We start from the raw sequence: 161525 nt of genomic DNA, 5'->3' as shown, positions 1-161525 counted from the left end.
GTCCCGCGGAACCCTCAAAGGCTTCCTATCTTCTATCCGGTTTTCAAAGACGCCCTCCGCGCTCTCGCACGGTCCGGAAGAACCTTCCAGCCCTTCCCGGCACCCCGCAGCCTCAACTGCGCAGGACATTCAGACTAACACCCCGGACCAAAAGCGCAAGAGGAATTTTCGCGGGACCTCCTGGAATCCGTTGGGGCCAGCCGGAATGCGAGGATCCCTGCCGTAGAATCGAGGACTGGGAGGGCGCGTGATTCATATCGTCGGGGCAGGTCTGGCCGGGTCAGAAGCCGCATGGCAGTTGGCTTCGCGAGGACATGACGTCCGGCTGACGGAAATGCGCCCGCGCTGGGCAACCCCGGCCCACGTGTCCGATCGGGCCGCGGAGATGGTCTGCTCCAACTCCTTCAAGAGCGACGATCCGAATTCGGCCACAGGCATCTTGAAGGCCGAAATGCGGCGCATGGGCTCTCTCATCCTCCGCTGTGCCGAGGCCACGCGCGTGCCCGCGGGGAACAGCCTGGCGGTGGACCGGGAAGCCTTCTCCCAATCCGTCACCGAGGCGCTGAAGTCGCACCCCCGCATCTGGTGGGAAGAGGCTCAGATCATTGCCCCAGAACTGGGTATCCCGACCATCCTCGCCACGGGCCCGCTGACCGCGGACCCGCTCGCCGACTGGCTTGCGCAACACACGGGCACGACCCGGCTGCACTTCTACGACGCCATCGCGCCGATCGTCGAGCGCCAGAGCATCGACATGGGCATCGCCTGGATGGCCGCCCGCTACGACAAGGGAGGCGCCGACTTCATCAACTGCCCCCTCGACAAGGCCCAGTACGAGCGGTTCCTGGACGCCCTGCTCAGCGCTGAACGCGTTCCCCTCCACGAGGTGGACACTCCCTATTTCGAGGCCTGTCTCCCCATCGAGGTCATGGCCGATCGCGGCCGGGAAACCCTCCGCCACGGTCCCATGAAGCCCATGGGACTGGATGATCCCCGTACCGGGCGGTGGCCCCATGCCGTGGTCCAGCTCCGCCAGGACACCCTCGCGGGAGAGCTCTTCAACCTGGTGGGCTTCCAGACCCGTCTGAAATGGGGTGCCCAGAAAGAGGTCTTCCGGCTCATCCCGGGCCTGGAAAATGCAGAATTCGTCCGCTTGGGAAGCATCCACCGGAACACCTACGTGCAGGCTCCTGCGGTACTTGATGCGACACTTGCTGTCAAATCCATCCCCGCTCTATGGATCGCCGGGCAGCTCTCCGGCGTGGAGGGCTACCTGGAATCCGCCGCGGGTGGCCTGGCCGCGGCGTTCGCCACAGATCGCGCCGTGCGCGGCCTGGCCCCCATGCCGTTCCCACCGGATACCATGCTCGGCAGCCTGCTGCACTATCTGGCCCACGCCTCCAGCGTGGATTTCGGGCCGACCAACGCCATGCTGGGGCTGCTGCCGCCGCTTCCCGAGGGCCTCCTGGACCTGCGCACCCTCAAGCGCGCAGGCGGAACCCGGGCCGTGAAATCAGCCAAGGGCCATGCCCATCGTGAACGGGCGCTCCGTTCGCTGGAACAGCACCTGATCCTCGCCGGAGGCCTGCCATGAAGCGACCCGCCCTCGCCTTGGGAGCCGCAGCCCTGATCCTCGCGCTCGGAAGCGGGGCCTGGTGGCTGGCTCGTCGGGATCCGGGAACTCCGCCTCAGGAAGAGACACCGGAGCCCTTCCGCTCTGAACCGATGGGCCTCGGCCAGCTCATCGACCTTCAACCCCCGCCCATGCCCCTCAGGAGCGTTCGATGGACGCTACCCCTTCCTGGGGGCACGGCCGTGGCGCAGATCCTGACCCAGACTGGCCGACAGCAGGTGGTTCTCTTCCAGCAGGGTGTGCCCGGCCCGGTCTTGTCCCTGCCGGAACCTTCGGGCGTACCTGATGGATTCTTCCGGTTCGCGGACTTGGCAGATGCGGCACTGGCGCCTGACGATGCGCTGGTCCTGCTCTACCGCAGCTCGACAGACCCCGCCTCGCCTTCGCTGGTCCTGGCCTGCGACCTACGTTCCCAGCAGGTCCGCTGGTCCCTCCGCGCCCCCGGCGAGCACCTGGCCCTGTCCGCGGACCACCGCAGCGTGTTTCTCTTCGGGGCCTCGACACCCGTGAACATCCTGGAACTGGCCGGCCGCCCCGGCCAGCTGAAACCCTCCTCAACACCAGTGGACCTTCCCCCGGAGGTGAAGACGGTTTCCAGCCTCCTCCCGATCGGCCGCCATGCTTTCGCGGTGGCCCACGACTCGGGCCTCTCGACCTGGCGCGACGGGGCCTGGACCCACGTGCCGGCTCCGGCACCCTCGCCCCTCGGGTTCCCCCACGGACTCGGCCGGATCGCCGGCGATGCGAAGGGCGGCTGGTGGCAGCCCGAACCTGGTGCCCTGATTCCCCTGGGCCCGGGCGCGAAGACCGGCCCATCGCGCGACCTGAAGGCCCTCCTGCCTGACTCATCAAGCCTGGATGCAAGCCTGCTTCAGCTGCTGGGCGAGGAACCAGACGGCCACCTGTGGTTCGGTCTGACGCGACCCACCCTACCCGCGCCGGCTCCCGCCCTGGACTCCGCGGCGGCTACTCCACCGGCCGCACCTTCTGTCCCGGACGGTTCTGGCCAGGCTCCCCAAACCTCCGCCACCCCCCCGCCGACGACCGCCATCATCCAGCCTTCACGGGAGGACTGGCAGGCCTACCTCGACAAGGGACTGGATCGCCTGTACCTGTGGAAGCCCGGCGAGGAGCGCATGAAGGTGGTGTCCATCGCCGACGCCTGGAAACGACTGGCACCCCCCCCGAACGCCTCCGCGTTCCCTGGGCTCGGGAACCTGCGTCCCGAGGCCGGAGCCCTGCTCTGTGGCGGACCCGACCGGGCCTGGTGGCTTCCGCTGAAGGCCCTCCGGCCCCGGTGACCTCAGCGCCCCTGCGGCTTACCCTGGGGCTTCTCGTTGGCCAGGTGCTCGCGGATCAGGCCTTCAGCCACCGCCCCCTCATCAGGATGATAGGTCCCCGCCTCCAACTGGCGCTTGAGAGCCTTGAGCTTCTCAGCGCGCACATCCGGCGTCTCCGCCAGCACCTCATGGGCCACTTCGACGAGATGGTCGGCGGTGGCATCCCCGGAACCTGTGCTCTTGCGGCTGCCATCCTTGCGCGATCTGCCCTGGTTGCTCATGCGCTCGCCCCTTGACGGTGCCTTATCGGCACGCAATTGCCCCAACTCAAGCCCCCGACCCCACCTTTTTGGCTCTGGAGACGGCCGGACGATCATCCGGGAGGTTCGATACGCCCAGGGCCACAAGAATCCGGTCATGGCCAGCCAGATCCTGATGCACCATCGCCTTGAGCCATCCCGCTCCCATGGCGCGCCGGCACAGTTCGCCGCCCTGGCCCGCACCGATCTCCAGCAGGCAGGCCGGCGCCTGCCGCGCCCGGGCCTGTTCCAGCAGGCGGACCGACAGGGCCAGACCCCGATCCGGGGCGAAGAGGGCCGAGGCGGGCTCGAAGGCCAGTTCCCGCTGGAGGCCCGGCTCGTCCGCCGGATCCACATAGGGCAGGTTCGCCACCACCAGGCCCAGGGGATCGGGAACCTGATCCAGGAGACTGCCTTCGAAGAAAGTCACCGGGGCGCCCAGGGCGGCGATGTTCTCGCGGGCCACCGCCAAGGCGCCGGAACTGAGATCCGAAGCGGACACCCGCCAATCCGTCTCCAGGGCCAAGCTCGCGGCGATGATGCCGCTGCCCGTGCCCACATCCACGCAGCGGCTCACCCCGAGCCGCGCCCCCACGTCGAGGGCGGCTTCCACCAGCAGCTCAGTCTCGGGGCGCGGGATCAGCGTTTCCCGGGTGACCCTGAAGCGACGCCCCCGGAAGAGGCACCAGCCCAGGATGTAGGCCCAGGGTTCGCCCGTCCTGCGCCGGCGCACCCAGTCGCTCACCTGCGCGCGCGCCTCGTCGGGCACGAGGTCGCCGCCATGGGCGGCCATCCAGGACCGGGAGAGGCCCAGCCCCTCCTCGAACCAGCGAAGGCTTTCAGCGTGGGCCTCCGTGTGATCCAGGAATTCGGCCAAGGCGGCGCCCAGATCGAGGCGGAGCTGTCGGTACGTCTGGGCCATTCCTCCAGCCTAGCGTGGGATGGACAGTCGGCGAACGGCTGGTTTTCAGGCCATCAGGGCCTTGGCGCGCTCCTGGCTCTGCTGGGCCACGATCTCGTGGAGGCTGCCGCCGTGGCTGTCCATGGTGACCACGAGGGGGAAGTCCTCCACCTCGATGATCCAGAAGGCCTCGGGGCTGCCGAACTCCTCGAGCATCTTCACGTCCACCACGCGCTTGCAGCGCTCGGCCAGCAGGCTGCCGGCGCCGCCGGTGGCGTGGAGGTAGACGGCCCCGGTCTTCTGGAGGCCCTCGCTGGTCTTCTTGCCCATGCCGCCCTTGCCGATGACGCCACGGACCTTGTAGGTCTCGATGACATCCGCCTGATAGGGCTCCTCGCGAATGGAGGTGGTGGGACCCGCCGCCACGAAGCTGTAGTGGCCGTCCTCGTGCTTCTTCACCACGGGGCCGCAGTGGTAGATGACCATGTTCTCGAGGATGGGCTTCAGCCACTCGGGCTTCTGCTCCTTCATGTACTTGTGGCCCATGTCGCGGCTCAGGACGACGCGGCCGTTGAGCAGCACCTCGTCGCCGACCTTGAGCTGGCGGATCTGGTCTTCGGTGATGGGAGTGGTGAGACGGATCATGGGTAGCCTCGTCGTCGCGGTCAGTCGAAGGACACTTCGCCGTTGGTCTTGAGCGTGATCGAGCCCCTGCGGCTGCTCCAGCACATGTAGCTGATGGAGACGTAGAAGCTCGCCGGGTGGCGGTACATCTCCTCCGCCATGACGCCCAGCACGGTGGTGTTGCCGCCGTAGCCCATGGGGCCGATGCCCAGGGTGTTGAGATCGTTCGTGATCTCCTTCTCGAAGGCGTCCATCTTGGGATCGGGGTTCTGCGTGCCGAGCTTCCGGAGGATGAGCTCCTTGCTCTTCTCGTAGCTGGAAACGCGGTCGCCGCCGATGGCCACGCCGAGAATGCCCGGGCTGCAGCCCTGGCCCTGGGCCTTCACCACGGCGTCGATGATGCACTTGCGCACGCCCTTGATGTCGCGGCCCGCGCCCAGCGCGGCGTCCGGCAGGCGGTACTGGGCGCCCACGTTCTCGCAGCCCCCGCCCTTCTGCATGACGGCGATCTCGACTTCCGGCTTGTCCCACTCCTCGAAGTGGACGGCCGGGTGACCCTCGTGGAAGGGATCCATGTTGGTTCCCGTGTTCTTGCCGCTGAGGGCCTCCACGCAGTTGGGGCGCAGCCAGGAGCGCTTGGTGGCCTCGGCCACGGCCGCCCGGATCTGCTGCTTGGCGGCGCGCTGGCTGAGTCCGTAGGGGTGGCGCACCCAGACGATGATCGTGCCCGTGTCCTGGCAGAGGGGCGTCACGTGGCCGTCCGCGAGGATGATGTTGCGCACCATGTCGTTCAGCGTATTGAAGGCGCGGCTGCCCTCCTCCTCGGCGTCACGGCCCTTCACCAGGGCGTCGATCACGTCCTGGGGGAGGCGGCTGGTGGAGCGGCGCAGCAGCTCCAGGGTGGGCAGGGTGAGGTCCAGGGCCTTGAGATCCTTGAGGTCGGCCTTCCACCCCGCGGGCAGCACGGACTTGGACGCCACCACCTCGTTGGAGGTCAGGGTGGGAATGACGCATTCGGACATGGGCCCTCCGGAATCCAGACCCCCATCATCCGCCCGCCGAAGCCGAGGCTCAAGTGATCAATGCCCGGTTCCTCTTCCACCGGCGTGGAACCTCGCTCCAGGTATCCTTGAAGCCTCATCCGCGGGGCCACCATGAGCAAGATCCTGTTCATCCTCAACGATCCCCCCTACGGCACCGAGCGCAGCTACAACGGATTGCGGTTGGCGGGCGCCACCGCCAAGCGCGAGGGTGCCGACGTGCGCGTCTTCCTCATGGGCGATGCCGCCGCCTGTGCCAAGAAAGGCCAGAAGACTCCGGATGGATTCTACAACCTGGAGCGCATGCTGAAGGGCGTCACCACCCGCCACGGCCTGGTCGGCGTCTGCGGCACCTGCATGGACGCCAGGGGCCTCACTCAGGCGGAACTGGCCGAGGACTGCCGGCGGAGCACCCTGGAGGAACTGACCGACTGGACGCTGTGGGCGGACCAGGTGCTGGTCTTCTAGGCGGCGCCGTGAGCGTACCTGGTGAACCACGCTCCTGCTCTTGCTGTGGCGGATCCGAGCCCTCGGCTCCGAAAAGGGCGGAGGCGACCCCGCTCCTCTGCTACTGCTTCGGCCACAGCCTGGAGAGCTTGCGCGCGGAGTGGGAGGCGACCGGTCGCCTGGATTCGGTGGAGGCCATCCGAAGCGCCGTGAGGGAGGGGCGCTGCCGGTGCGAGGCCCTGAACCCCTCCGGCACCTGCTGCCTGGGGGACGTGCTGAGGGCCGTCCAGGCCATCCGGGCCGAGGGTCCGTTGCGCTGAAGGTCAGCGTCCCCAGGCCCGGCAGAGGGCGAGGGTGAGGTCCAGCAGAGGGGCTTCGCTTCGGGAGATGGCCAGGCCCTTGAGATCCCGCTCGCACTGGTTCAGCCGCCCCAGCAGGGCCTTCAGGCCCTTGGGCTTCAGCTTATCGAAGGCGCCACGGTAACCATCCATCAGGAAGGCCTGCTTGGGGGAAAGCCCCAGGGCGGAAGTCAGTTCCGGTCCCTTGAGCCCGGCGGCCTGCGCTTCGGCGTATCTCAACAGCCGATCCACCTCGCGGCGGGCTTGGCCGAGCAGCATCAGGGGCTCGTCCCCGTCTTCCAGGGCCATGCGGAGGGCCCTCAGAGCTCCAGCCGCGTCCCCCTTCTGCCAGGCTCCGGACCAGGCGAAGGCCTTCTGCTCCGCCAGCCGGAAGGTCACCTGGTCCACCATGGCCTCGGTCACCCGCCGGTCCTCCGCCAGCAGGTCCAGCACTTCCAGGGCCCGCTTGAGCAGGCCGGGTTTTCCGCCCTGCCGCTGGGCCAGCAGGGCGGCGGCCGCCCCCTTGAGGGACAGGCCCAGACGCCGGGCTTCGGCCTCGATGAACCCGGGGATCTCGGCGGCCTCCAGGGCCCCCACCTTGAGGATGCGTCCCGCCTTGGCCCAGTCCGTCCAAGGCTTGGCGCCGATGGCCTTGCCGGGTGCGGCCGGCAGGGTGGTCCAGGCCACCAGCAGCAGGTTCACGCCCTGGGGCGGCTTCTCGAGGAGGGCCTTCACCGCTCCTGGCAGGTCCTTGGCCCGGGCGAAGAGGTTGTCCGCGGTCGGGACGACCACCGTGCGGGCCTCGGCCCCCAGGGGGGCGGCTTCCTGGAGGGCGGCCACCACTTCGGCCCAGGGGCACCCTTCGCCGCAGATCGTCAGCGTGAAGTCGGCCCACTCCGGGTCCACATGCCGGGCCTTCCAGTCCTCGACAGCCTTTCGCCGTCCGTCGCCATCCTCCCCGTGGACTAGGGCGAAGGCGTGGTCCACCCAGGCCGGTGCCGCCATCAGTCCGTGCCTTCCAGCAGCTGGGTGAGGAAGCTCTCGGCGAAGTCGTCCGCCAGGCTCTCGAGCACCTGGAGCTCCCGGCTGTCGAAGCTGGCGAAGTTCTGGTCCACCCGGTACTGGTTCGAGAACGTCATGCCCCGCCGGGACAGCACAACGGCCCCGGTCTGGCCGTCCAGCAGCTCCACGCTGGCCACCACGGCCACCTCCACACGGGAGGCGGACCCCGCGCTGGCCTTCAGCTTGTCATTGCCCAGGGACAGACCCAGGGGCCGGGAGGTGTAGCCCTCCAGTGTGCCCTGGAGCACCCAGCGGGAAGGCTCGCCGGCCCCCACCAGACGCCAGGGGCTGGCCGCCACGATGCGGTTCTCCAGCGCCTTGGTGAAGCGGTCCTCCAGCCCCAGCCGGGGGGTCAGGTTGCGGAACCGCGCCAGGCGGATCGTCTCCCCCTGCTTCGCCCAGGCCACCGGCCGCGGCTGCCGGTCCAGACGGTGGTACCCGCAGCCCAGGGAGGCCGCAAGAAAGAGAGGGAGAAGAACAAGGCGGGGCACAGGGGTCCTAAGGATGGTAGATCCCGACGTAAGGCAGGTTGCGGAGCTTGCCGTCGAAGTCGAGACCGTAGCCGACCACGAAATGGTCCTCGATGGTGAAGCCGATGTAGTCCACGGGGACCTCGACCTTGCGGCGGCTGGGCTTGTCCAGGAGCGTGCAGATCCTGAGGCTGAGGGGTTCCCGATCGTGGAGCAGGTTGCGGACCTTGAAGAGGGTGAGGCCGGTGTCCACGATGTCCTCGACCACCAGGGCATGCCGCCCCTGGATGGAGCGATCGAGGTCCTTGAGGATGTGCACCTCGCCGGTGCTTTCCGTGCCCGCCCCGTAGCTGGACACCTGCATGAAGCTCACGTCGATATCGAGGTCCATGGCCCGCACGAGATCCGCGAAGAAGGGGAACACCCCGTTCAGGAGGCCGATCACCACCAGGTCCTGGCCCGCATAGTCCCTGGACAGCTGGGTCCCCAATTCCTGGACCCGGGTCCGGATCTGCCCCTCCGTGAGCAGCGGGCTGATGCGATCGCGCATGGAAACTCCTGAAAGGGATGGGCTGGAACCACGTTCCGAGGTCATTTCCATTCAACCCCAGAAGGCCTTCCGGGGTCCATCCGATGACGGCGTATTTCTCCTCGAACTCCGGCGCCGGAGACTACGATGATGGCGGTTGCCACCTTGAACGAACCCCTGATGCCCCAGCCGGCCCCCCGGGTCGTCGACCGGACCCCCGATCCGGCCTCGCCCTACCATACGCCAGAGGTGCTGGCCTGGGTGGAAGCCGCCCAGCAGGGGGACCAGGCCGCCTTCGCCAACCTGGTGCGCCTGTTCTCCCGGGATGTCTACGGCAAGGCCTTTTCCATTCTCAGGAACCACCAGGACGCCGATGACGTCGTGCAGGAGACCTTCATCCGCGTCTTCCGGGCCCTTCCCGGCTTCCGCTTCGAGTCCTCCTTCCGCACCTGGCTCATCACCATCGCCACACGCCAGGCCTTGAACTTCCGGGAACGGATGGCCCGCGAGCACGAGAGCCTTGATGGCCCGGAAGGCACGCTGGACCACCCAGCCCTTCGCGTCGAGGAAAGCCAGGTGACGGCCTTCCTGGACCAGGAGGCACGGCGCCTCCTGCACGAGGCCCTGCCCAAGCTGCCCCGCCGCCAGAAGGAAGCTCTCACGCTGAAGTTGCAGCACGACTGGAAATACGAACAGATCGCCGCGCAGATGGGCACCTCCGTGGGCAGCGTGAAGGCCCACATCTTCCATGCCATCCAGAACCTCACCCGCCATGTCAAAGGAGGCCGAGCATGACCGCCGAGCCCCTGCCCCTCCCCGAAGCCTGTGTCCCGACCCTGTCCGCCATCGAGGCCAGCCCTCTGGATCCCGGCGCCGCCGCGGAGGCCCACATGAAGACCTGCACCGCCTGCGCCGAGGCCCGGATCCAGTTTCTGGCCCTGGAGGACAGCCCTGAGGTACTGGCGCCCTCCGGTTACTTCGATCGCCTCCCCGGCCGCATCCTCCGGAAGCTGCCCGCCCGCCCCGCCCTGCACCACCGCCTGGGGCCCCTGGCCTGGGCCGCGGCGGCGGGCCTGCTCATGGCGGTCGGTGCCGGCGCGTTCCTGGCCGGCCGCGCGAACCGGACGCCCTATGTGGAAGCCAACCTGCCCCGGCAGCCCGACATCCTCGAGGTTTCCACCACCGACACGCCCTTCCACAGCGGCGAGGAAGAGGCCGCCCAGGTGCAGGCCCTCAGCCCCGAGGAGATGAAGGCCCTCCTGGAGCGCCTGGATGCGACTCCGGCGCCGACGAGGTGATGCATGTCCCGACCGACCCTTTTCCTGACCTTCCTCCTGCTTGCCGGCTTGCCCATGCGTGCCCAGGCGGAGGGCGATCGGCCGCTGGCCCGCTTCCGCATGGAGCAGCTGCAGCAGACCGTCGGCCTTCCCGAGGACCAGGCCCGGGCCGTGGTGGAGCGCTGGTCCCGCTATGATCTCGAGCAGTTTGACAAAACCCAGCAAATTCAGCAGATCCGTCGAAGGTTCAACGACATCCTCCTGGGCCCCGGAACCGAAGACGAGAAGAATGCCAAAGTCCGGCCCCTTCTCGACCAGTTCGTGGAGCTGCGCCGCCAGCAGGCCGACCTCAAATTCAAGTTCGAGGAGGATATCCGGGCCCGGCTGAGCCCCGCCCAGCAAGTCCGCCTCATCACCCATGTGGAGGAAATGCAGCGGCGCATGCTGGAGGCCCTGAGGCAGCGCGGGGTGGGCGGTCGCCCCGGGATGCTGCGCCCCGGTCCGGGCGGCGGCATGCGGCGGGGAGGCCGCTGATCAGATCCCAGGCGCCTCGAGGACCACGGGAATGACCAGGGGCCGGGTCTGGGTGGTCTTGCGGATGACGCGTCGCAGGGCCAGGCGCAGGGTATCCCGCAGGGCCTCGCCATCCTTCCGGATCTCCGGCGGGGCCTCCTCGTAGGTCTTGCGGGCCACGCCCGCCAGCAGCTCCGTGTAGGCCTCGTCGTCGGAAAGCATCACGAAGCCGCGGCTGAGGATGGTGGGCTCCGCCACGAGGTCGCGGGTCTGCGGGTCCACCAGCAGGGTCGCGAACACCACGCCATCCTCCTGGAGGATGAGACGGTCCTTCACCACGCGGGCATCCACCATGTGGTCCACGCCTTCGCTGACAAAGCACTTGCCCACGGGGACGGCCCCGGGCATGTCCACACGATCCCCCCCGAACAGCCGCAGGCAGAGGCCACCGTCCAGCAGCGAGATGCGCTCCGGGGGCCAGCCCAGCGAGGCGGCGAGCTTCCCGTGGGCCCGCAGGTTCCGGTAGGTGCCGTGCACGGGCACCATCTGTGCGGGGCGCACGGCGCGGATGAGGTCCGCCAGCTCGTCGCGGCTGCCATGGCCCGAGGCATGCACGGGACCCAGACCCTCGAGCGAGGTCTCGGCCCCCAGCCGCTCGGCCTCGTCCAGCATCCGCGAGATGGCCACTTCGTTGCCGGGGATGGCCCGGGCGCTCACCACCAGCCGGTCGCCGGGCTCGATGGGCAGGCCCTTCACCTCCCGGCGGAGGAGGCGGGCCAGCCCGCTCATGGGCTCGCCCTGGCTGCCGGTGCAGAGCACCAGCAGCTCGTCGGGATCGAACAGGTGGGCATCCTTCGGATCGGTGAGGAGATCATCCGGCAGGGCCAGGCGCTTGAGGGAACGGGCCAGGGCCAGGTTGCGGTCCAGGCTGCGCCCCAGCAGCACCACGCGGCGGCGGAACTCGTAGGCCAGGTCGATGAGCGTCTGGAGCCGGTGGATGTTGGAGCTGAAGGTGGTGACGAAGAGCCGCCCCTTCGTCTGCTCGAACGCGGCTTCCAGGCCCTCCCGGCAGGCGGACTCCGACGGTGAGCGTCCCGGGCGGCCCACATTGGTCGAATCCGCCATGAGCAGCCGCACGCCGGCATCACCCAGGGCCTTCAGCCGGTCCATGCCCGTGTGGCGACTGTCGAGCGGGTCTGGATCGATCTTGAAATCGCCGGAGTGCACCAGCACGCCCTGGGGGGTGTGGAGCACCAGAGCGCAGGCGTCGGGGATGCTGTGGGTGACGGGGATCCATTGGGCCTCGATCTCGCCGCCATCCTCATGGCCAACCTTCACCCGGCCGTAATCCGGCACCGGGTGGAGCAGGTCGGCATCGATCCCGTGCTCGCGGAGCTTGCCCTCCACCAGGCCCAGGGTGAAGGCCGTGCCGTAGACGGGTACCGGCCAGCGGCGGAGGAAGTAGGGCAGCGCGCCGATGTGGTCCTCGTGGCCGTGGGTGAGCAGCACCGCCTGGAGCCGGTCGGCGAAAGGCTCCAGGTAGGCGAAGTCCGGCACGATGGAATCGATGCCCGGCTGGTCGTCCGACGGGAAGAGCTGGCCGCAGTCCACCAGGAAGAGGCTGCGGGCGCTGTGCACCACCAGGGCGTTCATGCCGAACTCGCCGAGCCCGCCGATGGGGATCAGCCGCAGTTCGTCGTCGGCGGGGGTTTCGGTCCAGCTCGTGAATTCGGGCGCGACGGGCATCACGATGGGAACACCTCCGGGTGCGATTGGATGAGTCGGCGTGTGGCCATCAGCCACGTCTCAGGCGGGATGACTTCAGCCCGAAGCGCTGGAGCCAGTCCCACGCTCGAGAGGGTTTCCGCCGGAAGGATCCCCTGCCAGTTGTTCGCGAGGGTCTTCCGCCGATGCCCGAAGGAGCGGTGCAGCACCGTGAGCAGGGCGCGGCGCTCGGCCAGGCTGGGGGCGTCCGTCCTGGGGTCGAACTGCACCACCGCCGAATCCACCTTGGGGGCCGGGCGGAAGGAGCCGGGCCCGAGCTTCACCAGGCGGGTCAACCGCGCACAGAGCTGCGCCAGCACCGACAGCGGCCCGTAGGCCTTCGTGCCGGGCTCACCCATGAGCTTCTGGGCCACCTCCAGCTGGAACATGAGCGCCATGCGGTTCCAGGGGATGCCCTCCGTCAGCAGCCGCGCCAGGATCGGCGTCGCCGCGTTGTAGGGCAGGTTCCCCACCACAGACCAGGGGTCACCCTCCGGCAAGGGCAGCTGCACGGCATCGCCCTCCAGCAGATGGAAATGGGGCGCGGACGAGAACCGGTCCCGCAGCAGGGCGCAGGCCTCCGGGTCCAAGTCCACCGCCCACAGGGGCCGCCCGTCCGCCAGCAGCCGCTCCGTCAGCACCCCGGGACCTGGCCCGATCTCCAGCAGCCGCGGCGCCTTCGAACCCAGCGCCGCCCCCACGATGGTGGCAATGGCCCCCTCGTTCACCAGGAAGTTCTGACCGAGCCGCTTTTTTGCCCGGAGTCTCGGAAGCTGGGCAGATTCGGACACGATTCAGGTTAGCACGGGGATCTTTCGATCCATGGCGGCCGTGAAAGCTGTGTATACTTTTTATACATATTCGACCCACAAACTCGCCCAACCCATCGAATCACAGGCCTATTGACTTGTTTTGACTGGCTTTAGAATTGAAGACATCCTCAACACGAGCCACCTATCCTTCCTTAACAAAAGAGGCGCCTATGGGATTCCGTCCCCGAGCCAGATCCCCTCAAAGGGGGTACACCCTCATCGAACTGCTCGTGGTCCTGGCCATCCTGGCGATCGTGACCATGTTCGTGGTCCCGAACCTGGGGCCCAAGTCCCCCAAAGCCGTGCGATCAGGCCTCCAGGATCTCAAGGCCTCCCTGCAGCAGGCCCGGGGGATCGCCCTCGCCAATGGGAAGAACATCAATGTCCACATTGTCCTCTCGGGGAACATCGCCCGGATGACGGCCGTGGATCTGAACGACGATGGCACGGAGAAGACGCCCGCCCTCATGGATGTCACCATCGGACAGGACTGGCGCCGTTATGCGGATTTCACGACGAGCGACCCACCGATCACTGACGAGGGGACCACGGCCGTGAAGGGTCTCACCGCCCTGACCACCCTCGGATTCTCAGGCTGGGATGCGCCAATCAAGCCGGATGCCCTGGCGACCAGCTACCTGGGGTTCTCGCCCCAGGGCGCGCCGCAGTTCGTCGACAAGGCCACCGGCGACCGCGCTGCCATCAGCGGCGGCACTTGGGTGGGTGTAAAGGGGCTCACGATCAAGGACAAGGGGCTGCCCTACGGCTGCGTCTTCCTGCTCGATAACGGACTCGTCACCGCCTACTACAAGCCCGACGCCCTTTTGACCGATGCGCCAAACCAATGGCAGAGGCTGGAGTAGTCCCATGATCCGATTCGCCACCCCCCCTGTCCGCAGGCAATTCCAGCGCGGTTTCACCATGGTGGAGTTGCTCATGGCTATGGCCATCTTCGCCATCGGTATGCTCGGCCTGGCCGCCCTTCAGGTCGTAAGCGTCAGTCAGGGGACCGGCGGGCGCCTCCGGGGTACCGCCGCTTTCCTGGCCCACAGCGTCATGGACCGGGCCACCAGCGAAGGCCAGGTCACCGCCGCCGAGCGACAGGCCAATACCAACGGGCTCCCCAACACCACCGCCGGCTGGACCTTCATCGGGGATGCCAGCGCTGTGGCCAAGACCGATGGTGCCGCCCTTCTGTTCGATATCAACGGGAGGCCCATCGCCGCCGCCGACAAGACCACCCCCGTGGTATTCACCGCTACCTGGTTCAGCCGCACCGGCACGGTGAATGTCGGCACCCGCACCGCGCTCCAGGAGTTCGTGGTGAACGTGACCTGGAAGGAAGCCGATCCCAAGAAGGGGACGGCCCTCGACACTAAAGCCATCTCGGTGAGCCGCTATGTCCGCATCTAAGCCCCGTCTCTCCCAATCGGGTTTCTCCCTAGTCGAGCTGCTCGTGGCCCTGGTGTTCACAGCCATTCTCACCACGGGCATGCTGCGCATCTTCGCCTCCAGTGTCAGCGGGTTCTACACGCAGCAGGAGTCCCTGGGCCTCCAGCGCGCCTCCCGTTTTGCCCTCAACCTCGTGGAGGAGGAGATCATCCAGGCAGGCTACCTCTTCCCCCCCCGCAACCTCAGCGGAGAGTTGAGCGTGGGCAGTCCCACGGTCCAACCCCCCGTTCTTGTGCAGCAGACCGACTACCAGCCTGTCTGGTCGGATCCCAATGGCACCACCGTCATCCTCGACAAGGTCGACGAACTCCAGTTCGTCCAAGACCTGAATCTTGAGGTGGAGGGAACTCTCACCGCGGATGCAGCCCCCGGCGCCTCCCAGGCCACGGTGGCCATCCCCAGCGGAAGGTCGACCCTAGACAAGTACCTCACCGGGTCTTCCGACCACCCCCTGGTGATGGTGATGCTGGACTCCCAGATCAATCAGGTGGACATGGTCCGTGTCAAATCCATCGACAGCAAGGGGGTAGCGGACTTTGATCCCAACAGCTCGGGCCTTGACGCCTTCGGCAACGAGCGTGGCGGGGGATTCTTCTCAGGGATCTTCAATAACCTGCATAAAAGTGGGGCCCCCTGCACCTTCATCGCCCCTCTCCAGGTGGTCCGCTATGCCGTGGTGCCCCGTGCCTTGGATCCTGCCGATCCGAAGCATCTGATCCCCTGCCTCGTCCGGCAGACTGCTCCCTTGGTGAAGGCCTCCATTTTCGCACCTCTCAAGGACCAGACAGCTCCTGCACAGGATGCCACCTGGACAGAGCAGATTCTGGCCGAGGGTGTGTCGGGCCTCAAGGTGGACATCAGTCTGGATGGTGGAAAGACCTTCCTCCGATATAACGCCGACGGCACCCTCAAGGCTGGCATGGATACCTGGGCCAATGTCTACACCGGTCTCGACACGGCGATCAAAGCCGCCCTTCCCGGCGCCAGCGTCCTTGCCAGCCATACCTCCAAGGGGCTCAGCGACCCGCTCGACCCCATGTGGACCAACTACCTGCCCGTCACCTTCCGTCTAGACGTGGAGACCCGGACCCGCCTCGCACGTGCGGAATACGCCGCGAACCAGGCAACGCCCACACCGGCTTTCCGCACCCGGACGGTGACCATGATGATCTCCCCCAAGAACTACGCCCTCGGGAGCATGCTATGAGAATCCCAGGATCTCCACGCAACCGGGAGAAGGGCGGGATCGCCATCCTGCTCGCCCTCGTGCTCCTCACCCTGATGGGCGCCATGATCTTCGGCCTGGGCCGCGACTCCCTCCGCGAGATCTCCATCACTGGGAACGAATCTCTGGGCCGGAAGGCCTCGGAAGCCGCCGACAGTGGCATCGATTGGACCATCATGTGGGGCCTGGGCAATGGGGCCAGCCCGGATCAGGCGGCCATCCACAAGGCCATCGACGATCTCTCCAAGGCGATCGCTGATCCCACCCTCCGGACGTCAGGTATTGACGGAACCTTAAATACCCAGGGGACCGGGTACATGAACAAGGACACCGGCGTTCTCCGCGCTTACATCTACCCCGCATCCACCACCTCAGACCTCAGCTTCTCGAATGCGGGTTACACCCAATCTTCCGTGGTCCAGCAGGCCATGGAATTGGAGGTCCGCTACCTCGGCCCCTACCCCCTGGCCAACACCGGTGCGCTGACCGCCGGCAAAGCCAGTGGCGGAGGCGCCACTGGTGCCCAGCGCTACTTCTTCCTGGTGCGATCCACGGGCCGGGCCAATGTCGGCGCGACTGGCCAGTCTTTCGTCGCCCGCCGCGACGCCATCGTAGACATCACCTTCTAAGCTGACCGCCTTTGCCAATTCCCGCTTGCGTTTCCGCACGAGGAGTTCCCATGCACCCCTCCCGCCTGCTCCGCCTTTTCGCTGCGTTGGCCGTCGCCCTTCCCGGGCTGGCCCAAGTCGAACCGAACCTGCGGACCACCACCGACCTTAGCGACGTGTACAAGCAGGTGCCGGTCAAGAATGAGGTCATCTGCCTGCTGGACTTCACACCCACCTCCAGGGCCGTGTATGAACCCTATGACTATCTGACGACGGGCGGCCGGAAGGCGTACCTGGGCGAGGAGAACAGCGGCCAGTTCGCCACGGCCAACTATGACTCCCGGGTGGTCTCCACCTTCTGGACACCGTATCAGGCAGATGTCCGCGGCAAGGCCCAAGGCGTGGTTTTCGGGCTCCGCATGAACGGGACCACTCCCGAGGTTCGGCTTTATTGGTGGCCGCAGGCCCAAATCGCAAGTCAGGGAGCCATCACCGATCCCAACAATGCGACCGCCATCAAGAGCGGAAACAAGTGGACGCTCTCAGCCAAGGAAATCGTCGGCATTCCCCTTCGTACCAAAGCAGACGGGTCCGTGGAGCCGTTCACAGCCAGCAATTTGAGCCAGACCATCGCTCAGACGTCCTTCGTCAGGGTCACCATCTACTTGTCAGCTCCATCCGTAAGCTCGAACGGGATCGTGACCCTCAATGAACCGCGGACCGTGGATCTCCCCTGTCCCTGGAAGATCTGGGACAGTCCCAGTGGTGGAGCAGTCAACATTCCAGACACGGCCACGAACTACCAGAGGAACGCTTTCGGCATCACGACGAGCTCCAGCACCCAGACACCTCGCTACGACCCCTGGTCGGAATCACTCAATTCTGCTGCCACCACGACCTGGACGGCCCCTTCGGACATCCCCGGTCTCCCGGCCACGCTTCCCACAGACGCATCGCTGACCGCCCTCCTCCCGCTCAACCGCCCCAATTGGACCAACGGCACCACCGGCACGCTGCTGGATGTCGTCATCGGGAACTTCGTCTACACGCCCGACTACCTGTGCTACATCTTCGGCGGCAAGGCCAAGCGCAACCTTGATCCCTCCGACGGAACCATCTCCTGGACCGCACTCACCGGCTATGCCGTCCCGGATGCGGGCCTAGATGGATCGGGGCCGGGCGCCGGCTGGAAGAACGGCCTCCCCAACATGACGCGCTACCAAGGTGTGAAGGTGGGCCTCATGCATGCGGTGGCGACTCCCGAACTCGCCGCCGGGCTCAACCTGCTCTACCGCTTCCTGGACATAGATCCCTCCGACGCCGGGAATACGGAGAACCACGAGGAAACCAAAGCGGCGAACGACACCACATTCGGCGGGCCGGACAACGGAGCGACGCCTCCTTATAACCTCCCTCCCAAGGCCGTGACCAGCCTGACCAGCCGGACCATCCGCTCCATGAAGGCGAACAATCTTGTCGCTGAAACGGATTTCCTGCAAAACCGCGGTCCCCGGAACTACGTGACTGTTCCGAAGAACTTCGGGACCTTCGACAGTTCCTCCCCCGACCCGAACATCCCCCAACCCTTGAACTACGCCCTGGCCAATACCTACCGCCAGATCGCCGCAAACACTTATGGGGCCGACCGCACAGGCCCCTGCGGAAGCGCTTTCGTCCTGGTCTTCCCCGGCAACGGCATGAACGATAGCTATGCTGCCCCGAAGACCTCGGATGTGCCCCATATCCTGGTCCCAGGCAATGCCGGAGGGAATGGCAACGGAAGCGGTTACTACAGCGCCTCCAATAACTCTGTCAGCCTGGCCCCCACGAGCGACGGGTTCTTCGCGGGTGTCATGTCCTCGATCGCCGCGCATGGCACTGGTGGTGTGTCCGGCGAATGGGGGCAGCCCTGGAACCTCACGTTCGGCAGTGGTACGAATGCCAATGCGGTCAAGATTCAGACCTTCGTCATCAGCGTGGGCGTCCCAGGGGCCTACCACTTCAAGAACACCAATGCCGGCAAGACGAGCCCTCACGAGAATCTGTTCCTCGTCGCCCAGTGGGGAGACCCCAACCGTGGCACTGGCCCTGGCAACCAGTACTCCCAGCGGAACGGGCAGCCAAGTGTCCAGGACCTGCCCATCCAGATCGCCGGCAACGTGACGGGCACGGCCCAGCAGCGAGCCAAGGTGTTCTACTGGACCGGCGCTGATCCTCAAAGCCTCAAGGCCGCCGTAGGTTCCGCCCTCGGCTATGTGGTGGCTGCAGGTGCGGCCCTCTCGGCCCCCGCCACGCCGGCCACGGGTGTGCGCTCGGCCAATCAGGCCTACTTCGGCATCTTCAAGACGGCCCTGGACGCCAATGCCAAGCTCCAGAAGTTCCCCCTCTGGTCCGGAAACCTATTCTCCATGGGCATCAAACGGACCACCGAGCTCATCGATCCCCTGGATCCCAATTCGGGAACCCACGAGGTCTTCACGTTCTACGGGTACGACAATACCGGACCAGGCAACGGCACCAACCCAGCTGATCTGACCACTGGAATCCCGAACTTCGACAATGCCCACCTCTGGTCCACCTACGACATCTTCGGGTCTTACTTGAACCCTGTTCCGGGATCACCGAACGTGCACACGGATCCCAAGTCCCTGGAGGGAGGGCCGCTCCTCTGGAATGGTCGAAGGATGTACACCATGGTCAACAAGACCATGGCCAAGTGGCCCAATGTCACCGGGGCCGGGACCTCCTCCCCCACGGCTAATGACCCTGACAGCGTGATCGCCCAGCTCACAGCCTCGGTCTACGACTGGGATGTCAACAAACAGGTCCAGCTCGGCACCCACATCACCAGCGATCAGGCCCTCAAGTTCGCGGCCTGGGTCCGGGGTGCTTACAACTCCGCGGATCTGACCGACGGGAACAACGCCGCCTACAACCGCCAGGACATCATGGGCGATATCGTGAACTCCGCCCCGCTCGCCATCGAGCTCACCCCCGCCGGCACCGATGCCCTGACCCCCAGTTCCTTTGGCAACCCCTACGGCACGGACCACACGGATTCGCATGCACGCCTGATCGTGGTGGGAACGAACACAGGACAATTGGAGTGCTTCTTCGAATGGGCCGCCACGCGAACCGCCTCCAGCGGCGTGGACGCAGGCAACAACCCCTTCTACCTCGTGGATGCACGGGCCACTGAACTCTGGGCCTTCATCCCTTCAGACTTCTGGCAGACCCTGTACAACCTCTACATGACCAAGACCACGGATGGCGTGCCCCACACCTACATGGTGGACGGCGATCCCGTCCTCTACCACGTAGACAAGGCCCCCTCGAGCGCCTCCCAGGGCACCCTCCCTGACACCCGCGTCAGCAAGGGAGAGGACGCCCTGATCGCCTTCGGGCACCGGAAAGGGGCTCGGAGCTACTACGGGCTCCAGATCTCCGATGCAAAGGGCGACATCACGCCTGATCTTCCAAAGATCGCCTGGTATCTCAATCCCCAGGATCCAGGGAGCAGTCTCCCTGTCCCAAGCTCAGATGACCAGAAGCTCATCAAGACCATGGGCATGAGCACCTCGGTGCCCGCCATCGCCACCATAAACACAGGAACGGTGGCCACGCCCATCCTAACTCCGACCAAGAAGGACGTCCTGTTCCTCGGCGGTGGCTACAGCAACCCCGAGATGGACGCCCGGTACAAGGCCATGAGCGCGACGGACTACCCTAGTGGCCTCGGCCGGCTGATCCTCGCCATCGAGCCCCTCACTGGAAACATCGAGCGTTCCTGGGATCTCCAGAGTCTGACCGGTGCCATCGCAGAGGGCGTCACCCCGGTCCGCCTCTTCCCTGGGGATCTCTCCCAGCGTCTCTACTTTGCGGACACCCTCGGCAATGTCTGGGCCATCAACAACAAGGCCCCCCAGATCGGGAGCACCACAGTCAGCCCCGGATACCGCCTGGATTCCGCTTATATCGGTGATTGGCTAGGTACGCCGAGGCCCATTTACATGAGCTCCGCAAACAAGGATGCCGCCAACAATCCGCTGAACATGCGTTTCACCACGAGGCCAGACGCCTTCCGCCTGGCGGGAGGGTTCCCCTTGGTGAATTCAGACAACATCAACCCCCTGACCGTGATCGTCGCCATCGGCGCCGGGGACCGCAACAACCCCACGGACATGGACGAGAGTTACACCATCGGCACCAGCACCACCACCCAGCACCCTCCGAAGCTGAACCGATTCATGGTCTTCGCCGATCGGCAGGACAGTTCGAACCTGAAATACGACACCGCGGGCATCCACGACACGGATCTCACCCGCATTCCCAGCGACGGAACAGGCTGGGCCACCTGCTACTCGGATCCCCGAGTGGTGCCCGCCCTCAATTCCTCGCCCAAGTACCTCTTCGACGGAAAGAGCGGCTATTACGTGGACCTTGGGACTGGATCCCTCTCGGGGAATGCATGGAATGGAGGCCTCACCTACGACAAGGTCCTGGTAAGCCCCTTGATCAAGCAGGGCCTGCTGTTCTTCTCCATCTTCAGCATCAGCAATGGCAGCGGGTTCAACTGCTCGCCCAACGCTTTCACACGTACCTTCCGCCAGTGCGACATCATGCGTCCCCTGGCGCTGAACCTCCAAACCACGGACACGAGCACGGTGGCTGATGTCCAGGGGAACGTCAACCGGTCCGCCGATGTCTGCACCCAGGCCTCGGACGGCATTGCCCCCTGCACAGGCCTCGCCTTCTACTTCAACTCGCTGTCCAGCCAGCTCGTGGACGCCGGGGACCGCGTCGTGCAAGGTGGCGCCCTTTCCGCCAAGCAGGCCGCGGGAATCACCACCAGCCAGTCCGGCCAGAACACGCCCAGCATCCAAAACGTGAAGGATACGGAAGGCACCAAGGGCATCCGCATCCGCGCCTGGCGCATCGTCCGGTAGCCTCCCAGGCTTCCGCAATCAGGGGCCCCTTCGGGGGCCCTTTTTCTATCCGAACTGGATGGGATCCCGGTCCAGGCTGATAGGCCCTGAGGGGTCCAAGGGGTGGCGCGCAAGGACTTCGCCCAGGGCTCCGCGGGTGCCCTTGAGGAGCAGGTGCATGCGCCAGCGGTCACGAACGCGGGGCACGGGAGCCTCCAGGGGACCGAGCACGCGCAGGCCCGGGACAGTCAGGCGTTGCCGGAAGGCCTCCAGGGCCTCGCGGGCCTCCTTCGGCGTGTCCGCCTCGGCACGGTAGAGACTGAGGGCCGTGAAGGGCGGGTAGCCCAGACCCTCACGGAAGGGCAGCTCCGAGGCGGCGAAGCCCTCGAAGTCCTGGGCCAGGGCGAAGGTGATGGCCGGATGCTCGGGTGAGTAGGTCTGGAGGATCACCCGGCCCGGCAGCTCGGCCCGGCCCGCGCGGCCCGCCACCTGGGTGAGCAGCTGGAAGGTGCGCTCGGAGGCCCGGAAGTCCGCCACCTTCAGGCCCTGGTCCGCGTTGAGCACGCCCACCAGGGTGAGCTTGGGGAAAGTGTGCCCCTTGGCCAGCATTTGGGTGCCCACCAGGATGTCCACCTCGCCAGTCTCGGCGGCCAGCAGGCCCGCCTCGAAGGAGCCCCGGCGGCGCGTGGTGTCCCGGTCCAGGCGCAGAATGCGGGCGGCGGGGAAGAGCTGCTTCAGGTGCTCCTCCACCTGCTCCGTGCCCTCGCCCACGCCCCGAAGGTGATCGGCACCGCAGTCGGGACAGGCCTCCGGCGGTACGGTCTCGTGGCCGCACAGGTGGCAGCGCAGGCGGAAATCGCCGCGGTGGTAGGTGAGGGAGATGGCGCAGTGGGGGCAGCCGAGCGTCCGGCCGCAGGCCCGGCACATCCAGAAGTTCTCGTATCCCCGGCGGTTCAGCAGGAGCAGGGCCTGCTCGCCCCGTGCCTGGACCTCCGTGAGGGCCCGCATCAACAGCGGCGTCAGGATCACCTTGCGCCGCATCTCCCGGTACGCGTCCCGCAGATCCACCACCTCCACGGCCGGGAGGGTGATGCCCGCCGGCCGCTGCTTCAGCTGGAGCAACCGGTAGCGCCCGCTCTGCGCCGCCTGCCAGCTTTCGAGACTGGGTGTGGCGCTGCCCAGCACGATGGGGCAGCCCTCGAGCTGGGCCCGCTTGATGGCCAGGTCACGGGCGTGGATGCGGGGGTGTTCCTCGGATTTGTAGGAACCCTCATGCTCCTCGTCCACGATGACGAGCCCGATGTCCCGAAGGGGGGCCATCACCGCGTTCCGAACGCCCACGAAGAGGTCCGCGCCGTTGAAGAGCAGCCGCACCACGTCGCCGTGCTTCTCGCCGGTGTTGAGACCGGCATGGCCCACGGCGACGCGGCCGGGGAAGCGGGCCTCCAGGCGGTCCAGCAGCCGGGCCGTGAGGCCGATCTCCGGCACCAGCCAGAGCACCCGCCGACCGGCCGCCAGCACCCGCTCCGCCAGGGCCAGGTACACCTCGGTCTTGCCCGAGCCGGTGACGCCCTGGAGCAGATGCACGCCGAAGCTCCCGGGATCCACAGCCTCCAGGGCCGCCCGCTGCTCCTCGTTGAGGACCACGGTGCGGTCCGCGCCCGCCTCCCGGCGCTGCGCCAGGAGGTCCACCCGCTTCATGCGCGCCACGAGGCCGCGCTTCTCCAGGGTGCCCAGCACGGAGGCGCCCACGCCGGCGGCTTCCAGCAGCTCCGGCTCCATGAGGGCGCCGCCGGCCTCCTCCAGGGCCAGGAGGATCTTCGCCTGGGCGGAGGTCACCCGGGGCGGGTGGGGGGCGCCGGTGAGGCGCACCTCCGTGAAGCCCGCGCCCCGCAGCAGGGGCCGGTGCAGCAGCGTGGGGAGGATGGACGGGTCCCGGTGCCAGGCTTCGCCCAGATCCCCCAGCACGTCCCAGGCGCCCCGTTCCCGCTGGAACGACAGCCGCTGTCCATCCTCGTCCGCCTCCCAGTGGGGCAGCAGGGCCTGAGGCAGGCTCAGGGGCAGCAGGTGGGCCTCCAGGCAGCCGTAGTAGCGGGCGGCGAAGGCCTGCAGCTCCCGCAGCTTCGGCGGCAGCAGGGGGAAGGGATCGAGCACCGCCTCCACGGGGCGCAGCTTAGCCGCGGGAGGCGCGGGATCCGGCCCCATGGCCAGGCCCACCGCCAGGCTGTTCCGCACCCGCACCCGCACCCGCACCCCTGCAGGCAGGCCCTCCGGCGCCAAGTAGGTGAGCGGCGGCAGGGGGCGGTTGAGCTGGATGCGCGTGGGGACGAGACTCATCGGCCCTTCACGGCGAGGGCGCCCCAGCGGGCCGCGAGATCGGGGCGGTTCAGCCGCGTGGCAAGGTCCCGGGCCTTGCCCGGAAGGCCGGGCCAGCCCACCACCTCGGCCGCTTCGTTCAGTACCTGGTCAGCGGCCCCGATGTCTCCCTGGGAGACCTGCGCCTCCAGCAAGGGGCCGAGGCTCCAGTCCCAGGAGATGGCGTTGTTCCCCAAATGCATCTGACCATCCAGGACGGCGTCCCGGAGGTCATTCCAGCGGGGTTCCAGGACCTCCCGGATCGTCGTCCAGTCGCTCCGGGATTTCGCGTCCTTCAGATACGCCTCGAAGATGCCCTGGGGCGGCCAGGACCCCGGCGGAGTGCCAGGCAAGGCTGGAATGGTCGCCAGCAGGGGTTGAAGGGGCCACCCTCCGCATGTCTTCGCGGCGGCGATCCAGAGTTGCCACGTGGCGAAGTTCTCTGGCGACCGGCGAAGCGTCTCCTCCAAGGTCGCCTTGTGCCGCTCCAGCACCGCGATCATGGATGGAGAGTGCTCCGCAGCAGATCTCCGGATCTGATGGCCGAGCAGAAACCCATGGGAGCCATCGGGCGCGCCGCCAACTTCGCGGAGGACTGTGTCCAGCTGCTGGGCCACCGCGGCCCAGATCTTCAGGTCCACCTCGGGATCGAGCGGCTTGACGGGAACCAGCTCCGAAGGCGCCGGTTTGGATCCAGAGAGGTTCAGGGCCTTCTGCGTCCGCCGGGTCGCCACGGCGAGGTAGTCCTGGACCAATGCCGCCCGCGCATCCTGGCGGTCCGGGTTCTGCCGGAGGAAGGCCTCCAGTTCCTGCGCCCGGGAAGAGGTTCCAGCCTGCTCCACGGCCCGGCCCAGAGCCCCTGGCATGGGGGTTCCGGCCCCCTCGGCCTTCACGCGGCCCTTCGCGTCCAACAGGGCCCAGTGGGCTCCCTTCGGCCAGCCGAAGCGCTCCCGGAGGACCGGGGCCAGGGCGTCGGCCTTCTTTCCCCCCGCCACCACCTTCAGCGGCAGGTTGAGCAGGATCATGGGTTCCTCGTCCAGGGCCGCCCGCATGGCCGCGCCCCAGGCGGCCCCTTCGTCCTCCAGGACCAGCCAGGTGCCGAACCGGTTCCGCTTCAGTTCCCGGTCGAAGGCGGCGGCGGGAGATGCGGGGGGTCGCTGGGCCAGCAGCAGAGCGGGCATCAGCAGCATCGTTAGACCACGCATGGGGAGGCTCCAGGTGCCAAGTTACACTATCCGGATGCTGGTCCTCGGCCTGGAATCCTCCTGCGACGACTGCTCCGCCGCGGTGGTGGAGGAGACGGCCGCGGGTCCGGTGCTGAAATCGTTGGTGCGGGAGAGCCAGGACGCCATCCACGGCCCCTTCGGCGGCGTGGTGCCCGAACTCGCCGCGCGAGAGCACCTGCTGCAGGTGCGCGCGGTCATGGCCGAGGCGGTGGCGCAGGCCGGAATCGGGCTGAAGGATCTCGACCGCATCGCCGTCACCCGCGGGCCCGGCTTGGTGGGCAGCCTGCTGGCCACCTTCAGCGCCAGCAAGGCCCTGGCCTGGCAGGAAGGAATCCCATGGGTGGGGGTCCACCACCTGCTGGGGCACTTGAACGCCGCCCGCTTCTCCGCGCCCGACCTGCCGTTTCCGGCCCTGGTGCTGCTGGTTTCCGGCGGGCACACCCACCTCTACCTGGCAAAGGACTGGACCTCGCTCCAGCTTCTCCAGAAAACGCGGGATGACGCGGCGGGCGAGGCCTTCGACAAGGCCGCCCGCATGCTGAACCTGGGCTATCCCGGCGGCCCGGTGGTGGACGCCTGCGCCCGCACCGCGAATAAGGCCGCGGATCCCTTCACGCCGCCGAAGTTCCGCGACGGCAAGGCCTCCTGGAGCTTCTCGGGCCTGAAGACCGCCGTGAAGCTGCGGGTGGAGCGAAACCCGCGCCTGGCCGCGGCGGGCGCTGATGATTCTGATGTCCAAGGCCTCTGCCGCAGCCTTCAGGAGGCCATCAGCACCTGGCTGCTGAAGCCCGTGCCCGCGCTGGCCGAAGAGCATGGCGCCCGGAGCCTCGTGATCAGCGGCGGCGTGGCCTGCAACTCGAGGCTGCGCGCCGACGCCGCGGTCCTGGCCGCCCGGGCCGGCCTGACCCTGGCCATCCCCGAACCGCGCCTCTGCACGGACAACGGCGCCATGATCGCCGCCGCGGGCGCCCTGCTGGAGCCGGACACCGAGCCCTGGATCCAGAACGCCGACGCGGACCTCAAACTCGGAGCCTGACATGGACGTCACCCGCGAAGATGTGCTGCGCTGCGCCGCCCTGGCCCACCTGAGCCTGCGGGAGGAGGAGATCGAGCCCATGCGGGTGGCCATGGCCCGCATGCTCTCCCATGCGGCCAGCCTGGATGACCTTCCGCTGGATGACGTGGAACCGATGTTCCAGGCCCTGGCCCACCCCCTGCCCCGCCGCGAGGACGAACCGCGGGACACGTTCACGCAGGCCCAGGCCCTGGCCAACGCGCCGGAACAGGACTGGGGGCACTTCGTCGTGCCGAAAGTCCTCTGACTTAAGCAAGGAAACGGCCCCGAGGAGCCGTTTCCCATCAGCTGGAAGAGAAATCAGAAGCTGTAGCGGACACCGAAACGGACCGAGCGCGGCGCCTGGAAGGTGGTGGGGGCCTTGAAGTCGGGGTTGAGTCGGTTAGGCACGTTCGGATCACCTGTGAAATCGTAACGCTGGTCCAGAGCGGTGGCGCTCTGGCTGTTGAGCACATTGGTGACGTCGAGCGAGAGGCGCACCTGCTGCTTACCGACGATCTTGAAGGTGTAGCCGAGGTTCAGATCCAGGCGGCTGGTGTTCGGGGTGCGCCCTTCGGATCCGCGAGGCGTGAGGAAGAGCTCGTACCGGGTGTAGGGGAAGGGCTGCACCTGGTCCGCGAAGCCGAGGCGGTTGACCGGGGTGCCCGTGGCGTAAGTGAACGAGGCGCCGAGGCTGAGGCCGAAGTCCCATTCGTAGTAGCCGTTCGCCTTGACCTGATGGGTGCGGTCGCCACTGAGCCGTCCCTCGCTGTTGACCATGAAGGCGGGCTCATCGAAGGCCGAGTTGATGTTTGGGTCCAGCTGCCCGGTCCCATCCGGTCCGCCGACCCCCTGGTAGGCGCCCTCGTAGTTGCCGTCCAGCTTGCTCCAGAGGTACGAGGCCTGCCACGTGTAGTGGTCCGCGAACTTCCGCTGCACGCTGACTTCCACGCCCTTGTAGTCGCGGGTGGCCCGGGGGTACTGCTTGCCGGTTTGGCTGGTTCCGGGGTTCATGATGAAGTAGTCGCCCAGGGGGCTGTTCACATCGAGGGAGTCCTCGATGGCCCGCCCCACGTAGCGGCGGATGTACTTGGCTCCGAGGACGTAGTTGGCGGCCACGGTCGTCTCGGCCCCCAGAATGAGCTCATCCGAGTACTGGCCCTTGAGATCGGGATCCACCGGCTCGATGTACGACCCGACGATGGAGCTGGTGCCCGCGGCGGGGTCCGGGACCAGGCTGGTGGGGCTGAAGTTGAAGATCGTGGGATTGCTCTCGTCACTGAAGGAGCGGATGACGAGATCGAGGGGCACCTGCTCGTAGAACCGTGACAGGCTCACATAGACTTTGTCCTGCCCCTTCCCGGCCCAGTCCCAGATGACGCCCAGCCGGGGGGCCCACTGATCCTTCAGGTCGATCTTGGTGGCCCCGTGCTGGTCCTTGATCTTGGTGGTGTCGAGGCGGACGCCCAGGTTGAAGGTGAGGGCCGGGGTGGCGGACCACTTGTCCTGGACGAAGTAGCCCGCGCTCTCGTGCTTCGGGGAGGCGTTGAAGATGATGCTGGGCGCGTTGTTCACGTCCGCGCCGGCGACGGTCCAGTAGTAGTGGGAATAGGTGCCGTTGCCGTAATCCGTGACCTGCTGGCCGCCCGAATACCCGCGGTGGATGGTGGCCTTGTCGGTCTGGAGGTCGAACCCGCCCTTGAGCTCGTGCGGCCCGAGGTACCAGGTGAGCGAACCCGAGACATTGGTGCGGGTGAAGTCCTTGTCGTCGTAGCGGCCGAACCCGCCGCTGTTCCGCTGGGTGGTGTTGTCCACGGTCTGGATGAGCGTGGCTCCGGCGCCCGTGGGCAGGACGGAATTCTTCTCCTCGTGCTGGCTGGCCTGGAGCTGCACGAACCAGGACTGGCCGGTCAGCTCATAGCGCAGGCTCAGGTCCGTGCCACCGATCTTCCGCTCGCCATCCCAGGTGGTTGAGGGACCCTGGGGATCCTTCACAGCCCCCGTGACCTTCTCGGGGTCGCCGAGGATCGAGGCGATGAGGGTCTGGTTTTCGGCGAGTCGCCAGGTGAGCTTCAGGGCGTACAGGTCGCGGGTGGAGTCCGTGGGAGCCTTCAATCCATAATCCGGCCCCGGCACCCGCACCTGGGATTCCTGGGAGTTGGTGCGCCGGTCATAGGCGGCGAAGAACCAGAGCTTGTCCTTGATGATCGGGCCGCCGATGTCGAAGCCGAATTCAGAGGTGCGGTTCTCCAGGAGCAGGGGCTTCAGGCGGAGGTTGGCGTCGTCCGTGTGCCGGTTCCCGCTCTTGAAGGCCCGTCCCTCGGAATAGGCGAACACGTCCCCCGAAAATTCGTTGCCGCCCGACTTGGTGATGACATTGATGATGCCGCCGGTGGCCTTGCCGTATTCCGCCTCGTACCCCCCGGTCTTGACCTGGAATTCCTGGACGAACTCCTGGGGGATCTTCTTGCCCTGGGTGCCGAACTCCACGTTGGTGGTGTTGATGCCATCCACCACGAAGTTGTTCTCGGCCCCGGAGGATCCGTAGACCTTGAAGCCCACGTTGTCCTGGGATACGCCGGGCGCGAGCAGCGCCACATTGGCGAAGTCGCGGGTGGTGGGCAGCTTCAGGATGGCCTCACTGGTGAAGTTGCTCCCGGCGGTGGTGGCCTTCAGATCCACGGTCGCGGGAGCGTCCGTCACTTCCACGGTCGCCGCTGCGACGGATTTCAGCGTCATATCGACCGTGGCCGTGCGGTCCAGGCCGACCTGGATCTGCGCCTTCGCGGCGTTCAGGCCTTCCTTGGTGGCGGTGATGGTGCAAAGTCCCGGGGGCAGCAGGCCGATGCGATAGGTGCCGGATTCATCGGTGGTGGTGGAGCGGCCTCCCTGGATCCCCGCCCCGCTGACGGACACGGTGGCGCCGACGACCGGCCGTCCCTTCGGATCCATCACGCGCCCCTGCAGGGACCCCGTGGTCTGGGCCGAGAGAACGGCTCCGGAGGCTAGAAGCAGGGTCAGATAGCGCATGCGACGGCTGGCCATGGCCGCTCCAAAAGGAATGGCCACCATCGGATGGCCAGGTTCAAAAAAGAAGTGGCTTCATCATGGACATTTGAATGTCTGCATCAAGGAAAATTTCCACGGCACTCATTAACGATACAATGATCATCATTTATGTCGATACAGGTATCTAGCTGAATCAAGACAAGATCAGCCAACCTGACCGCCCAGATTCCCGTGCCCTGATCCTGAGTTCCCTATTACCAATCACCACCGGAGTCGCCGCCGGAATCCCCACCGCCCCAGTCGCTTCCGCCACCGGAGTCGCCCCAGTCGCCCCCGCTCGACTCGCCCCAGTCGCTGGAGCCGCCGCCGGAAGCGCCGCCGCCCCAGCCATCATCGCCGCTCTGCCCGTCGTGATGGTGGTGGTTTCCGCCGCCCATCATGCTCCCGATCATCATGCCGGTGAGTAGCCCGCCCATGCCACCGCCCGGCTGGCCATAGCCGCCCTGCTGCATGGGGGCCGCTCCCTGCATGGGCGCATCCAGGCCCAGGCGCCGTCGCGCGGAGGGGGGCAGCTCCTCGTCCTTCAGGGTCTGCACCCCGGCCAGGGCGCCGCAGTAGCCGCAGGTCCACTTCACGGCGCGGAGGCCATCCCATTCCTGGACCATCTTGTCGCCCGTGGCGCCGCAGGCGGGGCACTTGGGATAAGGACACGGAAAGGTGTGCGGTTCCAGCGGCGCGGTCGGGAGAGCCCGACGGGAGGCGCCAAGCTGCTCGGGGCGGTCCTTCTTCCCGCGGAGGACGAAGAAGAGCACGATGCCGATGATGAGGATGATCCAGAACATGGGGAACCCCCGGGGAACCTTAAGGGTACCTCGAAACCCCAGGGGGTACTTGCTGGCATGATCAGCATCATGCGTTCCCGCATCCCGCTCCCGGAGGACCGCCCCTGGCGTGTGCTGGGCCTCATGTCCGGCACCAGCGCCGACGGCGTGGATGTGGCGGCGGTGGAGGTGGACCCCAGGGGCTTCGAAGCCGGGCGGCCCTTCCGCGCCCTCCTGGGCCATCGGGCGGAACCCTATTCCGAAGGACTGAAAACCGCAATCCTCGCAGCTGCCTCGAACCGACTGGCTCCCGCGGAGCTTTGCATCCTCCAGCGGCGCCTGGGGGACCACCACGCCCGTGCCGCGGCGGATCTCTGCGCCGGATTGAACCTGGTTCCCGACCTGGCTTCCCTTCACGGCCAGACTGTCCAACACCGGCCTGCGGAAGGTGCCACCCTCCAGTTGGCGGACCCCTACGTGCTGACTGAGGTACTGGGATGCCCTGTGGTGTGGGACCTTCGCCGCCGCGACATGGCCCTGGGCGGCCAGGGCGCTCCGCTGGTGCCCCTGCCCGAGCGTTGGCTGCGGGGTCCCGAACCCTGGCTGGCCCTGAACCTGGGCGGCATCGCCAACCTGGCCTACTGGGACGGCCACCGTCTCCAGGCCTGGGACACGGGTCCGGGCATGTCCCTCCTGGACCTCGCGGCCCGGCGCTGGCTCGGCCAGGCCTTCGATCCCGGAGGTGCCGCGGCCACCGGAACGGTGCACACCGGCCTGCTGGAACGGTGGCTGTCGCATCCGCACTTCCAGGCGGTGCCTCCCAAGTCCACCGGGCGGGAGGTCTTCGGCGACGCCTGGCTCGAGGCTGAAACCGGGAGACTGGAATCCCTTCCAATGGCGGATCGCTTGGCCACGCTCGCCGCCTTCAGCGCCGAGGCCGTGGCCCGCGAAGCGACGCGTCTGGCCCCGTTCACGCCGGATACCCGCGGCCTGGTGAGCGGCGGCGGGGCCCTGCACGGCCGCCTTCGCGCGGAGCTGGCCTCGCGCCTGCCGCTGCCTCTCGTAGACGACGCGGCCTTCCCCTCCGGCGCCCGGGAGGCCGTGAGCTGGGCCCTCCTGGGCGCGGCCAGCGCCCTGGGTCTGCCCGGGAACCTGCCGGAGGTGACCGGCGCCGCGCGGCCTGTGGCGCTCGGCAGCTGGGTCTGGCCGTGAGGCTCGCCCGCTGGGTCGACCACCTGCCTCTCTGGGTGGCCTTCGGCGCGGCCGTGTCCACGGACATCTACGAGCCCGGCGAGCTGGCGGTCATGGCCCTGCCCCTGGGGGCGGCGGCCGTGGTGGAGACCCTGCGCTGGGACCTGGGCCGGCACCAACGCTGGCTGGAGGTTGGTGCCCTGGTCTTCTTCCTGGCCGATCTCGCCCGGGGCCGAGGCATCTTCCCGGTGGCCATCCACACCCTGTTCGTGCTGGCTGGCATGAGGCTGATCCTGCCCAGAGGGCTGCCGCAGCGCCGCCAGCTGGTGCTCATGGGGTTCCTGCTCTTCCTCACGACGGCCGTCAGCACCACGGATCTGGTGTTCCTGGCCTGGGCCCTGCTCTGGCTGGGATCAGCCGCCGCCGCCCTGCTCCAGCAGAGCTGGGAGGGCTCCGCCAGCCTGCGCCGGGGCGTGCTCTCCCCGCCGCCCTATGCCCGCATCCCCGGCTGGATCGGCGCGACGCTGCTGATCGGCGCCGCCTTCTTCCTCATCCTTCCACGCCTCCAAGCCGGGTTTCGTCACGCGGCGTTCATGGGAACCGCGGCGGCCGCAGGCCGGGCGGGTTTCGGCGACCAGTTGGACCTGGCCGGCGGCGGCCCCATCGAACCCAATCCCGAGGTGGTCCTGCGCATCGCTCCGCCTTCCGGCACGGATCCGGCGACCGTGCCTGGATTGGACCTGTTGCGCGGCCTGGCCCTGGAGACGGTCCAGGGCCCGCGCTGGAGCGTCTGGGACCTGACACCCGCCGGTGGGAGAAGCCCCCAGGGTGGAGCCGGCGCCAGACAGGCGGAGTTCCTGTTCTATCCCAGCGCCCAGGGCATCCTCACCCTGCCCTACGGAACCACGGGTCTGGCCCCTGACACGCCCCTTCGCCGCGGGGGAGGGGGCAGCCTCCGCTGGCGGTTCCCCCGGACCAGCCCCATGCCCCTGGCGGTGACCTGGAGTCCGGGAAACGCCGGCCCGGCGGAGACGGTCCTGTCCTCCCGGCGGCTGGAGCACCTGCTTGAGTTGGGCCCCGAACATGAGGCCGCCCGGCGCTGGAGCCTGCGCCTGGCGCCGGGCATCCTGCCCACGCCGGAGCTGGCCCAGACCCTGGAGCGATCCCTGCGCGGATTCCGCTATACCTTGGACAATCCCTCCGGCCGGGCGGCAAATCCTCTGGAGGATTTCCTGGACCGCACCCAGGCTGGCCACTGCGAGTACTTCGCCTCGGCCATGGCCCTGATGCTGCGGGCCCGGGGCGTGCCCGCCCGGGTCGTGAACGGCTTCCGCCTGGGCCCCTGGATTCCCGAGGGCGGCTACTTCCGCGTGAGCCAGGACCAGGCTCACAGCTGGGTGGAGTACTGGGATCAGGGCCGCTGGCATGTGGCCGATCCCACGCCGGCCGCCGCGGGCCTGGATCCCCGGGAAGGTCCGCACAGCCTCGGCTTCCTCTCGCGCTGGCTCGACACGCTGCGCTACGAGTGGGACCGCCATGTGGTGCGATTCTCCGACCAGGACCAGGTGGCGGGCCTCTCCTGGATCCAGGCGCGGGTCCAGGGCTGGGAGTGGCGCTGGAAGGCTCCCCCCGCCCGCCTGTCCTGGGGCCTCGCCCTGGCGGCCGCCGCCTGGATCGCCTGGCGGACGCGGCGGCTCTGGCGACCCGCGCCAGCGGGCCCAGGAGCTGTCCGGGCCCTGCGTCCCCTGCTGGCCCGGACCCGGCGCGTGGCCGCCCCCTTGGCTGGAGAGACGGCCAGGGCGTGGCTGCTGCGGCTCGGCGCCCTGCGACCCGAGCGTTCCAGGGCCCTGATGGAGCTCGCCAACCGGGTGGATGCCGAGGCCTACGGCGGCCGGAACGGCGCGGCCTCCGCCCTGGCGAAGGCGGAGGCCGCGGCCTGGCGGAATTGGAAACGACCTAGCTCTTCGTGAACTTCTCGAAGGCCTTCATGAACTCCATGGGCAGCGGGAAGACGATGGTGCTGTTCTTCTCCGTGGCGATCTCCGCGAGGGTCTGCAGGTAGCGCATCTGGATGGCCGTGGGGTTCTCGCTGATCTTGTTGGCGGCCTCCAGGAGCTGCTGGCTGGCCATGAGCTCGCCCTGCGCGGCGATGATCTTCGCCCGCTTCTCGCGCTCCGCCTCGGCCTGCTTGCCCATGGCGCGCTGGATCTGCTCGGGCAGGTCCACGCTCTTCAGCTCCACACTGGTGACCTCGATGCCCCAGGGCTCGGTGGAGTGATCGATGATCTCCCGCAGGCGCTGGCTCAGCTTCTCGCGGTCCGCCAGCAGCTCGTCCAGCGTGACCTCGCCCAGGATGCTGCGCAGCGTGGTCTGGGCCATCTGGCTGGTGGCGTAGTAGTAGTTCTCCACGCCCACGATGGCCGCCTTGGGATCCAGCACCTTGAAGTAGACGACGGCGCTCACCTTCAGGCTCACGTTGTCGCGGGTGATGATATCCTGGCTGGGCACGTCCATCACGACGGTTCGCAGGCTGACGGTCACGGCCGTCTGGAAGGGCCGCCACACGAAGCAGAGGCCGGGACCCTTGGGCCGGTCCTCCACCTTGCCGAGGGTGAAGACCACCAGCCGCTCGTACTCGTTCACCACCTTGAGGCAGGCGAAGAAGTAGATCAGCAGGACGAGCGCGATCGGGCCGAAGCAGCCGAACGACGTGGCGAGGAGTTCTGGCATCGAGGACCTCCGGGGGGGATGCCCATCATGCCACCAGAGAAAGCCGGGAAAGACAACCCGCTTCTCGGCTATCCTTTGGGCGGTTTCTTCCAGGAGGGTGTATGAACGCGAAGATCCTGGCGCTCCTGCTCGCGGCCGGAACCGGCCTGATCGCCCAGTCCACCACCTTGAACGGAGGGCTGCAGGCGGGCCTCGGCTTCCCCGTCGGCGACTTCGCCGACAAGAAGGAGGGGGGCTACTACCTCGGCGCCAACCAGGGCCTCGGCGTCCACTTCGGGGGGCACATCGACTTCAACTTCACCCAGCACCACCAGATGCGCCTGGTCCTCAACGCGAACGGGTTCGCGAGCAAGGAGCAGACGATCTTCGGGAACACCCAGCAGAACCGGTTCGGCGTGGCCCAGTTCGGAGCCGACTACGTCTTCAACGCCATCTCGCCGTCCCTGGGAGGCTACTTCCTGGTGGGCCTGAACGTGAACAAGGTGAAGGCCACCTACGAACTCGCGGGGTTCCCGGATGTGGAGGCCAACCAGTCCGGCCGCATCGGCGTCCGCATCGGAGGGGGCTACACCTTCTCCCGCGTCTTCAGCCTCGAGGGTCACCTCAACAGCGTGTCGGTGGAGAAGAACGGGGCCGACGGCCTGGGCATGGACTCGATCAGCTGGCTCGCCGTGAGCGCCGTCTTCCGGTTCGGCCGATAGCCTATTTCCGAACGAAGGGATTGCTCGCCGCCTCTTCGCCCAGGGTAGTGGCGGGCCCGTGTCCCGGGATCACCAGCGTGGCGCCGTCCAGGACGTAGAGTTCGCGCCGGATGCTCTGCTCCAGCGCGTCCCAGTTCCCACCCCAGAGATCCGTGCGGCCTACGCCGCCCCGGAAGAGGGTATCGCCGGCCAGCAGCACCTGACCCATCTCGAAGGTGCCGTGGAAGCAGCAGGAACCCGGCGTGTGGCCCGGGGTGTGCAGGGTGTCGAGGTCCATGTGCCGGTCCCCGGCGTTCAGGCCTGTCATCTCGGGCTGAGGGATGGCCGGCATCCCGAACATCGACGTCTGCTGGGCCAGGGCCTCGATGAGGAAGGTATCGTCCCCGTGCAGGTGGGCGGGGCACTGCCAGAGGTCCTGCAGTTCCTTGGTGGCGCCCACGTGGTCGAAGTGGGCGTGGGTGTGCAGGAGGGCGGTCACCCGGAAGCCCAGGGCCTCCACGCGCTTCCGGATTTTCGCGCCGTCCCCGCCCGGGTCCACCACCACGCCCCGGCCGGTGTCGGGGTCCCACAGCAGAGAGCAGTTGCAGCCCAGCGGGCCCACGGGGAAGGTCTCGAGGTTCAGCATCCCCCCATTGTCCCAGATCCGCCCTCGCCGACAGCTGATAGCGGAGAGCTGACAGCTACACTGAACCGTGGCCGCCATCCGGAACAACCTCGACAAGTCTCCCGCCCTCCAGCGCAAGCTGTCGGACCTGCCCCTGCGTCCCGGGTGCTACCTCTACCGCGACCAGAAGGGGGCCCTGCTCTACATCGGCAAGGCCAAGGTGCTGCGGAACCGGGTGAAGTCCTACTTCCAGAACAAGCACCTGGACGCCAAGACCCGCCGCCTCGTGGCCCGCATCTGGGACCTGGAGTTCATCGTCTGCGAGACGGAGCTCGAGGCCCTGGTGCTGGAGAACAACCTCATCAACGAGCATCTGCCCCCCTTCAACATCCTGCTGCGCGACGACAAGAGCTACCCCTACGTGAAGCTCACCTGGAAGGAGGCGTTCCCCAAGGTCTTCGTCACGCGGAAGGTGCGGAAGGACGGCGGCCTCTACTACGGCCCCTTCTTCCCGGCCAGCACGGCCTACCGCACGGCGGAGCTGGTGTACCGCTTCTTCCAGATCCGCGACTGCGACATCGAGATCGACGGTAAGCGGGGCCGGGCCTGCCTGAAGTACCAGCTTCACCGCTGCACGGCCCCCTGCATCGCCGCCGTGAGCCAGGAGGCCTACCGGGAGCAGGCCAGGGAGGCGCGGCTGTTCCTCGAAGGCAAACGCGATGAGCTGAAGGCGCGGCTGGAGGCCGCCATGTGGAAGGCCGCGGAGGCCGCCGCCTTCGAGCAGGCCGCCCAGCACCGGGACGCCCTCCAGCAGGTGGATGCCTGGTTCACCCGCCAGAAAGCCGCCAGCCCGAACCTGGAGGACCTGGATGTGTACGGCAGCGCCGTGCTGGACGGCCGAGCCTGCGTCCACCGCCTCATGCTGCGGGACGGCCGCATGATGGGGCGCCAGGAGTATGTGCTGAATGAGGTCGAGACCTTCGACGGCGCTGTGCTGGCCCAGGTGCTCCAGCGCGTCTACAGCGCCGATCCCGTCCCCGGCCGCATCCTGGCGGAAGTGGAGCCGGAGGACGCCGAGCTCCTGCGGGACTGGCTGGGCGGCATGCGGGGCAGCCGTCCCCAGATCACCGTTCCAAAGAAGGGCGAGAAGGTGGACCTGCTGGCCATGGCCCAGGAGAACGCCCGCCTGGCCCTGGAGCGCAAGTTCGAGCCGGCGCGCCTCAACGAGGCCGTGCTCGAGGGCCTGCAGGCCTTCCTGGGCCTCAGCCACCTGCCCCGGCGCATGGAGTGCTTCGACATCAGCCACGGCCAAGGCCGCGAGGTGGTGGGCAGCTGCGTGGTGTTCACTGACGGCGCTCCCGACAAGGCCCGCTACCGACGCTTCAAGATGACCAACGAACAGAACGACGACTTCGCCAACATGCATGAGGCGGTGACGCGGCGCTACAAGCGGCTCCGGGACGAGGGACAGGCGTTCCCGGACCTGGTGCTCATCGACGGCGGCCTGGGCCAGCTCCATGCGGCGGAGGCCGCCTTGAAGGAACTGGGCATCGACCAGCTGGAGCTGGGCAGCCTCGCCAAGAAGGAGGAGCTGGTCTTCCGGCCAGGCTCCAGCGAGCCCCTGCGCATCCCCAAGTCCTCGCCCGTGCTGCAGCTGCTCCAGCGCATCCGGGACGAGGCCCACCGCTTCGCCATCACCTACCACCGGAACCTGCGGGCCAAGCGCACGCTCCAGACGGAGCTGACGCAGATCCCCGGCATCGGCCCTGCCACGGCGAAGAAGCTGCTCCAGGCCTTCGGCAGTGCCGCGCGAGTTCGCGAAGCCAGCGAGACAGACTTGGCGGCGGCGGTCGGCCCGGCCGCCACAGGCCGCATCGAGGCGTGGAGACGCGCGCAACCCCAGGGCAACGGCTGATTCCATCGACCCTGACGTCAGGTGGATTCCTCTCAACCAACATGGAAGAAGGCGCCTCTCTCCAGGTGTGCGGACCAGTCCGCACCTCCCCATGGAGGCACCCATGAAGACTCCCATCTGCCTGGCCGCGGCACTCGGCGCGGCCCTCGCCCTCTCGGCCCAGACACCTCAGAAGGACCAGACCCGCTCACAGACCCGTTCCCAGGCCCGGGATCAGGCACAGGCCCAGACCCGCGACCGGGACCAGACGCGGGACCAGACGCGAGACCAGACAAAGACCCGGGATCAGCTCCGCAAGCGCGATGGCAGCTGCGGCCAGGCGCTGGGCACGGGCCAGAGGTCCGGACGGGCGGCCGGCAGGGGTGGCCGGGGACGCTGAACGGCCGCACCATGATCGAACCTGACCACGCAGACCTGGAGCCCCGATGATGAAGCGTCCCGTCCTCCTCCTGCTGGCCTGCCTGGGGCTGTCTGCCCAGGAAGATCCGCTCGACTTCGACCTTCCCCAGCCCACCACCCTCACGCGCGTGGCCGTGGGCGGGTACGACCAGGCATTCTCCGATGGCTACGGCCGGTGGAAGGGCTGGACACTCGAAGGCACCATCTACCCCACCCGCGGCGGGCCCTGGCAGCTCGCCGCCGTGGGGTTCGATCGACCCGAGGGCAAAGGAACGCTCTTCTCCGCGGGCAAATACCTGCTCATCGGCAAGGCCTCATCGGTCTTCCTGGGCGTCAGCGGCGGCACCAACACGGACATTCTGCCGAGAGGGCGGGTGGACGTGGACTTCCACCTGGACGTCGCCCACGGTTGGAAGGTGGATCTGGCAGGCGCGCTCAGCCGCTTCGACGGGGACCAGGAGGTCCGGCTGCTCCAGGCGGGCCCCGGCTACCAGGGCCGGTCCTGGAGCGCCTCCGTGTGGTACCAGCGGCTCCAGTACGAACCCTACGGGGACTCCGATGGCGGCTGCATCCTGAACCTCAGGTTCGGCGGAAACGATTTCGACATGTGGCACAACCTGCGGCTGGCCTGGGGGCGGGGCATCATCGAAAGCACCGCCTCCGGGGGCGGCCTTGCCTCGACGACCACAGCCATGACCACGGGCGGAAGCGGATACGGAGGACGGTTCGGATATGGCGGCAGCGGGTCGTCCATGATGGGCGGCACGACGGGCGCCGCGACCTCCCTGCTTGGCGCCCGTCCCCAGGAGCGCCTCGCCAGCCTCTCGGGACACTGGCCGCTGAGCCCGTCCCTGGCCCTGAAGGCGGAAGCCACCTGGGGCGAAAAGGTCTCGACCTACCACTTCTGGGGCGGCAGCCTGCAGGTGGTGGTCACCTTCTGAGGCCTACTTCGCGGCCCCCATCTGGAGCCTGGAGAGATCCTCGCGGGCCGCGTCACTGCCTTTCTCCGCCGCCTGGCGGTACCAATGGAGGCCCTTCTCCCGGTCCTGCGGCACGTTGAGCCCGTAGTAGTACATCACGCCAAGCATCCGCATGGCATGGACGTCACCGGCCTGGGCCTGATCCATGTAGGCCCGGATTGCGTCCGGCGCACCCGCTTCCGGAACTCCACCCTGGGGCTTGGGTACCCCGATCTCCGGCCCCCGGGAGGACAGCAGGAGCGCCGCTCCCCCCAGCGCGAGGATGCCCCCGAAACCCAAGAGCAGCTTCCAGGTCCATGGCCGGGAAGCATTGGCCGGCGCGCCAGGCGCTTGCGTCTGCCCGGAGGTCCCGGCCTGGATGGAGATCTTCTGTGTTCGCTGGACCGGATCGGACGTCATGGGCAGGACCAGCTTGTGGGTCTGGTCCGGGGCGCCTTCCTGGCCTGGCCGCGTCTCGTGTTCACTCATGGCCCCCCCTGGCTCTCGACTGGCGACACTCAGGATAATGCCAGGCGGCTCACTTGCCGCCCCCGGGACCTGATTCCAGCGGTTTCGCCCAGTGGCGGAGCCGGGGGGCGAAGGCCAGGAACAGGAGCGGTGACAGCACGATGAATCCGAATACGTGCCGCGGGGCGTGGGCCCCCACCAGCAGCCAGTACACCAGTCCGTAGAGGCTGCTCAGCTCGAACAGCGCCGCGTAGAGGAGGGTTTCCCGGAGGACCACGCCGGCCTGCTGCCCAGCGGGAATCCCGGCAAAGGCCTTCAGCACCGCCCCGCGCCGCCAGAGCACCCAGGCGGCGGAGAAGAAGACCAGGCCGGTGAAGAGATGGCCCACCTGGAGATACGTCCCCTCCGGCGGATGGCTCCCGGGCGGCAGGAGACCGGACAGGATCAGGGCGCCGACGAGGATGGGCGTGCCGAGGCAGAGGGCCAATCCCACGAGGCGGGCTTGGCGGCAGGCCATCCGGAGGTGCTCGGGCGCCTCGATCACGCGGCCTCGGAGGCCTTGACGCGGATCTCCCCGAATGCCTCGCCCTGAACCAAGGAGATGCGGCCGGTCCGCACCAGCTCCAGAAGGGCCAGAAAGGTCAGCACCAGCTCCTCCCGGGTCCGCGCCGGGCCCAGCAGGCCCTGGAAGGGCTTCCACAGGCCATCCTGGAGATCGCGGAGCACCTCCATCACCCGCTGCTCCAGCGTCTTGGGCTGGGTCCGCACCTCCACCGGCGGCGGCGGGAGCAGGCGCTTGAGGGCCTCCCGGTAGGCGCCGAGCAGGTCGAACAGCGTGGCCCGGATGGGCTCGTCCTCCACGCGCTTGTGGTCCTCCAGGTCCAGGCCCGGGGCGAAGGCCACCTTCTGCCAGTCGGACTCGCGCTCGGACAGGGCCTGGGCCGCGGCCTTCACCTGCTGGTAGTCCAGCAGGCGCTGCACCAGCGCCTCGCGGGGATCCTCCTCTCCCGATTCCTGGGGCGGACGGGGCAGCATGAGCCGGGACTTGATCTGCAGCAGCTGGGCCGCCATGGCCACGAACTCCGCCGCGATCTCCAGGTTCAGCTCCTCCATGAGCTTGAGGTATTCCATGTACTGCCGCGTGACCTCCGCCATGGGCAGGTTCAGGATGTCCAGCTTCTGCTCGTGGATGAGGTGCAGAAGCAGGTCCAGCGGGCCTTCGAAGGCCGACAGATGGAGCGCAAGCCCCCGGAACTTCGTCTCGAAGCCCTTGGGAGGCTCGAAGGTTTTTGGAACCTCCGGCGCAGGCACACCTTCAGCCATGGATTCGGGAACTTCCTGGGGGGTGTCGGACATGGGGCCATTCTACCTCGCCAACGGGCGCCCTTGAGCGACAATGGAAAGCTATGGCCCGACCTCCTGTCCTCCCCGGCCCCCGCCCCGACTGGCTGAAGATCCGCGTGCCGGCGCCAGAGGTGGTGGCGGAGGTCGAGGGGCTCATCCGCGAGCAGCGGCTGGTGACGGTCTGCGAGGAGGCCCGCTGCCCCAACCTGCATGAGTGCTGGGGCGTCCACCGCACGGCCACCTTCATGCTCATGGGCGACGTCTGCACCCGGCACTGCGGCTTCTGCAATGTGGGCAAGGGCCGCCCGGGCGAGCTGGACCCGGAGGAGCCCCAGCGCGTGGCCGAAGCCGTCGCCCGCCTGGGCCTGAAGTTCGCGGTGGTCACCTCCGTGAACCGGGACGACCTTCCGGACGGGGGTTCCGCCCACTTCGCCGCCACCATCCAGTGGATCCGCACCCTGTCGCCCCACTGTGGGGTGGAGGTGCTCATCCCCGACTTCCGCGGCCGCGAGGCGGACCTGCTCACGGTGCTGGAGGCCCGGCCCGATGTGCTGAACCACAACGTCGAGACGGTGCCCCACCTCTACCGGCGGGTGCGGCCGGACGCCGACTACGCCCAGAGCCTCACGGTGCTGCGCCGGACAGCGGAGTGGCGTGATGTCCACGCCCCGGCCATGCGCGTGAAGAGCGGCATCATGGTGGGCCTGGGGGAGACGCCGGAGCAGGTGATCGAGCTGATGGCCGACTGGCGGCGCAGCCGCGTGGACATCGCCACCATCGGCCAGTATCTTCCCCCTTCGGAGCTGCACCTGCCCCTGGACCGCTTCGTGGAACCGGCCGAGTTCGACCTGTACCGCCGGAAGGGCCTGGAGATGGGCTTCCAGCGGGTGGAGTCCGCCCCGCTCGTGCGGTCCAGCTACCACGCGAAGGAGAGCTTCGAGGGCTAGGTCCCCGAAGCTCTCCCGACAGGCTTCTCCCCGCGGGCGCCGAGGCTCAGACCGGGGCGTGCTCGCCCTGGCCCAGGAACTGCTTCTCGAAGGTGGACCAATCCAGGGTGCCGGCGGCCAGAGGCGTCTCCGCGGTCCTGAAGCGGGTGATCTCTTCCTGGTACCAGTCGATGACGGGCTGCCCGATCTTGAGGGCCGCCAGCTCGCCGGCCAGGTCGCTGGGCGTCATAAGGCAGACCCAGCCGCGATCGTAGGGGCTGTGCATGAGGTCGGAAGGCGAGGAGAGAAGGCCCTCATTGTGGTGCTCGACGCTGCCGCTGAGCGGCGCGGCCACGTGAACTTCGCCGGAGGCGCCCTTCAGGGTGAACAGGATGTCGCCTTTCCGCACGGTCTTCCCCCGTTCTGGAAGCACCACGCCCTTCACCGAGCCGAGGGCCTTCCGCACGAAGTCGTCGATGCCCACGCGGACCTGCCCCTCGGGCTCGATGCGCACCCAGGCGTGGCCCGTGGACAGGAACGCGCCGCCGGGCACGCAGAACTCGCTGGCGGACAGGACCTCGGCCATCTCCGGCGCCACCACGCGCACGTTCGGGCGTCGCTGCGCCTCGAGGCGGGCCTCCCGCTTGATGAGGATCTTCTTCGCGAACTCGGCCAGTTCGTCGGCCGTGAAGGGCTTCTGGACGTACTCGCAGGCCCCGAACTGGAGGGTCTGCACGGCGGTGTCGATGCTGCCGTAGCCGGTGATCACCACCACGTCCAGGTCTGGCCGGAGATGCTTGGCCGCCTTCACCACGTCCACGCCATCCATGTCCGGCATCTTGAGGTCTGTGAAGAGGAAGTCGTAGTCGTGGCGCTGGATCAGGCCCAGGGCTTCGGGGCCGTGCTCGACGGTGTCCACGCTGAAGCCTTCGAGCACCAGGATCCGCCGGAAGGAGTCGAGCACCACGCCCTCATCGTCCACCGCCAGGATCCTGGCCTTGGGATTGGGAACCTCCACGCGCTTCAGGCTCTTGGCTTCGTAGGTGAAGTCGAGGTGGATGGCGGTGTTCAGCACCGCTTCCCGGGCCTGACGCTCACGCTTCTCCCGCATGCGGCGGAGGCTCGTGCGCACCAGGAAGTCGATGCCCACGAAGGCGACGAACATGAAAAGGATCAGCAGGGCGGTCATGGGAACCTCCTAGGTGGTGGTGGGAATGGGGAATGGGCCGGTGCCCTCGCCGGAACCGGCGGACGCGGGGATGCGGAGGGTGAAGCAGGTGCCCTGGCCCGGGCCGCTGTGGACCTCCAGGGTTCCACCGTGGGCTTCCACGATGCCCCAGCTCACGGCGAGGCCCAGGCCAGTGCCATGGCTTCCCTTGGTGGTGTAGAACGGCTCGAAGATGCGCGGCAGGTCTTCCGGCGGAATGCCGCGTCCATTGTCCTGGACGAGCATTTCCACAGAGCCCTCCGAGCCGGCCCGCGTGGTGAGCTTGATGATGCCGCCGTCGCCGTTGATGGCGTCTCCGGCGTTCAGCAGCAGGTTCACGGCCACCTGCTGGATCTGATTCGCGTCCGCGTGAACCACAGGAAGCTGGGGCGCCAGGTCCAGCGACAGATCCACCTGGTTCAGAGACAGCTGAGTCATCACCACGGACACAGCCCGCCGAACCACCTCGTTCAGATCCATGGGCTTGCGGGCGGGCGGGGTGGGCCGGGCGAAGTCGAGCAGGCCACGGATGATTCCGCGGCACCGGACGGTCTCCCGCACGATCACATCCAGGTCATCGCAGGATTCCTTGTCGCCGTCCAGCCGCTTGCGGAGCAGGGAGGCGTAGCTCAGCACGCCCGTCAGGGGGTTGTTGATCTCGTGGGCCACCCCGGCGGCCAACCGGCCCACGGAGGCCAGCTTGTCCGCCTGGGCCAGCTGGCGCTGGGTTTCGGCCAGCCGCTGGGACATGGTGTTGAAGGCCCCGGCCAGCTCGCCCAGCTCGTGGTTGCCGCTCACGGGGATGGTGGTGCCGAGATCCCCCTCGCCCACCCGGCGGGTCCCCGCCACGAGGGCCGCCACGGGCTTGACCACCAGGCTCCGGTTGAGGAGCCAGAGGATCAGGCCGCCCGCCAGGATGGCCACGGTGGCGGAAAGCCCCATCAGCATCCGGCTGCGGCTGATCTGGCGGTCCACCTCGGCCAGGGACACGTTCACATCAAGGACCCCCAACAGGCTCTGCTTCGCGCTGTGGGCGTGGCAGGCCGCCGTCGAGCAGGAAGGCTCATTGGGGATTGGGTTGATGAGCCCCAGGACACGTGTCCCGTCCGGCGCGCGGAAGGTGCGGGCCCGGGCCTGGATGCCGAGGCGCTCCAGGGGACGTCCCTCGGCATGGCACGCGTAGCAGGCCTCGCCGCGGATATCCAGGCTGGTTCCGATCTCCTCCTCCGCGGAGGAGAACATGATGCGACCCTCCTTGTTGAACACCCGCACCTTCCGGATGCCCTCCCCGCGCAGATCACCCACCGCCCGGATCTGGCGGTGCAGGTTCTCCCGCCGGTTTTCCAGCATGTCGAAGTGGGTGGCGCTCTTGATGGTCTCGCTGAGCTGGTCGGCGCTGCGGGTACGTTCGGCGAGGAGCTGCGCCGTGTGGGATCGGAGGACGGCGAAGGCCATGCCTCCGATCACCACCGCGGTCGCGAGCCCAGCGCCCAGGACGAGCCGCGTGCCGATTCGGGTTCGCATGCCTAGCCTCTCCTCGGCAGCTCCTTCGAGCCTGCGACCGGCCCCTCGGGGAAGACAGAGAAGGTGCGGACGGCGAAGGCGAAGACCGCCATGCCGATGGCCACGAGGCCGAGGGAGACGGTGATCTCCATGGCCGAGGGGAGGTAGCGGGTGCCGGAAGCCGCCTCCATGCCCGTGATGCTCACGTTGAGGCGGTTCATGACGAACCCGAGCACCGCGAGGAAGGCGCCCGCCACCAGCCAATCGGGGTTCGTGCGCAGCCTCCGGAAGGACATCAGCACCACAGGCAGCACCACGCCCAGCGCGAACTCGAGGAGGAACATGCGCCCTTCATAGCTGAGGTCGAAGATCGTTCCGAACGCATGGTTGCGGGCGATCCCCTGGAGCCGCATGAGGCCGTAGATGCCGAGCGCCACCACCATGCCCCGGGCCAGTGGCTCCAGGAGATCCATCTCCAGGTGGCGGTGGAAGGCCCGCTTGCTGAGGTAGGATTCCAGGACGATCATGCCGATGCCCGCCCCGATGGCCGAAATGTAGAAATGCAGCGGCAGCATCGGCGAATACCAGAGCGGGTGCAGCTTGCTGGGAACGATGAGGTAGAGGGATCCCAGCGAGGACTGATGGAGCGTCGAGAGGATCACGCCGAGGATGACCAGGGGCGTGATGAGCTGGTGGATGAACTTCGCCGGCGCGTGGAAGCCGAAGTACTCGAAGACCACTGGCGAGAACTCCACTGCCAGCACCGTGGTATAGAGCATCACGCACCAGGCCACCTCGAACATGACCGAGTGCGTGTTCCAGTAGACGATGGCGTGCCAGATGCGCCAGGGCTGGCCCAGGTCCAGGAGCAGCGCCACGATCACGAAGGCGTAGCCCAGGAAGCCGGTGAGGATGGTGGGGCGCACGATGGGTTCGTAGCGGCGCAGGTTGAAGAGATGGACCACCGCCGTGAGGGTGAAGGCCCCGGCGGCCAGGCCCACGCCGCAGAGGAGGTCGAAGCCGATCCAGAGCCCCCAGGGGAACTGGTCGCTCAGGTTGGTGACCGCACCCAGCCCCTTGGTGTAGCGGATCACCGAGACGGTGCAGAACGCGAGGAAGAGGACTCCGAAGACGGCAGTCCAGAAGCCAGGGCGGAACCGGCGTCCGGCCAGCGTGGCGGGCGTGGTGAGCGTGGTGTTCATGACCGGTCCTCCCGTCCGTGGCCTTGTCCGTTGCGGCCGTTCCCGTTTCCGTTGGCCGCGGCCTTCGCCACCTCCTCGCGCCTGGCGGTGATCCAGTGCACCCCGTAGAGGAAGACGGCCCATACCGCGACGAAGTCCGGAATGTTGGACAGCACCTGCCAGGTCTTCATGGCCGGGGGCTCCCCGGGCAGGTTGGACTTCAGGCCCAGCTTGTCGAAGGGCACGTTGGAGATCATCAGGACCGAGGTTCCACCGGCCTCCGTGAGGCCGTAGATGTGGTCGACATAGGCGCCGGGCTTCTGGCGGATGCGCGTCCGGGCCTCCCAGATCAGGTCCTCCTTCTTCCCGAAGATGGTGGCCTCCGCCGGGCAGGCCTCCGCACAGGCGGTGGGCTTGCCCTCCTTGAGGCGGCCCGCGCACATGATGCACTTGCCGACCACGGGCACGGGGCGGTCCCACTGGTACTTCGGGATCTCGAAGGGGCAGGCCATCATGCAGTAGCGGCAGCCCATGCAGCGCTCGGCATCGTAGACCACGGGGCCTTCCGGCGTCTTCTTCAGGGCGCCCACGGGGCAGACGGAGGCGCAGGTGGGGACTTCGCAGTGCATGCACAGGCGCCGGACGTTGAGGCCCTCCCGCTCCTGGACCGTGGTCCAGGTGTAGGCCGTCAACACCTCCTCTACCTTCCCCGGTAGCTTGTTCTGCTCCTTGCAGGCGGAGCTGCAGGCGCCGCATCCGATGCAGCGCGTGGCGTCAAAGAGAAGGCCCATGCCCATGGGTTCTCCTGCTTTTTCAAGGTGCCCGGGAGACATTCCCGGGGATTCGGAAGAAGCATCCATTCGGCCGGAATCATAGTCAACCCCTTGGTAGCAATTAAAAATGACGATGTTGTCTGATATAAGAAAAAAGCCTCGCTTGCGCGAAGCAGTTCCCAGGAACGGCGCGGGTTAGGCCGCCTGGATCTTGCCGCCAGCCCACCCCATCGGGAGAGGTTTTCCCCTTCCGTCCTCAGTCCCCCTGCGGGTGGGGTTTTGTCACATCGCAACGTGTTCTTGGGACGTCAAAGTCCCCTTTATTTCGGCCTGAAACGAGAAACGCCCCGCACACGCGGGGCGTTTCCCTGACAGCTGAAAGCTGATGGCTGCCAGTTGCTTCTGATCAACACATGCCTTCCATACCGCGACCATGTGGGTCGCGAAGCAGGCTCCAGTGGAGCCTGCGAAGCGGGGCCCCACAGGGAGCGAATCACGACCGTCAGAGCATTCCCCCAAACACCCCCTCTCCCATGCGCTCCAAAAAAAGGCCCCGCAACCGCGGGGCCTTTCCACGAACCGCAGATCGCGGCTGATCAATACATGTCTTCCATACCGCCCATGCCGGGGCCCGCGGGGGCGGGAGCCTTGGGCTCAGGGAGCTCAGTGATGATGGCTTCGGTGGTCAGCATCATGGCGGCCACGGAGGCGGCATTGCGCAGGGCGGACTTCGTCACCTTGGCCGGATCGACGACGCCGAACTTCACCATGTCGCCGTACTCGTTGGTGGCGGCGTTGTAGCCGTGGTTGCCCTTGGCCTCGCGCACGGTGTTGACCACCACGGAGCCTTCGACGCCGGCATTGTTGGCGATCTGGCGGAGGGGCTCCTCCAGGGACTTCCGGACGATTTCGACGCCCGTGGCCTGGTCGCCGACAGCCTTCAGCTCGGCGAGCTTGGGCAGGCTGCGGAGCAGCGCGACGCCGCCGCCGGCCACGATGCCGTCCTCGACGGCGGCCTTGGTGGCGTGCATGGCGTCTTCCACGCGGGCCTTCTTCTCCTTCATCTCGGTCTCGGAGGCCGCGCCCACCTTGATGACGGCGACGCCGCCCACGAGCTTGGCCAGACGCTCCTGCAGCTTCTCCTTGTCGTAGTCGCTGGTGGAGACCTCGACCTGGGCGCGGATCTGCTTCACGCGGCCCTGGATGGCCTCGGTGGCGCCGGCGCCCTCGACGATGGTGGTGTTCTCCTTGTCGATGACGATCTTCTTGGCGCTGCCGAGATCAGCCAGCGTGAGGTTCTCGAGCTTGAGGCCCAGGTCCTCGCTGATGGCCTTGCCGCCGGTCAGGATGGCGATGTCCTCGAGCATGGCCTTGCGGCGGTCGCCGAAGCCGGGGGCCTTCACGGCGGCCACGTTCAGGGTGCCGCGGATCTTGTTCACCACGAGGGTGGCCAGCGCCTCGCCGTCCACGTCCTCGGCGATGAGCAGCAGGGGGCGGCGGCTGTTGACGACCTGCTCCAGCAGGGGCAGGAGGTCGCGCATGTTCGAGATCTTCTTTTCGTAGGCCAGGATGTAGGGGTTCTCGAGCTCCACCTTCATCTGGTCGGGGTTGGTCACGAAGTAGGGGCTGAGGTAGCCGCGGTCGAACTGCATGCCCTCGACCACGTTCAGCTCGGTGTCGCGGCCCTTGGCTTCTTCCACCGTGATGACGCCGTCCTTGCCCACCTTGGCCATGGCTTCCGCGATGATCTTGCCGATCTCCTCGTCGCCGTTAGCGGAGATGGTGCCCACCTGGGCGATGGCGTTGCCCTCGACGGGCTTCTTGATCTCGTCGATGGCCTTCACGACGGTGTCGACGGCCAGGTCGATGCCCTTCTTGATCTCCATGGTGTTGGCGCCGCTCACGACGGCCTTGATGCCCTCGCGGTAGATGGCGCGGGCCAGCACCGTGGCGGTGGTGGTGCCGTCACCGGCGATGTCGGAGGTCTTGGAGGCGACCTCGCGCACCAGCTGGGCGCCCATGTTCTCGTGCTTGTCCTTCAGCTCCACTTCCTTGGCGACGGTGACGCCGTCCTTGGTCATGAGGGGGGAGCCGAACTTCTTCTCGATGAGGACGTTGCGGCCCTTGGGGCCGAGGGTGACCTGCACCGCGTCGGCGAGCTTGTTCACGCCGCGCAGGATCGCCTGGCGGGCATCTTCGGCATAGATGATGGACTTGGCCATTTCAATCTCCAGTTGGTTTCGGGTGAGTTGGGGGAAGCTGCTTCGATGGAGGGGCTTCAGGCTTCAGTCCTGAGTCCTCAGTTCGGGCGAGGCAGATCGAATGGGTCGGCGCCAACCTGAGGACTGAAGGCTGAGGACCGAGGACTGGCCTCAGCCCACGATCGCCAGGATCTCGTCCTCGCGCACGATCACGTGGTCGACACCGTCGATCTTCACTTCCGTGCCGCTGTACTTGCCGATCAGCACCTTCTGGCCGGCCTTCACGGACATGGGGTTGCGAGTGCCGTTCTCGTTGATCTTGCCTTCGCCCACGGCCACGACCTCGGCCTCCATGGGCTTCTCCTTGGCGGTGTCCGGGATGATGATGCCGCCCTTGACGACTTCGGCGGGATCGACGCGCTTCAGCACGACGCGGTCGGAGAGGGGCTTGATGGCCATGGGACCTCCTTGGAAAGAAGAGAAAGAAACGAATGGGACTGTTAGCACTCGGCCACAGCGAGTGCCAAGTCTGTCATCGGCCCCCGACCCGGTCAAGCGGGATCTTCCTGAGTGGCCATAAATCTTAGTGCGCGCAATTCATATTTTCTTCCGCCAAATGTCAGATACCCAAATGCGGACCAGGAGCCCCCGCAGGGTGTAGCCTCAATTCCATGGAACACCTCGCCATCCTGCGCGACCTGCAAGCCACCCTGGACTACCTTCGGACCATTGAGCGCGACCTGTCGGCCCTGCCTCCGGATCTGGCGGTCATGGACACCCGGCTCAAAGCCATCGAGAAGCAGACGGCAGAAAAGACCAAGGCCCTGGAGTCGGCCCGGGTCCACATCCAGGTGAAGACCAAGGAGCTGGCCCAGGCCCAGAAGGAAGAGGAGCGGGCCCGCGCCGCCGTGAAGACCACCAGCCAGAAGGTGCAGTACGCGGCGGCCATCCGCGAGCTGGACGAGAAGGAGCGGCTGAAGTCCTCCATCGCCAAGCCCCTGAAGGCCCTGGAGACTGAAGCGAAGGCCCTGGAACAGGCCCTGGAGACCCTGGAAGCCGAACGGGCCACCCTCAAGGTGAAGTTCGACGAGCTCCATTCGGTTTTCCTGGACGAGCATGCCAACCAGGTTGAGGGGCGCAAGCAGCTCCAGACCAAGCAGGCGCAACTGGAAGCGAAGCTCTCGACCACCGAGGTCGCCCGCTTCCATCGGCTCGCCGGCGCCCGCCAGGGGCGGGTGGTCGTGCCCGTGGAGAACGGCGCCTGCACCGGATGCCATGTCAAGCTGCGCGGCCCCTTCCTCTTCCAGCTGAAGGAGGCCAAGGGTCCCGTGGCCTGCGAGTCCTGCCAGCGGATCCTCTTCCTGCCGTGAGCCTGGCGGACCGCGTCGGGGCCCTGCGGGACCGCATCGCCCGCGCCTGCGAGGCCTCTGGCCGCGACCCAGGCAGCCTTGAACTGCTGCCTGTTTCAAAGAAGCAATCCCTTGCGCTGATCCAGGAGGCGACGGCCTTGGGTTTCACGCGCTTCGGCGAGAACTATGTGCAGGAAGGCGCCGACAAGGCCGCGGCCCTGCCCAACCTGGCCTTCGTCCTCCTCGGCCCGCTCCAGCGCAACAAGGCCAAGCCCGCCCTCCAGCACTTCGCCGAGATCCAGAGCCTGGACCGCCCCGAGCTGGCGGAGCGCCTGCGCCACCTCGCGGAGGAACTCCAGGTGGTGCGCCCGGTCTGGATCCAGGTGGATCTCTGGAACGAGGCCACCAAGCTGGGCGGCTGCGCCGAGGCGGACCTGCCCGCCTTGATCCAGGCCCTGGGCGACGACCCCCGCCTGCCCCTGCGGGGCCTCATGGCCATCCCCCCGCCCGAGGACGAAGCCGCCTTCGTCCAGCTGGCCGGCCTGCGCGAGCGGCTGCAGCAGGACCTGGGGCGCCCCTTGCGCCTCAGCATGGGCATGAGCGCCGACCTGGAGGCCGCCATCGCCGCGGGATCGGACCAGATCCGCATCGGCACCGCCTTCTTCGGCGAGCGAGTGTACGCCCGCTGAGCCATCCTGTCCGGGGGTAGGGCCTCGCAGTCCCATCGGCTTCGTGGTTCGATGGCTCTTTCAGCCCTGGAGCTTCCATGACCACGATCAAGACCGCCACGGCCTCGCTGCCCGTCTCCGCCGACGTGCTGTACGCCTTCCTCTCGGACCTCTCGAAGCACCGCGCCTTCCTGGAGCCGGCCGCCATGAACTTCCAGGGTGAACTGGACCGGCACAGCTACGTCATCGAGGTCATGGGCATGAAGATGCCCCAGGAGCTGGTGGTGAAGGAGCGCGTCCCCGGCCAGCGGGTGGTGCTGGTGCCCGGCGCGAAGAAGATGTTCGACCACGAGCTGCGCTTCGAGATCGCCCCCGCCGATGGCGGCTGCACCCTGCGCCTGGTGGACGAGGCCGACATCCCCATGATGATGGCCATGATGGGTGCCGAGAAGCTGCTCCAGGGCCAGCTCGACAGCGGCCTGGCGCGTATCCAGGAACTGGCTGGGGCCGGGCAGATCTGAAATAAAAGGAATCGAATAAGCGGAGGAGGCGGAGGGACGGAGGAGAGCGGAGTCAAGAATAAGGACTTCCGAGCCTTCTCCTGGCCCACCGTGCCGTCATGGCTTGGCTGACCCGGGATGATTCAGGCATCCTGGCCAGGCCCCCATGCGAAACCTTCTGGTCCTCTTCGGCGCCTCCCTGGCCCTTGCGGCTCAGGTGCCGGAGGTGCGCACGACCGCCAAGGACCGCATGGCTCTGAGCGTCACCATCTACCAGAACGACCTCGCCGCCGTGCGCGATACGCGCCGGGTACATCTGCCCAAAGGCCCCAGCCGCCTCGCCTTCGCGGACCTGCTGCCCTCCCTGCGCCCCAAGAGCGCCGTCCTGCTTGACCCTGGCCACGGTCTCCAGGTGCGCGAGCGGAACTTCGAGTTCAACCTGCTCTCCCCGGCCTCCCTGCTGGATGCCAGCCTCGGCCTGCCTGTGAGGATCAAGGGTGAGGATGGCAAGCCCGACCTGTCAGGCATCCAGATATCGCTGCCCCTGCAACACCCGCCCTTCCGAGCAGGGGCCAAACCCCTCGAACGCATCGCGCGCCTCCCCCAGGCCTTCGTCCAGCCTCCAGATCCGGGGGTGGTCGTCCAGAGTGCCGATGGCACCAGAGCGGCCCTACCCGCCGAACTTGCCTTCAAAGGTATCCCGCCCGAGCTCCGATCCTCTCCCACCCTGGTGCAGGGCCTGGAAATCGACGTAGACGGGACCCGCGACCTCACGCTGCTCTACACCGCCACGCACCTCAGCTGGACCGCTGCCTACGTGGCAAGGTTGGCCTCAGATGGGAAGCACCTCGACCTGGAGGCGTTCGCCACCGTGAACAACCCCGGAGCGGAATTACTTCCCAACACCACCTTGCAACTGGTGGCCGGCGAGCCGAACACGATCTGGGATCCCCCCGAACGGAAGGCCTTCTCCGTGGACGCCACCACGGTTGAAGTGGTCGCCTCGGCCATCGCAGGACCACCCGTTTTCAAGGAGGAAAAGCTCTCCGAATTTCCTCTGTTCACCTTTGATCGGCCGGTGACACTGGGTGCCCATTCCTCGAAGCAGCTCCACCTCTTCTCCGCGAAGCGGATTCCCCTGGCCTCCCGCTTCCTGATCCAGCAGCCCTATGAGGATTACACCGGGTCACCCTCAGCACTCCTGGTCGGGCCGCTGTTCCAGGCCGAACCGGCCCACCCGGGATTCAGCCCCGTGCCCTTGGCCGGACGCCTCGCCTCGCCCGATGGGGAGACCACGCGCAGCCAGTCGGATCTCTTCGAGCGCGAGTGGCCCAGTGGGCAATGGCGCCTCCGCCATCACCCGAAGGTCCAGAGGCTGGCGACCTTCAAGAACACCCGGGCCTCGCGCCTCGGCCGCGCCCTCCCGCTGGGGTCGCTCACCCTCCGCTACCAGGACCCCTTCGGCGCCTTGGTGTTGCTTCCGGGAGAGGGGGACTCCGGCTCCACCTTCCCTCAGACACCCCCCGGCGAGGAGGTGGAACTAATGCTCGGCCCGGCTCGGGGCTTCCGCGTGGAACGAAAGGGACTGGCGGCGGAAGTCCGCCCCGCGGACCCCCTCAGCGATGGCCAGGAAAGGCTCCGCCCTCAGCGCCGCTGGGCGTACACAGTGGAGGTCCGCATCGCCAATGACCGGCCGGAAACAGCATCGGTGACGGTGCGGGAGCCGGTGCAGGCAGGAGGTGAAGTGCTTCGAAAAACCCACCCCGGCCATCGCTCCGGCGAAAACGCCTGGGATTTCGAGGTTCCCCTCCCAGCCCATGGAGAGGCCATTCTGCGCTACACAGCCCTGACGCCACCTGAATCAGTGCCCGAGAGTTCCGAATGAGGTTTTCTGAAAGGATGTTCCCCGTCACGACATGACCAGGTATCGGGCCCACGGCCCGGCACCCCTTCTTTGGAGGTTCCATGCGCCCCGCCCTGCTGCTCGCCGCCCTGCCCTCGCTCCTGGTCGCCCAGGAGTCCGTCACCACGCTGAAAGACCAGAAGGCCCTGGCGGTCACGATCTACAACGACAACCTGGCCCTGGTGAAGGACACGCGGGAGGTGCGGCTGCCGAAGGGCGAGTCCCGGCTGGCCTTCCAGGAGGTGTCGGCCCAGATCCGGCCCGAGACGGCCCTGCTGCGGAACCTGACGTACCCGAAGGACTTCTGGGTGGCGGAGCAGAACTTCGACTTCGACCTGCTCACGCCCCAGAAGCTGCTGGAGAAATACGTGGGCGAGAAGGTGACGGTGGTGCGCAGCGTGCCCAACGAATCCGGCGCGGGGGCGAAGGAGGTGCGCGAGGAGGCCACGGTGCTGGCCACCAACAACGGCACGGTGCTCCAGTTCGCCGACCGCATCGAGACGAGCATCCCGGGCCGCCTCATCTTCCCGAAGGTGCCCGGTAACCTGAGGGCCCGGCCCACCTTGGTGATCAGCCTCAACAGCGGCGCCGACCGCGAGCAGAAGCTGGAGCTGAGCTACCTCACGGGCGGCCTCTCCTGGCGGGCGGACTATGTGGCCAACCTCGCCGCCGATGAGAAGACCCTCGACCTCAGCGGCTGGGTGACCCTCACCAACCAGAGCGGCGCGGCCTACCCCAATGCCACTTTGCAGCTGGTGGCGGGGGATGTGAACCGGGTCAGGGAGCGTGCTGCCGTGCCGGAGTACGCAGCCAGGGCCATGATGGCCCCGCCTCCCCCACCCGCTCCCAAGATGGCCGAGGAGAGCCTCTTCGAATACCACCTCTACACCCTGGACCGCCCCACCACCCTGGCGGTGAACCAAACCAAACAGGTGGCGCTCCTCAGCGCCAGCGCGGTGCCGGTGCGGAAGGAGTACCTGCTCCAGGGCCAGGCCTACTACTACTCCGGCAGCTACGGCGACCTGGGCGACAAGCAGAAGGTGGGCGTGTTCGTCGAGTTCGACAACAAGGAGGCCAGCCGCCTGGGCATGCCGCTGCCCAAGGGCATCATCCGCGTCTACAAGCGGGACGGCGAGGGCCGCGCCCAGTTCGTGGGCGAGGACAGCATCGACCACACCCCGAAGAACGAGGTGGTGCGACTCAAGCTGGGCGAGGCCTTCGACATTACGGCCCGGCGGAAGCAGACCGACTACAAGAGCCTCGGCAAGCAGGGAAAGTACGGCTTCGTGCACGAGTCCGCCTTCGAGATCGAGCTGAAGAACGCCAAGAAGGAGCCCGTCACGGTCACCGTGCTGGAGCCCATGCCCGGCGACTGGGAGGTGCTCCAGAGCAGCCACCCCTGCACCAAGGCCGCCGCCGGCACCGGAAAGTTCCAGGTGGCCGTCCCGGCCGAAGGCAAAGCCACGCTGACCTACCGCGTGCGGGTGAGGTGGTAGGGCGAAGAGGGGCATGTGGGCAGTGCGGACCTGCGCCATACTGAACTGCCATGCCCCTCCCCGCCCGCTTCCTCGCCCGTCTGCGACGCCTGCCCCTGCGCCTCCGCGGGCGGCTGGGCGGCGGCACCGAGGGCCTGCATCCATCGAAGCTCAAGGGCGCGGGGCTCACCTTCGTGGAGAACCGGCCCTACGTGCCGGGCGATGATCCCCGTTTCATCAACTGGCCCCTGACCGCTCGCACGGGCGAACCGATCATGAAGCGCTTCGAGAGCAGCCGCGACTTGGTGCTGTGGCTGGTGGTGGACCCCTCGCCCTCCATGTTCCTGGGCGATCCGGTCTCGCCGCTGCGCTGGGCCCTGGAGCTATGCGGCGCCGCCTTCGCCACCCTCCAGGCCACCGGCGACCGCTTGGGCCTCATCGTCCCCGGCGACGGACGCACCCCCGCGCTGCGGATCGCGCCCAAGCGGGGTCGCATCCACGGCCTGCGCATCCTGGAGACCCTGGCCGAGCGCGGCCCCTCCATTCCCACGGAGGCCGCCTGGCGCGAGGCCCTGGGCCACTGGGGCGAGCATGGCAAGGGGCACCGCCTTTGGCTCTTCAGCAACGGCGCGGGTTTGCAGGGCCTGGCGCCCCTCCTGAAGCCCCTGGCCACGCGGCACCGGCTGGTCTGGTTCCAGCCGGAGACACCTGAGGGGCCCAAGGCCCCGACCTGGCCCGACCCGGGCTTCTCCCCCGCCATCGAGCGGCAGCGCTGGGACCTCCTGGAGGACCCCATCGTGAAGCTGAATGCCTGGCTTCGGGCGGGGGGGGCCTAGGCGTGGGTGGTTCCTCCGATCGCTCGTCCCTGCTCGGAATTCGCTTGCGAATTCCGAGCGCCATCCTGATGGCGGCGAGCCTGACGGCTTCCGCCTCGCCCACCTGGAAGGCGTCGGGCCCGCTGAAGCTGGGCGAACTCCAGGTGCTGGAGCTGCGGGAGGAGGACCCCGCCGCGCCGGCGCCGCCGCGGCCCACGGTGGAGGATCGCCTGGGGCCCCTGCGCCTGCGTTCCATGGAACCCCTGCCCGATGGGCGGGGCTGGCGCTTCCAGGTGCAGGCCCTGGAGCCGGGGCAGGCGGTGATCCCCGCCCTGGACCTGGGCAATGGCCAGCGGGCTCCGGAGCTGCGGCTGGAGGTGCCCCGAACCATCCCTTACGGCGGACCCTGGGTGGGCTTCGGCGGCGGGAACGAGGATCTCCTGCCCGCCATCCCCTTCCCCTGGGCCTGGGCCAGCCTCCTGCTGCTGCCCCCCCTCGCGCTGGCCTTCTGGATCATCCGCCGCTGGCGGAAGGGCTCAGCCAAGCGCCACCTGCACCACGCGACCCAGGTCTTCCGCCGGCACTGGCCCCCGGCCCGGCGGGATCGCACTGCCCTCGACGCCGCCCATGCCCTGGGCCGCGACTTGCTGGCCGCCCGCTTCGGGGATGCCGCCCGCGCCTGGGGTCCTGCGGAATTCCAGGCCCGCAACCTGGGCCCCTGGGACCAGTGGACCAGGAGCCTGGATGCGGCCCGCTTCGGCCGGACCGAGCCGCCCTTCCCGGCCCCGGAGCCGCTGGTGGCCGCCCTGGACGCCCGCGGCGACCAGAAGGGGGACGCGTGATCGCCCTGCGCCAGCCCCTCCTTCTCCTGGTGGCCGTGCCCCTGCTGGTCTGGGCCTGGCGGGTGGTCTACCGGTGGGGCATCCCCTCGTCGCGACCCTCCAGCGCGTTGGCGCGCCTCAGCTCCCACTGGCTGCCGCCGGTGCTGGCCCTGGCCCTGGGCCTGGCCGCCGCAGGCCCCGAGTGGCGCCGGCCCGTGCGGGGCGAGGCCCCCGTGGTGGACTTCGCCGTCGTGCTGGACGGCAGCAGCAGCATGAAGATCCTCGACCGGCCCGGCGAGGATCGTTGGCACGCCGCGCGCCGCACCCTGGCCCAGTTCGTCCAGCGCCGGCCGGATGACCGCTTCGCCCTCATCCTCTTCAGCGCCCACCCGGTGACCCTCAGCCCCCTCACGGCGGACCACACGAGGCTGCTGCGGATGCTGGCCCGCCTCGACCTCGACAGCCGGGACGACGGCACGGCCATCGGCTCGGCGCTGATGACTGCCGTGCGCCGTCTGGAGGACAGCCCGGCCCGCAGCCGCGTGATCCTCCTCATCACGGACGGGGTGCAGAACCGCGGCCGGGTGACCCCCGTGGAGGCCGCGGAAGAGGCGCAACGCAACGGCATCCGCATCCACGCCGTGGCCATCGGCAACGACGGCGAGAGCCTGGTGCCCCTGGAGGGCGGCGGTTTCGCCCGCCTCCGCGTGGAGGTCGACCACGCCACCCTGAAGCAGGTGGCCCACCTCACCGGCGGCGAGTCCTTCAGCGCCGAGGATCCGGGCGGCCTGGCCCGCAGCCTCGCCTCCGTCGACCAGCTTGAGAAGACGCTCCTGCCCGTGGACCAGCCCACGGAAGGCGAGCCCCTGGCGAGCTGGTTCCTCCTGGCGGCGGCCCTGCTGGCGCTGCCCCTGGCCGCGGACCTCGCCTTCAAGCGCGGCAAGCCGCGGCCCGCCTGGGTGGAGGGACCCTGAACATGAACCTCCCCTTCACCCACCCCTGGGTTCTGGCGCCATTCGGCGCGGCGGCAGTCGTGGCCCTGGTCCTCGCCCTGCGCGCCCACCTGCGGCCGGGCCTGGGCGTGCAGGTGGTGGGCCAGCGCCCGCTCTGGCAGGGGCTGGGCATGGCGCTGATGCTGGCGGGCCTGGGGCTCGGCCTGGCTGAGCCCCGCTGGGGTCTGCCGGAGTTCCCGAGGCTGACCGTGCATGTGGTGCTGGACGCCAGCCGATCCATGACCGTGCCTGATGCGGGGGGCCGCTCGCGCTGGGACGCCGCCGTGGCCGCCCTCGACCGCATCTGGTCCCAGCCCCAGGCCGGCCTGCGCTGGAGCCTGGACCTGCTCACCGGCGACGACATCCCTCTCCAGCCCCCCGGGGAAGACCGCACCCTGCTCCGCGAGGCGCTGCGCGCCGTGGTGCCCGGCGAGGTGGGCTCCCCCGGCACGAGCCTGGGCCGCGGCCTGTCCCAGGTGGCTGCCCAGGCGGACCGCGATGCGCCCGCCGTCATCCTCCTGCTCAGCGACGGCGAAGAGACCTGGGAGGTTCCCGAGATCGCCCTGGCCCGTGCTGTGGAGGCCCTGAAGAAGGCGAAGCTCCCGGTCTGCGTGCTGGCCCTGGGAGACGGCCAACCCCACGCCGTGCCCGCCAGGCCCGCGCCCGAAGGCCAGTCCCCCGCCCACCCTCCCACCCAACCATCAGCCCAGTCCTCGGCGGCCGAACCCGCCGCGAGCACCGCCCACCCGGAGTTCCTGGCCCGCCTGGCCCAGGCCACCGGGGGCCAGGTGTTCATGAACGGCGAATCCGCCGCCGGGGGCCTCCAGGCCCTGGCCGCCGGCAAACTGCCCCTGCCGGCCCGGCGTTCCCTCCAGCCGGCCCACCCCGAGGTGGGTGCCTGGCTGGCCCTGGCGGGACTGGCTCTCTGGCTGGCCTTCGCCGGCAAGCCCATGGCCCGGTGGCGGCCTGCCCTGCTCTTCCTGCTGGCCCTGGCCGCGCCCCTCCGCGCCCAGTCCGGGAAGGCCTGGGCACCCCCGAGCGTGAAGGCCTGGTTCGCCCAGCGGGCCCTGGAGAATGGAGACCTGCCCGGCGCCCGCCAGTGGCGTCCGGGGGACGCCAAGCCATCCCATGTGCTCCTGGCCGCCCAGATCGACCTGAGGACCGGCCTTCCTGAAGAGGCCCTGAAGGTCCTGTCCCCCCTGGTGGGTCAGGGGGCCCCGCGGCCGCTGCCGCCCTGGCGGACGCCCGCCCTGCTCCTGGCCGCCCGGGCACACCTTGAGGCCGGGCGCCCCGCTGAAGCCCGGGCCCTGCTGGAGCGCCTGCTGCTGGAACATCCGGGCCAGGCGGACGCCATCCACGATCTGCAGACCCTGGTGAAGGACACCACGCCACCACCCCCCAATCCGAAGACGCCCCCGCCCCCTCCGCCACCCCGCCCCAGCATGGGTGCCCAGCAGGACGAGCTGGAGGGCATCAAGCAGCGCCTGCCCAAGCCCCCGAAGACCCCGGGAGGGGTGAAGGATTTGTAGGGCTGTCAGCTCTCAGCCATCAGCTAAAGAAACGGCGGCCCGGAGGCCGCCGTGCTTTTACTGACAGCTGGCGGCTGATCGCTACTTCGTCCCCAGCCAGGCCGCGAACTCGGCACCGGTGCGGAAGGCGCCCACCTGGCGGCGGACCTCCTTGCCGTTGGCGTCGAGGATCACCATGGTCGGGAAGGCTTCGAGGCGGAACTTGTCGGCCAGCTGCTTCCCCTCGGCCAGGGGGGTGCGGTCCCGCTTCTCCACGAGGGCGGAGAAGGGCACCACCTTGGCGAGGGCGGCCTGGCCCTCGGCGCTGGGGAAGACATTCTTCTGAAGGTACTGGCAGGGCGGGCACCACTCGGTCCAGAGGTCCATGAAGATGACCTTCTTTTCGGCCTTGGCGCGCTTGAGGGCGGACTGGTAGTCGTGCTCCCACTTCACGGGTCCCTGGGCCACCAGGGGCGCGGCGATGAGCAGGAGGGCGGCGAGGGCTTTCATGCTGGAACTCCGGAGAGAGGGCGGATGCACCGCACAGGATGTTGGATGGAGCCAACCGGGCTTCCGTTCCATCTCCCAGGATATCCGGCTAATCCGCCCACCCGGAGCCCCGTAATCCCATGCGAACCGGCGAGTGCCGGACCCCCATTCCTTCCAAGGAGGCCGCCCATGCGTGCCGTCATGATCCCGCTGGCCCTGGCGGCCAGCCTCAGTCTTCCTCTGGCCGCGCAGACCGCGCGGTTCCTCAAGGTGGACATCATCTCCAAGTCCTTCCAGCACCATGCCAGGCACAAGGGTGCGGATGGTCCCAGCGAAGTGCATGTGCGCATGCCCATCAGCCTGGCCAACGGCATCCTCGACATGGCCGGTGATGGGGAAATCAAGATCAATGGCGAGACGAAGAAGGGCATGAAGCCCGAACAGCTCCAGAAGCTGCTGTCCGACGCCAAGCCGGGCGACCTGCTCCTGGAAGTCACCACGGACAAGGGCGATCACATCCGAGTCACCATCGAGTAGCCGGGAGCCCCTCCGCACGCACCCCAAGCCCCGCTTCGGCGGGGCTTTTTGATGGACGCCGGAATCCCCGCACTGAAGACTGAGGACTGAAGACCGAGGACCGCCCCGCCATGGAATCACTGACCGAACTTCGAGTGCGCTACGCCGAGACCGACGCCATGGGCATCGTGCATCACGCGACCTATCCGGTGTGGATGGAGCTGGGCCGCAGCGACTTCCTGCGGGAGCTGGGCCAGAGCTATGCGGACTGGGAGGCCCGGGGCGTGCGCCTGGTGGTCAACGAGATCCGCGTCCGCTTCCGTTCACCGGCCCGCTATGACGAACTGGTGCAGGTCCGGACCTTCCTCCGGGAGACCGGCCGCCGCCGCGTCGTGTTCGGCTACCGCATCGAACGCGACGGGACATTGCTGGCCGAGGGCGAGAGCACCCATCTGGTGGCCGGCTCGGACAACCGGGCCCGCGTGCTGCCGGATGATCTCCTGGAGTTGATTCAGCGCCCCTGAAGCTCGACCTGCAGGCAGAGGCAATTGGACAGCAGGGCCGCCAGGGCATCCATGACCCCCCGCCGGCTCTCGCTGAAGGCATCGGTCTGAAAGCTCTGGAAGCTCACCAGACCCACGGGCCGCCCGCCCGTTCCCAGCGGGATGCCGTACCACGAATGGGGGATGAGGCCTGTGGCCTGCTCCGCCGCGGTCAGGAGGCTTCCGGCCGCCTGTCCCTCCTCCATGGTCCGGATGTAGATGGCCCGATTGCCGGAGAGCACGCGCTCGGACAGGCCCGCCCGATCCGAAAGCCGCCGGGACGGGTGCTGCCGGAGACGCCCGCCCTCGTGGTAGAACACGAACTGCAGCTGGTCGTTGTCCCAGTCCGCCAGGGCCACGTAGAAGCAGGCCAGGCCCAGGGGCTTGAAGGAGACCTCCATGAGGGCCTCGCCGAGTTCGCGGGGGGAGAGGCCGGGGCGGAGGCGTTTCGCGGCGCCCAGAAGAAGGTCCCGGTCCTCGTCCAGGTGCCGCACCAGCTCCTGGGTCTCCGCCATGCGGTTCCGGAGCGCCCGGTTCTCCTCCTCAAGCTGACGCAGCCGCTCCTCCCGTCCCACCGACGCGAGGTCCCTGGTCTTTCCACCGAAGAAACCCATGGGGCACACGAAGCCTTCAGAAGAAGCGATAAAGATGGTTACCTAGTGCCATGAAGATGCGGCGGCCGATCTCCCTTTTCAACACCCTGACCCGAAAGATCGAACCTGTGGTGCCTGTGGTGCCCGGGTCACTCTCGTTGTACACCTGCGGTCCCACGGTCTACAACTACGCACACATTGGAAATTTGCGTACTTTCCTCTTCCAGGACCTGCTCAAGCGGACCTTCCAGGCCGCTGGCCACGACGTCCGTCACTGCATGAACATCACGGATGTGGAGGACAAGATCATCCGGGATTCGCAGGGCGGCCTGCCCGCGGACGCCTCCAACGAGACCCGCCACGGGGCCATGACGGCCCTCACCGAGCGCTTCACGGCCATCTTCCTGGAAGACCTGGACACCCTCCACATCCGGAAGGCGGACTTCCTGCCCCGGGCCACGGCCTACATCCCCCAGATGATCCGCCTGGTGCAGGATCTCGAAGCCAGGGGCCTGGCCTACGCCCGCGAAGGCAGCGTCTATTACCGCATTGCCGGCCTGCCCCAGTACGGCTGCCTGGCCCACCTGGACCGGGAGGGCATGCAGGCGGGCGCCTCCGTGGACGCCGACGAATACGAACGAGACTCCGTCACCGACTTCGTCCTGTGGAAGGCCGCCAAGCCCGGCGAGCCCTGGTGGGACAGCCCCTGGGGCCCTGGCCGTCCCGGCTGGCACATCGAGTGCTCGGCCATGGGCATGGAGCTGCTGGGCGAGCGGGTGGACATCCACAGCGGCGGCGTGGACCTGATCTTCCCCCACCACGAGAACGAGATCGCCCAGAGTGAGGGCAAGCTCGGCCACCGCTGGGTGGAGCACTGGGTCCACGGCGAGTTCCTGCTGGTGGAAGGCCAGAAGATGTCCAAGAGCCTGGGGAACTTCTTTACCCTGCGCGACCTCATTGCGAAGGGCGTGGACCCCATCGCCCTGCGCTACGCCATCCAGAGCAACCACTACCGCAAGGTGCTGAACTTCAGCTTCGAGGGCCTGCGGGCCGCCGAGAACTCCCTCAAGCGCATCCGGGCCTTCCGCAAGCGCATGGAGGGCGAGGGTCAGGCCGGCGGCGGCCCCTGGGCGGAGGCCATCGACCCCATGACCCGCCTGGACCAGGCCCGCGAGGCCTTCTGGGCCGCCATGGCCGACGACCTGAACACACCCGAGGCCCTCGCGGCCATCTTCACCCTCATCAGCGACCTCAACGCCCAGGACGACCACGTGGCCCTCACCCGCGAGGAACGCGACGCCGTGCTGGCCTTCCTGGACGAGGCCGATGCCATCTTCGCCGCCTGGCCCCACGAGGAGGCCAGCCTGGATGCCGATGTGGAAGCTCTCATCGAGGCCCGCCGCGCCGCCAAGGCCGCGAAGAATTGGCCCGAGGCCGACCGCGTGCGCGACCAGCTCAAGGCCATGGGCATCGTCCTGGAGGACCGCAAGGACGGCACCGTGGGCTGGCGCAGAGGCTGATGTTTCCCGGAGGTCCCCCTCGCAACGCATGCGTTGCGAGGATCTAAAGTCGCGCTGCGCGCACACCCCCGGACCCCCGCGCAGAATCCCGGCCAAGCCGGGCTTCTGCTTAAATCCATTCACTATGCAGAAAGACCCTCGTGCCTGGGCACGAGGGTCTTTCTGCGCGAAGGCCTCAGCGGCTGAGTCGCTTCAACGCGATCTGGATGAACTCCGGGGGACCGGGGAGGAGGCCAGAATCAGCGACGGCGTTCTGCCCTTCCTGGGTCAGGAGGAAGTGGATGACCTCGTTCACCGGAGCCGGAAGAGGCTGGCCGGGGGTCCGGTTCAGGTAGGCGTAGAAGAGCCGGGGCATGGGGTACTTGCTGGTGGTGACCGCCTCCTGGTTCGGGAAGCGGGCGTCTTCAATGTGATAGGGCGTCACCGGCAGCACCTTGTTGGCGAAGTACCAGGAGGACATGGTGCCGAAGGCGATGCCCGCCCGATCGGTCATGACCGCCTCAGCCAGCGCCGAGGAATCGCCGCGTTCCTGAATGCCGGGCCGGTACTCGCCCTTGAGCATGGCCTGGGCGGCGAACGAGGTGCGCGTGTTCGTTCCTTCGGCCCGCGCATAGGCGACGATGGGCATCTTGGCCAACTCGCCCTTGACGCCAAGGTCGCCCCAGGTGAGGGCCGGCGCCTTGCTGCCGCCGAGGCGGGTCCTGGAGTAGATGGCGTCCAGCTGCTCCATGGTGATGGAGGTGATCGGATTGGCCTTGTTGACGAAGACGATGTTCGCGTCCAGGCAGACGGGGATGCGCATGGGCATGTAGCCGAACTTCGTCTGGAAGGCCTTGGTCTCCTCGGGCGTGAACTCGCGGTCAGCGAGAATGAGCAGGGCGGCGCCATCCTGGAATTCCTTGACCGCCTCCTTCGTGAGCTTTGACCGGTAGATCAGGTTGGCTTCGGGATGGAACTTCCGGAAACCGGCGGACCACTCGTCGCCGAGATCCATGAGCTCGTCCGCCCCTGGCAGATCGATGGGGCCCTTCACTGCGGCCTGGGCCTGGTAGCGGGGGATCGAAGCGGGCACCTTCGCCCGGATCTGGGCTGTCTGGGCCTGGAGCCCGGTGAAACAGGACATCCCCAGCGCCATGGCCATGCCCGCGGCGAGGTAGGTGTGGTTCCCTCTCATATGAACCCCTTGTTGAATCAGGCATTCCGACTGGGATACCCCCTGCCGGTCCCCTGAGTGTTCCCCGGTTAACTGCCAATGACCTGGAAAGATGCCGCCATAAATGCCCTTTAGGTCGTCATCGTACACCCGAACCCCAATCCCCCCGGTCCCCGCATGGAAACGTGATCCGGATCACGCCGGAGGCAAAAACGCCCTCCAGGTCTGCATCTTCGGAACTCCCCTGGATCCTGTCCCCTGGATCGGGATCCGGGCTCCGGTAGACTGCTCGTGAATCTGGCGGCCCCGCCCCGCCGGCCCGAGGGATCGCCATGGCACTTGCCCGTTGTCTAGCCAGCCTGCTCTGCGGCCTGCTCATGGCGGCGCCGATGTGGGCCCAGGATCCAGCCGCCCACAAGCTGCCGGAGCACCATGCGAAGGCGGGCGTCCACTGCTTCGACTGCCACCACGAGGAAAAGCCCACCAAGAAGGCCGTGGCTTCCGATTCCTGCATGACCTGCCACGGCGACTACCCCGCCATGAAAGCCTTGACCAAGGACGTGAAGCCCAACCCCCACGATTCCCATCTGGGCGAGATCCCCTGCACCGAATGCCACCGGCAACACCAGGCCCCGAAGGTGAAGTGCCTGGAATGCCACGAGGGCAAGTTCAAGTTCAATATCCGCTGAGGGTTCCCGGCGATTCCAGGAGGGCGGCGCGCACCGCCTCCGGAGCCAGCTCCTCCAGGCACTGGCGCCGCTGGCAGGCACGTTCCCGGCACGGGGAGCAGCTGATGCCCGTGCGGAGCACGCGTCCTGACCCCACGGGCAGGCCGGCCACTACGGGATCGCTGGAGCCGTAGAGGCCCAGGGCCGGCACGCCCAGGACGACCGCCAGATGCAGGAGGCCCGTGTCCGGCGCCACCACCCGATCCGCCTGCCGCAGGGCCGCCGCCAGCTGCCAGAAGCCCAGGCGCGGCAGGGCCGGAACCCCGGTTTCGCCAGGCAGCCAGCCGCGGAGATCCTCCTCCTCGGGCCCCAGGGACCACCTCAGGTCCCACCAGTCCTTCAGCATCCCGGCGAGGGTGATCCAGTGGCGCAGGGGCCAGCGCTTGATGGCGCCGCGGCGGGAGGCGCCGGGCACCAGGACGGCGCGAGGTTTCGTCCGGACGGGCCAGACCTCGCCAGGATCCGGCAGGTTCCCGGCTTGGAGCACAGGTCTGAAGCGGCCCAGACCTGGGACGCCCCGGTCCCGCCCGAAGGCCTCGGCCAACCCCAGGGCCTGGTCGTACCGGGTCTGGCGGTGGAAGGCGACTGGATGGGTCTGGAGCGACCCCGCGAACTCCTTGGTGACGCCATCGCCCCAGCGCTCAGGGATGGCCGCCAGCTTCGGGATGAGGGCCGCCTTGAGGATGCCGTGGAAATCCAGGCTGGCCTCGGCATCCCGAACCAGGCCCGCCACGCGCCGCAGTTCCGGCAGGGCTGACAGGGGATTCGAAAGGCGCTTCCGGCAGACGATCACCGGTTCCAGCCAGGGGAGCGGTTCCAGCAGGAACGCATGGCGGTCCTCCACGACGGCCCGGAAGCGCGCCTCCGGGAAAGCTTCCCGGAGGTTGGCCCAGGCCGGCATCACCCGGAGGATGTCGCCGAGGGCGGAGAGGCGGAGCAGGACCAGATCCATGTCCCCATGCTACCTGCGGCTTTCGTTACGCTGGTGGCATGAAGCCCTTCGCCATGGACCAGTCCAAGAATCCCCCGGCCCTGAACGGGTTGGATCGCCTGCTCCGCCGCTTCGGCAGGAGCGCCTACCTGGTGGCGGTCCTGCTGATGTACGCCCTCGTCTCCACGGCGCTGGGCCTCGCCTTGGCGCCGGCCCTGTGGACCTGGGCCCAGGTCCATCCGGGACTGCAGCGGCTCCCCGGCGTCCTGCCCTGGGTGACCCAAGGGATTGCCCTGGCCATCTGCTTCTTCATCTTCGGCCTGACCCTGCTGGTGGTGGTCCCCCTCTACAACTGGCTGCTGCCCACCCGGGTGAAGCCCTTCAAGGGCGGCTACTACACCCTGCACGCCGTGCCCTGGTTCCTCCACAACGGGCTCTTCTACCTGGTGCGCTATACCTTCCTCCCCTTCGTGACGCTCACGCCTTTCGGGGTGTGGTTCCTCAAGGCCATGGGCATGAAGGTCGGGCGCCATGCCTTCATCAACACGGAATACATCAGCGATCCCCAGCTCATCACCATCGGCGATGACGCGGCGCTGGGCGGCAGCGTGCGCCTCTGCGCCCACTACGGCGGCGCCGGGAACCTGGTCATCGCCCCCGTGACGGTCGGGCACCGCGCCACCCTGGGCCTGGCGTGCTGCGTCATGGGCGACGTGGTCATCGGCGACGACGCCACCATCCTGCCCGAGAGCGTGGTGTTGCCGGGAAGTCGGGTGGGGGCGGGGGAGACCTGGGGCGGTGTCCCCGCGCGGAGGATCGAGCGTGAGGATATGGCGAGGATCAAGGCCGAGATCCGGGGCCAGTCTGAAACCAGCAGGTGACACCGCCTGCGGTCTCCGATGCTCACCGCTCGCCGGGTGGCCGAAGCCTTGGGATAAGCCGACATAAAAGGCGGACTAGTCAAAGCTGGACCATGGAACCACAATGGACGTTTTCCCCCGGGGGACGCCCCCTCAACTTTGGGTTACGACTGATGCGTACATTCGCCCTTCTTCCTGCCCTGCTCTTCCCTGCCGCCCTGATCGCCCAGGCGCCAGCCGCGTCCCTCGGGGACCGGCTGAAGGCTGAACGCCCGGTCGTGGACAAGCTGGTGGCGGATCTCCAGTACCCCGAGGCCATGAAGCGGGCCGAGAGCCTGCTTCCCGCCGCCAAGCCCGCCTTCGACAAGAAGGACAACCAGACCATGGTCCAGAGCGCCGTGACCTACATGGACCTCTGCCAGGCCTACCGGATGGCCGTGGAGACCGCGGATGCGGCCGGCCAGTGGGAGAAGGCCCTGGAATACGCGAAGACCGCCAAGACCCTAGCCACTGAGAGCTATGAGGCCATCAAGGATCCCTTCACCCAGACCGTCACCTACTACACCCAGGCCGGCGCCCGAGCCAAGCAGGTGCTTGAGGAGAACGACGCCCGCATCAAGGAGCTCAAGGGGAAGAGCGTGCTCGACCCCGGCGAGCGCCAGGAGCTGGACCTCGCCTTGGGGGTGGAGAAGGAGCAGGCGGACGACGCCAAGTGGGTGAAGTTCTTCCAGACCTACCTCGACGTCACCAAGCGCGAGACCGAGGCCTATGACCCCCTGGTGAAGGTCATGGAGGACAAGCTCAAGGGCGAGGCCAACCAGGTGGAGGAGTACAAGGCCGGCAAGGGCGACAAGCTCAAGTGGGTCGAAGCCGTGGTTTCCAGCCCGGCCTACCTCGAGGCCCAGGGCGACAAGGCCGGCAAGGCGCGCTTCCTGTACCGCCTGGCCGTCTTGGATCCCGAGAGCAAGAAGGTCCAGCACCAGCTCGACGTCCTGTTCGGGAAGGCCCCGGCCACGCCCGTGAAGCCCGCCAAGCCCGCCAGGAAGGGAAAGAAGGGCTGAACCCCTCCTGGGCCTTGTACCCTGAGGACATGGCCCGCCGTTCCACCTCCCGCATCCCCGTCCGTCCCCCGGCTCGCACACCCGATCGGCGGGAATCCCCGAAAGCCCCGCGGCCTGCCGCGGGGCTTCGTCCGTACGAAACCTTCGAGGCCACCTTCCTGGGCCATCCCGAAGGCGCCGGCGGCTTCCTGCGGCTGGCCGGGATGCCCAAGGGCCCCGGCATGGACCTCCTCGTGGACTGGCGGGATGCCCACGGCGCCATCCACGGCGACAGGGTCCTGGCCGAAGTCTGCGGCGAGGGCTGGGACGGCCGCCTCAAGGCCCGTGTATTGGAGGTCAAGGGCCGGGGCGAGGTCCCCCTGCCGGGCACGCTCCAGAAGCAGCCCTGGGGCTGGCGGGTGGTGCCCCTGGAACCCCGCCTCTCCCAGATCATCTCCGTCGCACCCACGGACCTGGCCGAGGATGGCGAGCTGGTGAGCGTGAAGCTGGACGCCGATCCCGAGGCCAAGCAGCTGCACGGCACCGTGGTGGCCCGGCTGGGGAAGAAGACCGATCTGAAGATCGAGAACAGGCTGACCGCTGCGCTCTTCAACCTGCGCACGGCCTTCCCTGAGGCCGTGATGAAGGAGCTGGCGCCCTTCCCCACGGCGATCTCCGCCGAGTGGATCCAGGGGCGGGAGGACTTTCGGCAGACGCTCACGTGCACCGTGGACCCCCCCACGGCCAAGGACTTCGACGACGCCATCAGCCTGGAGGTGCTGCCCAAGTCCGAAGGCGGCGGCTGGCTGCTGGGCGTCCACATCGCGGACGTGAGCCACTACGTCGCGGAGGGTGGCCCCCTGGATGAGGAGGCCCGCCTGCGGGGCACCTCGGTGTATTTCCCGGACGAGGCCATCCCCATGATCCCGGACCGCCTCAGTGGCGATCTGTGCAGCCTGCGAGAAGGCGTGGACCGCCTGACCATGACGGCCTGGATGACGATCTCGCCCGACCTGGAAGTGGTGGAGACGCGCCTCTCCGAAAGCGTCATCCGCAGCGCGAAGCGCCTCACCTACGACGAGGTGAAGGAGGCCTGCATCGACCTCTCGACGCGGAAACGGGCCGAGCTGGGCGAGGACCTCTGCGCCCTGCTCGACGAATCGCTGGTGCTGTCGCGGCGCCTCACCGTGGCCCGCCTGGGCCGCGGCGCCATGAACCTGGACACCGAGGAGGCCGAGTTCATCTTCGACGCCGAAGGCCGCCCCGTGGACGCGCGCCGCTATCCGCGCCACGATGCCCACCGCATGATCGAGGAGTTCATGCTGCTGGCCAACGAAGCCGTGGCCCAGTTCTTCACGCGCAGGAAGGTCCCCACCATCTACCGCATCCACGACGAGCCCGACCCGCTGAAGCTGGAGATCTTCGCGGAGGTGGCGCGCACCTTCGGTCTGCTGAAGCCCAAGGAGACCCCCACGCCGGAGCACCTCAACGCCATGCTGGACAAGATCCGGGGCGGCCCTCTGGAGGTGATGATCAACACCCTGCTGCTGCGCAGCCTCAAGCGGGCCGAGTACAGCGCCGAGAACATCGGCCACTCGGGCCTGGCGCTTCAGAACTACCTGCACTTCACCAGCCCCATCCGCCGCTATCCCGACCTCGTCGTCCACCGGATGCTGCGCAAAGTGCTGCGGGGCGAGCGGCTGCCCGAGGCTCTCCAGAGCCACCTGGCCGTGCTGGCCAAGGGTGCCAGCGACGCCGAGCAGAAGGCCACCGAGGCCGAGCGCGAGAACGACAAGTGGAAGGCCTGCCTGCTGATGAAGTCCCGCATTGGGCAACGTTTCCGGGGCCGCATCCAGGGCTTCTCCGCCAAGGTGGTGTTCATCACCCTCGACGCTCCCTTCGTGGAGGTGGGCGTTCCCCTGGCGGCCCTGGGCGGCGGTTTCTGGATCGACGAGCACCGCACCAAGGCCACGGGGCTCCGCGGGTCCGTCGTGCTCACCATCGGCGACGCCGTGGAGGTCGAGGTCACCGCCGTGGACGAGGACCTGCGCCGCATCAGCGCCTGGATGACCGAAGCCAAGGCCCAGGACGCCCACGGGAAGGCGTTCACGTTCGTGCCGACGCTCGCCGCGCCCGCGACGCTGCGGGAAGGCGACTTCGAGAAGCCGAGGCGGGGGGGCGGGGGCCGGGCCCGGGAGCCCAAGGTGCGTCATGAGGCGCCGCCGAAGGGCCGGCCGCCGAAGAAGGCCCGGGAGGCCAAACCCAAACCGCCCAAGGGGTCGGTCCGGGGCGGCGGCAAGCGGAAGGGCCGATGATCGTCGCGCCCTCGCCCGTGCGGTGCCTGGGCGTGGACCCGGGCTCCCTGGCCTGCGGCTGGGCGGTGGTGGAGCGCTTCGGCTCGCGCCTGACCCTGGTGGAGGCAGGTGTCATCCGCAGCCCCCGGGGCGCCGACTTCGACCAGCGGGCCCTGCGCATCCATGAGCGCCTGGCGGAGGCCATCGCCACCCACGAGCCCGGCTTCATGGCCGTGGAGTCCCCCTTCGTGGAGAAGAACGCCGCCACGGCCCTGAAGCTGGGCCAGATCCGGGGCGGCATCCTGCTCACGGCGGCCCTCCACGGCCTGCCCGTGGGCGACTACAACCCCATGCAGGTGAAGAAGGCCGTCAGCGGCTACGGCTGGGCAGACAAGAGCCAGGTGGGGAAGATGGTCATGACCCTGCTGAACCTGAGGGAGCCCCTGGCGGCCGATGCGGCCGACGCCGCCGCCGTGGCCATCGGCCATCTGCTGGCCACCCGGCGGGTCTGATCCGCCCCGTTGACAACCTGAATGTCATGTTTTTCAAGGGCTTCCGGAATTGTCATGGCGACCATGACAAAAATGTCCGTAACTCGTGACATTTCTTGTGATGTCTATCACTAGCATTGGGAATCATCAAAGACGATGATGATGTCCAGCAAGCAGTGGAGTGGCCATGCACATGGATGCCAGCGTTCGACAGCACAACCCCGCCTTCTGGACCACCGCCGAGCGGCTGCACGAGGTCTTCAACCAGCTCGAGTCCAAGATGAGCGCCTCCCCGCGCGGCCTCGCCGTCCTTCGCCAGGTGCAGGCCCTCGAGGCCGAGCTCGAGGCCGAGGTCATGCACCGCAGCCATCGGACCTTCGCAGCCTAAAGCCCGATCCTGCGCAGAACGGCCCGGCGATGCCGGGCCGTTCTGCGTACGGGAAAGCCTCATGGCTTCTTCATCTGGAAGGTGAAGGTCTTCCAGGGGGCGTCCAGCAGCACTCGGGTGTCTCCGCGCCAGCCCGTGCCGGGCTCCTCGCCACGGATCACCAGGCTCGCCCCGGCCTTCGAAGCGTCCACCAGGATCCTGGGCCTGACCTCCTCCCAGGGCCCCACGGCGTAGGTCCCGTCCTGGCGCTTCTCCCCGATCTGGATGGTGCCCAACGCCTTGGCGCCTTCCGCGGGCAGCAGGTCCAGTTTCAGGCTGCCGCGGCTGCTCGCACGGATTTGGAGCGTGATCTGGCCTCCGCCTCCCCGCCGGATCACACCCTGCACTTCGCCCTCGGCCAGCGGGGCCTCCGGCTGCACGGCCTTCGCGGCCAGCACATCCATCACCAGGCTCCGGTAGCGGGTGGCCTCCTCGGTGATGCGCCCCTCGTCCAGGGCCTTCTCCCCGCAGTTGTAGGCCGCCACCGCCTTCTGGACGTCCCCCTGGTACCGGTCCAGCAGGAAGCGCAGGTACTTCGCGCCTGCGGCCATCACCTGGGCGGGATCCTCCAGGTCCGTCGCACCGAATTTCCGGGCGGTTTCGGGCATGACCTGGAGCATCCCCGTGGCACCCATGGTGCTCTTGGCCTTGGCGTTGAAGCCACTCTCCACCCAGGCCATGCTGCGGAGCAGCTGGGGGTCCAGCCCCTCCCGAGCGGCCAGGACGTCCAGCTGGGCGATGACGGTGGCCGGAGCCCCGATGGGTGGGAACGCCGGAGCCGCGGCCCGCAAGGCGAGGGCCAGGCCGGGGAGCAGCAGGAAGGTCAGGGCGCCTCCGAGGGGACCCCTGACAGGTTTCGGGGAGAGCAGACGTTCGATTCGGGTGAGCAGATGTCCTCCTCGGGCCGCGAGGGCCGGGAACAACAGGTGGGGAAGGGGTCGCTGGAGGTCGTCCAGCGCGTTGAGGGCCAAGGCCAGGCGCCGCGGATCGCCAAGCATCTCGGCCGCCAGGTCGTCGGAGAGCTCCTCGCGTTCGGCCCGGATCCTGGCCGAAAGCCACCAGATGGCGGGATGGAAGAAGAGGAGGGTCTCTGCGATGCCCTGGAGGAGGTTGGCCAGGTAGTCCAGGCGGCGCACGTGGGCCAATTCATGGGCCAGGAGCGCCTCCAGGAAGCCGGGCGGAAGGCCTGTGAGCAGGGTTGCCGGAAGGAGCACCACCGGCTTCCAGAGCCCGAGGGCCACAGGCGATTGGGGCGTTTGGCCATGCCCCACCAGGAGAAGACGCACCTTGCGCAGGATTCCCAGGCGCCGGGCCAGGTCATCGAGCGAGTCCTGCCAGTCCCGGGGGGCCGGTACGCCCCTCCGCTTCCAGCTCAAGCTGAGGGCATACCCGCCGCCCAGGCGGAGGGCCATGAGGCTCGCTCCCACCGCCCAGAGAACCACCAGGGCGGGCAGACGGGGCTGGAGCGCGGCCTCCAGCCGCGCCAGCAGGGGCCTGGAGGCCCTGTCCGCCCGGGGCAGGAAGGCCGCCGGGCCACCCTGCGCGGCCTCGGCCACCTGGACCGGGCCCGCCCCCAGCAGGGCCGGACGGTGGAAATGCCAGGCCGTGGCCGCAGGCAGCCCCAGGCAGAGGGCCAGGATCAGGCCATTCATGGCGTGCCGTGCCCGGCCCCGGAGAAGGAGGCCACCCAAGGCCGCCAGGGCCGCCAGCAGACCGTCCTGCCAGAGGGCGTGGACGAGAGCCCATCCCAGGATCTGAACGATGGCAGCCATCACTCCTCCCTCCCCAGCAGCTCGCGGATGCGGGCCTTTTCCTCGGGACTGACGGGGCCGGAGCGGAGGGCCGCGAGCACCAGCGCGGCGGCGGATCCTCCGAAGAGGCGCTCGCTCAGATCAGACACCAGCCCCCCCTCCATGGCCGCCCGGCTGTGGGCTGGGGCATAGACATGGCTGCGCTGGCGCTCGTCCCGGGTCACCAGGCCCTTGTCCAGCATCACCTGGAGCATCCGCAGGACGCCGGTGTAGGCGTATTCCTCCGTGAGGTTCAGGCGGGCATGCACCTCCTTCACGGTGGACGGCCCCAGGTCCCAGAGGACCCGCAGGAACTTGAGCTCCACGTCGGTCGGCTTGTTCGGTCGCTTCATGGGAATCCTACACAAGATGGTGTAGACAATTTTGTGTAGATTCGCCCGATTGTCAAGGGACCCCTGGAGATGAAACCCCGACGAGCTTGCGCGCAGGGGCCTGCGGACATTCGAATAAGGCAAAGCCCGGTTGCGCCGGGATTTGCCGCGGGGGCCCGGGGGTATGCGCGCAGCGAACCCATAGATCCCTGCAACGCATGCGTTGCGGGGGGAACCCCCGGACGATGGGGCAAGGCAAAGCCCGGCTACGCCGGGATTTGCCGCGGGGGCCCGGGGGTGTTCGCGCAGCGAGCCCATAGATCCCTGCAACGCATGCGTTGCGGGGGGAACCCCCGGACAACAAAAGGGCACCCCGAAGGGTGCCCAATATGTCTCGGCCACTAGGATCGCGGGCCGGAAGGGGCTGGCGTGAACGGTCGCCCCGTGGGAGGAAAGAGAAACTCTTCCCGACTCACAGGCTAGGCCGGCCTCCACCCCTCTCAAGGGGAAAAACTGTCCTGGCAGCCATCAGTCGATCAGGCCCGGCGCGCCGGCCCGGTAGGTGGTGTAGTGCGGCTCCCACTGGGCCTTGGTGACGATGGACTCCAACTGGTCGTCGTCGAGCAGACGGCCGAGGCCGGCATTCCTGGCCTCGATGCCCACGGCCTTGGCCACGGCGGCGGAGACCTGGCGGATGTCCTTCATCTCCGGCAGCAGCAGGCCGGTGGCTTCCTGCTCCGGCGTCACGAAGGTGCTGATGGCCTTGCTGGCCGCCAGGAACATGCTGTCGGTGATCCGGGTGGCCTTGCAGACCAGGGCGCCGAGGCCCACGCCCGGGAAGATGTACATGTTGTTGCACTGGGAGGCCTGGAGCGTGCGGCCCTTCCATTCCACTGGCGCGAAGGGGCTGCCGGTGGCCACCAGGCCCTTGCCGTCCGTGGCCTTCCAGACCGCCTCGGGCGAGCACTCGCACTTGTGGGTGGGGTTCGAGAGCGCCAGCACGATGGGCCGTTCGGAATGCTTCGCGGTCTCCGCCAGGATGGCGTCGTCGAAGAGGTTCGGCTGGGCGGTGACGCCGATGAGCACCGTGGGATGCGCATTGCGCACCACATCCTGGAGACCGATGCGGGAAGGATCATCCAGCTTCCAGCCCTCCACCGAGGAGCGGCACTGCGCCAGCGGCATCTGGGGTTCTTCCAGCAGGGGATCGCCTTCGATGAGCAGGCCCTGCATGTCCACGGCGAAGATGCGCTTGCGGGCTTCCGCGTCGGAGAGGCCTTCCGCCTTCAGCGCGGCGCGGATGTTCATGGCGATGCCGGTGCCGGCCTGGCCCATGCCCACGATGACGTAGCGCTCATCCTGGAAGCGGCTCTTCTTGATGCGCATGGCGGTCATCAGCGCCGCCAGGGCCGTCGAGCCCGTGCCCTGGATGTCGTCGTTGAAGGAGAGGATGCGCTCGCGGTAGCGATCGAGGTTCTTGAAGGCCGTGTGCTTGGCGAAGTCCTCCCACTGGAGCAGGGCGCCGGGGAAGTTGCGCTTCACGCCGAGAACGAACTTCTCGACCAGTTCTTCGTACTCTGCGCCCCGGAGCCGGGGTTTGCGGATGCCCAGGTAGAGGGGATCTTCCAGCAGCCGGGGATTGTTGGTGCCCACGTCCAACGTGACGGGCAGGCAGACCCCCGGGTGGACGCCGCCGGCGGCCACATAGAGGCTCACCTTGCCCACGGGAATGCCCATGCCGTCCGAGCCCAGGTCTCCCAGGCCCAGGATGCGCTCCCCATCCGTCACCACGATGAGGTTCACCTGCGGCTGGGAGAGGCCGTGGAAGATCTGGTCGATGTTTCCGATGTTCTCGGGCGTGATGTAGATGCCCCGGTAGCGCCGCTGAATGTGGCTCAGCTGGAGGCACGCCTGGCCCACTGTGGGCGTATAGACGATGGGCACCATCTCATCCAGGTGGTCCACCAGGAGGCGGTAGAAGAGGACCTCATTCCGGTCCAGGAGGCCCGACAGGTAGATGTACTTCTCCAGGTCGTCAGATTTGCGCAGGAACGCCTCGTAGGTGCGGTCCAGCTGGGATTCCAGGGTGGAGATGCCGGGCCGCAGCATGCCGTCCAGGCCCAACCCCAGGCGCTCTTCCTTGGTGAACGCCGACGCCTTGTTCAGATGCGGATTGTTCAGCAGCTGCCGGCCCCGGACATAGACCTCGTAATATTCCTCGCCCGTCAGCGGGTCGATCTTCAGCGTGAAGGTCTTCATGGCAGCCCCTATGTCACATGGTCGCGCGAACGCGCCGGCATTCCGTGGATGCTCACGCGAATGATCACCCCAGTGTAGCCAATCTACCCCAGGGCAACGGGTCACATCCGGAAGGCCGGTCAGCGGAGAAGCGAAGCCAATTCCACCGACGATGTCACGGGCCGGGCGCAAGTGCGGCCGCGGCAGACGAAGGCGAAGGGGCCCTCCTTCGAGGCGGCGCGTTCCTCATGCAGGGGGAGGAGCTGATCCTCCGAGACAGACAGGACCCGCCCGGGCAGGTGGCGGCGGTGGACCTCCGCCAGCATGGCCTGCACCGCGGAGCTGCGCGGGTTGCCGGAGATGGCCACCTCCACCGGCTCGCGCAAGGCCAGGTCGAACACGCCGAGCATCCCCAGGAAGGCCCGGGGCGCCCGCCGCATCCAGGGGGCGAAGCAGCGGAGCGCGCCCTCGGCGGCCAACCGGAAGTCCTCCCGCTGGAGGTGGCGGGACAACCGCAGCAGGGCCCGCGCCGCCAGCGTGTTGCCGCCGGGGATGGCGTTGTCGAATCCTGGTTTCAGGCGGAAGAGGAGGTCCGGCTGATCTGCCTCCGTGCTGAAGAAGCCGCCGTCGGCCTGATCCTGGAACCGTGCCAGCAGCCCCTCGGCCAGCGATTCCGCCCAGCGCAGCCAGGCGGGATCGAAACCCGCTTCGTAGAGGTCCACCAGTCCTTCCACCACGGCGGCGCTGTCCTCCAGGAACCCCGGCGTGTGGGCCTTCCCCTGCCGCCAGACGCGCAGCAGGTGTCCGTCCCGCCAGAGTTCCCGGCGCAGGAAGCTGGCGCAGTCCCGGGCGGCTTCGAGGTAGCGGGCCTCGCCCAGCACCTGGAAGCCCCGGGCCAAGGCGGAGAGCGCGAGGCCGTTCCATGACGCCAGCACCTTGTCGTCCTTGCCCGGGTGCACACGGCGGTCGCGCCATTGCCGCAGGCGCGCTCGCAGCCTTCGATCGTCTTCGTCTGGAAGGGAAGCTTCCCGAGGACAGGAAAAGCGGTGAACCACGCTCTTCCCGTGCTCGAAATTCCCGCCATCGGTGACACCGAAGGCCGCGCAGAAGCGCGGGCCATCCACCTCGCCCAGGGCTTCGCGGACTTCGGCGGGCGTGAAGACGTAGAACTTCCCCTCCTCGCCCTCGCTGTCCGCGTCCTCGCTGGAGTGGAAGCCCCCAGCGGGATTGCAGAGCTCCCGGAGCATGTAGTCCAGCGTCTCCCGCGCCACCTGGCCGTAGCGGGTCTCTCCCGTGGCCTGGAAGGCCGCCAGGTAGGCGCAGACCAGCTGGGCGTTGTCGTAGAGCATCTTCTCGAAGTGGGGCACCAGCCACTGGCCGTCCACGCTGTAGCGGGCGAAGCCGCCGCCCAGGTGGTCGTACATGCCGCCCTCCCACATGGCGTCCAGGGTGCGCAGAGCCATGGCCCGATCCTCCGCCGTGCCCCGGGCCAGGATCAGTTCCACGGCCATGGACTGGGGGAACTTGGGCGCCGGGCCGAAGCCTCCCCACCGGGGATCGAACGCGGCCCGCAGCTGGGCCAGGGCCCCGTCGAGCGCCGCCTCATCCGGAAGCGCGGCGCCCGCCTCCACCGCCGCCTGCCGCCGCAGCTCCGTCGCCAGTCGGCCGGCCTGCCCCACCACGCCTGCCCGGTCTTCCCGCCACACCTCGGCGATGCGCCGCAGCAGGGGGGCGAAACCCGGCATGCCGCCCCGGGGTTCTGGCGGGAAGTAGGTGCCCCCGTAGAAGGGCTCCAGGTCCGGCGTGAGCCACACGCTCATGGGCCAGCCGCCCCGGCCGGTCATCGCCTGCACGGCGTCCATGTAGAGGTCGTCCAGGTCCGGCCGTTCCTCCCGGTCCACCTTGATGCTCACGAAGTGGGTGTTGAGCACCTCGGCCACGGCCGGGTTCTCGAAGCTCTCCCGCTCCATGACGTGGCACCAGTGGCAGGCGCTGTAGCCGATGCTGAGGAAGATGGGCTTCTCTTCAGTCCGGGCCTTGGCCAGGGCCTCCTCCCCCCAAGGGAACCAGTCCACGGGGTTGTGGGCGTGCTGGAGCAGGTAGGGGCTGAGGCTTCCAGCGAGATGATTGGACATATCCGGCTCCCCCGGACCGGATTATGCCCGAGGATGCCTTTCGCGACAGGGAAATGCCCGCCCACACCGGTAGAATGGAATTTTCGTGCCGTCCCGGAGCCCCATGTTCGACAGCCTCACCCAGAAACTCAGCCAGGCCATGAAGGCCCTCCGGGGCCAGTCGAAGCTGACGGAAGCCAACCTCGAAGCCGTGCTGCGCGAAGTGCGCATGGCCCTCCTGGAGGCGGACGTCCACGTGAGCGTGGCCCGCACCTTCCTCCAGCGCGTGAAGGAGAAGGCCCTCGGCGCCGAGGTGATGCAGGGGTTGAATCCCGCCCAGGCCTTCATCGACATCGTCCACCGCGAGCTGGTGGAGATCATGGGTGGCCAGGCCCCCGAGCACCCCATCGCCTTCGCCTCGAAGCCGCCGACGGTGGTGATGATGGTGGGCCTGCAGGGCGCCGGCAAGACCACCACCTGCGGCAAGCTGGCGGTGTTCCTCAAGAAGCTGGGCCGCTCGCCCCTGCTGGTGCCCGCAGACGTCTACCGCCCCGCCGCCATCGAGCAGCTGCACGTGGTGGCCAAGGACGCCGGCGTGCCCTCCTTCCGCACCGACGAGAAGGATCCGGTGGCCATCTGCGCCGCGGCCCTGGCCGAGGCGAAGCTCAAGGGCTGGGACACGGTCATCCTCGACACCGCGGGCCGCCTGCACCTCGATGAAGCCCTCATGGAGGAGCTGGTCCGCATCAAGGGCTCGGTCTCTCCGGACGAGATCCTCTTCGTGGCCGACGCCATGACGGGCCAAGACGCGGTCCGCAGCGCCACGGCCTTCCACGAGAAGCTGGGCATCACGGGCGTGGTGCTCACCAAGACCGACGGGGACACCCGCGGCGGCGCGGCCTTCAGCATCAAGCAGGCCACGGGCCAGCCCCTGAAGTTCGTGGGCGAGGGGGAGAAGCTGGAGGACTTCCAGCGCTTCCACCCGGACCGCATGGCCCAGCGCATCCTGGGCATGGGCGATGTTCTCAGCCTCATCGAGCACGCCAAGGACAAGATCGACGAGAAGGAAGCCGAGGTCATGGCCAAGCGCCTGGCCAAGAACCAGTTCACCCTGGAGGACATGCGCAAGCAGTTCCAGCAGGTGCAGAAGCTGGGCTCCATGAACAAGATCCTGGGCATGCTGCCGGGCCTGGGGCAGATGAAGGACCAGCTCGCTCAGGTGGCCACGGACAAGCGCATCAAGCACCTGGAGGCCATCATCAACTCCATGACGCCCGCCGAGCGCGCCAACCACAACCTGCTGGACGGCAAGCGCAAGCGCCGCATCGCAGCCGGTTGCGGCCGCCCCGTGAGCGAGATCAACCAGCTCATCAAGCAGTACGTGGAAACGAAGAAGATGATGGGCCAGATGAACGATCCCAAGTTCATGGCCCGCATGCAGCGCATGGCGAAAATGGGTGGCGGCCCCAACCTGCCTTTCTAGCGAGGACCCTTGGTGCTTCCCCGTCCCCTGACATCCGCCAGAACCTGGATGGCCTTCGGGGTGCTCCTGGCAGTCGGGCTGACCGGGGCGTGGTTGTGGCGGTCCAGCGCCCACTCCGCGACAGCGCGGCGGGTGCTCATCATCAGCGCCGAACCTTCGCAGCAGACCGAGGTGAACCTGGGCCTCGAGACCTTGATCTCGGATCACTTCGAAGTGCTGGCGGGGATCACGGTCACCCACGCCGCGACCCTCCCCGCCCCGGGGGATCTGCGGAAACTCCCGTCCGATCTCGCCCTGTTCCGGTTCCACGGACGCCGGGACGGCCAGCGGCTGGCCCTGACCACCCAGTGGACCACCCCTGCGGAGCTGCTGGCGGGCCGCCCCTGGCGCCGGGACGCCCAGCCCCCCATGGATCCGGCCAAGGCCATGGACACCTGGGTGGCGCGGTGGCCCCTGGATCGACGCCACCGCTTCCGGGCTGACCTCTACCCCCGGGATCCTGGGCGGTTCTGGCAGCTCCTGCGGGCCATGGCCATCCGGGACGACCGGGAAGCCACGAACCAGCTGCCCGCCACCCAGGCCCTGGCCGAGGCCGAGCCCATGTGCGCCACCGCCTGGACCACGCTGGGGGATCACCTCTACCGCAGCCTGTGGGTGGATCCCGCCGAGGCCGGCATCGGCCTCAATTCCCGCACCCACCGGGCGTTCCAGCGCGCCGTGGAGCTGGTGCCGGGCCACCCCAGGGCCACGTTCCTCTGGTCCCTGATGCTCACGGACACGGGAAACCAGGATGTGGCCCTGCGCGTCCTCGACGAGGCCATGCGCCTGCGCCCGGAGGTTCCCGACCTCTTCCTCGGCCTCACCTACGCCGGCCGCACCTCGGGCCTGCTGGCCGGAGCCCGGTCGGCCATGATCCGACGGCAGGGGCTCCTCGCCCCCCTGTCCCCCGCCTCCTCCTGGACCGTCGAGACCACCAACCTCTACATCGGCGACTGGTCCGGCTTCGAGCAGGACGTGCAGCAGGCGCGGAACCTGCGTGAGGACTCAGGCGTCCTGTTCTACATGGGATACCTGGCCCTGCTGAAAGGCGACCGCAAGACGGCCCTCGGGCGCATGAAGGACGCCGAGACGGCGGGGGGCTTCAGCCCCTTCCAGGACCTCGCCCGGGTCTACCGCGCCTTGCTGGAGGGGCGGACCACGGACGGCCTGGCCGAGCTCCGGCGGATCGACGATGTCCGAGGGAAGCTCCGCATTCCGGACGGGGAACTGACCTTCAAGCATGCGGAAGCCTATTCGCTCCTCGGCGATTCGGATCGGGCCGTGGATTGCGCCACGCGGGCCTTCGTCCAGGGATTCAGCTGCGCCCGTTGGTATGAATCCTCGCCATTCCTCGAGAAGATGCGGACCCACCCCCGCTGGCCGACCCTCCGGCGAAATGTCCGGGAGCGCCAGGCCGTCATGGAAGGTAGCTTCCCGCCCTCGAGCTTCGAGCCCTGAATTAGCGCTTGGGAACGGGTGAATTCCGCGATACACTCTCCTGCTCAGGGAGTGCCCATGCTTTCGATCCGACTTGCTCGCAATGGTGCCAAGAAGCGCCCGTTCTACCACATCGTCGTCTCCGAGAATGACCGCATCCCCACCGGCCGCGCCGTGGAGGTGCTGGGCTTCGTGAACCCCATCGCCGGCGCCGGCGAAGAGGTCCGCATCGACGCCGAGAAGGCCAAGTCCTGGCTCCAGAAGGGCGCCCAGCCCTCCAAGACCGTCCTTGATCTGTTCAAGAAGAACCAGATCATCTAGCCGGTTTCCGTTCCCCGAAAGCCGGGCCAGGGTCCGGCTTTCTTTGTTCGTGGAGCGCCCATGAATCCCGAAGCCTTCCTGCGCGATGTGCTGACCCCCCTGCTGGACCATCCGGAGGCCCTCCGGGTCGAGGTCAGCGGCGAGGGCAAGAAGCGTGATGTGCTGGTCTTCGCAGACCCCAGGGACCGCGGGCGCATCATCGGCAAGCACGGGCGCATGATCTCGGCGCTTCGCACCCTCTGCAAGGTCGCCGGGGAGAAGGCGGACCTGGTGGTGAACCTCGAGCTGGACGACGAGGACGAACGGGAGGCCTAGATGCTTCTTGCGGGCCACCTCGCCAAGGTCCAGGGGCTCAAGGGCGAGTTCCTCTTCCATGCCGTCATGGACGAGCCCGAGCGGCTGGACGGCATGGCTGGGCTGGTGCTGGCTCCGCCTCAGATGGACCTTGAGCATGGCGAGACGGCCGCCCCGGCCCGACCCGTGAAGCTGCGAGGCTTCCGGTGGCACCAGGACAGGCCCTGCCTGGCCTTCACCGAGGTGCCCGACCGCACGGCGGCCGAGGCGCTGAAGGGCTGGGCCCTGTGGATGCCCGAATCGGCGGCGGTGCTGGAGGAGGGCGAAAGCTTCCGGCACCAGTGGATCGGCTGCGACGTCTTCATCGGCGGGCGCAAGGTGGGCGAGGTGCTCCGCCTGGACCCCGGGCCCGCGGGCTACGACATGGTGGTCATGCGGGACTTGCGGCCCAGCCGCACGGGCCAGCGCGACATCCCCTACATCAAGGCCTGGTGGACGCTCGACTTCGCGAACCGGCACCTGGACCTGGATCCTCCCGAGGGTCTGCTGGACGTGAACCAGGTCTGAGCCCGAGAATTGGAGGATGTCCCCCCGATTCGAACGCCTCAAACAGACCTTCGGAATGCGCCTGTTCGGCTGGCTGAAGATCCCCCTCCTGGCATCCGTGCGCCCCAGCGTCGTCGAGCTGACGGATGCCCGCTGCGTGGTGCGGATCCCGCTCCGGCGCTGGACGAAGAACCACCTGGGCTCCATGTATTTCGGCGCCCTCGCCATCGGGGCGGACTGCGCCGGGGGCCTGCTGGCCATGGACCAGATCAAGCGGTCCGGCCAGGAGGTGTCCCTGGTCTTCAAGGCCTTCCAGGCCACCTTCCTCAAGCGTCCCGAATCCAACGTCTATTTCATCTGCGACGAAGGCGCGGCCATCCGCGACCAGGTGCGCCGCGCCCTGGCCTCCGAGGGGCGCATCACCGAACCGATGCACATCCAGGCCGCGGTGAAGCTGCCGGACGGCACCTTCGAGCCCGTGGCGGAGTTCACGCTGGAGCTGAGCCTGAAACGGAAAGCCTAGACGGCCCGAAGCTGCAGCACGAACTTCTGGATGCCCGCCAGCAGCATCTCGATGGCCATGGCCGTCAGCACCAGGCCCATGAGCCGCTCGAAGGCCTGGGTGACCTTCTCGCCCAGGAACGCGGCGATCCTCTCCGCAAAGCCGAGCACCACCGCCGAGATGGCCATGGCCACGGACAGGGCGCCCAGCCATTCCCAGAGCCGGTGGGGCTCGCGGCTCACCAGCAGCAGCACCGTGGCGATGGCCGAGGGGCCGGCGATGAAAGGGATGGCCAGAGGGACGAGGAAGGGCTCTCCGTGGACCGGGAGGTCCGCCGGGGCCTCCGCGTGGGGGAACACCATCTTCAGGGCGATGAGGAAGAGGATCACGCCACCCGCGATGCCCAGTGAGGTGTCCGTCAGGTGCATGAGCCGCAGCACCTTCTGCCCGAAGAGCGCGAAGAAGAGCAGGATGGCGAAGGCGAACAGCACCTCGCGGATGATGATCCGCTGGCGCCGGGCCGGATCCACCTGGCGCAGCAGCCCGATGAAGACCGGGATGTTGCCCAGGGGATCGGTCACCAGCACCAGCAGGACGATGGCCGAGACGAAAGAGGAGGAGTCCACGAGCTATTTCAGCTCGAGTTCGAAGGGCAGCCTGGCGTAGACGCCCTGCGGATCGTTCAGCGAGGTCAGGAGGTCCAGCTGGTGGCGGAACGAATCCACCAGCCCATCCACCGGGCCGGGCTTGGCGAGCTTCCTGGGCTTGCCGCCCAGGTTCTTCAGGATCTCCCGGAGGGTGTCCGGTTCCCGCTCGGGCCCCACGACCTGGTAGTCGTCACCCGCCTTGATCCGGCCCGCCGCGTACTTCACCGCCGCATCCAGGCCGCCGACCTCGTCCACCAGGCCAAGCTTCACGGCTTCCTGCCCGGACCACACGCGGCCCTGGGCGATCTCGTGGACCGCCTCCTTCTTCATCTTGCGGCTGTCGGCCACCTTGGCCACGAACTGCTCGTAGATGCGGTCCACCAGGCCCTGGATGCGCGCCAGCTCCAGCTCGTTCTTGGGCCGGGCCAGGGTCATGGGGTTGGCCAGCTTGGCCGTCTGCACGCTGTCCCAGGTGATGCCATGGTCGTTGGCCAGCTTCTTCACGTTGGGCAGCAGGCCGAAGACGCCGATGGAGCCCGTGATGGTGCTGGGCTCGGCGAAGATGCGATCGCCGTAGGTGCTGATCCAGTAGCCGCCGGAGGCCGCCAGGTGGCCCATGGAGACCACCAGGGGCTTCACCTTCTTGGTGAGGATGACCTCCCGCTGGATGAGCTCGGACGCCGCCGCGCTGCCGCCGGGGCTGTTCACGCGGAGGACCACCGCCTTGATGCGGTCGTCCAGGCGCAGCTTGCGCAGTTCGCGGCTGAGGCGCTCGCCGCCCATCTGGTTGGCCTTGCCTTCGCCATCCACGATCTCGCCTTCGGCCACGACCACGGCGATGCGGGTCCTGCTGGTCTTCGCTTCCCCGGGGATGCCCGCATAGGTGGCCAGGGCGATCTGGGGGAAGTCCTTGTCCTTGGGCTGCTTCCCGGCCAGCTTCTTCAGCTCGTCCAGCACCTCGTCGTAGGGGGCGAGGCGGTCCACCAGGCCCAGCTTCTTGGCTTCATCGGCCTCCACGAGCCCCTTCTCGTCGGCGATGAGCTGGAGGTCGTCGGCGGTCTTCTTGCGATCCTTCGCCACCGTGGTCTTCCACTCGCTCCAGATGTCCTCCAGCAGCTTCTTCACCTGCTCGCGGTTGGGTTCGCTCATGCGGTCGGTGATGAAGGGCTCCACCGCGCTCTTGTACTTGCCAACACGGGTGACCTGCACCTCCACGCCGTACTTCTTGAAGGCCTCGCCGAAGAACATGGGCTCGCTGGCCAGGCCGTTCACTTCCATCTCGCCGAAGGGGTTGATGAACACCGTGCTGGCACCCGCGGCGAGGTAGTAGTCCCGCTTGCTCCAGCCCTGGTTGTAGGCCAGCACGGGCTTCTTCGCCTTGAAGCGCTGGATCGCCTCCCGCAGCTCGCGGAGCTGGGCGGGTCCCGCCCCCTGGAGGTTGCCCGTGAGGAACAGCGCCGTGATGCGGCTGTCGGCGGCGGCCCTGTCCAGGGCCTCGATGGCCGCAGGCAGCGACTGGGCATGTCCTCCCCCGCCGCCCAGGGCCTCACTGAGCGCCTCGCTGGGCTCGGGCTCGCGATCCGCGTCGGACAAGCTGGTGTCCAGGTCGAACACCAGCACGGCCTTGCTGGGCACCACGGGCTTCCCGGATGAGCCGATGGCCGCCAGGACTCCGAGGAACATGACGAAGGCCAGCGCGCCGGCCACCATCAGGGCCAGCAGGGCGGCGAAGAAAGTCTTGAAGAAATCCTTCATGGCGGCTCCGGAGAGGACGCTTCAGGATCGCACGAACTCACTCGGGGTGAAGCCGGGCCGCCAGGGCCAGAAACCCCGCCAGCGTCTTCGAGTCGGAGGCGGCGGTGCGGGGATCGGTCGGGGCGCCGCGCTCGTCGAGCTGCTGGTCCGCATGTGGAACCGTGATCGCGCCCGGAAAGGCCAGCGCACCCATGTTCGCGAGGGTCGCCCGCCACGCCACCAGGCCGCGGGCCCCGCCGAAGGCGCCCGGACTCGCGGCGCACAGCAGCACCGGCAAGCCCTGCCAGGGACTGGGGGCCATGGTGCTGAGCCAGTCCACGGCGTTCTTCAGGTGGCCCGGGATGCCCGAGTTGTACTCCGGCGACACGATCACCAGGCCCTGGGCCTTCCCGAGCCTCCCGTGCAGTTCCTGGAGATCCTCTGTCGGCGCCTCACCTTCTTCGTAGAGCGGCAGGCGGAGCGCAGACCCGGCGAAGCTGGACACCTCGTGGCCGCGGGTTTCCAGGTCAGCCGCCAGGTGCCTCAGAAACCGGGTGTTCAGGGATGCAGGGCGCAGGCTTCCACCCAGCAGGACCAGTCGCATGGGACCTCCGGAAATGTGATCTGGATCAATCTTGACTCGATAGGTAAACTTTTAGAACCCCTGGAGGCTGTGGTGTCGAACTACCCGGAATATATGGTCGCCCCGATGCGCGAGGAACTGGTGCAGGCGGGCTTCCGCCAGCTTCTGACGCCGGCGCAGGTCGACGAGGCCCTGCAGCAGCCCGGCACGACCCTCCTGCTGGTGAACAGCGTCTGCGGCTGCGCGGCGGCTGGGGCGCGGCCGGGCGTGACCGAGGCCCTCCGCGCCCAGGGCCTGCGCTTCGATCACCTGGTCACGGTCTTCGCCGGCATGGAGAAGGAAGCCACGGCCCAGGCCCGCGAGTACTTCGAGGGCGCCATGCCCACCAGCCCCCAGGCCGCCATCTTCAAGGACGGGCAGCTGGTCCACCTCATGCAGCGCCAGGATTTCCTGGGCCACGAGCCAGGGGACATCGCGGCCTCGCTGGTCGCGGCCTACCGCCGCACCGTGGCCGCCAGCTGATCCCTCGCGGGCGCACGAAGCACATGAAGTAGGCTGGGTAGCGGAGAACCCGATGCCCAAGCCCTTGTCCCACATCAGGATCGTGGATCTGTCCTGCGTGCTCGCAGGCCCCTTCTCGACCCAGCTGCTGGCGGATTTCGGGGCCGAGGTCCAGAAGCTGGAGCCCCCGGACGGGGATCCTTCGCGAGGCTGGGGACCGCCCTTCGAGCAGGGCGAATCCGGCGAGAGCGCCTACTTCCGCTGCGGCAACCGCGGCAAGCGCAGCCGGACCATCGACCTCCACGCGGAGGACGACAGGTCCTATCTCTTCGAGCTGCTGAAGGACGCGGACGTGCTGGTGGAGAACTTCCGCGCCGATTCCGCGGATCGCCTGGGGCTGGGCTGGAAGCGGCTCCACGCCAGGTTCCCCAAGCTCATCCTGGCCTCCGTCCGCGGGTTCGCCTCGGATGTCACGGCCTCCCGCCGGGCCGGGTACGACTTCATCATCCAGGCCGAGAGCGGGTGGATGGCCATCACCGGCGAGCCGGAGGGCCGCCCCATGAAGGTGGGCGTGGCCCTGGTGGACGTGCTGGCGGGCCTCTACTGCGCCAACGGCATCCAGGCGGCCCTCCTCCACCGCGAGCGCACCGGCGAGGCCCTCCACATCGAGGTGCCCCTCATGGAGGCGGCCCTGGCAGGCCTGGTGAACGTCGGGGCCGGTGCCCTCATGACCGGCAAGACCCCGCAGCGCTGGGGCAACGCCCACCCCCAGATCGTGCCCTACCAGACCTTCCGATGCTCCGATGGCGACGTGGCCATTGCCGTGGGCAGCGACCGCCAGTTCGAGGTGCTGGCCATGTGGCTGGGCCTGGACCTGGACGCACGGCCCGAGTGGCGGCAGAACCGGGGCCGCGTGAAGGACCGGGAGGCGCTGGTGGCCCTCATCGAGGCCCGCACGCTGGCCAGCACCGTGGACCGGGTGCTGGCCTTCTGCGAACCCAACGCCATCCCCGCCAGCCGCATCCGGACTGTGGACGAGGTGCTGTTCCGCCAGGGCGGCGAGCTCCACAACCTGCTCCAGCCCCTGTTCGAAACCGAGACCAACGCCATGATCCCCACCCTGGCCTCGCCCGTGCTCCTCAACGGCGAGCGGGCCTGCGCCCCCCTGCCCCCGCCGCGCTGGAAGCCATGAACGCCAACCGCCGCCGCGCCCCCCGCCTGGTGCCCCTGGGCGCCCGCCAGCCCGATCAGAAGGCCCTGGCGCGCCTGCGCGCCGCCTGGGTCTTCGTGGTGGGCCCCGTCCTGGCGGAACGCACCCGCCCGCTTCGCGTGGAGCACAATGTGCTCGTGATGGGCTGCTGGGAACTGACCCGGATCGGTACCCTGCGCGACGCCGCCACCGCCGTGTGGCCCCAGATCCGCGACCGCATCCAGCGGGCCCTGAACCTCAGCCTGACCGGTCTCCAGATCACTCCCTGCGACCCGCCCGTGGAAACCCCTGCCCAGCCGGAAGACCCCGATCCCCTCCGCCGTGCCCTGCGCCTCCTCGAAGACCGCCGCCGGGAGCGCATCCGCCTCGGCCTGGAATCCGAGTAGTCCCGGGCTGGACGGCCCCGCCCGTTTCCAGTAGAGTCAAACCTTCGTCGGGGCGTGGCTCAGCCTGGTAGAGCGCTCGGTTCGGGACCGAGAGGTCGGAGGTTCGAATCCTCTCGCCCCGACCAATGAGAAGGGGGCCTGCGGGCCCCCTTCTCATTGGTCGGGAAAAGACAATGATTCGAACCTCCGAGTGGGACCGCCCGAGGCGTGCCTAGATGGCACGCCGAAGCGGAACCGGCGGCTGGCGCAGCCAGGCGCGGTTCGAATCCGGGGCTCGGGTGCGTCGAAACCTCGGAAGGGTAAGCGGCCCACCTCCGAGTGGGATTTCGGAGGCGCGACTAAATGTCGCGCCGGAGAAAGACCGGCACACGGCGAAGCCGGGTGCGTTCGAATCCGCGTCCTGGTGGGTCGGCGCCGAATACGGAGACTGGCCGACCTCCAAACTAGACCCACGGCTGGCACAGCCAGACGCGGTTCGAATCCGAAGTCCGGGTGAGCCGAATCGTCAGAAGGGTAAGCGGCCCACCTCCCCGTGAGCCATTCCGCAGCCTCCCCAACCGATGGTCCCCCAACGGATATCGCTCCCGACCTCCGCACCACCGTGGTCAGACCACGCAGGTGCCGTCGCGATCCACCTCCGAGCTTCGTGATCAACGGCGCCCCTGCCGGCACGATACAATGGCGGGTTCCGCCCGCCGGGCGGGGAGTCCACCCGATGAGCGACGCCTGCACCATCATGACCACCTGCGGCAGCGAGGAGACAGCTCTGACCATTGCCGCGGCCCTGGTGGATCAGGCCTATGCCGCCTGCGTGAACATCGTCCCCAGCATCAAGAGCTACTACTACTTCAAGGGCGAAACCCACCTCGACGAAGAGGTGATGCTCATCATCAAGACCACCCGGGAATTCTTCCCCCAGGTGTCGGAAGTGATCTCGGACCTCCACACCTACGAAGTCCCGGAGATCCTGATGTTTCCCGTGGAAGCCGGGTCCGAGGGCTTCCTCGACTGGATCCATCAGAGCGTGAACCGGCTCGCCTGAGCCCATCCGACCCGCCCATCCGGAGCCCCCCATGGAACAGACCCTGTCCCTCGAATTCCTGCGCGTGGTCGAACAGGCCGCCATCGCCTGCGCTTCCTCCGTCGGCCACGGCCGGCGGAAGTACAGCGACCAGCTGGCAGTGGAGGCCATGCGCCACGCCATGGAGACCGTCCGCATGGACGGCACCATCGTCATCGGCGAGGGCGAGCGGGACGAGGCCCCCATGCTCTTCATCGGCGAGAAGGTGGGGATGGGGGCGGACATGGACGGGGACCACCCGGCGGTGGACATCGCCGTGGATCCCCTGGAAGGCACGAACCTCTGCGCCACCGGCGCCCCCAACGCCATCGCCGTGCTGGCGGCCACGGAGAAGGGCGGCCTGCTGCACGCCCCGGACCTCTACATGGAGAAGCTGGTCGTGGGGCCCGCCGCCAAGGGCAAGGTGAGCCTCAACGCCCCCGTGCAGGAGAACCTGGAGATCATCGCGAAGTCCCTGGACCGCAAGGTCGAGGAGATCACCGTCACGGTGCTCGACCGGGAGCGCCACGTCCAGCTCATCGCCGACATCCGCAAGGCCGGGGCCCGCATCCAGCTCATCGGCGATGGCGACCTCAGCGCCGCCATCAGCGCCGCCGTCAGCGGCACGGGCATCCACGCGGTCATGGGCACCGGTGGGGCGCCCGAAGGCGTGCTCTCCGCCGCCGCCCTCAAGTGCCTCAACGGCGAGATCCAGGGCCGCCTCAAGGTGGACACCAACACCGCCAGCCGCGAGAAGGCCGAGGCCATGGGCGTGGATTTCAACCGAATCTACTTCACAGACGACCTCTGCCCGGGCAAGCAGATCGTGTTCGCCGCCTGCGGCGTCACCCACGGGAACCTCCTGAAGGGCGTGCTCCACTTCGGCCATGGCGTCCGCACCCAGAGCCTGGTGCTCACCTACCAGGACCGGAAGGTGCACTTCATCGACACCGTGCACATGAAGGAAGGCGAGAAGGTCACGGTCCGCTTCTAGCCTTCCCGGAATCTCTTGCGCGAATCCCTCCGCACCCGCCTCTTCCGCTGGGTATTCAACTTCTGGCCCTGCTACCGGGGCACAGGGGCTCGGGTGACCTTCATCGCCTCGGACTGGTCCCAAGTCCGCGTGCGCCTGCCCCTCTCCTGGCGGACCCGGAACTACGTGGGCACCATCTTCGGCGGCAGCCTCTACGCCGGGGCGGATCCCATCTACATGCTCATGCTGATCCACCGGCTCGGGCCGGACTACGTGGTGTGGGACAAGGCCGCCTCCATTCGCTTCCGCAAGCCGGGCCGGAGCCTCCTGTCCGCCACCTTCCGGATCGACGAGGAGGAGCTGGCGGAGATCCGCCGCCTCCTCCAGGACCAGCCCAAGGTGGACCGCACCTATCCCGTGGAATGGCGGGACACCGACGGTGCCATCCATGCCGAACTGCAGAAAGTGGTGCATATATCACTTCGGAATTCTTCCTGATAGGCTTTTACCCTCAACTTACGAGGTTATTCATGGCTTCCTCTCTGCGCGCCTCCCTTGGCCTCTGCCTGGGCCTTGCGGCCCTCTCCCTGGTGGCCCAGCCCAAGCCCGGCGTCGATCCCGCCAACCTGGACACCACCGTGAAGCCCTGCGACGACTTCTACCGGTTCGCCAACGGCGGCTGGCTCAAGTCCCACAGCCTGCCGGCGGACAAGTCCCGCTACGGCGCCATGGAGGAACTGAGCGAGCGAAACCGGGCCATCCTCCAGAAGATCCTCAACGAGACCAGCGCGAAGACCACCTGGGCCAAGGGCAGTGTCCAGCAGAAGGTGGGCGATTTCTACGCTTCCGGCATGAACGAGGGCGCCATCGAGACGCGCGGCCTGGCGCCCATGAAGCCCATCTTCGCCACCATCGAGGGCCTCAAGGACACGAAGCACCTCCCGGCCCTCTTGGCGAAGCTGCACAGCCAGGGTCTGCCCGGCGGCTTCGGCTTCTACGTGCGGCAGGACGCAAAGGCGTCCACCCATTACCTGGGCTACCTGGGCCAGGGCGGCACGGGCCTGCCCGACCGCGACTACTACCTGAAGGACGACACCCGCAGCCGGGACATCCGCGCCAAGTACGAGGCCCACATCGCCAAGATGCTGGAGCTGGCGGGCGACGCGCCGGACCTCGCCCGGGTCCGCGCCAAGGTGGTGCTGGATCTGGAGACCCGCCTGGCCCAGGCCCAGTGGACCCGCGTGGAGCTGCGGAACCCCCAGAAGACGTACAACAAGCGGACCCTCGACCAGCTGGCGACTGAAGCTCCCGGCTTCGACTGGAAGGCCTACTTCGCGGCCCGCGGCGTCAAGCTGGCTGACCTGAACCTCAGCCAGCCCTCCTTCTTCCAGGCCTTCGGCAAGCTGGCCTCGGACGTGCCCGCGCCCCAGTGGCGCACCTACCTGCGCTGGCACGCCCTCAGCGCCACCGCCAGCCTGCTGCCCAAGGCCTTCGGCGAGGAGGCTTTCGCCTTCCGCGGCAAGGTCCTGAACGGCACGCCCGAGCAGGAGCCCCGCGCCAAGCGCATCGAGGCCATGACGGACGGCACCCTGGGCGAGGCCCTGGGCCAGCTCTACGTGAAGGTGGCGTTCCCCCCCGAATCCAAGAAGAAGGTCCTGGAGCTGGTGGAGAACCTCCGCGTCGCCTTGCGCGAGCGCATCGCGAACCTGGACTGGATGAGTCCCGAAACCAAGCAGCAGGCCCTCACGAAGCTCAACGCCTTCGGCGTGAAGATCGGCTATCCCGACAAGTGGAAGACCTATGCCTTCGACGTGAAGCGCGACGACTTCTTCGGCAACGTGCGCCGCGCCGCCGCCTTCCGGGTCCACGAGAACCTGGCCAAGCTCGGCAAACCCATCGACCGCACCGAGTGGGGCATGACGCCCCCCACCGTGAACGCCTACTACAGCCCCACCATGAACGAGATCGTGTTCCCCGCAGGCATCCTCCAGCCGCCCTTCTTCGACGCCAAGGCAGACGATGCCGTGAACTACGGCGCCCTGGGCTACGTCATCGGACACGAGATGACCCATGGCTTCGACGACAGCGGCAGCCAGTTCGACGCGGAAGGCAACCTCAAGAACTGGTGGACCGAGGCGGACAAGAAGGCCTACCAGTCCCGCACCGACCTGGTGGTGAAGCAGTACGACGCCTACGAGCCCATCAAGGGCGAGCACGTCAACGGCAAGCTCACCCTGGGCGAGAACATCGCCGACATCGGCGGCCTGAAGATCGCCTTCGCGGCCTACCAGAACAGCCTCAAGGGCAAGCCCGCCCCGGCGCCCATCGACGGCTTCACGGGCCCCCAGCGCTTCTTCCTGGGCGCCGCGGCCGTGTGGCGCAACCACATCCGCGAGGCGGCCCTCTCCGTGCGCCTCAAGACCGATCCCCACAGCCCCGGCCGTGAGCGCGTCATCGGCCCCCTGTCCAACCTGCCGGAGTTCTACGACGCCTTCTCCTGCACCGACGGCCAGCCCATGAAGCGGGACGTCAAGGTGCGGCCGGCCATCTGGTGATCCCTGCTCCGGAAGGCTGCGCCTTCCGGAGATGAAAAAGGAAAACGACTTGAAGACTCGATCCGCATGCCTCGTCCTGGCGCTGATGGCGCCGCTCTCCGCCCAGGTGGCCTACAAGGGCTTCAACCCGGCGAACCTCGACCCCACCGTGAAGCCCTGCCAGGACTTCTTCCAGTACGCCGTGGGCGGATGGGCCAAGCACACGGCCATCCCCGCCGAATACGAGCGCTACGGCGTGGACCAGGAGATCGACACCCGGACCCACCAGATCCTGCGGGAGATCATGGAATCCGCGGCGGCCGCCAAGGCCGCCCCGGGTTCCGAGACCCGGAAGGTCGGGGACTTCTACGCCAGCGGCATGGACGAGGCGGGCATCGAGGCTGCGGGGCTCAAGCCCCTCGCTCCGCTGTTCGCGCGCATCGACGGCGTGAAGGACTCGGCCTCCCTGGTGGCCGTGCTGGCGGACCTCCACCGGCTGGGCGCCTTCGCCGGCTTCTATGTCGGTGTCGAGCAGGATGACAAGGAGAGCAGCCGCTATTCCATGGTGCTGGCCCAGGGCGGCCTCGGTCTTCCGGACCGGGACTACTACCTGAAGAACGATCCCAAGTCGAAGGAGCTCCTTGCCGCCTACCGCGCCCATGTCGCGAAGATGATGACCATGGCCGGCTTCCAGGCCGGGGATGCCGACCGCATCCTCGACCTGGAGACGCGCCTCGCCAAGGCCAGCATGACCCGGGTGGAACAGCGGGATCCCAACACCGTCTACCACGCCATGACGCCCGCCCAGCTCAAGGCCGCCGCGCCCGGTTTCCCCACGGAGCTCTACCTGAAGGGCCTGGCAGTCCCCGCCCCGGACCGCTTCGTGGTGCGCCAGCCCGCCTTCATGGCCGAGCTTGGCCGCATGATCCAGGAGGTTCCCGCCGACCAGTGGCGCACGTACCTGCGCTGGACGCTTCTCAACGATGCCGCCTCGGGCCTGCCCAAGGCCTTCGAGCAGGCATCCTTCGCCTTCTACGGCACGAAGCTGCAGGGCACCACCGCCCAGCATCCCCGCTGGAAGCGCGTGATGTTCGCCGCCGACCGCGGCCTGGGCGAAGCCCTCGGCAAGCTCTACGTCCAGCGCGCCTTCCCCGCCAGCAGCAAGGCCAAGGTGCTGGAGATGGTGGAGAACCTCCGCACGGCGCTGAAGGCCCGCATCGACGGCCTTGCCTGGATGAGCGGCCCCACCAAGGCCAAGGCCCGCCAGAAGCTGGCGGCCATGCGGGTGAAGATCGGCTATCCGGATGTCTGGCGCGACTACACTCAGCTCGAGGTCAAGCGGCAGCCGTACGTGCTCAACCTCCTGGAGGCCCGCCGCTTCGAGTTCCAGCGGCGCCTGGCGAAGCTCGGCGGTCCCATCGACCGCAACGAGTGGAGCATGACGCCCCAGACCAACAACGCCTACTACAGCCCCACCATGAACGAGATCGTGTTCCCCGCTGGCATCCTCCAGCCCCCCTACTTCGACGCCACGGCCGATGACGCCGTGAACTACGGGAACATCGGCGCCACCATCGGCCACGAGATGACCCACGGCTTCGACGACGAGGGCCGCCAGTTCGACGCCGACGGCAACCTCAAGAGCTGGTGGACCCCCGCAGACGAAAAGGCCTACAACGAGCGCGCCGAGCTGGTGGTGAAGCAGTTCGACGCCTTCGAGCCCCTGCCCGGCCTCCATCTGAACGGAAAGCTCACGCTGGGCGAGAACATCGCCGACCTGGGCGGGCTCAAGCTCGCGTGGGACGCATGGAAATTGAGCCAGAAGGGCAAGCCCCCGGTTGGAAAGATCGAGGGTTTCACTCCCGGACAGCGGTTCTTCCTGGGCTACGCCGAGACCTGGCGCACCCTCACCCGCGAGGAAGCCACCCGCCTCCGAGCCGTCACCGATCCCCACAGCCCGGCGAAGTTCCGCGTGAACGGCCCGCTCTCCAACCTGCCGGAGTTCTACGAGGCCTTCGGCTGCCAGGATGGCGACCCCATGAAGCGGCCCGAGAAGGACCGGCCGGCCATCTGGTAGCATCGCCCTTTCGCCCCGATTTCAAAAGGATCTCCATGCGCATCCGCCCCCTCGTCCTCCTCGCCACCCTCCTGACCGCCGGCGCGGCCCTGGACGCCTGCACCAACCTGCTCGTGACCAAGGGCGCGACCAAGGATGGGTCGACGATGATCACCTATGCCGCCGACAGCCACACGCTCTACGGCGAGCTCTACTTCAAGCCCGGCGGGAAGCACAGTCCCGGCGAGGTGCGTGTGATCCGGGAGTGGGACAGCGGCTTCACCTTCGATACAGGCAAGGTGCTGGGCAGCATCCCCGAAGCCCCCGTGACCTACACCCGCGTCGGCAACATGAACGAGCACCAGGTCACCATCGCGGAGACCACCTTCGGCGGGCGCAAGGAACTGCAGGTCCCCAGCGGCATCATCGACTACGGCAGCCTCATCTACATCGGGCTGGAGCGCGCGAAGACCGCCCGCGAGGCCATCCAGGTGATGACCAGCCTGGCCGAGGAGTACGGCTACGCCTCCGAGGGCGAGAGCTTCTCCATCGCGGATCCCAACGAAGTCTGGATCCTCGAGATGATCGGCAAGGGCAAGGGCCAGACGGGCGCCCTGTGGGTGGCCTACCACCTTCCGGACGGCACCATCAGCGCCCACGCCAACCAGTCCCGCATCCGCCAGTTCCCCCTGAACGATCCCAGCACCGCCATCTACAGCAAGGACCTCATCCCCTTCGCCCGCGAGAAGGGCTACTTCAAGGGGGCGGACAAGGACTTCAGCTTCGCCGACACCTACGCGCCCCTCACCTTCGGGGCCCTGCGCGCCTGCGAGGCCCGCGTGTGGAGCCTGTTCCGCCGCGCCGCGCCCAGCCAGAACCTCTCCATCGACTACGTGAAGGCCGTGAAGGGCGCCAAGCCCATGCCACTCTTCATCAAGCCCGACCAGAAGCTGGGCGTGCATGACGTCATGCAGCTCATGCGCGACCACTTCGAGGGCACCGAGTTCGACATGACCAAGGATGTGGGCGCCGGACCCTACAAGCTGCCCTACCGCTGGCGGCCCATGACCTGGAAGGTGGACGGCCAGGAGTACCTCCACGAGCGCGCCATCAGCACCCAGCAGACCGGCTTCTCCTTCGTGAGCCAGGCCCGCGGCTGGATGCCCGGCCCCGTGGGCGGTGTGCTGTGGTTCGGCGTGGACGACACCTACACCACGGTCTACCAGCCCATCTCCTGCGGCATCACCGCCCCGCCCAAGGCCTTCGCCATCGGCACGGGCAACTTCGATTCCTTCAGCTGGGACAGCGCGTTCTGGACCTTCAACTTCGTCAGCAACTACACCTACACCCGCTGGAGCGACATGATCGTCGATATCCAGAAGGTGCAGCAGGAGCTCGAAGGCCGCTACCTGGCCGACCAGGCCGAGGTGGACCGCAAGGCCCTGGAACTCTACAAGCAGGATCCCGCCCAGGCCCAGGCCTACCTCACCCAGCGCGCCGCCAACCAGTCCGAGGAGCTCATGGGCCGGTGGAAGAAGCTGGGCGAATCCCTCATCTGGAAGTACCTGGACGGCAACGTCCGCAACGGGAAGGGCGAGGTCACCCACCCCAAGGCCCCCGAGGATTGGCTGCGCTGCATCGTCAAGGACCACGGCGACGTCATCAAGATGCGGAAGGTGGAGGGATTGGCTCCAGACGAGGAGTGATCCCCGGCTGAAACCCTTCGGTTTTTGGATAGGAGGCCCCGCTCGCGGGGCCTTCCTAGTTGTGATGTCTGCCGTTCAGGGCCCTGTGGGATGATGGCGGGTTCCCCGAGGTTTTCATGCACCGCCCTGATCCGCATTCGTACTACGATTCCGTCCAGCCCCGGGCCCGGCGGCTGCGCCTGAAGCTCGGCGTGGACTTCGCCGCGAAACGCATCGACGGCGAGGTGGCCCTGGAATTCGGGGAGGCGGTGTCAGGCGTCCTGGACCTGGACACCAAGGGACTGGAGATCCTCGGCGCGCAGGTCCCGGGCCAGGGCCCCATCCCCTGGGAACTGGGCGAGGCCGATTCCGTCCTGGGCCGTCGCCTGCGGGTGACCATGCCCGACGGCACCCGCGAAGTGACGGTTCGCTACCGGACCGCCCCGGACGCCATGGCCCTCCAGTGGCTGGATCCGCAGCAGACTGAGGGCAAGGTGGCGCCCTACCTCTTCAGCCAGTGCCAGCAGATCCACGCCCGCACCATGGTGCCCTGCCAGGACACGCCCATCGCCCGGGTGTCGTACCAGGCCGAGGTCACCGTGCCCGAAGGCCTCACCGCCGTGATGTCCGCGGGCCCGGACGGCGACGAGGCCACCGGCGACGGGCGCCACACCTTCCGCTTCACCATGCCCCAGCCCATCCCCACCTACCTTCTGGCCCTGGCCGTGGGGCGCCTGGAATCCCGGGACCTGAGCCCCCGCAGCCGCGTGTGGGCCGAGCCCGAAACCGTGGCCTCCGCCGCCTGGGAGTTCGCGGGCGTGGAGGAGATGATCGTCAAGGCGGAGGGCCTGTTCGGGCCCTACCCCTGGGACCGTTACGACATGCTCGTGCTGCCGCCTTCCTTCCCCTACGGCGGCATGGAGAACCCGCGCATGACCTTCCTCACGCCCACCCTGCTGGCGGGGGACCGCAGCCTGGTGGACGTGGTGGCCCATGAGCTGGCCCACAGCTGGACCGGCAACCTCGTCACCAACGCCAGCATGGAGCACTTCTGGCTGAACGAGGGCTTCACCGTCTGGGCCGAGCGCAAGATCCTGCGCACCCTCCACGGCGACGACGCCGCGGCCCTGGGCTGGGCCACGGGCCAGAAAGCCCTGGAGGATAGCCTGGAGCGCTTCAAGAAGGAGCCCCACCTCACGGTGCTGCGCATGCACCTGGAGGGCATCGATCCCGACGACGCCTTCTCGAGCATCCCCTACGAGAAGGGCGCCCGCCTCGTGGCCGCCCTGGAGGCGCATGTGGGCGAGGACCGCTTCGGCCGCTTCCTCCGCGACTACATGGACGCCTTCCGCTTCACCTCCATCACCACCGAACAGTTCTGCGCCTTCGTCGAGGAGCAGCTGCCCGGCGCCCTGGCGGCCGTGAACGCCAAGGCCTACCTGGATGAGCCCGGGATGCCGGCCACGGCCCCCCAGTTCCACAGCGCCCAGCTGGACGGCCTCACGGCCCTGGCCGAGGGCTGGGCTGGAGGCCAGCGCCCCACGGAGGCCCAGATCGCCGCCTGGACGCCCGCCGAGCTGCTGGTCTACCTCCAGAAGCTGCCCCGCCAGCTCACGCAGGCCGACTGCGCCTGGTTGGACGCGCACTTCAAGCTGATGGGCCGCGGCAACCACGAGATCCTCGTGGAGTGGCTCACCCTGGCCGCCGCCGCCGACTACGAGCCTGCCTTCCCCCGCATCCGCGAGGTGCTGGGCCGCGTGGGCCGGATGAAGTACCTCCGCCCCCTCTACGGCGCCCTGGGACAGCATGCCCGCACCCGCGCCGTGGCCCGCGAGATCTTCGCCGCCGCCAGCCCCGGCTACCACGGCCTGTCGCGCCGCGTGGTCCAGTCTGTCCTCGAGTCCTACCCCGCCTAGCGTCCAGGAGCCTCCATGTCCCACGGATCCGAACCCCAGGAGATCAAGGGCCTGCCCGCGAACGCGCGGCGGCCGCTGTCTGAAGGCGAGAGCTACGTGCCCCTCGTGCCCCAGGACGGCGTGCCGGAAACCACGCCCCGCGCCATCACCATGGGACTCATCTTCTGCGCCATCTTCAGCATGGCGGCGGCCTACCTGGCCCTGAAGCTGGGCCAGGGCATCGAGGCCGCCATCCCCATCGCCATCCTGGCCGTGGGCCTCAGCCGCTTCTTCCCCCGCAAGAACACGATCCTGGAGAACGTCATCGTCCAGAGCATCGGCGCCAACAGCAGCCACGTGGTGAGCGGCGCGGCCTTCACCATCCCCGCCCTCTACATCCTGGCCCAGACGCCCGGCAGCGGCGTGCCCACGCCTACGCTGTGGCAGGTGGTGCTGGTGAGCTTCCTGGGCGGCTGCATCGGCATCCTGTTCCTGGTGCCCCTGCGCCACCACTTCATGGTGGAGAACCACGGCATCTTCCCTTGGCCCGAGGCCACCGCCACTGCCGAGATCCTCGTGACCGGCGAGAAGGCGGGCAATCAGGCCAAGGAGCTGGCCATCGCCGCGGGCATCGGTGCCTTGTATGACGGCATCACCTCGATCTTCCGCGGCATGGGCGAATACATCCGCCTCGAGCACGTCTACGTGGGCCGGGCGCTTCGCGAGAAGTTCATGAGCTTCAACTTCCTGAACAGCGCGGCCACGCTGGGCATCGGCTACATCATCGGCCTGCGCTATTCCGCCGTCATCGCGGCCGGATCATTCTTCAGCATGTTCGTGCTGGTGCCCCTCTTCCACGCCATCGGCCAGCACGTGCCGGTGATCGTGCCCCCGGGCACCAAGCTCATCGCCGACATGACGCCGGAGCAGGTGTTCTTCGCCTACGTCCGCATCATCGGCGTGGGCGCCATCGCGGGCGCGGGCGTCATGGGCGTGCTGGCCTCGATGCCGAACATGATCCGCAGCATCATCAGCAACATGAAGGCGCTCATGAACCGCGACGCGGCGGCCGAGTCCCCCAAGGCCGCCATCCGGACCGAGCGCAGCCTGGCGGGCTCCATGATCGCCGTGGGCCTCGTCACCAGCATGGTGGGAACGATGGCCTTCCTCAGCTTCGGCCTCGGCATCAAGCAGGCCCTGGTGCCCGCCCTCATCGCCACCCTGGTGGTGATGGTCATCTCCTTCTTCTTCGCGCCCGTGGCGGCCCGCGCCATCGCCACCATCGGCACCAACCCCATCAGCGGCATGACCATGCTGACCCTCGTCATCACCGGCGTGCTGATGCTGAAGCTGAACTTCACCGGCGGCTACGGCATGTTCCTCACCATGATGGTGGGCGGCATCGTCTGCACGGCCCTGGCGGCCTCCGGCGCCTTCAGCACCGACCTCAAGATCGGCCACTGGATCGGCGCCACGCCCGCCAGGCAGATCGGCTGGAAGTTCGTGGGCACCTTCGTGGCGGCGCTGTTCACGGGCATCGCCATGTGGCTCATGGCCAAGCAGGTGAACCTGGATGGCACCATGGCCCTGGGCTCCTCCATCCCCGCGCCCCAGGCCAGCGCCATGAAGGCCATCCTCGAAGGCATCTTCGGCACCGTGTCCATGCCCCTGCGCTGGTACGCCTTCGGCCTGGGCATCATGCTCTCCCTCGTGCTGCGCATGGTGGAGCTGCCCGCCCTGGGCTTCGCGCTGGGAATGTACCTGCCCATCGAGCTGAACACGCCCCTCTTCCTGGGCGGCATCCTGGCGCACCTCGTGAACCGCCCCAAGCCCGGCACCAGCGAGGCCGACGCCAAGGCCCGCGAGAACCGCGGCGTGCTCATCGCCAGCGGCCTCATGGCCGGCGGCGCCATCATGGGCGTGGTGGCCAGCTTCGTGAAACTGAAGTGGACCGAGGGCTTCCCGCTCCTCAGCGTCCACCAGGCCGAAGGAGCCCTGGGCGAGTGGCTCGGCCTCGCCGCCCTGGTGGCCCTGTGCCTCTACGTCGTCATCTATAGCCGGCGGGCCAAGGAAGCCTGATCAGGCGGCCGTCAGGAGAGGTGGGCATCCCTTTCCCCTGGTGGAAAGGGATGCGCGCTTTAGATTGGTCCCACGCCCCCAGCGGACGATAGGGAGGAATCATGCGCAGAATGGGCCTGCTCGCCCTGGTCATCGTCTTGGCCGGAAGCACCGGCCTCTTCGCCCAGAAGAAGAGTGACGGGCTGAAGAAGGCCAAGGACACCACCGACCGCGTTCGCGAGGCCGATCCGCCGAAGGCCGAGCCCTCGAAGAAGACTGCCGCGGAGAAGACCACTGAGGCACGGGAGCAGACGAAGCGCCAGGACCAGGCCAACGCCCACAATTCCGGCCGCAAGACCGACCTCCAGACCGCCCCGCCGCCTTCGCCGAAGAAGTAGGCCCAGGGGCACCGGTCAAACGGCCCGGGCTACCTGCAGCCCGAACTGCACGCCCGGGGTTCCGGTCACCAGACTCCTGCTCTCAGCCACCCCTGTCTGCCTTCCCAGTCGGTGATGATCCCGCCGGCCTCCTGCGCCAGCAGGGCGCCGGCGGCGAGGTTCCAGGGCTTGAGGCCCAGGTCGAGGGGCGATGTTGAAGGCTGGTCAGGGCTCGCCCAACTGGAAGGCGAAGCCGGTGGCCAGGAAGGTGTCGCCGCACAGGGAGTCCAGCACGCAGACCGCCAGGGGCCCCTCCACGTTCCATCGGGCCAGGGAGATGCACCCGCAGGAACTCTGAGGACAGGAACTGGCCTCAGCTGAGGCTTCATCTCAACCGGAGGATGGACCTAATGGGAGAACTGAAGTTGCAGGAATGAACCGTGGGATGGATGGTCCGGGTGGAAGCAGTCGGGATGGGTGAATTTCCCCACTTGAAAATAACGATCAACCACTGAATCATTTATCGGCTTAATCCATTCGATTTACCTGATCTGGCTTTCGAAACACCCAGGGAGGCAGCATGTTCTCCCCTCGGTCCGTCAGCTACCTGATCGCGCTTCTGCTGGTCACCGGCCCACCTCTGCGGGGACAGACCTCCACCACGGGGGCGGTTTCCGGCCTGGTGCTCGACACGAAAGGCACCCCGCTGGCGCGCACCACAGTCCGTGCGACTTCGGCGCAGATCCAGCGGACGACCACCTCCGACCCTGAGGGCGGATTCCACCTCGCGCTGCTCAACCCCGGCGATTGGACCCTGGAATTCACTCTGGCGGGCTACACCACCCTGTCCCTGTCCCTCACCGTCACCACCGCCTCCGTTCATCCGGTGAGGGTGAAGATGGCACCGTCGGGACAGGCGCGGGTCGAGGTGGTGGCCGAGAGCCTGCAGATGGACTTGAGCACGAACATCCAGGGCTCCAGCTTGACCGCCTCCGACCTTGAGCGGCTGCCCACCGGCCGGGACTTGAGCGACCTGCTCATGCTCGGGCCCGGGGTGGAGGATTCGGGCTTCACGAGCACCGGCACCACCAACTGGAATGGCAACCCTTCGGTGAGCGGCGCATCTTCCCTGGAAAACCTCTATCTGCTCGACGGCCTGGTGACCAACGACTTCCGCAATGGCTTTCAGGGTGCTGCCTTGCCGAAGGAATGGGTCAAGCAGGTGGAGGTTCAGACCGGCGGCTTCGCCCCGGAGTATTCGTCGCTCGGCGGTATCGTGGTGGCCGTCACCAAGCAGGGCACCAACGCTTTCGCCGGCTCCCTGGCCTACACCTCGACGGTGCCGCAGCTGCAGGCACGCGCAAAGTACAACCCGGCCGTGGGCCAGCTGAAGCCGAGCGACCCTCAGCGGACCTGGGAGACCACCTTCACGGTCGGCGGGCCCCTGCGCAAGGATCGGCTCTTCTACTTCCTCGGCGGCAGCTTCAACCGGGTGGAGCCCGACCCGGCCTCGGTGACTCCCAACAACCAGGGCTTCCGGTCCGATCCAGCGAAGGATGAAACCCGCAATCTGTACGGCAAGGTGAACTGGTTCCCGCATCCGGATCACCAGGTGACCTTAGCGCTTCAGGACCGTAACCGTGACCAGAGCCAAGACAACCGCTATCCCTCACCCAACGGCACGGCCCAATTCGGCGCCGCAGCCCACGACCGCACCCGAAACCTGAGCCTCAACTGGGACTGGATCATCAGCCCGTCCATGGTGTTGGCCGTCAAAGCCGGACGCTCCCAATTCAAATCGGACCGAACCCCGACGGACGGCTCGGAGGTCCGCGTGAACGACCAGATGTACTTCAGCCCGCTGGGGCCCTGGGGATCCAATCCCCTGCCGCCGTCAACCCTCCCTGGCGACGTCTTCCCGTACGGCGGACTGGGGGCGTACACCTCGGAGAGTGCCATCACCACGCGCCAGCTGCGCGCCGATTTCAGCTGGCTCATCGCCAGCCACATCCTGAAGTTCGGGATCAGCCGGATCTCGCCGGAGTGGACCCTCCAGGGCCGGACCACCGGCGGCTATGCCATCACCATCTACCAGTTCAACTCCGGGCCCGACCGCTACCAGTTCCGCGGCCTGAGGCGCACCTTCTTCTCGCGGGATTCACGGGCCTCCGGCGACTACTCGGCCCTGTACGCCCAGGACACCTGGGAGGTCCGGCCGGGCCTGCGCCTGATGTACGGTCTCCGCTACGAGAGCCAGGAGCAGCGGGACAACCAGGGGGCTACCTTCTTCAAGTTCACCCGGGCCAAGGATGTCACCCAACCCCGCCTCGGCTTCACCTGGGACCTCCGGGGCGATGGCCGCCGCAAGCTGAGCGGGAGCTACGGCCGGTACTACGAACAGATCCCCCTCAACCCGGTGATGGCCACAGGCGGGGGGTTTTCGAACCACTGGGAGAACTACAGCCTCGCCAGCGCCAGCTACGACCTCACCACCCGCGCCTGGGCCATCACCGGAACTCCCGACGGCATCCCCGGCCTCGACCCGCGCCCGACCTACGACAACTCCAAGTTCTGGGCGACACGACCGCCCATCGCCGAAGGCATCCAGCTCCCCCGGCGCGATGAATACACCCTCGGCTACGACCATCGCTTCGCTAGCGGTTGGCTGGCCGGCGTCCACTACCGCTGGCGCAAGCTGACCCACGTCATCGAAGACTCGGTGCCCACCGACCGGAACGGCAATCCCATCGACGGTGAAGGATTCTCGATCCTCTGGAATCCCAAGGCTGGTGCCACCGTGCGGTGGCGGAACAACGACCTGCACAGTGATCCTGACGCACTCAATGTGTGGGTGAACGACGTCTTCCCCACCGCCTACAACCTCTATCGGGCCATCGACCTCACCCTGGCCAAGCACGGCTCCGACTACAGCCTCGAGCTCAGCTACACCCACAGCCGCTTCGAGGGCTCCTACGAGGGTCTCGCCGTGCAGTTCCAGGCCGATGCGAACCTGACCTTCACCTATGACTATTGGCCCTATGTGGGCGTGGGCCTCCTGCCCCTCGATCACACCCACAGCCTGAAGCTGCTTGCCACCAGGACCCTGCCGCTCTTTGGGCACACCCTCACGGTCGGCACGTTCTCCCGGCTGGTGAGCGGCATTCCCAGCACCGATTGGGATGGCACCAACGACTTCGGCGGATACGGACCGGCGCACCCCATCGACGGCCGGTACGGCAACCATGGCCGCATGCCCACCCAGGTGGTGTGCGACCTCACCCTGCGCTACGAGATGCGCTTCAGCCGGGTCAAGGTCACGCCTTCACTGGACATATTCAACCTGTTCAACCGGCAGACGGTCACGGGCGTGGACGAGAACAAGGCCTGGGGGAGGTACCCCTACCCTGAAGGCAACCCCACCTGGCGCCAACCATGGTCCTGGCTAACCGGCCGCAACCTGCGCTGGAGCCTGTCCCTGAGCTTCTGAGAGGGGGAGATGTCTGCTCAACACCTTTCCACAGGCTCCTTCCTCGGTCCGTATCGCGTCCTCGCGTTGCTGGGCAAGGGCGGGATGGGTGAGGTGTATCGTGCCCAAGATCCGAAACTCGGGCGGGAGGTGGCGATCAAGGTCCTCCCGGCGGCCTTCGCCGAGGACGCCGATCGGCTTCGACGCTTTGAGCATGAGGCCCGCGCGGCGAGTGCGCTGAACCACCCGAACATCCTCACGATCTATGAGCTCGGCGCTCACGAGGGCGCACCCTTCCTGGTCATGGAACTGCTTGATGGGATCACCCTGCGGGAGCTGATGAAACAGGGCACGTTGACGGCGGGACGGATCGCAGAGCTGGGAAGCCAGATCGCTGAAGGGCTCGCGGCGGCGCACGAACGGGGGATCATCCACCGCGACATCAAGCCCGAAAACCTCTTCCTCACGCGCCGCGGGGTAGTGAAGATTCTGGACTTCGGATTGGCCAAGTCCGGTTGCCTGGAGAATAAGTCCACCTCAGTGACGACCCTCGGAACCGGCACAGGGATGGTGGTGGGGACGGCATCCTACATGAGCCCCGAGCAGGCGACCGGGAAGCCGGTGGGGTTCGCATCCGACCAGTTCAGCCTCGGCGTGGTGCTCTACGAGATGGTTGCAGGGAAGTGCCCCTTCGTCGGCGATTCGATGGCAGAGACCCTGGCGGCGATCGTGCGGGACGAGCCCGCGCCGCTGGAAGGTCTGGCGCAGGGGATCCCTGCGGGCTTGGCCTCGATCATCCAGCGCTGCCTGGCGAAGGACCCGGCCGAGCGCTACGGGAGCGACGGTGAGCTTGCAACGGTACTGGCGGCAGTGGCGACCAAGGAGGGCGCGCCGATACTCCGTTTCCCGTCCGGACCCCAGGCTGGTCTGCGACTTCCCCGCAGGGGATTGCTGGCCGCCGCCGGAGTGGCGCTGACCGCAGCTCTCGGCTCCCTCCTGTGGTGGCGCCCCTGGGTGCCTTCCACACCAAAATGGGACGATCGCCTTGCACTTGTCCTGCCACTGGAGAACCGGACCGGGGAGTCCTCCCTGGACGATCTGGGCCAGCAGGCCGCCGACCTGGTCCGCCAGGATCTGGAGAAGGTGGGGAGCCTGAAGCTGGCCGTGCCCCCCGGGGGACGCGACCTGCACCGTCTGGCGGAGACCACGCGGGCGAGGCTGATCGCGACCGGCAGCTACGCACGGCGCGGTCGGGACCTGGTGTTCCAGGCCCGACTTGAGGATCCGTGGGCCGGCACGACCATCTATTCGCTGGGCCCCTGGCAGGCGCCGGCAGAGGATCCCACCGCCGCGCTGAAAGAGCTCCGGCAGTACCTGGCTGGAGCGGTTGCCGTATGCCTTTGCAACAACGGTGGGGCCAGGTTCGGCACATGGCGGGCACCCCGCCTGGACACCTGGCTGCAGGCGGGAGATTGCTACGAGCGGTTCAATGCCGATCCCGAAGGGACGATTGCCGCCTTGCGCAAGATTCTGGAACGCGATCCAGACGGATTCGACGCCATTTTCGTGTTGCTCGCGTACATCGCCACGCCCAAGCGCGCAGAAGAGGCGAGGGCCCTGCTTGACGCCATCGAGCCCCGCAGTTCCTTCTACACGCCCGCAGAGCGAGGCTTCCTGCGTTTCTTCCGCGCGAGGGCCGAAAGCCGGCCGGCGGAGGGCGTCAAGGCCCTGCTGGATGTCCGCGCCTCATGCGGGGATTTCGAATCCCTCCACTACAACCTGGGGAACCTGTACCTCAACCTGCACCGCGATGGCAGCGCGCTCCGGGAATTCCGGCCGATCATGGACTCGTCCGTATTCTGGGGGGGCTGGTTCGCAGGGTGGATCGCCCTCCCCATGGGGAGGATCCTGCACCAGCGGGGAGAGTTCGAGGAGGAGCTCCGGCTGGCTCGCAAAGGCCTGACGGTGGTGCCAGACAACATCCTCTTCCGCGTACGGGAAATTGAGGCGCTCGCAGCCATGGGCCGGACCTCGGAGGTGGAACAGGCGGTCCAGGCCGGCGGCCTTGTCAAGCCGAGCCGCGGGCTAGCTGGCCGACCCCGGGCCCTGGAGGCCGTTGCCGCCGTGGAGTTCCATGCCCACGGCCGAGAGGAAGAGGGCCGGCGCTGGGCATCGCGGTTCCTCGATCACCACCCCCCTTCGGCGGACCCGCAGCTGTGGTTCCACACCACCCACATGCTCCGCATGCTCGGGCGGCGGAAGGAGGCGTTGGCCCTGGCGGACGCCCGGCTGGCAAGGGACCCCGGCGATCCGGATCCGCTCTCCGATCGGGGGATCCTCCTGGCGGAACTGGGCGAGGCAGCCGAGGCCCGGGCAGTGGAAGCGCAGCTGGCGGCGCTTCCACCACGGCCCGGAGCGATGCCCGGTCATCCGTTCGAACGTGCCTGCGTCCTGGCTGCACTCGGGGAGAAGGAGCGGATGGTCGAACTCCTCCGCCAGGCCGTGGTGGGCGGCTCGAACCTGTCCTACGTCCTGACCCACGACGAGGCCTTCCGCAAGTTCCGCGGGTACCCGCCTTTCGAGGACCTGATCAAACCGGTTGACTAGGTCTGGTGCAAACAGGCCCGCAGCTCCCGCTGCACGCCGGGATTTCCCACCACCAGATTCCCGCTCTCGAACCAACCCTGGCCACCTTCCCAGTCGGTGATCACGCCGCCGGCCTCCTGCACCAGCAGCACGCCGGCGGCGAGGTCCCAGGGCTTGAGGCCCAGCTCGAAGTAGCCGTCGAAGATGCCGCAGGCGACATGCGCCAGGTCGAGGGCGGCGCTGCCGGCGCGACGAATGCCCTTGGCCCGGGGGAACACGCGCCCGAGGGCGGCGTTGAACAGGGGCCAGCGTTCGCCCAGCTGGAAGGCGAAGCCCGTGGCGATGAAGGCCCCGTCCAGGCCCGCCTGCTGCGAGACGCGCATGGGCTTGCCGTTCCAGGTGGCACCGAGGCCTCGAACGGCCAGGAAGCAGTCGTCCCGCAGGGGATCCAGCACGCAGCCCACCACGGGGCCCTCCGCGTCCCACAGGGCCACGGAGACGCACCAGTGGGGGAAGCCCTGGACGAAGTTCAGCGTGCCGTCGAGCGGGTCCACGATCCAGCGGATGTCTGCGCTCCCATGGCTTCCGCCCTCCTCGCCCAGGAACCCGTACTGCGGGAAGTGGAAGTCCAGCTCGGCGCGGATGGCGGCCTCGGCAGCGCGGTCGGCTTCGCTCACCACGTCATTCTTGGTCTTCTCGGTGATGGTGGCCGGATCCAGCTTCCGAAAGTAGCCGAGCAGCACCTTCCCTCCGGCCTGGGCCGCGGCCAGGCAGGCCTCCCGTTGCGCGTCGTACATGTCATGACCTCTCAGTTCCTGTCGCAGCGGTCTCGGCCCGCTTCTTCAATGCCCGGACCATGCCAGGGAACACGAAGAGGTGGAAGGGCAGCATCGCGTACCAGTAGATCAGGCCGAGCACGCCGTGGGGTTCGAAGAAGGCGGTCTGCTCCAGGCGCGAGCCCGCCCCCTCGGGCCGCACGGTGAACTGGAGCCAGGCATGGCCGTCCAGCTTCATCTCGGACCGCAGGCGCAAAAGTCGGTCCTCCTCGACGGCCTCGACGCGCCAGAAGTCCACGGGATCGCCCACGCGGAGCTGCCGCGGATGCCGTCGCCCCCGGCGCATGCCCATGCCGCGGAACAGCCGGTCCAGGAAGCCGCGGATCTGCCACAGCCAGTTGCCCGCGGGCCAGCCGTTCTCGCCGCCCAGCGCGCAGAAGGTCTCGAACACCACGTGGGGCCGAGCCTTGACGTGCCGGTGGTGGCGCTCGAGGAACATGCCCTCGTGGGAGCCCAGGACCTCCTCCTCCTGCTCGCTGGAGAGGCTGGTGGCCCAGGTGGTCTCCACCGCGTCCTCGTCCAGGCGCTGCAAGGCCAGGGCCAGGGCCTCTTTGTAGGCCATGGGGCGCACCCGGAAGACCTCCAGAGCTCGGGGATCGCGCACCACCACCTCGGTGGTCATGCCTTCGATCAGGGGCTTGGCCAGAACCAGCGGGATGGGCGTGACCAGGTCCACCCACAAGGCAGACAGGATCGGCAGCGGCACGCGCATGGGGATGATGAAGCGGCGCAGGCCCCGGGCCTCCGCGTAGCCCAGCATCATCCGCCGGTAGTCGAGGACATCGCGGCCGCCGATCTCGAAGATGCCCGACACGTCCGGGTGCTCCAGGGCCTCGGTGAGGTAGCCCAGCACATTGCGCACGCCGATGGGCTGGCAGCGGGTGTTCACCCAGCGCGGCGTGATCATGACGGGAAGGCGCTCCGTCAGGTGGCGGATCATCTCGAAGCTGGCACTGCCGCTGCCCACGATGACCGCGGCCCGGAACTCGAGCACCGGCACGCCTGTGGAACCGAGGGCCGCCCCGACTTCCTGCCGGCTGGCGAGGTGATCGCTCCGGTGGCCCTTGGGATCCCCCAGCCCGCCCAGGTAGATGATCCGCTGCACGCCCGCCTTGGCGCAGGCCGCCGCGAAGACCAGGGCGTGCCCCAGGTCCCGGTCGCGGAAGTCCGGCCGGTCCTCGCTCATGGCATGGACCAGGTAGTAGGCCTGGGACACGCCCTCCAGGGCCACCGCCAGGGAGGCCGGATCGCTCACGTCCCCCTTCACCGTCTGAACCCCCGGCCAGGGCCGGCCCGCCAGCCGGTCAGGGTTGCGGGCCATGCAGCGCACGTGGTGGCCGGCGGCGAGGAGGCGGGGCACCAGGCGCCCGCCGATGTAGCCCGTGGCGCCGGTGACGAGGATCAGCGGCCGGCCGGGATCCATCAGGCTCGCGCCCGTGGGCTGTGACGAGGTCATGCGGGCACCAGGTCCGCGAAGACGAATCCATCCCGCTCCACCACCTCGCCCCGATGAATGGGAATGGGATGCCGGAACATGGGGCCGTCCCAGGCGAAGGTGTGGAACTCGCCCCGCTCGCCGCAGGGATCCACGCCGGCCGGCAGGTCCGCCAGCAGGCCGGCGTCGAAGGCCCGCCCCGCGAAGGCCGCGTCCAATGCCCGGGGGTCCACACAGGTCAGGGTGGCCTTCAGGCCCGCGGCCACCATGGTCCGGGAAAGCCCCGCCGTATCCGGATTCCAGATGGGGAACAAGGGCGCCAGGCCCGTCCCTGCCAGCTTCTGGATGCGGTAGTCCCGCACATCCTCCAGGAAGAGGTCCCCGAAGGCCATGGCACCGATGCCTTCGGCCACCGCGCTGGCACAGGCCCGGGCCATGCGGGCCTCGTAGGCCTCGTTGGGGCAGGGCCAGGGCAGTGGCACCTTCCAGAGCGGCAGGCCCGCGGCCTCGGCCTGGGCCTCGAGCAGGGATTCCCGCACCGCGTGCATGGCCACCCGCCCGAAGGCCTCGTTGGTGGTGGTGAGGAGGCCCACCACGTCCACGTCCCCGGCCTGGCGGAGGGCGTGCAGGGCCCAGGCGGCATCCTTGCCGCTGGACCAGCTCAGGAGGACCTTCGTCCGTGTCATGGGATCTCCGGGTCCAAGTATGGGCCCTCGTAAATCCTGACGAATTTGGTAAACTTTCTTGGGAGCCTTCCATGCCCAAGGTCATCAACATCGAACCCACGCCCAATCCCGATGCGCTGAAGTTCCTGGTGCATCCGGCCATTCTCAAGGCCGGGTCCCGATCCTTCAAGGATTTCGGGGCGGCGGTGGGTGATCCGCTGGGCTCGGCGCTCTTCGCCCTGGGCAAGGTGACCTCCGTGTTCTACATGGACCGCTTCGTCACCGTGAACAAGGATCCTTCGGCCGAGTGGACCGACCTCATCGACCCCATCTGCGAATCCATCGAGGACCTGAAGCTGCCCGAGAACGACACCGGCGATGTGGCGCTGACGCCGGGCGGCGACGCGGACGCGACGCTGGAGCGCATCAACCAGCTGCTGGACTCCCGCATCCGCCCCGGCCTGGCGGGCGATGGCGGCGGCCTGGAGGTCATCTCCTTCGACGGCCAGACCCTTCAGATCAGCTACCACGGCGCCTGCGGATCCTGTCCCTCCTCCACCAGCGGCACCCTGCGCTACATCGAGGGGCTGCTCCAAGAGGAGATCAGTCCCAGCATCCGCGTCGTAAGCTGGTGAAGGGCCCGTCAGAGGCCTGGCCGGCTCCCCGCCCACGGCACCTCGGTCATGGCCGGAGGCCATGCCGAGTGGAGATCAGTCCCAGCATCCGCGTCGTAAGCTGGTAGATTCTTTCCAATCTGACCCCTTGCGCTGTGGTTAAAGTCCGGCAGTCTAAGGGTACCGACTGGAGACATGCGTGAGCCCTGGGAAGGCGGTCAAGCGTCGCAGTGCCAAGGGGAACCATCTTGCCGCGCTGGCGGACCTGCTCAACGCCAGCCGGGAGGATCCGGCCCGGCTCTTCGAGCATGGCCTCGCCCTGCTGGTGGACCGCCTCAACGTGGATCGCGCCCTGCTCACCCGGATCACGGGGCTGGGCTACGAAGTGTTCTGGTGGGCCGTGGCGGATGGCGCCGGCATGAACGGCATCTTCGAGGCCCCCGAGAAGGGCTACTGTCCGTGGGTGATGGCCCACCCGGACCGCCCGCTCACCATCCGGGACGCCTCGCTGGAACCGCGCTGGCGCAAGAGCCCCGGCTACCTGGAGCTTGGCATCCGCGCCTACTCCGGCGTGGCCCTCAAGGAAGGCGACAACGTGGTGGGCACCCTGTGTGTCCAGTGCCATGCCCCCAGGGCCTTCGACCGCGGCGAGACCGAGCTGATCCGAGCCATGGGGCACCTCATGGCGCGCACCCTCGAATCCGAGAGCATGAAGCAGGAGCTCCGGGGAGCCCTGGACGCGCTGGAGCTCAGCGGCGCCATCGTGGAGGACAGCGCGCTGAACAGCGCCCGCTCCGGCCTGCCCAACCGCCGCTACCTCGACATCTGGCTCCGCGCCTCGCTGTTCATGGCCCGCCGCCGCAAGGAACCCATCGCCCTCGCCCTCTGGTCCCAGCCTCTGGTGACGGGCACCCGTGGCCGCCTGGCCGCCGCCGCCTCCCACCTGCGGGGCGAGGATCTGCTCATCGAGCTGTCGGCGGACCAGTACCTGCTGATCATGCCCCATACCAGCGAGGAGGGCACGGAGGTCCTGCTCGCGCGGCTTCGCGGGATCGTGGGCGAGCATCCCACCGGGGCCACGCTGTGGTTCCCCGGCGATGACGACATGACCTTGAAGTCGGCTTTGACACGCGTCGGCAAAGCCTTCACTGAAGCCAATCGCGAAGGCACGAGCCTGATCTGGAGCCATCGCCGAGGGTGAACGGCGACACGCACGCTGGCCCGTCAGGCAGGTCCATGGGAAGATGAAAAGCTCTGGCACAGCCGGTGGAACCCGGCCCCGTGGAGGTGGATGTTGGAAACTCCGACCTTGGTGAAAGCGGCCCTCAACGCGCTGGAGGGCCAGGGCGCCCCCAGCCGGGAGGACCTCGCCCGATGGTACGAACTGATGCACCTCGGACGCATCCTGGACGACAAGGCGCCGAACTACCTGAAGCAGGCCATCGGCTGGTCGTACCACGCCCCGTGCGCCGGCCACGACGGCATCCAGCTGGCCGCCGGACTGGCTTTCCGCGCCGGCCAGGATTTCCTGTTCCCCTACTACCGCGACATGATGACCTGCCTCGCCGCCGGCCTCACGCCCGAGGAGATCATCCTCAACGGCATCTCCAAGGCCACCGACCCCGCCAGCGGCGGCCGCCACATGAGCAACCACTTCGCGAAGCCGTCCATCGGCATCCAGAATGTGTCCAGCCTCACGGGCAACCACACCCAGCACGCCGTGGGACTCGCCCGCGCGGTGAAGTACTACGGCCGCGACAGCGTGGTGTTCTGCAGCCAGGGCGAGTCCTCCCTGTCCGAAGGCTACTGCTCCGAGAGCATCAACGGCGCCGACCGCGAGCAGCTGCCCGTGGTCTTCGTGGTCCAGGACAACGGCTACGGCATCTCCGTGCCCAAGCACGACCAGAGCGCCAACGACCATCTCTGCGACAACTTCAGCGGCTACTCCAACCTGAAGATCATCAAGTGCGACGGGCTGGACCTCCTGGATTCCATGCGCGCCCTGGCAGAGGCCATCGCCTACATCCGCACCGGCCAGGGCCCTGCCATGGTCTACGCCATGTGCGTGCGCATCGGCAGCCACTCGAACTCGGACCGCCACGAGCTCTACCGCGACGACGCGGAGCGGGCCGAGGCCAAGGCCAAGGATCCCCTGCCCCGCTTCCGCGCCTACTGCCTGGCGCACGGCCTCGCGGAGGAGGAGCTGAAGGCCATCGAGACCGAGAACCAGGCCCGCTACCTGGCCGCCCACGACAAGGCCATGGCCGCGCCGAACCCCGATCCCGCCACCATCTACGACTTCGTCATCCCCGAGGGCTGGATCTCCGCGCAGTACCCGGACGGCACGCACCACGCTGAGGGCAGCCCCGTCAGCGTGATCACCGCCCTCAACCAGACCCTGAAGGAGGAGTTCCGCCACAACCCCGACACCTTCATCTGGGGCCAGGACATGGCCAACAAGGAGAAGGGCGGCATCTTCAACGTGTCGAAGGGGATGCAGCAGGAGTTCGGCGAGAAGCGGGTCTTCAACGCCCCCATCGCCGAGGACTTCATCGTCGGCACCGCCAACGGCTTCTCCCGCCTGGACGACAAGATCCGCGTCGTGGTGGAAGGCGCCGAGTTCGCCGACTACATCTGGCCCGCCGCCGAGCAGATCGTCGAGTGCAGCCATGACTACTGGCGCAGCAACGGCCAGTTCGCCCCCAACGTCACCATCCGCCTGGCCTCCGGCGGCTACATCGGCGGCGGCCTCTACCACTCGCAGAACGTCGAAGGCTGGCTCACCACCCTGCCCGGCATCCGCGTGGTGGTGCCCGCCTTCGCCGACGACGCCGCGGGCCTGCTGCGCACGGCCCTGCGCAGCCGCGGCACCACCCTCTACCTCGAGCCGAAGTTCCTCTACAACGCGAAGATGGCCCAGGCCGTGGTGCCGCCAGACTTCGCCGTGCCCTTCGGCAAGGCCCGCGTCCGCCGCGAAGGCACGGACCTCACCATCCTCGCCTACGGCACGCCGGTCCACTTCGCCCTGGAAGCCGCGGCCAAGCTGGAAAAGGAAGGCAAGTCCGCCGAGGTCATCGACCTCCGCAGCCTAAGCCCCCTGGACACCCCCGCCATCCTGAAATCCGTGAAGAAGACGCACCGCGTGCTCATCGCCCACGAGGACAAGGTCTTCGGCGGCTTCGGCGGCGAACTGGCGGCCATCTGCGCCTCCGAGTGCTTCGTCTGGCTGGACGCGCCCGTGGAGCGCGTGGGCTCCGAGTTCACGCCCGTGGGCTTCAACCGCATCCTCGAGCGCGCCGTCCTCCCCAACGCCGACAAGGTGCTGGCCGCCGCGCGCAAGGTCCTGGCATTTTGAAAGCAAACCGCGAATGACACGAATTGCCCTTCGGGCATGCGAATGGGAACAGGCCAGGCAGGATTCCTGCTCCTACCCGCCCCCTTCGCGCCCATTCGCGCCATTCGCGGTTCCATCTGTTGCCTGAAGGAGTCTCCATGCAGTTCGGTCCCTGGGATGTCCAGATCGTCAGCGGCGGCACCTTCCGGCTGGATGGCGGCGCCATGTTCGGCACGGTGCCGAAGGTGGTCTGGAACAAGCTCTACCCCGCCGACGAGGAGAACCAGATCCTCATGGCCACCAACTGCCTGCTGATCCGCGGCGAGGCGGGCGGGAAGAAGCACGTCGTCCTCGTGGACAACGGCAACGGCGACAAGGAAAGCGACGACTTCATGGCCCGCTTCAAGTTCCAGGGCCGGGGCGTGCTGGACGCGAACCTGGCGAAGCTCGGCGTGAAGCCGGAGGACATCACCCTCTGCATCCTCACCCACCTGCACTTCGACCACGCGGGCGGCAGCACGCGCCTCGGCGCGGATGGCAAGCCCGTCCCCAGCTTCCCCCATGCCCGCTACGTCGTGCAGGCCAAGGACCTCGCGGACGCGAAGCACCCGCACCTGCGGGTGAAGGCCAGCTATCTGCCCCAGAACTGGGAGCCCCTGGAGGCCGCGGGCCTGCTGGAGACCGTGGATGGCATCGCCGAGCTGCTGCCCGGCATCTCCGTGCGCCCCGCCCCCGGCCACATCGAGGGCCTGCAGAACGTCATCGTCGAAGGCGGCGGGAAGCGCCTGGTCTACCTGGCGGACCTCATTCCCACGGCCCGCCACATCCAGCCGGCCTGGTGCATGGGCTACGACCTGGACGTGGTGACCTGCGTGAACGAGCGCCAGAAGCTGCTGGACGAGGTGACCGGCACGGATACGGTGTGCGTCTTCGAGCACGATCCCGAGTTCCCTGCCGGCACCGTCAGCCGGGACGCCAAGGGGAAGTACGTGGTGGCTCCGGTCCAGGTGTAGTCCCAGACGGGCACAAAAACGGCTGTCCAAACAAATTGATTCGATTTATTCCAGGATGGGACTAGGCTGGATCGCCACACCCGATCAGCCAGGGTCCACCCTGGGCCCTTGGCATCCCTCCCACCCATTTTTCTCTTTGGAGGCGTCATGGCCACCAAGCAGATAAACATCAACAGCAACGGCGGCTGCAACCCCTCGCTCGTCTCGGGGCAGCGCGCCGTGGACAGCGTCCACTTCGTGCAGAGCGGACCGAACGCCCCCACCTCGGTGACCATCACGGCCGCGCCCGGCTCCACGGTGGACGCTTTGACCCTCTTCGGGACGACCACCTGCACGGTGGATGCGGACGCCAGCGGGCCCAACGCCTACGCCATCCAGGCCAACGCCAACCTGGGCAACTACTCGGTGGATACCCCCTCCGGCCTCAGGGCCGTCCCCAACGCCGGCACCATCACCGTCACCGGCTGAGGGCGGCCGAGGCTCCCGCCCGCCGGAGCCGGGCGACCCAGGGGGCGAGGGACGGCGCCAGATGCCGGTTCTCGCCCTCGGCGGCGGCCAGATCCTCCAGGACCGAGCGGGCTCCGCCGGCGGCCGGCGCCCCGCCTTCCAGCTCGAGCAGCCGCAGGGTGGCCCCCAGGGCCAGGGCCGCGGCCCAGCGGGGCCGCGCCCTGAGCAGGGCCTCGGCCTGCACCTTGCCCTCCGCCAGGAAGGCGGAGGGGTCCTCACCCCGTCCCCGCGCCCAGGCCGCCTGGTCCCGCAGGAGCGTCCCGAGGGCGAGCCGGGTTTCCTGGGACCTGGAATCAATGGCCAGGGCCCGGTCGAAGGCCTCCCGGGCCGCGGCGAAATCCGCCGCCGAGGCCACGGACCGGGCCACCCTCCACCGGGTCCGGGCCGCCCGGAGCTCGCCCAGGTACCGCCAGGTATTGGGAGCTTTCGGATCCATGGCCAGGGCCCGCGCCAGGGAGGTCTCCCCCGCCCGCACCTGGGCCGCGGGATCCTGCCCGGTGGACACCGCCTGCTCGATCCGGACCGCGGCGCAGCACCCCGCCTCGGTCAGGAGCTCCTGGTTGCCCGGTGCGACGTTCAGGCCCTTCCGCAGCGCGGCTTCGGCTTCGGCCAGGGGCCGGGGATCAAGGGACCAGCGGCCTTCGGTGATCAGCACATCGGCGAGGTTCTGGTAGCCGTACGACTGGCCTGGAGCCGCCTGGATGGCCCGCCGGTAGCAGGCCTTGGCCTCCCGGATCAGGGGAGCCGGGTCCTCGCCGCGGTCCCAGGCCTCCTGCGCCAGATAGGCCAGGGCCATCCCCTCGCTGTTGTGGAGGTTGGGGATGGCGGCATTGATGGCCAGTCCCTGGCGGGAGCGTTCCCGGGCGCGCAGGAGGATCGGGCGGGGATCCCCGCCTTCGGCCCGGCTGCGCAGGGCCTGGTCCAGGTGGACCTGGCCGAGCACGAAGTAGGGCACGAAGTGGTTGGGATTCAGGGTTCGGGCCCGCTCCAGCACCTCCTCCGCCTCCCGCAGGTCCGCCTCGGCCCGGGAGGCGCCGGGCCTGGTGGCCCGCTGCTCGAGGCACACCCCCAGGTTGATCCACGCCGGGAGAAGGTGGGGTTCCATCCGGGCTGCGGTGCGGAAGCCCTCGATGGCCGCGTCCAGGTGGACCGAGGCGTCCTGGCCGCGACCGTCCTCGTACTGGGCCAGCTTCTGGTTCAGCAGGCCCAGGTGGTTCCAGACCGTGTAGTCGCGCTTCTCGGTCGAGAGGGCCCCGAAGGCCGAGAGCCCCCGGGCGAGGGCCTCCGTGGGATCGAGGCCCCGCTGGAACCGGGCGTTGCCCAGCACGTAGCAGGTCTGGCCCAGGGCGATCCGCGCATCTGCCCGGGCTGGGCCGGTCGCCACGGCCTTCTCGGCGGCGGCCAGGGCCGAGCCGGCGAGGGCCTGGGCATCCTGGCCCTGGAGGACCTGCGTGTCCGCGAGGTTCCGTTCCAGCGCCGACATGAGGATCAGGGACGGCACATGGTCTGGCTGGAGGCGGAGGGCCGTGCCCAGGGCCGCCATGCCGCGGTCGAAGGGCCCTTGGACATCCCCCTGCCCGTACTTCTCCATGAAGAACGCATTGTTCTCCAGGTCCGCCTCCGCCGCGTACACCGCAGGCACGCTCCGCCCCGTGACGGCGGCGGCTCGCAGGGCCTGGCGGCCTTCCTCGAAGTCCCGGCGCGCGCCCTCGCGGTCGCCCCGGTTCCACGTCTGCCAGGCCCGGGCCTGCAGCAGGGAGCCGCGCAGCAGCGGGGCCTCGTAGAACCAGGGCAGCTCCGTCCCCAGGGCCGCGAGCCGCGCCAGGGCCTCGTCCAGCCGCCCCTCGTAGAAGGCCAGCAGCGCCTCCAGGTAGGCGGGGGAGGGCACGTCCGCGCCCTTGGCCTGGCGGAGGAAGGCAAGGGCGGGATCCCGGAAGGTCTGCTCCACCTCGCGGAGGCGGGCCTCCCGCTGATCTTTCGAGGCGATGCGCTCCGCCTCCAGCAGCTGGTCCCGGTACTGCCGGCCGAGGACGAGGCTCAAGGCGTAGGCCGCGCGGGGCGCGCGGTAGCCCGCGTCCCAGGCCATCTGCAGGTGCTCCCGGGCCTTTTCCACGTCATCCAGCGTCCAGTGGCCCAGGCCCAGGGCGTAGTGGCCCGGCCCGTTGGCGATGGCGCCGGCCTGGGCCATGTCGGTCTGGAGCCGGGTCATCTGGTCCCGCACAGCCTGCAGGTCCGGTCGGATGTCGTGGGGCGGCGACAGCGCGGAGTAGCGGGCCGTGGCGTCGATGCGGGCGGTGGCCTCGGTGAACTGCTGGGCGAGACGCTCCCGGCGGCCGGCGTCGCGCCGCGTCTTCACCGCGACGCCCAGGGCCACCAGCACGGCCAGCGCGGCCACAGCGCCCACGGCCGCCAGCTGCCGGTGCTTGCGGAGCTTGCGCTGGACGCGGTACCAGAGTCCCGTGGGGCGGGCCAGCACCGGGTCCCCGGCGAGGAAGCGGTCGAGGTCCTCGGCCAGGGCGCGGGCCGACTCGTAGCGATGGCCGCGCTCCTTCTCCAGGCACTTGAGGGTGATGGCCTCCAGGTCCCGCGGGATATCCAGGCCCGGCCCGCGCATGGACGGCACCTCATGGGCGGCGATGGCCCCCAGGACCTCCAGCGCATTGGCCCCGGTGACCGGTGGCCGCCCCGTCACCGCCTGGTAGAGTGTGGCGCCCAGGCTGTAGACATCCGTGCGCCGGTCCAGCCGCGACACCTCCCCGCGGGCCTGCTCGGGGGACATGTAGGACGGCGTGCCCAGCACTGCACCCGTCTCGGTGACGTTCTGGTCCCAGTCCCGGGCCAGCCCGAAGTCCATGACGAAGGTGCGCAGGGCGCCGTCCTCCGTGCGCTCCACCATGATGTTGGAGGGCTTGAGGTCCCGGTGGATGATCCCCACCCGGTGGGCCTCCTGAACGCCCAGGGCCGCGTCCCGCACCACCATGGCCCGCTGCTCCAGCGACAGCTCGGCGGCCGCCAGGTCGAAGGGCCGTCCGCCGATGCACTGCATGGCGATGAAGACCCGGCCCTCCACCTCGCCCACTTCGAAGACCTTGCACACGTGGTCGTGGTCCACCCGGGCCTGGGCGCGGGCCTCCAGCATGAAGCGCGCGAGGTGCCGGTCATCGTCCAGGCGCACGAACTTGATGGCCACCATGCGGCCCAGGCGCCTGTCGCGGCAGCGGAACACCTTGCCCATGCCGCCCTGCCCCAGGAAGCCCAGGCACTCGTAGCGGTCCCAGCCCGGCACCGGGAAGGGCGGCGGTCCGGATCCGGCCGCGGGAAGGGGCGCATCCAGGGTCAGGCCGCTCCCGGGCCCGGGCCCGGATTCGGGCTCGCGGCTGTCCAGGGTCTCCGCCCGGGACCCCAGGGGATCCATCTGGTGCGCCTTCGGGTCTTCATCCATCTGCACAGCTCCCAGGGCGAGAAGTTGGCGGCAGAGACCGATATTCAGAATCGAATCATGGCACGTTAGACCCACTCTAATTCAAGAGTCAATTTGTCAATTTAAGACCATGCGACAGACATCCGTTCCTATAAAGACGGCCGTCTCCTCCCACCCGCCCCGCCCTCAGGCGAGGTGGCCCTTGAGGTCGGCCAGGCTGAAGGGCTTCGGCATCAGGCTCACCCCGGGGTAGCGCCGCACCAGCTCGAGGACGGCGAGGTTGACCCGGCCGGTCGAGATCACCACCGGAAGGTCCGGACGGAGGGCGCGGAGGCGCGGCAGCGTTCCGGCGCCGCCCAGGCCGGGCATGTCCATGTCCAGGATCGTCACGGCGGGCTGGAGTCCTCCCTCCAGGAGGTCCAGCGCCGCTTCGCCCGTGGCGGCGATGATGGGCTCGAAGCCCAGGAAATCCAGGAGGGCGCCCACGGAATCCTGGATGGAGGCGTCGTCATCCACGAGGAGGACCACGGCGCGCGCGGCTACGCACGCGGCAGGCAAAGCCGTCTCCGGGTCAGGCTCGGGTTTCCCGACTGCAGGCATGGGGGTCTCATCGATCTGTTGTCCAGTCTATCGTTAGGTCCCGAATGCCTCGATTCCAGGGCCACCCTGCACGTTAGTCTGGTGGTTATCAGCATTTACGTTCACGCCCCCAACAGCCGTTCTAGAAAGCATGGGCCTCGCCAACCGTATGGTGGGGGCGGTGGAGAGGGGGGGCCTCGTCATGGACGAGCGGATGCGATTGTTGCGGGGCCTCGAGCCCAAGCACGCGGGCCAGGCCTCGTACGCGGCCATCCTCGAGGCGGCGGCGGGCCTGTTCCGCCAGTTCCCCGCCGACGCCATCACCCTGCGGGACATCCTCGCCCTGTCCGGCGTGGGCAACCAGACCCTGTACAACTATTTCCCCGCGGGGCGGGACGACGTGGCCATCGCCCTCTTCGACCGGCTCCGGCGTGCGGACGAGCGGGCGTTCCGCAGCCACGTCCAGACCGTGGCGTGGGAATCTCTGGCGGATGCCGAGGGCATCACCAGGGCGCTCAGCGCCGCCCTCGCACGGGCCACGGTCGGGAACCTGAAAGAAAACCTCCAGCTCCATGCGACGGTGAACGCCTACCTGAAAGCCCATCGCCTGGGTTCCCTGGCCACCCATGCGGAGGGCCTGGAGGAGGCCCTGCGGCAGGAGATTCTCCTGCGCTACGGAAGCCGCTTCTCCGGGCAGGCCCTGGGACCGGTCGTGCAGCTGAGCCTGCATGTGGTGCGTGGCGTCGCCGATGTGGCCCTGACCCACCCCGCGTGCCCCCTCGGGGATCTCGAATCCATGGCGCGGAAGCTCCTCCGGCCCATCCTCCAGTCCGGGCTGAGGCGCGAGGCCCCGGTGAGCGGAGACCACCCGTTCGTCGCCGAGGCTCCCGCCCCCGTGGCCATCACCGGGGCCCCGGTCGGCCCCGCCAGGCGGGAGGCCATCCTGGCGCGGATCTTCAAGCGCCAGCGGTCCGGATAGGCCCCTTCCCGATCAGGCGCCAAGCGCCATGGGGTCCAGCCGCGCCGACAGCAGACCTGGCAGGCGGTAGACTGGTACGCAGACGTGCGAGGTCCCCGTGTCATTCACCCCAGGCAGCAGGCGCGGCGCCATGGCCGACATCAACATGACGCCCCTCATCGACGTGATGCTGGTGCTGCTGATCATCTTCATGATCGCGGCCCCCATGATGATGACGGGCGTGGACGTGAAGCTGCCGGAGAGCCGCACGGGCCGGAACCTGGAGAGTGAGGCCCTGACGGTTTCCATCACCTTCGACGGCCGCCTCCAGTTCGACCAGGCCTTCATGGCCCTTCCCGTCCTGGCCAACCAGCTCAAGGCCAAGGCCCAGTCCGGCGGGAAGCGGCCCGTGCTGGTGCGGGCCGACCACAACGTGCCCTACGGCCGCGTCATCCAGGTGGTGGACGCCATCCGCGAGGCGGGCTTCACCCAGGTGGGCTTCGTCACCGCCGCCGCCCCCATCGCCGCGCCCGCCACCGCTGCAGCCACCGGAACGAAATGAGCCAGGACCTCCAGGCCTACCTCCGCAGCCGCGCCCACCTGGGCGAGCTCCGCTGGGGGCCTGGGCTGGCCCTGAGCCTGGCCCTGCACCTGACCATCGGCGTGGCCTTCTTCTGGCCCCGGGGCGGTGGCGGCGAAAAGGCTGAGGAGGTCAAGGTCACCTGGGTGAACCTGCCCGCGGCCATGGGCGGCCAGTCCGGCGGTTCCGACGCCATGGAGGTGGGCAAGACCGGCGAGCGCCTCCGGCGCGTCGAGGAGGTGGCGCCGGTGCGGAACACCACGCCGTCGGCCACGGCCCCGGATCCCTTCGCCACCAAGACCACCAAATCCGCCGCCAAGGGCGACAGCAAGGACGCCGCCAGCACCGGCACGGGCACCACCGCCGCCAAGGGCAAGACCGCCTCGCCCAACCCTGTGGCGGGGGCCGTGGGCTCCGGCAACGGCGCGGCCTTCGGCGCCGGCTCCGGCATTCCGGGCCTGAACCCCACCTCCGGCGTCCAGGGGGGCGTGGGCCTGGTGGGCGGGGTGGACGGCAACTTCCCGTTCGTGTGGTACCTGCAGCAGGTCCAGGCGCGCATCACCTCGAACTGGAACCGCGTGTCCAGCACCCAGGGCCGCGTGCAGATCTATTTCCGCATCGCCCGGGACGGCAGCCTCGACCGCGTGCGCGTGGAGATCCCCAGCGGCAACGCCGCCATGGACGAGAGCGCCCGCATGGCCGTCCTGCGCGCCGCGCCCCTCCAGCGCCTGCCGGACGGCTACGACGGCTCGTATCTGGGCGTGCGGTTCTGGTTCACGTACCTCGGGAACTGAGCAGGAACCCCGACCAGCCGACGACCGGGGTCTGAAGCGGGTCGGTCGGACACCCCTCTCTGCCCCTCCAGGGGGCCGTTCCGGGCCTACCTTTGGGGTGTGCGCATCAGCGCCCCAGAAAGGGGGATTTATGCCAGCGCTCATCAACCTCGCCTCCACCTCGCTCGCCTGGAAGAAGACCGGCGCGGCCGGCCCCACCTTCAGCCTGGAGACCAGGGAGGGAACCGTCGCCACCCTCGCCTTCCTTCCGGAGGATCTCACCCTGGCCAGGGTGGAAACCTCGGGCGGATCCTGGACCCTCAGGCACAGCCGCTTCCCGGCCAGTTCCGTCACCCTCCGCCAGGCGGGCTCCAAGACGGACCTGGCCATGTTCCATCCCCACCTGGTGGGGAACGGGAAGCTGGTCTTCAAGGGCGACGAGACCTTCGACTGGGTCCGCATCGAAGGCATCCACCCCGGCGCGGCCTTCCTGGACGCGGACGGCCTGCCGCTGGTCCAGCTCACCCTGAACCCGGACGGCACCAGCCGGTCGGCCCCGGAGGACACCCCCCTCGCCCTGGTGGACATCTCCCAGCCCCACCGGCGCCTGGCCGACCCCGCCCTGCTGTCCGCCATCGGGTGGTACCTGCTCCTGCTCGAGACCCTGCTGGAGGACCCGGGCGTGGCCGCGGAAACCAGCCTGCGGATGTAGGAACCCGAACCGGTGACGTCTGACAAAACGCCAGGGCGCCGGGGGGACGGGTGCACTAAACTCCCCTGATGCGCTCAGCCCTCTGGATGACAGCGGCCCTCGGGTTTCTTCAGGCCCAGCCACCCTGCACCGTGACCGCCGAGCCGCGCGAAATCCGACCGGGCGAATCCGTGCTGCTGACCTGGACCTGCCCCCAGTCGACCCAGGTGCGCCTGGAACCCGGCGGCATGATCCTGCCAGGGCGGTCCCAGGTGACGGTGCGGCCTTCCTATACGACGAGGTACAGCCTCTTCGAGGCGGGGCCCGGCGCCGGGTCTGGCAGCGCCGAGCTCGGCCACGCGGAAGTGCGCGTGACGCCCGGGATGCCCCTGGGCGAGGCCGCCCGCATCTGCGCCTTCGACGCCAGCACCAAGGCCGTGCTGCCGGGCGAGCCCGTGGTGCTGAAGTGGGAGTGCGCGGGCAGCGCCAAGGTGCGCCTGGAGCCCGGCGGGCTCGAGCTGGACGGCAAGAGCGAGGTGACCGTCACGCCTCTGGAGAGCACCCGCTACACCATCACGGCCAACAACGCCGCCGGCGGCCAGAGCCGCACACTGGAGGTGGCGGTGCTGGGCCACCGGCCCATGGCGGCGGCCCAGACGCCCATCGCCAGCGTGTGCAGCTTCGAGGCCAGCCGCACCGTGGTGAAGCCCGGCGAGCAGGTGGACCTCAAGTGGATCTGCCAGGGCGACGCCAAGGTGCGCCTCGAGCCCGGCGGCCTGGAGCTGGACGGCCAGTCCAGCATCGCCGTGGTTCCCGACAAGACCACCGTCTACACCCTCAGCGTCAGCAACCTCATGGGCGGGTCCTCCCGCAGCCTCGAGGTGCAGGTGGAAGCGCCGCGCCGCGTGCTCACGGAGAAGGACCTGGCCGATCCGGAAGAGGCCGTGAAGCCGCTGGAGCGCATGGACCTCCCGGAAGCCCTGCACCGGGGCGCCGCCCAGCGGGCCGCCGCGCCGCAGGGCGCCTGGACCCTGCGCCTGGTGGTCTCCGGCCGCGCCGAGGGCCTGAAGGTGGTGGCCAGGGCTGCGGGCCCCAAGGCACCGGACGTGCTGGTGCTGCCCTACGTGCGGCCGGACGGTTTCCGCTGGTGGCAGGCCTGCTACGGCGCCTACCCCACCCGCGCCGCCGCCCTGAAGGCCTGGCGGAGCGCCCCCGAAAGCCTGCGGAAGGCCTTCCGCGACGCCCTGCCCCTCCGGCTCCAGCACCTGCCCGGGGATCCGCCGAAGGCGCTGTAGATCCGCGGGGGGCCGGCCCTAGTTCCGGGTGACTTCCAGCGTGTAGGACTCGCCGACCATGTTGGCGTCGAGGGTGTCCACGATGAAGTAGATGGTGCGCGTCTCCTTCGTGGGGTTCTCATAGGTGGCCTGGGGCTCGCCGGTGGGGATCCGGTTCTGGAGCAGCCCCGGCTCGTCGCGCCCCCAGGCGTTCACGGCCAGCACCCGGAACCAGGCCTTCCGGCCCTCCACGACCTGTGCCTTCACCTTGCCGCCCGCCGGCACCTCGATGGCGAAGGCCCGCCGCCCGCTCATGTCGGGAACCTTGTCCATCACCCGGACGCTGCCCGCGGGCAGCTGGAGAGCCGGGATGGACGGCCCCTTCCGGGCCCCGTGCCGGGTCTCGCCCAGGATGCTGGCCTCGCCGCCGGGATCCGGGCGATGGGGGGTCATGGGGCCCCGGGGGGCCTTGGGAAGGTCCTTGGCCTCCACCACCGGCAGGGGCGCCGGGGCCTGGAGGACCGCCATGGGAAGCATCAACAGACTGGGAAGCATGGGCACCTCCGCGCGCATCCACCTTTAGGATGCTCCAAGTCCGGGATGGGTTTAGGCCCATCACAAGCGCCCAGAGCATCGCCTCTGGAAGGGCCTTCTCATCCCCCCTCCCGGTGGGGAATCCGCCCCTGCCGTCCGGCAATCTACCTGTTGCGACAACCAAGGCGGAGGACTATCGTCTGACAGCCCATGCGGGCTTTCTACCAGGAGGAAGCAATGAAGATCTCACCTTCCGGGCTGGTCGTGCTTTCCGCGGCCTTGGTTGCCGGCACCCTTTCCCTCGCGCGCGACGGCGAGAAGCGCAGCGGGGAGGTCACCCTGGCCGCTGACAAGCTCCCGTGGGAGGACCTGGCGGCCAAGGGCGTCGGCGTGATGGTGGCCGATGTGGAGGGCCTCCATGCCAAGGGGGCCTGGCATGGCTTCGTCAAGTTCCCCGTGGCCAGCAAGAGCCCCGTCCACGCCCACTCCCACGCCCTGAGGCTCGTGGTGGTGTCGGGCACCTTCCGCTACGGGAGCGACCCCGACCACGAGCAGCCCTACGGCCCGGGTTCCTACGTCTTCATCCCGGCGAACCTTCCCCACTCGAACAGCCAGCCCGACGGGGCCGTGGTCTACGTCGAGCAGCCCGGCAAGTACGACAACAAGCCGGCGGGCCACTAGTCCAGGCTCGTCCAGACGGGATCGCGCCACCCGGTCAGCGGAGCACCTGGTACTCGCTCTGGACCAGGCCGCTGGGGAAGGACCGGGTGGCGACGTGGCGCAGGTGGAGGTCGTGCGGAAGGGTGCTGAAGAGCGGGATGCCCTCGCCGATCAGCACCGGAACCCGGGTGATGATGAGGCGGTCCACCAGCCCCGCCCGCAGGAACCGCTGGATGGTGATGCCGCCGTCCACGTAGAGGTTCGTGGCCCCGCGCTCCGCCAGCCGGGCCACAATCTCCGCCGGTGGGCCCGCCATCTGCTCCACCACCCGCCCGATGGCGCTCGGCAGCTTGAGCGGCTGGCCGCTCAGCACCACCACCCGCTTGGACCCGTAGGGCCAGGGGTCGAAGGTCAGCACCTTCTTGAAGGTCTTGCGCCCCATGACCACCGCATCGATGCCCGCCAGGAAGGCCCCGAAGCCGTGGTCCTCCCCGCCCCCCTCCGGCAGCCAGTCCAGGTCGTGGTTCGGCCGGGCGATGAACCCGTCCACGCTCGTCCCCACAAAGACGGATACCGTCATCAGGCCCTCCCCCCCTTTGGGTGGCGCCGAGTGGGTAAAAGTGACCGGATTTGGCTGCGCCGAGCGGCCCCCAGCGCCCGAATCGGGACCTCAGCGCCCGGTCGAGGGGCTTGCCGGCGCGCCGAGCACCTGGCCGAGGGAGAACGCCAGATCCCGGCTGACCTGCTCGCTCCCGCCGGTGCTGGCCACGGCGAGGTTCCCCTGGCGGTCGAGGATCAGGTGCGTCGGGAACGCCACGCTGGAGCCCGACATGGCCAGCTGCTTGAGCGCCGCGAACGGGATGCAGGCCACGGGAAACTGGAAGGGCCGGGTCTTCAGGAACGCCCGGACCTTCGACTCGTCGTCGTAAGCCAGGGCCAGCATGACCAGGTCCGGATGGGATCCGAGCCGGGCGTGGAGGGCGTTGAGGTCGGGGATCTCCTTCACGCAGGGCGGGCACCCCGTGAACCAGACGTTGAGATAGACCACCTTCCCCCGCAGGGCCGCCAGGGACCACGCCTTCCCATCCAGGTCCGTGAACTGGACCTCACCCACCGGCTGGCCGATCCGGGCCTTGAACCCCTCGGCGGGGCGCAGCCCCTGCGAAGCCTGGACGGTGGCGACGGAGGCCCCGATGGGGCTGGAAGCGGCCGGAGTCTGGCCCAGGAGCGCCAACGTCGAAAGCCCCGCGGCCAGCAGAAGTCGTGTGGAGGTCATGGAGATGCCTTTCGGGATGGGTCGGGTGCCAGAGAGTGGCAGATGCGCCCGGGCGGCCGGTCAACCGGGCGGGAAGAGGCCCCAATGGTCGAGGAGGATGTACAGGGGGAAAACCACGAGGCAGAAGGCGAGGAATGACACGAGAACGACACCGGTGACGTTCCAGCCGGAGCGACGCTGGTACTGCTCCGAGGTCTCGATCTGCGCCTTGGAGAGCTGCTTGGCGCTGGCGATGCCGCCGGCCGCGATGGAATAGAGCAGCGGAATCAACTGCCGCGGGAAGCGCTCGGGCAGGAAGGGCAGCAAGGCCAGCAGCGCCACGTTGAAGGCGATCCCGAGCCACAGCGTCAGGCGCTGGCCCTGGGTGTCCTGCAACGCCTTGAAGTTCTGATGGAGGGTGAACACCGCCGCGAACGGGCCACCGACGAAGGAGGCCAGGCGCACCTGGAACGGGGTGTAGATCGGCCGTCGCTCGGAGGCGACCTCGGCGCCTGGCTCTGCGAGCAGGGCTTCCGGCGGGGCGTACGGATTGGACAGGTCATCCATGGAAGATCCTTTGCGGGCGCGGTGCAATTCGAGTGGATGGTCAGGCTTGGGTGCTACGACTTGAAGCTGACTTCATAGATTCGCCAACTACCTGCAAACAGAGCGAAGACGATCTCATTAAGAACAGCACTCTTCGGGAACTTGATGACATGGAAGACACCGCTCTCGGAGAGCCTGATCTGGGGGTCTTCCTGGGCGTCTTTTCTTGACAGTGCCTCATTGAGACCCAGCGGGCCGTAGATGGCCTCTTTGATCTTGGAATTGGAGCGAATTTCATGTTCGGAGGGACCATTATAAGAAATGATGTTGTCGCCCCTATAAAATTCGAAATCTGGCGTAAGCATGGCTTCCAGAGCCGCCGGATCCTGCTTTGCCATGATCTTCTTCAAGCCTTCAGCGGTGGGTAGAGGCGGAACCTCTTTCGAGAAGCCATCGAATCCCAGAATCCTGATGCTGACAACCAAGCCCTCATGATTGAGCTCTAAGCTGTAATTTCGATCGGCGTAGTCGAGGCGCGCGTATTCGGTGCCGTCATCCAAATACTTCGATTTCGACTTGGGCGGGCCGAGCGCCTTGAACACCTCGCTTTCGGTCGAGCCGAGCGTAACCCCGGGGAGACCCCCATCCCCCGGCGTCGGCTTCCCGAAGAGCTGGATCGCGGTGATGCGATCCTTCTTGGGCGCCGCGAACTCGAAAATCAGCAGGTGCTCATGTTTTTCGGAGGTCCAGAAGGCTTTGATCAGCCAGCCATCTGAGGTGGTCCGCTCCTCATAGGGTTTCCCGAGGGTGGCTTCGACCACCCTGGCAACCTGACCCAACTGGTACCCACCTAGCTTTAATTGACTCGGTAATCCCTGGCAAATACCAAACGTGGAGGCGCAGGCCAACAGGATTCGGAGGGGCTGTTTGAGCATGTTCCTATCTCCAGATGGCCTGACGAATGAAGCGAGCCGGCCCCGCCTACACCGAGACGATGAACGGAGCCGGGGAAGACGAACGAAGAGAAGGAGCGAGAGACAATGCAGGCGGGGTCCAGGTTGAGCGCCAGGTTAGACCCGCAACCAGCAGCTAAAGAATTAGTGGTATAGGCGCGAAAGCTTCAATGCCCGAGCTGGCGATTGATTCTTTAGAGTCGCTGGCCTTAATTAATCCGGGTTGCATTAGTGGGTGGAGCGCTTCCAGAATACCCATTACTGGGAATTTACGCCGAGCGCTCAGCCATTCCGCCACGGAGAGATCATCCTCGTAAATAATGGCTGGAGGTTTAGGCATCTCCCCACGTGAATGCATTAATTGTTTGGCAATATTGAAACTTGCTTGGAACAAAACCATAAAATCACCACGGTACGGCATCGGACAGAGAATCATATTTTTCAAGCTGTCCTGTTTTGGCCCTTCTTTTGTTTTAGATGGATAGATACCAACCCGTAATCCAGGAGCTGCTTCCAATTCTTCTTTGTTTAACTTAAGGGTAGTTCCTACCCATTGATCTGAACTCGGCGATCCTAAAAATAAATCAGCTTTCCATAACCCACTTATGCAGTTCGGAAGTCTATCGCGGTGCTTTACACTTCTAAAGGCGCGCTCTAACGTCGCAATTCGATGCTTGAGCTTAGGGGGTTTTCCAACTTTCCCGACTAACACTCTTGCATCGTCGGTAAGACTGTTTTTTGCAGTCTCAACAATATTTAGACTTCCATTCTTCTCGATACCGAAGAGGATGGATTCTGATGTGCCACGAATCCTACAGAACGAGTCAAGAACGTCTTCTACGATCGGGTAAATAGTTGAATCTCGGGCCCGAACGGCATCATGAACTGCGTATTCAAAACAAATACCGAACTCTCCATCCCCTTCTTTGTAGACGGTTCCAAGCTGCTCAAGGGTTATTTTTTCAAGGCCTCCAAGGGCCGAGATGATATCAGCCTTGGTCGAGTACAACATCGCCCTGAGAATTGACGAAGTCATTGTGTAGCGAGCACGAACCGCCTCACCAACGTCTTCTTGTTGAACTTGGAGGGATATTTTTCTGCTCACAGTGACTCCATGTTGGGAAAAGAGAGTTGCGTCGAACAGATGAAGCTAACTGGCCCCGCCTGCACCGAGGTGCTGAAAGGAGTCGAGGAAGCGAGAAGTTGAGAGAGAGCGGCGGTCAATGCATGCGGGGTCCGAGTTGAGCTGAGGGTTAGGGCTGGTGGGCATCGTAAAGCTCGGACCAAGTGATTTGTTTGATACCGACATGACTACTCGTGAAAACAGCATGAACTGGAATGAGTTCACCAAAGTCTAAGAACTTGGCACGATCAATGGCTTGAAATGCCCGACTATAGAAAGTGAGAGCATTTTCGGGAATCAAGATTGCATGACGGCAATTTTCTCGATTCGTTCGCCCTGTCTCTTTGAGAAGCTCACCAAATATTTTATGCACAGTGTTGTGCCTATCTTTTGAGTCATCACTCTTGGCTTCGATGGCCCAATGGAGGTCCCCCTTGGATTTGTATTCGATGTCAGCGCGTGATTTTGATTTGCAATTACTGTTAATTAACTCACCGATGCAAATGTTTGGATCAGGGTGCCTTCTCAAGTGGGCTACGAATTGATTGATTAAGGTTTGCTCGGGATTGCGGTTGGCCATGATGGCTCCTCGTAAAGCCCTAACTCTGAATTGGACGACCAAACCCGTCCTGAGCTCGTTGTCAGATAATGGATGAAGGAACGATACCGGCATTGTAGATCACCGGGTCCTTTCTCTGCCGAACGGTGGCAAAACCGGGGGCGAACGGAAGTGCCCCGCCTTCCCACCCCTTGAAGGAGCGGGGAGACAGGGATCACTCAAGCGGTACTCCCGCTCTCAGGCTCTCTTGGCCGTGCTCCTCAGGCTTGGAGCTTCCCCAGCAGATCCTCGGCCACGCGCCCTGCAGCCCCCGGCTCTCCCAGGTGGCCGCGCATCTCGCCCAGGTCGGCGCGCACGCGCCGAGCCACCTCGGGATCCAGCAGCCGCGCCAGCTCCACGCCCAGGCGCTCGGGGTTCACCTCGCCCTGGAGCAGCTCGGGGGCCACTTCGCGGCGGGCCACGACGTTGGCGAGGCCGAAGTAGGGGACCTTCACGACGCGCTTGGCCATCTCGTAGGTGAGGGCGTTCAGCTTGTAGACGATGGCGAAGGGGGTGCCCAGCAGGGCCGTCTCCAGGGTGGCGGTGCCGGAGGCCACCAGGGCCGCGTCCGCGTGGGCGCGGGCGGCGTAGGGGCGGTCCTGCACCAGCGTCACGGGGGCCGGATCCTGCGTTGGGCCCAGGTGCGCGCGCACGAAGGCGGGGTCCAGCGTGGGGGCCACGGGCAGCACCCACTGGACCTCGGACTGGACCTCGGACTGGGCCGTGCGCCATCGCCGGGCCAGTTCCGCCATGGGCGGCAGCAGGCGCTCGATCTCGCCCTTGCGGCTGCCGGGCAGCAGGGCCACCAGGGGCCGCGCGGGGTCGAGGCCGGTCTCGGCGAAGAAGGCGGCGCGGTCGCACTCGGGCTTCACCACCTCCACCAGGGGGTGGCCCACGAAGCGCGCGTCCACGGGGTAGCCGCGGAACAGCTCGGGCTCGAAGTCGAAGAGGCAGTAGAGCGTGTTCAGTACGGTGCCCAGCTCGGGAATGCGCCCCTTCTTCCAGGCCCACACCTGGGGGCACACGTACTGGTGCAGGGTCACCGTGGGCAGCTGCTTCCGCAGGGCCTTGGCCAGCCGCAGGTTGAAGCCCGGGTAGTCGATGAGCAGGGCGCCGGCCACCTGCTCCTCCGTCGCGGCGGCCAGGATGGCCTTGAACAGCCGGTTCAGGCGCGGCAGGTGCTTGATGACCTCCACGAAGCCCACCACGGCGAGATCCTTCACGTCCGCCAGCTTGCGGTCCAGGAAGGGGCTCATGCGCGGGCCGCCGACGCCCACGAGGCGCAGGTCGGGCCGGCGGGCCTTCAGCTCCCGCAGCAGCTCCGCGCCGTGGAGGTCGCCGGAATCCTCGCCTGCGATGACCAGCAGGGTCTTCGTCATGAACGGTTCCCCGTGGGACCCCAGTGCCGACCGAAGGCGAAACCCTCCGGCGGCTCGGCCGCGCGGTCCAGGCCCGGGGGCAGGATCTCCTCGGGGAAGATCACCTCGGGATGGGCGGCCGCCAGCGCGGCGGCCTGCGCCCGGAAGGTGGCGGGATCCTCCGCGGGCAGGGCCATGTCCCAGCGGTAGCCCAGCTTCTGGAGCGGGCGCAGGTCCGAGGTCGGCCCGCAGACGCCGCACCAGAGGCGGTCCGCCAGGCGCGCCGCGTCCACCGTGGCCGGGTGCCAGCAGAAGCCCACGGCGTCGGCCTTGGCCTGGGCCAGCAGGTCCAGCACGGCGGCCTCGGCCCCGCCCTCAATGCTCAGGGCGATCTTCGCGCCGCGGCCGCTGGCGGCCTCCAGCAGGGTCTCCAGGTGGCCCAGCAGGCGGAAGCCCGCCTCGCGGGTCTGCGGACGAATGGTGGGCAGGATGAGGAAATCCGGGCCGAGCGAGGCGTGGAGAACCGCGAGCCCGTCTTCCACCGGCGACTCGCCGGACAGATGGACGGCGTGAATGGCCAGACCCCGGCGCGCAAGGGTGGACCAGTCGGGATGCAGGCCGACCTCCCACCGCAGGGTCAGGGGCGCCAGGGGGACCCAGGGACCGGGATCAGCGTGGGAAGGGATCTGGGGCACGAACCGCATCGGCTTATCATGGAGCATCGGAGGTGCCATGGGCCGCATTTTCACCCTGGACGAAGCGCGGGCCCTGATGCCGCAAGTGAAGGCATTGACGGAACCTGTCTACACACTGGCCGCCAGCCTCGCCGAGGAGCTCACCCAGGCGGAAGAGGCCCGGGACGGGCGCCGGGTGGAGGAGCTGCGCGAGCGCCTGCAGGTGCTGGTCAAGTCCTGGCAGCAGAGCATGCAGGACCTGGAGGCCGACGTGAAGGGCCTGTGGCTGGTGGACTTCGACGCCGGCGACGGCTACTGGTGCTGGGCCTACCCCGAGGAGGGTCTCGACCACTGGCACAGCTACGAAGGTGGCTTCCGCTCCCGCGTCCCCGCGGACCAGCGGCCCGGCGTGCAGGCCTGAGCGCATGCCCCGACCCAGACCCACGAAGCGCATCGAACCCGACGCGCCGCCCGGGGATTTTCGCGCGGCCGTCCTGGCGGTGGTGGCGCGCATCCCCAAGGGAAGCCTGGCCTCGTACGGCCAGGTGGCCCTGCTGGCAGGCTTCCCCCAGCGCCCCCGCCAGGTGGGCATGGTGCTCTCGGGCCTGCCGGAGGGCACGGACCTGCCCTGGCACCGCGTGGTGAACAGCCGGGGCTACGTCCCCAGCCGGGGCCGCTGGTGGGGCGCCATGGAGCAGATCGGCCGCCTGCGGGACGAGGGCATCGAGGTGGACGACCAGGGCAACCTGGATCTGGAAGCCCACCGGTGGGATGGGGTGGAGCGGAAGCAAACGCCTGCCACAAGAACGACAAAGGGCAAACGCTGATCTGGCCCCCGGCCTTCGCCCGGCTATGCGCAAGGGATCTCCACGAAGGTCACGAAGGCGGAAACCAGAACACGAAGGCGGCTCCAAGGCTTCGGCGCGGATCTTCCGGCTGCGTCGGACCCATTCGTGGACTTCCCGCGCCCGCAGGGCGTCTTCGTGCCATTCGTGGTGGGCCTTTCAGGCGGCCGGTCAGGTACACTGGAGGGCGGAGGGCTCCATGAAGGTGCGCGTATCGGTGCAGTTGAAGCCGGGGATCCTGGATCCCCAGGGCAAGGCGGTGGAGCAGGGGCTGCACGGCTTCGCCTTCGAGGTGGAGCATGTCCGCATCGGCCGGCTCATCGAGATGGACATCCCGGGCGCCGACCCCGCCGAGGTGAAGGCCAAGGCCCAGGCCATGTGCGACAAGCTGCTGGTCAATCCCGTGATGGAGAAGGCCTCCATCGAGGTGCTGTGATGCGCGTGGCCGTCCCGGTCTTCCCGGGCTCCAACTGCGACCACGATGCCCTCCACGCCTGCGGCACCGTGATGGGCTGGGAGACGATCCCCGTCTGGCACCAGGATCCGCGGCTGCCCGAGGGCACCGACCTGGTGTTCATCCCCGGCGGCTTCAGCTACGGCGACTACCTGCGCTGCGGCGCCATCGCGGCCCTGGCGCCCATCATGGCCGACGTGAAGCGCCACGCCGACAACGGCGGCCTGGTGCTGGGCGTCTGCAACGGCTTCCAGATCCTCTGCGAGGCCCAGCTGCTGCCCGGCGCCCTGCTGCGCAACGAATCTCTGCGCTTTATCCACGCGGACGTCCACCTGAGGGTGGAGCGGGCCGACCTGCCCTTCACCCGGGCCATGAAGGCCGGCGAGGTCTTCCGGGTGCCCATCGCCCATGCCGAGGGCAACTTCACCCTGGATCCCGCGGAGCTGACGGACCTGGAGGCCCGGGGCGGCGTGGCCTTCCGCTACTGCTCGGCCCAGGGCGAGATCGGCGCGGACCACGTGCCCAACGGCGCCATGAACGGCATCGCCGGCATCGTGAACGTCCGGGGCAATGTGCTGGGCATGATGCCCCACCCCGAGCGGGCGGTGGACCCCAAGCTGGGCCCCACGGGCGGCATGGGGATGTTCAGGAGCCTGGAAGCGGCCTTCAGCAAGGTCTGAACCGGGTCGGGATGGGATCTTGCCATCATCGTGGAAAAAAAACCGGATGGACTTGTGAAATTTTCACGCTTGACAGGAAGTTTTCCTGTCATCCTTCCGGATGGCCCCGATGGGCACCTCTGTTTCTTCCTGAGCCATGAGCACACCTGAAGCCAAAAATCTCCAAACCTTCACCAGCGGACCTCTCCGCCTGGCGGTCCTCAAGCGCGACCCCGTGCCCGCGAAGCTGCTGCCCGCGCGGGACGCGTGGACGCTGCTCCAGCCCACGCACGCGGTGCGCGTCTGCACCAGCGAGGACCGCGAGGAGGGCGTCATCCGCTCCGGCGACCTGGCCCTGCTGCTGCCTGGCTTCGGCCACACCCTGAAGCGCCACCACGCCAACGCGCCCTTCGGCTTCACGGCGCTGTTCATGGAGGGCCCCTTCCCCGAGCCGCTGCTGTCGTCGCTCCAGAACCCGCCACGCAAGTGGCAGGAATCCAGCTTCGCGGTGCTCCGCAGCCTCAGCCTCAAGCAGCTGTTCAGCATCTTCACCCAGGAGCTGTCCAACCCCGACGGCGTTCAGCTGATGACGCGCGAGCTCTTCCTCATCCTGCTGGGCGCGGAGCTGTCCCGCCTCACGGAGAAGGAGGACCGGGGCCGCTTCCCCTACCGCCTGAACCGCTCCACCCTGCAGCTGGTGCTGGACCACATGGAAGTCCACATCGGCTCGAAGAACAGCGTGCCCGAGCTGGCCACCATGGCCCGCTGCACGCCGGACCACTTCATCCGCCTCTTCCGCGAGGCCACCAGCACCACGCCCCACCAGTACCTCATCGAGCGCCGCCTCCAGCGGGCCGTGACCCTGCTGGCCAACGGCGAGCGCCCCAGCGACGTGGCGAAGATCCTGGGATTCTACGACGCCAGCGCCTTCACCCGCGCCTTCAAGCGCCGCTTCGGCGTCCCCCCCAGCGAGTACGCGCAGGAAGCCTACGAGCGGCAGTTCCCGAAGAAGTAGGAACGTCCCGAGCCTTCCCTGTTGGAGGCGAAGCAAAAGCCCGGCAGAGCCGGGCTTTTGCTTGGGGGTTCCGGGGCTGTGCACGCAGCGCGGGACCCCCGGACCATCACTTGGCAACTTTCTCCGTGACCGCCTTCGCCTTGTCGGCGCCCTTCGTGGTGCCCTTCTTCGACTTGGCCTTGACCTTGGTGCTGCCGGCCTTGGCGGCGCCCTCGCCCTTGGCGGTGGCGGCCTTCACGTGCTCGCCCGCCACGGGGACTGCCCCGGCCTTGGCGTCCGCCTTGGCCTTGCCGGCCTCGGCCTTCTGGTCGGCCTTGGCCTTGGCCTGGTCGGCCTTCTCATCGCCCTTGGCTTTCGCCTTGTCCACGGTGGCATCCGCAGCGCCCTTCAGGTCGGCCTTGCTGGGAACTTGGGCTGCCAGGGACAGCGACGCACCCAGGATCAATGACATGACCAGCTTCATCGGAACCTCCCGAAAGTCTGAGGACTGAACCCTGAGGACTGCCTACGGCTTGCACACCTTGCAGGCCTTGTAGCCGGCCCTGTCGGCCTCGGCGGCGGAGGCGAAGGTGACCTTGTTCGCCTCCTTCATCTTCCCGGCCAGCTTGCAGTCGGCGCGGTGGTAGATCTTGGAATCCTTGTTGGCCACGATGGCCGTGGAGACCGCGGCGGCCTTGGGGGCGGTGGACTTGGCGGCGGCAGCGGCAGCAGCGGCGGGGGCCGGCTTGGGCGCGGGGGCAGCAGCAGGGGCTGGAGCCGGTTTGGCCGCGGCGGCAGGGGCCGGAGCCGGCGCGGGCTTCGCGGCGGCGGCCTTGGCTTCGGCCTCCTTCTTCTTCTCGTCCGCCTTCTTGGCTTTCTCCTCAGCCTTCTTGGCCTTCTTCTCGGCCTTCTTCTCGGCGGCGGTCTTGGGCTCGGCGGGCTTGGGCTGGGGGGCCTGGGCGGCGACCATCACGGAGGCGGCCAGCAGGAGGGCGAACAGGGCGCGGTTCATGGATGCTCCTTGAATGGGAGGACCAGCGTGGTCTTCCGAATCTCCGCTGTCAACGGGCCTGCCGACGGTGCTGTCATCGGGACTGTCAAAGGTGCAGTCAACGGGGCAGTCAGCGGGTCAGGCGGCAGGATGGTGCGAAGCGCGGCGGGCGGCGGGCCCTGGAGGCCTGCTCATAGGCGTAGGCCAGCTTCAGCAGGGTCCCCTCCTGCCAGGGCGCGCCCACGAAGGACAGGCCCAGGGGGAGGCCCGCCGCGAACCCGGCGGGCACGGTGATGTGCGGGCAGCCCGCCACCGCCGCGGGGCTGGAGAAGCTGAAGCCCGAGCTGTCGCCGTTGAGGTGGTCGATGAGCCAGGCGGGTCCGCCCGTGGGCGCCACCAGGGCCTGCGCCGCGTGCTTCTCCAGCAGGCCCAGGATGTCCTTCCGGGCCTGGGCGCAGGTCTCGAGGGCCTTCCGGTAGGCGGGATCCGTCAGCGGCCCCTTGGCCTGGGCCTGCAGGACGATCTCCTGGCCGAAGAAGGGCATCTCCCGCGCCTTCTCGCGCTCGTCGAAGGCCATGAGCCCCGCCAGGTCCCTCACGGCGCCGCCCCGGCCCGCCAGGTAGGCATTGAGACCCGCCTTGAACTCGTACAGCAGCACCTCGTACTCGGCGTCATCGTAGGCGGCGGTCTTCAGCTCCACCTCCACGAGCACGGCCCCCTGGGCCTCCAGCAGCTCCAGGGCGGGCTGGATGACGGCGTCCACGTGGGCATGCACGCCCAGGAAGTTCTTCGCCACCGCGAGCCGGGCTCCCTTGAGGCCCTCGGCGGCGAGGAACTGGGTGTAGTCCTTCTCCCGGCGGGCGGCGGAATCGCCGGTGGCGGCGTCCTTCGGATCGGCGCCCACCAGGGCATTCAGCAGGAGCGCCGTGTCCCGAACGGTCCGCGCCATGGGCCCCGCCGTGTCCTGGGTGCTGGAGATGGGGATGATGCCGCTGCGGCTCACCAGGCCGACCGTGGGCTTCACGCCCACCAGCCCATTGGCGTTGGAGGGGCTCACGATGGACCCGTCCGTCTCGGTGCCCACGGCCACGGCGCAGAGGCTGGCGGCGGCGGCGACCCCGGAGCCCGAGCTGGAGCCGCTGGGGCTCCGGTCCAGGGCGTAGGGATTCCGGGTCTGCCCGCCCCGGCCGCTCCAGCCGCTGCTGCTGCGGGTGGAGCGGAAGTTGGCCCACTCGCTGAGGTTGGTCTTGCCGAGGATCACCGCCCCCGCGTCCCGCAGGCGCTTCGCCACGAAGGCGTCCTCCTTCGGGGTTGGGGCGTCCGCCAGGGCCAGCGAGCCCGCCGTGGTCTTCATGCGGTCCGCGGTGTCGATGTTGTCCTTGATGAGCACGGGGATGCCGTGGAGGGGCCCGCGCAGGTTCCCCGCCTTCCGCTCGGCATCCAGCGCCTTCGCGATGGCGAGGGCGTCGGGGTTCAGCTCGATGACCGAATTCAGCCTCGGCCCCGCCTGGTCCAGGGCGCGGATGCGCGCCTGGTAGCGCCTCACCAGCTCCACCGAGGTCCAGCGTCCGTCCGCCATCCCCGCCTGGAGGGCATCCACCGTGGCCTCCTCCAGCACCAGGCCCTTGCGGGCCGGACCCGCCTTCAGGTCGCCGCCGACCAAGGCGGCCGCGCCCGTGGCCAGGCCGGCCCCGAGGAAGGCGCGGCGATCAAGGGACAGGGAATCATCTCGGCGGGGCATGGGCTTCCTCTGGGTGGGTGTCAGTGGATCATATCCTCCCGCGGCCGGCCGGTCCGCCACGAGCGTTGACCGGTCCCAGCCGTCATGACGGACCGGGTGGCCCCATGCTGGCCCCGGGAGGCTTCCATGGCCGCATTCCTGCTCTGGCTCATCCTGCTGGTGGTCTGCTGGCCGCTGGCGCTCCTGGCGCTGATCCTCTACCCGCTGGTCTGGCTGCTGCTCCTGCCCTTCCGGCTCCTGGGCTTCGCGGTGGAGGGGGTGTTCGGGCTCATCAAGGGCCTGTTCCTGCTCCCGGCCCGGATCCTGGGCGGCCGGCCCTAGGCCCGGGGCTGGCATAAGGGCCGCCGGGACCTGATATTTGGCCGCGACCACGGCCCACCGGGACGCGGCCAAGCCGGCGGGAGGGACCATGGAACTCTACCTGGATGCCAAGGAAACCGAGCTCCTCATGCGGATGCTGGACCACAGCCTCGACGAGATCCGGCGGGAGATCCACCACACGGACCACGCCGCCTTCAAGGCCACCCTCAAGGCAGATCAGGAGCTGATGCAGAAGATCGCGGCCAAGCTCAAAGCTCCGGCCGCCATGGGGATCTGAGTCGGGCCAGGGGGCCCTACTTGGGTACCGTTTCCGGCTCGGGCTTGGGCGCGGGCTCTGACTTGGGAGTTGCCTTGGGCGCCACCTCAGCTTTGGTGGCCGGCGCTTCCTCGGGCTTGGCCGCCGGCGCGGCAGGCTTGGCGGACTTGCCCGGCTTCGCCTTGGCCCCCTTGAGGTTGGCCACCCGCTGCTGGGCCTCGCGGGCCTTCACGCGCGCCGCGCTCGCCCGCTCGGAGGCAGCCTTGGCCTCGGCCTCCGCCGCCTTGGCCCGGGCCTCCGAGGCGCGGATCTGAAGGTCCGCTGCGCGGGTTTCTGCATCCTTGGCCTTGGCGGCGGCGGTCTTGGCCTGCGTTTCCGCCTTGGCCGCGCTGGCCTTCAGGCGCTCCGCTGAAGCTTTGGCCCGCTTGGCTTCCGCTTCCAGGCGGGTCGCTTCCACACCGGCCGCGGAGGGCTTGGCCTTCGCGGCCTTCTGCGGGACGCCAGCCGCAAGGAGCGTGGAAGCCAGACAAAGCAGGATGGGCAGACGCATGGGGCCCCCGGGGAATGTCCCAGGGTTTCCGGGGCTGCGGCCCCCTGTCAACCCAGGGCGCGCTCCAGGGCCCCGGCGTGCAGGTCCTTCAGCTCGGCGGCATCGGCGTCCAGCAGGGGCTGGCCATCCACGGCGAGGGTGACGCGGGCACCGCCGGTGGCGCCGATCTTGGCAACGGGCACGCGGTGGGCGGCGCAGAGGGTGGCCAGGCTGGACTCGGCTTCCGGGCTCACGCTCACCACGATGCGGCCGGACGTTTCGCCGAAGAGCAGGCTGTCCAGGCGCAGGGCCCCCTTCGAGAGCATCAGCTGGCAGCCCATGCCTTCTCCATCATTCCCGCCGAAGGCGCTCTCCAGAACCGCTGTCAGCAGGCCGCCCTCGCTGGTGTCGTGGGCGCTGCGGATGAGGCCCAGGCGGATGCCCTCGCGCACGCAGGCCTGGAGCCGCAGCTCCTCGTCCAGGCGCAGCTCGGGGCAGGCGCCCTGCACCTTGCCCGTGCGCAGCTTCAGGTACTCGCTGCCGCCCAGCTCGTCCCGCGTCTCGCCCAGCAGGAAGATGCCGTCGTGGGCGGCGCGGAAGCCGGACCCGCAAAGGCGGTTGCCCACCTTGGAGAGGGCGGTGGCGTCGGCGGCGGCCACATCCACGGGACCGGCGCAGTCCTCGATGAGGCCCACCGCCGCGATCATGGGCGTGGGAGCGATGCTCTGGCCTTCGGTGTCATTGTAGAGGCTCACATTGCCGCTGACGATGGGCACCTCCAGGGCCAGGCAGGCCTGGCGGATGCCCAGGCAGCCCTGCTCGAAGGTCCACATGTTCTCGGGCTTCTCGGGGTTGCCGTAGTTGAGGCAGTCCGTGAGGCCGATGGGCTCGGCGCCCACGCAGGCCAGGTTGCGGCAGGCCTCGGCCACAGCGTGGGCCGCGCCCCAGAAGGGATCCAGGTAGCAGAAGCGGCTGTTGCAGTCGCTGGACATGGCCACGGCCTTGCCCGTGTCCCTCCCCTGCTCGTCCTTCACGCGGATGAGACCCGCGTCGCCGCGCCCCATGCCCAGCAGGGTGTTGCTGCGCACGGTGCCGTCGTACTGCTCGAAGATCCACCGCTTGCTGGCCACGGTGGGGGCCTGGAGGACCTGGCGCAGGGTGCGCTCCACCTCGGTGGGCTTCAGGTCCGCGGGCAGGGGCGCGGCGTTCACCGCGTCCAGGTAGCCGGGGCGCTGGCGGGGCCGGTCGTACTTGGGCGCGGCGTCCACCAGGGGCTGGATGGGCAGGTTGATGACGGGCTCCCCGTGCCAGCTGCCGATGAAGCGGCCGCTGTCGGTGACCTCGCCCACCACGCAGGCGTCGAGGCCCCACTTGTGCAGCACTTGGATGATGTTCGGCTCGCAGCCGGGGCGGGCCACCAGCAGCATGCGCTCCTGGCTCTCGCTCAGCATCAGCTCGAAGGGCGTCATGCCCTCCTCGCGCTGGGGCACCTGGTCCAGGCGGATCTCCAGGCCCGTGCCGGCGCGGCTGGCCATCTCGAAGCTGCTGGAGGTGAGGCCCGCGGCGCCCATGTCCTGGATGCCGATGACCCAGTCGGTCTGGAAGATCTCCAGGCAGGCTTCGAGCAGCAGCTTTTCCGTGAAGGGGTCGCCCACCTGCACCGTGGGCCGCTTTTCCTCGCTGCCCTCGCCGAACTCTGCGGAGGCCATGCTGGCGCCGTGGATGCCGTCACGGCCCGTCTTGGAGCCGATGTACATCACCTTGTTGCCCACGCCCGAGGCGAAGCCCTTGAAGATCTTGTCGCTGCGCAGCACACCGAGGGTGAAGGCGTTCACGAGGATGTTGCCGTTGTAGCTGCCGTCGAAGGCGCAGTCGCCGCCCAGCATGGGGATGCCCATGCAGTTGCCGTAGCCCGCGATGCCCGCGGCCACGCCCTTCACCAGGCCCTTCATGCGGGGCGCGTCGAGCTCCCCGAAGCGTAGGCTGTTCAGGTTGGCCAGCGGCCGGGCGCCCATGGTGAAGACATCGCGCAGGATGCCGCCCACGCCGGTGGCGGCGCCCTGGTAGGGCTCGATGAAGCTCGGATGGTTGTGGCTCTCCATCTTGAAGGCCACGGCCCAGCCGTCGCCGATGTCCACCACGCCTGCGTTCTCGCCGGGACCCTGGATGACGCGGGGGCCTTCCGTGGGCAGGTTCTTCAGGTGGACGCGGCTGGACTTGTAGGAGCAGTGCTCGCTCCACATGGCGCTGAACACGCCCAGCTCGGGGTAGGTGGGCATGCGGCCGTCGAGCAGGCGCAGGAGCACCTGCCACTCATCCTTCGACAGGCCCAGCTCCAGAGCCAGGGATTCGGTGACGGCCGGTTCGTGGGCAACGGACATGGAGGCTCCGGAAGCCTTGATTCTAGCGGTTCCGGGCTCTCCGGACGAGGCTTGACATCCGTCCGAGGCTCAGCCGCGGAATGTCCGCTTCCCTCGGGAATCCCTTTCCGTACACTGGAAAGTCACGCCCTCGGAGCCCATGACCCCTCCCCGCACCCTGCTCGCCTACAGCGCCCCCCGGAGCGGCTTCGGGGACGAGTGGATGACCTTCCTGCCCATCGGGCTGGGCTACCTCCAGGCCATGCTGAAGTCCCGGGAGCTGCCCTGCCGCGTGGCGAACCTCAGCGGCAAGGGGCGCAAGGAGATCCTAGATTACCTGCGGGCCCAGAACCCGGCAGTGGTGGGCGTCTCCATGTTCACCTTCAACCGGAAGCGATCCTACGAGCTGCTCACCTGGGCCCGGGAGGCCTGCCCCGGCGCCATCCTCCTGGCGGGCGGGCCGCACCCCACGCACCTGGCCGACGAGGTCTTCGAGGACTGCCCAGCCCTGGACGCCATCGTGCAGGGCGAGGGTGAGGCCGTGCTGCTGGGCATCGCGGAACGCCTGAAGACCGCCCCGGGGTCCGACCTCTGGAAGCGCACGCCGGGTCTCATCCTCCGCGAGGGCCGCACCCTGCCCCAGCCGCCCCTGGAGGACCTGGACGCCATCGGCATCCCCGCCGAGCACCTGGAGGCCGACTTCCTCAACGACGTGGGCCAGCTGGCCTACCTCAGCACCAGCCGGGGCTGCCCGGCCACCTGCAACTTCTGCAACACGCCGGAGTTCTGGGGCACCTCCATCCGCTTCCGCAGCGCGCCTTCCGTGCTGCGCGAGATGCGCCTGCTGCGCGAACAGCACGGCCTCACCTACTTCAGCTTCCGGGATGACACCTTCACCGCCAACCGCGACCGCGTGCTGACGCTGATGAAGGGCATCCAGGAGAGCGGCCTGCATCCGCTGTGGAACTGCCAGAGCCGCGTGAACCTGGTGGACGAGGACCGCCTGGTGGCCATGAAGCGGGCGGGCTGCGAGTTCATGCAGTTCGGCGTGGAGCACGGCAGTGAGCGCGTGCTGCAGCTGCTGGACAAGGGCACCAACCTGCGCCACGCCCGCCGGGCCCTGGGCCTGGTGCGCAAGGTGGGCATGAACCTGGGCATCTACCTCATCACGGGCATCCCCGGCGAGACCTGGGCGGACGTGGAGGAGACCGCCGCCTTCATCCGCGACACCCGCCCCCAGGACTGCCAGATCAGCCCGCTGGCGCTGTATCCGGGCACCCGCATGTTCGACCAGTACCGGGCCGAGGGCCGCATCCGGAAGGACTTCTATCGGGCCTCGGGCGACGCCGAGATCTTCGCCCGGGTGGACGGCCACACAGAGAAGGCGCTGCGCCACATCGACCAGGTCGCCCAGCGGGCCAAAGCGAAGTCCCGCTTCACAGCCGCCGAGTTCGCCGAGCAGAAGGCCTGGCTGGGCTTCTGCGCCGTCACCAACCTGCTCTGCGGTGAGGCCGCCGAGGAGGAGGGCCGCTTCACCGAGGCCGAGGCCGAATACGCCGAGATCATCGCCAAGGAGCCGGCCAATCCCTGGGGCTTCATGAAGCGGGCCCTGCTGCGGGAGAAGCTGGGCCGGGCGGACCAGGCCCGGGGGGACCTCGAAGAGGTGCTGGCCCTGGCGCCGGGCAACCCCGAGGCCACGGAGCTGGCCGCGATGTGGGGCCTGAACCGGCACAGGACCCGGGCGAAGAAGCCCGCCCACGGCCCCACGGCCGAGATGAAGGGCGCGGAGGCCTACCTCAGTCGGCCGAAGATGTAGCCTCCAGGGGCTGCCCCGGTACGGCGATCCCGGCCCTGAGCGCGCGCCGCCAGGCCACCCAGCCGAGGACGCAGAGCACCTGGTAGACCAGGTAGAGGCCGCTGGTGACGTAGAGCCCCTTGTAGATCAGCAGGCCCACTGAGAGGCAGTTGGCCGCGATCCACACCATCCAGTTCTCGAGCCACTTGCGGGTCATCATGAACTGGGCCGCGAGGCTGAGGGCGGTGATGAGGGAATCCAGCACGGGCACGGTGCTGTTGGTGAAGTGGCGCAGCAGCCAGGCCAGGGCGGCGGTGGTGGCGGCCACCGCCAGGGCCAGCAGGACGGCCGGAAGCGGGGGGATGCGGCTCACCGTCAGGGCCCCGTGATCCCGTCCCCCGTGCAGCCAACTCCACCAGCCGTAGATCGAGATGGCGACGTAGAAGGCCTGAAGTCCGACATCCGCGTAGAGGCCCGCACGGTAGAACAACGCGATGAACACCAGGTTGTTGGCGATGCCGATGGGCCAGTTCCAGATGTTCTCCCGCACCAGCAGCGCCACGCAGGCCGCGCCCGTCAGGAAACCGAAGACCTCCATCCCGCCCGGCATCAGTCCTCGTGCTTCAGGTTCGGGCTGCGCTCCAGGATGGTCATCACCAGCCGCTCGAGCTGGTCCACCATGAGGAAGCGCAGGGTGGGATCGACAGGACCGGGGTGACCCGGCTCGCCGCCCCCCTTCACCACGAAAAAGGGGCCGGAGCGCTCGAGGCAGGTGATGCGCTTCCAGAGCAGGCGACCCGCCCCCAGCTTCCGGGCCAGGGGTGCCGGCAGGGCGTTGTGCTCCACGGCGAGGCCCAGCTCATCCACCAGCACCTGGGATCCCTCCACCAGCAGCAGGCCCAGGAGCGTGGCCATGAGCAGGAGGCCGCCCGCCACCACGGCGCCCACGGCCGCCACCAGGGCGACCCAGAAGGACCAGGTGGGGTCGCCGGCGGCTTCCGCCACCTTCATGGAGGCGCGGAGCACGGGGAGGCGCTCGAATATCTGGGCCAGGGCGCGCACGCCCACCAGCCAGGAGCCCGCGAAGAGCAGCACGGCCATGGCCCGCTGGGCGAAGGAGGGTCTGTAAACGAGGGGCGAGCCGACACTCATCAGGCTTCCATCTCCGCCACGATGGCTTCCGCCGCCGCGGCGGGATCCGCAGCGTGGGTGATGGGCCGCCCCACCACGAGCCAGGTGGCGCCCTGCTTCAGCGCCTGGGCCGGCGTCATGACGCGGGCCTGGTCCTGGGTGGCGGCGCCGGCGGGACGGATGCCCGGCGTGAGGCGGTGGAAGGCTTCGCCACAGGCTTCGCGGATGCTGGCGGCCTCCCAGGCCGAGCACACCACCCCGTCGCAACCGGCGCGGTGCGCCAGCTTCGCATAGGCCAGCGCCAGGTCCTCGGGTCGTCCCGCGTGGCCCAGGGCCGCCAGGGCCTCCCGGTCCAGGCTCGTGAGCACGGTCACGGCCAGCAGCTCCGTTCGGCCGCCCGCGGCGCGGTGGGCGCGCACGGCCTCCACCGCCGCCTCGAGCATGACTGGGCCCCCCTGGGCGTGGACATTCACCAGGCGTGGATCCAGCTTCAGGACGGCCTCCAGGGCCCGGCGCACGGTGGTGGGGATGTCGTGGAGCTTGAGATCCAGGAAAACCGGCACCTGCTTCTGGAGCTCCCGGACGAAGGCGGGCCCCTCGGCGCAGAACAGCTCCAACCCCACTTTCAGCATGCCCACGCGGCCCGCCAGCCGCTCCGCCATGGCCAGGGCCTCCCCGGCCGTGGGCAGGTCCAGGGCCACCACGAGGCGGTCCCGAGGCGTGAGAGGTGAGGGGGCTGAGTTCAAGGAGGACTCCCGTATGATGCGGAGGATCATTCTGCCACCAAGGGGACCCCGTGCCACTGACCGCTCCGCCGCCCACGCCCCCCGCCGAGGTCCGTCCCGCGCCGCCCACGGCCGCCCAGCTGCAGGACCAGGCCCTGGACGCCTACGATTGGGGCCGCCCCCTGCCTGCTGCCCCGCGGGGCCCCGGGGCTGCCGCCTACCGGTGGCTCCAGGCCGCGGCCACCTTCGACCCGCTGGCGGCGCCGCCTGCCGACCCCTTTCCGCCTGGAGCCGCCCGCCGGGAGGCGGAGGCCCTGAGGGCCCTGATGCAGGCGCCCCAGGCCCGGCTGGCCAAGAACCTGACCGCCCTGCCCCTCCGCCAGGCCGGCACGGCCCTGGCCCTGTGGCGGTGGGGCAAGGCCCAGGTCCGCGAAGGCCGGTTCACGCCGGCGATCCGGCAGGTCTGGGAGGATCGCCTGCTGGCGAAGGGACCCGCCCTCACCCGGGGCTACGCCCTGCGCCATGCCCTCTGCTGGGCCCTGGCGGACCAGGATGAGACCCGGCTCGCCGCGCTCAAGGCCCGGGCGGAGGAGCCGGCCGAGCCCATTCTTTCCCAGTTCCAGCGACTGTTCGGCATGCTGGGCGGACCTTCCCCCGTCCTGCGACTGTGGACGCTTCCCGGCCAGGAGTACCAGGATCTGAGGCTGGACCAGCTGGGTGCCCGCCGCATCTGGATCTACCCGGCCGGGGAGGGCCCCTGGCCGGAACTGCCCGCGGATGTGGCTTGGGTCATCCCCAGCCTGGAAGCGGGCATGGACGAGCGCAGCGCGAGCATCCCCGAGGGGCTGGCGGCCGAGGTCCACGCGCTGTCCGCGCGGCTCCGGGCCGCGGGACGGACCGCACACTACGTCCCTAGCCGGGCCGCCTTCGAGGTCCTGGGCCTGGCCTGGTTCCCCATCCTCATCGACCTGGACGAACAGGGGAACATCCGAACGGTCCGCATGGGGGACGCGGCGCCACGGAATCCCTAGGCTGGCTGGCGGATGCCCTAGCCGATCCCGCAGCCCTGCAGCCACCCCGCCACGGCGCCCCAGACCATCTGCGACCAGTAGTAGAAGCCGCGCTTGATCGGCCTCGGCGTGTAGCTGGCGTGGAGCCGGTCCTTCAGCATGGGATAGTTGCCGTCGGGATCCAGCACGGCGGCAGCCACGGGCGAATCGAACTCGTAGGTGATCCACCGGTCCTGGCCGTCCCACACGAGCCGCTGCTCCTCGCGGTTCTCCAGGCGCACCCAGAGCGTGATCGGAACCTTCAGGCCGCCCTTCCGCTCGAGGGTGATGGAGCCCACGCGGCCGGGGGCCGCCGGCTGCGGAGCCGCGAAGACCGGCGCCTTGTCCGAGAACAGCCAGCCGCCCTGGGTGACCTCACGGCTCTTCACGCAGCGGATGGCATAGTCGAGCACCTCCGTGCCTTCCACGAAGTCCCGCCAGAAGGCCGAGAGGTCGCGGCCGGACACGCGCTCCGCGATCCGCAGGAAATCGTGCCGGGTGGGGTGCCGGAAGGCCATCTCCTGGGCGTAGGTCCGCATCACCTGCTCCATCACGGGCCTGCCCAGCATGGCCTCCAGCTGGTCCAGCACCAGGGTGGGCTTGCCGTAGGCGGTCACGAAGTAGCTGCGGAGGTTGATCGTCTTGAAGCCGGCCCGCGTGAGGGGGTCGGCGGACGGCAGGGACCAGTACCCCGACCACTCCACGAACTCCGTGGGGATCTGGAACCTCCGCCCGCTCAGCAGGCTGTGGTAGCTGCGCTCCATGGCCTTGCGGGTGAACCAGCTGGTGAAGCCTTCGTCCAGCCAGGGCTCCTCGAACTCGTTGCTGGCGAGCATGCCGTAGAAGTACTGGTGCCCGTACTCATGGACGGACACCACCTCAGGCACGAACCGCTGCTGGATGGGATCGAACGGCAGCGAACCGGCGGTGATGAGGGTCGGATATTCCATGCCGTCGGCCCCGGAGGCGTCCTTCGGGGTATCGATCACCGTCAGCGTGGGGTACGGGTACTTGAAGAACCACTCCTCGCTCCAGCGGAGAGCGTTTTCCACCGCCCGGCGCTGCCGCTGGAAATTCCCCCGGTTGCGGTCCGCGGCGTAGTAGAACACCTGCACGCCGCGATACTCGAACATGGCCGGGTTCCGCCAGCTCTCCCGGGGCATCACCGCCCAGGCGAAGTCGTGGACATCCTCCGCGTGCAGGCGCCAGATCACGTTCAATGGCCGCTTGGGATCCTGCTCGATCTCCGTCACGAAGTTCGTCTGGGTTCCCGTATGGGCCAGGCCCAGCGCGTTCGGCAGGGACAGGGACACGTCGTAGACGCCGAAATCCGCGAAGAATTCGGTGTTCGCGTGGTAGGCGTGGCAGTTCCACTGATCGCCCTGGTAGACGCCCACCTTGGGGAACCACTGGCCCGACATGAGGAAGTCCTCCGACCATCCGCTGCGCGCGAAGACCTTGGGGTAGCGGTTCTCCCAGGCGATCTCCACCTGGATGGTCTCCCCGGGCGCGACGGCGCGCGGCAGCTTGAGCCAATGGACAGTCTCGTCCTCGCCCGCGTGGCCGGGGAGGTCACGGCCCTCCATCCGGGCGCTGATGAGGCGGCAGTAGCCCCAGGACGACGGCTCCGTGGGCCGGTCCTGGTGGTCCATGCGCAGGCGCCCGCCGCTCTCCTGCACAAAGAGGCTCTGAGGCCCCTTGAAGGCGTTGAGGTACAGATGCAGCGGCAGCTCCTGCGTGGGCGCCGTGCCGGTGTTGCGCCACGACAGCGTCTCCGTCGCCTCCAGTGTCTTGTGCTCGAAGTCCAGCACCGCGTCGATCCGGTAGTTGGCGGTCCGCGGCGACTTCGGCTTGTCGAACCACTTCTCGGGCGTCCACGTGCGCGGCGCCGCGCCCAGCCCGAGGGCCGCGAACAGCACCAGCGCAGCCACCATGCGGCGTCCCATCAGGTCCTCCAAGAGCGTCCGTCGAGTCTACCAACTCCCGCCGCTCATGCGTCCTTGCCACGCCCGAGATCCCTGCTAGACTTGATTTTCTACCGCGGGGTGGAGCAGTCCGGTAGCTCGTTGGGCTCATAACCCAAAGGTCGCAGGTTCAAATCCTGCCCCCGCTACCAAGTCCTGATGTGAAGAAGCCCTTGATGCCACTAGGTTTCAGGGGCTTCTTGCTGTGTGAGAAAGAGGTGAAGGTTACCCGTAGGTGAGCCTTCATTTTACCCTCCTCGGAAGGGTCAGGGCACAACATGGACACAACTCGAATTGCCTGAGAGTAAGGCGGGGCAAGGGTTTCCGGCCACCTCAACCGACTGAAGCCAGAGGCGGGGGGACCTGACCTTCATTCCGAGGTCCGAACTAACCATGAATGGGCACCGAATCAGGTGTGTGAAACGAAGGGTGGTAGAGACTACTAAGCTGAGAGGTTTCGCCATCCCTTAGATCGGCGCAGTAATAATTAGACTTATCTTTGAATGTCCAATGGGATGTCTTTCAGACTGAGCGCTTCCCTGAAGCAATCAGATACCCACCAATGGCCGGGCATGAACCACTAGATGGAGTGGGCGATCTTTGAATGCACATCAAGGTGAGGGGCAGGCCATGGAGTCGACAGCCACGAAATGCTTCTCTGGTATTGGCTAACGACGGGACCTGAAAGCCCCCTGAGGCCAGCCAAGTTCGATTGGAACGGGCATACCCTCCGTGTTGCCCTTCCCGGATGAGCACTCCAGGAAACAGCAATGGCCCAAGCCACTGCTTTCATTCCTGAAGCTGTCAACCATCCGAAACCCTGGATGTCTGAGGAGGCTACCAGGGGCACCGTCACGATGGGTGGATGCCCTGAGAAAGACGCGGCGAAGACAAAAGGGAGTTACAGCGTGACCGAACCTCCCATAAGCCGCGATCCTCTACCAGCACTGAGATTCATTGATTCGAGTGCTGAAGTCGTTCTCAGCGAGGTCAGGTGCAGGTAATGTCCTGCGCCGTGGCTTCAAAGGATCGGAATTCCAAGAAACCGTCTAATGCTTCACTTCGACGGTGGTTGGAAGCAAGGGATCGGAAACAGTTTTCTGATGAGAGGTGCAATTAGGCACAGCCGCTTAACCGATCGTTATAGGCGGCAGCAAGCAACTAAACCATAGGCACATCACATGTGCAGTCAACCAACCAAATAATAACAATAAGGACCCTTGGTCTCTCTTCTACTGAGAAGATCAGGTGTCAACGAACTACAGCAGCAGCAAGCAACAATCACAGCAGAAAAGGGCGATACGAAATCAGATCGACCACCATCTGGCAAACGAAATCCTCCTTGCAGAGCTTTCCAATTCATCACAAAAGCCATGGGCGGGAGCGACCCTGCAGCTCCTCCTTGGTTGTGGGAGTAAGGCGGCTGAGAGGGTCAGGATTAGGCGCGGCATAGACCTACGAGGAAGAGCCTACGGAGTAGTTGCAGGAGTCATTGACTGCTTCAATCCAGAGTGTGTGTATTGCGGCCCAATCCTCGTAAGACGCGAACTGGCGAAGCTGGATTCCAGGATCGTCGGACTTAAAAATTCCGGCGCCATTGACGGGTGCATCACCTACTCAGGAGCAATTACCTGCCAACACCACAAGGGAGATAGCATCGAAGGTTTGATCAGATTGCAGAGAGGGGCCGAAGCCTCCTTCCGAGAGTCCCCTGTAGCAAAAGGTCTCATTGAAGGGTGGATCTGCTCCACGGAATGCACGACTGGTCGTCTGCATGGAAATGGGGCCCACCCTCACACTCAGTTTACTTACACCCTTAGAGGCTTGGATACCCAGTTGCATCAACGCATGTGGGAAGCGAAGGAACAACACTTCAAAGCGCACTTTTCACGCCACAGCCTTCAGCTCATTGGCGAAGCAAGACAGGTCTCCTGGAGGTCAGGATGGGTATCCCCGCAAGGCTCAGGGGTATCGGGCTTCTTCCGTCCAGGGGGGCCGGAGAGGTGGGATCTCACGAACGAAACCATTAACGGTATCGCCAAGAATGGTGGAATCGCTTCGGCCCTGACGGGAGACGAGTATTCCGAATTCACCATGGCCCTGCAGGGCAAAAAGTGGCTCTCGCTTGGGGGATGCTTTGACACGCACGGTAAGGAAGCGATGACCCAATGTGAATTCGAGGTTGCGGTCATCGAGTCTGACAAATGGGACAGGCTTGCACCCAGAACGCGCAGGATCCTCAAGACGATCGCCATGAGTCCGGAGTATTGGAGTGTGGAAGAGGTCCGAGCCTATGCCGACTTAGCAAACCAAGGGAGCTTCGCCATGCTTGTCGATGGGCAGATTCAGAGAAGGTTTGATGTCGATTGCCTCCGTATTCCGGACATCGCAATTAAAGTAGCTACCACACTCATCTGGTAATGGTACTGATAGGGAACCATGTTCCCTCCCCTGGATTCTGACTCTAGTAGGCGGGTGCATTCATGCTGAAAGGAGGGTGATTGAGATAGGTCACTCCCCTTGAGTCAATTGGCATTTTCGGCCCCTCAAGGATCCACTGCGCTGGAAGCGACGATAGGAGCCCACCACTCAGTGGTATTCCAAGGACTCCAATGCATGACGGCCTCATTCTTCATGGAATGAATGGATGGCCCACTGAGCCACACGCCCCAATCATCTCGGTCCCCGATGAAGGAAGTCACACTAGGGACTCATAAGAACGGAAATTACTTCTTCGCTCGGTTGATGGATCGGCCCCAAGAACACTGAATGCCGCAGGGAATAGAATGGCCTTCTGGGGGTATTCACACCTCGGGGTCTGGGCCAATCACCAGTTAAGGATGAACTAATACTGTGGTGATTTTTGCGAGGTCACCTAGGTAGGAGGTCAACCCTTCATGAATGGAAGGGGCTGACGCGCTGCATGCGGGAGGAACAATGCAGTCTGTGGCCTTGTCGCGTCCCCTTGCTTGATCGACGCCGGTTGCAAGAGCGACGGGACCGCTCACTTCAAGCACATGTCGGAGTAGATGTTCGCGGCAGAGAACTTTGCCTCTGAGCATGTCCGCGATGTCTGAAATGCTTGGATGAGCAAGTGCACGCAACGCCCTCTTATCGCCAGTCAGGAGCAGACCCTCGCCCTTAGGGAGCCAGAAGGCCAAGGCTGAAATCAGGATGATCTCACCACCATCCAATCCAGGCATTTCCTCGAGTCGACTCAGAACCGCCAAATCAAGGCCTGGGGGAGGAGCGGTCAATTGAATTCGCTGGGCGAGTTCCGCAGCCACTCTGGGGTTAGAGAAGAGCTTCGGATCACATTTTTTTGTCCTAAATCGTAAGCTATCCAGAACAGTAATGGACTCCCAAGGAGCCCCCACCATTCTGGGAATGACATCCAAAAACCCCCAATGTGCGGCGTCCAGCAATACATCATTGTCTGCAAATACTCTTCGCATGGGCAGCCTCAGCCCTCGGCTACCAATCCGGTGATTTGTTCCAAATAGTCTCGGAGGTCATCAGAGATGGATTGCATGTCGATCTCTCGCGTCATCCGATTCACTAGAGCTGGCTGAGCATCCAGATCGTCTGTAAGGAACTTCAGTGCTATTCGAGCTTCAGGCCATGCATGCGTCATGAACGCGTGGCGAAGGACGAGATGGCCTGGTGCCGTCTTTAGAGCGGAGGCCAACTCACTCGCCTTGGCCGCAAGCTCGATCGCGGGCATTGCGTGGCCCCATTGAGCAATTTGTCGTTCGACTTCATGCCCGCCTAGGAGCTCTAGAGCAAACTCGTTCGCGCTTCGCTCTTGTTGATCCATCTGGGACTGAGCATCAAATTCCGAAGTATCCGTCAATGAGCCCTCAAACAAGGCTCCGTTTTCAGGAATATGGCCAAGACATATGTGACCTAATTCGTGGGCAAGGAGGAAGCTTATCCAAGCCTTTGAATTGGTGCGGAGAGCCAAGATAATTGCGGGTCGACTACCCACCTTGATCGCAGCGGCATCCATCTTCCGAATCCCCTTGGGGAGGTAAGGAAGTGGAATCACAGGGATTCCAATATTCCATGCAAAATCAAGAATTGCATCAAAATCTATGCGCCTATTTGGCGTCTTTAGAAGCTCTGCCCTGACGGACTTCACACTAATCCGCCCATGAGATTCCGCTACAGGTATTGAACCGAGAATCGCCTTCGCCAATCCCGAAGCAATCATCGCGGCAGGCCGAAGCTGATCTGGAGAAACCCTTGCTGTGTGTTTGAATCTAGGTCGGGAGATGCTTTCGCAGGGTTGAACCCTTCCCTCGATTAATGCCTCTGCCTCAAGGCTTAGTCGGCGGCCGAGGAGAATGGCCGTTTCCCAGAGACCTGAATCCGTTGTGGCGACCTCTGGATCCCACCAATCAGGCAGGATTGCCCTGACCTGACCCTTAGTTAGGCCGACCTCCTTGAGTCCTCGGTATACATCAGCGAGCGCGTGTGCGGCCATGGGCAGCTCCTGAAGGTTGGACGGAAGGATCGAGGGTGCAGTTGCGGAGGAGTGGAGTTAAGGATTCTACGATCCGAGCGAGGATCAGTGCAGCTGCTGGATTGTCGCCAATGGCGTTGTGAAGCACATGGGAGAGTCGGCGCTCCTCCTGCCCTCGGGGAAGGAGCATGGCTGGATCAATATCCGCATATTTGCATAATTCGACGATGTTTTTTGAGATCCTTTTTGTCTTGCCTGAGAGGAAACGACTTATGATGCTTTGCGGGACTCCAGATAGGCGTGAAACCTCCAACTGACTGTGTTCATTTTTTTTCATTTTCCTCATGAGAGCCTGGCGAATGCCCTCGATGCGAGAATCTGTGGTGTGCCTTCTATTTTGCATAGTTGAATATCTTATGCCATACTGGCGGCATGGCACAAGCCCCTACCCTCCTGAGTGAGTCGGCCATCCGAACGGCACTCGTGCTGAAGTTGCGTTCTCGCCTACAGGGTGGAGAGGTCTTGGTCGAGGAGCTAGGAGTTGAACACGGGGCTGCTCGAATCGATGTAGCCCTAGTGTCGAATCACCTGGTGGGTTTCGAAATCAAAAGTGATTTCGACAACCTAGATCGTCTCGCACGCCAGATGCACACCTACCACAGAATTTTCGACTCGCTCACGATTGTGACGACCATGGCATACATTGCACAGGTCGAGGCATTGCTCCCTAGATGGTGGGGAATATTTTTGGCCGTCCCGAGCGAGGATGGGATGGTGGTCCTAATTGAACAAAGACCCGCGATGATACACAACCGACAGGATCCGGCGAGTTTGGCCGGGTTGCTTTGGCGCGATGAGGCCTACGGATTTTTGGTTGCTGAGGGTGGAGCAGCAGTGAAGGCCAAGGCACCCCGGCACACAATTTATGAGGCTATTGCCAAGGCCATCCCGCTGGAACGGATTCGAGCCGAGGTCATCGCGACCCTTCAATCGAGAATGTCACTCCGCTCACGATCACACATGGCCACTTAGCAATTGGCGGACAGTGTAGACAAGGTGATGGCTGGTGGCATCCCGCCTCCAAGTCATCAGATTGCCTGAAGTGCTGCCAGGCTTCGCGTGATGATCGTATCGACCATCTCCGAAACTGAAGGTGGTTCCCCCATAGTTGGCGTGCGCTACCAGGAGCTTACAAAGGCTGTTGTATTGACCCATTCCACCGGCTCCCTTCGTCTTGATGCCAGAGCCTCGTAGTAACCACCAATGATTTTTCAAGGTGTAGCGGATTGCTGCAGCTGGATTCATTTCCCAAGGATTCAGATCTTCTAATGGCTTCGGGCTTGTAACGCAATAGTCACCAAAGGCCACACCCGAACAGCCCGGAAGAGCCCGAACCAGTTTCCAAACTTCCAGTTCCTTTCTGAGCAGGTTATTCGCCGCGCCGACAGGGATACCCGCAAGTGAGTAAGGGAAGGAGCCTCCTGCGACAGCGACTTGATGCACTAGACCACTTGCCTGGATGTCCCTAACGAAAGGATGGGCCATGCCCGCTAGAGCAGTGAGGTCAATATCGCCAATAGCGTCAAGATCGATGACTGCATACAACAGAGTATTCCGGCCACAAGCCTTCCGGATGGCTTGCAAGATCGAAAGGGCGGTGGGGAGATTCGTTTCATTCGGAAAGATCCGAAGCACAAACCCCGGTTGCTTATTGAATACACTCAATCCGGTGATCCCAAGCAAAGCATCAGCGGCCTGGACGACTGGCCATACCTGTAATCCCTCGCTTTGAAATGCGGTGGTGAGTTTTGCTAATTCTGCTAGGGGAACTGGGCCATCATACGCCGCCGAAAGATCGATGCCGATTGGCGCGCTGGCGGCCTGAGCTTTTTCTAAACTGGCTTTCAATTTGGGTTGGGCGGCCCCTGGCTCTAGCAACTGGACCTCTGCCAAAGGCAACATGCTTGTTCGGTCTCCAGGCACAAGGTTTTTAACTGCGCCTTGCTCACCCAATTTCCAACGAAGGATCGGGAAGTATGGAAAGGTAGACATGCCTGGCTCCTTATTGACGAATCAACTGATGACATCCATAAATCACCTTCGAGTATTGAAATATACATAATTTCAGGGACATCAGTGCAACTAAGGCTGAACGGTGGAAGAATGCACCCCCAACGGTAGTGTCATCACCATAAGAACCAGAAAAAAAGCGAAAAATAGGCCCCCACAACCACCTCGCTGAACATCACTGCCCAACGCCCGGCGAGGTTCTGTTATTCCCGTCATTGGTTTGCCAAATATCAATATTCGAGGACCCGAAGGGGCTTGTTCACGCAAGTCCGAGCCTTTGCTCTAGAACTTCCTGTGCTTTTCGTTTCGCAAGGAGGTTGGTCTCTACATAGATCATCGTCGTCGAGACATTCTTGTGGCCCAACATGTCTTGAATCGCTGTAATTGGCGTGCCAGCCTCAGCATGAAGTGTTGCAAAGGTGGCACGAAGGCGATGGTTTGTAATTCGAGAGAATCCCATCGCCTTACAGACACGCTGTAGCACCTTTTTGCAGAATTGTGGCCGGTGTGGCTTGCCGTCAGCGGCAGGGAATATCCAAGGACTGATTGTGATGGGTAGTCTTTGAAGCTCGCTCAATAACCAATTCGGAATTGGCAGCTGTCGCGCCTCCTTACCCTTAGCTTTTCCAGGTGTATATACCCTCGCTTCTATGTCAATCCATTCCCACCTCATCCCAAGCGCTTCGCTCTCTCTGAGGCCTAGCCCGACCATGACCCTTAGCAATGCGCGAATATGCGGGTTGGCAGTCTGAGCATCAACCGTATCAAAGAACTCTGTCAGTCGTGACGCAGGGATGGTGATCCTTGGTCTTCTCTGAATCCTCAGCGGGCTGACCTTGAATGGTAGCAATTTGATGCATTGAAGCCTGATCCCGTAATTCAGGAGGGTTGTAAGAACCTGAATGGTGTTGTTGGCGTATCGCTGCGAGCACCCATTTGCAAGTTGGGACTCACGGAGTTTCAGCACCTCAGTGGAAGTGATCTGATCCAGATGGCGTGAGCCGAAGCGCGGGGCAATCCAGCGGCGATAAATGCACTCAACGGAAACCAAATGCCCACGACTGAAGGCTGATTTGTGGCCGATCAACCAGGAGTCAAACAACTCTTGAAGGGTTGGCATTCTGCTAACGATGCGATGCTGACCTTCAAGTAGCTCTCTTCTCTTCTCTTCTAGGATCTTCCTGGCTGTTGCTAGGTCTGTTGCCCGTGTAGACCCGTGGGCCCGCTGCCCATTGACCTTCAGGGTGAAGTGCCAATAGGGGCCAACTTTCTTCAGTCCTGGGATCGATGCCATGTGGAACTCCGTCAGTGGACGGGGTTCCTTCACTCCCTACTCAGAGCCTCAAGGCACAACATGGACACAACTCCCGGCCACCATATCGGAGGGCGGCAATCCATGACCCTCCTGAACCCGCATGAACAGTAGGTCTAAGTTCCTACCGCGGGGTGGAGCAGTCCGGTAGCTCGTTGGGCTCATAACCCAAAGGTCGCAGGTTCAAATCCTGCCCCCGCTACCAACCGAACAGATGACCGGAGCCGAGTGCTCCGGTCTTTGCGTACGCCTATAACGGAAGGGCAGGATTTGGGCCTGCGAGTGGCAGCCGGCCCGCGAGCGCGCCGCGAAGACAGCGCACCGGCGCTGTCGCAGCGGACACACGCGCAAGTGGTCGCCGGCAACTGAGGTTCAAATCCTGCCCCCGCTACCAACCAAACAGATGACCGGAGCCGAGTGCTCCGGTCTTTGCGTGCGCCTATAACGGAAGGGCAGGATTTGGGCCTGCGAGTGGGATTGCGGAGGCAGGACTAGATGTCCTGCCGGAGCAAGACCGGGGTCTGCGCAGCGGGACCAGTTCAAATCCAGATCGCATGAGTCGGCGCCAAAGGCGGAGACGGGCAGGATTTGGGCCTGCGAGTGGGATTGCGGAGGCAGGACCAGATGTCCTGCCGGAGCAGGACCGGGGACCGCGCAGCGGGACCAGTTCAAATCCGGATCGCATGGGTCGGCGCCAAAGGCGGAGACAGGCCGGATTTGGACCTGCGAGTGGCAGTCGCCCGATGAGCGCCACGCGAAGGCAGCCCGGGAGCTGTCGCAGCGGATACAGGCGCGATTCATTGGCGGCAACGGTTCAAATCCTGCCCCAGCTACCAATCAAGAACGCCGCCACCATTGAGCCATGGTTGTTTTATAACCGCATGACCACAAGGCCTCGGGTGCGGCGATGCGCTAGGAACCTCCATTCAGGCGCTTCTGGTGGTGAACATAAGGGCGGCTGGATTCAACTCCTTCTGCATCCACTTCCACGGCCCCGCCATTGATCCCAGGTTCAAGAACAGCCGAGCCCAGATGTGGATGCAGATGGCGGAATGGGCCGAGCGTGGCGGTGCGCTGCCCAACATGCCCGAGTTGGTGGGCGGCCTTTGGTGGGAACCGCAACATCAGTCGAAAGTCCTGATCCCCGCTCGCCCCGGCCAGGGACTGAGGCCGGGAACCAACGGGGATCGGACATTCAGGAAGGCCTCAGACCTGTGCCGGCCCCGGCGCAAGTGCGCCGGGGCCAGAGGGGCAGGCATCAAGGCAGCGGGAGGACCAGGCGGAAACCTGCGTATTCATTGGCGGGAGTGGGAACTGGATTGATGGGATAGGCCCCACGTCGCTTGGACTGGCCATCGCTCGCGGTGCCAGCCCAGGAACCGCCCTTGTACGAGTGCTGGATGTTCGGCGTGGCATCCAGCCAGGCACTGCCATCAACCGGGAGCGGGGGGATGCCCGCTCCAGTGACGGAATAATCGGCATGCCAATCATCCCGGCAGAGCTCCCACACGTTGCCGATCATGTCGTACAGGCCCCAGGCGTTGGGGAGTTTCTTGGTTACCGGCTGAGTGGTCAGGTTGCTGTTGCCGGAATGCCACATGTACTGCTGGACGAGCAGGATGACGGCCGGGTCTCCGCCACCTGGATCATAGGAACCGAAATAATAGTTATTGTTCAAGGGATCGGGGACGTTCAGCACCGTGGATCCACTCCCGGCCCGGCAGGCGTATTCGTACTCAGCTTCCGTGGGCAGACGGAAGGAACTGCCTGCTAGCGGGCCCGTCAGAACCGACGCCGCGGCCGAATTCAGCATGTCCAGGAAGCCCGTACTGGGGGTGGTAATGGCGTCGAAGTCCACCGTTTCCACAGGCCGAGTCAGCTCCTCCGGATCCGGGAATCCATTGCCCGTTGTGAAATGCGCGGGGTTGTTGTTCATGATGGCCACCCACTGGGCCTGGGTGCAGGGCGCCTTCGAGATGTAGAACGCCTTGCCCAAGGTCACGCCATGTGAAGGCTGCGTCGAGGGATCTGACCCGACAACAGACTCCGTTTCGCCCATGGTGAAGGTTCCCGCCGGGACCAGGACCAGGTCGATCGAGGTGCTGAGGATCGGCACCATCGGGTCCGCAGGCACCGTGACGGTCAGGTACGGGGCGGGGTAATCCACGCCTACGGTCGCGGTATTGGTGCCCGCGAGGGCGAGGGTCTGGGTCAGCGAAAGCACGGCAGGGTAGCGCTGCAGGTTGGCGGGTCCCAAGGTCCCAGGCGTGCCGGTGCCATCGACGCCTCGCCCCTGGCCAGGTTGGCTCGGGTCCGTGACCACAGCGGGGGTGATGGTGTAGTCGCCGTCCGCCAGGCCCGAGAGCGTTTGCGTGGCAGCGGTTAGCACCGCGCTGGTGTAGCCGTTGGGTCCAGTGACAACCACATTGCCTGGCAGGCTGCCCAGCCCCGTGATGTTCACGGTGAGGGTGTTACCCACGGTCACGGTGGCCGTAGCCGTGGCCGTGGCGGGAGTGGTCGCCGTGTTGGTCACAGTCAAGGTGAAGGTGGTGGTGGTCGTCAGGTTGCCGGTGGTCTCGGCAACCGCGGTCGTCACGGCACCGACGCCATGGTCAACAGAGCCTGATCCACCGGTGAAAGCTCCGGTCAGGGTCGTGCTCGTGCCCGGAGCGATGAGCGAGTCCGCGGCCGTGAAGCTGGTTATCACGGGCGGGTCCACCACATTCACGGTCACCTGGGCTGTCGCGGGGGTACTCACGCCATTGTCCACGGTCAGGGTATAGGTCGTGGTGACTGTCGGGCTCACATTCTTTGTTCCGAGGCTGGTGACGGAGCCCACGCCCTGATCGATGGAACCCGTGCCTCCACTGAAGGTGAACGACAGGGTGGTGCTAAGGCCGTTGGTGATGGTGATGGTGCTGAGGCCGCCACTTGCGGTGAAGCTGGTGATGGCCGGAGCGGCCACGATGGTGCAGGTGGCGGTTCCGGCCATGGAGGCCGTGCCGGCGGCATTGGTGACGATGCAGGACAGGATGGTGCTGCCGGATGCGCCCGCCGTGAACGTGATGCTGGTCGTGCTGGCGCCGGCCGTGATGCTTCCATTCGTGATGGTCCAGGCATAGGTGCTGCCCGGCTGAGCCGGGACCGACGCGGTGTAACCCGCCTGGCTGGCGGTCACATTGGCCGGGGCCGTGACCACCGGAGTCGTTGGTGCGGCCACGATGGTGCAGGCGGCGGTTCCGGCCGTGGAGGCCGTCCCGGCGGCATTGGTGACGATGCAGGAGGGCGTGGCGGTCCCGGATGCCCCCGCCGTGAACGTGATGCTGGTCGTGCTGGCGCCGGCCGTGATGCTTCCATTCGTGATGGTCCAGGCATAGGTGCTGCCCGCCTGAGCCGGGACCGACGCGGTGTAGCCCGCCTGGCTGGCGGTCACATTGGCCGGGGCCGTGATCACGGGAGTCGTCGGTGCGGCCACGATGGCGCACGTGGCGGTTCCGGCCGTGGAGGCCGTGCCGGCGGCATTGGTGACGATGCAGGACGGGATGGTGTTGCCTGAGGCTCCCGCCGTGAACGTGATGCTGGTCGTGCTGGCGCCGGCCGTGATGCTTCCATTCGTGAGGGTCCAGGCATAGGTGCTGCCCGCCTGAGCCGGGACCGACGCGGTGTAGCCCGTCTGGCTGGCGGTCACATTGGCCGGGGCCGTGATCACGGGGGTCGTCGGTGCGGCCACGATGGTGCACGTGGCGGTTCCGGCCGTGGAGGCCGTCCCGGCGGCATTGGTGACGATACAGGAGGGCGTGGCGGTCCCGGATGCCCCCGCCGTGAACGTGATGCTGGTCGTGCTGGCGCCGGCCGTGATGCTTCCATTCGTGAGGGTCCAGGCATAGGTGCTGCCGGCCTGAGCCGGGACCGACGCGGTGTAACCCGCCTGGTTGGCGGTCACATTGGCCGGGGCCGTGACCACGGGAGTCGTCGGTGCGGCCACCGCGGTCACGGTCACTGGCAGAGTGACGGCGGTGCCCGTTGCGTTGGTCACAGTCAGGGTGAAAACCGTTGTGGTCGCCACATTGCCCGTGGGCACGGCAACACCGCTGGTCACGGTGCCGATGCCGTGGTCCACAGTGCCCGTTCCCCCCGTGAACACTGCGGTCAATGTCGTGCCGGTTCCCGTGGTCACGGGACTCTTGGCTGCGACGAAGCTGGTGATGACCGGAGCCGCGATCACCGTGAGCGTGGCCCCACTGCTGTTGAGCGTCCCAGCGGCGTTGGTCAAGGCGCAACGATACTGTGTGCCCGTGTCACTCAAGGAGGTGGCGGCTGTCGTGTAACTGGCGCTCGTGGCGCCCGTGCCGCTGGACACGTTCGCCCAGGTGGTTCCGTTCGTGCTGGATTGCCACTGATAGGTAGCGACCGGGCTGGCATCCGGCACCACGGTGAAGGTGGCCGTGGCACCGGCCGTCACACTCGCGTTGGCGGGTTGGGTGGTGATGGCGAGCCACCGTACGGTCAGCGTGGCCGCGGTGCTGGTGGCATCCGGGCTAACGTTGTTGGTGGCCACGGCGCGGAACTGGGCGGCATTGTCCGCCTTGACAGTGGCGGCGGTGGTATAGGTCGCGCTGGTCGCGCCGGGGATCGCTGTCCAGCTGGTGCCACCGTCGTTGCTGCGTTGCCAGGTAAAGGTGGGTGCAGGCGTGCCGCTGGCCGCGGCCGTGAAGGTGGCTGCACTGCCGGCGTTCACGGTCTGGCTGGCTGGTTGGGTGGTGATCAGGGGGGCCGTGTTTGGGGGGGGCGTTCCGCCACCACCTCCGCAGGCCATGGCCAGGGCTAGTACCGCCTGGGCCAGAAACAGCCCCACGGAACGCCGGGAGAAGGATGATGACCCACCCTTGATGGATCGTGGTGGCCGCTGCGCTGCCATAGACATGACCGGCTCCTGGTTTGTTGAATACAGTGAATTCTGACCGGGTCCTCGTCAAGGAATGTTAATGAAATTAATGATTTATCGATCATGGAAAGAATCCATACACCCGAAGTTTTTTTCATGCAGCTGTACCCAAAACGATCTCAAATTAATAATTGAGCCTTAGCCGTAGATCCTGCATCAACGACCGTTGAGGTTGATTTTCAGGATCCTCAATGGCTGTGCCCGAGACGCTCGTGGGTCTTCGCACGACTTCCTGACTGAAGTTCCGTGGAAATCCAGCGAGAAATCCCGTGCGCTGTTTGGGTTTGATGGGAATGGGGTGGTTGGATTCTGATGACAGGGCGGGTTGAGTCGGAGACCCGGAAGCACCCTGGGGGTCCGGTCACGAAAAGGGGACGTGTGGTGGGGCGGGCCTCCACCCCACGAAGCGCTTCAGTTCGCATCGTGCTGCGGACGCAGCGAGCGGAGGGACAGCTCAGAGCTTCAGCCGCCTGGCTGTCAGGCGTTTCCAGGGGCCCCTTCGTTTTCGGCGAGGAGGGCCGTCCACTCGGCCTTCTTGGCCTTCAGCGTCTCCTTGAGGACCAGGGGGCTCATCTCTTCTTCGAGGACTTCAAGGATGACGTATTCGAAGGCCGCCTCGCCGTGCTGGTTCCAGGCCGCCTGCAACCCGCGGTCCAGGTGGCGGCCCTGGTTCAGTTGATGCCACAGGCCGTTCCGGGTGGTGTCGAGGTTCGGATTCGCGCCGGCCCACGCGCGGCCCGACGCCAGGTGGCGCACCGCATAGATGCCGGGGCGCGGCTTCCGCTCTTTGTAGGCCCGAAGCGCCGCTTTCCGATCGAAGGATTCGTCCATGTACTTTCCTCCCGTGTCCCAGGTCCGCGCCGTCAGGGTTCGGACACGAATGCCGCCTGTGCGAGCTTCCGCGCATGCTCCCGGATGTCCTCCGGCCAGGGCTGGATGTGCGTCTCGAAGGCCTCCGAGTTCTCGGCGTACATCGCCCGCAGGGCCTCCTCGTACCCGGGGGCGTCACCGGCCATGGCCGCCATGAAGCGGTAGGCGCGCTCCTGGGCCAGGCGCCGGCGCTCGCCGGCCGTCTCCGCCCGGCGGGCCTCTTCCACGAGCTTGCGCAGGGCCACCGAAGCCCCGCCGGGCTGGGCGCCGAGCCACTCCCAGTGCCGCGGGAGGAGGGTCACCTCCCTTGGCACGACGCCGAGCCTGGGCCGGCCCCTTCCTCGCGGCTTCTCCGGCTGTTCCGGCGGGCCGCCGAGGCGGGCGACCACATCCTCGGGCGTTCCGCGCAGGTCGAGGTCGATGACGCGGCCCGTTTCATCGTCGAACACCAGCACGCTTGGCGCCACATCCTCCGCTTGGCCGCCATCCACGCAGGCCTTCACGGCCACGGCCACCTGTCCCAGCAGACCGGAGGCGATGCGGCGCGGGCCGTCGAAGGCGGTGCAGAGCGTCAGCGTGCGGTCGGGCATGAGGGTAGCCTTTCCTGATTGTCTATTATTACCCGTATTAAAATATTTCCACAATAACATCCGTATAAAATTATCCGCACCGGTTTTTGCCAGACCACCACGAGGGTGGCTGCAAAAAAAAGTGGACCTTCTCGAAACTCACCGTGGCGTACGCCGGATGACTCGGACACAATCCTTGCCGCCATGGCTGCCATGACCTTGCATGTTCCGGGGCTCGACCCGCTCTTGCTGGAGGGGGAGGACGGCCGGGCCTGGCATTTCGGTCGCTCGCACCAGAACGAGGTGGTGATCGCCGATGGGGCCCTGAGCCGCCGGCACGCCCGGATCGTGATGCATCGGGGCGTTCCCTTCCTGGAGGACCTCGACAGCCGCAACGGCACCTTCATCAATGGCGAGCGGGTCCATGCCCCCCGTCCCCTGCGCGGCGGGGACGAGGTGCACCTCGGGTCCATCCACATCCGGGTGACGGGCGGAACCCTCGGTCCCGAGGTCCGGTTCCGCGACGAGAGCGGATCCTCGCCCCAGTCGAGCGTGGTCCTTCCCATCGACGAGGCCTGGCGAACCTGGCTGCCCACGGGCGCGCCGGACCGCATGGGGGCAGTGATCCGGGACCTCCAGGACCTCAGCCTGGAGCTCATCAAGGACGTGCCGCCCGGGACGCTCCTCGACCACGTGCTGGATCACCTCTGGAACCAGCTCCATCCCTGGCGGGCGGCGATCCTCCTGTCGGGCCCCGACGGGAACCTGAAGTCCGTGGCCTCCCGCGCCAGCGAAGGGCACGCCCCCATCAGCCTCTCCACGCATCTGGTGGAATCCGCCCTGGCGCGGCGCCAGGCCGTGCTGTTCCGTGATGTCGAAGCGGGCACCGCGAGCCCTTCCCTGCTTCTCAGTGGCATCACCACGGCCATCGTGGCGCCCCTGGAGTTCGAAGGCGCCATCCTCGGCCTGCTCTACCTCGACGCCAAGGCCCCGCGTCCCCCCTTCACCGAGCAGGACCTGGGCCTCGCCAGCACCTTCGCCCATCTGGCCTCGGCGAAGCTGGAGCAGGTCCGCATGCAGGAAGAAGCCCAGAGACGGCGCTCCCTGGACCAGGAGCTGGACCTGGCCAGGCACATCCAGCAAGGCCTCCTTCCCGGCCTGCCCCCGGAGATCCCAGGCTACGAGCTCCATGGCAACAACCTGCCCAGCCGCCAGGTGAGCGGCGACCTCTTCGGATGGTGGCTGCGGGAGGATGGCCGCTGGCTCCTCGCCCTGGCCGACGTCAGCGGGAAGGGCCTGGGGCCGGGGCTCCTCATGGCGAGCCTCTCGGCTTTCCTCGAAGCCTTCGGCGAGCGGGACATCGCGCCGGATGATCTGGCCTTCCACCTCTCCCGGTCCCTGGCCCGGCACACGGACGGGAAGCGGTTCGTGACGGCCTTCCTGCTCCTCTTCGAGCCCGCCACCGGCGAGGTGACCTACACGAACGCGGGCCACAACCCAGGCTACCTGGTGAGTGCCGACGGGACCTTCCGGGCCCTGGAATCGCAGGGGCTTCCCCTGGCCATGCTGCCGGGACAGCCATACGGCTCCGGCTCCTTCCGCTTGGAGCCCGGCGACCTTCTGGCGCTCTACACCGACGGCGTCACGGAAGTCGCGGCCCCGAACGGCGAGGAGTACGGCGAGGATCGCCTCCAGGCCTTCCTGCGGACGAGCCTGGCCCTGGGGCTCGATGCCATCGACGCCGGCCTCATGGCCGACCTGGAGGCCCACGCGAAGGGCGCCCCCTTCACGGACGACCGCACCATTCTTCTGCTCCGGCGGACCGCTAGCTCTTCTGGATGAAGGGGCGGAACAGCTCGCTGGGCAGCGGAATGAAGCTGGTGGTGTTGTGCTCGCTGGAGATCTCCACCATGGTCTGGAGGAAGCGCAGCTGGAGCGAGATGGGCTGCTCCGCCATCATGGCGGCGGCCTGCACCATCTTCTCCGCGGCCTGGAACTCGCCCTCGGCATTGACGACCTTGGCGCGCCGCTCCCGCTCGGCTTCGGCCTGCTTGGCCATGGCGCGCTTCATCCCGTCGGGCAGCACCACGTCGCGCACCTCCACGGTGCTCACCTTCACGCCCCAGGGTTCGGTCTGGCGGTCGATGATCTCCTGGAGCTTGAGGTTGATCATCTCCCGGTGCGACAGCAGCTCGTCCAGTTCCGACTGGCCCAGCACGCTGCGCAGCGTGGTCTGGGCGATCAGGGAGGAGGCCTTGAGGAAGTTCTCCACCTTGACCACGGCCGCCTGTGGGTCCACCACGCGGAAGTAGACCACCGCATCGACGGTCGCCGGGACATTGTCGCGGGTCATCACCTCCTGCTTGGGCACGTCGATGGTCACCACGCGCAGGTCCATCCGCACCATGCGGTCGATGAAGGGAATCAGGAAGATCAGGCCCGGTCCCTTGGAGCCCTTGAGCTTGCCCCAGCGGAAGATCACGCCGCGCTCGTACTCGCGCAGAATGCGGGCCGCCTGCGGCAGGACGATCAATCCCAGCGCCACGAGCACGACGATCCAGGGTCCCAGGTACATCACATAGGTGTTCATGGCCGCTCCTCCTCGGAAGTCCCCACGGGTTTCACCGTCAGAGTCAGGCCGTTCAGCGCCACGATCTCCACGACTTGCCCCGCCGCGATGGGCACGGCGCTGACGGCATCCCAGTATTCGCCTTCGAGGAACACCTTCCCTCGGGAGGCGTCGATCGGTTCCACGGCCGGGACGGTCCGGCCCAGCATCGCCTGGGCGCCGGCCCTGGCGGGCAGCCGCTGGGCGCGGATGCCCGCGCCAGCCACGAAGATGAAGAACAGGGCCGTCACGACGGTGGCCGG

Annotated in this window: 149 protein-coding genes, 3 tRNA genes and 1 pseudogene (1 of these 153 cut by a window edge); 85 read left to right on the top strand and 68 right to left on the bottom strand. The window is 67.1% G+C overall.

The features are described 5' to 3' along the window. The first annotated feature begins 247 nt into the window (after nt 1–247). Both trmFO and ML539_RS13250 read left to right on the top strand, forming a co-directional pair. Nucleotides 248–1594, top strand: coding sequence for a methylenetetrahydrofolate--tRNA-(uracil(54)-C(5))-methyltransferase (FADH(2)-oxidizing) TrmFO (trmFO, locus tag ML539_RS13255; protein ID WP_243324587.1), 1347 nt, complete (start codon nt 248–250; stop codon nt 1592–1594). Then, nucleotides 1591–2934 carry a hypothetical protein gene (locus ML539_RS13250; protein ID WP_243324584.1) on the top strand — a complete coding sequence of 448 codons (1344 nt, stop codon included), beginning with the start codon at nt 1591–1593 and terminating at the stop codon, nt 2932–2934. The genes trmFO and ML539_RS13250 overlap by 4 nt, the downstream gene beginning before the upstream one ends. 2 nt (nt 2935–2936) lie before the next feature. Here the strand turns inward: ML539_RS13250 and ML539_RS13245 are convergent, their stop codons facing one another. The 4 genes from ML539_RS13245 to ML539_RS13230 are packed head-to-tail and all read right to left on the bottom strand — an operon-like array spanning nt 2937 to nt 5759. Next, nucleotides 2937–3194, bottom strand: a complete 258-nt coding sequence (locus tag ML539_RS13245) for a flagellar biosynthesis anti-sigma factor FlgM (protein WP_243324582.1) — start codon at nt 3192–3194, stop codon at nt 2937–2939. Between the two features lie 46 nt (nt 3195–3240). Then, nucleotides 3241–4134, bottom strand: coding sequence for a peptide chain release factor N(5)-glutamine methyltransferase (gene prmC / locus ML539_RS13240; RefSeq protein WP_243324580.1), 894 nt, complete (start codon nt 4132–4134; stop codon nt 3241–3243). Nucleotides 4135–4179: 45 nt separating this feature from the next. Further along, a complete protein-coding gene (locus ML539_RS13235; protein WP_026852856.1) occupies nt 4180–4758 on the bottom strand; it encodes a FumA C-terminus/TtdB family hydratase beta subunit in 579 nt (192 codons plus the stop codon). Between the two features lie 20 nt (nt 4759–4778). After that, nucleotides 4779–5759: a fumarate hydratase gene (locus ML539_RS13230; RefSeq protein ID WP_243324577.1), complete on the bottom strand. Its 981-nt coding sequence runs from the start codon at nt 5757–5759 to the stop codon at nt 4779–4781. A 132-nt stretch (nt 5760–5891) separates the two neighbouring features. Between ML539_RS13230 and ML539_RS13225 the strand changes: the two genes are divergently transcribed. Next, nucleotides 5892–6245: a DsrE family protein gene (locus tag ML539_RS13225; RefSeq protein ID WP_243324576.1), complete on the top strand. Its 354-nt coding sequence runs from the start codon at nt 5892–5894 to the stop codon at nt 6243–6245. 128 nt (nt 6246–6373) lie between these two features. Then, complete coding sequence (locus tag ML539_RS13220; protein ID WP_243324574.1) at nt 6374–6544, top strand: hypothetical protein; 171 nt, start codon at nt 6374–6376, stop codon at nt 6542–6544. A gap of 3 nt (nt 6545–6547) precedes the next feature. Here ML539_RS13220 and holA read toward each other — a convergent pair whose 3' ends face one another. Genes holA through hpt form a run of 3 tightly spaced genes read right to left on the bottom strand, consistent with a single transcriptional unit; the run spans nt 6548 to nt 8644 of the window. Continuing rightward, nucleotides 6548–7567, bottom strand: a complete 1020-nt coding sequence (gene holA, locus ML539_RS13215; RefSeq protein ID WP_243324572.1) for a DNA polymerase III subunit delta — start codon at nt 7565–7567, stop codon at nt 6548–6550. Continuing rightward, on the bottom strand, nt 7567–8115 hold the full coding sequence (gene lptE, locus ML539_RS13210; protein WP_341848590.1) for an LPS assembly lipoprotein LptE: 549 nt from the start codon (nt 8113–8115) through the stop codon (nt 7567–7569). Before lptE ends, holA begins: the two co-directional genes overlap by 1 nt. A gap of 7 nt (nt 8116–8122) precedes the next feature. Then, complete coding sequence (gene hpt, locus ML539_RS13205; RefSeq protein WP_243324569.1) at nt 8123–8644, bottom strand: hypoxanthine phosphoribosyltransferase; 522 nt, start codon at nt 8642–8644, stop codon at nt 8123–8125. Nucleotides 8645–8770: 126 nt separating this feature from the next. On the opposite strand from hpt, the gene ML539_RS13200 reads away from it, so the two are divergent. From ML539_RS13200 to ML539_RS13190, 3 genes are read left to right on the top strand one after another with little or no spacing between them, the layout of a single operon-like run. Beyond that, nucleotides 8771–9418 (top strand): RNA polymerase sigma factor, encoded by a 648-nt coding sequence (locus ML539_RS13200; RefSeq protein ID WP_243324566.1) that lies wholly within the window; start codon nt 8771–8773, stop codon nt 9416–9418. Beyond that, the gene (locus tag ML539_RS13195; protein ID WP_243324564.1) at nt 9415–9921 is read left to right on the top strand and encodes a hypothetical protein; all 507 of its coding nucleotides are present in this window, start codon (nt 9415–9417) and stop codon (nt 9919–9921) included. The genes ML539_RS13200 and ML539_RS13195 overlap by 4 nt, the downstream gene beginning before the upstream one ends. 3 nt (nt 9922–9924) lie before the next feature. Continuing rightward, nucleotides 9925–10434 carry a hypothetical protein gene (locus tag ML539_RS13190; protein ID WP_243324562.1) on the top strand — a complete coding sequence of 170 codons (510 nt, stop codon included), beginning with the start codon at nt 9925–9927 and terminating at the stop codon, nt 10432–10434. On the opposite strand, the gene ML539_RS13185 is transcribed toward ML539_RS13190, so the two are convergent. Further along, on the bottom strand, nt 10435–12159 hold the full coding sequence (locus ML539_RS13185; protein ID WP_243324561.1) for a ribonuclease J: 1725 nt from the start codon (nt 12157–12159) through the stop codon (nt 10435–10437). Then, nucleotides 12159–12968, bottom strand: coding sequence for a 16S rRNA (adenine(1518)-N(6)/adenine(1519)-N(6))-dimethyltransferase RsmA (gene rsmA, locus ML539_RS13180; protein ID WP_243324560.1), 810 nt, complete (start codon nt 12966–12968; stop codon nt 12159–12161). The genes ML539_RS13185 and rsmA overlap by 1 nt, the downstream gene beginning before the upstream one ends. A 191-nt stretch (nt 12969–13159) precedes the next feature. On the opposite strand from rsmA, the gene ML539_RS13175 reads away from it, so the two are divergent. Genes ML539_RS13175 through ML539_RS13155 form a run of 5 tightly spaced genes read left to right on the top strand, consistent with a single transcriptional unit; the run spans nt 13160 to nt 21220 of the window. Further along, nucleotides 13160–13852, top strand: coding sequence for a prepilin-type N-terminal cleavage/methylation domain-containing protein (locus ML539_RS13175; protein WP_347710766.1), 693 nt, complete (start codon nt 13160–13162; stop codon nt 13850–13852). 4 nt (nt 13853–13856) lie between these two features. After that, the gene (locus ML539_RS13170; protein WP_243324556.1) at nt 13857–14402 is read left to right on the top strand and encodes a prepilin-type N-terminal cleavage/methylation domain-containing protein; all 546 of its coding nucleotides are present in this window, start codon (nt 13857–13859) and stop codon (nt 14400–14402) included. Then, the gene (locus ML539_RS13165; RefSeq protein ID WP_243324554.1) at nt 14389–15648 is read left to right on the top strand and encodes a hypothetical protein; all 1260 of its coding nucleotides are present in this window, start codon (nt 14389–14391) and stop codon (nt 15646–15648) included. Before ML539_RS13170 ends, ML539_RS13165 begins: the two co-directional genes overlap by 14 nt. Next, entirely contained in the window at nt 15645–16295 is a 651-nt protein-coding gene (locus ML539_RS13160) for a hypothetical protein (protein WP_243324547.1), read from the top strand. Before ML539_RS13165 ends, ML539_RS13160 begins: the two co-directional genes overlap by 4 nt. Before the next feature lie 50 nt (nt 16296–16345). Next, nucleotides 16346–21220, top strand: a complete 4875-nt coding sequence (locus ML539_RS13155; RefSeq protein ID WP_243324546.1) for a pilus assembly protein — start codon at nt 16346–16348, stop codon at nt 21218–21220. Nucleotides 21221–21265: 45 nt separating this feature from the next. On the opposite strand, the gene priA is transcribed toward ML539_RS13155, so the two are convergent. Both priA and ML539_RS13145 read right to left on the bottom strand, forming a co-directional pair. Next, nucleotides 21266–23536: a primosomal protein N' gene (gene priA / locus ML539_RS13150; protein ID WP_243324544.1), complete on the bottom strand. Its 2271-nt coding sequence runs from the start codon at nt 23534–23536 to the stop codon at nt 21266–21268. Continuing rightward, nucleotides 23533–24759 carry a hypothetical protein gene (locus ML539_RS13145; protein WP_243324543.1) on the bottom strand — a complete coding sequence of 409 codons (1227 nt, stop codon included), beginning with the start codon at nt 24757–24759 and terminating at the stop codon, nt 23533–23535. Before ML539_RS13145 ends, priA begins: the two co-directional genes overlap by 4 nt. 34 nt (nt 24760–24793) lie before the next feature. Here ML539_RS13145 and tsaD point away from each other — a divergent pair, with 34 nt between their 5' ends. Both tsaD and gatC read left to right on the top strand, forming a co-directional pair. After that, a complete protein-coding gene (gene tsaD, locus ML539_RS13140; RefSeq protein ID WP_243324542.1) occupies nt 24794–25816 on the top strand; it encodes a tRNA (adenosine(37)-N6)-threonylcarbamoyltransferase complex transferase subunit TsaD in 1023 nt (340 codons plus the stop codon). A 1-nt stretch (nt 25817) separates the two neighbouring features. Continuing rightward, nucleotides 25818–26102, top strand: coding sequence for an Asp-tRNA(Asn)/Glu-tRNA(Gln) amidotransferase subunit GatC (gene gatC / locus ML539_RS13135; RefSeq protein WP_243324541.1), 285 nt, complete (start codon nt 25818–25820; stop codon nt 26100–26102). A 53-nt stretch (nt 26103–26155) separates the two neighbouring features. On the opposite strand, the gene ML539_RS13130 is transcribed toward gatC, so the two are convergent. Continuing rightward, a complete protein-coding gene (locus tag ML539_RS13130; protein WP_243324539.1) occupies nt 26156–28879 on the bottom strand; it encodes a TonB-dependent receptor in 2724 nt (907 codons plus the stop codon). Nucleotides 28880–29097: 218 nt separating this feature from the next. Further along, nucleotides 29098–29685 (bottom strand): hypothetical protein, encoded by a 588-nt coding sequence (locus tag ML539_RS13125; RefSeq protein ID WP_243324538.1) that lies wholly within the window; start codon nt 29683–29685, stop codon nt 29098–29100. A 69-nt stretch (nt 29686–29754) separates the two neighbouring features. Here ML539_RS13125 and ML539_RS13120 point away from each other — a divergent pair, with 69 nt between their 5' ends. Continuing rightward, complete coding sequence (locus ML539_RS13120) at nt 29755–30876, top strand: anhydro-N-acetylmuramic acid kinase (protein WP_243324537.1); 1122 nt, start codon at nt 29755–29757, stop codon at nt 30874–30876. After that, nucleotides 30873–32825 carry a transglutaminase domain-containing protein gene (locus tag ML539_RS13115; RefSeq protein ID WP_243324535.1) on the top strand — a complete coding sequence of 651 codons (1953 nt, stop codon included), beginning with the start codon at nt 30873–30875 and terminating at the stop codon, nt 32823–32825. The genes ML539_RS13120 and ML539_RS13115 overlap by 4 nt, the downstream gene beginning before the upstream one ends. On the opposite strand, the gene ML539_RS13110 is transcribed toward ML539_RS13115, so the two are convergent. Further along, a complete protein-coding gene (locus ML539_RS13110) occupies nt 32812–33585 on the bottom strand; it encodes a slipin family protein (protein ID WP_243324533.1) in 774 nt (257 codons plus the stop codon). The genes ML539_RS13115 and ML539_RS13110 overlap by 14 nt on opposite strands. A 101-nt stretch (nt 33586–33686) precedes the next feature. On the opposite strand from ML539_RS13110, the gene ML539_RS13105 reads away from it, so the two are divergent. Further along, a complete protein-coding gene (locus ML539_RS13105) occupies nt 33687–34286 on the top strand; it encodes a hypothetical protein (protein WP_243324524.1) in 600 nt (199 codons plus the stop codon). Nucleotide 34287: 1 nt separating this feature from the next. Here ML539_RS13105 and ML539_RS13100 read toward each other — a convergent pair whose 3' ends face one another. Next, the gene (locus ML539_RS13100) at nt 34288–34911 is read right to left on the bottom strand and encodes an MBL fold metallo-hydrolase (protein ID WP_243324523.1); all 624 of its coding nucleotides are present in this window, start codon (nt 34909–34911) and stop codon (nt 34288–34290) included. 67 nt (nt 34912–34978) lie between these two features. Between ML539_RS13100 and uvrC the strand changes: the two genes are divergently transcribed. From uvrC to ML539_RS13085, 3 genes are all read left to right on the top strand, one after another. Next, nucleotides 34979–36805, top strand: coding sequence for an excinuclease ABC subunit UvrC (uvrC, locus tag ML539_RS13095; RefSeq protein WP_243324521.1), 1827 nt, complete (start codon nt 34979–34981; stop codon nt 36803–36805). A gap of 103 nt (nt 36806–36908) precedes the next feature. Continuing rightward, nucleotides 36909–37184 carry a hypothetical protein gene (locus ML539_RS13090; RefSeq protein WP_243324520.1) on the top strand — a complete coding sequence of 92 codons (276 nt, stop codon included), beginning with the start codon at nt 36909–36911 and terminating at the stop codon, nt 37182–37184. A 49-nt stretch (nt 37185–37233) separates the two neighbouring features. Continuing rightward, the gene (locus ML539_RS13085) at nt 37234–38145 is read left to right on the top strand and encodes a YaiO family outer membrane beta-barrel protein (protein ID WP_243324518.1); all 912 of its coding nucleotides are present in this window, start codon (nt 37234–37236) and stop codon (nt 38143–38145) included. A 3-nt stretch (nt 38146–38148) separates the two neighbouring features. Here the strand turns inward: ML539_RS13085 and ML539_RS13080 are convergent, their stop codons facing one another. The 3 genes from ML539_RS13080 to ML539_RS13070 are packed head-to-tail and all read right to left on the bottom strand — an operon-like array spanning nt 38149 to nt 39987. Then, entirely contained in the window at nt 38149–38652 is a 504-nt protein-coding gene (locus ML539_RS13080; protein ID WP_243324516.1) for an SEL1-like repeat protein, read from the bottom strand. Nucleotides 38653–38701: 49 nt separating this feature from the next. Continuing rightward, nucleotides 38702–39175 carry a hypothetical protein gene (locus ML539_RS13075; RefSeq protein WP_243324515.1) on the bottom strand — a complete coding sequence of 158 codons (474 nt, stop codon included), beginning with the start codon at nt 39173–39175 and terminating at the stop codon, nt 38702–38704. Further along, nucleotides 39172–39987 carry a segregation/condensation protein A gene (locus tag ML539_RS13070; protein ID WP_243324513.1) on the bottom strand — a complete coding sequence of 272 codons (816 nt, stop codon included), beginning with the start codon at nt 39985–39987 and terminating at the stop codon, nt 39172–39174. Before ML539_RS13070 ends, ML539_RS13075 begins: the two co-directional genes overlap by 4 nt. Before the next feature lie 50 nt (nt 39988–40037). Here ML539_RS13070 and lipA point away from each other — a divergent pair, with 50 nt between their 5' ends. Further along, the gene (gene lipA, locus ML539_RS13065) at nt 40038–40922 is read left to right on the top strand and encodes a lipoyl synthase (RefSeq protein ID WP_243324511.1); all 885 of its coding nucleotides are present in this window, start codon (nt 40038–40040) and stop codon (nt 40920–40922) included. A gap of 46 nt (nt 40923–40968) precedes the next feature. Here lipA and ML539_RS13060 read toward each other — a convergent pair whose 3' ends face one another. From ML539_RS13060 to ML539_RS13035, 6 genes are all read right to left on the bottom strand, one after another. Beyond that, nucleotides 40969–42090 carry a response regulator gene (locus ML539_RS13060; protein ID WP_243324509.1) on the bottom strand — a complete coding sequence of 374 codons (1122 nt, stop codon included), beginning with the start codon at nt 42088–42090 and terminating at the stop codon, nt 40969–40971. 9 nt (nt 42091–42099) lie between these two features. Further along, complete coding sequence (locus ML539_RS13055; protein ID WP_243324507.1) at nt 42100–43632, bottom strand: ATP-binding protein; 1533 nt, start codon at nt 43630–43632, stop codon at nt 42100–42102. A 2-nt stretch (nt 43633–43634) separates the two neighbouring features. Then, entirely contained in the window at nt 43635–44813 is a 1179-nt protein-coding gene (gene nrfD / locus ML539_RS13050) for an NrfD/PsrC family molybdoenzyme membrane anchor subunit (RefSeq protein ID WP_243324505.1), read from the bottom strand. Next, nucleotides 44810–45589: a 4Fe-4S dicluster domain-containing protein gene (locus tag ML539_RS13045; protein ID WP_243324503.1), complete on the bottom strand. Its 780-nt coding sequence runs from the start codon at nt 45587–45589 to the stop codon at nt 44810–44812. Before ML539_RS13045 ends, nrfD begins: the two co-directional genes overlap by 4 nt. Before the next feature lie 572 nt (nt 45590–46161). Further along, nucleotides 46162–47787, bottom strand: a complete 1626-nt coding sequence (groL, locus tag ML539_RS13040; RefSeq protein ID WP_243324501.1) for a chaperonin GroEL — start codon at nt 47785–47787, stop codon at nt 46162–46164. 150 nt (nt 47788–47937) lie between these two features. Beyond that, nucleotides 47938–48225: a co-chaperone GroES gene (locus ML539_RS13035; protein ID WP_243296006.1), complete on the bottom strand. Its 288-nt coding sequence runs from the start codon at nt 48223–48225 to the stop codon at nt 47938–47940. 212 nt (nt 48226–48437) lie between these two features. Between ML539_RS13035 and ML539_RS13030 the strand changes: the two genes are divergently transcribed. The 9 genes from ML539_RS13030 (at nt 48438) to ML539_RS12990 (ending at nt 57818) form a co-directional block, all read left to right on the top strand. Then, nucleotides 48438–49136, top strand: a complete 699-nt coding sequence (locus ML539_RS13030) for a hypothetical protein (RefSeq protein WP_243324500.1) — start codon at nt 48438–48440, stop codon at nt 49134–49136. Then, nucleotides 49133–49804: a YggS family pyridoxal phosphate-dependent enzyme gene (locus tag ML539_RS13025; RefSeq protein WP_243324499.1), complete on the top strand. Its 672-nt coding sequence runs from the start codon at nt 49133–49135 to the stop codon at nt 49802–49804. The genes ML539_RS13030 and ML539_RS13025 overlap by 4 nt, the downstream gene beginning before the upstream one ends. 77 nt (nt 49805–49881) lie before the next feature. Then, nucleotides 49882–50304 carry an SRPBCC family protein gene (locus ML539_RS13020; protein WP_243324490.1) on the top strand — a complete coding sequence of 141 codons (423 nt, stop codon included), beginning with the start codon at nt 49882–49884 and terminating at the stop codon, nt 50302–50304. Between the two features lie 145 nt (nt 50305–50449). Further along, nucleotides 50450–52168: a DUF4139 domain-containing protein gene (locus ML539_RS13015; protein ID WP_243324488.1), complete on the top strand. Its 1719-nt coding sequence runs from the start codon at nt 50450–50452 to the stop codon at nt 52166–52168. An 80-nt stretch (nt 52169–52248) separates the two neighbouring features. Beyond that, nucleotides 52249–53682, top strand: a complete 1434-nt coding sequence (locus ML539_RS13010; protein WP_243324478.1) for a DUF4139 domain-containing protein — start codon at nt 52249–52251, stop codon at nt 53680–53682. Between the two features lie 50 nt (nt 53683–53732). After that, the gene (locus ML539_RS13005) at nt 53733–54497 is read left to right on the top strand and encodes a DUF58 domain-containing protein (RefSeq protein WP_243316841.1); all 765 of its coding nucleotides are present in this window, start codon (nt 53733–53735) and stop codon (nt 54495–54497) included. Nucleotides 54498–54541: 44 nt separating this feature from the next. Continuing rightward, on the top strand, nt 54542–55318 hold the full coding sequence (locus tag ML539_RS13000) for a hypothetical protein (RefSeq protein WP_243324477.1): 777 nt from the start codon (nt 54542–54544) through the stop codon (nt 55316–55318). After that, nucleotides 55315–56271 (top strand): VWA domain-containing protein, encoded by a 957-nt coding sequence (locus tag ML539_RS12995; RefSeq protein ID WP_243324475.1) that lies wholly within the window; start codon nt 55315–55317, stop codon nt 56269–56271. The genes ML539_RS13000 and ML539_RS12995 overlap by 4 nt, the downstream gene beginning before the upstream one ends. Nucleotides 56272–56273: 2 nt before the next feature. After that, on the top strand, nt 56274–57818 hold the full coding sequence (locus tag ML539_RS12990; protein WP_243324473.1) for a vWA domain-containing protein: 1545 nt from the start codon (nt 56274–56276) through the stop codon (nt 57816–57818). An 81-nt stretch (nt 57819–57899) separates the two neighbouring features. Here the strand turns inward: ML539_RS12990 and ML539_RS12985 are convergent, their stop codons facing one another. Continuing rightward, a complete protein-coding gene (locus ML539_RS12985) occupies nt 57900–58307 on the bottom strand; it encodes a thioredoxin fold domain-containing protein (RefSeq protein ID WP_243324471.1) in 408 nt (135 codons plus the stop codon). A gap of 168 nt (nt 58308–58475) precedes the next feature. On the opposite strand from ML539_RS12985, the gene ML539_RS12980 reads away from it, so the two are divergent. Together ML539_RS12980 and ML539_RS12975 are read left to right on the top strand one after the other, a co-directional pair. Then, entirely contained in the window at nt 58476–58823 is a 348-nt protein-coding gene (locus ML539_RS12980; RefSeq protein WP_243324469.1) for a hypothetical protein, read from the top strand. Between the two features lie 110 nt (nt 58824–58933). Then, complete coding sequence (locus tag ML539_RS12975; RefSeq protein WP_243324467.1) at nt 58934–59326, top strand: thioesterase family protein; 393 nt, start codon at nt 58934–58936, stop codon at nt 59324–59326. Here ML539_RS12975 and ML539_RS12970 read toward each other — a convergent pair. Then, nucleotides 59314–59958: a GAF domain-containing protein gene (locus ML539_RS12970; RefSeq protein WP_243324595.1), complete on the bottom strand. Its 645-nt coding sequence runs from the start codon at nt 59956–59958 to the stop codon at nt 59314–59316. The two genes, ML539_RS12975 and ML539_RS12970, sit on opposite strands and share 13 nt — an antisense overlap. A 50-nt stretch (nt 59959–60008) precedes the next feature. Here ML539_RS12970 and cysS point away from each other — a divergent pair, with 50 nt between their 5' ends. Continuing rightward, nucleotides 60009–61457, top strand: a complete 1449-nt coding sequence (gene cysS / locus ML539_RS12965) for a cysteine--tRNA ligase (RefSeq protein WP_347710765.1) — start codon at nt 60009–60011, stop codon at nt 61455–61457. 175 nt (nt 61458–61632) lie between these two features. Here cysS and ML539_RS12960 read toward each other — a convergent pair whose 3' ends face one another. Continuing rightward, on the bottom strand, nt 61633–62631 hold the full coding sequence (locus ML539_RS12960) for a substrate-binding domain-containing protein (protein ID WP_243324464.1): 999 nt from the start codon (nt 62629–62631) through the stop codon (nt 61633–61635). A gap of 311 nt (nt 62632–62942) precedes the next feature. Between ML539_RS12960 and ML539_RS12955 the strand changes: the two genes are divergently transcribed. Next, entirely contained in the window at nt 62943–63299 is a 357-nt protein-coding gene (locus tag ML539_RS12955) for a cytochrome c3 family protein (protein WP_243324460.1), read from the top strand. On the opposite strand, the gene ML539_RS12950 is transcribed toward ML539_RS12955, so the two are convergent. Further along, nucleotides 63286–64290 (bottom strand): glycosyltransferase family 9 protein, encoded by a 1005-nt coding sequence (locus ML539_RS12950; protein ID WP_243324459.1) that lies wholly within the window; start codon nt 64288–64290, stop codon nt 63286–63288. The two genes, ML539_RS12955 and ML539_RS12950, sit on opposite strands and share 14 nt — an antisense overlap. Before the next feature lie 38 nt (nt 64291–64328). Between ML539_RS12950 and ML539_RS12945 the strand changes: the two genes are divergently transcribed. From ML539_RS12945 to ML539_RS12925, 5 genes are all read left to right on the top strand, one after another. After that, entirely contained in the window at nt 64329–65150 is an 822-nt protein-coding gene (locus ML539_RS12945) for a hypothetical protein (protein WP_243324458.1), read from the top strand. A gap of 152 nt (nt 65151–65302) precedes the next feature. Next, complete coding sequence (locus ML539_RS12940; RefSeq protein ID WP_243324457.1) at nt 65303–66190, top strand: hypothetical protein; 888 nt, start codon at nt 65303–65305, stop codon at nt 66188–66190. Between the two features lie 29 nt (nt 66191–66219). Beyond that, nucleotides 66220–68484, top strand: a complete 2265-nt coding sequence (locus ML539_RS12935; protein WP_243324456.1) for a VacB/RNase II family 3'-5' exoribonuclease — start codon at nt 66220–66222, stop codon at nt 68482–68484. Continuing rightward, nucleotides 68481–68975, top strand: coding sequence for a crossover junction endodeoxyribonuclease RuvC (gene ruvC / locus ML539_RS12930; RefSeq protein ID WP_243324455.1), 495 nt, complete (start codon nt 68481–68483; stop codon nt 68973–68975). Before ML539_RS12935 ends, ruvC begins: the two co-directional genes overlap by 4 nt. Nucleotides 68976–69141: 166 nt before the next feature. Beyond that, nucleotides 69142–69342 (top strand): hypothetical protein, encoded by a 201-nt coding sequence (locus ML539_RS12925; protein WP_243288661.1) that lies wholly within the window; start codon nt 69142–69144, stop codon nt 69340–69342. A 59-nt stretch (nt 69343–69401) separates the two neighbouring features. On the opposite strand, the gene ML539_RS12920 is transcribed toward ML539_RS12925, so the two are convergent. From ML539_RS12920 to ML539_RS12905, 4 genes are all read right to left on the bottom strand, one after another. Next, entirely contained in the window at nt 69402–71153 is a 1752-nt protein-coding gene (locus ML539_RS12920) for a transglycosylase SLT domain-containing protein (RefSeq protein WP_243324454.1), read from the bottom strand. After that, entirely contained in the window at nt 71153–71524 is a 372-nt protein-coding gene (locus tag ML539_RS12915; protein WP_243324453.1) for a BlaI/MecI/CopY family transcriptional regulator, read from the bottom strand. Before ML539_RS12915 ends, ML539_RS12920 begins: the two co-directional genes overlap by 1 nt. Nucleotides 71525–72031: 507 nt before the next feature. Next, nucleotides 72032–73762 carry an NAD-dependent malic enzyme gene (locus ML539_RS12910; RefSeq protein WP_243324452.1) on the bottom strand — a complete coding sequence of 577 codons (1731 nt, stop codon included), beginning with the start codon at nt 73760–73762 and terminating at the stop codon, nt 72032–72034. Nucleotides 73763–73881: 119 nt separating this feature from the next. Further along, nucleotides 73882–75876: a thioredoxin domain-containing protein gene (locus ML539_RS12905; protein WP_243324451.1), complete on the bottom strand. Its 1995-nt coding sequence runs from the start codon at nt 75874–75876 to the stop codon at nt 73882–73884. 103 nt (nt 75877–75979) lie between these two features. On the opposite strand from ML539_RS12905, the gene ffh reads away from it, so the two are divergent. The 6 genes from ffh to ML539_RS12875 are packed head-to-tail and all read left to right on the top strand — an operon-like array spanning nt 75980 to nt 80498. Continuing rightward, entirely contained in the window at nt 75980–77338 is a 1359-nt protein-coding gene (gene ffh / locus ML539_RS12900) for a signal recognition particle protein (protein WP_243324449.1), read from the top strand. A 60-nt stretch (nt 77339–77398) separates the two neighbouring features. Then, complete coding sequence (locus tag ML539_RS12895) at nt 77399–78835, top strand: hypothetical protein (protein ID WP_243324447.1); 1437 nt, start codon at nt 77399–77401, stop codon at nt 78833–78835. 57 nt (nt 78836–78892) lie between these two features. Beyond that, nucleotides 78893–79135 (top strand): 30S ribosomal protein S16, encoded by a 243-nt coding sequence (rpsP, locus tag ML539_RS12890; RefSeq protein WP_243324446.1) that lies wholly within the window; start codon nt 78893–78895, stop codon nt 79133–79135. A gap of 60 nt (nt 79136–79195) precedes the next feature. Continuing rightward, complete coding sequence (locus tag ML539_RS12885) at nt 79196–79450, top strand: KH domain-containing protein (protein WP_243324443.1); 255 nt, start codon at nt 79196–79198, stop codon at nt 79448–79450. Continuing rightward, nucleotides 79451–79996, top strand: a complete 546-nt coding sequence (locus tag ML539_RS12880) for a hypothetical protein (RefSeq protein ID WP_243324442.1) — start codon at nt 79451–79453, stop codon at nt 79994–79996. It abuts the gene before it with no gap. A gap of 16 nt (nt 79997–80012) precedes the next feature. Then, nucleotides 80013–80498 carry a DUF4442 domain-containing protein gene (locus ML539_RS12875; RefSeq protein WP_243324440.1) on the top strand — a complete coding sequence of 162 codons (486 nt, stop codon included), beginning with the start codon at nt 80013–80015 and terminating at the stop codon, nt 80496–80498. On the opposite strand, the gene ML539_RS12870 is transcribed toward ML539_RS12875, so the two are convergent. From ML539_RS12870 to ML539_RS12860, 3 genes are read right to left on the bottom strand one after another with little or no spacing between them, the layout of a single operon-like run. Next, nucleotides 80495–81103: a MarC family protein gene (locus ML539_RS12870; protein ID WP_243324438.1), complete on the bottom strand. Its 609-nt coding sequence runs from the start codon at nt 81101–81103 to the stop codon at nt 80495–80497. The genes ML539_RS12875 and ML539_RS12870 overlap by 4 nt on opposite strands. A gap of 3 nt (nt 81104–81106) precedes the next feature. Next, nucleotides 81107–82879: a signal peptide peptidase SppA gene (gene sppA / locus ML539_RS12865; RefSeq protein WP_243324437.1), complete on the bottom strand. Its 1773-nt coding sequence runs from the start codon at nt 82877–82879 to the stop codon at nt 81107–81109. 37 nt (nt 82880–82916) lie between these two features. Continuing rightward, the gene (locus ML539_RS12860; RefSeq protein WP_243324436.1) at nt 82917–83462 is read right to left on the bottom strand and encodes an NADPH-dependent FMN reductase; all 546 of its coding nucleotides are present in this window, start codon (nt 83460–83462) and stop codon (nt 82917–82919) included. A 93-nt stretch (nt 83463–83555) separates the two neighbouring features. Between ML539_RS12860 and ML539_RS12855 the strand changes: the two genes are divergently transcribed. The 13 genes from ML539_RS12855 to ML539_RS12795 all read left to right on the top strand — a co-directional run bounded on the left by ML539_RS12855 (nt 83556) and on the right by ML539_RS12795 (nt 98197). Further along, entirely contained in the window at nt 83556–83963 is a 408-nt protein-coding gene (locus ML539_RS12855; protein WP_279341653.1) for a BrxA/BrxB family bacilliredoxin, read from the top strand. 52 nt (nt 83964–84015) lie between these two features. After that, on the top strand, nt 84016–85134 hold the full coding sequence (locus ML539_RS12850) for a CoA transferase (RefSeq protein ID WP_243324433.1): 1119 nt from the start codon (nt 84016–84018) through the stop codon (nt 85132–85134). After that, entirely contained in the window at nt 85131–85538 is a 408-nt protein-coding gene (locus ML539_RS12845; RefSeq protein ID WP_243324431.1) for a DciA family protein, read from the top strand. The genes ML539_RS12850 and ML539_RS12845 overlap by 4 nt, the downstream gene beginning before the upstream one ends. 48 nt (nt 85539–85586) lie before the next feature. Continuing rightward, a tRNA-Pro gene (locus tag ML539_RS12840) sits at nt 85587–85663 on the top strand. 590 nt (nt 85664–86253) lie between these two features. Continuing rightward, the gene (cutA, locus tag ML539_RS12835) at nt 86254–86580 is read left to right on the top strand and encodes a divalent-cation tolerance protein CutA (protein ID WP_243288678.1); all 327 of its coding nucleotides are present in this window, start codon (nt 86254–86256) and stop codon (nt 86578–86580) included. A gap of 31 nt (nt 86581–86611) precedes the next feature. Next, entirely contained in the window at nt 86612–87592 is a 981-nt protein-coding gene (glpX, locus tag ML539_RS12830; protein WP_243324430.1) for a class II fructose-bisphosphatase, read from the top strand. Nucleotides 87593–87607: 15 nt separating this feature from the next. Continuing rightward, nucleotides 87608–88069, top strand: a complete 462-nt coding sequence (locus tag ML539_RS12825; RefSeq protein ID WP_243324428.1) for a DUF4442 domain-containing protein — start codon at nt 87608–87610, stop codon at nt 88067–88069. Between the two features lie 32 nt (nt 88070–88101). Further along, nucleotides 88102–90126, top strand: a complete 2025-nt coding sequence (locus ML539_RS12820; RefSeq protein ID WP_243324426.1) for a M13 family metallopeptidase — start codon at nt 88102–88104, stop codon at nt 90124–90126. A 49-nt stretch (nt 90127–90175) separates the two neighbouring features. Continuing rightward, nucleotides 90176–92182 carry a M13 family metallopeptidase gene (locus ML539_RS12815; protein WP_243324424.1) on the top strand — a complete coding sequence of 669 codons (2007 nt, stop codon included), beginning with the start codon at nt 90176–90178 and terminating at the stop codon, nt 92180–92182. Between the two features lie 35 nt (nt 92183–92217). Then, nucleotides 92218–93867: a C69 family dipeptidase gene (locus ML539_RS12810; RefSeq protein WP_243324423.1), complete on the top strand. Its 1650-nt coding sequence runs from the start codon at nt 92218–92220 to the stop codon at nt 93865–93867. A 116-nt stretch (nt 93868–93983) separates the two neighbouring features. Then, nucleotides 93984–95762 (top strand): M1 family metallopeptidase, encoded by a 1779-nt coding sequence (locus tag ML539_RS12805; RefSeq protein WP_243324421.1) that lies wholly within the window; start codon nt 93984–93986, stop codon nt 95760–95762. 15 nt (nt 95763–95777) lie between these two features. Next, nucleotides 95778–97820, top strand: coding sequence for an oligopeptide transporter, OPT family (locus tag ML539_RS12800; protein ID WP_243324419.1), 2043 nt, complete (start codon nt 95778–95780; stop codon nt 97818–97820). A gap of 101 nt (nt 97821–97921) precedes the next feature. Further along, nucleotides 97922–98197 (top strand): hypothetical protein, encoded by a 276-nt coding sequence (locus ML539_RS12795; protein ID WP_243324417.1) that lies wholly within the window; start codon nt 97922–97924, stop codon nt 98195–98197. Between the two features lie 74 nt (nt 98198–98271). Here the strand turns inward: ML539_RS12795 and ML539_RS15720 are convergent. Continuing rightward, nucleotides 98272–98370 (bottom strand): annotated as a pseudogene (locus ML539_RS15720) (inositol monophosphatase); the annotation flags it as partial. A 386-nt stretch (nt 98371–98756) separates the two neighbouring features. Here ML539_RS15720 and ML539_RS12790 point away from each other — a divergent pair. Further along, a complete protein-coding gene (locus ML539_RS12790; protein ID WP_243324415.1) occupies nt 98757–101663 on the top strand; it encodes a TonB-dependent receptor in 2907 nt (968 codons plus the stop codon). A gap of 9 nt (nt 101664–101672) precedes the next feature. Further along, nucleotides 101673–104249, top strand: coding sequence for a serine/threonine-protein kinase (locus tag ML539_RS12785; protein WP_243324413.1), 2577 nt, complete (start codon nt 101673–101675; stop codon nt 104247–104249). Here the strand turns inward: ML539_RS12785 and ML539_RS12780 are convergent. From ML539_RS12780 to ML539_RS12770, 3 genes are read right to left on the bottom strand one after another with little or no spacing between them, the layout of a single operon-like run. Next, entirely contained in the window at nt 104246–105025 is a 780-nt protein-coding gene (locus tag ML539_RS12780; protein ID WP_243324412.1) for an inositol monophosphatase family protein, read from the bottom strand. The two genes, ML539_RS12785 and ML539_RS12780, sit on opposite strands and share 4 nt — an antisense overlap. A gap of 1 nt (nt 105026) precedes the next feature. Beyond that, the gene (locus ML539_RS12775; RefSeq protein WP_243324411.1) at nt 105027–106520 is read right to left on the bottom strand and encodes an SDR family oxidoreductase; all 1494 of its coding nucleotides are present in this window, start codon (nt 106518–106520) and stop codon (nt 105027–105029) included. Continuing rightward, nucleotides 106517–107185 carry an adenine nucleotide alpha hydrolase gene (locus ML539_RS12770; protein ID WP_243324410.1) on the bottom strand — a complete coding sequence of 223 codons (669 nt, stop codon included), beginning with the start codon at nt 107183–107185 and terminating at the stop codon, nt 106517–106519. The genes ML539_RS12775 and ML539_RS12770 overlap by 4 nt, the downstream gene beginning before the upstream one ends. A gap of 71 nt (nt 107186–107256) precedes the next feature. Here ML539_RS12770 and ML539_RS12765 point away from each other — a divergent pair, with 71 nt between their 5' ends. The 5 genes from ML539_RS12765 to ML539_RS12745 all read left to right on the top strand — a co-directional run bounded on the left by ML539_RS12765 (nt 107257) and on the right by ML539_RS12745 (nt 112593). After that, a complete protein-coding gene (locus ML539_RS12765; protein ID WP_243295956.1) occupies nt 107257–107799 on the top strand; it encodes a NifU family protein in 543 nt (180 codons plus the stop codon). Between the two features lie 178 nt (nt 107800–107977). Further along, a complete protein-coding gene (locus ML539_RS12760) occupies nt 107978–108979 on the top strand; it encodes a GAF domain-containing protein (protein ID WP_243324409.1) in 1002 nt (333 codons plus the stop codon). 186 nt (nt 108980–109165) lie between these two features. Next, nucleotides 109166–111133, top strand: a complete 1968-nt coding sequence (locus tag ML539_RS12755) for a thiamine pyrophosphate-dependent enzyme (protein WP_347710768.1) — start codon at nt 109166–109168, stop codon at nt 111131–111133. Between the two features lie 137 nt (nt 111134–111270). After that, on the top strand, nt 111271–112125 hold the full coding sequence (locus ML539_RS12750) for an MBL fold metallo-hydrolase (RefSeq protein ID WP_243324404.1): 855 nt from the start codon (nt 111271–111273) through the stop codon (nt 112123–112125). Nucleotides 112126–112272: 147 nt separating this feature from the next. Further along, nucleotides 112273–112593, top strand: a complete 321-nt coding sequence (locus tag ML539_RS12745) for a hypothetical protein (RefSeq protein ID WP_243324401.1) — start codon at nt 112273–112275, stop codon at nt 112591–112593. On the opposite strand, the gene ML539_RS12740 is transcribed toward ML539_RS12745, so the two are convergent. Beyond that, nucleotides 112583–116074, bottom strand: coding sequence for a serine/threonine-protein kinase (locus ML539_RS12740; RefSeq protein WP_279341643.1), 3492 nt, complete (start codon nt 116072–116074; stop codon nt 112583–112585). The genes ML539_RS12745 and ML539_RS12740 overlap by 11 nt on opposite strands. A gap of 165 nt (nt 116075–116239) precedes the next feature. Beyond that, entirely contained in the window at nt 116240–116653 is a 414-nt protein-coding gene (locus tag ML539_RS12735) for a response regulator (protein WP_243324399.1), read from the bottom strand. 130 nt (nt 116654–116783) lie between these two features. Here ML539_RS12735 and ML539_RS12730 point away from each other — a divergent pair, with 130 nt between their 5' ends. The 5 genes from ML539_RS12730 (at nt 116784) to ML539_RS12710 (ending at nt 120929) form a co-directional block, all read left to right on the top strand. After that, entirely contained in the window at nt 116784–117611 is an 828-nt protein-coding gene (locus tag ML539_RS12730) for a TetR/AcrR family transcriptional regulator (RefSeq protein WP_243324397.1), read from the top strand. A gap of 97 nt (nt 117612–117708) precedes the next feature. Beyond that, entirely contained in the window at nt 117709–118152 is a 444-nt protein-coding gene (locus ML539_RS12725; RefSeq protein ID WP_243324395.1) for an ExbD/TolR family protein, read from the top strand. Next, a complete protein-coding gene (locus ML539_RS12720; RefSeq protein ID WP_243324393.1) occupies nt 118149–118964 on the top strand; it encodes a cell envelope integrity protein TolA in 816 nt (271 codons plus the stop codon). The genes ML539_RS12725 and ML539_RS12720 overlap by 4 nt, the downstream gene beginning before the upstream one ends. A 130-nt stretch (nt 118965–119094) precedes the next feature. Next, nucleotides 119095–119655 carry a hypothetical protein gene (locus tag ML539_RS12715; RefSeq protein WP_243324391.1) on the top strand — a complete coding sequence of 187 codons (561 nt, stop codon included), beginning with the start codon at nt 119095–119097 and terminating at the stop codon, nt 119653–119655. Nucleotides 119656–119723: 68 nt separating this feature from the next. Then, nucleotides 119724–120929 (top strand): hypothetical protein, encoded by a 1206-nt coding sequence (locus tag ML539_RS12710; RefSeq protein WP_243324389.1) that lies wholly within the window; start codon nt 119724–119726, stop codon nt 120927–120929. A gap of 18 nt (nt 120930–120947) precedes the next feature. On the opposite strand, the gene ML539_RS12705 is transcribed toward ML539_RS12710, so the two are convergent. Continuing rightward, nucleotides 120948–121463, bottom strand: a complete 516-nt coding sequence (locus tag ML539_RS12705) for a hypothetical protein (RefSeq protein WP_243324388.1) — start codon at nt 121461–121463, stop codon at nt 120948–120950. A gap of 216 nt (nt 121464–121679) precedes the next feature. On the opposite strand from ML539_RS12705, the gene ML539_RS12700 reads away from it, so the two are divergent. Continuing rightward, on the top strand, nt 121680–122123 hold the full coding sequence (locus tag ML539_RS12700) for a DUF4437 domain-containing protein (RefSeq protein ID WP_243324387.1): 444 nt from the start codon (nt 121680–121682) through the stop codon (nt 122121–122123). Nucleotides 122124–122157: 34 nt separating this feature from the next. On the opposite strand, the gene ML539_RS12695 is transcribed toward ML539_RS12700, so the two are convergent. From ML539_RS12695 to ML539_RS12660, 8 genes are all read right to left on the bottom strand, one after another. Next, entirely contained in the window at nt 122158–122682 is a 525-nt protein-coding gene (locus ML539_RS12695; protein ID WP_243324386.1) for a dihydrofolate reductase family protein, read from the bottom strand. A gap of 90 nt (nt 122683–122772) precedes the next feature. Continuing rightward, nucleotides 122773–123378 carry a TlpA disulfide reductase family protein gene (locus tag ML539_RS12690; RefSeq protein ID WP_243324385.1) on the bottom strand — a complete coding sequence of 202 codons (606 nt, stop codon included), beginning with the start codon at nt 123376–123378 and terminating at the stop codon, nt 122773–122775. Between the two features lie 60 nt (nt 123379–123438). After that, nucleotides 123439–123924, bottom strand: a complete 486-nt coding sequence (locus ML539_RS12685) for a hypothetical protein (protein ID WP_243324384.1) — start codon at nt 123922–123924, stop codon at nt 123439–123441. Nucleotides 123925–123977: 53 nt separating this feature from the next. Further along, entirely contained in the window at nt 123978–124838 is an 861-nt protein-coding gene (locus ML539_RS12680) for a hypothetical protein (RefSeq protein ID WP_243324383.1), read from the bottom strand. Between the two features lie 154 nt (nt 124839–124992). After that, nucleotides 124993–125868 carry a hypothetical protein gene (locus tag ML539_RS12675; RefSeq protein ID WP_243324382.1) on the bottom strand — a complete coding sequence of 292 codons (876 nt, stop codon included), beginning with the start codon at nt 125866–125868 and terminating at the stop codon, nt 124993–124995. A gap of 241 nt (nt 125869–126109) precedes the next feature. Beyond that, nucleotides 126110–126559: a hypothetical protein gene (locus ML539_RS12670; protein ID WP_243324381.1), complete on the bottom strand. Its 450-nt coding sequence runs from the start codon at nt 126557–126559 to the stop codon at nt 126110–126112. Nucleotides 126560–126798: 239 nt separating this feature from the next. Further along, complete coding sequence (gene lpxB / locus ML539_RS12665) at nt 126799–127956, bottom strand: lipid-A-disaccharide synthase (RefSeq protein ID WP_243324380.1); 1158 nt, start codon at nt 127954–127956, stop codon at nt 126799–126801. Then, a complete protein-coding gene (locus ML539_RS12660; RefSeq protein ID WP_243324378.1) occupies nt 127953–128639 on the bottom strand; it encodes a hypothetical protein in 687 nt (228 codons plus the stop codon). Before ML539_RS12660 ends, lpxB begins: the two co-directional genes overlap by 4 nt. Nucleotides 128640–128667: 28 nt before the next feature. On the opposite strand from ML539_RS12660, the gene ML539_RS12655 reads away from it, so the two are divergent. The 5 genes from ML539_RS12655 to ML539_RS12635 all read left to right on the top strand — a co-directional run bounded on the left by ML539_RS12655 (nt 128668) and on the right by ML539_RS12635 (nt 131582). Next, nucleotides 128668–129030 carry a DUF2203 domain-containing protein gene (locus ML539_RS12655; protein ID WP_243324377.1) on the top strand — a complete coding sequence of 121 codons (363 nt, stop codon included), beginning with the start codon at nt 128668–128670 and terminating at the stop codon, nt 129028–129030. A gap of 4 nt (nt 129031–129034) precedes the next feature. Then, nucleotides 129035–129436, top strand: coding sequence for an MGMT family protein (locus ML539_RS12650; protein WP_243324375.1), 402 nt, complete (start codon nt 129035–129037; stop codon nt 129434–129436). A gap of 217 nt (nt 129437–129653) precedes the next feature. Next, nucleotides 129654–129890 carry a phosphoribosylformylglycinamidine synthase subunit PurS gene (purS, locus tag ML539_RS12645; protein WP_243324373.1) on the top strand — a complete coding sequence of 79 codons (237 nt, stop codon included), beginning with the start codon at nt 129654–129656 and terminating at the stop codon, nt 129888–129890. Then, on the top strand, nt 129890–130588 hold the full coding sequence (gene purQ / locus ML539_RS12640; RefSeq protein ID WP_243324372.1) for a phosphoribosylformylglycinamidine synthase subunit PurQ: 699 nt from the start codon (nt 129890–129892) through the stop codon (nt 130586–130588). The genes purS and purQ overlap by 1 nt, the downstream gene beginning before the upstream one ends. 136 nt (nt 130589–130724) lie before the next feature. Continuing rightward, nucleotides 130725–131582 (top strand): AraC family transcriptional regulator, encoded by an 858-nt coding sequence (locus ML539_RS12635; RefSeq protein ID WP_243324370.1) that lies wholly within the window; start codon nt 130725–130727, stop codon nt 131580–131582. A gap of 106 nt (nt 131583–131688) precedes the next feature. On the opposite strand, the gene ML539_RS12630 is transcribed toward ML539_RS12635, so the two are convergent. The 3 genes from ML539_RS12630 to ML539_RS12620 all read right to left on the bottom strand — a co-directional run bounded on the left by ML539_RS12630 (nt 131689) and on the right by ML539_RS12620 (nt 134293). Beyond that, a complete protein-coding gene (locus tag ML539_RS12630) occupies nt 131689–132045 on the bottom strand; it encodes a hypothetical protein (protein ID WP_243324369.1) in 357 nt (118 codons plus the stop codon). 42 nt (nt 132046–132087) lie between these two features. Then, the gene (locus tag ML539_RS12625; RefSeq protein WP_243324367.1) at nt 132088–132573 is read right to left on the bottom strand and encodes an Ada metal-binding domain-containing protein; all 486 of its coding nucleotides are present in this window, start codon (nt 132571–132573) and stop codon (nt 132088–132090) included. A gap of 109 nt (nt 132574–132682) precedes the next feature. Then, nucleotides 132683–134293, bottom strand: coding sequence for an amidase (locus ML539_RS12620; protein ID WP_243324361.1), 1611 nt, complete (start codon nt 134291–134293; stop codon nt 132683–132685). A gap of 126 nt (nt 134294–134419) precedes the next feature. Between ML539_RS12620 and ML539_RS12615 the strand changes: the two genes are divergently transcribed. Next, entirely contained in the window at nt 134420–134614 is a 195-nt protein-coding gene (locus tag ML539_RS12615; RefSeq protein WP_243324360.1) for a hypothetical protein, read from the top strand. 88 nt (nt 134615–134702) lie between these two features. Further along, the gene (locus ML539_RS12610) at nt 134703–134891 is read left to right on the top strand and encodes a hypothetical protein (RefSeq protein WP_243295931.1); all 189 of its coding nucleotides are present in this window, start codon (nt 134703–134705) and stop codon (nt 134889–134891) included. Between the two features lie 16 nt (nt 134892–134907). Here ML539_RS12610 and ML539_RS12605 read toward each other — a convergent pair whose 3' ends face one another. Both ML539_RS12605 and purL read right to left on the bottom strand, forming a co-directional pair. Beyond that, nucleotides 134908–135420 (bottom strand): hypothetical protein, encoded by a 513-nt coding sequence (locus tag ML539_RS12605; protein WP_243324359.1) that lies wholly within the window; start codon nt 135418–135420, stop codon nt 134908–134910. Nucleotides 135421–135467: 47 nt separating this feature from the next. Next, complete coding sequence (gene purL, locus ML539_RS12600; RefSeq protein ID WP_243324358.1) at nt 135468–137780, bottom strand: phosphoribosylformylglycinamidine synthase subunit PurL; 2313 nt, start codon at nt 137778–137780, stop codon at nt 135468–135470. Nucleotides 137781–137919: 139 nt separating this feature from the next. Here purL and ML539_RS12595 point away from each other — a divergent pair, with 139 nt between their 5' ends. After that, entirely contained in the window at nt 137920–139575 is a 1656-nt protein-coding gene (locus tag ML539_RS12595; protein WP_243324357.1) for a radical SAM protein, read from the top strand. Here the strand turns inward: ML539_RS12595 and pnuC are convergent. Genes pnuC through pyrF form a run of 3 tightly spaced genes read right to left on the bottom strand, consistent with a single transcriptional unit; the run spans nt 139556 to nt 141431 of the window. Continuing rightward, a complete protein-coding gene (pnuC, locus tag ML539_RS12590) occupies nt 139556–140164 on the bottom strand; it encodes a nicotinamide riboside transporter PnuC (RefSeq protein WP_243324356.1) in 609 nt (202 codons plus the stop codon). The genes ML539_RS12595 and pnuC overlap by 20 nt on opposite strands. Then, nucleotides 140164–140706 carry a hypothetical protein gene (locus tag ML539_RS12585; protein WP_243324355.1) on the bottom strand — a complete coding sequence of 181 codons (543 nt, stop codon included), beginning with the start codon at nt 140704–140706 and terminating at the stop codon, nt 140164–140166. Before ML539_RS12585 ends, pnuC begins: the two co-directional genes overlap by 1 nt. Further along, the gene (gene pyrF, locus ML539_RS12580) at nt 140706–141431 is read right to left on the bottom strand and encodes an orotidine-5'-phosphate decarboxylase (protein WP_243324353.1); all 726 of its coding nucleotides are present in this window, start codon (nt 141429–141431) and stop codon (nt 140706–140708) included. The genes ML539_RS12585 and pyrF overlap by 1 nt, the downstream gene beginning before the upstream one ends. A 50-nt stretch (nt 141432–141481) precedes the next feature. Between pyrF and ML539_RS12575 the strand changes: the two genes are divergently transcribed. Continuing rightward, nucleotides 141482–142441, top strand: a complete 960-nt coding sequence (locus ML539_RS12575; RefSeq protein WP_243324351.1) for a hypothetical protein — start codon at nt 141482–141484, stop codon at nt 142439–142441. A 17-nt stretch (nt 142442–142458) separates the two neighbouring features. Here ML539_RS12575 and ML539_RS12570 read toward each other — a convergent pair whose 3' ends face one another. Continuing rightward, on the bottom strand, nt 142459–144405 hold the full coding sequence (locus tag ML539_RS12570; protein ID WP_243324350.1) for a M1 family metallopeptidase: 1947 nt from the start codon (nt 144403–144405) through the stop codon (nt 142459–142461). Between the two features lie 93 nt (nt 144406–144498). On the opposite strand from ML539_RS12570, the gene ML539_RS12565 reads away from it, so the two are divergent. Beyond that, nucleotides 144499–144575: transfer RNA gene (locus tag ML539_RS12565), tRNA-Met, on the top strand. Between the two features lie 1696 nt (nt 144576–146271). Further along, nucleotides 146272–146844, top strand: a complete 573-nt coding sequence (locus ML539_RS12560; RefSeq protein WP_243324348.1) for a hypothetical protein — start codon at nt 146272–146274, stop codon at nt 146842–146844. Nucleotides 146845–147257: 413 nt separating this feature from the next. Here the strand turns inward: ML539_RS12560 and ML539_RS12555 are convergent, their stop codons facing one another. Both ML539_RS12555 and ML539_RS12550 read right to left on the bottom strand, forming a co-directional pair. Then, the gene (locus ML539_RS12555; protein ID WP_243324346.1) at nt 147258–147878 is read right to left on the bottom strand and encodes a hypothetical protein; all 621 of its coding nucleotides are present in this window, start codon (nt 147876–147878) and stop codon (nt 147258–147260) included. 8 nt (nt 147879–147886) lie between these two features. Beyond that, nucleotides 147887–148909, bottom strand: coding sequence for an ImmA/IrrE family metallo-endopeptidase (locus ML539_RS12550; RefSeq protein WP_243324344.1), 1023 nt, complete (start codon nt 148907–148909; stop codon nt 147887–147889). A gap of 411 nt (nt 148910–149320) precedes the next feature. On the opposite strand from ML539_RS12550, the gene ML539_RS12545 reads away from it, so the two are divergent. Beyond that, nucleotides 149321–149920, top strand: coding sequence for a sce7726 family protein (locus tag ML539_RS12545; RefSeq protein ID WP_243324337.1), 600 nt, complete (start codon nt 149321–149323; stop codon nt 149918–149920). Here ML539_RS12545 and ML539_RS12540 read toward each other — a convergent pair. Both ML539_RS12540 and ML539_RS12535 read right to left on the bottom strand, forming a co-directional pair. After that, on the bottom strand, nt 149903–150940 hold the full coding sequence (locus tag ML539_RS12540; protein ID WP_243324336.1) for a beta family protein: 1038 nt from the start codon (nt 150938–150940) through the stop codon (nt 149903–149905). The two genes, ML539_RS12545 and ML539_RS12540, sit on opposite strands and share 18 nt — an antisense overlap. Nucleotides 150941–151217: 277 nt before the next feature. Continuing rightward, nucleotides 151218–152252: a tyrosine-type recombinase/integrase gene (locus ML539_RS12535; protein WP_243324335.1), complete on the bottom strand. Its 1035-nt coding sequence runs from the start codon at nt 152250–152252 to the stop codon at nt 151218–151220. A gap of 146 nt (nt 152253–152398) precedes the next feature. Between ML539_RS12535 and ML539_RS12530 the strand changes: the two genes are divergently transcribed. Continuing rightward, nucleotides 152399–152475 (top strand) — tRNA-Met (locus tag ML539_RS12530). Nucleotides 152476–153528: 1053 nt separating this feature from the next. Here the strand turns inward: ML539_RS12530 and ML539_RS12525 are convergent. From ML539_RS12525 to ML539_RS12515, 3 genes are all read right to left on the bottom strand, one after another. Continuing rightward, nucleotides 153529–157125 carry an SUMF1/EgtB/PvdO family nonheme iron enzyme gene (locus ML539_RS12525; protein WP_243324334.1) on the bottom strand — a complete coding sequence of 1199 codons (3597 nt, stop codon included), beginning with the start codon at nt 157123–157125 and terminating at the stop codon, nt 153529–153531. Nucleotides 157126–157692: 567 nt separating this feature from the next. Then, nucleotides 157693–158046 (bottom strand): GIY-YIG nuclease family protein, encoded by a 354-nt coding sequence (locus ML539_RS12520; RefSeq protein ID WP_243324327.1) that lies wholly within the window; start codon nt 158044–158046, stop codon nt 157693–157695. Between the two features lie 32 nt (nt 158047–158078). Continuing rightward, the gene (locus tag ML539_RS12515) at nt 158079–158675 is read right to left on the bottom strand and encodes a DUF2239 family protein (RefSeq protein WP_243324325.1); all 597 of its coding nucleotides are present in this window, start codon (nt 158673–158675) and stop codon (nt 158079–158081) included. A gap of 183 nt (nt 158676–158858) precedes the next feature. Between ML539_RS12515 and ML539_RS12510 the strand changes: the two genes are divergently transcribed. After that, a complete protein-coding gene (locus ML539_RS12510; protein WP_243324323.1) occupies nt 158859–160496 on the top strand; it encodes a SpoIIE family protein phosphatase in 1638 nt (545 codons plus the stop codon). Here the strand turns inward: ML539_RS12510 and ML539_RS12505 are convergent. Both ML539_RS12505 and ML539_RS15715 read right to left on the bottom strand, forming a co-directional pair. Further along, nucleotides 160480–161244 carry a slipin family protein gene (locus tag ML539_RS12505; protein WP_243324322.1) on the bottom strand — a complete coding sequence of 255 codons (765 nt, stop codon included), beginning with the start codon at nt 161242–161244 and terminating at the stop codon, nt 160480–160482. The genes ML539_RS12510 and ML539_RS12505 overlap by 17 nt on opposite strands. Continuing rightward, a protein-coding gene (locus tag ML539_RS15715) for a nodulation protein NfeD (RefSeq protein ID WP_243324320.1) crosses the window boundary here: on the bottom strand, nt 161241–161525 show its 3' portion. 1044 nt of this gene lie beyond the right edge of the window; only the last 285 of its 1329 coding nucleotides appear in the window; its start codon lies beyond the right edge, outside the window; the stop codon is at nt 161241–161243. Before ML539_RS15715 ends, ML539_RS12505 begins: the two co-directional genes overlap by 4 nt.

The organism is Geothrix sp. SG200 (assembly GCF_022808935.1).
GTDB classification, from domain to species: Bacteria; Acidobacteriota; Holophagae; order Holophagales; family Holophagaceae; genus Geothrix; species Geothrix alkalitolerans.
This window is presented reverse-complemented; position numbering and strand designations above follow the sequence as displayed.

What these genes read in the sequence shown, in the direction of transcription:
- ML539_RS12970 (WP_243324595.1), bottom strand. Translation starts at nt 59,958, where the DNA reads ATGGGTTTCTTCGGTGGAAAGACCAGGGACCTCGCGTCGGTGGGACGG.
- ruvC (WP_243324455.1), top strand. Translation starts at nt 68,481, where the DNA reads ATGATCGTCGCGCCCTCGCCCGTGCGGTGCCTGGGCGTGGACCCGGGC.
- cutA (WP_243288678.1), top strand. Translation starts at nt 86,254, where the DNA reads ATGAGCGACGCCTGCACCATCATGACCACCTGCGGCAGCGAGGAGACA.
- ML539_RS12940 (WP_243324457.1), top strand. Translation starts at nt 65,303, where the DNA reads ATGCGTACATTCGCCCTTCTTCCTGCCCTGCTCTTCCCTGCCGCCCTG.
- ML539_RS12945 (WP_243324458.1), top strand. Translation starts at nt 64,329, where the DNA reads ATGAAGCCCTTCGCCATGGACCAGTCCAAGAATCCCCCGGCCCTGAAC.
- ML539_RS12585 (WP_243324355.1), bottom strand. Translation starts at nt 140,706, where the DNA reads ATGAGTGTCGGCTCGCCCCTCGTTTACAGACCCTCCTTCGCCCAGCGG.
- ML539_RS12985 (WP_243324471.1), bottom strand. Translation starts at nt 58,307, where the DNA reads ATGAAAGCCCTCGCCGCCCTCCTGCTCATCGCCGCGCCCCTGGTGGCC.
- hpt (WP_243324569.1), bottom strand. Translation starts at nt 8,644, where the DNA reads ATGCGCGATCGCATCAGCCCGCTGCTCACGGAGGGGCAGATCCGGACC.
- ML539_RS13175 (WP_347710766.1), top strand. Translation starts at nt 13,160, where the DNA reads ATGGGATTCCGTCCCCGAGCCAGATCCCCTCAAAGGGGGTACACCCTC.
- ML539_RS12535 (WP_243324335.1), bottom strand. Translation starts at nt 152,252, where the DNA reads ATGGCATCGATCCCAGGACTGAAGAAAGTTGGCCCCTATTGGCACTTC.
- ML539_RS12845 (WP_243324431.1), top strand. Translation starts at nt 85,131, where the DNA reads ATGAACGCCAACCGCCGCCGCGCCCCCCGCCTGGTGCCCCTGGGCGCC.
- ML539_RS13015 (WP_243324488.1), top strand. Translation starts at nt 50,450, where the DNA reads ATGCGAAACCTTCTGGTCCTCTTCGGCGCCTCCCTGGCCCTTGCGGCT.
- ML539_RS12635 (WP_243324370.1), top strand. Translation starts at nt 130,725, where the DNA reads ATGAGCACACCTGAAGCCAAAAATCTCCAAACCTTCACCAGCGGACCT.
- ML539_RS12605 (WP_243324359.1), bottom strand. Translation starts at nt 135,420, where the DNA reads ATGCGTCTGCCCATCCTGCTTTGTCTGGCTTCCACGCTCCTTGCGGCT.
- pnuC (WP_243324356.1), bottom strand. Translation starts at nt 140,164, where the DNA reads ATGCCGGGCGGGATGGAGGTCTTCGGTTTCCTGACGGGCGCGGCCTGC.
- purL (WP_243324358.1), bottom strand. Translation starts at nt 137,780, where the DNA reads ATGTCCGTTGCCCACGAACCGGCCGTCACCGAATCCCTGGCTCTGGAG.
- ML539_RS12980 (WP_243324469.1), top strand. Translation starts at nt 58,476, where the DNA reads ATGCGTGCCGTCATGATCCCGCTGGCCCTGGCGGCCAGCCTCAGTCTT.
- ML539_RS13155 (WP_243324546.1), top strand. Translation starts at nt 16,346, where the DNA reads ATGCACCCCTCCCGCCTGCTCCGCCTTTTCGCTGCGTTGGCCGTCGCC.
- ML539_RS12925 (WP_243288661.1), top strand. Translation starts at nt 69,142, where the DNA reads ATGCACATGGATGCCAGCGTTCGACAGCACAACCCCGCCTTCTGGACC.
- ML539_RS12990 (WP_243324473.1), top strand. Translation starts at nt 56,274, where the DNA reads ATGAACCTCCCCTTCACCCACCCCTGGGTTCTGGCGCCATTCGGCGCG.
- cysS (WP_347710765.1), top strand. Translation starts at nt 60,009, where the DNA reads ATGAAGATGCGGCGGCCGATCTCCCTTTTCAACACCCTGACCCGAAAG.
- ML539_RS12780 (WP_243324412.1), bottom strand. Translation starts at nt 105,025, where the DNA reads ATGTACGACGCGCAACGGGAGGCCTGCCTGGCCGCGGCCCAGGCCGGA.
- ML539_RS13230 (WP_243324577.1), bottom strand. Translation starts at nt 5,759, where the DNA reads ATGTCCGAATGCGTCATTCCCACCCTGACCTCCAACGAGGTGGTGGCG.
- ML539_RS12915 (WP_243324453.1), bottom strand. Translation starts at nt 71,524, where the DNA reads ATGAAGCGACCGAACAAGCCGACCGACGTGGAGCTCAAGTTCCTGCGG.
- ML539_RS13010 (WP_243324478.1), top strand. Translation starts at nt 52,249, where the DNA reads ATGCGCCCCGCCCTGCTGCTCGCCGCCCTGCCCTCGCTCCTGGTCGCC.
- purS (WP_243324373.1), top strand. Translation starts at nt 129,654, where the DNA reads ATGAAGGTGCGCGTATCGGTGCAGTTGAAGCCGGGGATCCTGGATCCC.
- ML539_RS12905 (WP_243324451.1), bottom strand. Translation starts at nt 75,876, where the DNA reads ATGTCCAATCATCTCGCTGGAAGCCTCAGCCCCTACCTGCTCCAGCAC.
- ML539_RS13185 (WP_243324561.1), bottom strand. Translation starts at nt 12,159, where the DNA reads ATGCCCGTCGCGCCCGAATTCACGAGCTGGACCGAAACCCCCGCCGAC.
- ML539_RS12510 (WP_243324323.1), top strand. Translation starts at nt 158,859, where the DNA reads ATGGCTGCCATGACCTTGCATGTTCCGGGGCTCGACCCGCTCTTGCTG.
- ML539_RS13105 (WP_243324524.1), top strand. Translation starts at nt 33,687, where the DNA reads ATGAACGCGAAGATCCTGGCGCTCCTGCTCGCGGCCGGAACCGGCCTG.
- ML539_RS13245 (WP_243324582.1), bottom strand. Translation starts at nt 3,194, where the DNA reads ATGAGCAACCAGGGCAGATCGCGCAAGGATGGCAGCCGCAAGAGCACA.
- ML539_RS13035 (WP_243296006.1), bottom strand. Translation starts at nt 48,225, where the DNA reads ATGGCCATCAAGCCCCTCTCCGACCGCGTCGTGCTGAAGCGCGTCGAT.
- ML539_RS13090 (WP_243324520.1), top strand. Translation starts at nt 36,909, where the DNA reads ATGAAGACTCCCATCTGCCTGGCCGCGGCACTCGGCGCGGCCCTCGCC.
- ML539_RS13045 (WP_243324503.1), bottom strand. Translation starts at nt 45,589, where the DNA reads ATGGGCATGGGCCTTCTCTTTGACGCCACGCGCTGCATCGGATGCGGC.
- ML539_RS13085 (WP_243324518.1), top strand. Translation starts at nt 37,234, where the DNA reads ATGAAGCGTCCCGTCCTCCTCCTGCTGGCCTGCCTGGGGCTGTCTGCC.
- ML539_RS12675 (WP_243324382.1), bottom strand. Translation starts at nt 125,868, where the DNA reads ATGTTGTACTCGACCAAGGCTGATATCATCTCGGCCCTTGGAGGCCTT.
- ML539_RS12950 (WP_243324459.1), bottom strand. Translation starts at nt 64,290, where the DNA reads ATGGATCTGGTCCTGCTCCGCCTCTCCGCCCTCGGCGACATCCTCCGG.
- ML539_RS12700 (WP_243324387.1), top strand. Translation starts at nt 121,680, where the DNA reads ATGAAGATCTCACCTTCCGGGCTGGTCGTGCTTTCCGCGGCCTTGGTT.
- ML539_RS12795 (WP_243324417.1), top strand. Translation starts at nt 97,922, where the DNA reads ATGCGCAGAATGGGCCTGCTCGCCCTGGTCATCGTCTTGGCCGGAAGC.
- ML539_RS12650 (WP_243324375.1), top strand. Translation starts at nt 129,035, where the DNA reads ATGCCCCGACCCAGACCCACGAAGCGCATCGAACCCGACGCGCCGCCC.
- ML539_RS13190 (WP_243324562.1), top strand. Translation starts at nt 9,925, where the DNA reads ATGTCCCGACCGACCCTTTTCCTGACCTTCCTCCTGCTTGCCGGCTTG.
- ML539_RS13125 (WP_243324538.1), bottom strand. Translation starts at nt 29,685, where the DNA reads ATGTTCTGGATCATCCTCATCATCGGCATCGTGCTCTTCTTCGTCCTC.
- ffh (WP_243324449.1), top strand. Translation starts at nt 75,980, where the DNA reads ATGTTCGACAGCCTCACCCAGAAACTCAGCCAGGCCATGAAGGCCCTC.
- ML539_RS12655 (WP_243324377.1), top strand. Translation starts at nt 128,668, where the DNA reads ATGGGCCGCATTTTCACCCTGGACGAAGCGCGGGCCCTGATGCCGCAA.
- glpX (WP_243324430.1), top strand. Translation starts at nt 86,612, where the DNA reads ATGGAACAGACCCTGTCCCTCGAATTCCTGCGCGTGGTCGAACAGGCC.
- ML539_RS12705 (WP_243324388.1), bottom strand. Translation starts at nt 121,463, where the DNA reads ATGCTTCCCAGTCTGTTGATGCTTCCCATGGCGGTCCTCCAGGCCCCG.
- ML539_RS12710 (WP_243324389.1), top strand. Translation starts at nt 119,724, where the DNA reads ATGCGCTCAGCCCTCTGGATGACAGCGGCCCTCGGGTTTCTTCAGGCC.
- ML539_RS12880 (WP_243324442.1), top strand. Translation starts at nt 79,451, where the DNA reads ATGCTTCTTGCGGGCCACCTCGCCAAGGTCCAGGGGCTCAAGGGCGAG.
- ML539_RS12910 (WP_243324452.1), bottom strand. Translation starts at nt 73,762, where the DNA reads ATGAAGACCTTCACGCTGAAGATCGACCCGCTGACGGGCGAGGAATAT.
- priA (WP_243324544.1), bottom strand. Translation starts at nt 23,536, where the DNA reads ATGAGTCTCGTCCCCACGCGCATCCAGCTCAACCGCCCCCTGCCGCCG.
- ML539_RS12540 (WP_243324336.1), bottom strand. Translation starts at nt 150,940, where the DNA reads ATGTCTACCTTTCCATACTTCCCGATCCTTCGTTGGAAATTGGGTGAG.
- ML539_RS12765 (WP_243295956.1), top strand. Translation starts at nt 107,257, where the DNA reads ATGCCCAAGGTCATCAACATCGAACCCACGCCCAATCCCGATGCGCTG.
- ML539_RS13005 (WP_243316841.1), top strand. Translation starts at nt 53,733, where the DNA reads ATGCCCCTCCCCGCCCGCTTCCTCGCCCGTCTGCGACGCCTGCCCCTG.
- ML539_RS12750 (WP_243324404.1), top strand. Translation starts at nt 111,271, where the DNA reads ATGCAGTTCGGTCCCTGGGATGTCCAGATCGTCAGCGGCGGCACCTTC.
- lipA (WP_243324511.1), top strand. Translation starts at nt 40,038, where the DNA reads ATGGCCCGACCTCCTGTCCTCCCCGGCCCCCGCCCCGACTGGCTGAAG.
- ML539_RS13160 (WP_243324547.1), top strand. Translation starts at nt 15,645, where the DNA reads ATGAGAATCCCAGGATCTCCACGCAACCGGGAGAAGGGCGGGATCGCC.
- ML539_RS12615 (WP_243324360.1), top strand. Translation starts at nt 134,420, where the DNA reads ATGGCCGCATTCCTGCTCTGGCTCATCCTGCTGGTGGTCTGCTGGCCG.
- ML539_RS12770 (WP_243324410.1), bottom strand. Translation starts at nt 107,185, where the DNA reads ATGACACGGACGAAGGTCCTCCTGAGCTGGTCCAGCGGCAAGGATGCC.
- ML539_RS13020 (WP_243324490.1), top strand. Translation starts at nt 49,882, where the DNA reads ATGACCACGATCAAGACCGCCACGGCCTCGCTGCCCGTCTCCGCCGAC.
- ML539_RS13195 (WP_243324564.1), top strand. Translation starts at nt 9,415, where the DNA reads ATGACCGCCGAGCCCCTGCCCCTCCCCGAAGCCTGTGTCCCGACCCTG.
- ML539_RS12630 (WP_243324369.1), bottom strand. Translation starts at nt 132,045, where the DNA reads ATGAAGCTGGTCATGTCATTGATCCTGGGTGCGTCGCTGTCCCTGGCA.
- ML539_RS12680 (WP_243324383.1), bottom strand. Translation starts at nt 124,838, where the DNA reads ATGCTCAAACAGCCCCTCCGAATCCTGTTGGCCTGCGCCTCCACGTTT.
- ML539_RS12745 (WP_243324401.1), top strand. Translation starts at nt 112,273, where the DNA reads ATGGCCACCAAGCAGATAAACATCAACAGCAACGGCGGCTGCAACCCC.
- groL (WP_243324501.1), bottom strand. Translation starts at nt 47,787, where the DNA reads ATGGCCAAGTCCATCATCTATGCCGAAGATGCCCGCCAGGCGATCCTG.
- ML539_RS12555 (WP_243324346.1), bottom strand. Translation starts at nt 147,878, where the DNA reads ATGCGAAGAGTATTTGCAGACAATGATGTATTGCTGGACGCCGCACAT.
- ML539_RS13165 (WP_243324554.1), top strand. Translation starts at nt 14,389, where the DNA reads ATGTCCGCATCTAAGCCCCGTCTCTCCCAATCGGGTTTCTCCCTAGTC.
- ML539_RS12755 (WP_347710768.1), top strand. Translation starts at nt 109,166, where the DNA reads ATGCACCTCGGACGCATCCTGGACGACAAGGCGCCGAACTACCTGAAG.
- ML539_RS12610 (WP_243295931.1), top strand. Translation starts at nt 134,703, where the DNA reads ATGGAACTCTACCTGGATGCCAAGGAAACCGAGCTCCTCATGCGGATG.
- ML539_RS13250 (WP_243324584.1), top strand. Translation starts at nt 1,591, where the DNA reads ATGAAGCGACCCGCCCTCGCCTTGGGAGCCGCAGCCCTGATCCTCGCG.
- ML539_RS12570 (WP_243324350.1), bottom strand. Translation starts at nt 144,405, where the DNA reads ATGGGACGCCGCATGGTGGCTGCGCTGGTGCTGTTCGCGGCCCTCGGG.
- ML539_RS12875 (WP_243324440.1), top strand. Translation starts at nt 80,013, where the DNA reads ATGTCCCCCCGATTCGAACGCCTCAAACAGACCTTCGGAATGCGCCTG.
- ML539_RS12595 (WP_243324357.1), top strand. Translation starts at nt 137,920, where the DNA reads ATGACCCCTCCCCGCACCCTGCTCGCCTACAGCGCCCCCCGGAGCGGC.
- ML539_RS12695 (WP_243324386.1), bottom strand. Translation starts at nt 122,682, where the DNA reads ATGACGGTATCCGTCTTTGTGGGGACGAGCGTGGACGGGTTCATCGCC.
- ML539_RS12625 (WP_243324367.1), bottom strand. Translation starts at nt 132,573, where the DNA reads ATGAACCGCGCCCTGTTCGCCCTCCTGCTGGCCGCCTCCGTGATGGTC.
- ML539_RS12690 (WP_243324385.1), bottom strand. Translation starts at nt 123,378, where the DNA reads ATGACCTCCACACGACTTCTGCTGGCCGCGGGGCTTTCGACGTTGGCG.
- ML539_RS12805 (WP_243324421.1), top strand. Translation starts at nt 93,984, where the DNA reads ATGCACCGCCCTGATCCGCATTCGTACTACGATTCCGTCCAGCCCCGG.
- ML539_RS12730 (WP_243324397.1), top strand. Translation starts at nt 116,784, where the DNA reads ATGGGCCTCGCCAACCGTATGGTGGGGGCGGTGGAGAGGGGGGGCCTC.
- ML539_RS12660 (WP_243324378.1), bottom strand. Translation starts at nt 128,639, where the DNA reads ATGCGGTTCGTGCCCCAGATCCCTTCCCACGCTGATCCCGGTCCCTGG.
- ML539_RS12790 (WP_243324415.1), top strand. Translation starts at nt 98,757, where the DNA reads ATGTTCTCCCCTCGGTCCGTCAGCTACCTGATCGCGCTTCTGCTGGTC.
- ML539_RS13110 (WP_243324533.1), bottom strand. Translation starts at nt 33,585, where the DNA reads ATGCCAGAACTCCTCGCCACGTCGTTCGGCTGCTTCGGCCCGATCGCG.
- rpsP (WP_243324446.1), top strand. Translation starts at nt 78,893, where the DNA reads ATGCTTTCGATCCGACTTGCTCGCAATGGTGCCAAGAAGCGCCCGTTC.
- ML539_RS12855 (WP_279341653.1), top strand. Translation starts at nt 83,556, where the DNA reads ATGGTCGCCCCGATGCGCGAGGAACTGGTGCAGGCGGGCTTCCGCCAG.
- ML539_RS12515 (WP_243324325.1), bottom strand. Translation starts at nt 158,675, where the DNA reads ATGCCCGACCGCACGCTGACGCTCTGCACCGCCTTCGACGGCCCGCGC.
- prmC (WP_243324580.1), bottom strand. Translation starts at nt 4,134, where the DNA reads ATGGCCCAGACGTACCGACAGCTCCGCCTCGATCTGGGCGCCGCCTTG.
- sppA (WP_243324437.1), bottom strand. Translation starts at nt 82,879, where the DNA reads ATGAAGGATTTCTTCAAGACTTTCTTCGCCGCCCTGCTGGCCCTGATG.
- ML539_RS12975 (WP_243324467.1), top strand. Translation starts at nt 58,934, where the DNA reads ATGGAATCACTGACCGAACTTCGAGTGCGCTACGCCGAGACCGACGCC.
- ML539_RS12685 (WP_243324384.1), bottom strand. Translation starts at nt 123,924, where the DNA reads ATGGATGACCTGTCCAATCCGTACGCCCCGCCGGAAGCCCTGCTCGCA.
- ML539_RS13080 (WP_243324516.1), bottom strand. Translation starts at nt 38,652, where the DNA reads ATGAGTGAACACGAGACGCGGCCAGGCCAGGAAGGCGCCCCGGACCAG.
- ML539_RS12720 (WP_243324393.1), top strand. Translation starts at nt 118,149, where the DNA reads ATGAGCCAGGACCTCCAGGCCTACCTCCGCAGCCGCGCCCACCTGGGC.
- ML539_RS12715 (WP_243324391.1), top strand. Translation starts at nt 119,095, where the DNA reads ATGCCAGCGCTCATCAACCTCGCCTCCACCTCGCTCGCCTGGAAGAAG.
- lpxB (WP_243324380.1), bottom strand. Translation starts at nt 127,956, where the DNA reads ATGACGAAGACCCTGCTGGTCATCGCAGGCGAGGATTCCGGCGACCTC.
- ML539_RS12620 (WP_243324361.1), bottom strand. Translation starts at nt 134,293, where the DNA reads ATGCCCCGCCGAGATGATTCCCTGTCCCTTGATCGCCGCGCCTTCCTC.
- ML539_RS12545 (WP_243324337.1), top strand. Translation starts at nt 149,321, where the DNA reads ATGGCACAAGCCCCTACCCTCCTGAGTGAGTCGGCCATCCGAACGGCA.
- ML539_RS12740 (WP_279341643.1), bottom strand. Translation starts at nt 116,074, where the DNA reads ATGGATGAAGACCCGAAGGCGCACCAGATGGATCCCCTGGGGTCCCGG.
- ML539_RS13200 (WP_243324566.1), top strand. Translation starts at nt 8,771, where the DNA reads ATGATGGCGGTTGCCACCTTGAACGAACCCCTGATGCCCCAGCCGGCC.
- ML539_RS12775 (WP_243324411.1), bottom strand. Translation starts at nt 106,520, where the DNA reads ATGACCTCGTCACAGCCCACGGGCGCGAGCCTGATGGATCCCGGCCGG.
- ML539_RS12785 (WP_243324413.1), top strand. Translation starts at nt 101,673, where the DNA reads ATGTCTGCTCAACACCTTTCCACAGGCTCCTTCCTCGGTCCGTATCGC.
- ML539_RS13070 (WP_243324513.1), bottom strand. Translation starts at nt 39,987, where the DNA reads ATGTCCGACACCCCCCAGGAAGTTCCCGAATCCATGGCTGAAGGTGTG.
- ML539_RS12505 (WP_243324322.1), bottom strand. Translation starts at nt 161,244, where the DNA reads ATGAACACCTATGTGATGTACCTGGGACCCTGGATCGTCGTGCTCGTG.
- ML539_RS13100 (WP_243324523.1), bottom strand. Translation starts at nt 34,911, where the DNA reads ATGCTGAACCTCGAGACCTTCCCCGTGGGCCCGCTGGGCTGCAACTGC.
- ML539_RS13170 (WP_243324556.1), top strand. Translation starts at nt 13,857, where the DNA reads ATGATCCGATTCGCCACCCCCCCTGTCCGCAGGCAATTCCAGCGCGGT.
- ML539_RS13145 (WP_243324543.1), bottom strand. Translation starts at nt 24,759, where the DNA reads ATGCGTGGTCTAACGATGCTGCTGATGCCCGCTCTGCTGCTGGCCCAG.
- ML539_RS12920 (WP_243324454.1), bottom strand. Translation starts at nt 71,153, where the DNA reads ATGGCTGCCATCGTTCAGATCCTGGGATGGGCTCTCGTCCACGCCCTC.
- holA (WP_243324572.1), bottom strand. Translation starts at nt 7,567, where the DNA reads ATGGCGGCACCGGCCTGGGTGGACCACGCCTTCGCCCTAGTCCACGGG.
- gatC (WP_243324541.1), top strand. Translation starts at nt 25,818, where the DNA reads ATGGACGTCACCCGCGAAGATGTGCTGCGCTGCGCCGCCCTGGCCCAC.
- ML539_RS12735 (WP_243324399.1), bottom strand. Translation starts at nt 116,653, where the DNA reads ATGCCTGCAGTCGGGAAACCCGAGCCTGACCCGGAGACGGCTTTGCCT.
- tsaD (WP_243324542.1), top strand. Translation starts at nt 24,794, where the DNA reads ATGCTGGTCCTCGGCCTGGAATCCTCCTGCGACGACTGCTCCGCCGCG.
- ML539_RS12860 (WP_243324436.1), bottom strand. Translation starts at nt 83,462, where the DNA reads ATGCGACTGGTCCTGCTGGGTGGAAGCCTGCGCCCTGCATCCCTGAAC.
- ML539_RS12800 (WP_243324419.1), top strand. Translation starts at nt 95,778, where the DNA reads ATGTCCCACGGATCCGAACCCCAGGAGATCAAGGGCCTGCCCGCGAAC.
- ML539_RS12935 (WP_243324456.1), top strand. Translation starts at nt 66,220, where the DNA reads ATGGCCCGCCGTTCCACCTCCCGCATCCCCGTCCGTCCCCCGGCTCGC.
- ML539_RS12810 (WP_243324423.1), top strand. Translation starts at nt 92,218, where the DNA reads ATGCGCATCCGCCCCCTCGTCCTCCTCGCCACCCTCCTGACCGCCGGC.
- purQ (WP_243324372.1), top strand. Translation starts at nt 129,890, where the DNA reads ATGCGCGTGGCCGTCCCGGTCTTCCCGGGCTCCAACTGCGACCACGAT.
- nrfD (WP_243324505.1), bottom strand. Translation starts at nt 44,813, where the DNA reads ATGAACACCACGCTCACCACGCCCGCCACGCTGGCCGGACGCCGGTTC.
- ML539_RS13130 (WP_243324539.1), bottom strand. Translation starts at nt 28,879, where the DNA reads ATGGCCAGCCGTCGCATGCGCTATCTGACCCTGCTTCTAGCCTCCGGA.
- ML539_RS12550 (WP_243324344.1), bottom strand. Translation starts at nt 148,909, where the DNA reads ATGGCCGCACACGCGCTCGCTGATGTATACCGAGGACTCAAGGAGGTC.
- ML539_RS13030 (WP_243324500.1), top strand. Translation starts at nt 48,438, where the DNA reads ATGGAACACCTCGCCATCCTGCGCGACCTGCAAGCCACCCTGGACTAC.
- ML539_RS12820 (WP_243324426.1), top strand. Translation starts at nt 88,102, where the DNA reads ATGGCTTCCTCTCTGCGCGCCTCCCTTGGCCTCTGCCTGGGCCTTGCG.
- ML539_RS12955 (WP_243324460.1), top strand. Translation starts at nt 62,943, where the DNA reads ATGGCACTTGCCCGTTGTCTAGCCAGCCTGCTCTGCGGCCTGCTCATG.
- ML539_RS12850 (WP_243324433.1), top strand. Translation starts at nt 84,016, where the DNA reads ATGCCCAAGCCCTTGTCCCACATCAGGATCGTGGATCTGTCCTGCGTG.
- ML539_RS12960 (WP_243324464.1), bottom strand. Translation starts at nt 62,631, where the DNA reads ATGAGAGGGAACCACACCTACCTCGCCGCGGGCATGGCCATGGCGCTG.
- ML539_RS13120 (WP_243324537.1), top strand. Translation starts at nt 29,755, where the DNA reads ATGCGTTCCCGCATCCCGCTCCCGGAGGACCGCCCCTGGCGTGTGCTG.
- ML539_RS12670 (WP_243324381.1), bottom strand. Translation starts at nt 126,559, where the DNA reads ATGGCCAACCGCAATCCCGAGCAAACCTTAATCAATCAATTCGTAGCC.
- ML539_RS12520 (WP_243324327.1), bottom strand. Translation starts at nt 158,046, where the DNA reads ATGGACGAATCCTTCGATCGGAAAGCGGCGCTTCGGGCCTACAAAGAG.
- ML539_RS13060 (WP_243324509.1), bottom strand. Translation starts at nt 42,090, where the DNA reads ATGACCGCCCTGCTGATCCTTTTCATGTTCGTCGCCTTCGTGGGCATC.
- ML539_RS13235 (WP_026852856.1), bottom strand. Translation starts at nt 4,758, where the DNA reads ATGATCCGTCTCACCACTCCCATCACCGAAGACCAGATCCGCCAGCTC.
- ML539_RS13225 (WP_243324576.1), top strand. Translation starts at nt 5,892, where the DNA reads ATGAGCAAGATCCTGTTCATCCTCAACGATCCCCCCTACGGCACCGAG.
- ML539_RS12560 (WP_243324348.1), top strand. Translation starts at nt 146,272, where the DNA reads ATGTGGGAAGCGAAGGAACAACACTTCAAAGCGCACTTTTCACGCCAC.
- ML539_RS13055 (WP_243324507.1), bottom strand. Translation starts at nt 43,632, where the DNA reads ATGCGAACCCGAATCGGCACGCGGCTCGTCCTGGGCGCTGGGCTCGCG.
- ML539_RS12885 (WP_243324443.1), top strand. Translation starts at nt 79,196, where the DNA reads ATGAATCCCGAAGCCTTCCTGCGCGATGTGCTGACCCCCCTGCTGGAC.